The 228,300-nt window shown below is 64.2% G+C and carries 206 protein-coding genes and 5 pseudogenes (1 of these 211 only partly in view); 105 read left to right on the top strand and 106 right to left on the bottom strand.

Annotated elements, in window-relative coordinates; all coding sequences use genetic code 11:
• Positions 1–755 carry the 5' portion of an alpha/beta hydrolase family protein gene (locus ACTJLC_RS06345; protein ID WP_073427390.1) on the bottom strand. Its footprint begins 22 nt before the window's first position, so 755 of the gene's 777 nt are visible here — the first part of the coding sequence; the start codon lies at positions 753–755; its stop codon lies beyond the left edge, outside the window.
• Positions 752–1,894 carry a DUF3182 family protein gene (locus ACTJLC_RS06340; protein WP_310315591.1) on the bottom strand — a complete coding sequence of 381 codons (1,143 nt, stop codon included), beginning with the start codon at positions 1,892–1,894 and terminating at the stop codon, positions 752–754. Before ACTJLC_RS06340 ends, ACTJLC_RS06345 begins: the two co-directional genes overlap by 4 nt.
• Before the next feature lie 232 nt (positions 1,895–2,126).
• Here ACTJLC_RS06340 and ACTJLC_RS06335 point away from each other — a divergent pair, with 232 nt between their 5' ends.
• On the top strand, positions 2,127–2,588 hold the full coding sequence (locus ACTJLC_RS06335) for a VOC family protein (protein WP_114164290.1): 462 nt from the start codon (positions 2,127–2,129) through the stop codon (positions 2,586–2,588).
• Between the two features lie 175 nt (positions 2,589–2,763).
• Here the strand turns inward: ACTJLC_RS06335 and ACTJLC_RS06330 are convergent, their stop codons facing one another.
• The gene (locus ACTJLC_RS06330; protein WP_310315590.1) at positions 2,764–3,411 is read right to left on the bottom strand and encodes a VTT domain-containing protein; all 648 of its coding nucleotides are present in this window, start codon (positions 3,409–3,411) and stop codon (positions 2,764–2,766) included.
• A 129-nt stretch (positions 3,412–3,540) separates the two neighbouring features.
• Here ACTJLC_RS06330 and ACTJLC_RS06325 point away from each other — a divergent pair, with 129 nt between their 5' ends.
• The 12 genes from ACTJLC_RS06325 (at position 3,541) to ACTJLC_RS06270 (ending at position 15,641) form a co-directional block, all read left to right on the top strand.
• Positions 3,541–4,068 (top strand): GNAT family N-acetyltransferase, encoded by a 528-nt coding sequence (locus ACTJLC_RS06325; protein WP_310315588.1) that lies wholly within the window; start codon positions 3,541–3,543, stop codon positions 4,066–4,068.
• Between the two features lie 400 nt (positions 4,069–4,468).
• Entirely contained in the window at positions 4,469–5,215 is a 747-nt protein-coding gene (locus tag ACTJLC_RS06320) for a cytochrome b561 domain-containing protein (protein ID WP_310315586.1), read from the top strand.
• Between the two features lie 29 nt (positions 5,216–5,244).
• Positions 5,245–6,336: an ABC transporter ATP-binding protein gene (locus ACTJLC_RS06315; protein ID WP_310315584.1), complete on the top strand. Its 1,092-nt coding sequence runs from the start codon at positions 5,245–5,247 to the stop codon at positions 6,334–6,336.
• Positions 6,337–6,370: 34 nt separating this feature from the next.
• Entirely contained in the window at positions 6,371–7,711 is a 1,341-nt protein-coding gene (locus tag ACTJLC_RS06310; RefSeq protein ID WP_310315582.1) for an ABC transporter substrate-binding protein, read from the top strand.
• 79 nt (positions 7,712–7,790) lie between these two features.
• Positions 7,791–8,669 (top strand): carbohydrate ABC transporter permease, encoded by an 879-nt coding sequence (locus tag ACTJLC_RS06305; protein WP_310315580.1) that lies wholly within the window; start codon positions 7,791–7,793, stop codon positions 8,667–8,669.
• On the top strand, positions 8,669–9,493 hold the full coding sequence (locus tag ACTJLC_RS06300) for a carbohydrate ABC transporter permease (RefSeq protein WP_310315578.1): 825 nt from the start codon (positions 8,669–8,671) through the stop codon (positions 9,491–9,493). Before ACTJLC_RS06305 ends, ACTJLC_RS06300 begins: the two co-directional genes overlap by 1 nt.
• A 417-nt stretch (positions 9,494–9,910) precedes the next feature.
• Entirely contained in the window at positions 9,911–10,684 is a 774-nt protein-coding gene (locus ACTJLC_RS06295) for an outer membrane protein OmpK (RefSeq protein ID WP_073427398.1), read from the top strand.
• A 53-nt stretch (positions 10,685–10,737) separates the two neighbouring features.
• A complete protein-coding gene (locus ACTJLC_RS06290; protein WP_310315575.1) occupies positions 10,738–11,997 on the top strand; it encodes an MFS transporter in 1,260 nt (419 codons plus the stop codon).
• A gap of 60 nt (positions 11,998–12,057) precedes the next feature.
• Complete coding sequence (locus tag ACTJLC_RS06285) at positions 12,058–13,116, top strand: LLM class flavin-dependent oxidoreductase (protein WP_083081078.1); 1,059 nt, start codon at positions 12,058–12,060, stop codon at positions 13,114–13,116.
• Complete coding sequence (locus ACTJLC_RS06280; protein WP_310315572.1) at positions 13,113–13,763, top strand: cysteine hydrolase family protein; 651 nt, start codon at positions 13,113–13,115, stop codon at positions 13,761–13,763. The genes ACTJLC_RS06285 and ACTJLC_RS06280 overlap by 4 nt, the downstream gene beginning before the upstream one ends.
• 1 nt (position 13,764) lies before the next feature.
• Positions 13,765–15,087, top strand: coding sequence for a hypothetical protein (locus ACTJLC_RS06275; protein ID WP_310315570.1), 1,323 nt, complete (start codon positions 13,765–13,767; stop codon positions 15,085–15,087).
• A gap of 29 nt (positions 15,088–15,116) precedes the next feature.
• A complete protein-coding gene (locus ACTJLC_RS06270) occupies positions 15,117–15,641 on the top strand; it encodes a flavin reductase family protein (RefSeq protein ID WP_310315568.1) in 525 nt (174 codons plus the stop codon).
• 59 nt (positions 15,642–15,700) lie between these two features.
• On the opposite strand, the gene ACTJLC_RS06265 is transcribed toward ACTJLC_RS06270, so the two are convergent.
• Positions 15,701–16,666, bottom strand: coding sequence for an AraC family transcriptional regulator (locus ACTJLC_RS06265; RefSeq protein WP_073427402.1), 966 nt, complete (start codon positions 16,664–16,666; stop codon positions 15,701–15,703).
• Positions 16,667–16,917: 251 nt separating this feature from the next.
• On the opposite strand from ACTJLC_RS06265, the gene ACTJLC_RS06260 reads away from it, so the two are divergent.
• Positions 16,918–17,241 carry a hypothetical protein gene (locus tag ACTJLC_RS06260; protein WP_073427482.1) on the top strand — a complete coding sequence of 108 codons (324 nt, stop codon included), beginning with the start codon at positions 16,918–16,920 and terminating at the stop codon, positions 17,239–17,241.
• Between the two features lie 111 nt (positions 17,242–17,352).
• Positions 17,353–18,789, top strand: coding sequence for an alpha,alpha-trehalose-phosphate synthase (UDP-forming) (otsA, locus tag ACTJLC_RS06255; protein ID WP_310315566.1), 1,437 nt, complete (start codon positions 17,353–17,355; stop codon positions 18,787–18,789).
• Here otsA and ACTJLC_RS06250 read toward each other — a convergent pair.
• Complete coding sequence (locus ACTJLC_RS06250; protein WP_073427404.1) at positions 18,756–20,054, bottom strand: L-fuconate dehydratase; 1,299 nt, start codon at positions 20,052–20,054, stop codon at positions 18,756–18,758. The two genes, otsA and ACTJLC_RS06250, sit on opposite strands and share 34 nt — an antisense overlap.
• Before the next feature lie 203 nt (positions 20,055–20,257).
• Here ACTJLC_RS06250 and ACTJLC_RS06245 point away from each other — a divergent pair, with 203 nt between their 5' ends.
• The 5 genes from ACTJLC_RS06245 to ACTJLC_RS06225 all read left to right on the top strand — a co-directional run bounded on the left by ACTJLC_RS06245 (position 20,258) and on the right by ACTJLC_RS06225 (position 25,866).
• The gene (locus ACTJLC_RS06245; RefSeq protein WP_073427405.1) at positions 20,258–20,968 is read left to right on the top strand and encodes a GntR family transcriptional regulator; all 711 of its coding nucleotides are present in this window, start codon (positions 20,258–20,260) and stop codon (positions 20,966–20,968) included.
• A gap of 121 nt (positions 20,969–21,089) precedes the next feature.
• Complete coding sequence (locus ACTJLC_RS06240; protein WP_310117907.1) at positions 21,090–22,571, top strand: extracellular solute-binding protein; 1,482 nt, start codon at positions 21,090–21,092, stop codon at positions 22,569–22,571.
• Positions 22,572–22,574: 3 nt separating this feature from the next.
• The gene (locus tag ACTJLC_RS06235) at positions 22,575–23,729 is read left to right on the top strand and encodes a carbohydrate ABC transporter permease (RefSeq protein WP_073427407.1); all 1,155 of its coding nucleotides are present in this window, start codon (positions 22,575–22,577) and stop codon (positions 23,727–23,729) included.
• On the top strand, positions 23,726–24,757 hold the full coding sequence (locus ACTJLC_RS06230; RefSeq protein ID WP_073427408.1) for a carbohydrate ABC transporter permease: 1,032 nt from the start codon (positions 23,726–23,728) through the stop codon (positions 24,755–24,757). The genes ACTJLC_RS06235 and ACTJLC_RS06230 overlap by 4 nt, the downstream gene beginning before the upstream one ends.
• A gap of 5 nt (positions 24,758–24,762) precedes the next feature.
• A complete protein-coding gene (locus tag ACTJLC_RS06225) occupies positions 24,763–25,866 on the top strand; it encodes an ABC transporter ATP-binding protein (RefSeq protein WP_073427483.1) in 1,104 nt (367 codons plus the stop codon).
• 64 nt (positions 25,867–25,930) lie between these two features.
• Here ACTJLC_RS06225 and gph read toward each other — a convergent pair whose 3' ends face one another.
• Both gph and ACTJLC_RS06215 read right to left on the bottom strand, forming a co-directional pair.
• On the bottom strand, positions 25,931–26,668 hold the full coding sequence (gene gph / locus ACTJLC_RS06220; RefSeq protein WP_310315564.1) for a phosphoglycolate phosphatase: 738 nt from the start codon (positions 26,666–26,668) through the stop codon (positions 25,931–25,933).
• A gap of 135 nt (positions 26,669–26,803) precedes the next feature.
• Positions 26,804–27,568, bottom strand: a complete 765-nt coding sequence (locus ACTJLC_RS06215; protein ID WP_310315562.1) for an HAD family hydrolase — start codon at positions 27,566–27,568, stop codon at positions 26,804–26,806.
• Between the two features lie 365 nt (positions 27,569–27,933).
• Here ACTJLC_RS06215 and ACTJLC_RS06210 point away from each other — a divergent pair, with 365 nt between their 5' ends.
• The gene (locus tag ACTJLC_RS06210; protein WP_310315560.1) at positions 27,934–29,097 is read left to right on the top strand and encodes a YVTN family beta-propeller repeat protein; all 1,164 of its coding nucleotides are present in this window, start codon (positions 27,934–27,936) and stop codon (positions 29,095–29,097) included.
• A 50-nt stretch (positions 29,098–29,147) separates the two neighbouring features.
• Here the strand turns inward: ACTJLC_RS06210 and ACTJLC_RS06205 are convergent, their stop codons facing one another.
• Positions 29,148–31,484 (bottom strand): TonB-dependent receptor, encoded by a 2,337-nt coding sequence (locus tag ACTJLC_RS06205; protein WP_310315558.1) that lies wholly within the window; start codon positions 31,482–31,484, stop codon positions 29,148–29,150.
• Between the two features lie 215 nt (positions 31,485–31,699).
• On the opposite strand from ACTJLC_RS06205, the gene ACTJLC_RS06200 reads away from it, so the two are divergent.
• Positions 31,700–32,737 carry a histidine kinase gene (locus ACTJLC_RS06200; protein ID WP_310315556.1) on the top strand — a complete coding sequence of 346 codons (1,038 nt, stop codon included), beginning with the start codon at positions 31,700–31,702 and terminating at the stop codon, positions 32,735–32,737.
• On the opposite strand, the gene ACTJLC_RS06195 is transcribed toward ACTJLC_RS06200, so the two are convergent.
• From ACTJLC_RS06195 to ACTJLC_RS06140, 12 genes are all read right to left on the bottom strand, one after another.
• Positions 32,698–33,369, bottom strand: coding sequence for a response regulator transcription factor (locus tag ACTJLC_RS06195; protein WP_310315554.1), 672 nt, complete (start codon positions 33,367–33,369; stop codon positions 32,698–32,700). The two genes, ACTJLC_RS06200 and ACTJLC_RS06195, sit on opposite strands and share 40 nt — an antisense overlap.
• Complete coding sequence (pqqE, locus tag ACTJLC_RS06190; RefSeq protein WP_310315552.1) at positions 33,366–34,589, bottom strand: pyrroloquinoline quinone biosynthesis protein PqqE; 1,224 nt, start codon at positions 34,587–34,589, stop codon at positions 33,366–33,368. The genes ACTJLC_RS06195 and pqqE overlap by 4 nt, the downstream gene beginning before the upstream one ends.
• 4 nt (positions 34,590–34,593) lie before the next feature.
• Positions 34,594–34,884, bottom strand: a complete 291-nt coding sequence (gene pqqD, locus ACTJLC_RS06185) for a pyrroloquinoline quinone biosynthesis peptide chaperone PqqD (RefSeq protein WP_073427416.1) — start codon at positions 34,882–34,884, stop codon at positions 34,594–34,596.
• The gene (gene pqqC, locus ACTJLC_RS06180; RefSeq protein ID WP_310315550.1) at positions 34,881–35,621 is read right to left on the bottom strand and encodes a pyrroloquinoline-quinone synthase PqqC; all 741 of its coding nucleotides are present in this window, start codon (positions 35,619–35,621) and stop codon (positions 34,881–34,883) included. The genes pqqD and pqqC overlap by 4 nt, the downstream gene beginning before the upstream one ends.
• Positions 35,622–35,655: 34 nt before the next feature.
• A complete protein-coding gene (gene pqqB / locus ACTJLC_RS06175) occupies positions 35,656–36,585 on the bottom strand; it encodes a pyrroloquinoline quinone biosynthesis protein PqqB (RefSeq protein WP_310315548.1) in 930 nt (309 codons plus the stop codon).
• Positions 36,582–37,724: an alpha/beta fold hydrolase gene (locus tag ACTJLC_RS06170; protein ID WP_310315546.1), complete on the bottom strand. Its 1,143-nt coding sequence runs from the start codon at positions 37,722–37,724 to the stop codon at positions 36,582–36,584. Before ACTJLC_RS06170 ends, pqqB begins: the two co-directional genes overlap by 4 nt.
• A gap of 125 nt (positions 37,725–37,849) precedes the next feature.
• Positions 37,850–38,431, bottom strand: a complete 582-nt coding sequence (locus tag ACTJLC_RS06165; protein ID WP_083081060.1) for a cytochrome b — start codon at positions 38,429–38,431, stop codon at positions 37,850–37,852.
• Between the two features lie 69 nt (positions 38,432–38,500).
• Positions 38,501–39,391 (bottom strand): formylmethanofuran dehydrogenase subunit C, encoded by an 891-nt coding sequence (locus tag ACTJLC_RS06160; RefSeq protein WP_440843317.1) that lies wholly within the window; start codon positions 39,389–39,391, stop codon positions 38,501–38,503.
• Positions 39,388–40,347, bottom strand: coding sequence for a formylmethanofuran--tetrahydromethanopterin N-formyltransferase (fhcD, locus tag ACTJLC_RS06155; RefSeq protein ID WP_073427421.1), 960 nt, complete (start codon positions 40,345–40,347; stop codon positions 39,388–39,390). Before fhcD ends, ACTJLC_RS06160 begins: the two co-directional genes overlap by 4 nt.
• Before the next feature lie 64 nt (positions 40,348–40,411).
• Positions 40,412–42,112 carry a formylmethanofuran dehydrogenase subunit A gene (locus tag ACTJLC_RS06150; protein ID WP_083081057.1) on the bottom strand — a complete coding sequence of 567 codons (1,701 nt, stop codon included), beginning with the start codon at positions 42,110–42,112 and terminating at the stop codon, positions 40,412–40,414.
• Positions 42,109–43,503 carry a formylmethanofuran dehydrogenase gene (locus tag ACTJLC_RS06145; RefSeq protein WP_310117883.1) on the bottom strand — a complete coding sequence of 465 codons (1,395 nt, stop codon included), beginning with the start codon at positions 43,501–43,503 and terminating at the stop codon, positions 42,109–42,111. The genes ACTJLC_RS06150 and ACTJLC_RS06145 overlap by 4 nt, the downstream gene beginning before the upstream one ends.
• Before the next feature lie 295 nt (positions 43,504–43,798).
• Positions 43,799–44,599: a HisA/HisF-related TIM barrel protein gene (locus ACTJLC_RS06140; protein WP_310315540.1), complete on the bottom strand. Its 801-nt coding sequence runs from the start codon at positions 44,597–44,599 to the stop codon at positions 43,799–43,801.
• A gap of 15 nt (positions 44,600–44,614) precedes the next feature.
• Here ACTJLC_RS06140 and ACTJLC_RS06135 point away from each other — a divergent pair, with 15 nt between their 5' ends.
• From ACTJLC_RS06135 to ACTJLC_RS06125, 3 genes are all read left to right on the top strand, one after another.
• Entirely contained in the window at positions 44,615–45,679 is a 1,065-nt protein-coding gene (locus ACTJLC_RS06135; RefSeq protein ID WP_310315538.1) for an ATP-grasp domain-containing protein, read from the top strand.
• Positions 45,676–46,914: a hydantoinase/oxoprolinase family protein gene (locus tag ACTJLC_RS06130; RefSeq protein WP_310315536.1), complete on the top strand. Its 1,239-nt coding sequence runs from the start codon at positions 45,676–45,678 to the stop codon at positions 46,912–46,914. The genes ACTJLC_RS06135 and ACTJLC_RS06130 overlap by 4 nt, the downstream gene beginning before the upstream one ends.
• Positions 46,915–47,275: 361 nt before the next feature.
• On the top strand, positions 47,276–47,866 hold the full coding sequence (locus ACTJLC_RS06125; protein WP_073427426.1) for an amino acid kinase family protein: 591 nt from the start codon (positions 47,276–47,278) through the stop codon (positions 47,864–47,866).
• A gap of 72 nt (positions 47,867–47,938) precedes the next feature.
• On the opposite strand, the gene ACTJLC_RS06120 is transcribed toward ACTJLC_RS06125, so the two are convergent.
• The 3 genes from ACTJLC_RS06120 to pqqA form a co-directional block, all read right to left on the bottom strand.
• Positions 47,939–48,685, bottom strand: a complete 747-nt coding sequence (locus tag ACTJLC_RS06120; RefSeq protein WP_154872615.1) for a (5-formylfuran-3-yl)methyl phosphate synthase — start codon at positions 48,683–48,685, stop codon at positions 47,939–47,941.
• A 16-nt stretch (positions 48,686–48,701) separates the two neighbouring features.
• Positions 48,702–49,301, bottom strand: coding sequence for a DUF447 domain-containing protein (locus ACTJLC_RS06115; RefSeq protein ID WP_083082916.1), 600 nt, complete (start codon positions 49,299–49,301; stop codon positions 48,702–48,704).
• Positions 49,302–49,397: 96 nt separating this feature from the next.
• Positions 49,398–49,472: a pyrroloquinoline quinone precursor peptide PqqA gene (gene pqqA / locus ACTJLC_RS06110; RefSeq protein WP_013342881.1), complete on the bottom strand. Its 75-nt coding sequence runs from the start codon at positions 49,470–49,472 to the stop codon at positions 49,398–49,400.
• Positions 49,473–49,939: 467 nt separating this feature from the next.
• On the opposite strand from pqqA, the gene ACTJLC_RS06105 reads away from it, so the two are divergent.
• The 8 genes from ACTJLC_RS06105 (at position 49,940) to rpe (ending at position 59,173) form a co-directional block, all read left to right on the top strand.
• Positions 49,940–51,457 carry a ribulose-bisphosphate carboxylase large subunit gene (locus ACTJLC_RS06105; RefSeq protein ID WP_073427429.1) on the top strand — a complete coding sequence of 506 codons (1,518 nt, stop codon included), beginning with the start codon at positions 49,940–49,942 and terminating at the stop codon, positions 51,455–51,457.
• Between the two features lie 111 nt (positions 51,458–51,568).
• The gene (locus ACTJLC_RS06100; RefSeq protein WP_083081048.1) at positions 51,569–51,997 is read left to right on the top strand and encodes a ribulose bisphosphate carboxylase small subunit; all 429 of its coding nucleotides are present in this window, start codon (positions 51,569–51,571) and stop codon (positions 51,995–51,997) included.
• 92 nt (positions 51,998–52,089) lie between these two features.
• The gene (cbbX, locus tag ACTJLC_RS06095; protein WP_073427431.1) at positions 52,090–53,127 is read left to right on the top strand and encodes a CbbX protein; all 1,038 of its coding nucleotides are present in this window, start codon (positions 52,090–52,092) and stop codon (positions 53,125–53,127) included.
• 27 nt (positions 53,128–53,154) lie between these two features.
• Entirely contained in the window at positions 53,155–54,258 is a 1,104-nt protein-coding gene (locus ACTJLC_RS06090; protein ID WP_083081045.1) for a class 1 fructose-bisphosphatase, read from the top strand.
• A 104-nt stretch (positions 54,259–54,362) separates the two neighbouring features.
• Positions 54,363–55,235, top strand: coding sequence for a phosphoribulokinase (locus ACTJLC_RS06085; RefSeq protein ID WP_310315532.1), 873 nt, complete (start codon positions 54,363–54,365; stop codon positions 55,233–55,235).
• A 64-nt stretch (positions 55,236–55,299) separates the two neighbouring features.
• Entirely contained in the window at positions 55,300–57,345 is a 2,046-nt protein-coding gene (gene tkt / locus ACTJLC_RS06080; protein WP_310315530.1) for a transketolase, read from the top strand.
• 35 nt (positions 57,346–57,380) lie between these two features.
• Positions 57,381–58,418 carry a class II fructose-bisphosphate aldolase gene (gene fba / locus ACTJLC_RS06075; RefSeq protein WP_083081042.1) on the top strand — a complete coding sequence of 346 codons (1,038 nt, stop codon included), beginning with the start codon at positions 57,381–57,383 and terminating at the stop codon, positions 58,416–58,418.
• A gap of 23 nt (positions 58,419–58,441) precedes the next feature.
• A complete protein-coding gene (gene rpe / locus ACTJLC_RS06070; protein ID WP_114164314.1) occupies positions 58,442–59,173 on the top strand; it encodes a ribulose-phosphate 3-epimerase in 732 nt (243 codons plus the stop codon).
• Between the two features lie 76 nt (positions 59,174–59,249).
• Here rpe and ACTJLC_RS06065 read toward each other — a convergent pair whose 3' ends face one another.
• From ACTJLC_RS06065 to ACTJLC_RS06055, 3 genes are all read right to left on the bottom strand, one after another.
• Complete coding sequence (locus ACTJLC_RS06065; protein ID WP_310315528.1) at positions 59,250–60,632, bottom strand: DUF6513 domain-containing protein; 1,383 nt, start codon at positions 60,630–60,632, stop codon at positions 59,250–59,252.
• A gap of 166 nt (positions 60,633–60,798) precedes the next feature.
• The gene (locus ACTJLC_RS06060) at positions 60,799–61,377 is read right to left on the bottom strand and encodes a flavoprotein (protein ID WP_073427438.1); all 579 of its coding nucleotides are present in this window, start codon (positions 61,375–61,377) and stop codon (positions 60,799–60,801) included.
• The gene (locus tag ACTJLC_RS06055; protein WP_310315526.1) at positions 61,374–63,479 is read right to left on the bottom strand and encodes a sigma-54-dependent Fis family transcriptional regulator; all 2,106 of its coding nucleotides are present in this window, start codon (positions 63,477–63,479) and stop codon (positions 61,374–61,376) included. Before ACTJLC_RS06055 ends, ACTJLC_RS06060 begins: the two co-directional genes overlap by 4 nt.
• A gap of 465 nt (positions 63,480–63,944) precedes the next feature.
• On the opposite strand from ACTJLC_RS06055, the gene ACTJLC_RS06050 reads away from it, so the two are divergent.
• Positions 63,945–64,493, top strand: coding sequence for a dihydroneopterin aldolase (locus ACTJLC_RS06050; protein ID WP_083081038.1), 549 nt, complete (start codon positions 63,945–63,947; stop codon positions 64,491–64,493).
• Between the two features lie 225 nt (positions 64,494–64,718).
• On the opposite strand, the gene ACTJLC_RS06045 is transcribed toward ACTJLC_RS06050, so the two are convergent.
• From ACTJLC_RS06045 to ACTJLC_RS06005, 9 genes are all read right to left on the bottom strand, one after another.
• Entirely contained in the window at positions 64,719–65,126 is a 408-nt protein-coding gene (locus ACTJLC_RS06045) for a hypothetical protein (protein WP_073427441.1), read from the bottom strand.
• Positions 65,127–65,212: 86 nt separating this feature from the next.
• Positions 65,213–65,722 carry a formaldehyde-activating enzyme gene (gene fae, locus ACTJLC_RS06040; protein WP_073427442.1) on the bottom strand — a complete coding sequence of 170 codons (510 nt, stop codon included), beginning with the start codon at positions 65,720–65,722 and terminating at the stop codon, positions 65,213–65,215.
• 98 nt (positions 65,723–65,820) lie between these two features.
• Positions 65,821–66,771, bottom strand: coding sequence for a triphosphoribosyl-dephospho-CoA synthase (locus tag ACTJLC_RS06035; protein ID WP_310315522.1), 951 nt, complete (start codon positions 66,769–66,771; stop codon positions 65,821–65,823).
• Positions 66,764–67,789, bottom strand: coding sequence for an ATP-grasp domain-containing protein (locus tag ACTJLC_RS06030; protein WP_083081035.1), 1,026 nt, complete (start codon positions 67,787–67,789; stop codon positions 66,764–66,766). Before ACTJLC_RS06030 ends, ACTJLC_RS06035 begins: the two co-directional genes overlap by 8 nt.
• Positions 67,786–68,820 carry a methenyltetrahydromethanopterin cyclohydrolase gene (mch, locus tag ACTJLC_RS06025; protein WP_310315629.1) on the bottom strand — a complete coding sequence of 345 codons (1,035 nt, stop codon included), beginning with the start codon at positions 68,818–68,820 and terminating at the stop codon, positions 67,786–67,788. Before mch ends, ACTJLC_RS06030 begins: the two co-directional genes overlap by 4 nt.
• Positions 68,795–70,000: an ATP-grasp domain-containing protein gene (locus ACTJLC_RS06020; RefSeq protein ID WP_310315627.1), complete on the bottom strand. Its 1,206-nt coding sequence runs from the start codon at positions 69,998–70,000 to the stop codon at positions 68,795–68,797. The genes mch and ACTJLC_RS06020 overlap by 26 nt, the downstream gene beginning before the upstream one ends.
• Positions 70,001–70,041: 41 nt before the next feature.
• On the bottom strand, positions 70,042–70,980 hold the full coding sequence (locus tag ACTJLC_RS06015; protein ID WP_073427446.1) for an NAD(P)-dependent methylenetetrahydromethanopterin dehydrogenase: 939 nt from the start codon (positions 70,978–70,980) through the stop codon (positions 70,042–70,044).
• Positions 70,981–71,234: 254 nt separating this feature from the next.
• A complete protein-coding gene (locus ACTJLC_RS06010; protein WP_310315519.1) occupies positions 71,235–72,260 on the bottom strand; it encodes a beta-ribofuranosylaminobenzene 5'-phosphate synthase family protein in 1,026 nt (341 codons plus the stop codon).
• 302 nt (positions 72,261–72,562) lie between these two features.
• Positions 72,563–72,961 carry a 4a-hydroxytetrahydrobiopterin dehydratase gene (locus ACTJLC_RS06005; protein ID WP_073427448.1) on the bottom strand — a complete coding sequence of 133 codons (399 nt, stop codon included), beginning with the start codon at positions 72,959–72,961 and terminating at the stop codon, positions 72,563–72,565.
• Positions 72,962–73,485: 524 nt separating this feature from the next.
• On the opposite strand from ACTJLC_RS06005, the gene ACTJLC_RS06000 reads away from it, so the two are divergent.
• From ACTJLC_RS06000 to ACTJLC_RS05975, 6 genes are all read left to right on the top strand, one after another.
• Entirely contained in the window at positions 73,486–75,288 is a 1,803-nt protein-coding gene (locus ACTJLC_RS06000) for a methanol/ethanol family PQQ-dependent dehydrogenase (RefSeq protein ID WP_227470583.1), read from the top strand.
• Positions 75,289–75,445: 157 nt separating this feature from the next.
• Positions 75,446–75,865, top strand: coding sequence for a c-type cytochrome (locus ACTJLC_RS05995; RefSeq protein WP_073427451.1), 420 nt, complete (start codon positions 75,446–75,448; stop codon positions 75,863–75,865).
• Between the two features lie 32 nt (positions 75,866–75,897).
• A complete protein-coding gene (locus tag ACTJLC_RS05990; protein ID WP_073427485.1) occupies positions 75,898–76,809 on the top strand; it encodes a substrate-binding domain-containing protein in 912 nt (303 codons plus the stop codon).
• Entirely contained in the window at positions 76,806–77,597 is a 792-nt protein-coding gene (locus ACTJLC_RS05985; protein ID WP_374709831.1) for a hypothetical protein, read from the top strand. The genes ACTJLC_RS05990 and ACTJLC_RS05985 overlap by 4 nt, the downstream gene beginning before the upstream one ends.
• 91 nt (positions 77,598–77,688) lie before the next feature.
• Positions 77,689–78,693, top strand: a complete 1,005-nt coding sequence (locus ACTJLC_RS05980; protein WP_073427452.1) for a LysR family transcriptional regulator — start codon at positions 77,689–77,691, stop codon at positions 78,691–78,693.
• Between the two features lie 104 nt (positions 78,694–78,797).
• On the top strand, positions 78,798–79,208 hold the full coding sequence (locus ACTJLC_RS05975; RefSeq protein WP_083081019.1) for a GFA family protein: 411 nt from the start codon (positions 78,798–78,800) through the stop codon (positions 79,206–79,208).
• Between the two features lie 52 nt (positions 79,209–79,260).
• Here ACTJLC_RS05975 and ACTJLC_RS05970 read toward each other — a convergent pair.
• Positions 79,261–79,487: pseudogene (locus tag ACTJLC_RS05970) on the bottom strand (IS21 family transposase); the annotation flags it as partial.
• A gap of 194 nt (positions 79,488–79,681) precedes the next feature.
• Here ACTJLC_RS05970 and ACTJLC_RS05965 point away from each other — a divergent pair.
• Positions 79,682–80,551 carry an NmrA family NAD(P)-binding protein gene (locus ACTJLC_RS05965; RefSeq protein ID WP_310315515.1) on the top strand — a complete coding sequence of 290 codons (870 nt, stop codon included), beginning with the start codon at positions 79,682–79,684 and terminating at the stop codon, positions 80,549–80,551.
• A gap of 114 nt (positions 80,552–80,665) precedes the next feature.
• Here the strand turns inward: ACTJLC_RS05965 and ACTJLC_RS05960 are convergent, their stop codons facing one another.
• The gene (locus ACTJLC_RS05960) at positions 80,666–81,580 is read right to left on the bottom strand and encodes a glutaminase (protein WP_310315513.1); all 915 of its coding nucleotides are present in this window, start codon (positions 81,578–81,580) and stop codon (positions 80,666–80,668) included.
• A gap of 146 nt (positions 81,581–81,726) precedes the next feature.
• Here ACTJLC_RS05960 and ACTJLC_RS05955 point away from each other — a divergent pair, with 146 nt between their 5' ends.
• Positions 81,727–82,479 (top strand): AraC family transcriptional regulator, encoded by a 753-nt coding sequence (locus ACTJLC_RS05955; RefSeq protein ID WP_310315511.1) that lies wholly within the window; start codon positions 81,727–81,729, stop codon positions 82,477–82,479.
• Between the two features lie 79 nt (positions 82,480–82,558).
• On the opposite strand, the gene ACTJLC_RS05950 is transcribed toward ACTJLC_RS05955, so the two are convergent.
• Positions 82,559–84,145 (bottom strand): DHA2 family efflux MFS transporter permease subunit, encoded by a 1,587-nt coding sequence (locus tag ACTJLC_RS05950; protein WP_073427456.1) that lies wholly within the window; start codon positions 84,143–84,145, stop codon positions 82,559–82,561.
• A 277-nt stretch (positions 84,146–84,422) separates the two neighbouring features.
• Between ACTJLC_RS05950 and ACTJLC_RS05945 the strand changes: the two genes are divergently transcribed.
• The 3 genes from ACTJLC_RS05945 to ACTJLC_RS05935 all read left to right on the top strand — a co-directional run bounded on the left by ACTJLC_RS05945 (position 84,423) and on the right by ACTJLC_RS05935 (position 87,388).
• The gene (locus tag ACTJLC_RS05945) at positions 84,423–85,082 is read left to right on the top strand and encodes an alpha/beta hydrolase (RefSeq protein WP_073427457.1); all 660 of its coding nucleotides are present in this window, start codon (positions 84,423–84,425) and stop codon (positions 85,080–85,082) included.
• 188 nt (positions 85,083–85,270) lie between these two features.
• Positions 85,271–86,323 (top strand): rod shape-determining protein, encoded by a 1,053-nt coding sequence (locus ACTJLC_RS05940; protein WP_310315509.1) that lies wholly within the window; start codon positions 85,271–85,273, stop codon positions 86,321–86,323.
• Positions 86,324–86,599: 276 nt separating this feature from the next.
• Positions 86,600–87,388: an alpha/beta fold hydrolase gene (locus tag ACTJLC_RS05935; RefSeq protein WP_310315625.1), complete on the top strand. Its 789-nt coding sequence runs from the start codon at positions 86,600–86,602 to the stop codon at positions 87,386–87,388.
• A 97-nt stretch (positions 87,389–87,485) separates the two neighbouring features.
• On the opposite strand, the gene ACTJLC_RS05930 is transcribed toward ACTJLC_RS05935, so the two are convergent.
• Positions 87,486–87,887: a hypothetical protein gene (locus ACTJLC_RS05930; RefSeq protein ID WP_073427460.1), complete on the bottom strand. Its 402-nt coding sequence runs from the start codon at positions 87,885–87,887 to the stop codon at positions 87,486–87,488.
• 782 nt (positions 87,888–88,669) lie between these two features.
• Positions 88,670–89,971 carry an NCS2 family permease gene (locus ACTJLC_RS05925; protein ID WP_310315504.1) on the bottom strand — a complete coding sequence of 434 codons (1,302 nt, stop codon included), beginning with the start codon at positions 89,969–89,971 and terminating at the stop codon, positions 88,670–88,672.
• A gap of 436 nt (positions 89,972–90,407) precedes the next feature.
• On the opposite strand from ACTJLC_RS05925, the gene ACTJLC_RS05920 reads away from it, so the two are divergent.
• Positions 90,408–90,629: a hypothetical protein gene (locus ACTJLC_RS05920; protein ID WP_310315502.1), complete on the top strand. Its 222-nt coding sequence runs from the start codon at positions 90,408–90,410 to the stop codon at positions 90,627–90,629.
• Positions 90,622–91,014: a hypothetical protein gene (locus ACTJLC_RS05915; RefSeq protein ID WP_310315500.1), complete on the top strand. Its 393-nt coding sequence runs from the start codon at positions 90,622–90,624 to the stop codon at positions 91,012–91,014. The genes ACTJLC_RS05920 and ACTJLC_RS05915 overlap by 8 nt, the downstream gene beginning before the upstream one ends.
• Positions 91,015–91,187: 173 nt before the next feature.
• Here the strand turns inward: ACTJLC_RS05915 and ACTJLC_RS05910 are convergent, their stop codons facing one another.
• The 3 genes from ACTJLC_RS05910 to ACTJLC_RS05900 form a co-directional block, all read right to left on the bottom strand.
• Positions 91,188–91,961: a slipin family protein gene (locus tag ACTJLC_RS05910; RefSeq protein WP_310315498.1), complete on the bottom strand. Its 774-nt coding sequence runs from the start codon at positions 91,959–91,961 to the stop codon at positions 91,188–91,190.
• Positions 91,958–93,553, bottom strand: coding sequence for an NfeD family protein (locus ACTJLC_RS05905; protein ID WP_310315496.1), 1,596 nt, complete (start codon positions 93,551–93,553; stop codon positions 91,958–91,960). Before ACTJLC_RS05905 ends, ACTJLC_RS05910 begins: the two co-directional genes overlap by 4 nt.
• Before the next feature lie 109 nt (positions 93,554–93,662).
• Positions 93,663–94,838, bottom strand: coding sequence for an AraC family transcriptional regulator (locus ACTJLC_RS05900; protein ID WP_374709830.1), 1,176 nt, complete (start codon positions 94,836–94,838; stop codon positions 93,663–93,665).
• Between the two features lie 85 nt (positions 94,839–94,923).
• Between ACTJLC_RS05900 and ACTJLC_RS05895 the strand changes: the two genes are divergently transcribed.
• The 5 genes from ACTJLC_RS05895 (at position 94,924) to ACTJLC_RS05875 (ending at position 101,321) form a co-directional block, all read left to right on the top strand.
• The gene (locus ACTJLC_RS05895; RefSeq protein ID WP_073429274.1) at positions 94,924–96,057 is read left to right on the top strand and encodes an acyl-CoA dehydrogenase family protein; all 1,134 of its coding nucleotides are present in this window, start codon (positions 94,924–94,926) and stop codon (positions 96,055–96,057) included.
• Positions 96,058–96,257: 200 nt separating this feature from the next.
• The gene (locus ACTJLC_RS05890) at positions 96,258–97,949 is read left to right on the top strand and encodes an AMP-binding protein (protein ID WP_310315494.1); all 1,692 of its coding nucleotides are present in this window, start codon (positions 96,258–96,260) and stop codon (positions 97,947–97,949) included.
• Between the two features lie 61 nt (positions 97,950–98,010).
• Positions 98,011–99,567, top strand: a complete 1,557-nt coding sequence (locus ACTJLC_RS05885; protein WP_310315492.1) for a CoA-acylating methylmalonate-semialdehyde dehydrogenase — start codon at positions 98,011–98,013, stop codon at positions 99,565–99,567.
• A 42-nt stretch (positions 99,568–99,609) separates the two neighbouring features.
• Positions 99,610–100,524 carry a 3-hydroxyisobutyrate dehydrogenase gene (gene mmsB, locus ACTJLC_RS05880; RefSeq protein WP_310315490.1) on the top strand — a complete coding sequence of 305 codons (915 nt, stop codon included), beginning with the start codon at positions 99,610–99,612 and terminating at the stop codon, positions 100,522–100,524.
• Entirely contained in the window at positions 100,521–101,321 is an 801-nt protein-coding gene (locus tag ACTJLC_RS05875) for an enoyl-CoA hydratase (RefSeq protein ID WP_440843316.1), read from the top strand. The genes mmsB and ACTJLC_RS05875 overlap by 4 nt, the downstream gene beginning before the upstream one ends.
• Before the next feature lie 268 nt (positions 101,322–101,589).
• Here ACTJLC_RS05875 and oxlT read toward each other — a convergent pair whose 3' ends face one another.
• The 4 genes from oxlT to ACTJLC_RS05855 form a co-directional block, all read right to left on the bottom strand.
• Entirely contained in the window at positions 101,590–102,933 is a 1,344-nt protein-coding gene (gene oxlT / locus ACTJLC_RS05870; RefSeq protein ID WP_073429269.1) for an oxalate/formate MFS antiporter, read from the bottom strand.
• Between the two features lie 333 nt (positions 102,934–103,266).
• Positions 103,267–104,523 carry an MFS transporter gene (locus ACTJLC_RS05865; RefSeq protein ID WP_114164346.1) on the bottom strand — a complete coding sequence of 419 codons (1,257 nt, stop codon included), beginning with the start codon at positions 104,521–104,523 and terminating at the stop codon, positions 103,267–103,269.
• A gap of 110 nt (positions 104,524–104,633) precedes the next feature.
• Positions 104,634–105,482, bottom strand: coding sequence for a siderophore-interacting protein (locus ACTJLC_RS05860; protein WP_310315486.1), 849 nt, complete (start codon positions 105,480–105,482; stop codon positions 104,634–104,636).
• 100 nt (positions 105,483–105,582) lie between these two features.
• Positions 105,583–106,401 carry a PadR family transcriptional regulator gene (locus ACTJLC_RS05855; protein ID WP_310315485.1) on the bottom strand — a complete coding sequence of 273 codons (819 nt, stop codon included), beginning with the start codon at positions 106,399–106,401 and terminating at the stop codon, positions 105,583–105,585.
• Positions 106,402–106,831: 430 nt separating this feature from the next.
• Between ACTJLC_RS05855 and ACTJLC_RS05850 the strand changes: the two genes are divergently transcribed.
• Positions 106,832–107,938 (top strand): MerR family transcriptional regulator, encoded by a 1,107-nt coding sequence (locus ACTJLC_RS05850; RefSeq protein ID WP_310315483.1) that lies wholly within the window; start codon positions 106,832–106,834, stop codon positions 107,936–107,938.
• Between the two features lie 106 nt (positions 107,939–108,044).
• Here the strand turns inward: ACTJLC_RS05850 and ACTJLC_RS05845 are convergent, their stop codons facing one another.
• The 3 genes from ACTJLC_RS05845 to ACTJLC_RS05835 form a co-directional block, all read right to left on the bottom strand.
• Positions 108,045–108,701, bottom strand: a complete 657-nt coding sequence (locus ACTJLC_RS05845; protein WP_310315481.1) for a hypothetical protein — start codon at positions 108,699–108,701, stop codon at positions 108,045–108,047.
• A 593-nt stretch (positions 108,702–109,294) separates the two neighbouring features.
• Positions 109,295–111,301, bottom strand: a complete 2,007-nt coding sequence (locus ACTJLC_RS05840; protein ID WP_154872645.1) for a bifunctional DedA family/phosphatase PAP2 family protein — start codon at positions 111,299–111,301, stop codon at positions 109,295–109,297.
• Positions 111,302–111,401: 100 nt separating this feature from the next.
• The gene (locus tag ACTJLC_RS05835) at positions 111,402–112,091 is read right to left on the bottom strand and encodes a glycine zipper 2TM domain-containing protein (RefSeq protein WP_073429263.1); all 690 of its coding nucleotides are present in this window, start codon (positions 112,089–112,091) and stop codon (positions 111,402–111,404) included.
• 223 nt (positions 112,092–112,314) lie between these two features.
• On the opposite strand from ACTJLC_RS05835, the gene ACTJLC_RS05830 reads away from it, so the two are divergent.
• Together ACTJLC_RS05830 and ACTJLC_RS05825 are read left to right on the top strand one after the other, a co-directional pair.
• Positions 112,315–112,656 carry a hypothetical protein gene (locus ACTJLC_RS05830; RefSeq protein ID WP_083082913.1) on the top strand — a complete coding sequence of 114 codons (342 nt, stop codon included), beginning with the start codon at positions 112,315–112,317 and terminating at the stop codon, positions 112,654–112,656.
• A gap of 182 nt (positions 112,657–112,838) precedes the next feature.
• A complete protein-coding gene (locus tag ACTJLC_RS05825; protein WP_073429262.1) occupies positions 112,839–113,315 on the top strand; it encodes an OsmC family protein in 477 nt (158 codons plus the stop codon).
• Between the two features lie 160 nt (positions 113,316–113,475).
• Here ACTJLC_RS05825 and ACTJLC_RS05820 read toward each other — a convergent pair whose 3' ends face one another.
• Together ACTJLC_RS05820 and ACTJLC_RS05815 are read right to left on the bottom strand one after the other, a co-directional pair.
• A complete protein-coding gene (locus tag ACTJLC_RS05820; RefSeq protein ID WP_083082911.1) occupies positions 113,476–113,709 on the bottom strand; it encodes a hypothetical protein in 234 nt (77 codons plus the stop codon).
• 74 nt (positions 113,710–113,783) lie between these two features.
• Positions 113,784–114,251 carry an Lrp/AsnC family transcriptional regulator gene (locus ACTJLC_RS05815; RefSeq protein WP_073429260.1) on the bottom strand — a complete coding sequence of 156 codons (468 nt, stop codon included), beginning with the start codon at positions 114,249–114,251 and terminating at the stop codon, positions 113,784–113,786.
• Between the two features lie 152 nt (positions 114,252–114,403).
• Here ACTJLC_RS05815 and ACTJLC_RS05810 point away from each other — a divergent pair, with 152 nt between their 5' ends.
• On the top strand, positions 114,404–115,081 hold the full coding sequence (locus tag ACTJLC_RS05810) for a LysE family translocator (protein ID WP_073429259.1): 678 nt from the start codon (positions 114,404–114,406) through the stop codon (positions 115,079–115,081).
• Positions 115,082–115,194: 113 nt separating this feature from the next.
• On the opposite strand, the gene ACTJLC_RS05805 is transcribed toward ACTJLC_RS05810, so the two are convergent.
• Entirely contained in the window at positions 115,195–115,368 is a 174-nt protein-coding gene (locus ACTJLC_RS05805) for a DUF1289 domain-containing protein (protein ID WP_073429258.1), read from the bottom strand.
• A gap of 144 nt (positions 115,369–115,512) precedes the next feature.
• On the opposite strand from ACTJLC_RS05805, the gene ACTJLC_RS05800 reads away from it, so the two are divergent.
• Positions 115,513–115,833, top strand: a complete 321-nt coding sequence (locus tag ACTJLC_RS05800; protein ID WP_073429257.1) for a YnfA family protein — start codon at positions 115,513–115,515, stop codon at positions 115,831–115,833.
• 70 nt (positions 115,834–115,903) lie between these two features.
• Here ACTJLC_RS05800 and ACTJLC_RS05795 read toward each other — a convergent pair whose 3' ends face one another.
• Positions 115,904–116,413, bottom strand: coding sequence for a DUF1993 domain-containing protein (locus ACTJLC_RS05795; RefSeq protein WP_073429295.1), 510 nt, complete (start codon positions 116,411–116,413; stop codon positions 115,904–115,906).
• A gap of 302 nt (positions 116,414–116,715) precedes the next feature.
• On the opposite strand from ACTJLC_RS05795, the gene ACTJLC_RS05790 reads away from it, so the two are divergent.
• The 6 genes from ACTJLC_RS05790 (at position 116,716) to ACTJLC_RS05765 (ending at position 123,531) form a co-directional block, all read left to right on the top strand.
• Complete coding sequence (locus ACTJLC_RS05790) at positions 116,716–118,275, top strand: S53 family peptidase (RefSeq protein WP_083081000.1); 1,560 nt, start codon at positions 116,716–116,718, stop codon at positions 118,273–118,275.
• Between the two features lie 46 nt (positions 118,276–118,321).
• A complete protein-coding gene (locus ACTJLC_RS05785) occupies positions 118,322–119,977 on the top strand; it encodes a S10 family peptidase (protein ID WP_073429255.1) in 1,656 nt (551 codons plus the stop codon).
• Between the two features lie 151 nt (positions 119,978–120,128).
• Positions 120,129–120,788: a hypothetical protein gene (locus ACTJLC_RS05780; RefSeq protein WP_073429254.1), complete on the top strand. Its 660-nt coding sequence runs from the start codon at positions 120,129–120,131 to the stop codon at positions 120,786–120,788.
• A gap of 145 nt (positions 120,789–120,933) precedes the next feature.
• Entirely contained in the window at positions 120,934–121,296 is a 363-nt protein-coding gene (locus tag ACTJLC_RS05775; protein ID WP_073429253.1) for a hypothetical protein, read from the top strand.
• A 435-nt stretch (positions 121,297–121,731) separates the two neighbouring features.
• On the top strand, positions 121,732–121,998 hold the full coding sequence (locus ACTJLC_RS05770; protein ID WP_073429252.1) for a hypothetical protein: 267 nt from the start codon (positions 121,732–121,734) through the stop codon (positions 121,996–121,998).
• Positions 121,999–122,409: 411 nt separating this feature from the next.
• Positions 122,410–123,531, top strand: coding sequence for a L,D-transpeptidase (locus ACTJLC_RS05765; RefSeq protein ID WP_440843323.1), 1,122 nt, complete (start codon positions 122,410–122,412; stop codon positions 123,529–123,531).
• 437 nt (positions 123,532–123,968) lie between these two features.
• Here ACTJLC_RS05765 and ACTJLC_RS05760 read toward each other — a convergent pair whose 3' ends face one another.
• From ACTJLC_RS05760 to ACTJLC_RS05745, 4 genes are all read right to left on the bottom strand, one after another.
• A complete protein-coding gene (locus ACTJLC_RS05760; RefSeq protein WP_073429251.1) occupies positions 123,969–124,841 on the bottom strand; it encodes a DMT family transporter in 873 nt (290 codons plus the stop codon).
• A gap of 325 nt (positions 124,842–125,166) precedes the next feature.
• On the bottom strand, positions 125,167–126,729 hold the full coding sequence (locus tag ACTJLC_RS05755; RefSeq protein WP_073429250.1) for an ABC1 kinase family protein: 1,563 nt from the start codon (positions 126,727–126,729) through the stop codon (positions 125,167–125,169).
• A gap of 158 nt (positions 126,730–126,887) precedes the next feature.
• Complete coding sequence (locus ACTJLC_RS05750) at positions 126,888–127,649, bottom strand: SDR family oxidoreductase (protein WP_083080993.1); 762 nt, start codon at positions 127,647–127,649, stop codon at positions 126,888–126,890.
• Positions 127,650–127,787: 138 nt separating this feature from the next.
• Positions 127,788–129,002 carry an MFS transporter gene (locus ACTJLC_RS05745; protein ID WP_073429248.1) on the bottom strand — a complete coding sequence of 405 codons (1,215 nt, stop codon included), beginning with the start codon at positions 129,000–129,002 and terminating at the stop codon, positions 127,788–127,790.
• 137 nt (positions 129,003–129,139) lie between these two features.
• On the opposite strand from ACTJLC_RS05745, the gene ACTJLC_RS05740 reads away from it, so the two are divergent.
• Positions 129,140–130,141: a LysR substrate-binding domain-containing protein gene (locus ACTJLC_RS05740; protein WP_073429247.1), complete on the top strand. Its 1,002-nt coding sequence runs from the start codon at positions 129,140–129,142 to the stop codon at positions 130,139–130,141.
• Positions 130,142–130,554: 413 nt separating this feature from the next.
• On the opposite strand, the gene ACTJLC_RS05735 is transcribed toward ACTJLC_RS05740, so the two are convergent.
• The 3 genes from ACTJLC_RS05735 to ACTJLC_RS05725 are packed head-to-tail and all read right to left on the bottom strand — an operon-like array spanning position 130,555 to position 131,496.
• Entirely contained in the window at positions 130,555–130,953 is a 399-nt protein-coding gene (locus ACTJLC_RS05735; RefSeq protein WP_073429245.1) for a PIN domain-containing protein, read from the bottom strand.
• A complete protein-coding gene (locus ACTJLC_RS05730) occupies positions 130,950–131,195 on the bottom strand; it encodes an AbrB/MazE/SpoVT family DNA-binding domain-containing protein (RefSeq protein WP_073429293.1) in 246 nt (81 codons plus the stop codon). Before ACTJLC_RS05730 ends, ACTJLC_RS05735 begins: the two co-directional genes overlap by 4 nt.
• 25 nt (positions 131,196–131,220) lie before the next feature.
• On the bottom strand, positions 131,221–131,496 hold the full coding sequence (locus tag ACTJLC_RS05725) for a hypothetical protein (protein ID WP_143326517.1): 276 nt from the start codon (positions 131,494–131,496) through the stop codon (positions 131,221–131,223).
• A 266-nt stretch (positions 131,497–131,762) separates the two neighbouring features.
• Between ACTJLC_RS05725 and ACTJLC_RS05720 the strand changes: the two are divergent.
• A pseudogene (locus tag ACTJLC_RS05720) lies at positions 131,763–132,155 on the top strand (substrate-binding domain-containing protein); the annotation flags it as partial.
• A gap of 15 nt (positions 132,156–132,170) precedes the next feature.
• On the opposite strand, the gene dctA reads toward ACTJLC_RS05720, so the two are convergent.
• The 3 genes from dctA to ACTJLC_RS05705 form a co-directional block, all read right to left on the bottom strand.
• Positions 132,171–133,472, bottom strand: coding sequence for a C4-dicarboxylate transporter DctA (dctA, locus tag ACTJLC_RS05715; RefSeq protein ID WP_073429244.1), 1,302 nt, complete (start codon positions 133,470–133,472; stop codon positions 132,171–132,173).
• Positions 133,469–134,398: a LysR family transcriptional regulator gene (locus tag ACTJLC_RS05710; protein ID WP_073429243.1), complete on the bottom strand. Its 930-nt coding sequence runs from the start codon at positions 134,396–134,398 to the stop codon at positions 133,469–133,471. The genes dctA and ACTJLC_RS05710 overlap by 4 nt, the downstream gene beginning before the upstream one ends.
• Before the next feature lie 195 nt (positions 134,399–134,593).
• Entirely contained in the window at positions 134,594–135,190 is a 597-nt protein-coding gene (locus ACTJLC_RS05705; protein WP_073429242.1) for a molybdopterin-dependent oxidoreductase, read from the bottom strand.
• A gap of 244 nt (positions 135,191–135,434) precedes the next feature.
• Between ACTJLC_RS05705 and ACTJLC_RS05700 the strand changes: the two genes are divergently transcribed.
• Positions 135,435–136,913 carry an alkaline phosphatase family protein gene (locus tag ACTJLC_RS05700; RefSeq protein ID WP_073429241.1) on the top strand — a complete coding sequence of 493 codons (1,479 nt, stop codon included), beginning with the start codon at positions 135,435–135,437 and terminating at the stop codon, positions 136,911–136,913.
• A 50-nt stretch (positions 136,914–136,963) separates the two neighbouring features.
• Here ACTJLC_RS05700 and ACTJLC_RS05695 read toward each other — a convergent pair whose 3' ends face one another.
• Together ACTJLC_RS05695 and ACTJLC_RS05690 are read right to left on the bottom strand one after the other, a co-directional pair.
• Complete coding sequence (locus tag ACTJLC_RS05695; protein ID WP_073429240.1) at positions 136,964–137,272, bottom strand: EthD family reductase; 309 nt, start codon at positions 137,270–137,272, stop codon at positions 136,964–136,966.
• 225 nt (positions 137,273–137,497) lie between these two features.
• A complete protein-coding gene (locus ACTJLC_RS05690) occupies positions 137,498–139,864 on the bottom strand; it encodes a DNA polymerase II (RefSeq protein ID WP_073429239.1) in 2,367 nt (788 codons plus the stop codon).
• Between the two features lie 206 nt (positions 139,865–140,070).
• Between ACTJLC_RS05690 and ACTJLC_RS05685 the strand changes: the two genes are divergently transcribed.
• Positions 140,071–140,496, top strand: coding sequence for a PRC-barrel domain-containing protein (locus ACTJLC_RS05685; protein WP_073429238.1), 426 nt, complete (start codon positions 140,071–140,073; stop codon positions 140,494–140,496).
• Positions 140,497–140,657: 161 nt separating this feature from the next.
• Here the strand turns inward: ACTJLC_RS05685 and ACTJLC_RS05680 are convergent, their stop codons facing one another.
• Positions 140,658–141,668 carry a DUF2891 domain-containing protein gene (locus ACTJLC_RS05680; protein WP_083080989.1) on the bottom strand — a complete coding sequence of 337 codons (1,011 nt, stop codon included), beginning with the start codon at positions 141,666–141,668 and terminating at the stop codon, positions 140,658–140,660.
• A 334-nt stretch (positions 141,669–142,002) separates the two neighbouring features.
• On the opposite strand from ACTJLC_RS05680, the gene ACTJLC_RS05675 reads away from it, so the two are divergent.
• Positions 142,003–143,475, top strand: a complete 1,473-nt coding sequence (locus tag ACTJLC_RS05675; protein ID WP_374709828.1) for a trypsin-like peptidase domain-containing protein — start codon at positions 142,003–142,005, stop codon at positions 143,473–143,475.
• 54 nt (positions 143,476–143,529) lie between these two features.
• Here ACTJLC_RS05675 and ACTJLC_RS05670 read toward each other — a convergent pair whose 3' ends face one another.
• The 4 genes from ACTJLC_RS05670 to ACTJLC_RS05655 all read right to left on the bottom strand — a co-directional run bounded on the left by ACTJLC_RS05670 (position 143,530) and on the right by ACTJLC_RS05655 (position 147,733).
• On the bottom strand, positions 143,530–144,966 hold the full coding sequence (locus tag ACTJLC_RS05670) for an aspartate aminotransferase family protein (RefSeq protein WP_083080987.1): 1,437 nt from the start codon (positions 144,964–144,966) through the stop codon (positions 143,530–143,532).
• Between the two features lie 44 nt (positions 144,967–145,010).
• Positions 145,011–146,345, bottom strand: a complete 1,335-nt coding sequence (locus ACTJLC_RS05665) for a glutamine synthetase family protein (protein WP_440843315.1) — start codon at positions 146,343–146,345, stop codon at positions 145,011–145,013.
• A gap of 32 nt (positions 146,346–146,377) precedes the next feature.
• The gene (locus tag ACTJLC_RS05660) at positions 146,378–147,169 is read right to left on the bottom strand and encodes a gamma-glutamyl-gamma-aminobutyrate hydrolase family protein (RefSeq protein WP_440843314.1); all 792 of its coding nucleotides are present in this window, start codon (positions 147,167–147,169) and stop codon (positions 146,378–146,380) included.
• A 342-nt stretch (positions 147,170–147,511) separates the two neighbouring features.
• Entirely contained in the window at positions 147,512–147,733 is a 222-nt protein-coding gene (locus tag ACTJLC_RS05655; protein ID WP_227470429.1) for a hypothetical protein, read from the bottom strand.
• A 21-nt stretch (positions 147,734–147,754) separates the two neighbouring features.
• Between ACTJLC_RS05655 and ACTJLC_RS05650 the strand changes: the two genes are divergently transcribed.
• The 4 genes from ACTJLC_RS05650 (at position 147,755) to ACTJLC_RS05635 (ending at position 150,215) form a co-directional block, all read left to right on the top strand.
• Positions 147,755–147,943 (top strand): hypothetical protein, encoded by a 189-nt coding sequence (locus ACTJLC_RS05650; RefSeq protein WP_143326516.1) that lies wholly within the window; start codon positions 147,755–147,757, stop codon positions 147,941–147,943.
• 212 nt (positions 147,944–148,155) lie between these two features.
• Positions 148,156–148,722, top strand: coding sequence for a cupin domain-containing protein (locus ACTJLC_RS05645; RefSeq protein ID WP_083082906.1), 567 nt, complete (start codon positions 148,156–148,158; stop codon positions 148,720–148,722).
• Positions 148,723–148,740: 18 nt separating this feature from the next.
• On the top strand, positions 148,741–149,334 hold the full coding sequence (locus ACTJLC_RS05640; RefSeq protein WP_073429232.1) for a peroxidase-related enzyme: 594 nt from the start codon (positions 148,741–148,743) through the stop codon (positions 149,332–149,334).
• A gap of 152 nt (positions 149,335–149,486) precedes the next feature.
• Positions 149,487–150,215: a DUF899 family protein gene (locus ACTJLC_RS05635; RefSeq protein WP_083080984.1), complete on the top strand. Its 729-nt coding sequence runs from the start codon at positions 149,487–149,489 to the stop codon at positions 150,213–150,215.
• 27 nt (positions 150,216–150,242) lie between these two features.
• Here the strand turns inward: ACTJLC_RS05635 and ACTJLC_RS05630 are convergent, their stop codons facing one another.
• Entirely contained in the window at positions 150,243–152,216 is a 1,974-nt protein-coding gene (locus ACTJLC_RS05630; protein ID WP_073429230.1) for a putative bifunctional diguanylate cyclase/phosphodiesterase, read from the bottom strand.
• A 584-nt stretch (positions 152,217–152,800) separates the two neighbouring features.
• Between ACTJLC_RS05630 and ACTJLC_RS05625 the strand changes: the two genes are divergently transcribed.
• The gene (locus ACTJLC_RS05625; protein ID WP_006049832.1) at positions 152,801–153,079 is read left to right on the top strand and encodes an HU family DNA-binding protein; all 279 of its coding nucleotides are present in this window, start codon (positions 152,801–152,803) and stop codon (positions 153,077–153,079) included.
• A 197-nt stretch (positions 153,080–153,276) separates the two neighbouring features.
• Here the strand turns inward: ACTJLC_RS05625 and ACTJLC_RS05620 are convergent, their stop codons facing one another.
• The 3 genes from ACTJLC_RS05620 to ACTJLC_RS05610 all read right to left on the bottom strand — a co-directional run bounded on the left by ACTJLC_RS05620 (position 153,277) and on the right by ACTJLC_RS05610 (position 156,224).
• Entirely contained in the window at positions 153,277–154,395 is a 1,119-nt protein-coding gene (locus ACTJLC_RS05620; RefSeq protein ID WP_073429229.1) for a 3-deoxy-7-phosphoheptulonate synthase, read from the bottom strand.
• Between the two features lie 119 nt (positions 154,396–154,514).
• Entirely contained in the window at positions 154,515–155,318 is an 804-nt protein-coding gene (locus tag ACTJLC_RS05615; protein WP_143326515.1) for a DUF72 domain-containing protein, read from the bottom strand.
• Positions 155,319–155,495: 177 nt separating this feature from the next.
• Positions 155,496–156,224, bottom strand: a complete 729-nt coding sequence (locus ACTJLC_RS05610) for a TetR/AcrR family transcriptional regulator (protein ID WP_083080981.1) — start codon at positions 156,222–156,224, stop codon at positions 155,496–155,498.
• 278 nt (positions 156,225–156,502) lie between these two features.
• On the opposite strand from ACTJLC_RS05610, the gene ACTJLC_RS05605 reads away from it, so the two are divergent.
• The 4 genes from ACTJLC_RS05605 (at position 156,503) to ACTJLC_RS05590 (ending at position 162,294) form a co-directional block, all read left to right on the top strand.
• Positions 156,503–157,684 carry an isovaleryl-CoA dehydrogenase gene (locus ACTJLC_RS05605; protein ID WP_073429226.1) on the top strand — a complete coding sequence of 394 codons (1,182 nt, stop codon included), beginning with the start codon at positions 156,503–156,505 and terminating at the stop codon, positions 157,682–157,684.
• 82 nt (positions 157,685–157,766) lie between these two features.
• On the top strand, positions 157,767–159,374 hold the full coding sequence (locus tag ACTJLC_RS05600; RefSeq protein ID WP_083080979.1) for a carboxyl transferase domain-containing protein: 1,608 nt from the start codon (positions 157,767–157,769) through the stop codon (positions 159,372–159,374).
• 28 nt (positions 159,375–159,402) lie between these two features.
• Positions 159,403–160,188, top strand: a complete 786-nt coding sequence (locus ACTJLC_RS05595) for an enoyl-CoA hydratase/isomerase family protein (RefSeq protein ID WP_083080978.1) — start codon at positions 159,403–159,405, stop codon at positions 160,186–160,188.
• Positions 160,189–160,278: 90 nt separating this feature from the next.
• Positions 160,279–162,294, top strand: a complete 2,016-nt coding sequence (locus ACTJLC_RS05590) for an acetyl/propionyl/methylcrotonyl-CoA carboxylase subunit alpha (RefSeq protein WP_083080970.1) — start codon at positions 160,279–160,281, stop codon at positions 162,292–162,294.
• A 14-nt stretch (positions 162,295–162,308) separates the two neighbouring features.
• Here the strand turns inward: ACTJLC_RS05590 and ACTJLC_RS05585 are convergent, their stop codons facing one another.
• From ACTJLC_RS05585 to ACTJLC_RS05570, 4 genes and pseudogenes are all read right to left on the bottom strand, one after another.
• Positions 162,309–163,100 carry a phosphate/phosphite/phosphonate ABC transporter substrate-binding protein gene (locus ACTJLC_RS05585; RefSeq protein WP_083080962.1) on the bottom strand — a complete coding sequence of 264 codons (792 nt, stop codon included), beginning with the start codon at positions 163,098–163,100 and terminating at the stop codon, positions 162,309–162,311.
• 19 nt (positions 163,101–163,119) lie between these two features.
• A complete protein-coding gene (locus ACTJLC_RS05580; protein WP_073429221.1) occupies positions 163,120–163,398 on the bottom strand; it encodes a DUF1488 family protein in 279 nt (92 codons plus the stop codon).
• Between the two features lie 265 nt (positions 163,399–163,663).
• A pseudogene (locus tag ACTJLC_RS05575) lies at positions 163,664–164,741 on the bottom strand (pyridoxamine 5'-phosphate oxidase family protein); the annotation flags it as partial.
• Complete coding sequence (locus ACTJLC_RS05570; RefSeq protein ID WP_310128026.1) at positions 164,666–165,307, bottom strand: glutathione S-transferase family protein; 642 nt, start codon at positions 165,305–165,307, stop codon at positions 164,666–164,668. The pseudogene ACTJLC_RS05575 and the gene ACTJLC_RS05570, both read right to left, overlap by 76 nt.
• 129 nt (positions 165,308–165,436) lie before the next feature.
• Between ACTJLC_RS05570 and ACTJLC_RS05565 the strand changes: the two genes are divergently transcribed.
• Positions 165,437–166,345 (top strand): LysR family transcriptional regulator, encoded by a 909-nt coding sequence (locus ACTJLC_RS05565; RefSeq protein ID WP_244745308.1) that lies wholly within the window; start codon positions 165,437–165,439, stop codon positions 166,343–166,345.
• A 33-nt stretch (positions 166,346–166,378) separates the two neighbouring features.
• Here the strand turns inward: ACTJLC_RS05565 and ACTJLC_RS05560 are convergent, their stop codons facing one another.
• From ACTJLC_RS05560 to ACTJLC_RS05550, 3 genes are all read right to left on the bottom strand, one after another.
• Complete coding sequence (locus ACTJLC_RS05560; protein ID WP_244745307.1) at positions 166,379–167,464, bottom strand: LacI family DNA-binding transcriptional regulator; 1,086 nt, start codon at positions 167,462–167,464, stop codon at positions 166,379–166,381.
• Positions 167,465–167,565: 101 nt separating this feature from the next.
• Positions 167,566–168,537 (bottom strand): dihydrodipicolinate synthase family protein, encoded by a 972-nt coding sequence (locus ACTJLC_RS05555; protein WP_083080956.1) that lies wholly within the window; start codon positions 168,535–168,537, stop codon positions 167,566–167,568.
• A 62-nt stretch (positions 168,538–168,599) separates the two neighbouring features.
• The gene (locus tag ACTJLC_RS05550; RefSeq protein ID WP_244745305.1) at positions 168,600–169,919 is read right to left on the bottom strand and encodes an MFS transporter; all 1,320 of its coding nucleotides are present in this window, start codon (positions 169,917–169,919) and stop codon (positions 168,600–168,602) included.
• Between the two features lie 478 nt (positions 169,920–170,397).
• Between ACTJLC_RS05550 and ACTJLC_RS05545 the strand changes: the two genes are divergently transcribed.
• From ACTJLC_RS05545 to ACTJLC_RS05495, 11 genes are all read left to right on the top strand, one after another.
• A complete protein-coding gene (locus tag ACTJLC_RS05545; protein ID WP_083080953.1) occupies positions 170,398–171,336 on the top strand; it encodes a D-ribose ABC transporter substrate-binding protein in 939 nt (312 codons plus the stop codon).
• Positions 171,337–171,396: 60 nt separating this feature from the next.
• A complete protein-coding gene (locus tag ACTJLC_RS05540; RefSeq protein WP_244745304.1) occupies positions 171,397–172,053 on the top strand; it encodes a DUF2291 family protein in 657 nt (218 codons plus the stop codon).
• Positions 172,050–173,612 (top strand): sugar ABC transporter ATP-binding protein, encoded by a 1,563-nt coding sequence (locus ACTJLC_RS05535; RefSeq protein ID WP_073429213.1) that lies wholly within the window; start codon positions 172,050–172,052, stop codon positions 173,610–173,612. Before ACTJLC_RS05540 ends, ACTJLC_RS05535 begins: the two co-directional genes overlap by 4 nt.
• A 68-nt stretch (positions 173,613–173,680) precedes the next feature.
• Entirely contained in the window at positions 173,681–174,748 is a 1,068-nt protein-coding gene (locus ACTJLC_RS05530; protein WP_083082903.1) for an ABC transporter permease, read from the top strand.
• Positions 174,749–174,751: 3 nt separating this feature from the next.
• Positions 174,752–175,861: a Gfo/Idh/MocA family protein gene (locus tag ACTJLC_RS05525; protein ID WP_083080950.1), complete on the top strand. Its 1,110-nt coding sequence runs from the start codon at positions 174,752–174,754 to the stop codon at positions 175,859–175,861.
• Positions 175,858–177,858: a D-apionate lactonase gene (gene apnL / locus ACTJLC_RS05520; RefSeq protein ID WP_083080949.1), complete on the top strand. Its 2,001-nt coding sequence runs from the start codon at positions 175,858–175,860 to the stop codon at positions 177,856–177,858. Before ACTJLC_RS05525 ends, apnL begins: the two co-directional genes overlap by 4 nt.
• A gap of 10 nt (positions 177,859–177,868) precedes the next feature.
• Positions 177,869–179,239 carry an MFS transporter gene (locus ACTJLC_RS05515; protein ID WP_310128012.1) on the top strand — a complete coding sequence of 457 codons (1,371 nt, stop codon included), beginning with the start codon at positions 177,869–177,871 and terminating at the stop codon, positions 179,237–179,239.
• Between the two features lie 43 nt (positions 179,240–179,282).
• The gene (locus ACTJLC_RS05510) at positions 179,283–180,113 is read left to right on the top strand and encodes a phosphogluconate dehydrogenase C-terminal domain-containing protein (protein ID WP_073429209.1); all 831 of its coding nucleotides are present in this window, start codon (positions 179,283–179,285) and stop codon (positions 180,111–180,113) included.
• A gap of 48 nt (positions 180,114–180,161) precedes the next feature.
• Positions 180,162–181,406 carry a ribulose-bisphosphate carboxylase large subunit family protein gene (locus tag ACTJLC_RS05505; RefSeq protein WP_073429208.1) on the top strand — a complete coding sequence of 415 codons (1,245 nt, stop codon included), beginning with the start codon at positions 180,162–180,164 and terminating at the stop codon, positions 181,404–181,406.
• Complete coding sequence (oiaK, locus tag ACTJLC_RS05500; protein WP_310315472.1) at positions 181,403–182,860, top strand: 3-oxo-isoapionate kinase OiaK; 1,458 nt, start codon at positions 181,403–181,405, stop codon at positions 182,858–182,860. The genes ACTJLC_RS05505 and oiaK overlap by 4 nt, the downstream gene beginning before the upstream one ends.
• A gap of 147 nt (positions 182,861–183,007) precedes the next feature.
• Positions 183,008–183,715 carry a transcriptional regulator NanR gene (locus tag ACTJLC_RS05495; protein ID WP_073429207.1) on the top strand — a complete coding sequence of 236 codons (708 nt, stop codon included), beginning with the start codon at positions 183,008–183,010 and terminating at the stop codon, positions 183,713–183,715.
• A gap of 25 nt (positions 183,716–183,740) precedes the next feature.
• Here ACTJLC_RS05495 and ACTJLC_RS05490 read toward each other — a convergent pair whose 3' ends face one another.
• Complete coding sequence (locus ACTJLC_RS05490; RefSeq protein WP_227470426.1) at positions 183,741–184,841, bottom strand: acyltransferase family protein; 1,101 nt, start codon at positions 184,839–184,841, stop codon at positions 183,741–183,743.
• 349 nt (positions 184,842–185,190) lie between these two features.
• Between ACTJLC_RS05490 and ACTJLC_RS05485 the strand changes: the two genes are divergently transcribed.
• Complete coding sequence (locus ACTJLC_RS05485; protein ID WP_073429205.1) at positions 185,191–185,604, top strand: hypothetical protein; 414 nt, start codon at positions 185,191–185,193, stop codon at positions 185,602–185,604.
• 66 nt (positions 185,605–185,670) lie between these two features.
• Here ACTJLC_RS05485 and ACTJLC_RS05480 read toward each other — a convergent pair whose 3' ends face one another.
• The 4 genes from ACTJLC_RS05480 to ACTJLC_RS05465 form a co-directional block, all read right to left on the bottom strand.
• A complete protein-coding gene (locus tag ACTJLC_RS05480; protein WP_073429204.1) occupies positions 185,671–186,045 on the bottom strand; it encodes a hypothetical protein in 375 nt (124 codons plus the stop codon).
• 73 nt (positions 186,046–186,118) lie between these two features.
• Positions 186,119–186,817, bottom strand: a complete 699-nt coding sequence (locus ACTJLC_RS05475) for an RNA polymerase sigma factor (protein WP_310128005.1) — start codon at positions 186,815–186,817, stop codon at positions 186,119–186,121.
• 23 nt (positions 186,818–186,840) lie between these two features.
• Positions 186,841–187,212: a cupredoxin domain-containing protein gene (locus tag ACTJLC_RS05470; RefSeq protein WP_073429202.1), complete on the bottom strand. Its 372-nt coding sequence runs from the start codon at positions 187,210–187,212 to the stop codon at positions 186,841–186,843.
• A 4-nt stretch (positions 187,213–187,216) separates the two neighbouring features.
• Positions 187,217–187,750 carry a DUF4142 domain-containing protein gene (locus ACTJLC_RS05465; protein ID WP_073429201.1) on the bottom strand — a complete coding sequence of 178 codons (534 nt, stop codon included), beginning with the start codon at positions 187,748–187,750 and terminating at the stop codon, positions 187,217–187,219.
• A gap of 326 nt (positions 187,751–188,076) precedes the next feature.
• Between ACTJLC_RS05465 and ACTJLC_RS05460 the strand changes: the two genes are divergently transcribed.
• Positions 188,077–188,430 carry a hypothetical protein gene (locus ACTJLC_RS05460; protein WP_073429200.1) on the top strand — a complete coding sequence of 118 codons (354 nt, stop codon included), beginning with the start codon at positions 188,077–188,079 and terminating at the stop codon, positions 188,428–188,430.
• A gap of 80 nt (positions 188,431–188,510) precedes the next feature.
• On the opposite strand, the gene ACTJLC_RS05455 is transcribed toward ACTJLC_RS05460, so the two are convergent.
• From ACTJLC_RS05455 to ACTJLC_RS05440, 4 genes are all read right to left on the bottom strand, one after another.
• Complete coding sequence (locus tag ACTJLC_RS05455; protein WP_084561413.1) at positions 188,511–189,494, bottom strand: YncE family protein; 984 nt, start codon at positions 189,492–189,494, stop codon at positions 188,511–188,513.
• A gap of 92 nt (positions 189,495–189,586) precedes the next feature.
• Positions 189,587–190,846 carry an MFS transporter gene (locus ACTJLC_RS05450; RefSeq protein WP_227470422.1) on the bottom strand — a complete coding sequence of 420 codons (1,260 nt, stop codon included), beginning with the start codon at positions 190,844–190,846 and terminating at the stop codon, positions 189,587–189,589.
• A 33-nt stretch (positions 190,847–190,879) separates the two neighbouring features.
• A complete protein-coding gene (locus ACTJLC_RS05445; protein ID WP_440843313.1) occupies positions 190,880–192,064 on the bottom strand; it encodes a chromate transporter in 1,185 nt (394 codons plus the stop codon).
• A complete protein-coding gene (locus tag ACTJLC_RS05440; protein WP_073429198.1) occupies positions 192,061–193,041 on the bottom strand; it encodes a chromate resistance protein ChrB domain-containing protein in 981 nt (326 codons plus the stop codon). The genes ACTJLC_RS05445 and ACTJLC_RS05440 overlap by 4 nt, the downstream gene beginning before the upstream one ends.
• Before the next feature lie 373 nt (positions 193,042–193,414).
• Between ACTJLC_RS05440 and ACTJLC_RS05435 the strand changes: the two genes are divergently transcribed.
• Complete coding sequence (locus tag ACTJLC_RS05435) at positions 193,415–194,284, top strand: hypothetical protein (protein ID WP_083080945.1); 870 nt, start codon at positions 193,415–193,417, stop codon at positions 194,282–194,284.
• A 49-nt stretch (positions 194,285–194,333) separates the two neighbouring features.
• Here the strand turns inward: ACTJLC_RS05435 and ACTJLC_RS05430 are convergent, their stop codons facing one another.
• Complete coding sequence (locus ACTJLC_RS05430; protein ID WP_154872673.1) at positions 194,334–195,368, bottom strand: glycosyltransferase family 9 protein; 1,035 nt, start codon at positions 195,366–195,368, stop codon at positions 194,334–194,336.
• Positions 195,369–195,687: 319 nt separating this feature from the next.
• Positions 195,688–196,821, bottom strand: a complete 1,134-nt coding sequence (locus ACTJLC_RS05425; protein WP_083080942.1) for an MBL fold metallo-hydrolase — start codon at positions 196,819–196,821, stop codon at positions 195,688–195,690.
• 82 nt (positions 196,822–196,903) lie between these two features.
• Between ACTJLC_RS05425 and ACTJLC_RS05420 the strand changes: the two genes are divergently transcribed.
• A complete protein-coding gene (locus ACTJLC_RS05420) occupies positions 196,904–197,524 on the top strand; it encodes a TetR/AcrR family transcriptional regulator (protein WP_114164401.1) in 621 nt (206 codons plus the stop codon).
• A 15-nt stretch (positions 197,525–197,539) separates the two neighbouring features.
• Here the strand turns inward: ACTJLC_RS05420 and cynR are convergent, their stop codons facing one another.
• Complete coding sequence (cynR, locus tag ACTJLC_RS05415; protein ID WP_083080939.1) at positions 197,540–198,448, bottom strand: transcriptional regulator CynR; 909 nt, start codon at positions 198,446–198,448, stop codon at positions 197,540–197,542.
• Between the two features lie 101 nt (positions 198,449–198,549).
• Between cynR and ACTJLC_RS05410 the strand changes: the two genes are divergently transcribed.
• Positions 198,550–198,768 carry a hypothetical protein gene (locus ACTJLC_RS05410; protein WP_083080937.1) on the top strand — a complete coding sequence of 73 codons (219 nt, stop codon included), beginning with the start codon at positions 198,550–198,552 and terminating at the stop codon, positions 198,766–198,768.
• Between the two features lie 173 nt (positions 198,769–198,941).
• The gene (locus tag ACTJLC_RS05405) at positions 198,942–199,256 is read left to right on the top strand and encodes an antibiotic biosynthesis monooxygenase family protein (protein ID WP_073429191.1); all 315 of its coding nucleotides are present in this window, start codon (positions 198,942–198,944) and stop codon (positions 199,254–199,256) included.
• Between the two features lie 162 nt (positions 199,257–199,418).
• On the opposite strand, the gene ACTJLC_RS05400 is transcribed toward ACTJLC_RS05405, so the two are convergent.
• From ACTJLC_RS05400 to ACTJLC_RS05380, 5 genes are all read right to left on the bottom strand, one after another.
• Positions 199,419–200,141, bottom strand: coding sequence for an OmpA family protein (locus ACTJLC_RS05400; protein WP_310127995.1), 723 nt, complete (start codon positions 200,139–200,141; stop codon positions 199,419–199,421).
• 81 nt (positions 200,142–200,222) lie between these two features.
• Positions 200,223–205,016 carry a YadA-like family protein gene (locus ACTJLC_RS05395; RefSeq protein WP_440843312.1) on the bottom strand — a complete coding sequence of 1,598 codons (4,794 nt, stop codon included), beginning with the start codon at positions 205,014–205,016 and terminating at the stop codon, positions 200,223–200,225.
• A gap of 1,027 nt (positions 205,017–206,043) precedes the next feature.
• Positions 206,044–206,505 (bottom strand): BON domain-containing protein, encoded by a 462-nt coding sequence (locus ACTJLC_RS05390; protein WP_073429190.1) that lies wholly within the window; start codon positions 206,503–206,505, stop codon positions 206,044–206,046.
• A gap of 59 nt (positions 206,506–206,564) precedes the next feature.
• On the bottom strand, positions 206,565–207,974 hold the full coding sequence (locus tag ACTJLC_RS05385; protein WP_310127991.1) for a hypothetical protein: 1,410 nt from the start codon (positions 207,972–207,974) through the stop codon (positions 206,565–206,567).
• Complete coding sequence (locus ACTJLC_RS05380) at positions 207,971–208,903, bottom strand: alpha/beta fold hydrolase (RefSeq protein WP_310127989.1); 933 nt, start codon at positions 208,901–208,903, stop codon at positions 207,971–207,973. The genes ACTJLC_RS05385 and ACTJLC_RS05380 overlap by 4 nt, the downstream gene beginning before the upstream one ends.
• A 626-nt stretch (positions 208,904–209,529) precedes the next feature.
• Between ACTJLC_RS05380 and ACTJLC_RS05375 the strand changes: the two genes are divergently transcribed.
• The 4 genes from ACTJLC_RS05375 to ACTJLC_RS05360 all read left to right on the top strand — a co-directional run bounded on the left by ACTJLC_RS05375 (position 209,530) and on the right by ACTJLC_RS05360 (position 212,369).
• Positions 209,530–209,685 carry a hypothetical protein gene (locus ACTJLC_RS05375; RefSeq protein WP_159442568.1) on the top strand — a complete coding sequence of 52 codons (156 nt, stop codon included), beginning with the start codon at positions 209,530–209,532 and terminating at the stop codon, positions 209,683–209,685.
• Positions 209,686–209,736: 51 nt separating this feature from the next.
• Positions 209,737–210,009 (top strand): hypothetical protein, encoded by a 273-nt coding sequence (locus ACTJLC_RS05370; RefSeq protein WP_143031942.1) that lies wholly within the window; start codon positions 209,737–209,739, stop codon positions 210,007–210,009.
• Positions 210,010–210,230: 221 nt separating this feature from the next.
• Positions 210,231–211,772: a hopanoid C-3 methylase HpnR gene (hpnR, locus tag ACTJLC_RS05365; RefSeq protein WP_310127987.1), complete on the top strand. Its 1,542-nt coding sequence runs from the start codon at positions 210,231–210,233 to the stop codon at positions 211,770–211,772.
• A 114-nt stretch (positions 211,773–211,886) separates the two neighbouring features.
• Complete coding sequence (locus tag ACTJLC_RS05360; RefSeq protein ID WP_083080928.1) at positions 211,887–212,369, top strand: hypothetical protein; 483 nt, start codon at positions 211,887–211,889, stop codon at positions 212,367–212,369.
• On the opposite strand, the pseudogene ACTJLC_RS05355 reads toward ACTJLC_RS05360, so the two are convergent.
• Both ACTJLC_RS05355 and ACTJLC_RS05350 read right to left on the bottom strand, forming a co-directional pair.
• A pseudogene (locus ACTJLC_RS05355) lies at positions 212,366–212,530 on the bottom strand (methyl-accepting chemotaxis protein); the annotation flags it as partial. The gene ACTJLC_RS05360 and the pseudogene ACTJLC_RS05355 overlap by 4 nt on opposite strands.
• Positions 212,531–212,570: 40 nt before the next feature.
• On the bottom strand, positions 212,571–213,311 hold the full coding sequence (locus ACTJLC_RS05350; protein WP_154872682.1) for an SDR family NAD(P)-dependent oxidoreductase: 741 nt from the start codon (positions 213,309–213,311) through the stop codon (positions 212,571–212,573).
• Between the two features lie 127 nt (positions 213,312–213,438).
• Between ACTJLC_RS05350 and ACTJLC_RS05345 the strand changes: the two genes are divergently transcribed.
• Complete coding sequence (locus ACTJLC_RS05345; RefSeq protein WP_440843311.1) at positions 213,439–214,329, top strand: LysR family transcriptional regulator; 891 nt, start codon at positions 213,439–213,441, stop codon at positions 214,327–214,329.
• Between the two features lie 69 nt (positions 214,330–214,398).
• Here ACTJLC_RS05345 and ACTJLC_RS05340 read toward each other — a convergent pair whose 3' ends face one another.
• Positions 214,399–217,548 carry an error-prone DNA polymerase gene (locus ACTJLC_RS05340; protein ID WP_310127982.1) on the bottom strand — a complete coding sequence of 1,050 codons (3,150 nt, stop codon included), beginning with the start codon at positions 217,546–217,548 and terminating at the stop codon, positions 214,399–214,401.
• Between the two features lie 378 nt (positions 217,549–217,926).
• On the bottom strand, positions 217,927–218,697 hold the full coding sequence (locus ACTJLC_RS05335) for a response regulator transcription factor (protein WP_073429181.1): 771 nt from the start codon (positions 218,695–218,697) through the stop codon (positions 217,927–217,929).
• A gap of 700 nt (positions 218,698–219,397) precedes the next feature.
• Here ACTJLC_RS05335 and ACTJLC_RS05330 point away from each other — a divergent pair.
• Positions 219,398–220,042 carry a recombinase family protein gene (locus ACTJLC_RS05330; protein ID WP_154872686.1) on the top strand — a complete coding sequence of 215 codons (645 nt, stop codon included), beginning with the start codon at positions 219,398–219,400 and terminating at the stop codon, positions 220,040–220,042.
• A 608-nt stretch (positions 220,043–220,650) separates the two neighbouring features.
• Complete coding sequence (locus ACTJLC_RS05325) at positions 220,651–221,349, top strand: response regulator transcription factor (protein WP_154872688.1); 699 nt, start codon at positions 220,651–220,653, stop codon at positions 221,347–221,349.
• A 73-nt stretch (positions 221,350–221,422) separates the two neighbouring features.
• Here the strand turns inward: ACTJLC_RS05325 and ACTJLC_RS05320 are convergent, their stop codons facing one another.
• Both ACTJLC_RS05320 and ACTJLC_RS05315 read right to left on the bottom strand, forming a co-directional pair.
• The gene (locus ACTJLC_RS05320) at positions 221,423–222,793 is read right to left on the bottom strand and encodes a galactosyl transferase GMA12/MNN10 domain protein (RefSeq protein WP_154872690.1); all 1,371 of its coding nucleotides are present in this window, start codon (positions 222,791–222,793) and stop codon (positions 221,423–221,425) included.
• A 124-nt stretch (positions 222,794–222,917) separates the two neighbouring features.
• Positions 222,918–223,499, bottom strand: a complete 582-nt coding sequence (locus ACTJLC_RS05315; RefSeq protein WP_073429178.1) for a recombinase family protein — start codon at positions 223,497–223,499, stop codon at positions 222,918–222,920.
• A gap of 565 nt (positions 223,500–224,064) precedes the next feature.
• Here ACTJLC_RS05315 and ACTJLC_RS05310 point away from each other — a divergent pair.
• Together ACTJLC_RS05310 and ACTJLC_RS05305 are read left to right on the top strand one after the other, a co-directional pair.
• Entirely contained in the window at positions 224,065–224,820 is a 756-nt protein-coding gene (locus tag ACTJLC_RS05310) for an EAL domain-containing protein (RefSeq protein ID WP_073429177.1), read from the top strand.
• A pseudogene (locus ACTJLC_RS05305) lies at positions 224,817–225,617 on the top strand (ESPR-type extended signal peptide-containing protein); the annotation flags it as partial. The gene ACTJLC_RS05310 and the pseudogene ACTJLC_RS05305, both read left to right, overlap by 4 nt.
• A 233-nt stretch (positions 225,618–225,850) precedes the next feature.
• On the opposite strand, the gene ACTJLC_RS05300 reads toward ACTJLC_RS05305, so the two are convergent.
• The gene (locus ACTJLC_RS05300; RefSeq protein ID WP_310117676.1) at positions 225,851–226,171 is read right to left on the bottom strand and encodes a hypothetical protein; all 321 of its coding nucleotides are present in this window, start codon (positions 226,169–226,171) and stop codon (positions 225,851–225,853) included.
• Between the two features lie 40 nt (positions 226,172–226,211).
• Here ACTJLC_RS05300 and ACTJLC_RS05295 point away from each other — a divergent pair.
• Positions 226,212–228,300: beta strand repeat-containing protein (locus ACTJLC_RS05295; RefSeq protein ID WP_440843322.1), on the top strand; the 2,089-nt coding region annotated here is incomplete at its 3' end.

The following is a 228,300-nucleotide window of genomic DNA, read 5'->3' as shown; positions in this document are numbered from 1 at the left end:
GCTTCGCCCCGGCTGCCTGCTCGCAAGCCGCCGATCATCTCGCCGAGCCACGTCACGACGAGCGCCGTGTACGCACGCTGACTGCCTTCGTCGCTCAGTCCATGATCCGCGCCGTCGATGATCCGGTAGGTCAACGAATGCGCGCTCAGGAACGCCTGTAGATAGCTGGCGATTACCGTGTGCGGCACGAACTGATCGCGCTCCGACTCGACCAGCAGCACGTCGCCCTTGAATGCCGCCGCGGCGCGCAACGCGCGATTCTCGCCGGAGGCCACGATGCGCTTTCTATAAGCGACGATGTCATGCTTGACGTGCAGCGCGCGCTTCGGAATGTTCCAGCCTTCGTCGAGATACAGGGCGGGCACGCGCATGCCGAGCCAGCGCACCGGCCGCAGCGAGGTAAGAATGCTCGCGAGGTAGCCGCCGTAACTGCTGCCGATCACCGCGATCGAATTGCGGTCGATCAGCGGATGCTTCGCCAACGTGTCGTAGGCGGCCAGCAGATCGTTGAGGTTGGTTTCGCGCGTGACCGTCTCCTGCTCGCTGCGTGTGCGCGCGTGCCCGGTCAGGTCGAACGTGAGGCACACGCAGCCGAGCGCAGCGGCCTGCCGCGCGCGTTCCAGATACTGGTCCTGATTGCCGCCCCAGCCATGCACGAAGAGCACGCCTGGCACGGTCGTCTTCGGCGCGAGGATGGTCGCGTCGAGATGACCGGTTTCGATGGGTATTTGCACGCGGTATCTGTCCGCCGTCATGTTTCGCTACTCCCGTCTACCGTATAAAACTTCGTGATTTCGCCCGCCTGCGGATCGGTGCCGTGATAGATCAGGCACGCGTCCGCGGGCACCTCGGCGTGCGCGCCATAGATTTCCCACGTCGACGCCCGCACCGTGTGCGCGTTGCGGTCCGCCTGGAGCACGCGCAGCGCGCCGATTTCCGCGCCGCTCGCGCCGCCCAGCCGCCACGACTGTTCGAGCACGCCGCAATAGTGCGTGCCGTTCGCGTCGGCGCCCCAGCCCACGTCGTAGTTGCGCCGCGACGCGTAGAAGCCGGCGTAGTACTTTTGCACGCAGGCATCGAACGCGCGCGCCCGGGCAATGGCCTCTCGAACGTCGTCCGCCATGTCGAGACGCGCGAGCGCGTCGAAATCGCCGCGCACGACGACGAGGTCCGAGCCGCCGTACACATGATGACCGTGGTTGTTGACCGTCAGTCTCTGCACGCCGTGATAGCTCGCCACCAGGCCGTCGAGCGTGATGCGGCCGACACTCAGCGTCTCGATGTTCTCCAGATGCCGTTCGACGACGACGCCCTCGGCCTGCAACGCGGCGTCGCCGATGTCGTCGAGTTCGGCGGCGAGCTGCTCGCCGGTTTCCACGAGCGCTTGCCCCGCGCCGCCGATGCCGTAAGGCCGCTTGATGCGCACCCGCCCGCCCGGCCACAGCAACGCGGCGGCGTCGAGCGCGTCGTCCCGCGAGAACGCCGCGTAGCCCGGCAGCACGAGTCCGCGAACCTGCTCGCTGAATTCACGTGACCAGCCGTGCGGCGCATGCCGCGCGCCCGGCGGCAATTCGTGCGCGATCAGCTTCGTCGCGACGAACGGATACGGCACCACGCCGCCGTACAGATCGCGCTCCGACGCGACGCCCAGCTTGCGCGCTTCATCCACCGTCAACGTGTCGTCGGGGACCAGGTAGCGGTCCGCCGAAGCGATGCACGCGTCATCGACGTTGCCAGCAAGTTGCGCGCCTTTCAGTTCGGCGATCTGCCGGGCAAGCTCCCATTGGGTGTCGAGTTCGTGACCGCCGCCCGCCGCTTTGCGGCCCTGGCTGTACACCAGCACGATAGGGACCGGCGGTGGCGCGGGTAATGCAGAAGCCGCTGATGCGTCCATGTCGCGCTCCCGATGCGAACGATAGGCTGCCGCGACACCGCGCGCCGAGCGCCGGCATGCCGCGTTGCTTTCATTACGCAAACGTCGTGCCGACAAACAGCTTCCTGGCTGCGTGGATACGCGGATGAACGATCGGACCGAACGGGGCCGCCGCGGCCACATCATTCCGCCTTGTCGATCCGCTTAACCGCGGTGTTAAATATCGACGTGAAGGCTTACAAAGGAGACAAGCATGAGCGATTCGCTTCATCGTCCGTCGCTGGGTTCGGCGGTGTACTACCGGGACCCGTTCGCCGCGCTCGACTGGCTCGAAAAAGCATTCGGCTTCGAGCGCCGGATGGTCATCACGGATAGCGACGGCCGATTGGCCCATTCGGAGATGCGCTTTGGCGACAGCTACGTGATGATCGCCGGCGAATGGTCCGACGACTCGGCCAGTCCCGCTTCGATCGGCGGCAAGAACACGCAGTCGGTACACGTGCAATTGCGCGAGGGCATCGACGAACACTGCGCGAAGGCGCGCGCCGCGGGCGCGATCATCACGCGCGAGCCGGCCGATCAGTTTTACGGCGACCGCGTCTACGCCGCCCGCGATCCTGAAGGGCACATCTGGAGCTTCGGCCAAACGGTGCGCAGCGTGTCGCGCGAGGAAGCCGAGCGCGCGAGCGGCCTGAAGATCGAAGGCTGGGTGTAAGCAGCGGTGAGCCGGTCATGCGCCGATGACACAGCGCGGCCCGGCTTATCGCGGCGTGGCGTTGGTCAGCACGCGCGCGACCCGCGCGGCGATGCGGGGACGGGTGTGCCGGCCGCGACGATCAGCGCCGGCGCGAAAGCCAGCAAGGCGGATAACGCTGTCATGACCCTGCGAATCAGTGAGCGCGCATGCGCCGGTTGACGAAGCGCCACACGGCGCTGACGAGCAACGAACCGACGCCGAGCGAGACGCCCAGCAGCACGATCGAACTCATGTGATCGCGCACCAGCGGCACGTTGCCGAACAGATAACCCGCCGCGACCAGCGAGACGATCCACAGCGCCGCTCCGGCGGTGACGAACGACACGAAACGCGTGAACGTCATGCGTGAAACGCCGGCGACGAACGGCGCGAAGGTTCGCACCACGGCGATGAACGGCGACAGCAGAAACGTCAGGCCGCCGCGCGCTTCGTAAAACGCGTGCGCCTTGCGCAGCGCATTCTTGTCGAGCCAGCGATAGTCGGCGGTATAGACCTTTTCGCCGATCGCGCGGCCGATTGCATAGTCGACGATGCTACCGGCCACCGTGGCGGCGAACAGCACCGGAACCACGAACCAGACGTTCAGCGCGCCGGTGGCGGCGAGCGCGCCGCAGATGAAAATCAGCGGATCGCCAGGCAGGAAAAAGAGCGGCAGAAAACCGATCTCCACGAATACGACGAGAAACAGCATCGCGTAAACGACGGCGCCGTATTCGGCGGTCAGGCCGCTCAGGTGCTGGTCGAAGTGCAGGGCGATCTGCAGAAGATGCGTCAGGTCCATCGTGGCTCGAAAGGGAAATACCGATGCTCAGGAGTTTAGTGCCGTGGCGGCGTTGGGCGCTTGTTTATTTCGCGCGGCCGATGTCAATATCGCGGCATGCCCTTGAATAAACGAACGTAGGAAACGCTCATGCAACGCGCCCACGCCGTCACCTTCCGTTTTGCCGAGCCGCACGATGCGGCCGTGATCCGTGCGATCGAATTCGAGGCGGGTCTGCGTTTCGTCAGCGTCGGCATGACGGGTATTGCCGATGCGCCGCCCATGCCGCTGGAACTCGTCGAGCGCAAGATCGCCGCGCGCGAAATCATCGTCGCCGTGGAAGCCGATCAAACATGCGTCGGATTCGTGATGTTCGAGCCGCAGCCGGCGTGCTTCTACGTGCAGGAGTTGGACGTGCTCACCGCGCATGCCGGGCGGCGCATCGGCGCGGCGCTGATCGAGCAGGTCGCGCAACTCGCGCGTGCGCGACGGGCGATGCAACTCACGCTGTCGACGTATCGCGCGGTGCCGTGGAATGCGCCGTACTATCGGCGGCTCGGCTTTCGCGACATCGAGCCAGCCGAACTCGACGCGGCGCTGATCGCGCGGCGCGAAGCGCATATCGCGTGCGGACTCGACGAATCGAAACGCGTGTTCATGCGGCGCGATCTGGCGTGAGGTTCGACGAGCGCGCGTTCGCATCCAATGACTGAAAACAGGCGGCGCACCGCTTCAGCTTTATTACAACTGCACACGCTTCACCTCTCATTTTCCTTCGTATAACCGCCGGCAATCACCCTATTCATAACTTTCAATAGTTGGCAATCGAGTGGGTGCCCATAATCTGCACCCAATCGAGACCACGCCGCGACGATAAAGAAAAGAACGTCGAGCGTGAACCAAGAACAAGAATGCGTCTTTGCGGAATTGAACCGGTGTCGGCGCCGTCTGTTTGAAGGAACGGTCTCGCTACGACGTCTGCGAACCGCGCAAGGGCCGCAGGTGACGGCGAATCCGTTCGCACCCATCGCACCCGCCTACAGGGCATAGCATGCACAGTGTCTTTACCTGGCTTCTCATGCCGCTATCAGGCGCCGGCGAACATCACGTCGCGACCTGGGTCGCCTGGCATGGACGACTGATGGTGCTTAGCTGGGCTGTGTTGCTGCCTGCCGGTGTCCTCGCGGCGCGATATTTCAAAGTCCTGCCACATCAGTCGTGGCCCGCCGAACTCGACAACAAGACATGGTGGCGCGCGCACCAGACGCTTCAATGGGCAGGCGTGCTGCTGATGACCGCTGGCCTTGTCCTCGCATGGCGCAACGCACCCGGCGCTTCATCGCTTGCGAGGGCGCATGGAACCTTGGGATGGTGCATCGGTGCGGCGGGCTGGCTGCAGATTGCCGGCGGGATGGTGCGCGGAACCAAGGGTGGTCCCAACGATCCGCGTCGCGGAAACCAGCGTTCCGGCGATTCCTTTCGAGGCGATCACTACGATATGACGCCGCGCCGCGTCGCGTTCGAACTCATTCACAAGATACTCGGCACGAGCGCGATTCTGGCTGCGCTCTTCGCGGCGGCGACAGGTCTGTATGCGGCGGACGCGCCGCGCTGGATGGCGGTCGTGCTCGCGTCATGGTTCTGCCTGCTCGGCGCGCTTGCGGTTCGCTGGCAGCGGCAAGGCCGATGCATCGATACCTACCAGGCGATCTGGGGACCCGACGAGGTTCATCCAGGAAATAGGCGCCGATCGATCGGATGGGGCATACGCCGCTATTCGGCGCGGTCATGGGAGCGCCGTTGGCGCACGCCGCGACACGACTGAATCAAACGACATCAACATACGGAGACTTCATGTCAGGACTTGAACTGCGCCAGGTCGTCAAGCGCTTTGGTGCGACAACGGTGGTCGAGCATCTGGATCTGCGGATCGACGAAGGCGAGTTCGTCGTGCTGCTGGGCGAATCCGGCTGCGGGAAATCCACCACATTGCGCATGATCGCGGGTCTCGAGTCGGTGACCGAAGGCCAGATCCACATTGCTGGCCGTGATGTGACGCGGGTTGCACCAGCGAAGCGCGACATTGCCATGGTGTTTCAGAACTATGCGTTGTACCCGCACATGGACGTCGCGCAAAACCTGTCGTTTGCATTGCGCCTTGCGGGGCGGTCCGACTCGGACATCGAAACCCTGGTCAATGCCGCTGCCAAAACACTGAATATCGAAAAGCTGCTGTCACGCAAGCCCAGGGAGCTATCGGGCGGCCAGCGACAGCGCGTTGCGATCGGTCGGGCCATCGTGCGCGAGCCGGAAGTATTTCTCTTCGATGAGCCGCTCTCGAATCTCGACGCCAAGTTGCGCGGCCATATGCGCGCGGAACTCGCGCTGTTGCATGAGCGCCTCGGAAAGACGACGGTCTACGTGACGCACGACCAGGTCGAAGCCATGACGCTCGCTTCACGCATCGTCATCTTCGACAAGGGAAGGATTCAGCAGATCGGCACACCCGCCGAAGTCTTTTCAAAGCCGGCCAATCTGTTCGTGGCGAGCTTTATCGGCACGCCGACGATGAATCTGATTCCCGCGCGCGTGGAAGTTCATGACGGTGCGCTCACGCTGGCCGGCACGGGGTTCCAGTTTCAGGTACCCGCCGCGCGGCTGCAAACCGCATTGGAAGCGGGGCGCGACATCACGCTCGGCTTGCGGCCACAAGCGCTGCAGCTCACGGGTGGCGCGCATTCGTTGAGACTGATCGTCGACGTGGTCGAGTACCTCGGCACGGAAAGCGTGCTGGTTGGCCGTCTCGCGACCGATCCGCGCGTGCGGCTCACCGTGGTCGCCCCCGGCGATTGTCATGCGCTCGCGCACCAGACCGTCGGCATCGGTTTCGATCCGCAGGCACTGCATCTATTCGACACGGCCACCATGCAACGCCTGGGACATTGACGGCAACGCATCCAGCACCATTCAGGAGACAATCGTGCAACGCAGGGAATTCGTAAAACTCGCGGGACTTTCGGTGTTCGCGGCAGGGCTTCCGATCTCCAGCAGTCACGCGCAGGATCGGTTCGCGAAGTACAAGGGAACGTCGCTCGTTCTGAGCATTCCATCGCATCCGCACTACGAGGCGATGATCAGGCTGTTGCCTCAATTCACCGCGCTGACCGGCATCAAAGTCGAACTGGACAAGATGCAGATGCTGCGCATGCGCGACAAGCAATTGCTGGAAATGTCGAAGCCTCAAGGCGACTACGATCTGATCAGCTACATTGCCACGTGGAAAACCGAGTACGTCGACAAGAACCTGCTGCGCGAGCTTGCGCCATTCTTCAAGAACCCACAGTTGTCGGACGCAGGTTACGACATGGCGGACATGGTGCCGGCCTATGTGGAGAACATCGGGCTCGTGGGCGGGGAGAAGGGATATCTGTCCGGCCCTGGCGCCAGGTTATACGGCGTCCCCTATGGCGCGGAGACGTCCATCCTGGCTTATCGGCGTGACGTTTTCAGCCAATATGATCTGAAGGTGCCGCAAACCTACGACGAGCTTCACAAACTGCTTTACGTCATCAAGGACAAGGCGCGGATCGGCGCATTGACCTCGCGCGGACAGGCTGGACACCAATGTCTGCAAGCATGGCTGCTGCACCTCAATCCGCTGGGCGGAAAAGTGTTTGACTATAAGTCCGGCGTTTTTTCGCCGGTCTTCAACGACGATAACGGCGTGAAGGCGTTGAGGTTTCTGCAGGATGTCGTGCAAACAGGACCGGTGGGCATCCCGAGCTACGGTCAGGGGGAAATGATGACCGCTTTCCTGGAAGGGCAGGCGGCGATGTACCTGGACGCGACCGCTATTTTCGGTCCGGTGCGGGACAAGACGCGCTCCAGAATCAGCGACAAGGTGGGGTATGCGGTTCACCCCAAAGGCAGCCGTTATTCGAGCGAAGCAGGCGGGCTTGGCCTCGCGATCCCGCGAAATTCGAGGAATGCCGAGGCGGCGTTCCTTCTTCTTCAATGGCTCACATCGAAAGAACAGGACAAAGCCGTTTGCCGTGCGGGCGGTAGCCCCAGCCGGGTCTCGACGATAGCCGACCCCGCGATGACCCGGCAGTTTCCCGAATTTGCCGTATTGCGGGAACAGATCAAATACATCGATCCGGACTGGCGGCCAATGATTCCCGTTTGGGACGCCATTGTCGATCAGGCTCTCGGCGTGGGCATTTCGAACGCGCTGATTGGCGCTTCGTCACCGGCTGCGGCATTGAACGGCGAGATCCCCAAAGTACTGGAGATCATGCGAAGCGCCGGCTACAAGGCCTGACCAGATAGATATCCCCATACAAGAGGCAGCCTTCGATCGGATGCGATCACCGGCGCCGCTGTCACCGGAATTTCCTTTCATGAGAACGCCCTCCTGGGTCCCGTTGGTTTACGTGGGCCCGGCGGCGGCCGTCACGGCCGCCGCCTGTCTATATCCCTTGATCTCCGGCATTCAGCTAGGTTTCTTCGACTGGTCGATGGGAACGCCGTGGGCCGACGCGCACTGGGTCGGACTTCGTCACTTCAGGACAGCCTTTGCGGACCCTGCCGTCTGGAGTTCGTTGCGGGTCACACTGCTGTTTGCGTTTGTTTGCGTCACCGCCGAAATGAGCCTCGGCATCGCATTGGCGCTGTTGCTCGAAGCGCCCGCGCGCGCAATGGCGTTCTTCCGCAGCATGTTCATTCTTCCCATGATGATTGCGCCGATTGCCGTGGGCCTGACGTGGCGATATCTGTTCGACGCGCAGTTTGGCTTCGTCAATGCGATCCTGCAGCACGTCGGCATGGCGCCTCACGCATGGCTGGCCGATCCCAGCCTCTCCTTCATTGCAATCGTCGTGTCGGATATCTGGCAATGGACGCCATTCGTATTGATCATGATGCTTGCGGCCCTCGCCAGTGTCGATGGATCGGTACTCGAAGCGTCGCGTATCGACGGCGCCACGTGGTGGCAAATGACCTGGCGGGTCAAGCTGCCGATGGTCGCTCACGTGATTGCGATCACGCTGTTGATGCGCGTGATCGACGCATTTCGTGTGCTCGAGGTTATCTACATTCTCACCTTCGGCGGGCCGGGTGATGCGACGGAAATTCTTTCCCTGCACATCTACAAGGCCGCGTTCGTCAGCCAGAACCTGGGCTCCGCCGCGGCGATTTCCGTGCTGTTGCTGGCGGTCGTCGCACTCCTGTCGTGCGTGGCGCTGCGTTTTTCGAATCCGCTGAAACAGGAGAAGATGTAATGCGCCGCTCTCCGTTGCTCATCGGCCTGCACTACACCGCGCTGGTGATCCTGGCCTGTCTGTGCGTGGCGCCGATCGCACTCATCTTCATCACGTCGCTGCGCAATCAGACGCAGATATTCGGCGAGCCTTTGAATCTGCTGTTCACGCCGACGCTGGAGAACTACCGCGCGGTGCTCGGCGAGGACAATTTCGCCCGTTACCTCGGAAACAGCCTGATCGTGGGTGTCGTGTCGACGGCGCTTACGCTTTTGCTCGGCTGCATGGCGGCTTATGGACTGGCGCGTTTCCGTTTCCCGGGGCGTACCGCCGTTGCCTACGCGACGCTGATGCTGCGCACGGTGCCGCTCGCGGTACTGGCACTGCCGGTGTTCATGATCTGGAGCCGGTGGAACATGGTGAACAGCCTTTCAGGTCTGATCCTGTTGTATGTGGCGGTGAACCTGCCGTTCACTATCTGGCTGCTGTACGGTTTCGTCATTCAGATTCCGATTGAACTGGAGGAAGCCGCCGCGCTCGATGGTTGCGGGCCGATCGGGACCTTCTACAAGGTATTTCTCCCGCTGATCCGGCCAGGTCTTGCCGCCGCCGCCATTTTTACTTTCCGCATCGCGTGGAATGAATTCATTCTTGCACTCGTGCTGACCGACCGCGGAACGCGCACGTTGCCCGTTGCAACGTCGCTTTACATCACGGACATAGGCGTCGACTGGGGAAAGATCATGGCGCTCGGAAGCCTGATTGCGATTCCCCCGCTCATTTTCACGCTCGTCGCCGCGCGCCAGATCATCACCGGATTGACTGCGGGGGCGGTCAAGGGTTAGGCATTGCAATGGAACACGGGCGCGAGGCTGGATGATCGCGCCCGCGCCGGTCTTCGCGCGTCTGACGGACGCCAGTTCGAACAGAGCCGTGCAGGCGCCCACACAGCGGCGCTGAAATCGCCCGGCGCAGCCTGCCTGCACGTAACCGATCGCGCCACCGACCGCGCCACCGACCGCGCCACCAAAAAAGTAAAAAAGGCGCTTCGCGTGGCACCGGTCCGGGTGACCAGTCCAAGTCCTTATGCGGATTTTTGCAAGCGTGGTTTTTTATGTCTCGGTACATTTGCGCCGTGTTGAGCATAACCACTAATAACTAACGGGCCGGCGGTTCTTGTCAGATGTTTCTCACGGATTCGCTTTAATCAAATCATTGAGAAAAGATCTCTTATAAATCCGAATTTCACGGATCCAATTATCATGTTTAAAACTATTGCAACCGCATGTCTGCTTCTCGCGGCGATCGGCTCGTCTCAGTCTGTGTTTGCGTATTCCGGGGGATTTGTGAATTACCAGTCGTTCGACGTGAGCGGCTATCTGCAGGGAGGCAACAAGGTCGATCCTAAAACCACCTTCTCGCCGATTTTTGAATCGTTTGGTGACTATCGCTTTGGTGATCTCTACACGTATTCTATTTTCGAAACCTCGCTGCAGAACGACTATGCCGGCGGCGCCACGACCTACTATTACAAGCTCGTTCCGAGATTGAGCCTGGGCAAGCTGTTGGGCAAGGATATCTCTCTGGGACCGTTCAAGGATATTACGTTTGCCCAATGGATCTCCAAGACAGAGCACCAGGGCTATAACTACTTTCCCGGCATCGGCATCGATTGGCAGGCTCCTTGGATCGGCTGGCTGCGCACGATCTATTACTGGGAAAGAAATCCCGGCCTGGGCTGGAATGACCGGCGACTTCACATCGATTATGGTTTCCCGTTTTCGACGAAACTGGGCGATTTCCGGATTGTCGGGACTTTCGACCATACCTTCGGTTTGCACGGCCAGGCCGAGACGACCGATTTCAAACCGGAACTCCACTACGACCTCGGCAAGGAATTGGGCCAGCCCGGCGGGCATTTGTGGCTGGGTATCGTTCTGAATCCGATCAGGAACAAGTACAAGATCCAGAGCACGGAGTACTTCCCCACCGATCAATTCAGCTATGGCGCGCTGATCAGATACAGCTTCAACTGAAGCCCGAATGATTCGGAACGATCTTAATTAAATATCAGCTTGCGAGGCATTGCATGAATAGCTATAGCAGAGGTTATCAGTGGGCCATACTTGCTCTATTGAGCGCGATCTATTTCATGATCACGGCGGCCACCTTCACGTCGTTGGGCGTGGTACTGCCGGACATGATCAAGGAAATGCAATGGAGCTGGTCTAGCGCCGGACTGGGGTTCACGTTACTGGGTTTGGCCTGCGGCCTGTCGAGTTATCTGCCGGCCATCTTCATCCGCCGCTTCGGCGTGCGGCCGACGTTTCTGGCCGGCACCGTCATCCTCGCCGCGGCTTTCGCGCTTCTCGCGCATTGTCACGGCCTCGCACTGTATTTCGCCGGCGCGATTCTGCTGGGCGTCGGCTTCAGCTTCGTCGCCACCGTGCCGGGGACTTACGTTATCGGCCGGATGTACAAGAATCAGGCGTTCGCGTTTGGCTTCTATTTCACGGTCGGCGGACTCGGCGGCGTCGTGGGTCCGTGGCTCGTCGTTCTGGCCGTGAATGTGCTGGGGAACTGGCGCATGCATTGGGCGTTGTCCGGCTTCTTCCTGGTGGTGCTCGGGCTCCTCGCGACCGTATTGCTGCCTTCGGGTGTCCGGGAGCGCGAGCACGCCGAACAACTGGGCGACGCGCATCGTCAGGAAGAGAACAGCTCGGTCTATCACACCGAGCAGGCATGGACGGCGCGTGAGGCAATGGGCACGTGGCAGTTTTACGCGATCGCTGCCGCCTACACCACGTTCCTGCTGGTCGGCATTACCACCAATAGCTTTGCCGTCGCGCATATCACGGATCACGGATTCAGCGCGCAGACCGCGGCCGCGTTGCTGAGCGCCGAAGCGCTGATCAATTCTTTCTCCCGTTTTATCGCGGGCCTGTTCGGCGAAAAGATCGAACCGAAGAAGATGCTGATTGCGAGCCTGTTGTTGATGGTCATCGGCACACTCGCGCTCAGCGCGCCGACTTCATTGCCGATGCTGATCGTCTTCTCGATCGGAATCGGCGCGGGCTATGGCATGACCTTTCTCGCCACGAGCGTTCTTCTGTCCAACTATTACGGACGGCTTCCGTACCTGGAGATTTTCTCCGTGGCGAATCTTATTTCGACACTCGCCTGTTTTGGTCCGCTGGTTGCCGGCCGCGTGAAAGATGAACTCGGAAGCTTCACCGGCGCGTTCTTGCTGGTCGCGATCATTCCGTTAATTATCGCGTTCGCGGTCACGCTCATGCGACCGCCCGTGAAGGGGCAGCTATTCAGCCGTAAAGCCTCTTCCGGTATTTGAGGCGCTGTTTGTCGGTAAAGCGAAGAAGCTGTTTTATTAGTTGTGGATCATAGGTGCCTAATGACATGTTCTAAAGAGTTCGGCGTTTTTCTGCCAATCGCGAAAGGCGGATGGATCATTTCGCGCAGCACGCCGGTGCTGGATGCCTCGTACCGGCAAAATCGCGAGGCCGCCATCCTCGCCGACGAGATCGGTCTGGATTTCATCATGTCGATGGCGAAATGGCGAGGTTTCGGCGGCGCCACGCAACACTGGGACGTCTCGCTCGAATCGGTCACGATGATGGCGGGGATTGCGGAGGCAACGCGTCGCGCGCGGATTATCGCCACGATGCATGCCGGCCTGCACAATCCCGCGGTTGTCGCGAAGATGATCACGACGCTCGACCAGATCAGCGGAGGGCGAGCCGGACTCAATATCGTCTCCGGCTCGTTCAAGGAGGAATTCGAGCAGATGGGCGCCTGGGACGCCTCGCTCGATCACGACCAGCGCTACGCGATGACGGCTGAATGGACCGACATCATCAAATCGCTATGGTCTGATCAACGCGTCGATTACGAGGGGCAGTTCTTCACCATCAAGGATTGCGTCTCGGAGCCCAAGCCCATCGCGAATCCGCGTCCTTTCCTGGTATGTGCCGGACAGTCCGAACGAGGACTCCGGTTCAGCGTTCGCAACACCGATGCCTGCTTTATCGGTGGCAAGGACGACGCCGAGACCGGCGCTATCAGCCGGCGTGCCAAGGCGCTGGCCGAGGCGTTCGGCACCACGATCAAGACGTACTGCATGTCCACGGTGATTTGCGCGGACACGAATGCGCGGGCGGAGGCGCTCGCCCAACAGTATCGGGAGGGTCTCGACGTCGAGGCCGTGACGGGCATGATGCGCAGCTTCGGCGTGGATGTCAGCGGCAAGAACAACGCAATGGTCGAGCGGGCGAGCAATGCATTCATGACCCATACGACGATCGGCGATCCGGCCGCTTGCCACGCACAGTTATCCGCATTGCTGCGCGATTGCGAACTGGATGGCGTGATGTTGATTTTTCCCGATTACGTCACTGGGCTGACGCGCTTTGGTCAGGACATTCTTCCGCATTTGCGCGCCGAGTTCTCATGACCGCTCCTTCCATGAACGAATGGCTGGCGCCAGGCGGTGTGGCGCTCTGCATCATCGATATCCAGGTTGATTTCGGCTCGCCGGAAGGTGCGCTCGCGCAGATGGGCGTGCCGGTCGCGGACGTCGCGCCGGCCATTGAAAACGCCGGCCGCCTGGCCACGCTTGCGCGCCAGGCAGGCATCCCGGTGATCTTCGCGGGCCTGAAAACGGACCCCGCGACCGATTCGCCAGCCTGGATCAAATGGATGCGCTATCGCAACGTCGATCCCGCTTGTGCTTATGCCGTATGCCGCGACGGCTCCGGTGGCGAAGCCTTCTACCAGGTCGTGCCGGAGGCGGGCGACCAGATTGTATGGAAGCAGCGCTATAGCGCGTTTGTCGGGACCGATCTCGACAGCCGGCTTCGGGACCAAGGCATCGACACCCTGGTGATATGCGGGTTGACGACGGAATGTTGCGTCGACTCGACGGTGCGGGATGCGTTTCAGCGGGACTGGCTGGTGGTTGTCGCGGGCGATGCCTGCGGCGCTTACCGCGATGACTTCCACCACAACACCCTCGAGGTGCTGGCGGAGAACTTTGCGGTCGTTCTCGATACGGACGATATCGTCGGTATGTGGAACGGCCGCGTCACGAAAGGATCGTAGTGTGACCTCGAAAATGATCAAGCGGCCCGCTTCAACGTTGCACCCGATTTCCGCCGAGGACAAAGCGCGCATCGAGGACGCCATCGATCCCGTTGAACTGACCGAACTGGCGCTCGAACTCGGCAATATTCCGAGCCGTTCCGGCGAGGAGGCCGCGGCGGCGGGCTATGTATTCGACTGGATGCAACGGGAAGGGCTCAAGCCTCGCGCCGTCGGGGCCACGCTGGCGCGTCCGAACATCATCGGCGAGTATGGCGGTCGCGGCGATGCGCCCAATCTGCTGTTTACCGCGCATCTGGATACCGAAAGCCCGGCGGGCTCGGCCGCGCTCGACGGCTACAAGTACCGTCAGGAAACCGTTCAGCGCAAGGAGTGGACGCAGTGCTGGCTGCAGGACAATCGCCTGCACGGTTACCCCATCACGAACGACCGCGGGCCGATGAGCTGCTTTCTCATTGCCGCCAAGGCACTGCGCAAGGCCGGCATCGAACTGTCCGGCAGGCTTTACCTGACTGCCTGTCCCGGTGAGATCGGTCCCGAGCCGATCGAGGAATATCAGGGTATCGACTACCTCGGCAAGGATATCGGCGCGCATTACCTGTTCCATCATGGTGGCGTTGCGGCCGACTATGCGATTGCCGCTGAAGGGACCGACTACGGCATCACGTGGCAGGGTTGCGGCTATGTGTTGTTCCGTATCCGCTTGCTGGGCGAGAGCGCGTTCACGCCCGCGCTGACGTACAACCCGGATTGCGCGTCGCATCCGAACCCCATCTATCGAACCGGCAAGCTGATCGAAGCCTTGCACGCATGGACGGCGGACTATGAAGTGCGCAACCGGTATGAAACGGAGGGCGGCCTATCGGTTCCCAAGGTCCAGATCGATTCGATTCGAGCCGGCGTACCGCATACGTTCGGAAGCGGAAGCGAGGTATGCGCGCTCTATCTGGAAGTCGGACTGACTGCCAGACAAACCGTCGCGCCAGTGCAGCGGGAATTGGAGCGCTTGCTGCGCTCCCTGCATCTCGGCGAGTTCGAGATCAGTCCCCTCGTTGTGCGCCACGGGTATCGGGCCGACGACGAGGCCGTCGCGCCGCTCGTCGGCGCGCTCGGCTGCGCGACCGAGATGGTCCGCGGGCAGCCCCTGGCGCGGGCGGACCCGATCTATTCGAGCATGTGGCGCGACCACAATGTCTTCAACATGCACCGGATTCCCGCGGTCACGTGCGGCATTCCGCGCGTGTTGCCCACACCCGAGGACCTCGCCCGAAGCGCGCAGATTTATGCGCTTGCCGCACTCGCCATCTGCGGACGCATGGAATAGCACCTCATCCAAAGTAAGAAACCCTGACAATGAAAGACTCATCGACCCAGTCGAGTGTTCTCGCCCTGCCGCAAGGCGCGTTCAACTCGAAAGAGCAGAGTGCCGAGTGGCGCGAGACCATGGCGGACTTCCCGAGCGGCGTCACGATCGTGACCGCGATGGAAAACGGACGGCCGCTAGGCAGCACCGTGAGCGCGTTTTGCAGCCTGTCGCTTCGTCCGCGTCTGTTACTCGTATGCATGGACCTTCGCAGCCATACGCTCGCGGCGATCAATAAGTCGCACGCGTTCGCAGTCAATATTCTTTCCGATCGTGCGCAGTTTCTGGCACTGAAGTTCGGGGCGAAAGACGGCGACAAGTTCTCGGATGTGGACTACGAGATAGGGGACATGGGTTGCCCTTTGCTGACGGATTGCTGCGTGAACATCGAATGCCGTCTCGGCGCGAGCTATATCGAGGGCGATCACGCGATCCTGACAGGGCAGCCCGAGCGGATCGTGCGTGAGCCGACGCGCTCGCCGCTCGTCTACCATCGCGGCGCATTCAGGGCATAGCCGAATGGCGTTGACGGAGAAAGCCGCCTGGTGCGTCTTTCTCCGCATGACCGGCGCCTTTATACCGGTTGCTCTTCCAGCAATTGTGTCCGGTATGCGCGGGGTGAACAGCCGTATTCGGCGCTAAACGCCCGGCTGAAGTAAGCGAGATCGTTGAACCCCCAACGAAAGCAGATTTCCGAAATCGACAGCGACGCATTCGCCCTGCTCGACAAATCCTTCCTGCACTGTTCCAGCCTGCGCTTGCGGACGAACTGGCTGAAGCTCGAATTGGCCTGCGAGAAAATCTTCTGGACGTAGCGCGGCGATACGTTGTTGCGACGCGCCACCTTGTCGAGACTCAGATCGCAATCGCCCAGATGCAGATCGATCGAATGGCAGAGTTCCTGGAAATGCCTGGCATGACCGAGATCCTTGAAGCCGTTGAGCGCGGGCCGTCTTGCGAGGCAGTAAGTGAGCAATTCGGAGAGCGCCATTTCCACCGGATGGAACGACGTCTCCGTCAGACTCTCCATTTGCGCCGCCACTGAAGACAGAAAATCGGACAGGACGTGATTGATGCCTTCCTGGCGGGAAATGGTTCCGGCCTGGATCGCGAGCGGATTGAGCAGCCGCTTGTAGAACACCTCATGAGGCATCTCGACGGTGAGAATCTCGAAGTCGCTGCTCAACAGCAACTCCACGCGGTCCCCGCCGCCGGCGCCGTACAGGATGTCGCCGACTTCCAGCGCGTGCGTTTCGCCGCCGATCCGCAAGGCCGCGTTTCCTTCCAGGATCAAGGCAATCCAGAGGTTGGCGGAGGTCGTCCCGCTTGCGGGGTAATCTCCGGCGATCGCTTGCGGAGAGCCGGCCAGTTTGACGAACTGCATGCCGAGCGGGGACCGGTTGTAGCTCACCTCGCCGCGCAGGCCGTCCCTCAATGTTTCGCTGGACATCGACAGATATACCCTTTGCAGCGCATCTCGCCAGATCTGCTCCCGGTGTTCGGTGGCATAGGCGGACGTGCACAAGCTCCAACTGTTCATTGCGACCCCTCATAGAACGCTAGCCATTGCAAAGCAAATTCCGAGCCCATCAAACGGCGTGGTGAAGGGCGCTTTCCGGCGTCTTTTCAGCGAAGCCTGCCCCAGCTTCATGCGATTCGCACAACCGTGGGGCGGTGCGAGCCGTCGGCGAATTGAAGGGTAAGGCGTTTAGGCCTCGCAGGCCCATTGCCTGCCCATCGTCGGTCCAAATGGGGCTAAACTCGAAACGGGATAAATTCCCGGAGCAAATCATGATCAATGCCGACCCCAAAAGTACTTTTCGCGGCCTTCCCTTGACTCCCGAGCAAGACGCCGAAGTCAGGCATTACATAAAGAAAAAGAAGCAGCATGGGGCGCCGTGGGACACACCGGAACTGGCCGCCATGCTTCGAGACATGCTGGAGCCGCCGGGCGACGAAGACGAGGACGAGACACTCGATACCACCGTCGATGAAGCGTTGGCCGCCACCGAACGCGCGACGGCTTCCATCGACGAGTCGATGGACCCGATCGAAGCGAGCGAGGAACGACATGCCGCGATGGAAACCGAGGGCATGAAGGGCCCCAAGCGTTGAACCCGAGGCCGCATTGGCGAGTCGTAGCAGACCAGTCAGCATGATCGACCGACGGCGCGCCCTCGCTTGCGGGCGGCGGGTGCCATTTGAACCCAACAACATAAGGACCTCATGAGTCGACTAGTCGTCGTTTCGAATCGCACCGCCGATCCGCGCAAGCCCGCGGCCGGCGGCCTTGCCGTAGCGGTACGGGAGAGCCTGCAACAAACGGGCGGACTCTGGTTCGGCTGGAGCGGCAAGATTCACGAAGCGGCGGACGTCGCGACAACGGGGCATGGCGACGTTCATGTTCAAACAGCCGGCAACGTCACGCTTGCCACGCTCGATCTGAGCCGCGAAGACCACGACACGTATTACCTCGGTTACGCCAACGACGTGTTGTGGCCGGTGTTTCACTACCGGCTCGACCTCGCGAATTTCGACACGCGCTTCGCCGCGGGCTATCGCAGGGTCAACCAGTTGTTCGCGCGGAAGTTGTTGCCGCTCCTGAAACCGGACGACCTGATCTGGGTTCACGACTATCAGTTGATCCCGCTCGCGGCCGAGTTGCGCGCGATGGGATGCACCAACCGTATCGGCTTTTTCCTGCATATCCCGATGCCGCCGCCGCTGATCATGGCCGCGATTCCCGAGCACGAATGGCTGATGCGTTCGCTGTTTGCCTACGATCTGGTGGGTTTCCAGAGCGAAGCGGACCTCACGCATTTTTCTCACTACGTCGAATCGGAAGCGCAAGCGCAACGGTTGAGTCCCGATCGCCTGCGGGCGTTCGGTCGAACGCTGCGGGTCGGCGCGTACCCCATCGGCATCGACGTCGACGACTTCATTCGTCTCGCCGATTCGAAGGAAGGGCGCGACATGTTCGCGCGCATGCGCGAGGAATATTCGCGGCGTCGTCTGCTGGTGGGCGTCGACCGCCTGGATTATTCGAAGGGCTTGCCGCAACGCGTTCATGCTTTTCGCGAACTGCTGACCTTCTACCCGGAAAACCGCGACAGCGCCACGCTGATCCAGATTGCTTCGCCGAGCCGCGAGGACGTCGGCGCGTACGACGATCTGCGGCGTCAAATGGACAGCCTGTGCGGCGCGATCAATGGCGACTTCGGCGAACTGGACTGGATGCCGGTGCGCTACATTCATCGCAACGTGGCCCGCAAGCGTCTGCCGGGCCTTTATCGCGCGAGTCGCGTGGCGCTCGTCACACCGTTGCGGGACGGCATGAATCTGGTCGCGAAAGAGTTCATCGCCGCGCAAGACGCCGCCGATCCGGGCATGCTCGTGCTCTCGCGTTTTGCCGGCGCCGCGGAACAGTTGAAGGAAGCGCTGCTGGTCAATCCGTACGACACGCAAGGCACGGCGCAGGCCATTCAGCGCGCGCTAACCATGTCGCTCGACGAGCGGATCAACCGGCATGAAGCCCTGCTTCGGCGAATCCGCAAGTTCGACGTGCACTGGTGGAGCTCGACGTTTCTGCGGGCGCTGGAAGATTGCGAGTCGCAGGAAGAGGGACAAGATCAGACCCGCCACGCGGCGCCCTGCGGAAAGTGAAACTGTTCGAGCGACTCGGCTCGCATCTCGATGCTGTAGCCGGGTTGTTGCGGCGGCATATAGCGTCCGTTGCGAATCACGACGGGATCGACAAAGTGCTCGTGCAGATGGTCCACGTATTCGAGCACGCGATTCTCGAGCGACGCCGACACGCAGATGTAGTCGAACAGCGAGATGTGCTGCACGTACTCGCATAGTCCGACGCCGCCCGCGTGCGGACAGACCGGCACGCCGAACTTCGCCGCCATCAGCAACACCACGAGCACCTCGTTGAGCCCGCCCAGCCGGCAACTGTCCACCTGGCAAAAATCGATCGCCTGTGCCTGCAATAGCTGCTTGAACATCACGCGGTTATGGCAGTGCTCGCCGGTCGCCACGCCGATCGGCGCGACGCGGCGGCGGATCGCCGCGTGCCCGAGGATATCGTCGGGGCTGGTCGGCTCTTCGATCCACCACGGGTCGAACTCCGCGAGACGGCGCATGTTGGCGATCGCTTCGTCGACTTCCCACACCTGGTTCGCGTCCATCATCAGCTTGCGATCCGCGCCGATTTCGTCGCGCAGAATGCGCGCGCGCCGCACGTCCTCGTCGAGATTGCCGCCCACCTTCTGCTTGAAATGCGTCCATCCCTGCGCGACGCCTTCGCGAGCGAGGCGGCGGATTTTCTCGTCGTCGTAACCGAGCCAGCCCGCCGACGTGGTGTAAGCCGGATAGCCGTGCGCGAGCATCTGCGCTTCGCGCTCGCCCCTGGTGGCCGCATGGCGACGCAGGATCGCCAGCGCTTCGTGCGGTGTGAGCGCGTCGGTCACGTAGCGGAAATCGAGGCACCGCACCAGCGCCTCGGGGCTCATGTCCACCAGAAGCTTCCACACCGGTTTGCGTTCCGTTTTGGCCCACAGGTCCCACACGGCGTTCACGACCGCGGCGGTCGCGAGATGAATCGCGCCTTTGTCCGGGCCGATCCAGCGCAATTGACTATCGGACGTGAAGGCGCGCCAGAACGAACCCATGTCCGCGACGATCGCTTCGAGTGTCTTGCCGACGACGAGCGGCGCCAGCGCGTTCACCGCGGTCACGCAAATTTCATTGCCGCGGCCGATAGTGAAGGTGAGGCCGTGCCCCGCGAACTGTTCCGGCGAATCGGTTTCGAGCACGACGTAGGCGGCCGAATAGTCGGGCGCGGCATTCATCGCGTCGGAGCCGTCGAGCGAGCGGGAGGTCGGGAAACGAATATCCCTAACGGACAGATTCGTGATCGTGGTCATCTCAACGCCCCCCAAAAAAGGTGACGGGTGCGATAGCCTGGACGGCATGCGAGACCTTGGCGGCGCAGCGCCGCCGACATGCCGATGACCAGGGTGCATACCAGGTTATACCAAGCGTTAGCACGCGTTGACAGCACCGGTTTCGGCTCCTAGCATGCTAGCATGTTAGTCACAAATCACGACCTCCGTGAGCCTTTCGATCCATGAAGTCAGCGGCTGCCGACCCCTATGGCGCACTGCAAAAACTGCAGGGTGGGGAGCGCAGCAGCTTGACCGATGCAGTGGCGGCGGCATTGCGCGAGGCTATCGTCACGCTGGCTTTGGAGCCGGGAATGATGATCGACAAGCAGGCGATCTGCGAACGAATGGGCGTGTCGCGTTTTCCGGTTTCGGCGGCGCTCGCCAGGCTGGCAACCGCCGGTCTCGTCGAGGTATTGCCGCAGCGCGGCACGCGCGTGAAGCCGATCGTGATTCACGATATTCGCCAGCATCTGTTCATTCGCAGCGCGCTCGAAGTCGAAGCCGTGCGCGGCCTCGCGTCCACCTGTTCCGAGGCAACGCTCGCGGCGCTCGCCGCCAACCTGGAGAAGCAGCGCGAGGCGGTGACCGGCGGCTTGCGCCATGAATTTCACCTGCTCGACCTGGCGTTCCACGAGATTCTGCTCGACGCCATCGACCTGCCGCGCGTCAAGGAAATCGTCGCCACGTCGCGCGGCGCGCTCGATCGCGCGCGCCAGTTGCTGGGAAGCCCCGAACGTCAGATTCAAACGCTCGCGGAGCATGTGCGCATCTTCGAAGCCATCGCGGCGCGCGACGCCGAAGCGGCGGCCCGCGCGATGCACGGTCATCTGGATCAAGTGGTGGCGGAGTTGCAGCGTTTTGCCGGCGAACGGCCCGGTTTGTTCGAGGCGTAAGCCGGGCCGTTGCGCGGATTTCGCAGAGCCCACCGGAGCGCCGCGGTCCGCACGCGCCGGGGTGTGCGGTTAGTCGGACCTTGGCCGTGGCGTAGTCAACTCGGTATGGAGGAGACGAAAAATGAAATGCATCAAACGTGCAAGCGTGGCCGTGGCTTTCGCGGTCGCGGGGTTCATGGCGGCAGGGCATGCGCTCGCCGCCGGGGAATTCCAGGGCGTCACCGTCAACGTCATGACGTTCGTGGGGCCGCAAATCGCGGAACCGCTGCAACGCCGCGCGCCTGAGTTCGAAAAGCTCACGGGCGCCAAGATCAACATTCTGACCGTGCCGTTCTCCGACCTGTATCAGAAGCTGCTGACCGACTGGGCCTCCGGCACGAACTCGGTGAACGCCGCGGTATTCGCGCCGCAGTGGATGGTCGACTACACGAAGGGCGGTTTCCTCGAAGACCTGTCCGCGCGCGTCGCTCGCGATCCGGCATTGCAGGAAGACGACGTCATGCCGTTCTTCCGCGATTTCTCGCAGCGCTTCAACGGCAAGACCTATCTGATCGCGCTCGACGGCGACTTCCAGATGGTCTACTACCGCACCGACATCCTCAAACAACTCGGCAAACAGCCGCCGAAAACGTGGGACGAGTACCTCGACATCGCGAAGGCGGCGAACGGCAAGGTATTCGGCGGCGACGGCAAACCGGTGGCGGGCTCCTGCATTTCGAAGAAGCGCAACGCGCAGGCGTACTGGGCGATCATCTCGATCGCGGGCGGCTACATTCAGTCGAAAGGCACGGCGCAAGGGGCGTTCTTCGATCCGCGCGACTTCAAGCCGCTCGTCAACAACGACGCATTCAAGGCCGCGCTCAACGTCTATAAGCAATCGACGCAATACGGGCCGCCGAACGAAATCAATCTCGACGTCGGCGACACGCGCAGCGCGTTCATTTCCGGCCACTGCGCGCTGACGCTCGACTGGGGCGACATCGGCGTGCTGGCGATCGACCCGAAGCAGTCGAAGGTGATCGACAAGGTCGGCGCGGTCATGCTGCCGGGCTCGACGAAGGTATTGAACCGTGACACCGGCAAGCTCGTGGCGTGCGACAAGAACACCTGCCCGTATGCGGTGGACGGCGTGAACCACGCGCCGTTCGCGGCATTCGGCGGCTGGTCCGGCGGCATCAACGCGAAAGCGAGCCCCAAGGTGAAGGACGCCGCCTACGCGTTTCTCTCGTACATGAGCCAGCCCGCGCAAGCCAATGTGGATGTGACGATCGGCGCGACCGGCTTCAATCCGTATCGCCGTTCGCAGTTCACGGATATGTCGATCTGGAAGAAGTCGGGCATGAGCGACGCGGCGGCGGCCTCCTATCTCGGCGCGATCAAGGCCAGCCTGCAAAGCCCGAACATGGTCATCGATCTGCGTATTCCGCAGAATCAGCGCTATGAGCAAGTGGTGCTGGACACGGCGGTGGCGCGTTTCCTCGCGGGCGAACTCGACGCCGACGCCACCATGAAGGCGATCCAGACAGGCTGGGACGAAATCACCGACGACGCCGGCAAGGACGCTCAACTGAAAGCCTACAAGGCGTCGATCGGCGCCCATTGACTCATGCAATCCTCGTCGCGCGTTTCGTCATCGGCTGCATCGCGACGCGGGTCGCGCAGGTCGGTCGCGGCCAACTGGCTCGACCGCCAGGCGCCTTATGTATTCGTGCTGCCGGCCGTGCTGCTGATTCTCGGCTTTTCGATCTTCCCGCTCGTCACGTCCGCGTATCTGTCGTTGATGCGCTTCGCGCTCGGCGAGGGCGGCTACGAACTGAAGTTCGTCGGCATGCGCAACTACGTGAGACTGTTTAGCGGCAGCCAGCAGTTTCACTTCGTCGGCGTGTTCAGGCCGCCGGGCGTCATCAGCATCGCGGTAATGGCCGCCGCCGCGCTGGCGATCGGCTGGTGGCTGGTCCGCTATCTGCGCGGCGGGCAGCGCTCGGTGATCGGCGGCATCGGCCGGCTGATCGCGGCGGCGTCGCTGCTGGCCGTCGTGTGGCTTGCCGCCAATACCACTGGCGACGGCGGCGCGCTGGGCAGTTTGATGGTGACGCTCTTTTACGTGGTGTTCGGCGTGGCGCTGCAATTCCTGCTCGGTCTTGGCCTCGCCTACCTGTGCACGCTGCCGCTCAAGGGCGGCCGGTTTTTCCGCATCCTGTTCTTTCTGCCGCTGATGGTGACGCCCGTCGGCATCGCCTACATGTTCCGCATGATGGCCGACACCGCGGTCGGCCCGCTCGCGCCGCTCTGGGCATGGCTCGGCCTCGGGCAGATCGCATGGGCGGCGGACCCGTGGCTCGCGCGCATCGTGGTCGTGATCGGGGATACGTGGCAGTGGGTGCCGTTCATGTTTCTCGTGTTGCTGGCCGCGCTGGAAGGCACGTCGCGCGATCAGATCGAGGCCGCGCAACTCGACGGCGCGTCGAGCTGGCGGATCTTTCGCGATGTGATCTGGCCGTCGATCGCGCCGGTCGCCGCGAGCGCGGTGCTGATTCGCCTGATCGAGGCGTTCAAGGTGGTGGACCTGCCGAACGTGCTGACCAACGGCGGCCCCGGCATCGCGACGGAATCGATGACGCTGCACGCGTTCATCGAGTGGCGCACGCTGAATCTCGGCAGCGCGTCGGCGGTCGCCTACATGTTGTTCTTCGTGTCGACGATCGCGTGCGTGTCGTTCTTTCAACTCGTCGTGCGGCGTGCGCGGGGGCGGCAATCATGATCAAGCGCCTGTTCGTGCCCACGAGGCTCGATGAAATCCCGATCGGCACGCGGGTGATCGCCTATGGCCTGCTGGGTCTATGGACGCTGGTCGTATTGTTTCCGTTGTACTGGATGGCGATCACCTCGTTCAAGCTGCCCATCGACGTCTCGAACGGGCCGGCCTACGTGCCGTTCGTCGACTTCAAGCCGAGTCTCGATGCGTGGCATTACATCTTTGTCGATCTCGGGCCGGACACGTATCGTCCGTACATGAACTCGCTCGTCATCGCCACGCTTTCCACGGTCGCCGCGGTGTTCCTCGGCTCGATGGCGGCTTACGCGCTCGCGCGCATCGAGTACAAACCGCCGGTGGCGGCGGTGGGGCTCGCCGTTCTCATGCTGGCGCTGGTGGTGGCCGCCGTCGGCTGGGGCGGGGTGGACCTGCGTATCGCGGTGGCGGTGTGCGGCGCGCTGTTCTTCCTGCTGCTGCGCCCGATTGTCCGGCGCGCAAGGCGTCATCTCGCCAACGACGACATCATTTTCTGGATGATCTCGCAACGCATTCTGCCGCCGGTCGTCACGGTGATTCCGATCTACCTGACCTTCAAGAGCGCGGGCCTGCTCGACACGCGCACCGCGTTGATCATTACCTACGCAACGGCGAATCTGCCGATCGTCGTCTGGCTCATGTTCGATTTTTTCGCCAGCGTGCCGAAGGAAATCGAGGAGAGCGCGCAGATCGACGGCGCGACGCGCTTCGCCATTCTGTTCGGCATCGTGGTGCCGCTCGTCGCGCCGGGCATCGTGGCGACCGGCCTGCTCGTGCTGATTCTTTCGTGGAACGAGTACCTGTTCGCACTTTTCCTCTCGACGGCGAACGCGCAGACGCTGCCGCTTCTCGTCGCCGCGCAGAACGCCACGCGCGGGCCGCAATGGTGGAACATGTCGGTGCTGATCCTGATCATGATCCTGCCGGTGATGCTGCTCACGCTCACGCTGCAGCGCTTTATCGTCAAAGGCATTCTCGTGGGGGCCGTGAAAGGATGAACGATATGCAGACGCAGGCGTCACGCTCGCCGCAACACGCGAACCCGGCGGGGCAGCATTCGAAAAGCGTCTCGCTGCGCAACGTCAGCAAGTTCTTCGGCGACACGCGCGTGCTGCACGACTTGTCGCTCGACGTGCGCGCCGGCGAGTTTCTGGTTTTGCTCGGCGAGTCCGGCTGCGGCAAGACGACGGCGCTGCGCATCGTCGCGGGACTCGAATCGGCGAGCGAGGGGAGCATTTACGTCGGCGAGAACGACGTGTCGCAGCAATTGCCGCGAGATCGCGACGTCGCGATGGTGTTTCAGTCCTACGCGCTCTATCCGCATAAGACGGTGTTCGAGAACATCGCCTATCCGCTGATCGTGCGAAAGCGCGCGAAGGCCGAGATCGACGCGGCCGTGCGCGAAGTCGCGGCGAGCGTGCATCTCGAACCGCAGCTCGATCGCTATCCGCGCCAGCTCTCGGGCGGGCAGCGCCAGCGCGTGGCGCTCGCGCGCGCCATTGTGCGCCGCCCGGCGGCGTTTCTGATGGACGAACCGTTGTCGAATCTCGATGCGAAACTGCGCGGCCATATGCGCGCCGAACTGAAGCACATGCAGCACGAACTCGGCGTCACCACGATCTACGTCACGCATGACCAGATCGAGGCGATGACGCTGGCTCATCGCGTCGCGCTGATCGACAAGGGCGTGCTGCAACAACTGGACGCCCCGGCGCGGATCTACTCCGACCCCGCCAATCTGTTCGTGGCGGGTTTCATCGGCTCGCCGCCGATGAACTTCTTGCGCGGCACGCTGGCGAACAACCGCTTCGAGTCGGAAGGGCTCGCCATTGCGGCGGACGTGAACCATCAGGGCGAGGCGGTGCTCGGCGTGCGTGCGGAAGACTGCGCGCTCGTCGCCGCGGGCGAGGGCGAATTCCGTGGCCGCATCTATTCGGTCGAGTTGATCGGCGACCATTCGCTCGTCACGGTCAACGTGGGCGAGCAACAGGTCGTCGTGAAGGTGTCGAACATGTTTGCCGGCGAAATCGGCACCGAGGTCGGCTTGCGCGCGAACCGCGAGCGGGTTTATTTCTTCGACCAGGCTTCGGGCAAGCGTATCCGCTAGCGATGACTTGCGGTTGATCGCGCGCGTCACGCCGGGAAGCGTTTTTTTGACGCTGGCTAGCAGGCTACGTCGCGTTGGCCGAGTCCGGCAACGGCAACGGCGATGCGATCGCGTCGGCCTTTGCCTCCACGCTTCGGCCGGCAAGCAGCGCGGGCGCTTCTTCCAGCGAATCGATCAAGCCATCGCATGCGAGCGCGCCGACACCCTGCGCGCCCGCATATCCGTAGCGCACGATGAACACCGGCAGAGCCGCCGCCCGCGCGGCCGCGACATCGACGGGCGAATCGCCGATCAGCACGCCGCCTTCGGGTTCGACGCCGAGCAGCCGGCAGGCGTGCCACAGCGGCTCGGGCGCGGGCTTCATCTGCGCGATCGAGTCGCCCGCGACGAGCGCATCCAGATAGCCGGCGAGGCCGGTCATCTCCAGCAGCGGCGCAGCGAGCGCTTCCGGCTTGTTGGTGACGCACGCGAGCCGGTAGCCGCGTTGCCGCAATGCGCGGAGCCCGGTTGCCACGCCGGGGAAAATGTCGCCATGCCGTCCGTTGGTGTCGGCGTAGTGCCGATGGAATACCGCAAGCGCCCGCTCGATGGCGACTCGCTGATCCAACGCGGCCGCTTCGAGCGACCGCCGAACCAGGTTGGGCACGCCCTTGCCGATAAACCCGACGACCGTCGCGAACGGCAGCGGCGCGGTGCCGAGTTCGCCGAGCATGCGGCTGACGGCCTCGACGATGTCCGGCGCGGTGTCGATCATCGTGCCGTCCAGATCGACCAGCACGGCCTTGCGTTGCAGGTTCGTCATCGCTATGCGCCTCGCCGTGAATGGAGCGTGTTCGATGCCCGAGCAGCGGTCGGCGCAAGGAAAGAAACGTCGCGGCTCGCTGGCATGCCGCGCGGCATGTACGGCATGTTCGGCAGGTGAGGTCTCGGACTCATCTCACGCCGCCTCGGACACGGCGTGACGATGCCAGCGCCGCAACGTGGCGAGGTCGACCCAGCCCGGCGTTTCATCCGGCGCGAGATGCGGAATCGGCGCATGCGGGTCGCCCAGATGAGGCAGCACGGTCAGCGCCCCGTCGAAGCATTCATGCGACGTGTATTCGCTCGGCGTCACCACGGTGGGGACGCCCGCGGCGCGCGCGGCGGTGAGGCCGTTGACGGAGTCCTCGAACGCGATACAGTCCGCGCCCTTCAGACCAAGCCGCCGCAGCACGTCGAGGTAGACATCGGGCGAGGGCTTCTTCACCCGCGTGGTGCCGGCGTCGCCAATCGCGGCAAAGCGCGCGCGCCAGTCCGTTCCCAGGGGCGCGCGCAGCAGCGCGTCGAGGTTGGCCGACGTGGTGGTCGTCGCGATCGCCAGCGGGATGCCGGCCGTGCCGGCTTCGTCGATCAGGCGCGCAATGCCCGGCCGCAGCGGCACCGCGCCGTCGCGTACCCGCTCGGCGTAATGGCGCGTCTTGATCGCGTGCACGGCGTCGATCACTTCCCTCACCCTGGCGCCGTCGGCTTCCTCCAGGTCGGCGACGCGCCAGTAGTGCATCAGGCGCTCCTTGCCGCCCGCCACGCGCAGAAGCCGCGTATAGAGCGCCTTGTCCCAGTACCAGCCGAGACCCACCTCCGCGAACGCCGCATTGAATGCCTGCAGATGAACGGTTTCGGTATCGGCGAGCGTGCCGTCCACGTCGAAGATGAGCGCTTGCATGGTTCAGTCCTTGTCCGGCGACCGCGCAGCGATGACACTGCCAGGCCGATCACGCGAGGAAGAAAGCGAAGGGCGAGGGCCGGCGCAGCGGTGTGCCATGCCGAGCGCGCCGCTGCGTCAGTCCGTTGAAACACGCACCACGATAGCGGAGCCGAATGCCGATTTGAATTCAGAGATTCTTTGAACTCCGATAACTCATGCTTTGGGTGGACGCGCGCGGCGCTTTTCGCGGGGTCGCCGCCCGCGTCGCGTCAATTCGGGAAATTCTCCCGCCCTTGTCCGTTGTCAAACGATCCCACAATGGGCTACTTTGCCTGGATGACGCGGGCTTTCGCGGCGCAGCGCTTTCACCACGGAGCACAACAATGCTGGAGACACGGTTTGCCATCACAACGCCACGACGCCGTTCGCTCGTTCTCATCGCCGCGCTCGCGGCCGCGAGCATCGCGCATGCCGCGCCGCTCGCCTATGTGACGAGCGAGAAGGCGGGCGTCGGCGTGATCGATCTGGACCAGATGACGCTGACCCGAACCTTTCCGGTAGGCGCGGACGGCCCGCGCGGGCTGAGCCTGAACGCGGACGGCACACGGCTTCTGGTGGCCAACAAGAACACCGGCGATCTGGCGGTGATCGACACGGCCTCGGGCGAGGTGGTGCGGCGCGTGAAGATCGGCAAGAATCCCGAGTTCGTCCGCGTGCACAACGGCTATGCGTATGTGACCTATGAGCCGGGCGAAGAGGGCGGCCCGCCGGGAAGCGGGAAGCCAGCCGACAAGCCAGCCGACAAGGCGGGTGAAAAGCCCGCCGAAAAGCCCGCCGACAAATCGGCCGGCACGCCAGGCGAAAAACCGTCAGGCAAACCCGCCGCCGACGATGACGACGACGCCAACAAGCCGCCCGCGCAAATCGCGATCATCGATATGAAGACATGGCGCATGGTGCGCTCGGTGACGAGCGGCCACGAAACCGAGGGCATCGAGTTTTCGCGCGACGGCAAGACGATACTCGTCACCAACGAAGGCGACGATACGGTATCGGTGTACCACGCCCGCACCGGCGCGCCGATCAAGACGGTGAAGCTCGCCGCGGGCGGGCGTCCGCGCGGCATCCGTTTGTCGCCGGACGGCAAGGACTACGTGGTCACGCTGGAATCGCTGAGCAAGCTGGTGGTGATCGATGCGCGCACGCTGAAGGTGGTCAAGACGGTCGATACGAAGCTTGGGCCTTACGGCGTGGCGTTCGGCCCCGAGGGCAAGCGGCTGTTCGTCGCCGCGTCGCGCGACAAGACCTTGCAGGTTTTCGACGGGCACAGCTACGAGCATGTGGCCGACGTGCCGGTCGGCCAGCGCTGCTGGCATTTCAGCTTCACGCCCGACGGCGCGAAGCTGCTGCTGGCGTGCGGCCGTTCGGATTCGGTCTATGTGCTCGATGCGCAGAGCTACCAGCCGATCAAGCAGATCGGCGAGTTGCCTCTGGCATGGGGTATCGTCACCTATCCGCATGGCGACGGCTCGATCGAATCGAAATGAGCGAGCGCTAGTCCTGCAATGAGCGTCCGGCGGACGCTCATTTCTCAGCGCTATTTCCACGCATACCGCAAACCCATCCACACGCCGCGCGGCGCGCCCGGCCCGACGAACTGCTCGTTGACCGCGCTCGCGCCATCGAACGTATGGTTCGGTCCGTTGAAGAAATTTTCGCCGAGCGTGCCGAAGCTCGCATAGCGCTTGTCGAGCAGGTTCGTGATGCTCGCGAAAACCTGCAACTGTTTGGTCACCTGGTAAGACGTGTCGAGATCGATCAGCAGGTAGCCCGCGATCTTGCCGTTCACATCCTGATTGTTCTCGTCGCCCTGCGCATAGATGCCGCCGCGCCAGGTCAGGTTCGCGCCGACGTTCCATTTGGAGGTGGCCGCGTAGTCGAGTTGCAGCTTGATCGTGTTCGCGGGAATGCCCGGAATGTGATTGCCGGACTTGACCGTGATGTTGCCGTTCGCGTCCGCGCTGGAATTGCTCGGGCTGTGTTCGGTCCACGCCGACCGGTAGGTCGCATCGACGTAGCTGTAGCTCGCGGTGACGGCGAGCGGCCCGAACTTGCTGTGCCCCGAAAGCTCGGCCCCTTGCCGGCGCGTGCGGCCCACGTTCTGAAAAAATCCCTCGGTGCTCGACGCGCCGTTGCTGCTGATGAACTGGATATCGTTGTCGAGCGTGGTGCTGTAGACGGCGGCGCTCCAGGTCGTCGCCTGGCCCACGCGCCCTCGCGCGCCGATCTCGAAGGTCCTGGAGATCACCGGTTCGAGCGACGGGTCCGACACGAAGTCGTTCGGCAGCGAGCAGGGCGCGGCCGGATCGGCGCAGGCCAGTTCGATGGCGGTGGGCGAGCGCATGCCTTCGTTGTAGGTCGCATACGCGGTGAACGCGGAGCTCGGATTCCAGTTGATGCCCACGGCCGGATTGAAGCGCGAAAACGTATGGTGGCCGTTCAGTTGCGGCTGCGTGCCGCTCGAATCGCCGATGGTGGCGTCGGCCCAGTTATAGCGGCCGGCGAGCGTCAGCGACCACTGCCTGGTCAGCGACAACGTATCTTGCAGATAGATCCCATAGTTGCCGTTGTGGGTTTTCGCCGCGGTTTCCTGCGTGAAATCGCCGAGGCCGAGCGTCGCGCGTGAATCGGTGAAGGCGGCCTCTTGCGACGCGGCGACGTAGCGCGAGTTGGCAAGATCGGCCGAGACGCCCGCGACGAACTGGTTTTCCATGCCGCCCAGCTTGCCGAGCAGCGTGAGTTGCAGACTCGCGCCATAGCTTTCCGTCGTGACCGATGATTTGTCGTTGGTCGCCTGCACGGTGTCGATATTGCCGTCGTCATCCACCGAGCCGAAGCCGCTATTCACGTTGCTGCTGAGGTTGCTGTTGCGGAAGTGCCGGTAATAGAGGTTGCCGCTCAACTCCACGTGATCGTTGAAGTAATGATCGCCCGAAAGCGTCACGTAGCCGACCTCGTTCACGTTCTGGTCGGGATAGGTATAGGGCTGCTTCGGGTTGCCGAGAAAGGAGCGCGGAATGGTTTGCGCGCCGTGCAGATCGTTGTCCGCGCCGCCGGCGGAGAACGACAGGGTCGTGTCGGCGTCGGTATAGCGCAGCTTGCCGAACGCCTGACGCACGCGGCTCGCGTTCTGTTCGGCCCAGCCGTTGTCGTTCGCCACGCTGCCCGTCACGTAGTAGTCCAGGTTGGCGCCGAGGGTGCCGCCCTGTTCGATCTGCGCGGTCTTGCGGCCCCAGGAGCCCAACGCCACTTCGGCCTCGCCGCCGGGGCTGGTCTTGCCGTTCTTCGTGCTGATCGAAATGGCGCCGCCGAGCGTATTGAATCCATAGGTGGGATTCGAGCCGGGAATCAGTTGAATCGTATCGATCGCCTGCTGCGGAATCAGGTCCCAGTTCACCACGTCGCCGAACGGCTCGTTCACGCGCACGCCGTCGACGAACACCGAGAGACCCTGCGGCGTGCCGAGCAGCGGCGAGGCGGTGAAGCCGCGATAGTTGATGTTCACCTGGTACGGATTGCCTTGCGCGTCCGCGATATCGACGCTCGGCAGATTCTTCGCGAAGTAATCGGTGAGCGTGCTGCGATGCTGCTGGTCGAGTTCCTGCGCGCGGACCGTCTGCACGTTGGCGGGCACCTGCGAGAGCGGCGTGCCGATGCCGAGAAGCGGCGTGGTGCCCACCACGACCACAGGCGCGAGCGTGACGTCGGCGCTCGCCTGCTCCGGCTTGGCCGCGGCGGCGGAGGCCGCCACGGCAGGCTCCGCCTGCGCCCACGCGGTGACGCTCAGACCGGCGAGCGCGCCGCCGAAACCCAGGGTCAGGCCGATGCGTCGTCGCAAGCGGACCGTGCGGCGCGAATGGAACGGCATGTTCATGATTTGTCTCCTGCCGGGTCGATGCGCTATCGTGGCTGGCGTCGCTCATGCGGGCGATGCGTCGCGCGCGTAGCGCTTTCTCATGGTGTGGAGAAAAGCTTCGCATACCGGGGCAACGCGGGCCCGGGAGCTTTTCCCGATCTGGCGGGGAAGCGTTCCCAAATGCGTCGCCGGAATCCTCCGCGCGCAAGCGCGCTGCGTAGAATGCAAACGTGATGTCAAACGATCCCTCGAATTCCGATGCCACGCATCGCACGCATCCCACGCGCCGCGCTTCGCCGCATTCGACGGTGGCGCGCGACCTTGCATGGGTGCTCGTCGTGACGGTCGCGGCGGCCGCATGCGGCGCGCTGCTGGATGTCAGCGAACGCGCCTATCGCTGGACGCGCGGCGTGGAACGCTTTCAGCTCGACGAATTGCCGGGCACGCTCTGCGTGCTCTCGGTCGGCCTTGCGTGGTTCGCGTGGCGCCGCTATCGCGAGGCGCGTGGCGAACTGAACCGCCGTCGCGTGCTCGAGGAACAGGCCGAGCGCCTGCTCGCGGAGAACCGTCGTCTCGCCAACCAGGCCTTGCAGGCGCAGGAGTTCGAGCGCCGTCATCTCGCACGCGAACTGCACGACGAACTCGGCCAGTACCTGAACGCCATCGCGCTCGACGCGGCGCGCATCCGCGATCTGTCCGCGGCGCGCGAGCCGGAGATTCATCGCGTGTCGCTCGGTTTGATTCAGAGCGCGAGCCACGTGTACCGCCAGATCGGCGGAATGATCCGGCGTCTGCGGCCCATCGGCCTCGACGAATTCGGCTTGCCGAGCGCGCTCGAACATTGCGTCGACGGCTGGCGCGAGCGCTTGCCGGAGGCCTCGTTCTCGTTGACGATCGAAGGGGATTTCACGGGTTTGAGCGACGCGCTGACCATCACGCTCTATCGGCTCGTGCAGGAAGGGCTCACCAATGTTTCGAAGTTCGCCCGCACTTCGCGCGTGGAGGTGTTCATGGTGCGCGCGCCACGCGAGAGGCGGCCCGGACAGGAGGACGAGGTGATCGACGAAATCGTCGTGACGATGGCCGACGACGGCCCCGGCGCCGACCTCGCGAAGCCGCGCGGCGGACTCGGGCTGATCGGCATGCGCGAGCGCGTCGAGGCGCTAGGCGGCGAATTTCACGTGGCGAGCAAGCCCGACGGCGGCTTTCTGTTCTGCGCGCGCGTGCCGGCTCAAGCCGGGCTGGCCGACGAGCCCGAGCCGGTGAACTGAAGTCCGAGCCGGCTCGCCATTTGCGCGAGCTGCACGCCGTTGTCGGCGCCGAACTTTTGCCGGATCACCGATTGATGATTGGCGACGGTCTTCCGGCTCAAGCCCAGTTTCTCGGCGATGCTCGGCAGCGTATAACCCTGCACCAGCAAGCGCAGCACCTCGAATTCACGCGCGGACAATTGCCGCCCCGGCGGCCCTTCGCTGAACGCGGTGCGCAGCGCCAGCGCCTGCGAGATATCGGGGCTCAGATAGCCCGCGCGCCGCGCGACCGTTCGCACCGCTTCCACCAGCACGTCGGGCGCGCTCGCCTTGGTCACGTAGCCGAGCGCGCCGGCGTCCAGCGCGCGGCGCACGAAAATCGCTTCTTCGTGCACGCTGAAGATCAGCACGCGGGCATCGGGCACGCGGGCGAGCATCCGCCGCATTGCCTCGACGCCGCTCGCGCCCGGCAATGACACGTCCATTACCACCACGTCGGGCCGCAGCGCGCAAAAGCGCTGATAGGCCTGCGCCGCATCCGCCGCTTCTCCGCAGACGTGCACGTCTGCATTCAATTCGAGCAGGCGGCGATAACCTTCGCGCACCACCGCGTGATCGTCGACGAGCAGAACGGAGATGCCGCCGGCTGTCATGCGCGGCCTCCGGGACCGCCTTGCTCATCGGGTGCAACGAAGGCGGCGGCCGCGAGCTTGCGCGAGTTCGCGTCGTTGCGAAACAGGATGGGCTGCTCGCGTGGCTCGGGCGCTTCATGTGCTGCGGGCGCTGCGGCGCGCCGCACCACCTTCACCACGGCTTCGTGAAACGGCGACTTGTCGCAGACGGGATCGGCATTGGCCGCGTCGCCGGTGAGCAGGTAGGCCTGGCAGCGGCAGCCGCCCAGATCGTGTTCCTTCTCGTCGCAACTGCGGCAGGGTTCTTTCATCCAGTCGAGGCCGCGAAAGCGCGTGAACGCATCGCTCTCGTACCAGATCTCGCGCAGCGGCGTGTCCTTCACGTTCGGCAGCACGAGGCCGGGCAGGCCGCGCGCGGCGTGGCACGGCAGCGCCGCGCCGTCCGGCGCGACGCCGAGAAACACCGCGCCCCAGCCGTTCATGCAGCGCTTCGGCCGGCGCTCGAAATAGTCCGGCACGACGAAGAAGATCTTGCAGCGCTCGCCGTGCGTGCGGCGGTAACGCTCGACCACGGCTTCGGCTTCTTCCAGTTGCTCGCGCGTCGGCATGAGCTGCGCCTGGTTCGTATGCGCCCAGCCGTAATACTGCGTGTTCGCGAGCTCCAGATATTCGGCGCCCATCGCGAGTGCCATGTCGATGATCTTGTCGACGTGCGGCAGGTTGTAGCGATGCAGCACGCAGTTGAGCACCATCGGAAAGCCATGCCGTTTGATCGACGTGGCCACGCGCTGTTTCAGATCGAAGGTGCGCGTGCTGCTCAGGAAATCGTTCAGTTCCTGCGTCGAATCCTGGAACGACAACTGGATATGATCGAGCCCGGCCGCCTTCAGGTCGCCGAGCCGTTTGTCGGTGAGACCGATGCCGGAGGTGATCAGGTTCGTATAGAAGCCGAGCTTGCGCGCTTCTTCCACCAGCACTTCGAGGTCGTCGCGCATGAGCGGTTCGCCGCCCGAAAAACCGAGTTGCGCGGCGCCGAGCGCGCGCGCCTCGCGCAGCACGCCGAGCCATTGCTCGGTGCTCAGTTCGCGGCTGTGGTCCGTATAGTCGACCGGGTTGTAGCAGAACGCGCAATGCAGCGGGCAACGATAGGTGAGTTCGGCGAGCAGCCACAGCGGCGGCGCGACGCCGCCACCGGCGGCAGGCGCCTCGACATCGGTAACGGGTTGCGAGAGATCGGTCATGACGCTATCCCAGCCAGCCGCGTGCCCGCGCGTCGGCGATGAAGGCGCGCACTTCGGGACCGAGCCCGCTGGTGTTGAACGCCTGTTCCAGATCGGCGATGAGCGCGTCGACGTCGCGCGTGCCGTCGCAGCGCTTGAGGATTTCCGCCGCGCTCTGATTGAGCTTCACCATGCCCTCGGGATAGAGCAGCACATGAGCGTTCTGCGCCGGTTCCCATTGCAGGCGAAACAGCTTGTTGATCGTCGGTCGATCGGCGGTTGGCATGGCGCCGCCGGCGCCTGGCGCGTCGTTCATTGCGGGAAAGCCTTTTCGATCGAATCCAGCATCGTCCACAGAATGTCGAGCTTGAACTGCAGGATATCCAGCGCGCGGTCCTGCTGCTCGCGCCGCGTGAAATGATTCAGCGTGACTTCGAGTCCGTGCAGCACGTCGCGCTGCGCGAGCGTGATGCGCGAGCGGAAATAGGCGAGGCCGGCGGACTCGATCCACGGATAGTGTTCGGGCCAACCCGCGAGCCGGTCGCGGTGAATCTGTGGCGCGAACATCTCGGTGAGCGACGAACACACCGCTTCCTGCCACGGCGCGCGGCGCGCGAAATTCACATAGGCGTCGACGGCGAAGCGCACGCCGGGTGTCACCATTTTCTGCGACCACAGATCGTCGCGCGAGAGACCGACCGCGTCGGCGAGGCGCGCCCACGTTTCGATGCCGCCTTCCTGGTCGCCATAACCGTCGTGATCGAGAATGCGCTGCACCCAGCGGCGACGCGTGTCGCGATCGGGACAGTTCGACAGCACCGCCGCATCCTTCAGTGGAATATTGATCTGATAGTAGAAACGGTTCGCGACCCAGCCGCGAATCTGTTCGCGCGAGCAGCCGCCGCTATTCATCTTCACATTGAACGGATGATGGATGTGATAGGCCGTGCCTTTGGCGCGCAGCCGCGCCTCGAATTCCTCGCGGGTCCACACCGCTTGGTTCGCGTCTGTCGCGCTGGACGGCGCCGTGCCGAAGGTGTCGTTCGCGTTCATGCCTTCTCCGTGGTTCGTGCTCGATGCCTGCGCTTCACAGGTCGAACGTCATGCCGTCGTACGCCACTTCGATCCCATGTTCGCTCAGGATGCGGCGCTCGGGACCATCGTCGACGAGGATCGGGTTCGTGTTGTTGATGTGGATCAGCACCTTGCGCGCGCCGCGTGCCGCGCCGGCGTCGAGCGAGTCGAGCACTTCGATCATGCCACCTTCGCCGGACTGCTGCAGATGGCCCATATCGGCGGAGGTTTTCTTCGACAAACCGAGGCGGATCATCTCGTCGCCCGTCCATAGCGTGCCGTCGACCAGCAGCAGATCCGCGTCGCGCATCGCGGCGAGCACGTGCGGCTCGATCGCGCCGAGTCCCGGCGCGTAGAACACGCGCTTGCCCGACTGAAGATTGGTGAACACCAGTCCGATGTTGTCGCCGCGTTCCGGCGCATTGCGATGCGGCGAGTAGGGCGGCGCCTTGCTGGACAGCGGCAGCGCGTCGATCCGCACGTCGCGCAGCGTGTCCACCGCGAGCGGCGCGCCGTCGAGCGCGATGCGGTGATGTTCGACGCCGCAATAGTGCGAGAGGATCGGCCCGATCGGAAAACCGGTGCACAGGTCTTGCCATACGGCGTCGGTGGCGTAGAGCGGCAGCGGCGCGTCGCGTTCGCGCAGCATCAGCAGGCCGGTGACGTGGTCGATCTGCGCGTCGATCACGAGCACCGCGGCAATGCCGCTGTCGCGCGCGCGGCGGGCCGGCTGCAACTCCGGGTTGGCGGCGATCTGCGCGAGCAGATCGGGCGACGCGTTGACGAGCAGCCAGTCCTCGCCGTTCGCGCTGACCGCGATCGATGACTGCGTGCGGCGCGTCGCCTTCAGCGTGCCGTGCCGCACGCCGTCGCAATTACGGCAATTGCAGTTCCATTGCGGAAAACCGCCGCCCGCCGATGAACCGAGTACCTTGATTTTCATGCCGCGTGGCGCATGCCGCGCCCCTCGTGAGCGGGTGGAATGAACATGGCGGCGAGCGCGCGCATGACGCTGTCGCGCAGCGCGGGATCGCTCGCCAGATGACCGGCGCGCACGCATTCGACGCGCGCCGTGGGCACGGCTCGCGCGAGACGCCGCAAGTTGCCGCGCGGACACACCGGATCGCGTGAGCCGTGCAGCGCGGCAAGCGGCACGCCCGCTGCGGCGGCGCGGCGCGCGAGCGACAGCAGACGCGTTTCGCCGAGCCAGCAGCGATGCATCAGGTAGTGCGCCTGAATGCGGTATTTGCCGATCAGCTTGCGGGTGTTTCGGCGTGAGACGCGTGCGGTGGCGGAACGCGCGCGGCGCGTCGAGGCGCTTGCGAGCAGCGCGTCTTCGTAGCCGCGCCATGCCAGCGCGAGGGCATGTTGCCGGGCTTCGTTCGCGCCGCCGCGGTGGAGCGTTATGTGACAGCGCGCGAGCAGCGTGGCGGGGCGGTTGGCGAGGTTGCTGAAGATGTGGGGTTCGTTAGCGCTGCGGTGCTTGCTAAGGCTGCTGTGGTTGCCAATGCGGCTGTGTTCGCCAACGTCGCTGTGTCTCGCAATGCCGCTGTATTCGCCATCGCGGCTGTGTCCGCTAACATCGCCGCAACCGCCCATGCTGCGCTCATCGCCGCGCGCCGCATCCCGCAATCGCGCCCATGCCCGAGGCGCGCGCCCACGCGACGACAGGAACAGGCCGCGCACTTCACGCGCCGAAGTGAGAAACAGCCCGCGCATCACCACGCCCGTCACCGACCGCGGATGCGTTCCCGCATACGCGAGCGCGAGCGCCGCGCCCCACGATCCGCCGAACACGCCCCAGCGCTCGACGCCGAGCCGCTCGCGCACCGCTTCGAGATCGTCGATCAGATGGTCGGTGCGGTTATGGCGCACGCTGCCATGCGGCGTCGATGCGCCGGTGCCGCGCTGATCGACCAGCACGACTCTGAAACGCGTCAAATCGAACAATTGCAGCGCGCCCGGCTGGCTGCCGCTGCCCGGTCCGCCATGCAACACGACGACCGGCACGCCATCGGGAGCGCCCGCCACCGCATACGCCACACGATGCCCGTCGCGCGTCGGCAGCGCGCCGCGCATCATGCGCGGCGACGCGGTAGGCGCATGAGGTGCATGAGGCGCATGAAGCGCGTTCGTTGCTTGAAGCGCTTGAAGCGCCTCAAGCCCATGCGGCCCATGCGACGAACCACCCCGCGCAGCCCGCCTAGTCATGGCAGCATCCTCGCCAGCAGGTTGTCGCGGTCGATCAACTGATGCTTGATCGCCCCGGCCACGTGCAGCACGATCAGCGCGATCAGCACATACGCGGCCGCTTCGTGAATGCCGAAGAACAGCGAGCGCAGTGCCTTGTCGTCCCAGCCCCACTTCGGCAGCAGGATGCCCCAGAAACGCGTGCCATACGTGTTGAACGACGACCCGAGATAGCCGGAGAGCGGCATCACGACCATTGCCACGTATAAAAGACCCTGCGTAGTGCGCGCGGCGGCGCGTTGCCACGGTCGCATCGGCGGTAGCGGCGGCCGACCAACGACCGCGCGCACCATGATACGGAGAAGCACCAGCAGGAAAACCGTCAGTCCGAGTGACTTGTGGAAGGTGATCAACGACGCCTTGAGAGGCAGCCCCTTCGGCAACCCGACCATGTATAGCCCGAGCGCAAGCAGACCGATGATGCCGAACGCGATCACCCAATGCAGCACGATCAGCGAGCCGGCATAGCGCGGCGCGCGCGCGCCGGCTTTGGCGTCGGCGCGTGGCTTCGTGGCGTGAGGCGAATGCACCGTCGTCACTCCGTCTCCTTTCGTTTGATGTGTCCATCGAACACACTAATACAGCCTCGCGTGCGCACCACTCGGGTGTTACCCGGCGATCAGGATTTCGCCCCGTCCGTCGACCGCGAGATCGCCGGCGTAGCGCGCCGGCAGCTTCATCGCGCGCCACTGCGAGAAGGGCGTGATTTCGCGCGCGAGACTGCGCACCAGCAGCGCCCAGAATACGTCGAAACCGCGGCCGCCCTCGGTGAAGGTCGGCGGCAATTGCACGGGCCGCTGCGCGAGCAGCAGCGTGCCGCGCCTCATACCGTACGCATAATGCGGGCCGAGTTCCCCCGCCACGCAGACGGTGCCCGCGACGAGCCGCGACGCGGCGAATTCGCCCGCATCGCCGCCGACGAGCACGAGGCCGCGGCGCATGCGATCGGCGAGCCGCGCGCCCGTGTCGCCGTGAATCGTCAGCGTGCCGCCGGTCATGCCTTCCATGTCGCCGGTGAGCGCGCCGGCGGCGAAGTCGCCGCTATTGCCGGCCACGCTCAGGCGTCCGCCGCGCATTTCGCAGGCGGTGAAGTGTCCCGCATCGCCGTCGATGCGCAGCACGCCGCCCGCCATGTGCAAGCCGCTATAGTCGCCCGTCGAACCGTGGACGACAAGGTGGCCCGCCGTCATATGCGCGCCCACGCGGTCGAGCCACGGCTCGGCGCCGTCGATCACGAGCGTCGCGTCGGCGTGCTCGATGTGAGGCGCGTGAGGCGTGTGAGGCGTATGAGGCGCATCCGCCGCCGCACGCGCCGCCGCGGTTTCACTACGCGACACCTCGAACACGTCGCCCACCGCGCAGCGCTCGTTGCCCGCGGGCAGCACGATGCGCTCGATTTCGTTCAAGCTCAATTCCGCGAGCGGCGCGGGCAACAGCGCGCCCGCATCCACGCGGAAACCGGGCGGCGCTTTCACGCGCAGGGTGGTCGTCGTGCTCATGCGCGGCTCCCGTCGAGGCCGGCGGCCAGTTCGTGCAAATGGAAGTGGTACGGCCCCAGCTTGCCGCCGTAGTTGCCCGCCGAAATCCGCAGCATGCCCGCCGCGCGTCCGCGCGCGGTGGCCGCCACGATGCCCGCCGTCATCGCAAGGCCGACGTCCGCGTCGGTGAGGCCGTCGATCACGATTTCCAGCACGCAGCCGACTTCCGCGCCCAGTTCGCTGCGCGGCGAGAGTCCGACCAGCGTCGGGCAGAACGCGTCGTTGCTCGACGCGGTCGCGCCCTTGTACTTCGAACCGACCTTCGATCCCGAGCGGACGACGCCGCCAGGAAACGGCATGATCACGTTCGGCAGCTTGCGCATTGCCGCGACCGCGGCTTCGGAGGCGGCCAGCGCGGCGTCGATGTCGCGCGCGAGCAGCAGCAGATTGCCGCCGCCGACGGCCTTCACCGTCGCCGTGGTTTCCTCGCAGACGAACTCGCCGTCCATCACCGGCACGCGCCAGTAACGCGTGCCGGCGAGCACCTTCGAGATTTGCCAGCCGTCGCCGAAAAAGCGCAAGCCACGGCCGAGCGAGGCCACGTCGGAGAGCGGCGCGCGGCTTGTCGCCGGATCGATGCCGCCATAGATCGCGGTGGTCGGGCAGGTAAGCACGCATTGACCCACGCGCCGTTCGATCTGCTTGGCCAATTCCTTCGACGAGACCGCGAACAGCAAGACCGCGACTCCAGGCCGCCCATCCGGCGTGTCGCCCGGCGCGAGTTCGCGCTCGATGCCGGCCTCGCAACCGCAGCCGATCACCGAGGTCGCGAAGCCCGTCATCGCGTTGGCCGCGTTGAGCGCCCACGTCGGCGTGTGCGCGGTGATGACGAGCCGGGTCGCCTTCATCGGAAAGGCTTCCGCGAAGGTTGCGTCGATCGTGGTGCCGTTGATCTGAAGAGGTGCCGGGTCGCTCATCGTCTGGGGTTCGTGTTGGCGTGAATCAACCGTTCTGGTCAACCGTGTTTGTCGGCCGCGTTCATCAATTATTGGAGAAACATTCGACCGGCAGCAGCCTGCCGCCGCGGCAGCAATTGCAGATCTCGTCGTCGCTGATCGCCGCATGCGCGAAGTTGTTCGCGAGATTGGCGTCGCTATAGGCGCGCAGCGTTTTTTCGATGCCGCGGTCGAAATCGGGCGACACGAAATGGATGCCGCCCGTGGGCGTGGCGACGAGCGTGCCGTCGCGCGCCACCAGTTCGCCGTCCTTGAACACATACGCGGGCGACGTGAACATCCGCTCGCGATCCGGCTCGTCGCGATACACGGCGATGTCGGCCGCGGCACCCTCGCCCAGATGGCCGCGGTCGCGCAGGCCGAGCAGGCGCGCGGGCCCGGCGCGCGTGATGATGGCGATCTCGTACAGCGAGAATTCGCGCTTCAAATGCGGCAGCGCGCTCGCCACTTGCGCTTCGGGATGCAGCTTCGCGATCTGCTCGTCGCGAAACGATTTGTCCATCAGCAGGCGGATCAGATGCGGATAGCTGGTGAACGGGCCGCCGTTCGGATGATCGGTGGTCATCGAGACACGCCAGGGATCGTCGACCAGCAAAAAGATTTCGAGTCCGATGATCCATTGCAGCGCATTCACGAAGCTTTGCTCGCGATAGCGGAACGGCACCACGCCGCAGCCCGCGTCGCATTCGATGTCGCCCACCACCCACTTGTGCGGCCGCGCCATCGGCGCGTTGCGGAACTGCATCATCGTGTCACCCGAGGCGGTGACGGTTTGCCCGAAGATGATCTGGCCCACGTCGATCGACACGTTCGGCCGCGCGTTCACCGCTTCGGCGATATGGCGCGCGCCCGACGAAAACTTCTGCGGACCTTCGACGCCGTAGCTGTGAAACTGGATATGCGTGAGATGGATCGGCAGGCCGTCGGCGGCGTCCATCGTCGCGATGGTCGAGTCGATGTTGCCGGGCACGCCGAGATTGCTCGCGTGCACGTGCAGCGGATGCGGCACGCGCAGTTCGGTCAACGCGCGCGACAGCGTATGCAGCACCTCGCGCGGCGTGATGCCGTAGTGCTTGTGCGGCTCGTCCACGTTGAGCGAACGCTGGTTGAACTTGAACGCCGAGATGCCGCCGGGATTGACCACCTTCACGCCGAGCGCCTTGCTCGCGTGAATCGTCCAGCCGACGTAATCGCGCAGCCGCTCGAAGTCGTTGCGCGCGGCGAGCATCTGCAGGAACAGTTCGTCGTTGCCGAGCATCACATAGGCGCCGTGATCGATGATCGGCGTGTCGCCCATTTCGAGGTGCGTATGGCGCGCGTTGGACGGCATCATCGCCGGCTCGAACGCGGCCGTGTAGCCCATCTCGGCGTAGCGGTAGCCGGTCGCGAGCGTGCCCGGCGCGCAGACGCCGCACGACGGCAGACGCAAGTAACGCCCCGCGCCGTCCTGCACCGATTCGTAGGCCGCATCGCGCACGGGATCGGCGCGGTGATCCTCGGGCAGCAGCAGGCGCGACAGATTCGTCTTGCCGCCGCCGATGTGCGAATGCATGTCGATTCCGCCCGCCATCACGATCATGCCGGTGGCGTCGTATTCGTGATCGACCGGCGTGTTCGCCGCAACGTCGACGATGCGGCCGTCGCGAATCGTCAGATCGCGGCGCTCGCCGTTCACGCCGTTGGTGGGGTCGTAGATCGTGCCGCCTTTCAGCCGGACGAGGCTCATGGCTGCTCCTGAACGGCGGGGCGCGCATCGGGCGCATGAAGCCGCGCGGCCAGTTGCGTGGCGATCGCCTCGACCGAGGGCAGCGCGGCGCCGCGCGCGGCGGCGAGCGGCATCACGACCGAACTGTCGACCCGGAACAGATGACCGCCGCTGTCGATGCCGGGCGTCGCAACCGGAATGAAAACCGTCGCGGCGCCGCGCGACCTGGCCGCTTCGGCGAGAGCGGGATGACCGAGCACCACCGCGGGCACGGCCGGATCGAGCGAGGCCGGCCACGCGTGCGGCCCGAAACTCGCGACCCACAACAGCGCGTCGACTTCACCCTCGGCGAGCAGCCTGCTGGTGCGGTAGCGATACGGATCATGATCGAGCGGCGCGGTGCCGGCGAGCCGTCCGGGCTTCGAGACATGGGTGCGCAGCGGCAGGCCCGAGAGCCATGTCACCGTCTGGTTGACCGTGAGCGCGCCGTCGTCGCCGCCGAGCGCGAGACAGCCCGCGCGAGCCGTGAGGTTCGTCGTCTTGACGATGCGGTTCAACGCTTCGATCAGCAGCGCGGCATGCGGACCGGGCAGCGCGGCGGGCTCATAAACGAACACCGTATAGCGCGCGGCGGCAATGCGCGCTTGCAGCGCGGCTAGCGTCGCCAGCGTCTCCGACGTGCCCGTTCCGTTATCGGGCAACGCGCCGGGCTCGCGTCCCACGCTCAACGCGGACCATTGCGCGAGCGTGTGATACGGATCGGCGTCCGGCAGGATCGCTTCGACGCGCGCTTGCGCGAACGCGCTCGCGGCAGGGTCCGGCTCGCAACCGACGAACACCAGGTCGCGCGTGCCTTCGGTGCCCTCCAGCGTGCGCGCGTAAAAACGCGGATAGCGCCGCGACGGCTGGCAGCCGAAAAACACCAGCAGATCGGCGCGGCTGCGCACTTCGGAGAGCGTCGTGAAGAACGAGCCGCGATCCTGCAACGCGAGTGTCGCGGCGCTCATCGCGTCGCCATGCAAATGATCGAGGATCGCGCCGCAACCGGCCGCGAGCGTGTACAACGCGCGTGCGCCGGCGACGTCGGTGGCGAGCGCGCCGAACAGCGGACGGCGCGCGTTCGACAGCATCCGCGCCGCATGAGTGAGCGCGTCGTCGAGATTGGCGTCCTGTCCGTCGATGCTGCTCGCGCACTGCGCGTCGCTCGCGCCGTAGCACGTGAGCGCGTCGGCGAGCCGCGGGCAATCGGTGTCGGGCACGCTGAGCGTGGCGTCGTCGTGCGCATTGACGACCAGGTCGTCGCACAGCAGCGGGCAGAACGGACAGGTCCAGTCGCGCGTGGTCGACAAGGCGGGCACGTTGGCCGCGCCCGAGGGGCTCGTGTTCGACGGATCGGTCGGTGGAAGGTGCATGGCTTCGTTTTAGCAAGCTCCATGCCGATGGCCGCGATAGTGCAACGACGCTCGCGCGGATCGAATCGCGCACCGCTAATGTGGCCGTGTGCTTAAAAGGATCGGACGGTCGTGGCACTCGCATTGCATGCGGCTTGCGTGCGTCGGCCGCTGTGGCATCGACAGCGCCGAAACCCCGGTGCGCCGCACAGGTTGTGTGCCGATCTGGAGCAGAGTGTCACACGCGGCCGCATTGCTTTCTGTTTGTTTACCGCCGTGCGTTGTCCCGCGATTGGCATGGATTTTGTATAGCCTGCTACGTGGATTCGAAGAGCGGGAGGCCGATCTGGCGATCATGCAGTGCGGACGCCACCAGCCATCCGGTGGCGCCAGTCCGCGCCGCCGCGCTCAGATCGGCTCGATCGCGAATGCCGCCCGCGCCGATCACGGCGGTGCCCGCGGGCGCGTTCGAGCGGATGCGCTCGACGGTGCGCAGGTCGGGACCGTCGTAGCTGCCGACCTGGTCGAGCGTCATGGCGATCACCCGGCCGGGCCACCATGACGATGTGGGTTCGAACGCAGGGTCGGCAAGCAACTGGCCGGCGCGATGATCGAGCGAAAGAATGGGCGAGAGGCCGGCAGCCTCGGCCGCTTGCAGCGCGTGAAGGTCGCGCAGCGACTCGGTGCCGAACACGGGCACGAGGGCCGCGAGATCGTGAGTCGAGTGGTCGTTGGGGGCGTTGTGGTCGCCGATGCGCGATTGAGCCGGGCCGCTCTGCTCGATGTGCTGAATGTGAGTGAGGCGCTCGATGCTGTCGAATAGCGAGCGCATCGACGCAAAGTCGGCATAGCCCGCATCGAGCCAGATGTCGATGCCGGGGAGGGCGGCACGCAGCATGGCGAGCGTCGCGACATGGGCGCCGCGTTGAAGGATGGCGCCGAGGTCGGCGATATAGAGCGTGCGCGCGCCGCTTGCGGCAATGAGCGCACGGGCGATGTGAAGCGGCTCGCTGGTGGCGGCGAGCGGCGACTGGATCGGCAGATAAGCGGTCCGCTCGCCGCGCACCGCGCGCACGACGTGGCCGTCGAGCAGATCGAGAACCGGTATCACCTGCATTGGGGGCGTGCTCCTTTGACCAAGATCTTTGTCTATGAGTATCTCACTGGCGGCGGCATCGACCCGGCGCTGGCCGGCGCGGGCAGTCTCGCCGACCTGAGCGCGTTGATCGTCGAGGGGCGGGTGATGCGCGACGCGCTGGTCGCGGATCTGCGCGAACTCGACGGCGTGCAGGTGACGTTCGCCAGTTCGCGCTTCGAAACCGTCGACCCGGCGCTGGCCCATTGTAGGGCCGCGCCGGGCGAATCGATGACGGCCTTCGTCGCAAGAGTGGCGCGCGAACACGATTACGCGTGGATCATCGCGCCCGAATGCGACGGCTTGCTGCTGCATCTTTACGATGCGGTCGGCACGGCGCGCTGGCTCGGTTGCGCGAAGGAAGCGATTCGCGCGGCGTCGAGCAAGAGCGTGACCGCCGCGTGTCTCGCGGCGCATGGCATCGCGACGACGCCCGCGCTCGAACCGGGGCAAGCCGATGCGCGTTCGGAGCGTCATCCGTTCGCCGGCCGCTGGGTCGTGAAACCGGACGACGGCGCGGGCGGTCTCGACACGTTCGTGTTCGACCGTTTCGCCGATGCCTGCGCGGAATACGATGCGCGTGCCGCCGCCGGACGCAATCCGGTGCTTCAGGAATGGGTCGACGGCGAGCCGCTCAGTCTCTCGCTGATCTGTCACGAGGACCGCGCCGAGCTCATCAGCATCAACCGGCAGCAGATCGGTTTGAGCGGAGCCGACGCAAGCGGACCGCAACCGCGGATCGTCGAATTCGACGGCGTGATGGTGAACCAGATCGATCGTCTCGGCGACCAGGGCCGTGTGCTCGGCGACCTCGCGCAGCGCGTGTATGCGGCGCTGCCCGGCTTGCGCGGCTTTGCCGGCATCGACGTGGTGTGGCATCCCGAGCGCGGCCCCGTGGTGATCGAGGTCAATCCGCGGTTGACCGTCGCGTATGCGGGGCTGTCCGCGTCGCTCGGCGGCAATCTCGCGCGCGCGTTGCTGGCGGCGCATGGGGCGCGCATCGACAGAAGCGCGGCGGCGCGCCCGCACGGCTCCGAGACGGCCTGTGGAGCGCGGCCGTGAGCGCGGCGCAGGCAGCGCATGCGAGCGATGCGGGCGTCGATGGCGCGATTTTCGGCTGGGATGTGGGCGGCGCGCACGTGAAGGTGTCGATGGCCGATGCCGGCGGCGCGGTGCTCGACGTCGCGCAATGGGCGTGTCCGCTGTGGCAGGGACTCGAACATCTGGAGCGGACGATCGACCTCGTGTTCGAGCGCTGGCCGGCCGCGAACACGGCCGCCGCGCGGCACGCGGTGACGATGACGGGCGAGATGGTCGACCTGTTCCCCGACCGCGCCGCAGGCGTGCGGGCGATTGCCGGCACGCTCGCGCAGCGGCTCGCGCCGCGCTCGCATGCGCCGGTGCAGTCGCAAACGCACGCGCGGTTGGGCTCACGATCAGATGCACAAGCAGGCGCACAGGCAGGCGCACAGGCAGGCTCACAACCGGGCGCACAGTTGCGTTTTTATGCAGGCGAAATCGGCTGGCTCGCGCCGCAAGACTGCGCCGCCAACTGGCGTGACGTTGCCTCCGCGAACTGGCTCGCCACCGCGCACTGGGTCGCCACGCGCGCAGCCGACGCGCTGCTCATCGACATCGGCAGCACGACCACCGACATCATTCCGATCGCTGGCGGGCGCGTCGTCGCGCGCGCCGCGACCGATGCCGGGCGGCTCGCGACCGGCGAACTGGTCTACCAGGGTGTTGTGCGCACGCCGTTGTGCGGGATCGCGCACCGCATCGAATTCGCGGGCGCGGCCGTCAACGTGATGAACGAATGGTTCGCGACGAGCGCGGATGTCTATCGGCTGACCGGCGAACTGGAGCCGCACTACGACCTCTATCCGAGCGCCGACCAGGGACCGAAGACGGAAGCCGCGAGCCGTGCGCGGATCGCGCGGATGATCGGCCGCGACGCCTACGAAACGGAGCCTGCCGAATGGCGCCGGTTCGCGCTGCGCTGGCGCGAACTGCAATTGCGCGAGATCGGCGTGAACCTCGCGCGCGTGACGGCGGCGCATCCCGAGCTGGCCGCCGCGCCGCTGGTGGGCGCGGGCTGCGGACGCTTCCTCGTGGCGGCGCTGGCGCGTGAGGAGGCGCGCGGCTATGTCGATTTCGGCGCGCTGGCGGGCGTTCCCGACGCATGCTCGGAGTGGGCCGCGACTTGCGCGCCGAGCGTGGCGGTGGCGCTGCTCGCGGCCGCGCACGACCGGCATGCGGGCCGCGACGGCGCGGGCGCAGTATCGCGGGCGGCATGAGCCGCGGCGCGATGAGCCGCGCGATGGACGGCAGGCGGAACGGCACGGCGTGAGCTTTTGGGGTGTGACAGGTAGGGCGCGGTATCGCGGGCGGCATGAGCCGCGGCGCGATGAGCCGCGCGATGGACGGCACGCGGAACAGCACGGCGTGAGCTTTTTGGGTGTGACAGGTAGGGCGCGATATCGCGGGCGGCATGAGCCGAAGCGCGATGAGCCGCGCGTCGGACGGCACGCGGCACAGCACGACGCGAGGTTTGTCAGACAGCGCTCGAACGCGCGAGCCAATCAGCAGGTGAAGGCACCCGCAACGAACATGCAGCGAACACACCAACGCAGTTAATCGGAAACGAGGACAACGGTCATGTGGGTGGTCAAGATCGGGGGCAGCCTGAGTCACGAGCCGACGCTGCGCAACTGGCTCGACGAGCTATGCGAGGTGGGCGGCGGGCGCGTCGTGATCGTGCCCGGCGGCGGCGATTTCGCCGACAAGGTGCGGCAATATCAGAGCGAGTGGCGTTTCGACGATCTCGTCGCGCACAACATGTGTCTGCTCGCGATGACGCAGTACGCGATCATGATGCAAGGCGTGCGGCCCGAACTCGTGCTCGCGTCGAGCGAGGCCAAGATTCGCCGCGCGTTGCGCGACGGCCATGTCGCCGTATGGGTGCCGACCGCGTTGATGCGCGACACGCCCGACGCGATGAGCAACTGGGACACGACCTCCGACAGCCTCGCCGCCTGGCTCTCGACGATGCTCAACGCCGAGCGGCTGATCGTGGTGAAGTCATGTCCGATCTTCGAGGACGAACGGCTTGAAACGCTGGCGGCAACGGGCGTGGTGGACCGCCGTTTCGTCGACTATGTGAACGACGCGAATTACGTGGTGGAATTGCTCAACAAGGACAACGTGGCGTTGATGCGCGACCGGCTGCTGAACATGCCGGTGACGTAGTCGGCAAGCGGACATCCGTGGATGAGCAGCATGGGCGGCACGAGCGCCGCACCATGCGCCGGGAGAAGAATCCTACAAACGGGCCGCGTCCGAAGAAACGCCCGAGCCCGAAGTAGCGCCCGCAAGACCCCTATCACCGCTTGCACTGTGCAGCGCGCCGGCCAGGTCGGCGACCCGTTGCGGATCGAGCCGCGAGCGGCGCCCATCCACGCACAAGGCCGTGCGAAAGCCCGCGAAATCCGGCGCCAGCGCCCTGATCTGCGCGAGCTGCGCCCAGCCGAGCGAACCGGCGATGCCGCTCATCGCGCCCTGCTCGCGGATCAGCCGCAGCCATTGCCCCAGCGATTCGCTGTCCACGTGATCGAACAGCGTGTTGCCGTCCTTGCCCTCGGTGTCGAACATCACGCCCACGAATCCGAGCGTGGCCGCGTAGGCGACCAGTTCGCCGTCCATGCCGCCGTCGCACAGCAGCACCGGCACGACGGTCGCCGGCAGATTCGCGAGGTGTTCGAGGCAACGCCGCGCGGCCGGTCCCGGCGCCACGCCCACTTTCACATAATCGACGCCCGCCTCGCTGACCTCGATGACGCGCGCGGCGATCTCGTCGAGCGCTTCGGCCGGCACGTCGCCGATCGTCGCGCTGATCGGCTTGACCGGGTAACGGGCGCGTAGATGACGCGCGATATTCGTGATGTCGCCGATCGACAGGCCGCCGAGCGCGCCCGCGTTCGGCTCCTTCAGGTCGATCAGCTCGGCGCCGGCCTGGGCGGCGTCGAACGCCTCCTCGTGCGAGCGGACGCTCGCGAGCAATGCGGTCATCGGGTTCTCCGAAAGACTAGTGGGACACGAGTTCGGCGGACGAACCGCCGGCGGAATCGAGGCTCGCGCGGTGTCGCGCGATCGCGGAGGTGAGCCAGCCCCAGGCGGTGCGCTCGGCATCGCCCGCGGTTTTGTCGATGGCGATCTGCAGGTAAGCCATTTCGCGGTCGACCTTGTCGGCCGGCAGCATGAAGAGCCGGCTCACCAGCACCGCGCCTTCGATCACCGCCGCCTGAGCGCGGTTGAAACCGGCGAACGGCGCGTGATTCTCGCGGTGCACGCACTTCATGCGCAGCACCGGGCGCTGGTTGTCGTCGCGCAGTTCATCGAGTTCGAGTTCGGCATGCGCGAGCGACTCCGCCAGCCGGATACTCGCGACGCGAGTGGCGGCGACCGTGGGCCAATCGGTCGCGCAATGCGTGACGCAGCCCGCGAAAACGCGGACGTCGGTGGTGAAATTCAGAACCGCCGCGCGCGACGCGACGATATTGTCGAGTGTGGTCGACGGGCGAAACGGGGAAAGAATGACGAACTCGCCCTCGTAACGCGCCCCCATCGGCGCTATGTGAGGACGGCCATCGCACGCTGCCGTGGTGACGATCGTTTCGTGGATCATGATGGAACGTGAGTCGTGACAGCGCCGAAAGGCCGGCCGATTCAGCTAAAGAGAAAAGTGATCCGCGAAAGGGCCGCGCATGCGGCCCGTGCGGGCTTAACGCGTCGCGATATACATCGTGATTTCAAAACCAAAGCGCATATCGGTGTAGCTAGGTGTCGTCCATTGCATATGTGTTCCTCCATGTGGTTGACACATCGTTGCGCCGTGAACCGAGCGTGATGCCGGGCTGCATCGGCGTTGCTGACTACGCAAACTCCATGCCGGGCGCTGTACTGCAACGCGCGGGCGGCAGGCGGTTCGCGCGAAATACAGCATACGCCGAATTGCATCGGCATGCCGCTCGTGCGGGTTTGCAAATCGCCGGCCGCGCAGTGTCCCGATCCCGAAGCAAAGTGTTCCATTACGATTCGAAGGTTTCTGTCCTCCTGTCACGCCATTTGAAATCGTCGCGTGGAATATCGGCGTGGGTTGAAAACGCATTTCATGAAAACGTGTTTCGTGATGCGCAGTTGATAATGGATCGGTTAACTCTGCCAAATTAAATCGTGAATTCCCAATGATGACGCCCTTGTCTACAGTGCAACTCAAGCGCTTCGTTCTCCCGGCAGCGCGCTTGCCACAATCGAGGATACGTCATGAACGATTTCAGTCAACCGGTGATCGAGACAGCACTTGATTCGCAAAAACCGGGCAATCCTGGCAGTTCGGGCAAGCCGCGCGAACGCTACGCCGCGGGTGTCATGAAATACCGCGAAATGGGTTACTGGCAGCCGGATTACATACCGAAAGACACCGACGTGATCGCGCTCTTTCGCATCACGCCGCAACCCGGCGTCGAGCCGGAGGAAGCGGCGGCCGCCGTGGCCGGCGAATCGTCCACGGCAACGTGGACCGTGGTGTGGACCGACCGCCTCACCGCTTGCGACATGTATCGCGCCAAGGCTTACCGCGTCGATCCGGTGCCGTCGTCGTCCTCCGGCGAACCGCAGTACTTCGCGTACATCGCCTATGAACTCGATCTGTTCGAGGAGGGCTCGGTCGCCAACCTCACGGCGTCGATCATCGGCAACGTATTCGGTTTCAAGCCGCTCAAGGCGCTGCGTCTCGAGGACATGCGCATACCGGTGGCGTATCTGAAGACCTTTCAGGGGCCGCCGACCGGCATCGTCGTCGAACGCGAACGGCTCGACAAATATGGACGGCCGCTGCTCGGCGCGACGGTCAAGCCGAAGCTCGGCTTGTCGGGCAAGAACTATGGCCGCGTGGTGTACGAGGGGCTCAGAGGCGGACTCGATTTCCTGAAAGACGACGAGAACATCAACTCGCAGGCCTTCATGCACTGGCGCGACCGTTTTCTGTTTTCGATGGAAGCGGTGAACCGCGCGCAAGCGGAAACGGGGGAGGTGAAGGGCCATTATCTGAACGTGACGGCCGGCACGATGGAGGACATGTACGAGCGCGCCGAATTCGCCAAGGAGCTCGGCTCGTGCATCGTGATGATCGACCTCGTCATCGGTTGGACCGCGATTCAATCGATGTCGCGTTGGGCGCGCAAGAACGACATGATCCTGCATCTGCATCGCGCCGGTCACAGCACGTACACGCGGCAACGCAATCACGGCATTTCGTTTCGCGTGATCGCCAAGTGGCTGCGCATGGCGGGCGTCGATCATGCGCATGCGGGCACGGCGGTCGGCAAGCTCGAAGGTGATCCATTGTCGGTACAGGGGTATTACAACGTGTGCCGCGACGCGCACAACGAAGTGGACCTGTCGCGCGGTATTTTCTTCGATCAGCCGTGGGCCGGCTTGCGCAAGATTATGCCGGTCGCCTCGGGCGGGATTCACGCGGGACAGATGCATCAACTGCTCGATCTGTTCGGCGACGACGCGATCCTGCAATTCGGCGGCGGCACGATCGGGCATCCGGCCGGCATTCAGGCGGGCGCCGTGGCGAACCGCGTCGCGCTCGAATCGATGGTGAAGGCGCGCAACGAGGGCCGCGACATCGTGAACGAGGGCCCCGAGATTCTCGAAGCCGCCGCGCGCTGGTGCACGCCGCTCAAGCAGGCGCTCGATACGTGGCGGGACGTGAGCTTCAACTACGCATCGACCGACACGCCCGACTTCGCCGCCACGCCGAGCGTCGCGTAAAACGCCGCATTCACGGCAATCGTTATCGCGGGAACGACAGCAGTGCCGCCGCACTGCGTTGGACAACTGTCGACCCGATTCAGGCCGTCACATCAATCAACGAGGTTCGCCATGCGCATTACACAAGGCACATTTTCCTTCTTGCCGGAATTGACCGACGAGGAGATCGGCTTGCAGATCGACTATGCGTTGAGCCAGGGCTGGGCCTGCTCGGTGGAATACACCGACGACCCGCATCCGCGCAATACGTACTGGGAAATGTGGGGCTTGCCCATGTTCGATCTGCGCGATGCGGCCGGCGTGTTGCAGGAGGTGAGGGCATGCCGCGCGGCGTGGCCGCAGCACTACATCAAGGTCAATGCGTTCGATTCGGAGCGCACCTTCGAGACGATGCGCCTGTCGTTCATCGTCAACCGGCCGGAGGACGAGCCGGGTTTCCGTCTCACGCGGCAGGATGGCGCGGGGCGCGTGCAGCGCTATGGACTGTCGAGCTATGCGGGCGACCGGCCCGCGGGTGAGCGCTACGGCCCGGCACGGTAATTGGATGCGGTGCGGTGCATGAGTCGCTGTATCGATCACCGCATCGCTCACCGCGTCGATCACCGCGCGAATGGTATGAACAAGGAGATGCAATGACCGAAGCTGCCGTAGTGGACACGCATGCGCCGTCCGTTGCACGAGCCGGCGCGCAGGATTCGCGTCAGGAGCCGCCGCATATCGATCTCGCGGCGCTGTATCGCGACTCCGGCATCGGCGACGTGCTCGCCGAACTCGACCGCGACCTGGTCGGACTCGTGCCGGTCAAGACCCGCATTCGCGAGGTCGCCGCTCATCTGCTGGTGGAGCGCGCCCGCGATTCGCTCGGCCTCGCGAGCGGCGCGCCGACCCTGCACATGTGTTTCTCCGGCAATCCCGGCACGGGCAAGACCACGGTCGCGCTGCGCATGGCCGAAGTGCTGCACCGGCTCGGCTACATTCGCCGCAATCATCTGGTTTCGGTGACGCGCGACGACCTCGTCGGTCAATACATCGGCCATACCGCGCCGAAAACGCGCGATGTGCTAAAGCGCGCGATGGGCGGCGTGCTGTTCATCGACGAAGCGTATTACCTGTATCGCCCCGAGAACGAGCGCGACTACGGCCAGGAAGCGATCGAAATCCTGCTGCAGACAATGGAAAACCAGCGCGACGATCTGGTGGTGATTCTCGCGGGCTACGCGTCGCGGATGGAAATCTTCTTCGAAAGCAATCCGGGTTTCCGTTCCCGGATCGCGCATCACATCACGTTCCCCGATTACGAGGAAGCGGAACTGCTCGACATCGCCGAGCGCATGCTCGCGACGATGCACTACCGCTTCGACGCCGACTCGCGGCGCGCTTTCGCCGAGTACCTTGCGCTGCGCATCCGTCAGCCGAATTTCGCCAACGCCCGTTCGGTGCGCAATGCGCTCGACCGCGCGCGGCTGCGCCAGGCCAATCGCCTGTTCGCCAACGCGATGAAGGGCGGCGCGCCGATCGACGCCGCCGCGCTCACGTTGATCGGCGCCGCCGACGTGCGCGCGAGCCGCGTATTCGACGAGCCGTCCGCCGAGGCCGGGAGCGACGCCGCTTGTGCGTCCGCGTCCGCATCCCCGCCAGCGCCGCGCGCCTTTCAGGCGCCGCCAGGCTGAACGACAACAATCCTTCAGGAGATCGCCATGCAAGACGGACGTACGACCCTTTCGAAGTTCCTGATCGACACGCTCGACCGCCAGCCCTCTCCTGCGGGGACGACGGAGACGGCGGGGCTCTCGGCGCTGCTCATCGACGTGGCCGCGGCGATCAAGTCGATCTCGGCGATGCTCACCAAGGGCGCGCTCGGCGGCAATTACGGTTCGGCGCAAAGCATCAACACGCATGGCGAGGAGCAGAAGAAGCTCGACGTCGCGACCAACGAGATTTTCGTGCAGCAATGCGAGTGGGACGGTTTGCTCGCCGCGATGGCGTCGGAGGAAATGGAGACCGTCTACGCGATTCCGCCCGGCTATCCGCGCGGCGACTATCTGCTCGCCTTCGATCCGCTCGACGGCTCGTCGAACATCGACATCAACGGCGTGGTGGGCTCGATTTTCTCGGTGCTGCGCAATCACGGCGACAAGGAAGCGCCGGTCGGCGAGGCCGCGTTCCTGCGGCCCGGTTGCGAGCAAGTCGCGGCCGGCTACGCCGTCTATGGTCCGTCGACCATGCTCGTGCTGTCGGTCGGCAACGGCACGCATGGCTTCACGCTGGAGCGCGACATCGGCAATTTCGTGCTCACGCATTCGAACATCCGCATTCCCGAGGACACCGTGGAGTTCGCGATCAACGCGTCGAACGAGCGCTTCTGGGAGCCGCCCGTGCGCCGCTACGTGCAGGAGTGCAAGGACGGCCGCAGCGGTTGCCGCGCGAGCGACTTCAACATGCGCTGGATCGCGTCGATGGTCGCGGAAGTGCATCGCATCCTGATGCGCGGCGGCGTGTTCATGTACCCGCGCGACTCCAAGACACCGGCGATGGAAGGACGCCTGCGCCTGCTCTACGAAGCGAACCCGATGAGTTTTCTGATCGAGCAGGCGGGCGGCCTGTCGATCACCGGACGCGAACGGATACTCGATGTCGTGCCGGCCACGCTGCATGGGCGCGTGCCCGTGATCCTCGGTTCGAAGAACGAGGTGGAGCGCATCGGCCGGTATCACGGCGAATACGACCGTGGCGAGGACAAGCCGTTTTCGTCGCCGCTTTTCAACCGGCGCTCGCTGTTTTTGCCCGACTTCACGGCGTGACGCGCGTGACGCGCGTGACCCGGGCAACCCGCGTGCGCGCGTAATCCGCGCGGCAGCGGCGCAGCCAGCAGCCGAAAAGAACATTACCTTCCGGAGACAAGCGTATGTCCCTCAAACACCCGATCATCGCGGTAACCGGTTCGAGCGGCGCCGGCACCACGACCGTCATGAAAAGCTTCACCCACATCTTTCGGCGCGAGAAGATCAACGCGCAGATCGTCGAGGGCGACGCCTTTCACCGTTACGACCGCAACGGCATGCGCGAGGCGATGAAGGAGCACGAGCGCGACGGCGCGCCGAACTTCAGCCATTTCGGACCCGAGGCGAATCTGCTCGAAGAACTGGAGACGCTGTTCGCCAGTTACGGCGAAAGCGGCACGGGCAAGTTGCGCCACTACGTGCACGACGAAGGCGAATCGCGGCTCTACAAGCAGGACGCCGGCACCTTCACGCCGTGGGAGGAGGTGACGCCCGGCACCGATCTGATGTTCTACGAGGGGCTGCACGGCGCGGCGGTGACCGACAAAATCGACGTCGCGCGGCATGCGGATCTGCTGATCGGCGTGGTGCCGATCATCAACCTCGAATGGATTCAGAAGCTGCACCGCGATCAGAACATGCGCGGTTACTCGCACGAAGCGGTGGTCGATACGATCCTGCGGCGCATGCCCGATTACGTGAACTACATCTGTCCGCAATTCTCCCGCACGCATGTCAACTTTCAGCGCGTGCCGACCGTGGATACCTCGAATCCCTTCACCGCCCGCGAGATTCCGGCGCCGGACGAGAGCTTCGTCGTGATCCGCTTCGCGCGGCCGAAGGGCATCGACTTCCAGTACCTGCTGACGATGCTGCACGACTCGTTCATGTCGCGCCCCAATGTGATCGTCGTTCCGGGCGGCAAGATGGGCCTCGCGATGCAACTGATTTTCACGCCGATGATTCTGCAACTGATCGACCGGCAGGCGCGCGCCTGAGCGCGGGGCGATCGGCAAGCCACGGCGGGACCCGTTTTTCTATTTCGTGCAAGGAGACACTTTCATGAGTGCCGTTGCAGAATCTGTTGGTGCGCCCGCGACCCGGCTCATGGCCGACGCGCTGCGCATGCTCGCGATCGATGCGGTGGAAGCGGCGAAGTCCGGCCATCCGGGCATGCCGCTCGGCATGGCCGAGATTGCGGTCGCGTTGTGGGACCGGCATCTGAAGCACAATCCGCGCGATCCGGCGTGGCCCGACCGCGACCGCTTCGTGTTGTCGAACGGACACGGCTCGATGCTGTTGTACGGCTTGCTGCATCTGAGCGGCTATGACTTGCCGATCGACGAGTTGAAGCGCTTTCGCCAGTTGCACAGCAAGACACCGGGGCATCCCGAAGTGGGCGTGACGCCCGGCGTCGAAACCACCACGGGTCCGCTCGGGCAAGGTCTCGCGAACGCGGTCGGCATGGCGCTCGCCGAGGCGCTGCTCGCACGCGAGTTCAACCGGCCCGGCCATGCGATCGTCGATCACCGCACCTACGTGTTCACCGGCGACGGCTGTCTGATGGAAGGCATCTCGCACGAGGCCGCGTCGCTCGCGGGCACGTTGAAGCTCGACAAGCTCACGGTGCTGTACGACGACAACGGCATTTCGATCGACGGCCACGTTCAGCAGTGGTTCGCCGACGACACGCCGGCGCGCTTCGCCGCGTATGGCTGGCACGTGGTGCGCGCGGTGGACGGCCATGACGTCGACGCGGTCGATCGCGCCTTGCAGGACGCGCGCGCGGCGGGCAAGCCGACGCTGATCTGCTGCAAGACGGTGATCGGCAAGGGTTCGCCGTCGAAAGCCGGCACCCACGACGTGCACGGCGCGCCGCTCGGCGCCGACGAGATCGGCGCGACCCGGCGCGCGCTCGGCTGGCCACATCCGCCCTTCGTAATGCCGGGCGAGGTCCGCACGTTATGGGACGCAAGCGAGCGGGGCGCCGCCGCGCAAGCGGAGTGGACGCAGCGCTTCGAAGCCTATCGCAAGCATTACCCCGCCGAGGCGGCCGAATTCGAACGCCGGACCCAGGGCACGCTGCCCGCGCAATGGCGCGACGCGGTCCGCGCGATGGTGCGCGACGCCGACTGCGCGGCGGAATCGATTGCGACGCGCAAGGCCTCGCAGCAGACCATCGCCGTGCTCGCGCGCGTCCTGCCCGAGTTTCTGGGCGGCTCGGCCGACCTGACCGGCTCCAATCTCACCAACTGGAAAAGCGCCGTCGACGTGCATGCCGACGACGGCGGCCTGCAAGGCGGCAACTATCTGCACTACGGCGTGCGCGAATTCGGCATGAGCGCGCTGATGAACGGCATTGCGCTGCATCGCGGGCATGTTCCGTTCGGCGGCACGTTCCTCACGTTTTCCGACTACTCGCGCAACGCTTTGCGCATGGCCTCGCTGATGAAAACGCGCGCGATCTTCGTGTTCACACACGATTCGATCGGTCTCGGCGAGGACGGCCCGACACACCAAGCGGTGGAACATGCGGCGAGCCTCAGACTGATTCCGGGGCTCGACATCTGGCGTCCGTGCGACACGGTCGAAACGGCGCAGGCCTGGGCGCAAGCGGTCGAACGCGACGGGCCGTCGTGCCTGCTGCTGAGCCGGCAGAACCTGCCGTTCGCGGCGCGTAGCGGCGAACAGATCGACGCCGTCGAGCAAGGCGGTTATGTGCTGCGCGACTGGCCGGACAATTCCGCGTCGCAGCCGCGCGTCGTGCTGATCGCGACCGGTTCGGAAGTCGCGCTCGCACTCGACGCCGTCGCGCCGCTTGCCGAAGCCGGCATCGCCGCGCGGGTCGTCTCGATGCCTTCCACCAGCGTGTTCGACCGGCAGCCGCGCGCATGGCGCGATGCGGTGTTGCCGCCGGGTGTGCCTCGGGTCGCGGTGGAAGCGGGCGTGACCGCGTTCTGGCGGCAATACGTCGGACTGGAGGGCGGCGTGGTCGGCATCGATTCGTTCGGCGAATCGGCGCCCGCCGCCGCGCTGTTCACGCACTTCAATCTGACCGCGCAGGCGGTGGTGGACGAAGCCCGCCGCGTCGCGCATGGCGCGCCATGATCCGTTTCATTCGATAAGAGCTCAAGGAGTTTGCGATGGCCTTCATAGCACTGCGGCAACTACTGGACCACGCGGCCGAGCACGGCTACGGCGTGCCGGCGTTCAACGTCAACAACATGGAGCAGATTCACGCGATCATGCAGGCCGCCGAGGCCACCGCGAGCCCGGTGATCCTGCAGGCGTCGGCAGGGGCGCGCAAATATGCGGGCGAACCGTATTTGCGGCATCTCGTCCTGGCTGCGCTGGAGGCGCACCCCGATATTCCGCTCGTGCTGCATCAGGATCATGGCGCGAGCCCGGCGGTGTGCCAGCAGGCGATCCGTTCGGGCTTCACGTCGGTGATGATGGACGGCTCGCTGCTGCCCGACCAGAAAACGCCGGCCGGCTACGACTACAACGTCGACGTGAGCCGCCGCGTGGTGGAGTCCGCGCATGCGGTGGGCGTTTCCGTGGAGGGCGAGCTGGGTTGTCTCGGTTCGCTCGAAACCGGCGAGGCGGGCGAGGAGGACGGCGTCGGTGCGCAAGGCAAACTCTCGCGCGACGATCTGCTCACCGATCCGCACGAGGCGCAGATTTTCGTCGAAGCCACCGGCGTCGATGCGTTGGCGATTGCGATTGGCACCTCGCACGGCGCGTACAAGTTCAGCCGCCAGCCGACCGGCGACATTCTGGCGATCGACCGCATCGTCGAGATTCATGAGCGGATTCCGAACACGCATCTGGTGATGCACGGCTCGTCGTCGGTGCCGCAGGAATGGCTCGCGATCATCCGCGAATACGGCGGCGAGATTCCGGTGACTTACGGCGTGCCGGTCGAGGAGATCCGGCGCGGCATCGCGCATGGCGTGCGCAAGGTGAATATCGACACCGACATCCGCCTCGCGATGAGCGGCGCGATGCGCAAGTCGATGGCGAATGCGCGTTCCGAGTTCGATCCGCGCGCCGCGTTGAAGGCCGCGACCGCGGCGGCGAGCGCCGTGTGCGTCGAGCGCTTCGAGGCGTTCGGCTGCGCGGGGCAGGCGCCGCGCATCAAGCCGCTGCCGCTCGAGGCGATGGCGCGCCGCTACCACTGAACCCACATCGAGAGGAAACGGTCATGCGCGACTTCCTGATCGCCCCGTCGCTGCTGTCGGCGGATTTCGCCCGTCTCGCCGACGAGATCCGCGACGTAAGCGCGGCCGGCGCGGACTGGATCCATCTGGACGTGATGGACAACCACTACGTGCCGAACCTCACGGTCGGGCCGCTCGTGTGCGCGGCGATCCGGCCGCATACGCCGGTGCCGATCGACGTGCATCTGATGACGATGCCCGTCGATCCGCTCGTGCTCGCGTTCGCGGAGGCGGGCGCGAACACGATCAGCTTTCATCCCGAAGCGTCGCTGCACGTGCACCGCACCATCGAACTGATCAAGGCCAACGGCGCGCGCGCGGGACTGGCGCTCAATCCGGCCACGCCGCTCGCGGTGCTCGATCATGTGATGGAAATGCTCGACGTGGTGGTGGTGATGTCGGTGAATCCGGGGTTCGGCGGGCAGGCCTTCATTCCCGAAACGCTGGAGAAGCTGCGCAGCCTGCGCAAGTCGGTCGACGCGACGATGCAGCGCACCGGACGGCCGTTGCTGATCGAAGTGGATGGCGGCGTGAAGGCGTCGAACATCGCGGCGATCGCGGCCGCGGGCGCGGATGTGTTCGTCGCGGGTTCGGCTGTGTTCGGCGCGGATAACTATGCGCAGGCGATCGGCGGGATGCGCGCCGAACTGGCGCTTGGCAATGTCAATTTGGGTGTTGATCTGAACGATGCCGCGGGCTTCGCCGTGACGCACTGAAGCGGGTAGTCGAGGCTGGCACTTCACGCGGCCACTTCAGGCGGGTGCCCGAAGCGAGTACCTCAACCGGCAGGCGCTAGCGTTTCTTCATCGTCTCGCCGGGTGCGCACCATGCGGCGAGGTCCTGTTCGGGCCGGTCGACCGCGCAGCCCCAGTCGAGCGGCTGGTCCTGATCGAAGCGCTTGCCGAGGCGCCAGGCGATTTCCGCGCGGGCGAGCTGCACGCCCATGTAGAACGCGTGGCCGCCGTCGCTCTCCAGATTCAGTTGCGGATAGAGCGCGAAGGGGTCGTCCGCCACGCGATGGCCGTCGCGGTTGTAGACGTGGATGCCGTCATCGCTCACCTGCACGCGGAAATTCGGATCGCGCACCTCGCGGGCGAAGTCGTCGATTTCCGCGGCGCTGTAGGGAAACGGGCGTTTCGCGTGAACCGTGGCGAGATCGCCGTTGATGCCTTTCGGCAGCACTTGCGCTTCGCGCGCGGCATGCATCACGCGGCGCGCGACGTCGGCCTCGCGCACGGCCCGCCGCGCATGCAGGCTCACGGCGGTCGTGAGCACCGCGCTCACGCGAAGCTCCGCGGCCATGCCGAGCAGCACCGCGTTGATGCCGCTCGTATCGGCTTCGGTCAACTCGGTTACGTTGCCGATGCCCATCATGATCGCGATGTCGGGATAGCGCTCGCGCAGCCCGACATAACGCGCGATCGACGCGGCGAGCCCGAACGGGATCGGATCGAGAATCGGGTCGGCGAGAAACGCGCGTCCGCGCGCGGACAGCAGGTCGATCGCGGCGTCGAGCGAGGCCGGCTCGCGCTGATCGCGCGCGACCAGAATCGGCGTCGACGGGACTTCGTCCGCGATCCACAGCGTGTCGAGGTTCAGGCTCATCAGATAGTCGGCGCCCGCGCGGCCTCCGCGCAGCAGTTCCTCGCTGCGCATCGAATCGACGCTCACGCGATAGCCTTCGGCCTTCAGCAGACGAACCGCGTCTTCGAGATGAGGAAACGGTGTTTCGGGCAGGCAGCCGATGTCGATCACGTCGGCGCCCTGGGCGGCATAGTCGCGCGCGCGTTTTGCGATGGCTTCCAGATCGAGGCGCGGCGCATCGACGATCTCCGCGAAAATCTCGGTCTCGTAGTGCGTCAGATCCATCGGCTTGGCCTCGCGACCGAAGAACTGCGGCAGATCCTTGACCTCTTCGGGACCGCGCTCCACCGGCACGCCGTAGTGCGCGCTCAACGCGTCGAGATCGCCGCGGCAGCGCCCGGGCACGATCACCCGCTGCGCCGCGAGCGGCGCGGCCACGCGGCGGCGAATCATGTCCGCCGTCATCAACGCGGCCACCTGTAGCCCGATTTCGCGGATCTCCCAACTGAACGGCGTCGGCGCCATGCTGTCGAGCACGCGTGCGAGGCTCTTCTCGGCGAGCCGGCCAGTCAGGAAGACGATGTGGTCCATGTCGGTCAGGTCAGTACGCGCCGGGCCGCCCCCAAGCGTGCTGACGCCCCCTCGGGGGGCAGCGACCGCAGGGAGCATGGGGGTCGTTTCAAGTACGCGCCGGGCCGCCCCAAGCGTGCTGACGCCCCCTCGGGGGGCAGCGACCGCAGGGAGCGTGGGGGTCGTCTCATACCAGATCGAGCGTCGACAAGCGTTCACCGAGCGCCGCTTTCAGCTCGTCCAGCGAGCGAACGAGGGTCGTATATTCGAAGCGCGACAGGCGCTCGACGTTGTCGAGTTCGATCGCCCGCGGACGCAGTTCCACCCATTCGTTCGGGCTTTGCGTGATCACGGTCGGTTCGGTGTCGCATGCAAACACAATGCCCGGAATGCATTGCTTGCCCGCCTGCGCGAACATGTTGGTGGGCAGCGTATCGGAGATGCCGAACGCGCATTTGGCGACGGTGTTGCTGGTGGCGGGCGCGATCACCACCGTGTGATAGACGCCGTGATACAGCATGCCGACCGGCACGCCGCTCGCGCTGTTGTCGCGCAGCACGCGGAAATGCTTGCGCAGCTTCGGCAGCGGCCAGCCGTAAAGCGGCAGCACTTCCTCGCCGGCCGCGGACAGAAAGAGGTCCACGCGCGGCAGTTCGAGCGCGAGCGCGATGGACTCCTCGATCATATGGCCGGAGCCGGTCACGCACCACGCAAAACGCGCATCGGGCTTGAACTCGTTGAGGTGACGCGCGGGTGCCTGGGTCATGCGGCAGCGGCGGGCGACGATCCGTTGTACGGCATGCCATCGGACGGATCGTCGGGCGACCCGTCGGGCGGCGCGCCATCGAGCGGCGTGCCGTCGTGCGACAGCCGGATATGCAGCCGGCGCATCTTCCGGTACAGGGTGTTGCGGCTGATGCCGAGCGCCTTCGCGACGTTGCTGACGTTCCAGCGGTGCTCGTCGAGCAGCGACAGCACGGTTTCGCGCTCGTTCAACTGGATCGCGTTGAGCGCGGAGAGGTCCGCGTCGTCGGTCAGATGCGCTTCGAACTCCGCGGCGGCAACGTTCGGCGCCGACGGCATGCCGACGCTCGGCGCGCGCTGCGTGATTTCGACGGGCAGGTCCTCGCAGCGGATCGGTTGTCCGTCACTGAGCGCGATCGCCATTTGCAACACGTGCCGCAACTGGCGAATGTTGCCGGGCCACGCATAGGTCAGGAGCGCGTGTTCGGCCTCGGCGGTCAACTCGGGCGGTTCGTCGTCGCCGGATTCGTTTTCGAGCAGATGGTGGATCAGCGCGAGTTTGTCGAGCCGCTCGCAAAGCGGCGGCAGGTTCAGTTCGACGCCCTTGAGCCGGTAATACAGATCCTCGCGGAACTGCCCGCCATGCACGAGTTCGAGCAGATTGCGGTGACTCGCGCTGATGAGCTGAAAATTGACCTTGACGGTCGTTTCCGCGCCGAGCGGCGTCACCTCGTGTTCCTCGATCACGCGCAAGAGCCGCGCTTGCAACGCGAGCGGCATGTCGCCGATTTCATCGAGAAACAGCGTGCCGGTATTGGCCTGCACGATCTTGCCGCGACGCCCTTCGCGCTGCGCGCCGGTAAACGCGCCGGCGCGATAGCCGAACAACTCGCTTTCGATCAGATTCTCCGGCAACGATGCGCAATTCACCGGCACGAACGGGCCGGCCGAGTGCGGGCTGATGCTGTGCAATGCCTGGGCGAACACTTCCTTGCCGGTGCCCGTTTGGCCCCTGATCACGATCGGGATCTTGCGCTGAATCACGCGCGCGGCCAGCTGGATTTGCGAGGCCATGCGCGGGTCGCCGAATTCCAGATGCGCGATTTCGTCGAGCCGGGCGGGCGGCGGGCGCTTTTCGGGCGGCGCGGCGCGCGGCACGGGACTGGCGAGCGCCACGCGGGTGGCGCGCCCGGCGCGGTTCTGCGGCGTCTGCGCGACGAGAAAGAAACGGTTGGTCGCATTCGCGCTGTAGACGGTGACCGGATGGAACGAGCCGCGAATGCTGCGCGCGATCATGTCTTCGAGCGAGGCGTTGAAGGCTTCCTCGATGCGCCGTCCGCGCAATTCGCTCAAGTTGCGAAAGCCGAGCTGAAACAGCGCGCTGCGGTTCGCGGCGAGCACGGTGCTGTCGTCCGCGACGGCGAGCTTGCCGCCGTGCAGCGTGCCGACGAATTCCGGGCGGCTATGGAAGTGAATCATGTTGGCATGCCGGTAACGCGAGTCCAGCAAGCGGTTTTCGATCATTTGCCGCGACATGCCCACCAGCACCAGCGAGTGCTGCTGCAACAGCTTGGAGCGGCTCGTCACGTCGAGCACGCCGGCAATCTCGCCGCTATCGTCGAAGATCGGCGCCGCCGAGCAGGTGAGCGACGTATAGCGCGGATAGAAATGCTCGTGCTGGCAGACGGCGATGCAGTCGCGTTCGGCGAGACAGGTGCCCATGCCGTTGGTGCCCGCCTCGCGCTCGCTCCACAGGGCGCCCACGCGAAAGCCGTCGGGCGCGACCGCTTCGGCGAACGGCACCGACGAAACCTGATGGACGATCACGCCGCCGGCGTCGACGAGGACCACCGCGAGTTCGGGATCGGCCAGTTGCTGATAGAGCGTGGTCATCTCGAGCTTCGAGCACGCGATCAGATCGCCGAGCGCCTCGCGGCGTTCACTCAGTTCGTACTCGGTGAGAATCGGCGGCGTGACAAAGCGTGAAGGGTCGAGCTGAAACTCGTTCATGCAGCGCGCCCACGATTGAGCGACGGGTTCGCTCGTTGGACGCGTCGCCAATTGATGATTGACTACGTTCAGAACTTCTCGGACGTGCAGACTGCTATCAGCAAGCAACGACATGGGGTTTGTCTCCGTTGCGTCAATTCGGGCACTTTGCTAAGCGTGCCGCGAGCGCCGCTTTTATCGATACTGTCATCCCCTGCGCCGCGAATTCTGACGTCCGCATGCGCACTGAAAACCGGTCCTGATGTCAGGCTGTCTTAAAACTCTACGCTCGATGACGTTTGCGATCAATACGGAGTCGCATTACTTGTGCACGGCGCGCCCGATTTTTGCTTTTATCGGGGGAGGGCTTCGGTGCGGCTGCTTGTGGCGTGCCTGTGCGTTCGCTTATGCGTTCGATTGTGCGTTCGAATGTGCGTTCGTTCATGCGTTTTTCATGCGCCGCGTCCGGAGCCGAACGCGGGAGCGTGTTGCAGGCGCGGCGCAGATTGCTTCGCGCCGTGGCTGAACTGTCCCGCATTCCGTTCCATTACACCTGACTTCACCTGTTCCACCACTTGCCGCGCCGCGGCGGAGCACATCATGGATCGTATCGACACCGTTCGTCTCGCCCGTTTCTCCGGCGCCCGCGCCGACGCCGACGCGTCAAGCCCGGCCGCGCGGCGCGACGCGCCCTCGGCGGGCGCGTCGTCCGGGCGCATGGACATCGTGTTCATCGAAAATTTCGTGGGACAGACGATCATCGGTATCGACAGCAGCGAGCAGCACGTGTTGCAGCCGATCCGCATGGATCTCGCGATCGGGGTGCCGTCCATTCGTGCCTGCACGACCGATCGCATCGAAGATACGATCAATTACGCGGCGGTGCGCGAGGCGCTGCATGCGCTGCTCGCGGCGCACGGCGTGCGCTTGCTGGAGGCGCTTGCCGAAGCGGTCGCGCGATTGCTGATTACCGACTTCGGCGCGCACTGGGTGCGCGTGTCGCTCGCCAAGCCGGCGAAATTCGACGACGTGGCGGCGGTCGGCGTGCGGATCGAACGGCAACGCAGCGATCTGGCGACGACGGGTTCCGGGCTCGACGCGGGGCTCGACAGCTACGCTTCGCTGGGGAAAGGGCTGATTCCGAATTGAACGGCTGGCGCGGCGGCGCGGCGCGGATCGCGTGGCCGCCGTGTAGAGGGTGCGGGTAGGTGCGCCGCTGGTTAGGGCGTTGGCGGACAGGGCGTCATTCGCTCGCGTCGGGCGTTGGCGTTATGCACGTCACGTCACGCGTTGAGGTTGCGTATCGACCTCGCGCATCGACGTCACGCATCAACCTCGTGCATCGACATCACGCATCGACCCCAGACCTTCACGTCACTTGGAGGCCGCCGTCTTGTCGGACGCCAAACCGCAGCTTCGATACGCCTCTGCTTGCAACGCGCGGAATTTCTTCGTTTGCGCCTTGGCGTGGTCGACGCGAAACTCCGAACCGCCTTCGCCGCCCAGCGTCGCGTACTTCGAGAACGTGGACTGATCGACAAAATCGTCGTAAGGCAGCGCCGCGGCCATCTTGTCGATCACGCACGAGCATTTGTAGACGTTCGCGAAGTCGTGTCCGTTGTCGTCCATGCAACTCAGCACGTATTCGACGCGGCCCTGCGTCGGGTAATTGAAGCCGCCTGCCGGAGCCGCCGCGCCCGGCGCATCGCCGGCGCCCCAGGCGAGCGGTCCCGCGAGTGCGAGACAGGCGCCGGCCACCAGCGCACGACATCGTTTGCTCATCTCATGCCTCGGGTAGAACCTTCCAACGTGACGAAGACCCGCGGGGCGGGCCTTCGCTCTCTCCGCACAAAACCTGCCGCGCATTCTCAGTTAGGTGCGAACGGGTGCGCGACGGTGCTCTTCTTCGCCACCACCTCGGCGGCATTGGGTTCGCCGTTGACGGCGCGCTTGATCGCCTCGCGCGTCGCCTCGTAGTTGAACTGCTGGATCTTCTTGTCGTCGTCCGCCTCCCAGTGAATGAAGACGCCGACGCACAGGAACAGGTCGTCGGCCTCGTCCTGCGGGATCGTGCCGTCCTCGACGCTGTCCGCGACCGCGAGCGCGACGCCGTGCTGGGCGGGGCCGAACATCTGCACCGCCTGCTTGGCGCCCTTGATCGTCACCTTGTTGAACAGGATCGTGTTCGGTTTGGTGAGCAGATTAGGCGCGACGACGGCCAGAAGCGAAGTGAAGCCATCCTTGTTGTTGGTGAGCGCGTTGCAGAACGCGGTTTCTGCAGCCGAACCTCGCGGTCCGATCAGCAAGTCTATGTGCGCGACCTCGTTGCCGTCGCCGACGAGCGACTCGCCTATCAGGACGCGGTTGATCTTGGCCATTCTATTCCTCCGATGAGTGGGGTAGGGGCTTGCTGAAGTCCGCCGCCGCAACGATCCTGGTCCGCGATCGCAGAGCGGCGTGTTGATGCACGGTGGCACTAACTAACATGTTCCGTGCCAGTGCGAGGTCCGCGCGGCTCGATAGGCGCGTCGCGGTGAGCTTCGAGGCAGCCGGCGACGAAGAGCGTGGCCACCGTCAGGTCCGCGCTGGTGCCGGGGTTGATTCCTCGGGCCTTCAGTTCGGCATCCCATGTATCGAGCGATGGGGTGGGCGGTTTTTGCGGTGATAGGGCGAGCGTTCGCCGCCATTCGGTGTGTCGTTCGCGGGCGGCGCGCGTGACACTCTGCGCCAGTGCGACACCGTGCTTGCGCACAATGTGTGAGTCGGGCCAGCCGCCGAGGAAGGCGAGGAATATGTTGAGGGTGGCGGTTTGCGCGGGGGTTTGGGTGGTGGTCTCACTGGCGATATGCGCGTCGCGCCACGCCGCAAGGCCGGTCTCGAAGATGTCGCAAAAGCCGTTCGCGTACTGACGCGCGATGCTGTCGCGCCCGGCGGCGAGCGCCATCGCGTCGCGCAGGCCGACCGTGGGCGCGGCATGAACCGATTGCTCGGGCGCGTCGCCCAGGCCCCCAGGGTTGGCGAGCGCGATCGCGCGGTACGCGAGGCGTGTGTCGTCGAGATCGAGCCGCGCGAGCACGCGCTCGGTGGCGGCGCGCCAGGCATCCGCGGACAACGGCAGCGTGGTTTCTTCTAGCGCCGCGGCAAGCGGTGCCACGAGCAGCAGAATGCCGAGATTCGTATTACAGCCGACCGCCTCGCGCGTGCGCGTCACCGCATCGAGAATGCGCGAGCCGACTCGCGCGCCCGGCGCGAGCAGCGCGTCGGCGGCCACCTCGGCGCTGGTGAGAAACTGCGCCGCGCTCATCCCGTGTCCTTCGCTTTGCATGCTGACATTGCCGGGCTTGGGCGTCTCCACGTCGAGCCGGCATGCCGCGAGAAAAGCCGCGCGAACGCCTGCGGGCGGAAGCGCGGAAAGCGGCTCAGGCATGGCGTCCGGGCAGCGTCGCGACGGCGGGCTCGCCGCCTTGCGCCAGCTCGCGGCGCGCGTCGGCGAGTTTGCGGTCGAGCAGATCGTCGACGAGCGCCGCCGCGATGTCGACCGGCGTGACCGACTGCAAGCCGCGCCACGCCGCCACGCCGTTGACTTCGAGCACGAGCGGCCTCGCCGGATCGCGCGGATCGGGAATCAGGTCGACGCCCGCGTAGTCGAGCCCCAGCGCATGCGTCGCGCGGATCGCCGTTTGCGCAAGCGGCAAATCGAGTTCGGCGGGTTGGCACTCGGCCCCTTGCGCGAAGTTATGAATCCACCCCTTGCCGCCGATGCGCCGCATCGCCGCCACCGCGCGCCCGCCGATCACGAGCACGCGCCAATCGAAGCCGCTGCGGCCGCCGTCGACGTAGCGTTGCAGGTAAGCCACCTGCTGATACGGCTTGAGCGAGGGCAGCGGCGCCAGCGCGCCGCCGCGCGCGCGGCTCGCGCCCAGGCGCTTCAGTCCGTGGCCCTGCGAGCCGAACAGCGGCTTCAACACGACCTGGCGGCCCGCGGCCGCTTCGCGCATCAACACGCGCTGCGCGAACGCAGCCGATTCGCCGGCCCATGTCGCGGGTGTCGGCACGCCGTTGCGGTGCAGCAGAAAACTGGTCATCGACTTGTCGACGCTGCGCTCGATCGCGCGCGCGTCGTTGTAGACCGGCACGCCCGATTCGCGCAGCGCGTGCAGGATGCCGAGACGCAGCGTCACCTGCTCGAACGTGCCGCCGGCGATGCCGCGCACGAACACCGCATCCGGCAGCGTGCGGCCGAAGCCCGGCAGCACCAGCCCATGCGGCTCCCACGTCGTGTCGATCCGGCAATCCGCGAGGTCGATGCAGCGCGCTTCGGCGCCGCGCGCGCGGAAAGCCTTCTTCAGACGCCCGGTGTGCCAGCCCGTTTCGTCGCACATGATCGCGATGCGCAGGTTCGCGTGCGCGTTGACCGGATTCGGATCGGGCAGCGCCAGCGTCATGGTTGGCCGTCCCATTGTTCGTGCAGCAACGCGCTGTTGAGCGCGCCGCCGTGATACGTCGCGCCGCTTTCGAGGCTGCTCACCCACACTTCGGCCGGCGCGAACAGCGCGGGATCGATCTGATAGAAGTCGTAGTTGAACGACGTGAAGATGTCCGCGAAGGGCCGTCCGTAATCGCGCGAGTTCGAAGCCGGCAATTCGGCGGCGAGCTGCTGCGCCGCCGCATCGTGCTTGACGGTCAGATGGACGCGGCCGCCGTACAGAATCGCGTCGTTGGTGCGGCCCATCGCCTGAATGCCGTCCGGCGCGGGCGGCGGCAAGGGCGCCGAGCCGCCGGCCTCGACGACCTCATCCAGCGGCACGCCGAGCACATGCGTTTTGTGCAATGCAACCTCCACCACGCGCGCCACCACCTGTACCGTTCCCGCGACAGAGTGGGTCGGCGTCATGACGAGCGTCAGCCGGTCGGGGGCGAGGCCGCAGTCGCGCAGCACCTTGTCGATCACGACTTGCGGCGGCAAGCGATCGACTTCGAGCACCAGCACGCCGCGCTCGTGGGCGTCCTTGTAGCCGAGTTCGGCGAACAGCGGCTCCTTGACGGCGAGCGCGCGCGCCGGGCCCGAACCGAGCGAGAAGAACTTCTTGCCGCCGGTCTGCTCCTTGGTCGCGGAAAGGCTCCAGCCGGCGTACTGGCTGCCGAGGCACGCGAGCACCGGCGACGAGGTGCGCACGTCGATCATGCTGGGCCAGAGCGGATGCGCGTCGAAATTCGTGCGCACCGCGACGTGCCCGAGACCGCCCATGCAGATGCGCGCGATCAGCACGCCCGCGGCGACGCTGCCCGGCGCGGCGATGCCCGCGTCCGCGAGCACGGTGCCGTCGTCGGTATGCGTGAGCGCCACGCCGAGGCGCGCCGCGTCGCCGACCAGCCGTGCGACGAGCCGCTCGCTCAGCGCGTTGACGCTCAATGGCGCGGCCGTCGCGCCGGAGGGCTGCGACGATGCATCAGGAATGGCACTGGATGAAGGCATAGTCGGGTTCATGGCAGGTTTCGATTCGTTCGAGGACCAGCGCGCGCTGCCGCTCCAGCGCTTGCCGCACGCCACTCACGGATGCCGCGCGCACGAGCAGCGTGCAGACCGGCTGGCCCGCTTCCATCCAGGTGCCGGGCATCGGCACGTCGCGGCAGGCGGGGTCGTGCAGGCACGCATCGCTGAACGCCTGCGAGACGGTGAACGGATGCGGCGCGAACAGCACCTGTTGACCGGCGCGCCACGAGGCCGGCGCGAGCGGTTCGGGCGGCAGGCGGCCGTAGCGGCATGCGTCGATATGACAGGCGAGCAGCCCGCGCGGCCACGCGTGAGGCGACGCGGTTTCGTACAGCGTCATCGTGGACGAGGGGCGGGCGTTGATTTCCAGGAGTTCGAAGGTGTCGCCGTCGAGCAGAAAATCGCAGCTATTGATGCCCGTCAGGCCGGTGCGCTCGCACAGCGCCTCGATGGCTTCGCGCACGCGCGCCGCGACGCGCGGCGGCAGATCGATCGGGCCGATCGAGCCCGCATGCACGAACGGCAGATCGCCCATCGTGCAGGTCAATTGTTCGGCGAAGCCGAGCAGGCGTGCGCCGCCGCGAGCGCCGATGAACAGCGCCGACAGCGAGCGGCCGTTGCGCCGCCGCTGGAAGTAGGCTTGCGCGGGCACCGGCGCATCGCGCGAGGCCGTGGCCGGTTCGATGTGCGTGCCGCCGCAGCCGTCGGCGCGCTTGAGCAGCCAGCCTTGCGCGACGGCCGGTCGCGTGGACGAGACCTCGGGATGCGGAATATGCAGCGCGTCGAGCAGCGGGAAGAACCGTTGCGGCTCGCGCACCGCGACGCTGGCCTCCAGCGGGTTGCCGATGAAGCGGGGCAAGCCGGGCGCGCGGCTCAGTTGCGCGACGAACGGTTCGAGTCCGCTGCCGTCGATCCAGCCGAGCATGTGCGGCAGGCGCGCGACGCGCGCGAGCGCGTCGACGAGCTTGGCGCCGTCGATCGTGAGCGGGCCGCCGCCGATGTCGAACCACAACTCGGACGCCTCGCGCGTGTCGCGGTCGCCGAATACGTCGAGCGCGACGACGCGCAGCCCCGCGCGCGCGGCGGACTGCGCGAGCATTCGCGCGGACAGCCCGGCCACCGCGACGAAAGGCGCATGCGCAAGCGTCGGGCGCGCGTTCATGATGGCGCAGAGCGGCGTGCCGGGCGTGACATCGCGCGCGCTCATTCGAGGCCGGCCGCGACGGCGCGGGCCTCGTCGAACGCTTGCGGGAAACCCAGGTAGACCGGCTTGCCGCCCGCGCGCATCCGCATGAAGAGCCGGTGCTCGACCTGATACTTGACGTTGCCGATCGCGAGCGCGCCGATGCCGATCGCGTCCGCGTTCGGCACGCCCTCGATCGGCTTGCCGTCGTTCATCACGTTGACGCCCGCGATGCCTTCCGGCGGCACGGCGTTCACGTCGGCGGCGATCAGCAGATGTTTCGCATGGGCCAGGTCGGCGGCGCTCACCACCTGAACGCCCGCGATGGCGGTGGCGAGCACGATTTCGGCCTCGCCCAGCGCCGCGTGCAACTGGTCCGGCGTGGCCGTGCTGATGCCCTTGGTGACGATGCCGAAGCGCTGGTTGATTTCGTCGCTGACTCGCACGGCGCGCGCCTGCTCGGCATGGCTCGCAATCGACACGTCGGCGCCGAGCGAGGCGGCCATCGCCGCCGCCACGCGCCCGACCGCGCCGGTGCCGCCGAGAATCAGCACGCGCTTGCCGCCCAGTTCCATCCCATAGGCCTTGCTCAAATGCCGCTCGACGAGCGCGACGAGCGCGGCCGCGGTCGTGTACGAACCGCTCGGGTCGGCGAACACCGAGACCTCGAACGGCGGGACCATCGCGCGGCGCGCGGTGTCGAGCATGTCGGCGGCGAGCATCACGTCGCGCCCGCCGATGAAGATGCCGGTGCGCGACACGCCCTTCGGGCCGCGCGAAAAGATCGCGTCTTGCGTGAGGTTCGCGATCATCCCCTGATCGACGCTGCAATACGGGACGATGACCTGGTAGCCGGCGTCGGCGGCCATGTTCACGTCGAACGGACTCATCTGCGGCGTGGCCGTGAACATGTGCAGGATATAGGGCCTTTCTGCGGGCTTTTCGGTGGTGTCGGACATGGCGGAAGGCTCGTTTTAGTGGCGATCTCGTGGACGGCGCAAGGCACCCGTGCGGGCACTTGCGCGGACGTCGATAAGTGAGTGGCGCTGCGGCGGGGCGAGCGCGGCGGGGCAAATGCGGCTTGGCAATCGAGCGTCACCTGGCGTCGCTTGTGCGAAGACGATGGATGCCGCGGGCTTCGCGATCGGCCACGCCGCCGTGAGCCGCGTTGCAGTGAGCCGCGCCGCGGCTAGCCGGATCGGGCCGCGCGGCGTCATGCGGCGTCGCTGCGCGGCTGGCGCGCTTCGGCGGAGCGGATCGTCGCGCCGCGATTGCGTCCCGCGACGATCGCGCATTCGATGTGCGGCATGCCGCGCGTCGCCTCGCGCGCGGTGGCGAGCGCGCGTTCGGCGTCGTCCGCGCTCGCGACGATGGCGAATCCCGTCGGTCCCCAGGATGTCTGACCGATACCCGCGGTCCGCTGCGCGGCCACCGCGCGCAACGCGCGCTCGACCTCGGGACTCGCGAACACGCCGCCTTGCACCGGCGCGAAATATTCGCCGATGGTCTGCTGCATCTCGGTCAGCCCATGCGCGAACGGCACGATATTGCGCTCGGCGGCGCCGGGCAGAATCTTCATCAGAACGAGGTGGCAAAGATGCGCGGCGAGCTTTTGCGGAAACGGCGCGAGCGCGGCGAGGCCGCGGCGTTCTTCCGCGCCGTGCAAACCTTCGCGCGAGTTGTCGCTCACGAGCAGCACGCGCCAGTTCTCGGGAAACGGCTGGCGCGCGAGCAGCGGCGGCACGCCGGAGCGCAGTTCGCCGGCGGGGCCGCCGTCCACCAGCAGGCCGCCCGAATCGAAACCGAGAATGCCGATGCCGGAGCGCGCGCCGCGCCCCAGCAGGCTCGCGAGTTCGGTGCTGGTCGCGCTGTGGCCGAGCAGACGAACGAAGGCCGTGCCGACCGCCATCGCGAGTTGGGTGCCCGAGCCGAGGCCGGTGTGCGCGCGCGGAATATGCGCGACGTCGATGGCGACGGGGGTGGGATCGTAGGCCGCGTGCAGCCGCGCGAGACAGGTCGCGATGCGCTCGCGCTCGGCTTCCGTCACCGCGCCGTCGATGCGGTCGCGGTCCGCGACGCGCGCTTCGAGCCGCGTGCCATGTCCGTCGATGACGAGGCCGACGCTGCCGAACGCGCGCCCGAGCGACGCGTTCGGATCGAGAAAGCCCAGATGCAGGCGCGCGGGAGCATCGACCGTCACGACGGCCTGCGGCGGAAGGCGGCGAAACTGAAGCTGCATCGCGGATGTCCTCGTGTGTGCTTGAGCGGATCTGGTTGCGTGGCCGTCTTGCGGACGGCCGCGCAACCAGGCGAATAGGGCGAACGGGGCGTGCCGGGTGACGTCAAGCAGAAGCCGTACCAGGCGAATGCGGTGGCCGGCGGCAAGGCTGCGCACGAGGTTCACTGCGGGCCTTGCGCCGCAAGCATGGAGAGAACGGCGCGGCCTTTCCCGGGCGGGAGGTGCCGCGCTTTGCGCCGCCACAGGGGCACAGTGTCACCGTGGCGGCGCACGACGCGTGGCATCGCTTCCGGGTGCCGCGCTCAACCGCCTTGCGCGGGTTTCGGCGCGTCGTACTTGATATAGCGGAAGCGCTGGTCGTCGGTGGGCGTGCCTTCCAGCGCACCGCCCTCCAGACGCGGCTGCCACTGAATGAACGATTCCATTTTTTCGGCGAGCGTGAAGTCCTTGTCCGTGATGCCCTTCGCGGAGTGGGTCTTGAGCTTCACGATGACGAACGCATAGGAAACCGTCAGATCCGGGTGATGCCAGGCGGCTTCCGCGAGGTGGCCGACCGCGTTCACCACCATCAACGTTCCCTTCCAGCCTTCCGTCCGATACTTGCGCCGCAGCCAGCCGTCCTCCAGATACCAGTGCTGTAGCGGACCGACGAGGCGCTGCTGGATCTCGTCGTCGGAATAGACCTTTTCGGTGTTTGCCATGACCGTTGCTCCGCGCGTGATGGAACCAGTCAGCGTCGCAAGCTGCGCGCCAGCTTCGCCTTGCCGTCCGCGTCGCGATCGCAAGACGGCACAGGCGCGGCAATGCAAGGCGTGCAAGGCAAATGCGCGCGGCCGATTCACCGCGCATTCGCACGCCAGGCAGGTGACGCATGCGACGGCTATCCCGGAAGTGACACAGTATGTTCCGCGTCGTTCGGCACAGGCGGTCACGCCGTGACACCGCGGCCTCGCGACGCGTGTGACCGCGAGCGCGCCGAAGGAGCCCCGCGCGCCGCGCGGCGTATGCAAACGCGCTTGTGGCCGCGAATGCCGTGAAGCGCGCTTTTTTCCGGCATGGAATATGCGTTGGGGCTTCATGCGCCGCAAAGCCCGACGTCGAATCGGGAAAGGGCGCTTGATCGTTACCCGCATTGAGGAAGGCGCGCGCAGTGCGACGAGGTAGCGTGGGTCATTCGTGAGTTGAACAGCAAGACAATTCTGGAGGAGACATGAACTTACGCACCATGGTTCTTGGGCTCTCGATCCTCGCATCGGCAGCCTTCAGCTCTATCGTTGCACACGCCGATCCGCAACTGGACGGGCTCATCAAAAATCCATCTAACTGGGCTGCCCAGGCGGGCGATTATTCGAATCACCGCTACAGTCCGCTCAAGCAGATCAACGAAAGCAACGTCGGCAAGCTACAGGTCGCATGGACCATGTCCACCGGCGTGCTGCGCGGCCATGAAGGCGCGCCGCTCGTCATCGGCGACACGATGTATATCCATTCGCCGTTTCCCAACAAGGTCATCGCAATCAACCTGAAGGATCAGACATTCATTTGGCAATACCAGCCGAAGCAGGACGAATCGGTGGTGTCCGTGATGTGTTGCGACACGGTCAACCGCGGGCTGGCGTATGGCGACGGCAAGATCTTCCTGCAACAGGCCGACACCAAGCTCGTCGCGCTGAACGCCAAGACCGGCGACGTGGTCTGGACCGCGCAGAACGGCAATCCGAAGGCGGGTGAAACCAACACCAACGCGCCGCACGTATTCGGCGACAAGGTGCTGACCGGCATTTCGGGCGGCGAGTTCGGCGTGCGCGGGCGTTTGATCGCCTACGACATCAAGAGCGGCAAGATGGTCTGGACCGCATACAGCACGGGTCCCGACAAGGAAATGCTGCTGAACCCCGACAAGACGATGACCTATGCCGACGGCAAGATGGTGCCGGTGGGCGCGGACTCGTCGCTGAAATCGTGGAAGGGGGATCAGTGGAAGCTGGGCGGCGGCACCACGTGGGGCTGGTATGCGTGGGACCCGAAGCTCAATCTTGTCTACTACGGCACCGGCAATCCGGGTACGTGGAATCCGACGCAACGACCGGGCGACAACAAATGGTCGCTGTCGATCTTCGCGCGCGATCTGAATACCGGCGAAGCCAAATGGGTCTATCAGATGACGCCCCACGACGAGTGGGACTATGACGGCGTCAACGAAATGATCCTGTCCGATCTGACGATCGGCGGCAAGAAGGTGCCCGCCATCGTTCACTTCGACCGCAACGGCTTCGGCTACACGTTGAACCGTGAGACCGGACAACTGCTCGTGGCCGAGAAGTTCGACCCGGCGGTGAACTGGGCGGAACGCGTCGACATCAAGAGCGGTCTGCCGATCCGCGCAGCGGCGTATTCGACGCAGGCGGCGGGTTCCGATCATAACGTGAAGGGCATCTGCCCGGCGGCGCTCGGCTCGAAGGACCAGCAACCCGCGGCGTTCGATCCGGCGACCAGCCTGTTCCTCGTGCCGACCAATCACGTCTGCATGGACTACGAGCCGTTCGATGTCGACTACGTGTCCGGTCAGCCGTATGTGGGCGCCACGCTCTCGATGTACCCCGGCACGAAGGGCAGCAACACGATGGGCAACTTCATCGCATGGGACGCGGCGAAGGGCAAGATCGTCTGGTCCAAGCCGGAGCGCTTCTCGGTGTGGTCCGGCGCGCTCGCCACGGCCGGCGGGATTGCTTTCTACGGCACGCTCGAAGGCTACATCAAGGCGGTTCGCATCAAGGACGGCAAGGAACTGTGGCGCTTCAAGACGCCGTCGGGGATCATCGGCAACGTGTTCACCTACGAGTATCAAGGCAAGCAGTTCGTCGGCGTCTACTCGGGCATTGGCGGCTGGGCCGGCATCGGCATGGCGGCGGGCCTCGAGAAGTCCACCGAAGGGCTGGGCGCGGTCGGCGGCTATCGCGACCTCGCGAAGTACACGGCGCTGGGCGGCACGCTGTTCGTGTTCGCCATTCCGGGCGGCAACGGCTGACGCGCCGCATCAAACCGAAGCGCGCGGCCGGCGCGCCCTCGCAACGAGGGCGCGGACCGCGGCGGCTTCGGTCTTACGAGTGACCTGAGCCGCGCCCATTCGCGGATGCGTCGATGAAACGCATCGGGGCGCGGCCATTATTCAAGGAGACATGTGCATGAAAGGCCGATCAATCTTGTTGCGGGCGGCAGTGCCCGCCTTATTCGTCGTGCTGCCTGTGACGTACGCCCAGACCAATCCCGCGATTGCCCAGGTGGCGTACAAGGTGGTCGACGGCAGCAAGGTCGACAGCAACACGCTGCAAGGATGGAAGACGTGGCGTGCGCTCGCTTGCGAACGCTGTCACGGCGCGAAGCAGGAGGGGATGGTGGGTCCGTCGCTGATCGAGGGGCTCAAGACCATCGACAAGAACGAATTTCATCGCACTGTATTTGGCGGCCGGGTGGACAAGGGTATGCCCGACTTCAGTACCAGCCAGATGATGCAAAAGAATTGGGAGAATCTCTACGCCTATCTGAAAGGGCGCTCCGACGGCCAGATCAAGCCGGGCGATCTGCAGGCCATCGACGCGAAGTAATGCCCGTGCCGCAATTCCTTCGGAGGTTTTCGATGCGTCATGGCAAACGACTGCCCGCTCACGTCGTGCTCGCCGCGGCCACGCTCTGCACCGCCGCGCTGGCGAGCGCCGCGGTGCAGGCGCAGGGCGGCGCGCTACCCAATAACGACGGCGCCGACGGCGTGCTGAGGGTCTGCGCGGACCCCAACAACATGCCGCTGTCCAACAGCAAGGGCGAGGGCTACGAGAACCGGATCGCGAGCCAGATGGCGAGCGACTTCGGCTACAAGCTGGAGTACACGTATTTTCCGCAGCGCATGGGCTTCGTGCGCCACACACTGCGCGACAAGGTGCCGAACACCGAGCAATACAAATGCGACCTGATCATCGGCGTGCCGAAAGGCTACGACATGACCTCGACGACGCAGCCTTATCTGCGCTCCACGTATGCGATGGTGTTCACCAAGCGGCCCGAGCTGGCCGGCATCAATACGCCGGACGATCTGCTCAAGCTGCCGCCCGAGCAACTGCACAAGCTGCGCTTCGGCATTTTCTCGCAGACGCCCGCGGTGGACTGGCTGCTCGCGCACAACCTGATCGATCAGGCGGTCTCCTACAAGGTGCAAAGCGGCGACCCGCAGGAGTATCCCGGCCAGATGATCGAACATGATCTGAAGGCGGGCAATGTCGACGTCGTGTTTCTGTGGGGGCCGATCGCAGGCTACTTCGCGACGCGCTCCGGCGACACGGTGAAACTGGTGCCGTTCCCGGCCTCGCCCGGCATCCGCTTCGACTATGCGATCTCGATGGGCGTGCGCTACGGCGAGAAGGCGTGGAAGGACAAGGTCGATCAATGGATCGGCGCGAACCACGACAAGATCGACAAGATCCTCACCAGCTACCAGGTGCCGCTTCTGAAGCCCATCGACGCGCCCGCGGGCAAGCCCGCGGATGCGTCGCCATGAGGGGCGCGCCGCGGCCGTTGCGCCGCGCACGGCCCTGGGCGATCGCGGCACGCGTCATGGTCGCCGCGTGCGTTGTCTGCATGCTGCCGGCCGGCGCTCGCGCGGCCGGCACCGACGACATCACGCCCGCCGAAAAGCTCATCTTCACGACGGATCATCTGCGCGGCATCGAGGCGCAGACCGAGCTCGACTATACGGTGCTGACTTCGGACCAGCCGGCGCAGAGCGCGAACGTCGTGAAGGTGCTGGTGGTCAGCAAGGACAACGCGAAAGGGGACGCGCAGGTCTCGGACAAAAGCGGCGGCGTGCCGCTGCCGAACGCCGGCTTGCAGTGCAACCCGGTGATCATCTATTTCCTGGAGCGCGATATCACCGAGATGCAGCATCTGACGGGCGGCCAGCGCCGGTACTTCCAGCAGCGTTTGCGGCTCGCGCTCGCGGCGGGCCCGCGCATCGAGACGGTGACGAGCCAGATCGGCGGCAAGCCCGTGAAGGCGCAGCAGATCGTCGTGCAGCCGTATCTCGGCGACCCCAATGCGGAACGCTTCGCTCAGTACGTCGGCAAGCGCTACACGTTCCTGATCGCCGATTCGCTGCCGGGGCAGGTGGCGTTGATTCGCACCGACATTCCCGGCGCGAACAACGATTTTACGCACCCGTTGCGGACGGAGACGCTGAGCTTTCAGGCGGTGTTGCGCAAACTGTCACCGCCGCCCAATGCGCCTCATGCGCCCGGTGCGCCGGCCGCGCCGGTGAATCCGTCCAACGCGCCGCGGGCGAGCCGCTAGCGCGTTGTTCTCGGGTCGTTCTCGGGTTTTGTCCTTGTCATCGGCGCATTGCGCACGGCGTTCAACGCATTTCACAGCGAGTCCCGCCAACGTGAATTTCATCCGCTCGCTCACCTTGCGTCAGTTGCAGATCTTCGTCGTCGCGAGCCGCTATACGAGCTTTGCGCGCGCGGCGGAGGAACTGCATCTGACGCAGCCGGCGGTGTCGATGCAGATTCATCAGTTGGAGGAAGCGGTCGGCATGCGCCTGTTCGAGCGCATCGCGCGCAAACTCACGCTGACCGAGGCGGGCGAAAAACTGTCGCATCACGCGAGCCGGATTCTCGGCGAGATCAAGGATGCCGAGGATGCGATGACCTCGTTGAAGCAGGCCGACACCGGCTCGATCGCGGTCGGCATCGTCAGTTCCGCGACGTACTTCGCGCCGAAGCTGCTGGCGCTGTATTCGCACCTGTATCCGAAGGTCGACGTGCATTTTTCGGTCGGCAACCGCGACGCGCTGCTGCGCATGTTGCAGGACAACGCGATCGACCTCGCCATCATGGGGCGCCCGCCCCCGGAACTCGACACCACCACCGAACCGCTCGCCTACCATCCGCAAGTGGTAATCGCGCCGTTGACGCATCCGCTGTGCGGCGCGCGGCGCTTCGATCTGCAGGAATTGCGCGGCGACACGTTCCTGTTGCGCGAGCCCGGCTCGGGCACGCGCATGGCCGCGGAGGAAATGTTCAGGCAGCATCTGTTCACGCCCGCCAAGGTCGTCACGCTCGGCAGCAACGAAACCATCAAGCAGGCGGTCATGGCGGGGATGGGCGTGAGCCTGATTTCGCTGCACACGCTGCTGCTGGAATTGCGCACCGGAGAAATCGCGTTGCTGGATGTGAACGGCACGCCGATCGAACGCACCTGGCAGATCGTGCATCTGCGGGCCAAGCAGTTGTCGCCGACTTGCAAGGTGTTCCGGCAATTCCTGCTCGAACAGGCAGCCGCGTATCTCGATCGCGAGTATTCGGCGTTCGCGACCTTTCCCACGCGGGCGGCGGCCAGTGAGCGGCTCGGGGCCAAGGCCAGCTCCGCTTCCGACGCGGGGCTTTAGCGCGCCCGGCGACATGGCGGTGCGGGAACGTGCCATGCTTCGATCGTCGGCGACGACGCATGCCGTCATGCGTTGTCGTGTGAACGATCAACCGAGGATGAGCGATGAATGCCGATACCGAACCCGTGGAACAAACCGGCGGCTGCGCGTGCGGCGCCGTGCGTTTTCGTGTGAGCGCCGCGCCGACGCGCGTTTCCCTCTGTCATTGCATGACCTGCCGGCGCGTGCACGGCAGCGCGTTCGGCGCTTACGCGATTTTTGCGCGCGACGCCGTGCGGTTCACCGGACAGACCCAGGCCTGGCAAAGCTCCGAGCTGGGGCGGCGATATTTTTGCCCGGTCTGCGGCTCGGTGGCCTTCATGGAGTATGTGGGCCACGATGAACTCGACCTTCCGCTGGGCGCATTCGATAACGTGGGTATCTACGAACCTACGTATGAATTGTGGTGTTGTCACAAGGAACCGTGGTTGCCCAAAGGCGTGCGCACCGAGTATGACGAGGATCGGCCGGGGTAGGTTGATGCTGTTTTTTTGGTTGGCGTTGTAAGCCGCTTCATGGCGCATGACTCGTTGCCGGAATCCAGTGCGGCCGCGCGGCGGCGACGCGCCCCAGCAGATAGTCGTTGAACGGGGCGAGCTTCGTTGCTCGCGGCTCACGCTGGCTGTAACGGCTAGCCTGCTTGTTCCTCAGGTAGTGAGCGTTGCGCGATAAACCTGTTTGCCTCGCTATCTCACGCACCGCTGTCCCGCGCCTGGCCAATACCTTGATTTCACTGCCTGCTCCTGAGTCAGCATTGCGGGCAAAAGCCGCTATCGTCTCCCGGGTAGGTCAGGTTTACGTCGGCGCCAGCACACGCCTACCCCAAACCGCCAACAAACCCATGCCAAAACAGCATTAAACAAATGACACCCATGCTCTCGTGAAACCAGTTCAAAACAACGAGAATGCCTTCCACCACGGCATCAAGCCGTATTCAAGGAGAGCGACCATGTTTGCAATTACCGGTGTAACAGGGCAAGTCGGCGGCGCGGCGGCGCGCGCTTTATTAGACGCGGGGCATCCGGTGCGCGTCGTTCTGCGCGACAAAAACAAAGCGGCGCAGTGGACGAAGCGAGGCGCCGAAGTAGCGATCGCCTCATTCGAGGACGTCGACGCGCTCGCCGATGCATTCAGCGGTACGGCGGGCGTCTTCGCCATGATGGCGCCCAACTTCGCGCCGCAGCCGGGTTACCCGAGCGCCCATGCGGCCGCAGCCGTGCTGATCGAAGCGCTGACGAAGGCACGGCCACAGCGTATCGTGGCGCTGTCGTCGGTTGGCGGGCAGCGCGAGTCGGGCCTTGGCCTCATTACGCAAGTCCATATTCTCGAACAAGCGCTCGCGGATCTGCCGATTCCGACCGCGATCTTGCGACCGGCATGGTTCATGGAAAACTCGCTGTGGGACATCGCGCCGGCGCGCGAAACGGGCGTGATGCCGAGCTTTTTGCAACCGCTCGATCGCCCGTATCCGATGGTCGCCACCGCCGACATCGGCCGCGTGATCGCCGATACGCTCGCGCAGCCGTGGCAGGGCCGTCGCGTGATCGAGATCGAAGGGCCGCAGCGCTACACGCAGCTTGAGATCGCCGCGCTGCTGGGCGGCGTGCTCGGGCGCTCGGTCAAGGCTCAGGCGGTGCCGCGCGATCAGTGGGAAGCGCGCTTCCAGGCGCAGGGCACGGCGTGGCCCGCGCCGCGCATCGAAATGCTCGACGGCTTCAATTCAGGGTGGATCGATTTCGAGGACGGCGTGAACGAGCGGGTGATCGGCACCACCGCGTATCAGACCGTGCTGGCGGAACTGGTCAAGCGCGCGCAGTGAGCGAGGGATGAGCCGACGTTCGGCGGCGCGGTGGAAAGGCGCTCGCCTTGCGGCATCGCCAAGGGTTCGCGGCTGCGAGCCCCAATGCATCCGCGCCCCGCGCGCGGTTCGCCGTCAAAAAATCGACTGCCCCGTATAAGTCGTCAGCCATTCCAGCGCCAACACCCCCGCCAGCGAATTGCCGTTGCTATCCAATCCCGGCGACCACACGCACACCGCCATCTCGCCGGGCAGCACCGCGACGATCCCGCCGCCCACGCCGCTTTTCGCGGGCAAGCCCACGCGGTAGACGAAATCGCCTGCCGCGTCATACGTGCCGCAGGTCAGCATCAGCGCGGACAGGCGCTTGGCGGAACTGGTGTCGAGAATCCGCTCGCCGCTCGCGGGCGCCACGCCGTGATTGGTGAGAAACAGCGCCGCCTTTGCCAGTTCGACGCAACTCATCGAGATCGCGCACTGGCGGCAATACGCATCGACGACCACTTCCGGCGGCATTTCCATGTTGCCGAAGCTCGCCATGAAGTGCGCCATCGCGCGGTTGCGGTGCGCGTGCTGCAACTCCGACTGCGCGACGCGCGAGTCGTAGTCGATGCCGGTTTCGCCCGTCAGCCGCCGCATGAATTCAACCAGCGCCGTCTCGGCTTGCACGAAGCGGCGGCACAGCACGTCGGTGACGACGAGCGCGCCCGCGTTGATGAACGGATTGCGCGGCTTGCCCTGTTCGGCTTCGAGCTGGACCAGCGAATTGAAGGCGTTGCCGGACGGCTCGCGCCCCACGCGCTGCCATAGCGCGTCGCCGAGCAGCCGGAACGCCATCGTGCAGGCGAACAGCTTCGAAATGCTCTGAATCGAAAAGCGCGTGTCGGCCTGGCCGGTGCGAAATACCTCGCCCGACGCGGTGACGATCGCCATGCCGAAACTGTCGGCGGGCACATTGGCCAGTTCGGGAATGTAGTCGGCGACCTTGCCGGTGCCGAGATAAGGCTGCAGATCGCGATGGATCTGTTCGAGGATGGATGCGTAGTTCATGGGGCTCGGCTCGTTGAAGCCGCGATTCTACTGGCAAGCCGCGGCGTAGGGTTCGCCTTGCGTCGCCCTGGCGGGTTCGGGCAGCGGCTCCCCCGGCTATGCTAATCTTGCTGCCTTTCCTGCAACAACACGGCAAAACAGACACCATGATGGAAGCTTTTGATCCGGACGGCGTCGAGCATCCGGTATTCGTGATCGACCAGAATCACGACACGCTGGACGAGCCGTGGCGCGCCTATCGCCGCGCGCGGCTGATCCATGTGAACGCGGGCGTGCTGACCGCGCACACCGAAACCGGGCGATGGGTGGTGCCGCCGGGGCACGCGGTCTGGGTGGCGGCGAATGTGCTGCACCGCCTGTCCGCCGTCGGACCCGTGCGGCTCTATTCGCTGTACGCGGACGCCGAGGCGGCGCCGCTGCCCGTGCAAAGCGATGCGGTCGTACCCGACCGGCTGGTGGAAGCCTTGCTGATCGCCGCCGCCGATCTGCCGCACGATCAACCCTTCGACGAAGCGGCCGCGCGTCTCGTGCAAGTGTTGCTGGACCGCCTGCCGCGTTTGCGCGCCGCGCCGCTGAGATTGAACTGGCCGAGCGATCCGCGCACCCAGCGGATTGCCGATGCGCTGAGCGCCAACCCGGCCGAGCCCGCGATTCTCGAGGACCTGGCCGCGGCGGCGGGCGTGACGGCTCGCACGGCGGCGCGTCTGTTCGTCAAGGAGACGGGGCAGACCTTCGGCCAATGGCGTCAGCAATTGCGGCTGCTGGTCGCGCTGGAGCACCTCGGCGCGGGCGCGAGCGTCACGCGGGTCGCGCTCGACGTCGGCTACAACGACGTGTCGTCGTTTATCGCGGTGTTCCGCGATGCGTTCGGCGACACACCCGCGCGCTATTTCCGCTGACGCAAGCGCGACCATGCCGTTAGCGCGGCATGCGAGCGGGGGGACGCGACGCAAACGAACCCGAGCGGACACCTCGACATCAATGCGCGCCCGCCGCGTCCGGTCCGCCGCCACCCTTGGCCGGCCGCGTGATCCAGATCAGCGGAATGATCAGAATGAAGATGATCGCCGACACATAGAAGATGTCGTTCAGCCCCATCATCGCGGCTTGCGTATTCACGGTGAAATCGAACAGCGCATGCGCTGATTGCGGGTTCAGATGCAGCAGCGACTGCGTCGAGTCGATCTGCTGGTTGAACAGCGGGTTGTCGATCGTGGCGCGCTCCGTGAGTCGCGCGTGATGCAGCACCGTGCGGTTGTTCCATTCGTTGCCGGCGATCGAGGTGCCCACCGCGCCGCAAAACACGCGCACGAAATTCGACAGGCCCGCCGCCGCCGGAATCTTGTGCGGCGGCTGGCCGGACAGAATGATCGCGGTCAGCGGCACGAAGAACAGCGCCATCGGAATGCCTTGCAGCAGCGTGGGAATCACGAGGTGCCATGTGTCGATCTCGATCACGTACTTCGAGCGCATGTAAAACACGATCGCGAAACCGACGAACGCGAGCGTCGCGATCACGCGTGCGTCCGAGCGCGGCAGCACACGACCCAGCACCGGCGCGAGCAGCACCGCGAAGATGCCGAGCGGCGCGGTGACGAGACCCGCATCCACCGAGCGGTAGTTCAGATACTCCTGCATCCATTGCGGCAGCAGCACCAGGTTGCCGAAGAAGACGCCGTAAGCCACCGAAATCGCAATCGTGCCGCCGAGGAAATTGCGCTGCTGAAAGAGCCGCAAATCGACGATCGGATGGTCCTCGGTCAGTTCCCACACGAGGAAGAACGAGAAGCTGATCAGCGCGGTGATGCCGAGAATCACGATCACCGGCGACGAGAACCAGTCGAGGTCCTTGCCTTTGTCGAGCATGATCTGCAGCGACGCCACCCACGTAATCAACAGGCCGAGCCCGACCACGTCGATGGGCGGCTTGCGGGTGGGCGACTCGCGGGTGCGATAGATCATCCACGTGACGCCCGCCGCGAACAGTCCGACCGGAATGTTGATGTAGAAGATCCACGACCAGCTATAACTATCCGTGATCCAGCCGCCGAGCGCCGGGCCCGCGATCGGACCGACGGTCGCCGTCATCGCCCACAGCGAGAGCGCGGTCGACGCTTTCTCCTTCGGATACGAGCCGAGCAGAATCGCTTGCGACAGCGGAATCAGCGGACCGGCCACCGCGCCCTGGAATACCCGCGCGACCAGCAGGATCGGCAGCGTGGGCGCGATGCCGCACAGCCACGAAGCCAGCACGAACATCAGGATCGCGCCGACGAACAGCTTCACCTGGCCGACGCGCTGCGTGAGCCAGCCGGTCAGCGGAATCGACACGGCGTTGGCGGCGGCGAACACGGTGATGACCCATGTGCCTTCGTCGACCGAGACGCCGAGATTGCCCGAAATGGTCGGGATCGCGACGTTCGCGATCGACGTGTCGAGCACGTTCATGAAGGTGGCGAGCGCCACGGCGATGGTCGCCAGAACCAGTTGCCCGCCCTTGAGCGGCGGCGGTGGCGCGGGTGGCGCAGGTGGTGGGGAGGCGGGCACGGAAGTCGGCTGGCTCAAACGGTTTCTCCGATCGGGACGCTGCGAATGTTCTGCGTGACTGGGCCGTTCACCGCCCACGGCATGCTGCATGCGCGGTCGGCGGGTCCGTCGAATGCTCGCAAAAGCATACCTGTATTCAGGTTTTGGCGTCGTCGGCGCGGGCAGGCCGGAGGGCGGAACCCGGCGCGGCAGCGTATGCTCGCGGGTTGGGCCGCATGAAGCGGGCACGCGCGGCTGCATGCCGCGACACGAAGAACCGTCACGAACCACGAATCGACACGAACAGGGAGCGGATATGAGCTGGGAGCAATTCGAACATGGCTGGCGGCGCGCGCCGGCGGCTGCGCCTGCCAAGGCGTTGGTGGTGCTGATGCACGGCGTCGGCAGCAATGCGCGCGATCTGATGCCGCTCGCGGACATCTGGAGCGAGAGCCTGCCCGATGTCGCATTCACGTCGCTCGACGGCACCGACGCGTTCGACGGCGGCTTCGGCGGACGCCAGTGGTTCAGTCTGCGCGACATCAACGAGGGCAATCGCGAGACGCGCGTCGCGGCCGCCTATCCGGCATTGCGCCGCATGCTCGAAGCCGAACTCGCGCACTGGCAGTTGCCTTTCGGACGGCTTGCGCTCGTCGGCTTTTCGCAAGGTTCGATCATGGCGATGCATCACGTGGCGACCAGCGCCGAGGGCGCGGCCGGCGTCGTCGCGTATTCGGGGCGGCTCGCCTCGGTGATCGTCGCGCAGAACGGCACGCCGCTCACGCTGATCCACGGCGAGGAAGACGAAGTGATTCCGGTGCAGGAACTGGAATCCGCCGCCGACGCATTCCACGGCGCCGGCTACACCGTCGACGCCTACGCGTTGCCCGGCATCGGCCACACGATCAACGCGGACGGTGTCGCGCTCGGCCAGGCGGCGCTGGCGCATACGGTGGGCGCTTTGTCGCGCGACTGACACGGCCCTGAATGAAAGAAGGCCTCAAGATATTTATCTGCTTGTCGTTAACTGCTCATTAGCATGAAAATCACCCCCGCCGCGCGGACCGCGCAACGCCCACGAGGCGCCACGCGGCTCGGGTGACCGGGGGCGCATTTTTCCAGACTGCCCGGCAAGGGCGGATAACGACACAACAGAGCCTTCCTATGGCCAGACCGACGCCGCATTACCCGCTTTTCGATCGACTGTTCCGTCATTCCGTGGCGGTGGACCTCGGTACGGCCAACACCCTCATCTATACCGACGACGGCGGCATCGTGCTGAATCAGCCGTCCGTCGTGTGTTTTCAGAAAGAGCCCGCTGCCGGGCAAAAGCGCGTGGCGGCCGTGGGCGTCGAGGCGCGCCAGCTACTCGGCCGCGCGCCGCGCAACCTCGAAGCCGTGCGGCCGATGCGCCACGGCGTGATCGCCAACTTTTCCGCCGCCGAGCACATGATCCGGCAATTCGTCGACATGGCGCGCCCGCGGCCGCTCTTCAGCCGCCGCGCCGCGTTCACGTTGTGCGTGCCGGCGGGCGCGACCCAGGTCGAGCGGCGCGCGATCAAGGAAGCGGCCGTCGCGGCCGGCGCGTGGAAGGTGAGCCTGATCGGCGAGTCGCTCGCGTCGGCGCTCGGCGCGGGCTTGCCGGTGTCGGAGGCGACCGGGTCGATGGTGGTCGACATCGGCGGCGGCACCACCGAGGTCGGCGTGATTGCGCTCGGCGGCATGGCCTATAGCGGATCGATTCGCGTGGGAGGCGACAGCTTCGACATGGCGATCGTCAGTTACGTGCGCAATCTGTACGGCGTGCTGCTCGGCGAGCAGACGGCGGAGCACGTGAAGAAGAGCATCGGTTCGGCCGTGCGAGACGTGCGGCTCGAGCACATGAATGCGACGGGCCGCAGCGTCGACGACGGCCTGCCGCGCACGGTTCAGTTGAGCAACCACGATATCGCCGATGCGATCGAAGGGCCGCTGCGCCAGGTGATCGGCGCGGTGAAGCGCGGGCTGGAAATGACGCCGGCCGAGCTGGTGACCGACATCGCGCACAACGGCATCGTGTTGACCGGCGGCGGCGCGCTACTCGGCAACCTGAGCCGTCGCCTGAGCAATGAAATCGGACTGGAGGTGCGCGTGGCCGATGAACCGCTGACCTGCGCGGTGCGCGGTGCCGGCACGGCGGTGGCCGCGGGTTTGCTCGACGAGCTTGCTTACGAATGATCCGGCGCGGCGCATTTCATGTCACGGGCGCCGGGAGCCATGAACGCGGGAAACCGCGCGCGATATGAGCCGCCACCGGGATTAATGGCCGTGTGACAATACGCGTCGCGTCCGCCTTCAGGAATGCGTGCGCGCTTTCTTTCCAGATCATGTCCAGTCGGCGCCGCTGTAATCAGGCGCTGCCGCGCCGTCCGCGAACCATCCGTGAATCCATCTGTTCCCGCTTCGTCCCCGGCGTCATCGTCGTCTTTCGTCGAACTGCGAAGCGGCTTGCGCATGCCTTACGTGGAAGCCGGCGAGGGCGAACCGCTGCTGTTCGTGCACGGCTCGCTGTGCGACTACCGCTACTGGCAGCCGCAACTCGCGGGACTGTCGAAGCATTACCGCTGCATCGCGGTGAGTCTCACGCATTACTGGCCGGTGACCGACACCGGGCCCGATCTGCCGTTCAGCTGGAGCGAGCATGCCGACGAAGTGGCCGAGTTCATCGACCGTTTCGGCGCGGGACCGGCGCACGTCGTCGGACATTCGCGCGGCGGCTGCATCGCGTTTCATTTCGCGCGGCGCCATGCTCAGCATGTGCGCACGCTGACGCTCGCCGATCCTGGCGGGCCGCTGCAGATCGCGGGACGGCCGCCCGCGCGCATGCCGGAAACGGTCAACGCATTGCGTGCGAAAGCGGCGCAACTGATCGACGCGGGCGAGGTGGACGCGGGCTTGCAACTGTTTGTCGACTCGGTGAGCCGGCCGGGTTTCTGGGCCATGAGCACGCCGGGCTTTCGCCGCATGGCGACCGACAACGCGCACACGCTGGCACGGCAATTCCGCGATCCGTTGCCTGCCTACGTGCCCGAGGAAGCGGCCGAAGTGCGCTGCCCGGTTCTGCTGATCGACGGCGAAAAGAGTCCCGACATGTTCCGCCGTACCGCGACCGCGCTGCAATCCTGGCTGCCCGATGCCCGTCGCGAAACAGTGCGCGGGGCGTCGCACGGCATGAACCTCGCGCATCCGTCGGCGTTCAATCGCTACGTCGACGAGTTTATTCGCGCGATGAGCGGCAGGTGACAGAGAGGTATGTCGCCGGGGGAGCCCGGGGTTCGCGCTGGCGCGGCGGAAACCTTCACACGAGTCTCTGCACATTCGGCGCTTACCCTGACGAACCTCAAGCCTTGCGATGCGCGTCCTTGTCGAGCGCCACTTCCGCTGCTTCGCCGACGAGCCCGTGGTAATACAGGTGCACGCCGATCGCGAGCGAGTCGTTGCGAATTTCGTGGAAGGCTTTCCATGCCTTCACCGGATCCTTGAACAGCAGATAGTGCGCTTCCTGCGAGATGAGATCCGCCACTTCATGCAAGCCGTGGCCGTGCAACACGTTCACGAGCGCATCGAGACTGCGGTGAGTGCGCGCGTCCGTGCGCGGATAAAGCATGTGCAACACCGCCACGTCTTGCGTCTTCAGCGCCGCCGACAACGCGACGACGATGTCCTGATGATTCAGCGCGGTGACGATGCTGTCGTCGCTATGGACGTGATCGGGAAACAGCGTTTCGAGAGAGGCGTTCATGTGGTTTTCCTGTTCTTCTGGCTGATTAAAAAAGCCCGCCGCAGGACGGCGGGCCAAAGACAGCGATGTGTTTGCAGGGGAAGCAAAACACGGATTCAGTATCGCAGAAGCGGGGCTGCTGACGCAGGCTGGCTGGAGCAAAACATTGTTGCAGTTCGTGGGCTGGCTTTCATTTGGCTGGCGGTTTGGGGTGGTTTTTTTTTTGCCTGCGCGGCGCTGTTGGTGGTGGTGTTGCTGGGTTGGCCTTTCCTTGCTTTGTTAGTGGTCTATTGGCGTTGCCCCTGTGCGGGGCGGCACCTACTTTCTTTGCCGCCGCAAAGAAAGTAGGCAAAGAAAGCGGCTCACACCGCCAGCTTTGAAGCGGGTCCCCTGGCTTGGAGGGGGTAGTGGTGCATCTGGAATCCGTGTTCTCGCACACTCCGCGCTCGTGACAAGGCAGTCATGCTTCCCGCCTCGCACTGCGTGCTTGCCGGAACGGTCTGCTTAAAACCCAGGGCTTCGCTTTGTGACGCGGGTTCTCCGCTTCGCCTCGGCGCGGCGCTGGAGTCGGTGTTCTCGCGCATTCGGCGTTCGTGACAAGGCAGTCATGCTTCCCGCCTCGCACTGCGTGCTCGCCGGAACGGTCTGCTTAAAACCTGGGGCTTCGCTTTGTGACGCGGGTTTTCCGCTTCGCCTCGGCGCGGCGCTGGAGTCTGATGCGTCGTTTGTGTTTGCCGTTGGTTCAGCGAGGCTGACGGCATGGTGAGGCGCGCGGCAAGTCGTCAGCTTTCGTGACCGCGCGCTTATTCGCTGCCGAGATAAAAATAGCGGAACAGAAAAATCGCCGCGATGATCCACACCACCAGCTTTACCTTGCGTGCCTGGCCCGTCAGCAGTTTCAGTCCGGCGTAGGAAATGAATCCGAATGCGACGCCGTTGGCGATCGAGTAGGTGAACGGCATCAACAGCGCAGTCAGCGCGGCCGGCACGACTTCGGTGGCGTCGTCCCACGGCAGGTCGAGCATTTCCCGCAACATCAGGCACGACACGTACAGCAACGCCGGCGCGGTCGCGTAGCCGGGCACCACGCTCGCCAGCGGCGCGAAAAACAACGCCGCGAGAAACAGCACGGCGACGGTGATCGCGGTCACACCCGTGCGGCCGCCCGCTTGCACGCCCGACGCGCTTTCGATGTACGCCGTGGTCGAAGACGTGCCCAGCATCGAGCCAGCCAGAATCGCCGTGCTGTCCGCGAGCAGCGCGCGGTTCAGCCGGTGCATCTTGCCTTCCACGAGCAGCCCCGCGCGGTTGGCGACGCCCATCAGCGTGCCGGTCGCGTCGAACAGTTCGACAAGGAAGAACACCAGGATCACGTTCAGCACGCCGGTGGAGAGCGCGGCGCGTATGTCGAGCTGGAACAGCGTCGGCGAAATGGACGGCGGCGTGGAGACGATGCCGTGGAACGCGTTGCCGCCGAAGAAAAAACTCAGTACCGTCACGCCCACAATGCCGATCAGGATCGCACCGCGCACCCGCAGATAGTCGAGCGTGACGATCGCGAAGAAGCCGACCGTCGCGAGAATCACGTGCGGGTTGTGCAGATCGCCGAGCGTGACGAGCGTGGCCGGGTTGCCCACCACCACGCCCGCCGTCTTCAGCGAAATGATCGCGAGGAACAGGCCGATGCCGCCGGTAATCGCTATGCGTATCGAATGCGGAATGCCGGTGACGATCGCTTCGCGCACGCGAAACAGCGTGACGACCAGAAAAAGGCAGCCGGAAATGAACACCGCGCCGAGCGCGGCCTGCCACGTAAAGCCCATGCCCTTGACGACGGTGTACGCGAAGTACGCGTTCAGGCCCATGCCGGGCGCGAGCGCGATCGGGTAATTCGCGTAGAGACCCATGATCAGCGAGGCGAGCGCGGCCACGAGGCAGGTCGCGACGAACACCGAGTCTTTCGGCATGCCGGCGTCGCCGAGAATGGCCGGATTGACGAAGATGATGTAGGCCATCGTCAGGAAGGTGGTGACGCCGGCGAGCACTTCGGTGCGTAAGGCCGAGCCGGATTCCGTAATGCCAAAGTAACGGTCGATCTTGTTCATTGCTTGCATTCCCCCACGAGTCCCCAAAAGCTTAGTCGCAACGACGCCACCTGATGGGTCGAAATTAAATGACGGGCGAAAAAGAACACATGTTGCGTAGGTTTGTCAACAAAGCGTTTGCGCTCGGAATTCTTTGAGCGGATCAACGGCGCTAGCGAATACAGTTACGACAACGTTGGGCGGCCAGTTCGGATCACGACAACTCCGCATCCGGCGACTATCGCTTCACCCGGAGTGATCCAGTCGTTTGTCTACGACGCGCGGGGCAATGCTACCGGTATGAGCGACATGCCGACCATGGACAGCATAGGGGCGAGCGCATTCGATGCGATCAGATCGGATGGCGTGACGCGCGCGTATGGCATGGCCTACGACGCGTTTAACCGGCTTTCGTTCGTGCAGATGTATGAGGCGGACGTGCTGGTAGGACAGTGGAATGTCACTAGTGAATGTGCATGCGATCATCGCCGAGCAGGAGATTCCTGACGGCACCAGGATGATCGCGCGTGACGCCGCTCACCGTGTTCTGTACGGTTACAACCCGACAGGTGATTTTTATATTCACTCCGAGTTGGCGCCATCCGGCCCCCCCGTTAACGCTCTTGATGGATACGTGTGTGGAACGAAACTTGAAGCAGCACGAGCGCCGATTGCTTGAATTCATTCTGGAGGTGAACAAGCCACTCTACCCCGATCAATCAGGTCGCTGGAAAGCTCAACTTGAGGGTTGTAGCGTTCACGAAGTCTACGTGCCGCATTGCTTGCGAATCAGTCATGCGGGTGCGGCTCTCAAATCTGAAGGGCGCAGTCGCAGGCTGGGGTATGAACTCGTCGGCATTGATGAGGGCGTGCCGGTGCTCATATACGTGATTACCGAAGAGGCGGACGAGGGATTCGTCCTGGACATCTTTTCCGTTGACCGTCTCGACGGCGAACCTCTTGTCACGTACCCGGAAGCGGGCGACACATTGATGATTGTGGACGGGAACAGACGCGTTGGCGGGGCAGACCTTCGCCACGTATATGGCGGATTTGATTCGTAATATGTCGCTGCCATGGAGCCTCGCAATGCAATAGTTTCGTAGCCTGTACATGGCGCTTCAAAGTCTCGGAGCAGCACATCGACTACATGAGCACGACGGTGCTGCATCAGCTCGACGTGGGACGCTTCGGGACTTCTGCTCAATGACGCTGACGCGAGCGGAGAGCCGCGGCTTCACGGGGCCGGCGGCTTCCCAAACCGCTCCATCACCGCGCTCAACAAATCGATCGGCAGCGGAAACACAATCGTCGAATTCTTATCCGCGGCGATCGTCGTGAGCGTTTGCAGATAGCGCAACTGCATCGCCTGCGGTTGCCGCGACAGCGTCTGCGCCGCCTCCAGCAGATGCTGCGAGGCCTGCAACTCGCCTTGCGCGTGAATCACCTTGGCGCGCCGCTCGCGCTCGGCTTCCGCCTGGCGGGCAATCGCGCGGATCATTGTTTCGTTGATGTCCACGTGCTTGATTTCGACGATCGACACCTTGATGCCCCACGCGTCGGTCTGGGCGTCGAGCACTTTCTGGATGTCGGTGTTCAGTTGCTCGCGCTCCGCGAGCAGTTCGTCGAGTTCGTGCTTGCCGAGCACCGCGCGCAGCGTGGTCTGCGACAACTGGCTGGTCGCCTCGAAGAAACGCGCCACCTGAATCACCGCTTTCTCGGGATCGACCACGCGGAAATACACCACCGCGTTGACCTTCACCGAGACGTTGTCGCGCGTGATGACGTCCTGCGGCGGCACGTCGAACACGACGGTGCGCAGATCGATGCGCACCACCTGCTGCACCACCGGAATGATCAGCACCAGCCCCGGCCCCTTGACCTTCCAGAAGCGCCCGAGCATGAACACGACGCCGCGTTCATACTCCCGAAAAATCCGTATCGACGAAGCAATCAGCGCGGCCACCAGCAGAATCAGAATGCTGCTGAAGCCGAATGTGAAACCGATCATGAGCGTTCTCCTTGTTGTAGCGTTTCAACGGGCTCGACCGTCAGCGTCAGTCCGCGCCGCGCGGTGACGCGCACCATTTGCCCTGCCGCAAGCGGGGCCGTGCTGGACACCCGCCAGCGCTCGCCATGCACGCGCGCCCAACCGGCCGGCGTGCCGCCTGTCCCGGGCGTCGCGCCGGGCTCCGCCAGCAGACCCTCGTCGAGCACCACGCCGATATTGCCGATCAGGGCCTCCGAACCGCTCACCACGGGCCGCCGCCGCGCGTGCAACGCGAGCCGCGACACGCCCAGCACGAACAGCAGGCTGAACACGGCGACCGCCGCGATCATCGGCAGCGGGATGCCGTAGCCGGGCACGTCGGTGTCGATCAGCATCAGCGCGCCGATCACGAACGCGACGATGCCGCCGAAGCCGAGCGAGCCGAAGGTCGGCAGAAATGCCTCGCCGATCAGGAACGCAATGCCGAGAAAGATCAGGCCCAGGCCGACGTAGTTGACCGGCAGCATCTGCATCGCGAAGAGGCCGAGCAGCAGACTGATCGCGCCGACCACACCCGGCAGCACGAAGCCCGGATTGGCGAATTCGAAGAAGAGCCCGTACATGCCGAGCATCAGCAGCACCAGCGCGACGTTCGGATCGGTGATGACCGCGAGAAAGTGGCTGCGCCAGTCGGCTTCGAGCGTCGCGACGGCGGCGTTGGCGGTGCTGAGCGTGACGTTGCCGGCGCTCGTGACGAGCGTGCGGCCGTTCAGTTGGCGCAGGAGGTCCGGTACGTCGCGCGCGTTGAGATCGACCACGTGCTGCGCGAGCGCATCGGCGGCCGACAGGCTCACGGCTTCGCGCACCGCGCGCTCGGCCCAGTCGGCGTTGCGCCCGCGCATTTGCGCGAGGCCGCGAATGTACGCGGCGGCGTCGTGGACCTGCTTGCGCAGTTCGGTGGACTGCGTGTCGAGCGGCAGTGCGGCGCTGGCCGCGCTGGCCGCGCTTGTGCCGCTGGCGCCGCTGGCAGGGGCCGCCGCCGAGGGTTTCGACGCACCGTCGCCGCCCCCGATGCCGGGCAGGCCCGGTGCGCCGCGGCCCCCCGGCGGCTCCGTGCCGCCGATGCCTACCTGGATCGGCGTCGCCGCGCCGAGATTGGTGCCCGGCGCCATCGCCGCGATGTGGCTGGCATAAACGATGTAGGTGCCGGCGCTCGCGGCGCGCGCGCCGCTCGGCGCGATGAAGGTGGCGACCGGCACCGGCGAGCCGAGAATCGCCTTGATGATCTGCCGCATCGACGTATCCAGGCCGCCGGGCGTATCGAGTTGCAGCACGGCGAGTTGCGCGTGCTCGTCGGCGGCGCGTTGCAGGCTGCGCACGATGAAGTCGGCGCTGGCCGGACCGATCGCGCCGCTCACCGGAATCACCACGACGCCATGGGGCGCGGCCGCGGCCCGCAGCGGCGGCGCGGCGCTTTCGAACGACGCGAAGCCAAAGGCCAAAAGCGCGGCTAGCGCGGTCATGCCGCGCATCAAGCGGCCCACGGCTCCGCCACGGATAAGCGAAGGACGCGGACCGGATTGCCGGAACGGGAGACGCGGATACGTGCTCATCGCTGACGGCTGCCGCACCGGGTCTGACGAGGCTGATCGAGGATGTTCGAGGCCGATCGACCGGCGCGGGCCGATACCTCCAGAAGAAGGCTGGCCTGCTTTTAACAGCTTAGTCCGATTCCGCGCGCCGCGTGAAGTCCGCGCGCGCCAACCGATAATCGGTCGGCCGCATGCCCGTCCATTTGCGAAACGCGCGATGGAACGCGCTCGGTTCCGCGAAGCCCACTGCGGCGGCGATGTCCGCGATCGTGCGGTCGGTATCCTGCAACTCGCCGATTGCGATGTCGCGCCGCAAGTCGTCCTTGATCGATTGATACGTATAGCCTTCCTGTTTCAGACGCCGCCGCATGGTTGCCTCGGCGACGTGCAGGCGCGCGGCCATCTGGTCGGCGGCGGGCCAGCCGGCCATCGGCAGCGCGCGCAGCAGCTTGCGCACGCGCGCGGCGAGCGAGCCGGGATTGCGGTACTTGACGACAAAACTGCCGGGCGCGTCGCGCAGGAACGGTTTGACCGACTTGCCCGTCTGGATCACGGGCAGATCGAGAAACGCGGGGGAGAGGTCCACATACGACTCGCCTTGGCCGAACGTCATGTGATCACAGAACATGAGCCGGTATTCGTGCGCGGCCGGCGGCTCGGCGCAGCGAAAGCGCGCCTCGATCAAGGGAATGCGCCGCCCGACCAGCCAGCACAGCAGGCCGTAGACGAGGATGAACCACGTTGCATAGGCGAACATGGTCGGCGGCTTCGTGCCTTCGCGCTCCGTGAAGCGCAGCCGCACCCGTTGGGCGTCCGTTTCGATCAGCACGCCGAGGTCGTCCAGCACCAGCCGCATGAAGCCGACCGCGCGCGCGAGCGCTTGCGCGCCGTTGCGCGCGGTCAGCGCGGTTTGCGTCATCGCGATGAAGCTGCCGCTTTTCATGCGATGTGAATCCTGGCCGAGGAATTCGTCGTCGAGCCCACGCGCGATGCCGGCCCACAGCGCGCCGTATTGCGCCGACGATACGCGGCTTTTCGGCGATGCGAGCATCGGCGCCGCGATGCCGGCCGCTTCGGCGAGCGGCAGCGTATCCAGACCGCGTGCGCGCGCCAGTGCCAGGGTTTCCTCTACCAGGCTGACCGAAATCGTGCCTTTATCGTTTTTTGGATGTTTCATGCGTATCTGGCAAATGCGCTCAACGTTTGGCTGGTGGCGATTCGCGAAGCCCTTGAAAGACGGCGCGAATCTTCGTGGCATCGTACCAGCATGGCAAATGCGCTCAGCCAGATTGAGCGGGCTGAGCATCGAACCCGCCTGTCGGCTTCCCTACACTGGCCCTGAGACGACCGCACGCAATGCGATCAGCCGCACAGGACAGGACACGCGCCTCATGGACAGCTTCTACACCGACGAGCAACGGATGATCCGCGACGCCGCTCGCGACTTCGCGACCGAGCGCCTCGCGCCGCACGCGGCGCAGTGGGACCGCGACGCGCGATTGCCCGCCGATGTCGTCACGCAGATGGGCGAACTCGGCTTTCTCGGCATGATCGTGCCGGCCGAGTGGGGCGGCTCGTACACCGACTACGTGGCTTATGCGCTCGCGCTCGAAGAGATCGCCGCCGGTTGCGCCGCCTGCGCGACGCTGATGAGCGTGCACAACTCGGTGGGCTGCGGGCCGATCCTCAACTTCGGCAGCGACGCGCAAAAAGACCGCTATCTGCAAGACCTCGCCACCGGCCGGTGCATCGGCGCGTTCTGCCTGACGGAGCCGCAAGCCGGGTCCGAGGCGAACAATCTGCGCACGCGCGCCGTGCTGCGGGACGGCAAATGGCTGCTCAACGGCAGCAAGCAGTTCGTGACCAACGGCGCGCGCGCGGACCTCGCGATCGTGTTCGCCGTCACCGATCCCGATCGCGGCAAACGCGGCCTGTCCGCCTTCATCGTGCCGACCGATACGCCGGGCTTCAACGTCGGCAAGCCGGAGCACAAGCTCGGCATTCGCGCTTCCGACACCTGCCCAATTTCCCTCGACGATTGCGCCGTGCCCGAAGCCAATCTGCTCGGCGAACCGGGCGAAGGCTTGCGCATCGCGCTATCGAATCTGGAGGGCGGGCGCATCGGCATCGCCGCGCAGGCGGTCGGCATCGCGCGGGCCGCGTTCGACGCCGCGCGCCGCTATGCGAGCGAGCGCGTGCAGTTCGGCAAGGCGCTGAAGGATCATCAGACCATCGCCAACATGCTCGCCGACATGGCCACGCGCCTGAACGCCGCGCGGCTGCTCGTGCATCACGCGGCGCGGCTGCGCTCGGCGGGCAAGCCGTGTTTGTCGGAGGCGTCGCAGGCCAAGCTGTTCGCGTCGGAACTGGCCGAGGAGGTCTGCTCGAACGCGATACAGATTCACGGCGGCTATGGCTATCTCGAGGACTACGCGGTGGAGCGCCACTACCGCGACGCCCGCATCACGCAGATTTACGAAGGGACCAGCGAAGTACAGCGCATGGTGATAGCGCGGCATGTTTAGCGCGATCGTGGCGGAGTTTGAGAGCAGAATAGGCTGCGGATGGAGAGTGTGGGCAAGGTAGAAGCGGACGCATACCGCGCCACCTAACGCCATATTCATGGGATCGGAGCGCGCTGCGTGGGACCGGAGTAAGTGCTGAAGCACTAACTCCGGATCGACATAAGCGCTGAAGCGCTAACTCCGATCGACAGGAGACAAGGATGACCACGGCGCAACCCTTTTTCGACGCGCGCGATCTGCTATTGCGCCATCGAACCGACTACGACCGCGCATACCGCGAATTCGCGTGGCCCGCATTAGGCGAGTTCAACTGGGCGCTCGATTACTTCGACGTAATCGCCCGCGACAACCACAACCCCGCGCTGTGGATCGTCGACGATCCCACCGGCGACGGTCTGCGATTGTCCTACGCGCAGATGTCCGAGCGTTCCGCGCGCATGGCGAACTTTCTGCGCGGCGTGGGTGTCGCGCGCGGCGATCGTCTGCTGCTGATGCTGCCGAACCGCGTCGAGCTATGGGACGTGATGCTCGCGGCGATGAAGCTCGGCGCAATCGTGCTGCCCGCCACCACCCAGCTTTCCGCCGACGACGTGCGCGACCGCGTGCAGATCGGCGGCGCGAATTTCGCGGTGGTCGATAGCGCCGAGTCGGCGAAATTCGACGCGCTCGACGTGCCGCTCACGCGCATTTCAGTCGGCACGCCGCGCGACGGCTGGATCGATCTGGCCGCGGCCTATGACGCATCGCCGCAATTCACGCCCGACGGCGTCACGCGGGCGAGCGATCCGATGCTGCTGTACTTCACCTCGGGCACCACGTCGAAGCCCAAGCTGGTCGAGCATACGCACGAGAGCTATCCCGTCGGGCATCTGTCGACGATGTACTGGATCGGTCTGCAACCGAACGACGTCCATTGGAATATCAGTTCGCCGGGCTGGGCCAAGCACGCGTGGAGCTGCTTCTTCGCGCCGTGGAATGCGCAGGCTTGCGTGTTCGTGTTCAACTTCGCGCGCTTCGTGCCGAAAGATACGCTCGACGCGCTGGTGCGTTTCAACGTCACCACGCTGTGCGCGCCGCCAACCGTATGGCGCATGCTCGTTCAGGAGCCGCTCGCCGACTATCCGGTCAAGCTGCGCGAGATCGTCGGCGCGGGCGAGCCGTTGAATCCCGAGGTCATCGAACGGGTCAGGCACGCGTGGGGCATCACGATTCGTGACGGCTTCGGCCAGACCGAGACCACCTGCCAGATCGGCAATTCGCCGGGCCAACCAGTCGTGCCGGGGTCGATGGGACGTCCGCTGCCAGGCTACAGGATCGAACTCCTCGACGCCGACGATCAACCCGTCACCGAAGGCGAAATCGCGCTGACGCTGGCCGAGCGTCCGCTGGGTTTGATGACGGGCTACGCGAATAACGCGAGCGCCACCGCGCAAGCGATGCGCAACGGCTTCTATCGCACCTCCGATGTGGCGCTGCGCCGCGACGACGGCTATTACGTGTACGTCGGCCGCGCCGACGACGTCTTCAAATCGTCCGACTACCGGCTGAGCCCGTTCGAACTAGAAAGCGTGCTGATCGAGCACGAGGCGATCGGTGAAGCCGCGGTGGTGCCAAGCGCCGACGCGCTGCGCCTGGCGGTGCCCAAAGCGTTCGTCACCGTGCGCCAGGGCTACGAAGCCGGGCCCGAACTGGCGCGCGCCGTGTTCGCGTTCTCGCGCGAAAAGCTCGCGCCATACAAGCGGATTCGCCGTCTGCAATTCAGCGAACTGCCGAAAACCATCTCCGGCAAGATTCGCCGCGTCGAATTGCGGCGCCGCGAAATGGAACGCGAGGCCGAGCCCGCGCGTCTGCCAGGCGAGTACTGGGAAGAAGACTTCCCGGATCTGCGTTGATTTTTCATTTCCATCGAGTCACTGTCCGGCCGCCGCGCGGCCATCGCACAGGAGTTCCAGCATGAGCGCAATAGCTTCGAACAACGCCGGGCGCGAGGTTGCCGCCAATGCCGCCGCAACCGCCATCGCGACCGTCAAGCTGTTGATCAACGGCGAGTTCGTCGAATCGAAAACCACCGAATGGCGCGACATCGTCAATCCCGCCACGCAAGAAGTGCTGGCGCGCGTGCCGTTCGCCACCGCCGACGAAGTGAACGAAGCGATCCGCTCCGCGCATGCCGCGTTCAAGACCTGGAAGGACACGCCGATCGGCGCGCGCATGCGCATCATGCTGAAGTACCAGGCGCTGATTCGCGAGCATATGCCGCGCATCGCCAGGACCTTGAGCGCCGAGCAGGGCAAGACGATTCCCGATGCCGAGGGCGATATCTTCCGCGGTCTCGAAGTGGTCGAGCATGCGTGCTCGATCGGCAGCTTGCAGCAGGGCGAATTCGCGGAGAACGTGGCGGGCGGCGTGGATACGTACACGCTGCGTCAGCCGCTCGGCGTCTGCGCCGGCATCACGCCGTTCAACTTCCCCGCGATGATCCCGCTGTGGATGTTCCCGATGGCGATCGTCTGCGGCAATACCTTCGTGCTGAAGCCGTCCGAGCAGGACCCGTTGTCGACGATGCAACTGGTTGAACTCGCGCTCGCAGCGGGCGTGCCGAAGGGCGTGCTGAACGTCGTGCACGGCGGCAAGGAGGTGGTCGACGCGCTCTGCACGCACGAAGCGGTGAAGGCGATTTCCTTCGTCGGTTCGACGGCGGTCGGCACGCACGTCTATCGCCTTGGCAGCGAACACGGCAAACGCGTGCAATCGATGATGGGCGCGAAGAACCACGCCGTCGTCCTGCCCGATGCGAACCGCGAGCAAACCTTGAATGCGCTGGCCGGCGCGGGCTTCGGCGCGGCGGGGCAGCGCTGCATGGCGACCTCGGTGGTGGTGCTGGTCGGCGCGGCGCAGCAGTGGTTGCCCGATCTGGTCGCCAGGGCGAAAGCGCTCAGGATCAACGCGGGCAGCGAGCCGAATACGGACATCGGCCCGGTGGTCTCGCGCGCGGCGAAGCAGCGCATTCTCGGCCTGATCGAAGCGGGCGTGAACGAAGGCGCGACGCTCGCGCTCGACGGCCGCGGCGTGAAGGTGCCCGGCTACGAGGAAGGCAATTTCATCGGCCCGACGGTTTTTACCGGCGTCACGACCGCAATGGAAATCTATCGCACGGAAATTTTCGGGCCGGTGCTGCTCGTGCTGAACGCCGCCACGCTCGACGACGCAATCGAACTCGTCAACCGCAATCCGTTCGGCAACGGCGTCGGCCTCTTTACGCAAAGCGGCGCGGCGGCGCGCAAGTTTCAGAGCGAGATCGATGTCGGCCAGGTCGGCATCAACATTCCGATTCCCGTGCCGGTGCCGTTCTTCAGCTTTACCGGCTCGCGCGGTTCGAAGCTCGGCGACCTCGGTCCCTACGGCAAACAGGTCGTGCAGTTCTATACGCAGACCAAGACCGTCACAGCGCGTTGGTTCGATGACGACACGGTCAACGACGGCGTGAACACGACCATCAGCCTGCGCTGATCGCTCGGGTTCATTGCTTTGCATGGGACAGGAGACGGCATCATGAAAATAGGCTTTATCGGACTCGGCAACATGGGCGCGCCGATGGCGCTCAATCTGCTCAAGGCGGGTCACGCGGTCAACGTGTTCGACCTGAATGCGCAAGCCGTGCAGGCACTCGTCGACGCGGGCGCCAAGGCGGCCGGCTCGCCGAAAGACGCGGTCACGGACGTGGAATGCGTGATCACGATGCTGCCGGCCGCCGCGCACGTGCGCAGCGTGCTGACCGCGGACGACGGCGTGTTCGCCGGCATCGCCAGGGGCGTGACGATCATCGATTCGAGCACGATCGACCCGCACAGCGTCAGGGCATTCGCCGAACTCGCGAAGCAGCGCGGCAACGCCTTCGTCGACGCGCCCGTCTCGGGCGGCACGGGCGGCGCGGCGGCGGGCACGCTGACCTTCATGGTCGGCGGCAGCGCAAGCGCCTATGAAGCGGTCAAGCCGGTGCTTTCGGCGATGGGCAAGAACATCGTCCATTGCGGCGACACCGGCACGGGCCAGGTCGCGAAGATCTGCAACAACCTCGTGCTCGGCATCACGATGGCGGGCGTGGCCGAAGCGATGTCGCTGGGCGAGGCGCTCGGCATCGACACTAAAGTGCTGGGCGGCATCATCAATACGTCGACGGGGCGTTGCTGGAGTTCGGACACGTATAACCCAATGCCCGGCGTGATCGAGACCGCGCCGTCCACGCGCGGCTATACCGGCGGCTTCGGCACCGACCTGATGCTCAAGGACCTGGGCCTCGCCACCGACGCCGCGAAAGCCGCGCGTCAACCGCTGTATCTCGGCGCATTGGCTCAACAGCTTTATCAGACGATGAGCACGAAAGGCGCGGGACGTCTCGACTTTTCCGCGGTCATCAAGCTTTATCGCAGCGACGCTGGCGACGGCAAGAACGGAGACGCGCGATGATCGAACTCGACTACGCGCACGAGGGCGCCGTCGCGCTGCTCACGTTGAAGCGGCCGCCCGCGAACGCTTTCACGCCCGAGGGCTTGCTGCTGTTGCAACGAACGGTCGAGCGTCTGAACGGCGAGGCGCGGGTGCGGGCCATCGTCGTCACCGGAGATGGGCCGAAGTTCTTCAGCGCGGGCGCCGACCTGAAGACCTTCGCCGACGGCAACCGCGAAGTCGCGCGCACCGCGGCCATGCGTTTCGGCGCGGCGTTCGAGGCGTTGCAGAATGCGCGCCCCGTGATGATCGCGGCGATCAACGGTTACGCGATGGGCGGCGGCCTCGAATGCGCGCTGGCCTGCGATATCCGCATCGCCGAGCAGCATGCGTTGCTGGCCTTGCCCGAAACCGCAGTCGGTCTGCTGCCGTGCGGCTGCGGAACGCAGACGCTGCCGTGGCTGGTCGGCGAAGGCTGGGCCAAGCGGATGATTCTCACCGGCGAGCGCGTCGACGCGGCCACCGCGTTGCGCATCGGTCTGGTCGAGGAAGTGGTGGAAAAGGGCGCCGCGCGCGAGGCCGCATTGACGATGGCGGCGCGTGTTGCGACGCTGAGTCCGCAAGCGGTCGGCTTCAGCAAGACGCTGATTCATCAGGCCCGCAACGGCGTGCCGCGTGCGGCGGCGTTGGCGGTGGAGCGCGAGCGCTTTGTCGATCTGTTCGACGGTGTGGATCAGCGCGAAGGGGTGAACGCGTTCCTGGAGAAACGCGCGCCGCGCTGGCAGGTGACGCAGGCGGGAACCGGAGAGCAGAGCTAGAGAGGCGCGCGCGCGGCAGGGGCGAGAGAGCATGGGTTTTTGCCCCGACATGCAACGCGTCGGCGAGCGCCCCGTGGTTCGTTCATGGCGCTCGCCACACCTACGCGTTCAACGGCTGCGCGTCGTGCTGTTTCACTTCATCACGAGGAGCGGGGCGATGGCGGCCCCGCTTCTTGCGCTTACCATCGGCGGCGAACCGCTCGACCGCTCGACCGGCGCCAATCCGCTCGACCCGACGCAACGGCCGAGTCAGCGCACTGAGCGCCGATCAACCGCCGTCCGCCGAAATTCGCGCGGACTCGCTGACGAAGGGCGACGCGGGGCTATACGGCATATCGAGCACCGGCGCGGCGTGCCGTTCGGCGTACGCGCGGCGCATCGGCTTCAGCACGAACAGCGCGAGCAGGGCGGCCACCGCGGCCATGCCGGAGGCGAGCATGAAGACCGCGTGCCAACTGCCCGTCATCGCCGTGACGACGCTCGTGAACGGCACCAGCAGCGCAGCCGTTCCCTTCGCCGTGTACAACAGGCCGGCGTTGGTGGCGGCGTATTTCGGTCCGTACGTGTCGCCGCAGGTCGCGGGGAACAGGCTGTAGATTTCGCCCCATGCAAAGAACACGATGCCGGTCAGCACGACAAACGCGACCGGACTGTGGCCGTACTTCGACAGCGCCAGAATGCCGACCGCTTCGATCGCGAACGCCATGAACATCGTATTTTCCCGGCCGATACGATCCGAGATCCAGCCGAAGAACGGCCGCGTCAGACCGTTCAGCACGCGGTCGATGGTCAGCGCGAAGGTCAGTGCGGGCAAGGTCAGGCCAAGCAGCGAAACCGGCGAATCGTGCAGACCGAAGTCTTTCGCGATCGGTCCGAGCTGCGCGGTCGCCATCAAGCCGCCCGCGGCCATCATGATGAACATCAGGTACATGACCCAGAACACCGGCGAGCTGACCACTTCGCGTGGCGTCGCGTTGTAGACCACGCGCTGCACGGTGCTTTTCGCCGTCGCGAGCAGCTTGGTCGGCGGCGCGAGCAGCGCGAGACCGAGCAGGAAAACGATGATCCCCTGACCGAGGCCGAACCACAGGAACGTGGCTTCGTAACCGCTGCTCTTGATCATGCTGGCAATCGGCACGACGGTGGCCGCCGACCCCGCGCCGAACCCCGCCGCGGTGATGCCGGCAGCGAGTCCGCGACGCGTGGGGAACCACTTCAGCGCATTGCCCACGCAGGTGCCGTACACCGCGCCCGCGCCGACGCCGCCTATGGCCGCCGCGATATACAGCACCGGCAGCGACGACGCCACCGAGTTCAGCGCCCACGCCACGCCGCAGAGCAGGCCGCCCGCGACCACCACGGGACGTGGCCCGTACTTGTCGACGAGGTAGCCTTCCACCGGCACGAGCCACGTTTCAGTCACCACGAAGATCGTGAATGCCACCTGAATGGCGGCCCGGCCCCACTGATACTTCTCATTGATCGGGTTGACGAACAACGTCCAGCCGTACTGCATGTTGGCAATCATTGCCATGCAAATCACGCCGAATACGAGTTGCACCCACGGTGACGCTCTCCACGACGACGCCCCTCCCTGGTGATCCGTGTCCATTACTGTCTCCTTGGCATGGCTGCCTCATGTTTGCGGGCGCCAAAGTGGCTTCTTCTCCCGCCGATCAATCGCGCGATGATCTACCCCATACAGTATGTGATATATCAAGTAAGTCAAGCGAAAGAATGGCTGGGGTTTTCACCACGTCATTTGCCAGATGAAAGACAAATGAAGGACCACAGCCGGATCGGCGTCCACGATAAAAAAAGCCCGCAGGTAAGGCCAGCGGGCGAGGGCATGAGGCGGACAAGGCTGTTCGCGCCATGCCTTGCCTTTATGGTTGAAAGATAAACGTAATGTTAGTTTTTTATTTGTAGGAATGCGAGGCGCCGCTCAAGCCTCGCTGACGGCATCGGACGTCAGCACGGGCGAGGCCGGCGCATCGCCTTGCACGCCTCGCACGCGCGAAATCCAGAACACGCCCAACGACGCGACGCCGACCGCGGCCCATCCGGCGGTCCCGTATCCGATGACCTGCCCGCCAGGCGAACTGCCGAGCATGAGCCCGCCGAGCCACGCCCCGCATCCCGTGCCCAATGCCTGGAGCGCGCTGTTCGCGCTGAGAAACGCGCCTCGATGGGCGGGTTCGGGCACGGTGGTGAGCAGCGCCTGCATCGGCACCATCCGCGATGACACGAGCACCATGAAAAACGGAAACAACAGCAGCAGCCCATAAAACGGCAGGTCGGGCAGATGCGTCATGAGCAGCACGGGCAGAAACGAAAGCACGACTGCAATGCGAAACACCCGCCGCGTGCCGAACTGATCGGCAAGCCTGCCGACCCGGCGCGACGTGAAGAACGTCGCCGCGCCGCCGGCCATGTACAGCCACGAAAGCTGCGCGGGCGCGACGCCGTGGTTGGCGACCAGCACCGGCGAAATGAACGGAATCACCAGCATGTTCGCGACCATCATCATGAAGGTCAGCGCGAAGGCATTCAGATGCCGCGGGTTGCTGAGGAGCCGCCACAAATCAGGCAGCACTTCGCCGAGCGCCGGCTGACGGCGGTTCAAATGTTCGGCGAGCGACGGCACCAGTTGCCGGCCCGCGAACCACACGATGAGCGACAGCGCCACCAGCAGGAAGAACGGCGCGGCCCAACTGAAATGTGCGCCCAGCATCACGCCGGCCGGCACGCCCGCGATCGCCGCGAGGGAGAAAGCGGTCATGATGGTGCCCGTCGCGGCGCCGCGCCGCTCAACCGGAATCACGTCGCTGACGATCGCCATGATCACCGAGCCCAACACGCCGCCCGTGATGCCCGCGAAAGCGCGCGCGGCCAGCAGCAGCGCGAAGCTGTCAGCCAGCGCGCACGCGAGATTCGATAGCGCGAACAGCGCATACACGGTCAGCAGCAGACGGCGCCGGTTGAAGCGGTCGATATAGGTTGCCGCGAACAGGCCGGAAAGCCCGGAGCACCACGAATACGCCGACACGGCGGTGGCGAACGCCGCCGGCGTGATGCTGAACGCGTGCATGATCTGCGGGCCGAGCGGCATCATGACCATGAAGTCCATGATGACGGTGAATTGCGTCAGCGCGAGCAGCCATAGCAAACGGCGCTCGTGCTTCGTACTGATTGAGTACATTGGTCGATTCCTTATTGTTGTTCGAAGTTCGCCGCTGCTTGCATGAGTCACGCGGTCCAGCGCGACGCGCGCTTGCGATCGCAAGCGCCAGGACCGCGGATCGGGAACGCTCAATCGTCGAGCGTTTCATGCACCGCTGCGGCGCCCTGTTTCCAGTAGCTCGCCGCGCGAATGCGCGACTTGTCGACGCCACGTTCGGTGCAGAGGTGGTAGCGCACCGCGCGCATCGTCGCGGATTCGCCGGCGGCCCAGACATAGCCTTCGCCGTCCTCGGGCAAATACGTGTCGCGGACGGCTTGCAGCAAGGCTTCGCCGCGATAGGCCGCTTCGCTGCGATAGCACCAGACGAGGTGCAGTTCGGCCCGCGTCGTGAACTCGATATGCGCCGACGGGTCGGCTACCTCGATCACCGCGGCGGCGCGCGCGCCGGCCGGCAGTTCCTCGAGACGGCGGGCGATCGCCGGCAGCGCGGTGTCGTCGCCGATCAGCAGATGCCAGTCGAACGCGGTCGGGATCACGAGCGAGCCGCGCGGCCCGCCCACGCCGAGATACTGGCCGATCTTGGCTTGCGCGGCCCATGCCGCGGCGGGACCGGCCTCGTGCAACGCGAATTCGATGTCGAGCTCGCGCGCCTCGCGGTCGAAGCGGCGCGGCGTGAAGTCGCGCGCCGTCGGACGCGGCCGGCCGGCGGGAAACACCGGACCCTCGGGGCCGGCTTCCGGCAGCGCGGGTTGGTCCGCGCCGGGTTCGGGGAAGAACACCTTGATGTGGTCGTCGAACGACGCGGACACGAAGTCGTGCAGATCCTCGCCCGTGAAGGTGACGCGGATCAGGTGCGGGGTCAGCGCATGCACCTTCTTGACTTGCAGCAGCCGGAACTTCAGCGGATGCCGCACGCGATGCACTGCCAGATCGGGTCTGTCGGCTTGTTTGTCGGCTTGTTTGTCGTTTATCAGCATAGGGATGCCACTCCTGTTGGTTCGGTTGACGCGCGGGCGCGCGCGTCGCGCAGCCAGGCGCGCAACGGCGCGCCAGGGCCAAGGTCGGGACGGCGCGCGATCACGCAGCAGGCTCGCCGCCGGGCTTGCCTTCACTTTCGTTTTCGATTTCCTTCGCCGCGCGCATCAGGATCGCAGCGATGCGGCGTTGCTCGGCAGCCGGCGCGTTATCGCGGCGTAAAAGCGCATGCTTCAGCGCGCGGCGCGCTTCGTTCAGTTCGGGCAGCCAGCCGCCTTCGCTGATGTCGGCCGGTTCCTCGCCGGCAAACGCGCGGCGCACGGAATCCATCTTGCGGGCGATATGGTTCAGCTTCGCCAGCATCAACTCGACGCGGTCGCGATTGGCGTTCAGATATTCGCGGCCCGTTTCCGATAATTCGTAACGCTTGCGGTTGCCTTCGAGTTGCACGGTCACGTAGCCGAGTTCTTCCAGATACGTGAGCGCCGGATAAACCATGCCGGGGCTCGGGCTATAGAAGCCGTTCGAGCGCGTTTCGAGCGCCTTGATCAACTCGTAGCCGTGGCTCGGCTGCGCGTCGATCATCGACAGCAGCAGCAGTTGCAGATCCTCGGAGCTGAATTTGCGGCCGCGCGGAAAACCGTCGCCATCGCCGCCGAAGCCGCCGGGACCGCCGCCGAAACGCCCACCGCGCCCGCCGCCGCGATGGTCGTGATGACGGCCGATCGCATGCCACAGCGCATGCAGCGAGAAGCGGTCGTGGCCGTGGCGGTTTTGGCGCTCGCCGTCGTAGAAGCCGGGGCGCTCGCCGTCATGACGCGCGAACGCATGCCAGAGCGCGTGGAGCGAAGGGCGGCCATGCCCGGCAGGGAAAGAGTCGTCGGCGCCTGGCCAACGCGAAAAACGGCGGTGATGACGCATGTTGGGATACTCCGTTTTGTGTCTTAAGATGTGTCGTACGATATATATCTAAAGATAGTTTGTCAAACGATGTTTTTCCGAGTGTGGGAACGACGACAGTTGTGTGTGACTTGCAATGGATGCGGATACCGTGCGCGGGAGCCTTCACTTGACGAGGCCGGGCGTCTGTTAAGCCTTCGATGGCCCGTTGCTTAGGACGTGCGTCGTGAAAAGGTGGCGGTTTGCAGCAAGTGCAAGCCCCGCCCGGCAGCCGCTCCGGTTGGGGGCGAGCGGAGCCGCTATGAAGGTAACGAAGTGGCTGAAGCCTTCGGTGATGCGTGTCATGAATTGGTAGCCGCGCGAATCCGCAGGCTGTAACGCGAGCGATCCTTGACTTGTCCCCTGGGGTCGCCCCGACACTCAACGCTCTAACCGAGCATTGGAGGAATTCGTGGGCGCATGCTTTAGCGTATCGGATGTCGTCAAACTGCTAGGGGTGACCCGTAAAGCTTTGCGCGTGTGGGAGGACCATGGGCTCGTGCATCCCGGCCGGAACGCGTCCGGATATCGCGTCTATACGGAAGACGATCTTCTGCGCGCATTCGAAACCTGGCACCTTCAGTCAGTTGGCTTTTCGCTTGACAGCGTTAAATCGTATTTCTCGGTCTTTGAGCGGCTTGAATCGGCAAATAGAATCCCGGATGACACGCCAAACGCTGCACTATATAAAGATCTCTCGTCGATCTATGCGCGACATAAAGAAAAGCTCGAGAAACAAATAAGTCGGGTTTTCAATCGCATGGACGAGACTCTCGCTTCACTCGATTTTTATTCGGACGCTCCGACTTCATGGCGGGTTCAGGATAAAACCAGCCAGTCGGCCAACGCTGCGATCTTCAATTTGCCGCGCCCCTGGAAGGGAGAACGGTTCGAACTGTGGGATATTCAGTTGTTGAATTACATCACAGGCTCGCTGGAGAGCGGTAAAACGCAACTGGCGCGTCGATTGTTTTTAAGCATATCTGGACGCGCCTGTTTCATAGATGCCTCGCATGCAATGCATTGTCGCTATGACGACTCGAGTCCGGAGCCGTCGGCGATCTGCCTGCCTATTGAATCGCGCGTTGATACGGTCGTAGCGAACCTTATTGCCGACGGTGCCACGGAATCGGAAGCCCTTCGAAGGCGAGTACAGAGTATCGAGCGCGCAATAGAAGCACGATACGATCCCCTGTTCATCGACGATGTGGAGAATGATCTGGATTTGCCCACTCAACAGGCGTTGCGCCGCCATTTTCTGGCGCTAACGAAGGGCGGGGGGCCGTGTTTATTCCTCGTCACGTGTTCGTCGGTGATCGTTGATCTTGCGGCGGTTGGGCCGAATGAGAAGATTATTTTTTGCCCGTCCAACCATAGCTCGCCTATTTGCGTGTTGCCTCAGCCGGGATCGCCGGGTTACGAGGCTCTCACGATGAGTCTGGTGTCGCCCGATGTCGATCGGAATGAGTTTGTCCTCGCCTCTGCCCAGCAATCACGGTCAAAAGCGCAGACGCGTTGACGTTTTTAATCGCGCACGAAACATAGCCATCTTATTTTTCCCGTCGCGCATTCGCTCATACTTGAGATCGGTATGCGGGCTAGCAGCAGTGCGAATAAGCGGTAGGCTAGCCGCATTGTTCCGCTGCGGTAATGGCATCCGCTACCAGTTGCCCGACGTAAACGCTTTCCAGAGCCAATTCAGCTATGAGGGCGGCGCCGTCACTAGCGAACCAGGCCGTCAACTGTGCCGCAATAATAATCGCTGAGATTGTCCAGTCATACCAATGCATGGTGCGAGTCAGCGCAGTCACGATAGAGCTAATTCCGATCACATTAGATACGGACGAAAGCAGTTTCCAGATTTCAACTGCTTGCTGGTAAGACGACGTTGCATTCACAATGTCATGGATATTTGCTCTTAGCCCACGCAGAGTCTCCTCTCCCAACTCTTGCAACAGCGCTCTGGTGGCGGCGCGAGCCTGTGCCTGGTTGATTCCGCAGAACTGGAAAAGGATAATAAAGCTGTCGGCAACCACCACTGCGACGGCGAATGCACATGGCGAGAGGTCATTCCTAACGAGGGCTGAGGCCTGCGTGAAGGTAAAATTACGCGCGGCTGCATGTCGTAGCCGATCATATGCGCTGTCCACTGCCCGGTCAAACGTGATTTGCTTTCTTTCTGAATCAGACAGCAATTCGCGCATGTTCAAGTAATGCGGCTCCAGCGCCATTGAGAGTTCATCTCGTGAAAGAGTCCACAGTGCATCCGGAGTGCTTTTCATGATTTAATCATTTTCGCTTGAAGTTGGGTAAATTAAAACTGTCACTCTAAAGAAAATTTTTCAGACTGACGGCTTTCTTTACGTCTTGCAGACTGGATAGGTATATTTTATCCGCGCTTTATCGAATTCGAACGTGCCCACCCCGTTACTCTTCAGAACTCGGTTTAGATCTGAGAGCGCTTTTGCCAAGGTTCGTTAGTTTCATGTCGTAAACTCCATTGTTTAAAATCACAACAAAATGGCCAGCGTGCCAGGAATGGTGTTCATGGGCCGCCTTTAATTTGTTTCCGATACGCCGACTCTAAAGCCGGCCCCAAGGGACAGCGCAAGAGAAAAATCGCGGCATCTGAAAAATCGGGCTGAACCGCCCTGGATTGGGTGAAGAAGCTGATGCGCCGAGCGTGACGAGTCGATCTGCAAGGTCTCGCGGATTGCCCGCTGGGCTATCGGCGTCGAGAGTTACCCACAGAAATTGTTCATATCCTTGTGGACAACTCCTGGCCATGCTCTCCAACTACCTGATCGCATGGCGATTTCCGCAATCGATGCAACGAGGGCACCCGCTCGTCCCCGCGCTCGATCTTATGACCCGCTCACTCCACCGGCGAAGCAAGCAGCGCCACCGGCACGCCATGACAACTCACCGTCGCAACAAGCGCCGCGCCGAGACCGGCATCGGCGGCATCGCGCGCCTGGAACGACGCCGCCCGTTTCTCGACCCGCAGAATGTTGAGCGGCCACGACGGCCGGGAAAGCCGTTCGCGCACGAAAGCGCCGACCCACAGCGGCGTCGCGGACGTGCCGTTCTCCACCGCATACCCGCTCGGCCAGAAACGCAACACATCGCGTTCGTCGCGCGTGTCGCCGGGACGCATGAAGACGAGCGCCGAAGGCACGCCGTCGTTGAGCTTCGGCAACACCGGCAGCGACACCGCCGCGACGTTCGGCGAGGCGAGCGAGAGCAGGCTGCGCGCGGACAGGTCCGTGCCCTCGACCCATCCCTGCGCGCGCAGATGTCCCTTGATCGAATCGATACTCGACGCCCATTGCAGCGTGAGCGGCTCCTTGCGGTCGCCCCCCATGTCCGAGCGATAACACGGCAGCCGTTCCCACACGGACGCCGTCCATTGCGATTGCGTGATCAGCACGGGCTGCGGGCGCGGCGCGCGGTCCGGCGGCGGCGCGGGCGGCCTCATGCGCAATTGCACGCCCACGCTCGCGAGTATCACCACCAGCACCACGGCGGGCATGAACCTGCGCTGCGGCGGTGTTTGCGGATGCCGCAGCATCGCCGTCAACGCGACGATCGCCACCCAGACATAGGCGAGCGCCGCGCCGCCAATCGCATCGGAGACCCAGAATCTGCCGAAGTAGAGGCCGGCCAGCGCGACCACGATCACCACGGCCATGCTCGCCGCCGCCACCAGCAGGCTCTCGACCATGCCGACCCGGCGCGCCAGCAGAAACGCGAGAAAACCGTACACGACGACGGCCGCGGCGACGTGATCGCTCGGAAACACGTAGCTACCCGACATGAGTTGATCGGGCGGCGCGCGGTGCATCGCGAACTGCATCGCGAAGATCAGCAATTGCGAGAACACGACCGCCGCCAGCCAGTAGCCGATCGCGCGCCAACGCCGCTCCCACAGCATCCACACGGCGACCGTCACGACCAGCGCCGTGAGCGTGGCGACGCTGCCGAGCGTGGCCAGCCCCGCGAGGACCGTATCGCCCCACGGCGTGCGCACCGATTGCAGAAAGTGATAGACGGATAGATCGACGCGCGTCAGCGGATCGCCGCTCACGACGTCTTCGAGCACCCCGAAAAAGAGCGCCCCGCAGGCCAGCACGAACAGCGACGTCACGACGACGCTGCTGGCGTCCGGCTGCGCGGGATCGAGCATTTTTCGCGCGAGACGGCCGAGCGGCCCCGGATGCCGGCACGCCCAACTGCCGAGATGGCGGCCGGCCGCGCTCGACCACGCATTGGCATGCGAGAGCAGGAACGCCGCGGCGCGAAAGCTCAGCCACAGAATGCCGGCGAGCAGCGCGATGATCACGACGAGGCGAAACGACACGGCGCCCGCCAGCAGCACCGAGGCGCCGAACACCACGCCCGGCAGAATGTGAGCGGGCGCCCAGAGCAGCGCCGACAGCACGTTCATCGCGTAGAAGCGCGCCGGCGTCATGTGCAACATGCCGGCCACCACCGGCACGATCGCTCGCAAGGGACCGATGAAGCGCGCGAGCACGACGCTCTTCGCGCCATGCCTGTCGAAGAAGCGGTAGCCTGCTTCCAGCACTTCGGGATGCCGCGAGAACGGCCAGAGCCGAACGATCCGCTGCTGGTAACGGCTGCCGATCCAGAAGCTCATGCCGTCCCCGGCGATCGCGCCGATGATCGCCCAGGCGAACACCCAGCCGAGACTCAGCGAGCCGGTGCCGGCCAGCGCGCCGGCGAGAAACATCGCGGTGCTGCCAGGAATGAAGGTGCCGATGACGGCAACGGCTTCGAGAAAAGCCGCAAGGAACACAACCGTGAGCATCCACTCCGGGTGACCGGACAGCAGGTGCAAAAAGTGGACGTAGGCATGCTCCATCGTGCGCGATCAGCCGTTGTGGCGTAACGGTTGATCATAACGCGCACGGGAGCGCCATTCCTTTACGAAGCCCGCCCGGCGTGACAACGGGCAGGGAAGGTTACGAAGCCGTCAGCGAATCGCCGGAGACGTGCACGCGTTCGCCGACTTGCACGGGCGGTTGCGTCTCATAGTTGAAGTTGCGGTAGCTGCCGTCCTGCATGCGCACCTGCACCTGATACGAGGTCTGCTTGCGCACCGCATGCTCGATGCCGTTGCCGGCGAGACCGCCGGCGGCCGCGCCCGCGATGGTCGTCAGGATCTTGCCGCGTCCGCCGCCGATCTGGTTGCCGACGAGGCCGCCCGCGACCGCTCCGCCGAGCGCGCCCAGCCCCGTCGTGGGTTCGGGCGTTTGCACCGTGTTGATGGCGACGACTTCGCCCGCATACGGGTCCGCGGCAACGGGTTTCGCCGACGGCGATTGGTAACCCGCCTGAGCCCCTTGACTGTTCGCGTACCTCGGTGCGTCCGTCGCGGTGGCGCTCGGCGTGTGATGCACGCGCGGTCGGGCGGGCGCGGCTTGCTGCGCGGTCTGCTGAACCGGAGCCGAGAGCGGCGCGCTGGCGGCTTGCGTCGCGACGATTGCCGGGGCCGGCGCGGCGGGTCCGGTCACGGCGCGCGAGGTCGGCAACAGGCCGGTCATCGCGGCAATGCCGGTGGCGCTCGCGAGGATCACGCACACCGCCGCACCGGCGACCAACGGGTGAATGCGGCTGCGCTGCGGATTGCTGGAAGTGAGGTTCGTGTTCATTGCGGACTCCGCGGGTAGGTTCCCAGCAATAACGCCGCACGGCGGCGCGCGGTGGACGCACAACGGTTGCTGCTTTGTAAGCATTTGTACGACTGCCTGTCGTGATGTTGCGGGCGCTGACGGCTGGGTGGTGAACAAAGCGGGCTGCTCGCACTCATACTTTTTGACCGGTTCGCAACGCGGGCGCGGCGTCGGTCAATTCGACAATGTGACGGAGCAGGCTATGAAAGTCATCGCAGGCAGGTTCGTGCTATCCGTATTCCTGATCGGCCTTGCGGGGTCGGCCTATGCGCAGTCAACGCAACTCAGCGGCGGTTTGAACGGCGAGTCGGCTGGCCGGGACGACAGTGCGGGCGGCGCGGCGGGAACGAGTCGCGGGACGGCAGCCGGTCCAGCTCCAACGACTGGCGTGAGAACGCCCGGCAACGCCGCGGCGATTGGCGGCACCGCCAGCGCACGCTCGGGCCCGCTGCTCAACAACATGCGGGCAAACGGCACGAGCCTGAACATGAATCCCGATCCGCGAGCGCCGAACGTGACCGGACGCGTGCCGCCAACGCGATAAGGCATGCTCGCCGCCGACACGGGCTCCGGTTCTCCGCGAGCAGCAGCGGCAGCAGCAGCGGCAATGAGAAACCAGCGGCGCTGGCATTCGAAACGCCACGTTCGCGGCGCGGGTGAACGACGGTGCGCCCTAAAATACGAATCCCGCCCATTCGGACGGGCTCAAACGACAAGGAGATCGGCATGGCATACGGCGAGCACAAATACAAGGTATCGGTGCGGTGGACGGGCAACCGCGGCAGCGGCACCTCGGGATATCGCGATTACGGCCGCGATCATGTGATCGCCGCGGGGAACAAGCCGGACATTGCCGGTTCGTCGGATGCCGCGTTTCTCGGCGACGCCGGCCGCTGGAACCCCGAGGATCTGCTGGTCGCCTCGGCTTCCGCCTGCCACAAGCTCTGGTATCTGCATCTTTGCGCGGACGCCGGCATCGTGGTGCTCGAGTATCGCGACGAAGCAGAGGGAACGATGCTCGACAGCCCGGAGCAGGGACGTTTTTCAGAGATCGTTTTGCGCCCGCGCGTGGTGATTCGCGCGGGCGGCGATGCGGAGTTGGCGAAGCGCTTGCATCACGTGGCGCACGAGAAGTGCTATATCGCGAACTCGGTCAACTTTCCGATTGCCTGCGAGCCGGTGATCGAGACGCGGGCCGGGTGAAAGCTTCACTGGTTCCGCGAATTCAGTTGAATCTGTGAGTGCGGCGCGACGAGCGCCCGTGACCGCATGCGGCCGCTGCCGCTAGCAAACGACGCATCGGCCGCGTGATTCCGCAGTAGCGGCGCAGCGGCGATTCAGCAAAATCCGGCGCGCCGGCCGCTCAACGATTGCCGTCGAGCAGATCGCCGAGCATTTCGTCGAACGCCGCCTGCGCGTCTTCGAGTTCCTGCAACGCGGCGTCGAAGGTTTGCAGCGCGAACTGCGAAGGCTTGCCGCTGCCTGCCGGCGGAAACTGCGATTGCAGCGACGCGAAGGCCGCCTGCACCCGTTGCGTGGCGGTCAATACACGCTCCATCGCGGCCGTTTCCTCGGCTCGCGCCTGTTCCTGATTCAGTTGATCCATGACATCTCCGTACTCGTCCACTCGGCTCGCGCCGAATCAAATGCGTGACTATGCCACGTCGACGTTCAGGCGACCGGCAAGCCGCCGTTGGCCTTCACTTCGCGCAGCGAGAGTGCCGATTCCACCGAGGTCACGCCCGGCAGGCTGCGCATCTCGTCGCGCATGAACGTGCCGTAGTCGTCGAGGTCGCGCGCCACCACTTGCAGGATGTAGTCGGCGCTGCCCGACACGTTGTGGCACGACAGGATTCGCGCAATCGCCTGCACCTCGCGCTCGAAGCGCGTCGCCACCGCGCGGTCGTGCACGGCAAAGCGCACATAGACGAACGCCACCACGCCGAAACCGAGAGCGGAGCGCGACAGCATCGCGCGGTAGTGGTCGATATAGCCGTCATTTTCGAGGCGTTTGAGACGACGCGCGCAGGGCGTTTCGCTGAGGCCGACCATCTCGGCCAGCCGCGCGTTCGACATGCGGCCGTCTTTCTGCAGCGCGGCGAGGATCGCGCGGTCTGTTTTATCGAGGTCGGTTGTCATGGCTCGGGAGTCTCGGCGGGTTGGCGGAAAACATGGAGAGAAGGCGGAATGTTAGCGTATTCCTCCAAATCGTAACCATGAAGACCGGAAATTCGCCAGCAAACCCTCCACTGACGATAGCAACATAGAGCCATTGAAAACCGGAGGCTTCCTTGATTTCCGCACACTTGCTGGCCGTCTATATCGCTGCGCTGTTCGTCGTCTATGCCGTGCCCGGACCCGACATGGCGCTGATTCTGCAAACCAGTATCGGACGCGGCATGCGCCACGGTTTCGCGGCAGCCGCCGGCCTCGGCGTGGCGCGTGCGACCCACGTCACGCTCTCGGCATGCGGGGCGGCGGCGCTGTTGCGCGGCGCGCCCTGGCTCTACGACATCGTGCGTTATGGCGGCGCGGTGTATCTCGCGTGGGTCGGCATTCAGATTTTCCGTTCGCCGGTGTTCGCGTTGCCCGGCGGACATGACGCGCGCGGCGCGGCGGACGGCACCGAGGGCATCGGTGCCGGAAACAAGGCGGGAGCCGGCTCGCGTCCGTTGCGGACCGCTTTCGTCAAAGGCTTGCTCACCAATCTGCTGAACCCGAAAGCGCTGCTGTTCTGCTCGGTGCTATTGCCGCAGTTCGTGCGCCCGGAGGCGGGTCCGGTGGCGTTGCAGATGGTCGAACTGGGTGTGGTGCTGCTCGCCATCGGCGTATGTTTCGACGCGATGTACGCGATCGGCGCCGCGCGGATCGCCGGCTGGATGCGGGCTCATCCGCTTGCGCAAACCTTGCAGCGCTGGACGTTCTCGGCAGCGCTGATCGGCTTTGCATTGCGGCTCTCGCTCGATTGACGCGATGGGGCGAGCCGCCGCGCTGGTTGGCAGTCCGGTGGCGATCCCGCACCTCCGCGTTTAGCTCCGCTTCGCAACGCGTCTAGCGATGGATAGCCAGCCGCGCAAGCGGCCTACTTGCCCAGTTTGCGCTCGCGATGCGAGCGGTCCTCGACGATTCTCCGGCGCTGCTTGTCTTTCATCTTCTTCCAGCTCTTGCATTCGTCGCGCGTGCGCAAACAGCCGATGCAAAAGCCGGTTTTGCTGTCGAATTTGCAGATGTCGATGCAGGGTGACGCGATGCTCATGACGGATAGGGATAGAGACCAGCAACGGCGACTGTCGCACGCGCGTTGCCCGTGCGCCACGCGATTGTGTTAATAGAACCGATAGCGCGCCGCGTACAACCAGGCGGCGACACAACCGACACAACCCCTTGCTTCCCTCTGTCGATGAAAACTTTTGTGCTTTATGTCGTGACCGCTCTTGCCGAGATCGTGGGTTGCTACCTGCCGTGGCGCTGGCTGAAGCAGGGCGGCTCGATCTGGCTGCTGGTGCCCGGCGCGCTCAGCCTCGCGCTGTTCGCCTGGCTGCTGACACTGCACGGCACCGCCGCGGGCCGCGTGTATGCGGCTTACGGCGGTGTGTATGTGGCGGTGGCGATCGCTTGGCTATGGTGCGTCGACAAACTGCGCCCCACGCCGTGGGACGCGGCGGGCGTTGCCTTCACGCTGGCCGGCATGGCGATCATTGCCTTCCAGCCGCGTGTTTGAAGCTTTGGGCGACGCGCCGCGCGTCGTCTTTCGTGCAACGCTCACGCAATCGAAGCGTTGCAGCGCTCGTTTACCTGATGCCGCCCAGGTAGTCGAGCTTGCCGAGTTCGACGCCGTTGTGACGCAGAATGTCGTACGCCGTCGTGACGTGAAAATAAAAGTTGGGCAGCACGAAACCGAGCAGATACGACAGGCCTGTGAACTCGATCGGGCCGGTGCGCATTTTCAGCGTGATGACGCGCTCTTCCGAGCCGTCGATCTGCTCCGCGCTGAACTCCTTCAGATAATCGATCGTCTTTTGCAGGCGCGCGTGCAGTTCGTCGAAGGTCTGTTCGACGTCTTCGAATTTCGGCGCTTCGACGCCGGCCAGACGCGCGGCGCATCCCTTCGCGGTGTCGCTCGCGATATAGATCTGGCGCACCAGCGGCAGCATGTCCGGCGCGAGCCGCGCGTTCGTGAACACCGACGGCTCGATCTGCTTCGCGGCGGCATGCGCCTGCGCCTTGCCGAGGATGGCTTGCAGATTGGTCAGGCCGCGAATCAGTACGGGCAGTGATGCTTGATACATCGAAATTGGCATGGGGTTCCTCTGATTCTTTGATCGTGCGCGCACGGCGCGCCAGGCAATGTAGCGGCTGGATTGCCGCTGCAGCATCATAGCGCGTGCCGTGCATGACGCGCTTGAGACAGTGCGGCGTTAGCCATTCGGACAACTGCCGCGCGCGCCGGAACTGTGGTCGAATGCATGGGTCGGACGATTTGGCGAAGTCCTTGAAAACAGCAACCTGTCGCGCTCGTAAGGCGATGAGGTTGTGCAGATGCGCGCCGTGCCCTCGCTTCAGCTTGCGGCCTGCGCCGTCGCGCTAACAGGAGAGTCGACACATGGTCACAAAGCATCCGCTGCCGGGAAGCGAGCGAACGGTGGAACAAGGTTCGAAAGTGGTCGGTCAATGCGATCCGGCGGAACGGATCGAGGTTTTCGTCATGCTGCGCCGTCAACGGCAGGCGCAGTTCGATGCGCTGATGAGCAGAATCCAGGCGGGCGACCCGAACGTGAAACCGCTGTCGCGCGACGAACTGGCAAAAGATTACGGCGCCGCGCCCGACGACATCGCCAAGGTCAAGGCCTTCGCCGCGGCGCACGGCTTGACGGTGGTGCGCGAGGACCCGGCGGCGCGTTCGGTCTTGCTGAGCGGCACGATCGCGCAGTTTCAGGGCGCGTTCGGAGTCAAGCTCGAGCATTACCAGCATCGCACGGCCGGCGAGTTCCGCGGCCGCACCGGCCCGGTCAACGTGCCGGACGATCTGCACGGCGTCGTGGAAGCGGTGCTCGGGCTCGACAACCGGCCCCAGGCGCGGCCGCACTTTCGCATCCGGCCGCCGTTCAGGCCGGCGAAGGCGCATCAGGTTTCCTTCACCCCTCCGCAACTCGCGGCGCTCTACCAGTTCCCGCAGGGCGACGGCAGCGGGCAATGCGTCGGCATCCTCGAACTCGGCGGCGGATACACCCGCAGCGATCTCGATGCGTACTTCGCGAGCCTGGGTGTGGCATCGCCCACGGTGAAGCCGGTCAGCGTCGACCAGGCCCGCAATGAGCCGACCGGCGACCCGAACGGCCCGGACGGCGAGGTTACGCTCGACATCGAAGTGGTCGGCGCCATCGCGCCCGGCGCGACGATCGCGGTGTATTTCACGCCGAACAGCGACGCCGGTTTCATCGACGCATTAAGCCGCGCGGTGCACGACACGGCCAACAAGCCCTCGGTGATTTCGATCAGCTGGGGCGCGCCGGAATCGAGCTGGACCAGCCAGTCGCTGCAGGCGTTCAATAGCGTGCTGGAGACGGCGGCGGCGCTCGGCGTGACGGTTTGCGCGGCGTCGGGCGATAGCGGTTCGAGCGATGGCGTGAGCGGCGGCGATCAGGTGGACTTTCCCGCGTCGAGTCCCTACGTGCTGGCGTGCGGCGGCACGAGTCTGACCGCATCGGGCACGTCGATTTCGCGCGAGGTGGTGTGGAACGACGGCGCGCAGGGTGGCGCGGGCGGTGGCGGGGTGAGCCGGGCCTTTCCCGTGCCGGCATGGCAAAAGGGCTTGTCCGCCGCTTTGTCGAGCGGCGGCAAGACGGCCCTCGGCGGGCGCGGCGTGCCCGACGTGGCCGGCGACGCATCGCCCATCACCGGCTACACGGTGTTGATCGGCGGCGAGCAGACCGTGATCGGCGGCACCAGCGCGGTCGCGCCGCTGTGGGCGGCGCTGATCGCGCGCATCAATGCGGCGAAGGGCGAGCCGGCCGGTTTCATCAACCCGAAGCTGTACAAGGCGCCGCACGTGTGCAACGACATCACGCAAGGCAACAACGGCAGTTTCGCGGCGTCCGAGGGGTGGGATGCCTGCACCGGACTCGGCAGCCCCAATGGTCAGAAGGTGGCGGGCGCACTATAGTCAGCAGCACACGAGACACCAGCGTGAACGAACCCTTGGAGCGATCATGACGAATACCGAGCCGGCTTCCGTTAGTCCGCAGTCGTCGCACGATTCTCTTGGCCTGAGCACGCCGGCGGCCGCCGGCGTGTCGCGTAAAAGCGGCGACCAGCCATTCTTCGATCCGATCGCTTATGGCAACGGGCCGGACGACGCCGTCACCGAAACCGCCGAGACCGCGGCTGTCACGCACCATTTGGTCACCATCGGCGGCAACACGATCAAGTACACGGCAACGGCGGGGCACCTGGTGATCGTCGACCCGAGCAGTTCGCAGCCCGTCGCCAGAATGTTCCACGTTGCGTTCACGCAGGACAACCAGAAGGAAGAAACCCGCCCGGTGACTTTCTTCTATAACGGCGGGCCGGGTTCGTCCTCGGTGTTCGTGCTGCTCGGATCGTTCGCGCCGCGCCGCATCAGGACGTCGATGCCGGGCTTCACGCCGCCCGCGCCGTACTCGATGGAGGACAATCCCGACAGCCTGCTCGACAAGAGCGACCTCGTGTTCATCAACCCCGTCGGCACCGGTTATTCGGCCGCGATCGCGCCGAAGAAGAACCGCGACTTCTGGGGTGTCGACCAGGACGCCGACTCGATCAAGCAGTTCATCAAGCGTTTTCTCACCAAACACAACCGCTGGAATTCGCCGAAGTATCTGTTCGGCGAGTCTTACGGCACGGCGCGCAGTTGCGTGCTGGCTTACCGGCTGCACGAAGACGGCGTCGACCTGAACGGCATCACGCTGCAATCGTCGATTCTCGATTACACGCAATCCGGCAATCCTGTCGGCACGCTGCCCACGGCCGCCGCGGACGCGTGCTATCACAAGAAGCTCGGCATCGCGCCACGGCCGACCGATCTCGGCGCGTTCGCCGAAGAGGTTGCGCAATTCGCGCGCACCGATTATCTGGCGGCCTTGCGCAAATTTCCGACCACCGATTCGGCGATCGTCGAAAAGCTGAGCGAATACACCGGCATCGACAAAACCACCTTGCTGGCCTGGAGCCTCGACATCACGTCGTACGACAGCCGCGGCAATTCTCTTTTCCTCACCACGCTGCTGAAATCGCAAGGCCTCGCGCTCGGCGCATACGACGGCCGCGTGACCGCGATCGACACCGGCATTGCCGGCAAGGTCGACCCGAATTCCGGCGGCAACGATCCGACCATGACGGCGGTCAGCGGCGTCTATACGACCATGTGGAACGTGTATCTGAACGAGCAGTTGAAATACACGTCGAATTCGTCGTTCACCGACCTGAACGATCAGGCCTTCCAGTACTGGGACTTCGGTCACATCGATCCCACCGGCGAACAGAAGGGCGTCGACGCGAAGGGCAACGTCGTTCTTTACACCGCCGGCGACCTCGCCGCCGTGATGGCGCTCAACCCCGATCTGAAGGTGTTGTCGGCGAACGGCTTCTACGACTACGTCACGCCGTTCTATCAGACCGTGCTCGATTTACAGCAAATGCCGCTTCTCAGCCAGCAGGTCCGGCAGAATCTGTCGGCGCGGTTTTATCCGTCGGGGCACATGATCTATCTCGACGGCGGCTCTCGCACCGCGCTCAAGGCCGACCTCGCAAACATGTACGAGGCGACGGTGTCCGACACGCAGGCGCTCGGACGGATTCGCGCGTTGCAGGCGCGTGTGGCGAAGTAGCGCCTGGCCGGGGGCGCGGCGGCGTCGGCGGCATGCGGCGGCGTGCCGCGCGCCTCGCCGCAGGCGCGGCCTTTTCCACGCCTGCCTATTGAATGTGTTTTAATTGCCCCGCGAATTGAACTATTGCGCGCCGCTGCCGGCGCGTGCACGAATGAACCCAGGCATTGCAGACATACGTCGCGGCAACCGGTTCCGCGACTCGATCAATAGGACGAACACAAACGGGGCGATTGCGCGCACCCTCGCGCGCCGGCGTGAAGCCGCCCATTCCGTTCGCAAGACGCGCGTCGCGCTCCTGCTTGGCTTGACCACGGTGCTCGCCTTGCACGTGGGCGCGGCCCGCGCGCAGGACGCCGGCATGCTCGACGAGCGGGTCAGGCAGGAATCAGTAGGCGAGACGATCTGCCGGCCCGGCTATGCGCACACGGTCGCGCCACCGTTCGAAGCAATGCTGGCGCACAAGGACCGCATGCTCGCCGCGCGAGGTATCGATGCGGACGACGGCGCCGATTTCGCACTCGACAGACGCGTGCCCATTGTCCTCGGCGGCTCGCCGGACGCGCCCGCCAATCTCGATCTCCTGCCGTGGGCGGGCCGTGAGGGTGAGCGCCGCAAGGCGCGCGCGGCGGTGATGCTCAAGCGCTGCGTCTGCGAAGGCAAACTGAGCCTCGCGGAAGCGCAAGCCGCGATCGTCGGTAAATGGTCGGTGGTTTATTCGGGCTTCAGCCAAACCTCTTGCGACGTGAGCCGGCTCGATGTCGCCACCGGCGGCGACACCGGGCGGGACGCCGCGCGCGACCGCTCGCCATGAAGCCGGGCGCTTTCATCCGCATCGTCGTGGGTGTTCGTTCGCGCGTGTTTTCCGGCGCCGTTCGCTTCCCATGCCCGCATCTCACGCAACCGATGGCTCGCGTGCTTCGCGCTCCGCTGCCACAACTTATTCCCGGAGAATCATCATGACCCATTCACGCTTTGCCGCCGTGGCGTTTGCATTCGGTTGCCTGTTCGCCGGCACTGCCGCGCTTGCCGCGGAGCCCGCCCGTTGCGGCAACGCCGACGCGCTGCAAATTCGCGGCGATGTGCCCGCGGCAATCAGCTTCGACGTGTATCGGCAACTGCGTGCGCAACTGCTGCCGCTGAACGCGCAGCGCGTCGCGCTGTTCCAGGCCGCGGGCGAAGTGAAGCGTCTGCCCGACGGCCTCGCGGTGTGCGAAATCGCCGACGACGGCGTCGACGATCCGTCCGCGGTGCTGGTTCGCTTGCCGCAGGGCAAGAACGCCTGGTGGGTGAGCGCGGCCAACGTGCAAGCGGTGGACTGACCTCGACGGTCAGCGGCCTCTCGCGCATGTCCCGCCGGACGCCGCAGTGATGCGCGCCGCGGATCGGTGTGGCGTCGAGCGTCGCATCCGATGCGTTTGCCGCGCCTCGACCGCTAAATGAACAGCTGTTTTGCTATTTTCGACGCGGCTTATTCAGGTACAGTGCATTGACGGGATTGTCAGGTCCGTTTCAGACACTGCGTCGCATCGCTTTTGCGGTCGCTTGTGGCTATCCTGAGAAAACAGGACGAATTTCGCAGGGGAGATTTCCATGATTGCCTTCTACTTGTCATTGGCCGCTTTGGGCGCCGCTGGTGCTGCAATGATCCGCGAACTTGCCGCCGCTCAGGCGAAACAGCGCGCCGCGTTGCGCCCAGTGCGCGTGCAAACCGCGGATCGCGGCACGGGCCGCGGCGCACGCCGAGGGTAAACTGCATGAACCTGATCGTGCGCAACATTGCCGAATCGTGCAGCGAGCAGGAAGTGCGGGAATTCCTCAAGCACGAGTTGGGGCATTACGCGAAACACATCGAGGTGGTCGACGCCGGCAAGCCCGGCGCGTACGCCACGGTGGAGCTGGACGCGCAAGTGCCTTATGTCGGCGAGGTGATCGCGCGGCAGATTCACGGCAAGCAGTTGGGCGGCGTGGCGCTCGAAGCAAGCGCGGATCTGTTCACCGACGAGCCGCCGGCCGCTCAATGAGTCGTTCACGCGGTTGCGCGTTCGGTTGCTCATCGAGCGGCTGAAAGCGAATCTCCCGAATGCGGTTCATGGCAAGACGCCGGCTCGATCAGCGTGTCCGCGCACACATTCTTTCCTCGCATTTCCGATCCTCTGTCACTTCCCGCTTGCCTGCGTCGGCCAGTCGAACGGCGTGTATGGCAACGCCCGCTCATGCCGCGTGTCGTCGCGGAAGTGCAGGCGCCGCGTGAGCCGGCGAGCCGTCGATCCGGTGGACGACTGGGCGGTCAATAATAATCAGCTTTTCTCAACTGCGCGATGAACTACCCGCATCGGCCTGGCCAGCCTCTACTCGGCCGCATGACTTTCGTATCGGTGGCTCGTCGGCGTGAAGTGTGGTGTATGGCGCCTTTGTGGTCTGTGTTGCATGCGATGCGCGCGGGTCGTTTGCTTCGTTGCCTGGCGCGTGCGTCGGTCGCCGGTTTGTGCGCCGCGTGCGCGCTATCGTGCGGCGTCGCGATCGCGGCATCGGCATCCGCATCGGCATCGGCATCGGCTTCGGCATCGGCATCGGCATCGGCTTCGGCATCGGCATCGGCTTCGGCATCGGCTTCGGCATCGGCATCGGCTTCGGCGTCCGTTTCGGCATCGGCGTCCGCTCCGGTATCCGCATCGACGCCCGCGCCACGATCCAAGCCCGCATCGAAACCGCTCCCGGCGAGCCGGCCCGCGCCTCTCTTCGACGCGTCGGCGGTCACGGCGCCCGATGCCGGCGGCGTGATCGATCCGCGTCGCGCGTTTGCCTTGCGGGACGCGTTCGCGCAACAGGTGACGCGCCGGCTCAAAGTGCCGGCCGTCGAGCAACGCGCCTACGCCGACCGTCTGCAAGCGGCGCTCGATGGGCAGACATTGGGCGGCCTGTCGGGCGAGTATGTCGTGCTGGTCGATCGCAATGCCAACGTGCAGGCGTTGTTCATCTATTTCCGCGCGACGCCGTCCGACACCTGGCAGATGATCGGTGCGTCGCCGGTTTCGACTGGACGGCCCGGCGAGTACGACCACTTCATCACGCCGCTCGGCGTGTTCGAACATACGCCCGCCAACATGGATTTCCGTTCCGAAGGCACGCAGAACGACAACCATATTCGCGGCTACGGCCAGCGCGACATGCGGATCTTCGACTTCGGCTGGGCGCAGGGCCAGCGCGGCTGGGGCAAGGGCGGCATCTCGGAGATGCGGCTGCAGATGCACGCCACCGATCCTGACTGGCTCGAACCGGTGCTCGGCATTCGCCACTCGAAGGGTTGCGTGCGGATTCCCGCGTCGCTCAATACGTTTCTCGACCACTACGGCATTCTCGACGCCGAATATGCGGCGTTGGCCGAATCCGGTAAATCGCAGTGGGTGCTGAAAAGCAATCGGCAGATGACGCCGTGGGCAGGGCGGTACATCGTCGTGGTGGATTCGCAGCGCGAGAGCCGTCCCGCGTGGGCGCCGGCGCCAGGCGGCAAGGCACTCGCCAAGGTGCCGGCCGGGGCGAGTTCGGCGGATTGATATTCGTGGGCGGCTGGAACCGGGCCAGGCGCTGAACGATTGTTGGCCCGTGCCCGGCGAGGGCGCGGCCAGCGCTTCGCTCGAACTTCGGTCGGCGCTTCGCTCGACTTCGGCCAGCGCTTCGCTCGAACTTCGGTCGGCGCTTCGCTCGACTTCGGCCAGCGCTTCGCTCGAACTTCGGCCAGCGCTGCGTCTGAACTTCCGTCAGCGCGTCAGCGTGGCAAGAGGCTGCGGGCATTCTCTCGATAGGGCGAGTGCCGTTGGCGCTCCACTCGAATTTTCACGATCGCTTCGCTTTGCGGCTAGCGCTTTGCTTTAGCCCGCGTCGACGCGACTGGCGGCAACCCGCACTCATGCTCGCATTGGCGCGACGAGCGCTCCGTCCGATCTCTCACGAGCGCCCCGGCCCCGGCCGCGGCCAGCACTCAGCCGCCCCCTCACGACCGCGCCAGCAACACACCCAGCAACGCCACCGCGAAACCCGCGATCTGCACCGGCAGCAGCGTTTCGCCGAAGCCGGCATAACCTTCGAGCGCGGCAAGCGGCGGGGCGAGAAACAGCAGCGCGGTGGCGCGTGCCGCGTCGCCACGCCTCACCATCCACACCAGCAAAGTGACGCTGACGCCCGAGAGCATCACGATCCCCCAGGCGAGCGAGGTCCACAACACGGGCGACGCGATCCACCGATGCTCGCCGAGTGTCAGCGCGAGCACGACCGCGACGAGCGCCGCGCCGAAATTCTGCACCGCGCTCGCGCTGCGAATGTCCGCCCTGGCAAGCGAAGTCTTCTGAAACAAGGTGCCCGCCGTGATCGCGCCGACCGCGCCGATCGAGATGAGCACCACCAGCCACGGCGGCGCGTCGCCATGAGGCGAGGGCGGCGCGGCCGATGCGAGCTTCGGTTCGAGAACCAGCGCCACCCCGGCAAGGCCGAGCGCCATGCCGGCCCAGCCACGCCGCGAAAGCCGCTCGCCGAACAGCGGCGCCGCGACGGCGGCGGTCGCGAGCGGCTGCAGCGCGCCGAGCAAGGCCATCACGCCGGCGCTCAAACCCTGCGCGACGGCCCAGTAGCCGGCGCCGAGGTAGACGCCTTGCAGGAGCGCGCCCGCCACCAGGTGCTTGCCGAAATCGCGGCCGGTCGGCCAGGCGGCGCGCGCTACCACGGCGGCAAGCGCGAAGATCAGCGCGGTGCCGCCGAAGCGCGCCAGCAGAAAGAGATTGGGATCGGCGTAGGGCGTGATCGCCCGCGCGACCACGAAACCGGTCGACCACAATACGACGAAGACGGCGGCGATCAGGGAAGCGAGCATCGGAAAGCTTGATGTGAAAAACCGCCATCTTCGCGGGATGCGTGACGCGTGTCTTGTTCGAAGCTGCAATCGGTTGTTCGTCTCGACGGCGGGTGAGCTTTTGCAGCACCGGCAGCCGCTACGGGACCGGTTGCGTTCGATACGCTCGCGGCGATTGCGGCGGCTAGGGTTCTTGCGACACCAGGAGCACGGCGAGCACTAGGAGCACCGAGAGCACCGACAGCACCGACAGCACGAAGAACACGAAGAACACGAAGAACACGAAGAACACGAAGAGCCCCAACCGCCCCAGCCCCTCACATTCATCCCATCTACATCGACCTCATCACCACCACGCCAGCAGCGCCGTGCCCGCGCCGAGCACGGCGCCGCACAACACACACGCCCACAACAGCAGCCGCGTGCGACGGTACTCCCGCCCGATATCCGCCATCAATTGAGCGTTCTGCCGTGGCGTGCGGGCGCGGTCGTGTTCATGCTGCAAATAGCGCACCGCCAGTTGCGGCACGCGCGGCAGCATATGCGCGAGGTGCGGCAACTCGCGCGAGATGCGCTTGATCCAGCCGCGATGATCGACGTCGCGCCGCGCAATGTCCGCGAGTACGCCGCGTGCGATGTTCCAGCTATCGACGCCCGGATGCAGCGCGCGCGCCAACGTCTCCGCCTGCTGAAAGGAGCGCTGCGCGGTGGCGAGACGCGTGGGCACGACGCCGTCGAACGGCTGTACGACGTGCAGCAGATGCTGAAACAGCGAACCCGCCGAGCGGTCTGCCGGCGCGGCGGCGAAATGCGCTTCGGCGCGCGTGCGCAACTCGGCCTCGAGCAGGTCCGCGCGCGTGTCGTGGGGAACGTGCCCGGCGTCGCGATGCAGTTCGGCCAGCCGGCCATAGTCCTGGTCGAACAGGGCGGTCGCGCCATGCACGAAGAACTCGCGCTCACCGGTCGATAGACTCGACATGATCGAAAACTCCGCGAGCACGAGACGCCCGAGCGTGTCCGGTTCGATGCTCACACGCACCCGGCGCGCATCGAGCGTCGCGTGAAAGAAGCCGTGCTCGAACGCCTGCTCCGTCACCACCTCGACGATATGCGCGGCCAGCGGCGCGAGCTTGACGTGATGCGCGCGCAGGGCGGTCAGGTCGCTGGCCGGCAAGCTGCTGATGCGCTGCATCGTCAGCGTGTGGCTCGTGCACAGATCCCAGATGACGCTCGGCACGACGATGCGCGCGTCGCCGTCGAAATGATGGCCGGTCTGACTCAGATTGGCGGCTTCGGCGCGCAGATCGAAGCGGCGCAGGATGTCGTCGGTGAACGTCTGCGCCAGCGCGCGCAATTGCAGGCGGCGCGCGCTGCCTGACATCTTCTCCAGCCAGCGCGCGACCCAGCGCAACAGCGCGAGTTCGTCGACGATCTGTTGCAGTTGATCGGCGCGCACCAGCTTGATCGCCACTTCGCGATGGCCGTTGATCGGCGCGAGGAGCCGCGCGAAGTGAGTCTGTTCGGCGAAGCCGCCGCGCACCGGCACCAGATCCACGGCGCTGAACAGCGTGGCGAGCGGACGGCCGAATGCGCGCGTCAAAGCCTGTTCCGATTCAGGCGGTGGCAGCGGCGCTTCGAGGTGATCGATTGCGTCGATGGCGTCGTGCAAGGTGCTCGTTGCGAGTTCGGGCCGTTCGGCCAGCGTCCGCGCGAAGCGGCTCGCGAGCGGTCCGAGAGCCGGCAGCACGTCGTGCAGGCGTTCGACGCGGCGCCCGGAGGCCTGCATGCGGACGATCAACTGGATCAGCCAGTGCAGTTTGTGCTCGGACGGCGCGGCCAGCCAGAGCAGGCGCGCGCCGTAACGCAACGCGTGCAACAGCAGCAATAGACGGCGAAACAGTGGCGGCATCGGTAGTTCGGTTGACAGGACCACGGGGCGTCGACGGCGATCGGTTCGCGGCCAGGGCAATCAGGTTAGCAGGTTCAGCCACAGCGATTTATCCGGGCCCGTCTTTATTTGCGTCATGCGGTTCGCCGAGGGAAGCGCCCGGCGCCGCACCCTGTTGCTCACTTGCCGCCAGTGACATCGAGGAACGTGCCGGTGATGAAGGAAGCCTCGGCGCTTGCCAGCCATAGGATCGCCCGCGCGACCTCTTCGGGTTGACCGCCTCTTCCCATGGGGATCGAGTCCTTGACGCGCTCCACCCGTCCCGGCTCGCCGCCGCTGGCATGCATGTCAGTGTAGATGTGCCCAGGGCGAATGCAGTTGACGCGTATCCCATCCCGCGCGACTTCTTTTGCAAAACCGGTGGTGAAGGTTTCGACGGCACCCTTCGACGCAGCGTAGTCGACGTATTCGTTCGGGCTACCGAGCCGGGCCGATGCCGATGAGATGTTGATGACGGAGCCGCCCCGCCCATTGTGACGATACGACATGCGCTTTGCCGCCTGCTGCGCACAGAGAATGGGGCCGATCGAGTTGACCGCGAAGATACGCTGCATCCGCTCGAATTCGAGATCCTCTAGCCGGGACTGCCGCGCAATGATCGCGGCGTTGTTCACCAGCACATCGATCCGGCCGAACGTTCGGTCGATCGCGGCGAAAAGCTGAGCGACCTGTTCTGGGTCCGCGCTGTCCGCGCGCATGGGTAAAGCCCGTCGCCCGAGCGCTTCCACATCGGCCGCCACCGCAAGGGCGGCAGACTCGTTGGAGACGAAGCTTATCGCCACATCGTAACCGTGTGCGGCGGCAAGCCGCGCGGTCGCCGCGCCCACGCCACGGCCTCCCCCGGTTATCAGAATCAACGGGGCTTGCGAAACAGTATTCATCCGGCGAACCTCCACGTGATGGTGAAATGATGATTCAGGCTGCACTGACGCTTGCGCGATGCTTTCACTCGTGTGGCGACCTCTATCGAAATGCGTGCTGACTGGGCTAAATGACCGACGAGCGCGTCCCGAACGAGATCACGTCTTGCGCAGATGCGGACGAAGCGCAAGCGCCAGTGGGAAGACGGCCAGCGCCGTGGCCGCGGTCGCAAGCGTGGCGCCGAGTACGCCGATGCGGTCGCCCAGAAGACCGTAGGCAACCGGAGCGAGTGCCCCCGAAGCGATGGTGCCGGTATAAAAGAGCGCGAACGCTCGCTCGGTACGCTCGACCGACGTCAGCTCGGGCACCGTTCCGTAAAGCACCGACGATGTGCCGTTGAGCATCACGCCAAGCAGCGGCAACACGATCAGAGCGGGCGCCAGTGGCAGGCAAGTCACGGCAAGGATCAACGCCGCCGTACCGCCTTCGGTTGCGAGCACGGTTCCGATGACGCCCACGCGCGCGCCGAGCCAGCCGCACACGAACTTGCCGGCGGCGCCACCGATGAAGACGAGCGCGAGCGCCGTGCCCATCATCGGTTGCGAGATGCCTTTCGTTTTCAGGAGAAAGGGCAGGAAGGTCAATAGCCCCATGCGCACGGCGGTGTCGAGCACGCCGATCGTGAACAGCAGTGAGAAGCCCGCTCGCGAACCGTTGTTGTTGTGGCTCGACGCTTCCTCGATGGAAGACTCGTCCCGAGGAACCGATGGGAGAAAAAGTGCAATCACTGCCGCGACTAAAACGCCAACGGTCGACATGGCCCAAAGCGCATGGCGCCACGGCATGATGGTAATCAGAAGCGAGATAGCCGCCGGAAGCGCGGATTTTCCGAGGTCGCCTGAAAAATTGTAGACGCTGAGCGGCCGTCGAGCGTTGCGTCCATACACGCGCGAGACGGCTCCCGAAGCCAGCGGATGCTGTGTGCTCGAACCGCTTCCCGAGATGGCGAGCGCGACGCATAAGCCCAGCAGGGTGCCGGACATGCCTGCGACGGCATAGCCCAACGCGGCCAGCAACGTGCCGAACGCAAGCGTCGCGCGGGTGCCCAATGTGCGAGCCAGGCGTCCGGCGGGCAATTGCAGCGTTGCCATCGTGCCCGCATAGATGGCGCGCAACATCGCCAGGGCACCGTAATTGAGTCCAAAGTCCGCCTGCCAGACAGGCAGCAAGGCGTAGATCATGTCGGTGTACCCGTCGTGCAGCGCGTGCGCCATGCACGAGAGCCATAACACGCGCGTGCGTGACACGGAGGTCGATTGATCGGGTCCGTCGGCGACACGCGTCGTTGGAGTGGAGAAAGAGAAAAGTCTCACGGTTCAACCGAAATTCGGAAGCGCGAGTCTCGGCGACAACTCGAGCGTTTTGTTACAGGGCACCCCATAGTCTAGGTTCGCCTAGAACGTGCCACAACTGACGTAAAATTGAGTCAGACGGGAGAAAAAGTCACCTTATGGACACAGACAAACGCACAAGGAAAGACGTGGACAAGTTGCCCCCGTTGAATGCGTTGCGGCACTTCGAGGCGGTCGCCCGCCTCGGGAGTTTCGCGGCTGCGGCGAGCGATCTGCACGTCACGCACTGGGCGGTCGGCAAACAGATTCGATTGCTGGAAGACTGGTTCGGCGTTCCGCTCTTCGAGCGTCGCTCGCGTGGCGTCGTGCCTACGGACGAGGGCGCTGCTCTGCTCAATGATGTCGAAGGTGCATTTGCGCGCCTGGGCAGCTCGGTCACCCGGCTGCGTCACAAATCCATTACGCGTCGTATAACGGGGGTCGTGCGCGTGAATGCGCTGGCGAGCTTCGCTTTGTGCTGGCTCATACCGCGCCTGGCGGATTTTCAGGCCCGCTACCCGGACATCGATGTGCGGCTCTCTACAACCTCACGCAAGTTGCGCTACGTCGGTGATGCATTCGACGTCGGCGTGCGCTCGGGACCCGAGGACGCGGCGGGCCTCGTGTCAACGACGCTGATGCCCGACTTGCGTCTGCCCGCCTGTAGCCCGGCGATGCTGCTAAGCCATCCGATCAGGACGGTCGCCGATTTGCGACATCACACGCTCCTTCATTCCACCAGCACTCGCACGGCCTGGTCCGACTGGTTGCGGGAGGCCGGCGCACCGGGCCTGCGCGGCGCCCGCCATCTCGACTTCGATCATGTTTTTCTTCAACTGGGCGCCGCCGCCGAAGGCCTCGGCGTGACGTTGGCGTCGCTGCCGCTCATCGAGCGCGAGATCGCAACAGGGCGTCTAGTGTGTCCGATATCAGAGCCGGCCTGGCGCGGACCCGATTACACGTTGGTCGTGAACACCGATCGCGCGGACGATGCCGCAGTCATCGCATTCAGAAAGTGGATCATGGCGGCCGCGGCGCAGAATCCGGTGGAGCCGGCTCGAAGCGAACCTGCACAAAAAGTACGTCGAACTACAGCGCGCACGAAACGAGCGCGGCGCTAGTTGTGACGGGCCGTGTGGTGGTGTCCGCCACCATGAAAGAACTGCTCGGCGATCAGCGCATTTGCGATGCGTATCGGGGCGGGCGCTCGCGGCGGAAACGGCGTCTTGAGCGTGATCCGGCGCTGGCTTGATAGCGTCCCGTGCGCGATGCGGCGGAACGCTGTATGCGCGGCCTTGGCATCCAATCGCATGGTCGGCGCAGGCCTTCGATGAATGAGAGAGAAAGGAATTGACGTTGTTCTGCGAGCATTGACGGCTTTTCCTTACTCATGATGTATGAGTCGCCGGGTGCAGACAGGTCCAACGAATCGCGCTCAACAGTCGTCTTTGAGCCGACAACGAAGCTCACGACGACGCGCGTAAGTCAAGAAGCTCCATCGTCACGTTTTCCCGTTTATCAGTTCGCGCCGTGATTACTTGATCAACTGCATCCCCGCGACCTTCGAGGCCGCCACGTCGAAAGTAGCCGTGTATTCGCATCCGGCTACATACCCCGAGCGCTCGATCAGGCAGTCCGCGAAGTCCGACTTTGCAGATGCGGCGAAAACGCGAAGTGCCTTTCGCACCGTGTCAGCGCCTTCAACGACCAGTTCCTTGGTGCCGATCATCGAGTCAATGATGTCCTTCATCTGCTCGCGCTCGACGCCGTAGCAACGTCCGAGCACCCACACGACTTCGACCAGCGCGACCTGCGAAACGTACCCCGGCCTCTCGGCCGATAGGGACTCCATCAGCGCCGTCGCCTTCTTCGAGTGCACGGCGTCGTCCTGGGCGAAGTAGCGGACCAGCACGTTCGTATCCAGTCCAATCATCGCGCGGATGCTCCCTGTTCCGCGATGGCCCGGTTCATGTCTTCGACCGACACCGGTTTAGCAGGCTTCTTCACGATGCCCTTGAGCGACGCAAGCGAGCGCGTGGCCGGATAGACCTCGTACCGGCCGGTCGCCTCGTTGAAGCTGAATTCGATCCGGTCTCCCGACTGCAGGCCAAGCTGATTGCGGACGTCCACGGGGATCGTAACCTGGCCCTTCGAAGTGAGAGTTGCTGTTGTCATGGTGACACCTCCAATAATCCTTACTTTAAGGTAAGGAGTCAGGGAAAGCAAGAACGAAATAACGGCACACCACGTTTTGTGAGCCTGAAGCATCGCGGCCCGAAATTCCAGGTGCGATTACCCGATCGCCAAACCACGCGAACTGAAAATTGAATATGCCCAGCCAACCCATCGCCAAGACGCTATGACCCTTCCACCAGAGCAGCTTATGCGCGCTATCGAGTTCGGCAAAAGCTGGAAGCAATATCGAGGCGATATACAAAAAAATTCCGATCGACCCTGAACGGACGGTCTTCGGCAAACGTCGAATGTCCCTTGATTCGCCCGCAGCGGACCATCAACTGAAGTCACTTCATAGCTTTGACCGCTGACTCGATTGCCCCGACAGGCAGCCGCGAGGAACGTGGCCGGTGATGCCACGTTTTCATCCATGTGCATTGATAACGGTGGAACATCAATACTTGGAAAAAATGCACTTTTCGCGTGGCCCCGTTTGCGTAACGCCTGTGCGGTGGGCCGGTGCAAGAGCCGCCTCACGCGTGCGGTCGGTCATGCGTCCGGGCGGCGCTCAGGCAAACCCTGCTGCATGCCCGGTCGATCGCGTATTCGGATAGCGCGAGCGGCGTCTATGTCGAGCGCGAGTTGTTCAAGCGGCTCGGCATCGAGGAACAGGTGAAAACCAGGGCGAGGATGATCCCGAAGATTCCGGTGGCGTCCGTGGTTGCGACCGGCGACTACGAAGTGGGTCTTCAGCAGGTTAGCGAGTTGCTGCCGGTGAAGGGCGCGGCGTACGTCGGCAAGATTCCGGAGTCGATGCAGTCCGTCACGCGCTTTGCCGCGGGCATACCGGTCGGCGCGCAGCATCCGAAGGAGGCGAAAGCGCTGCTCGACTATCTGGCGTCGCCCGCCGTGCAGCCGGAAGTGACATCGACCGGGCTCGATTCCGTCGCCACGCATTGAGACCCAGGCAACGATTCAAACCGGCAGGTCGGCGGGCTGATCGAAGGGTTCTTCTGGCTCATGGGCCAGGCTCAAGGCGTTCTTCAGGCGCGTTCGGTCGCAGGCGCGCTCCCACATCGATACGAAGATCACCGCGCAGGCGTTGCTGATCACGCTCGTCAGGGCGCGCGCCTCGGACATGAAGCGATCGATGCCGACCAGCAGCGCGACGCTTGCAACCGGCAGATCGGGAATGACGGCGAGCGTCGCGACGAGCGCAACCAGGCCGCTGCCCGATACGCCCGCCGCGCCCTTCGACGTGAGCAGCATGACCGCGAGCATCGTCGCGATCTGGCCGCCCGAGAGGTGCACATCGCACGCTTGCGCGATGAACATCGAGGCGAGCGTCAGGTAGATCGCCGTGCCGTCGAGATTGAAGGAATAGCCGGCCGGCAGCACGAGACCCACGATGCCCTTGTTGCAGCCAAGCGCTTCGAGCTTGACGATGAGGCGCGGCAGCACCGGTTCGGTCGACGACGTCGCGAGCACGATGACGAGTTCCTCGCGAATGTAGCGCAGCAGCCGCCAAAGCGAGAAGCCGTGCAGGCGTGCGAGCGGACCGAGCACGCACACGACGAACAGCAGGCACGCCGCATAGAACGACACCATCAGCATGCCGAGCGAGCCAATCGAACGGATGCCGAAACGGCCCACCGTGAACGCCATCGCGCCGAATGCCCCGGCCGGCGCGAGCCGCATGATCAGCGCGAGGATGCGGAACAGCGCATGGGCGATGCCGTCGATGAATTCCTGTACCCGTCGGCCGCCGTCTCCGCTGGCGTTCAATGCGAAGCCGAACAGAAGGGCGAGCAGCAAGACCGGCAGCACCTCGCCTTTCTCGAAGGCGCCGACGAGCGTCTCCGGAATCACCTGCAGCGCGAATTCGACGAGTCCGTGCGACTGCGTGCGAGTCGAATATTGCGCGAGGATGGCGGTGTCCAGATGATGTGGGTCGATATGCAGTCCCGCGCCCGGACGCAGCGCGAACGCGGTCGCGAGCCCCAGGACGAGTGCAACGATGGTGAGAAAGTAGAACAACGCCAGCGCTTTCAGGATGGTCCGGCCGATCTTCGAGCCGCTCGCAAGCGACGTGATGCCGGTGACGATCGTGCAGAAGACGATTGGCGCGATCATCATGCGCACCAGCGCGACGAACGCGTCGCTGAGCGGTTTCAGCGACGCGCCGACCTGCGGCCAGAAGTGGCCGACAGTCATGCCGAGCGCCATTCCAAGCAGAACCTGAACATAAAGCAGCCTGAAGGGCCTTGGCAGTGTCATTTCGGGGTCTTCTTCGCCGCACCGGCCGTGCCGCTGCGCTTCGTGTCGAGGATCGTCTGGTAGAACTGCTGCGCGGCCGGCGCGAGGGGGCGTCCCCGGCGCCTGACGATGCCGACTCGCCTCGTCACGACCGGATCGACGAGCGGGACGCTGGTGAGAATCGGATGGTCGCGCATGGGCATCGCCATTGAAGGCACGGCCGCCACCCCGAGTCCCGCTTCGATCAGGCCGAGCAGGGTGGTGACGTGGCGAGTCTCGCAGACGCTCGGCACGGCCGGCGCCACGTTGGTCAACGCCTGATCGAGCAGCAGGCGGTTGCCGGAAGTCTTGTCGACGGAAACGTATTCGTGCTCATAAAGCTCGCTCCAGGACACACGTGTCTTTCGGGCCAGCGGATGATCGCGGCGGCATGCGGCGACGAACCGTTCCTGCAGCAGGACCTTGAACTCGACCTCGGATTCCTGGCTGCCCATGAAGCTCACGCCGAAATCGGCTTCACCGCTGATGACCGAGCCGAGCACTTCGTTGGCGCTCGAGTCGAGCAGTTTGACCCGGATTCGCGGATAGCGGCTGTGATAGGCGGCAATGACGCTCGGCAGGAAATAGTAGGCAACCGACGGCACGCACGCGATGGTCACGTGACCGAGGCGGCTGGTAGACACGTCGCGGATGCCGAGCAACGCGACGTCGAGATCGTCGAGAAGCTGTTCCGCGCTTGGGGCGAACACGCGACCTACGGTGGTGAGCGTCACGCTGCGAGTGGTCCGCTCGAAGAGCCGCACGCCGAGCGCCGCTTCGAGCTTCTCGATGCGCCGGCTCAGCGCCGGCTGCGATATGTTGACCGCCTCCGCTGCCTTGCGGAAGCTGCCCAACTCCACGACGGCTCGAAACGCCTGCAAATCGTTCAGATCGAAGTTGACGCCCACGAGCCATCCTCAGCATTTTAGAATGCGGCTATTTTGCATGATATGGACGAACGCGCCCATCGAGGACAACACTCGGTGATTAGCTCGCGGGGTGATCGAAGTCCAGACCGATGGGGGATAGCGGCCAAGCTCGATATTTCCGCTAACGTTCCGATAAAGCACGAGCGGATTGATTCCGTATCCCCCAATCGAACCTCACCCCGCAATCACCTGCACGTGATAAAGCCCCCAGGGCGACAACTCGAAGCGCTCCTTCAGCGGCTTGCCGGACAACTCGGGAATGTGATCCGCATCATAGGCGGCCCAGAGCGGCCCCATGCCGCCGAGCGGCAGCGGCTTCCCGTCCATATGCGTCGCCACGACGAAGCGATAAGCGCGCACTTTATCGAGCGTCGTCATCACGGCGTAGCCGTCCACCGCATGCAACAGGATTTGCGTTCCACCCGCGCCGGGCGCGCCGACGTGTTCCAGCAACGTGGTCAACAACGGACCGCTCAACCTATGCGGCCGGGCATCGTATTCGGTGGTGGGCTGGATCGTCACGGCCGGCATGCTCGCCAACAGAGGAAGATCGACGTTGTACGCTTGCGAAAACTTCACCTGATGCTTCGCCAGCAACTGATCGAATGCGGGATCGAGCGCGCCGCGATTGTGGCGCTTGATCGCGCCGCTGATCGTCAGGATGACGGGCGACGCCGCGGATGCTTCGTCATGGACATGCTGGTTGCCGAACGCGGGCGCGGCGCTTGCGCCAAGCACGGCGGCGCCGGCTAGAAATTGACGTTTGTTCATTTGCGTTGGTCAGGAACGGTGCGAAAGTGCTTTGACGTTGTAGCAGAAAACCGTTTCTTCCCCCAGCAAATGCGGAGCGTCGCGAGTGCGCCCGGGCGCATCTTGCGTCAGCTCGACGCGCTGCCGCATCCGCGCCGTCGCCGCTGAACGAGGCGGGGAACACTAATTGCTCCCTTGGGGCATGAATCGCCAGGCGGCACAAGACCCCGGCGGATTCGTTCCAATAACCAACGGAGACAAGATCATGGCTCATCATCCTACGAATCCGCCCGACCTGGCGCGTCGGAGAATGCTCGCCGCGCTGGCCGGTTCCATCGCGCTATCGGCGTGCGGAGGGGGCAGTCATGGCGGCGGCTCCGGATCGGGAACCCCTCCCGTGGTGGGCGCGATTCCGCCGGATCGCGCGAATCTGCCGCGCCCCGCGTTGCCGGATCCGGCGACGTCGGGCATCGATCACGTCGTGCTCGTCACCATGGAAAACCGCTCGTTCGACCATCTGATGGGTTGGGTGCCGAATGCCGAAAGCGCGCAGACCGGGCGCACCTTCGTCGATGCATTCGGCGAAGCGCATGCGCCGTTCGCGCTTACCGCGAACCCGGCGTATGGCTTCCAGGGCTGCGCATTCGCGGACCCGAATCACGCCTACGACGCCGGGCGCGTGCATCTCGCCAACGGCGCGATGAACGGCTTTCTGCTGACGCCGGCAACCAGCCTCACGCGCGGCGACCTGTTGCCGATCGGCTATTTCCAGTCGGCGGATCTCGACTTCTATCGCGGCGCGGTGACGCAATACACCGTGTGCGACTACTACATGAGCGGCATTCTCAGCGATACCTTTCCGAACCGCCTCTATCTGCACAGCGGCGAAACGGACCGTCTTTCGGACACGCAGGACACGTCAACCTTGCCGACCATCTGGGACCGCCTCGACGCGAAGAACGTTTCATCCACCTACTATTTCCACGACGTGCCGTTCACCGCGCTGTACGGCACGCGCTACGTCGGCCGCTCGAAGCTGATCGCCGACTTTCTCTCCGACGCCGCCGCGGGCACGTTGCCGTCGTTCTGCATGGTCGATCCGAGGTTCGGCGGCGAAGCGCAGGGCACCTCGAACGACGACCATCCGCATGCCGACGTGCGCAACGGCCAGGTGCTGCTGGGCCAGATCTACGACGCGCTGCGCACGAGCCCGAACTGGAGCAGGACGCTCATGATCATCGTCTATGACGAGTGGGGCGGTTTCATGGAGCATGTGGCGCCGCCCGTCAAGCCGGTGTCGGCGGCGGAGCGCGCGCTCGGCAACGACGGCCGTCTCGGCTTTCGCGTGCCGTGCATGCTGCTCGGACCGCGCGTGCGCGCGAACAACGTCTCGCGCTATCCGTTCGATCCCAGCTCCATTCACCAGTTGCTCGCCTGGCGCTTCGGCCTCGATCCGCTCGGCGTGCGAGCGAGCGACGCCACGACGTTCAACCTCGCTTATGCATTGAATCTGACGGACGCGGCGCGCACCGACGCGCCGGCGATCGCGGTGACGCAAGGCACATTCGGCGCGGCTTGCGCGAATATTGCGAGTTCGGGCACGACGGGCATCGCGCAACTGGACAGGAGCCAGGTCACGCCGGGCGCCAGCACGGCTCCTGATACGGCAATGAGTCCCGCGGGCGGCCGCTTCTCGGAACTGAGAACGAAGGCCGACGCGCTCGGCTTCCCTCAAGCGAAGTGACCTGAAGCAATCGGACGCGACCGTAGCGCGACGCGTGCCGCGCGGCGGGATCAGACCTCTTTGGTATCGAAAAGCAGCAGTTCGACGCCGGCTTGAGCAAAATTCGCCAGGTCTCCCGCCGTCGCCTGGCCTTGCGGAGAACCGAGTCCTTGCTTCAACGCTTCGAGCGAATCGAAGCTCAGGATCGCGGCGAGATGATAGGGCGAAGCGCCCTGCGGCGTGCCGACCGGTCCGGTGCTGACTTCATAGCGCCGCAAGCCGGGCAACTGTTTCGCGAGCGGCACGTGGGTCGAGTAATAGTGAGCGTCGAACGCTTCCGCGTTGGCCGGAGTTTTATAGAGCGCGACGAGCTTTGCCATGGTCATGTCTCCTGGCGCACCAGTCGAACTGGCGCGCGCCAGCATGAACGCCTCGCGCTTTGAACCGCGGGTCGCGGGGATCATGCGTGGTTGATGGGGTTCGGGCTCGCCGCCGCCTGGAGCGGTGACGAGTCCCGCATGGATTCTACGCCGGGTGCACGGGCGCGTCCGGACAGGATGGCGATCGCTTATGAGCCCGGGTATTCGGCTTCGTGAAGCTCGACGTCAGAACAGTTGTTTCTGACCGCTCATCAGCGTGATGAAGTTGTCGCGCAGCAGGGGCAGAATCGCATCGGCGACGGGTTGCAATTGCCGCGTCAGATAGTGTTCGTAATCGATCGCGGAGCGCAGCGTTTCGAGCGGCTCCGGCCCGGCGATCGTCATCACGTAGCTGATCCAGCCGCCGTTCTGATATTGCAGCGGCCGCCCCTGGCGCCGATTGAACTCGTCGGCCACGCGCGCCGCGCGCACGTGCGGCGGCACGTTGCGCTCGTAATCGCCGAGCGGCCGGCGCACCTGCTTGCGATACACGAGCTGGTCGTCGAGTTTGCCTTCGAGCGTATCGCGCACGTAGTCGCGTACGTAATCCTGATACGGCTGTTGCGTGAAAATGCGCCGATAGAGCTCCTGCTGAAACCGCTGCGCGAGCGGCGTCCAGTCGGTGCGCACGGTTTCGAGTCCTTTGTAGACGATGTCCTCGCTGCCGTCCGGCGCAACGGTCAGCCCCGCATAGCGTTTCTTGCTGCCTTCCTCGGCGCCGCGAATCGTCGGCATGAAGAAGCGCTTGTAGTGCCGCTCGAATTGCAGTTCGAGCGCGCTGTCGAGCCCGAAGCGTTCCCGCAGAGTCTGCCGCCACCACGCGTTGACATGCTCGACGATCGCGCGGCCGATGCGGCCGGCGTCTTCCTCGCTGTGCGCGTGTTTCAACCACACGAAAGTGGAATCGGTGTCGCCGTAAATCACCTCGTAGCCTTGGGCCTGAATCAGCTCGCGCGTGGCGTGCATGATTTCATGGCCGCGCATGGTGATCGACGACGCGAGGCGCGGATCGAAGAAGCGGCAACCGGTGGAGCCGAGCACGCCATAAAAGGCGTTCATGATGATCTTCAGCGCCTGCGAAAGCGGTTTGTTCTGCTCGCGCTTGGCGGCTTCGCGCCCTTGCCAGACTTGACCGACGATCGACGGCAAGCAATGGCGAGTGCGCGAAAAACGCGCACCGAGAAAGCCCGGCACCGAGCGATCGTCGCCGGGATCGAGCATGCCTTCCACGAGGCCCACGGGGTCGATCAGAAACGTGCGGATGATGGACGGATACAGGCTCTTGTAGTCGAGCACCAGCACCGAATCGTAGAGACCGGGCCGCGAATCCATCACGAAGCCGCCTGGACTCGCGGCGCCGGCCACGTCGCCGAGATTCGGCGCGACATAGCCTTGCCGATGCATGCGCGGCATGTACAGATGCGTGAATGCCGCGACCGATCCGCCGCTGCGATCCGCCGGCAAGCCGGTCACGGTTGCCCGTTCCAGCAGAAACGGCAACAACTCGGTCTTTGCGAAGATGCGCGTGACGAGCTCGCAATCCTTGAGGTTGTACCGCGCGAGGGCGGGCTTGTCCTCGTCGAAACGGCGCTGGATTTCATCCATGCGCTGATACGGATTGTCGATCGATTTACCTTCGCCCAGCACCGAACGCGCGACGTATTCGAGGCTGAACGAAGGAAAACTCCATGTTGCGGAGCGCAGCGCCTCGATGCCGTCAATGATCAGGCGCCCCGCGGCGCCGGCAAAGAAATGGTTTTGTCTGAGGCCATGCTCCCGCCATTCCATCACCGCGCCGCCGCGTCCGAGCCGCAGCGGCACGCCATATTGCTCGGCATGCTGCCGCAACACACGCAGATCGAACTGCACGAGGTTCCAGCCGATGATCGCATCGGGGTCATGCCGTTCCAGCCACAGGTTCAGCTTTTCGAGCAACTGGGCGCGGGTTTCGCAGTATTCGAGTTCGAAGTCGAGTGCGCTCGCGTCGCCGTTCGGCGGGCCGAGCATATACACCTGGCGCTGCCCGCAACCTTCGAGCGCGATCGAATAAAGCTCGGCGTGCGCACTGGTTTCGATGTCGAGCGAGACCAGCTTCAAGGACGGGCGATAACCGGTAGCCGGCTTCAATTCGCCGTTCACGAGCAGCCCGCCAGCTTGCGAATCGCCGCCGAACGATACCGGCGCGGTGATGAAGCGCTCCATCATGTAGCGCTCGGGCGGAAAGATGTCGGCTTCATACACGTCGACGCCGCCTTGCTTCAGGCGTTTCTCGAAGCCGGTCAATTGCCGATACTGCGGGCAGTACAGGCCCATGACCGGCCGATGCTGGAAGTCGCGCAAGTCGAGTGGACGCAGATCGAGCGGCGCTTCGCGGCGCAGGACCGTTTCCGCGCGCTCGCGATGTTCAACCGGAATGAACGCCACCGAAGGCTGCGGGCGCAAGCGGATGTGACGAGGCCCGCCGTCCGTTGCCAGCCAGAAATCCACTTCGGTGCCGGCGGGCGTGTCCCGCCAATGCCGGGTCAAGATGAAACCCTGTTCAAGCTCAGTCAAACCGCCACCTCTAAACGGGCGTTATCGCCTTGCGCAATTTTACCGCCATGCGTGTCGGGGCATGGCGCGCTCGGCGGGGCGTTCATGCTCGGCCACGCTGGGTGCAGGCGCGCTGCGTAATCTGTATGATCGTTTGCAGCGGTTCCTTCGGCGCACATCGTTGCGCCGGTCAAGTCTTCAAGTCTATTAAGAACGGAGAGAACACTATGACGTTGAGCAAACTTGTTGTTGTGGTCGCGGTGGCGGCAACCAGCCTGAGTGCACAGGCGCAAGTCGCCGGCACGCAACCGTTGAGCGTGACGGTCGAACAATCCACCGCGCTGTTGAGCGGCTGGAGCGTGAAGAAGAGCATTCTCGGCAAGGCGGTGTACAACGATCAGAACGAGAAGATTGGCTCGATCCGCGATCTGGTGGTCGCACCCGATGGCTCACTGTCCGCCGCGATCGTCGCCGCTGGCGGCTTCCTCGGTGTGGCCTCGCATGACGTCGCCGTGCCGATCGCCGCGCTCGATATCCGCTCGGGAAACTTCTATCTGGCCGGCGCGAGCAAAGACGCTTTGAAGGCCACGCCCGCCTTCCAGTACAACAAGGTCAAGGCGCCGCCGAAGCCTAAAAAGCTGACGGGGGAGTAACGCATCGAGCCTCTGGAATGACCGGCTCGCGGTTCAGGCGGTAGTGGAAAAGCGGCGCTTGCGGCGCGAATCGGCAAGTAGGCAACCCGATTTGCGCGCTGCAAGCGCCGCTCGCTTTTGCATTCACCGTGAATCATTCCGGCTGTTGAAGCCGGCCGGGATCAAGCCTCCAAAGCCAGCGTGGCGAATGTGCCGAGCCAATGCTCACCCATGTAGTCGCCGGCTACGTGCGGCAGCGCGCTTTGCAGATGACGCTCGGCGGCATCGAACAGGATCGTGCGGCGTATGTCGCCGGCGGGCAGCGCGCGGGCCAGCGAGCGCTGGCACCACGCGCGGCTCAGATTGAGGCCGTCGAGGTGGGCAATCTTGCCGTCGCTGCGATCCGTCACGGTGACGGGCTCGAATAAGGTCGCGGGCTTCTTTGCGCCGAGGTTCGGCAGAAAGCGACTGAACCAGTCGACGAATTGCGCGGGCGGCAAGATGCGCCGCATCAACTCCGCTTCCATCAGCGAAGGCGACAGAAATTCATCGCCGGCGGGCTCCCATGCCTGGCAGCCGACATCGTTCAGAAACCAGCGCTCGGCCGTATTGACCAGCAATGCCTCGAGCGAATCACGCGAGGTTTGCCGCGCGAAATCCAGCGTGAGCGCCAGCGCGAACGCCATGTTGAAATGCGTGCCGACGCGCAACGGGTAGGTCGCTTTCGGCAGAAACTCCTCGAAGCGTTCGACAAAGAGTTGGGTGAGCGGCGCGAAGGCCTTGGACCAGCGCGCGGCTTCGGAGAGCTTCAGCGAGTGCAGTTGCGCGCTCAGCGCAAGCAGCCAGGCCCAGCCATACGGCCGCTCGAAACCGCGGTTGTGCGGCAGCGTGAGATACGCGAGCTCACCGGCCACGTTCGCCTCGGTGAAGTGCTCGTCGACCACCGCGACGATGCGCGTGGCTTCGGGCAGGTCGGGAAAACGGTCGAGCAGATGCAGGATCAGCCAGTAGCCGTGCACGCACGAATGCCAGTCGTAGCTGCCGTAAAAGATCGGATGCAGCGCACGTGGGCTCTGCACGTCTTGCGGACCGGCCAGCGCATGAGTGAGCTTGTTGGGGTATTCGCGCGTGAGGTGGGCGAGCGCGACATTGGCGAATCTGGACGCAAGGTCGGGAGTGAGTTGGACGTTCATCGGCGCCTCTGCAAAAGCGGAATCGAATAAGTAAGACAGTATGGTGTCGGCGGTCGCTAATAGTAAAGGGATCGAGTGAAGCGACCAGGCACGCGGCTTGATTCGAAAGTGGCGGTGCGTGCCGCGAATCGGCATTCGCACCGCATGCGCCGGCCGCGCGGCCGTGGCGGTGGCCGCGGCTCGCGCGCCGGCCATTGGGCTTTTCCCGTTTTCGATTTCATCGGTGCGCTGTATCACAGTTGCCGGTTGCCGCTGACGAAATAATGGGTCCACGAAGCCAGTTAGCCAACGGCGTTTCACGCGCCCGGCATGACGGCCGTCTGGGAGATGCGCTGTGTTTAACCCGACCCTTGTCCGCACCGTATTCCGCGTTGCCGTGGTAGCCGCGTGTCTCGTCGGCTATCCGGGGCTGAAGTCGACGGCGATGGCCGCGGGCGCGGCGCCGCCGCTCGCGAAGGAGAGGCGGGTTGCGCCGGCCAATGCCGCCGCGCCGCTCGACTTTCCCGCGCTCGTGGAGCGGTACGGGCCCGCCGTCGTGAATATCAGCTCGGTCAGCGCGACGGCCCAACCAGCGCTGGCGCCGGCCTTCGCCGCGCTTGGTCCCGACGATCCGCTCGCTTCGTTCTTCAAGCGTCCGTTGCAAGCGCAGGAGTCTCAGGGCAGTCCGCCGAGCGCGATATCGGGTGTCGGTTCCGGGTTCATCATTAGCGCCGACGGCCTCATTCTGACCACGGCACATGTGGTGGATCAAGTCGACGAAGTGACGGTCACGCTGATCGACCGGCGCGAGTTCAAGGCCAGGGTGCTGCTTGTCGACGCCCAGAGCGACGTCGCCTTGATCCAGATCGACGCCGCCAAGCTGCCGACGGTCAAACTCGGCGACTCGTCGCGCGTGCGCGCCGGCGAACCCGTGCTGACGATCGGCTCGCCCGACCGCTTCCAGAATACCGTTACCGCGGGCATTGTCAGCGCCACGTCCCGCACGCTGCCGGACGGCAGCAATTTTCCGTTCTTTCAGACGGACGTGTCCGTCAACCCGGACAATTCGGGCGGCCCGCTGTTCAACCGTGCGGGCGAGGTGGTCGGCATCGCCGTGCAGGTGTATCCGGACCAGGACCGGTCCGGCCTGACGTTTGCGATCCCGATCAATCTGACGGCCAAGCTGCGATCGCAGTTGCAAACCCAGCGCAAGACGCCTTCGGGCGGTCTGGGCGTGGAGGTGCAGGACGTCGGCGCGGGGCTGGCGGGGGCCTTCGGCCTGCAGCGGCCGGCAGGCGCGTTGGTCAATGCGGTCGAGCCCGGCACGACGGCGGCCGCGATCGGCATCAAGCCCGGCGACGTCATCGTGCAATTCGGCGACAAGCCGATCGAGCGCTCCGCCGAACTCCTCGATGCCGCCGCCGCGCTGCCGCCCGGCACGAAAACCACACTCCGGCTGATCCGCAATCGAAGGCCGATGACCATGGCGGTCATGATCGGCGCAGCGGGGGAAAGCCCGAGCGTTCGACCCAACGAAGCGCGACAAAACGATGTCAGCTTGACGGAGCGCCTAGGTCTGGTCATGCATCCGCTGAGCGAGGGCGAGCGGCGCGCGAGCGGACTCGGCGTCGGTCTGATGGTGGACGAGGTTCGCGGGCCCGCCGCGGCCGCGGGCATCCAGCCCGGCGATGTCGTTCTGTCGTTCAATGGCACGCTGCTCGAATCGCCGGAGCAAGTGGCGACGCTGGAAGTCAAGGCGGGCAAACCCATTGCGGTGCTGATCCAGCGCAATAACGCGCGCCGTTTCGTGTCGGTGGAGACGAGATGAGATGAACCGCCGAGGGCATCTCCGCAAATCATCCCTTGCCGGAACGAACACCCGCTACGCCATGCCGAGTTGCTGCGCCGTCGCGTCGATGGCGTTTTTCGCCTTCGAAACGATTTCGTCGATCTCGTGCTTGTCGATGACGAGCGGCGGCGACAGCAACATCCGGTCGCCGGTGGCGCGCATGATCAGATTGCCGTTGAAGCAGAAATCGCGGCACAGGGTGCCCACGTCGCCGCCGTTGGCGAAGCGTTTGCGCGTTGCCGGCTGTTCCGCGAGTTGCAAACCGGCCACGAGACCCGCGCCGGAAATCTCGCCGATGATCGGGTGATTCGCGAAGGCGTCGCGCAATTGCTTCTGGAAATACGGACCCGTCTCGCGCTTCACGCGTTCGACGATCTTCTCGTCGCGCAGCAGCTTGAGGTTGGCAACGGCGACCGCGGCGGCCACCGGATGCCCCGAGTACGTGAGCCCGTGATTGAAGTCGCCGTTCTCGATGATCGCTTTCGCCACGCGGTCATGCAGGCCCACCGCGCCCATCGGTACATAGCCGCTGGTGAGGCCCTTGGCCAGCGTGATGACATCCGGTTCGAAGCCGAAGTGCTGGTGCGCGAACCATTCGCCCGTTCGCCCAAAGCCGCCGATCACTTCGTCGGCGACGAGCAGAATGTCGTACTTGCGGCAAATGCGCTGAATTTCCGGCCAATAAGTCGAGGCCGGGAAAATCACGCCGCCCGCTCCCTGGAAAGGCTCACCGATAAACGCGGCCACCTTGTCCGCGCCGATTTCGAGGATCTTCGCTTCGAGTTGCCGCGCGCGCGCGAGCGCGAATTCCTCCGGCGTCACATCGGCTTGCGCTTCGCCGAAGAAATACGGCTGGTCGATATGCACGATATTCTCGACCTTCGAGGGCATCTGCTCGTGCATATAGCCCATGCCGCCGAGCGTGCCGCCCGCGATCGTCGAACCGTGATAACCGTTCTTGCGCGAGATCACGAACTTCTTCGCGTGCTTGCCTTGCACCGCCCAATACTGATGGACGATGCGCAATACCGTGTCGTTGCCTTCCGAGCCGCTGTTGCAATAGAAGAAGTGATTGAACGGTTCGGGCGCCAGTTCCGCGAGCAATGCCGACAGTTCGATGACAGGCGGGTGCGTGGTCTTGAAGAAGGTGTTGTAGTAGGGCAGTTCCAGCATTTGCCTGTACGCCGCATCCGCCAGTTCCTTGCGGCCATAACCGACGTTGACGCACCACAAGCCGGCCATGCCGTCGATGATCTTATTGCCTTCCGAATCCCATAGGTACACGCCGTGAGCCTTGACGATCACGCGGCTGCCGCTGCGATTCAACGCTCCCATATCCGAAAACGGATGGATGTGATGCGCGGCGTCGAGGGCGCGATAGTCGGCGGTGCTGCGCTGCGCGGCTTGCGTGGCTTGTGTGGCCTGCACTGCCGGTTGCACATAAGCGATTTCTTCTGTTCTATAGCTCATACAGACTCCAGTAGTTTTGCGTTTGCATTACCTCTGCGACAGCTTCAGACGTGCAGCAGCAAATGCCGGCGTTCCCACGAACTGATCACGCGGAAGAACGCTTCGTATTCGGTTTCCTTCAAAGCCAGGTAAGCATTGACGAACTTCTCGCCGAGTACTTCGGCAATCGGCTCGCACGCGCCCATCAACGTCAGGCCTTCTTCGAGATTGCGCGGCAACTGGTACGGCAATTCATAGCCGTCGCTAAGAAGCGGCTCCGTGGCTTCGAGCTTTTGCGTCATGCCGAGATAGCCGGCAGCGAGCGTTGCGGCAATCGCCAGATACGGATTGCAGTCCACGCCGGGAATGCGGTTCTCAATGCGGCGCGCAGCGGGGCCCGAATGCGGAATGCGGAAGCCCACCGTGCGGTTGTCGTAACCCCACGCCACATTGATCGGCGCGGCCATGAAGCGCGACAGACGCCGATACGAGTTGATGTACGGCGCGAAGATCGGCATCAGCGCGGGCGTGTACTTCTGCAAGCCGGCGATATAGCTGGTGAAAAGCGAGGTCGGCTTGCCGTCCGCACCCGTGAACATGTTGTGGCCGCTGTCCGCGTCGACGAGGCTTTGGTGCATATGCATGGCCGAGCCCGGCTCGCTTTCCATCGGCTTCGCCATGAACGTGGCGTACATCTTGTGGCGCAATGCGGCCTCGCGCACCGTGCGCTTGAACAGGAACACGCTGTCCGCGAGTTTCAACGGATCGCCGTGCATGAAGTTGATTTCCATCTGCGCCGCGCCCACTTCGTGAATCAGCGTATCCACTTCGAGTTCTTGCACCTCGCAGTACTCGTAGATGTCCTCGAAGAGCGGATCGAATTCGTTGACGGCCTCGATCGAATAGGACTGGCGGCCGGTTTCCGGACGGCCAGTACGGCCGATTGGCGGTTGCAGCGGCAAGTCCGGGTCCTTGTTCATGTCGACCAGATAGAACTCCAGCTCGGGCGCGATCACGGGGGTCCAGCCTTTGGCCTTGTACAGTTCGAGCACGCGGCGCAACACGCGGCGCGGCGAGATGGCGACGGGCGTGCCGTCGAAGTGAACGCAATCGTGAATCACCTGGGCGGTCGGATCGACGGCCCACGGAATCATGCGAATGGTGCTGGCGTCGGGAACGCACACCATGTCGGGGTCGGTGACGCCGGTGAGCGTGCCGTCGTCAGGATAGTCGCCTGTGACGGTCTGGATCATCACCGCCTGCGGCAAGCGCATGGACTCGCCGGATTCGAACTTGCTGCGCGGAATGATCTTGCCGCGCGCGATTCCGGCCATATCGGGAATGATCGCCTCGATTTCGGTGACGTGGTTCTTCTTCAGAAAATCGTCGATGTCATGCATGATTTTTCTCTCTGTTTGAGTGCGCGGCCGGCTCAGGTTTGCGTCGCGGCGGATGCCGCGCCATAGCCGGCCCTGGTGCGCATTCGATCGCGGCAGGCTTCGCCGAACTCACGAAAGATCGCGGTGGAAAGCGCGTCGCTCGCGTGCCGCCACTCCGGGTGCCACTGCACGCCCAGCGCGAAAGCGCGCGCGTCCTTCACGCTCGCCGCTTCGATCGAGCCGTCCGGCGCGGTGGCCTCGGTCATGAGGCCCGCACCCAGCCGCTCGACGCCCTGGCCGTGCAACGAATTCACACGCGCCTCGTTCGCGCCGCCCGCGAGGCGCTGCAACAAGCCGCCTCGTGTGAGCGTGATCGAATGCGACGGTGCGTATTGCACGTCGAGTTCGTCTTGCTTGTTCTCGCGGTGGTCGTTCAAACCCGCCACCGCTTGAACGCATTGATGCAACGTGCCGCCGAACGCCACGTTCATTTCCTGAAAGCCCCGGCATACGGCCAGCACCGGCACGCCCGCCGCGATCGCCGCGCGCAGGAGCGGCAGCGTGGTTGCATCGCGTGCGGCGTCGTGGAGCGTGCCCGGCGCGCTGGCATGGCCGCCGTAGCGCCGCGGCTCGACGTTCGAATAGCTGCCGGTAAACAGCAGGCCGTCGACGGTGGCGAGCACGTCATCGGCGGACTGACGTTCGCCGAGCGCCGGCAGCAACATTGCCAGCGCCTGCGAGCCGTCCACGATCGCGGCAATGTACTTCTCGCCGGCAACGTGCGACGGATGCGCTCCGATCATCGTTCTGTCGGCGCTGATGCCGACTAGTGGCTTCGTTCGCATGATTGATACGCGTATGTGTTCCCAGGGAACTTCTTTCGGGGCGTTGACCGACGAACCCAACGGACGCGGCGTGAACAACCCTCAACGCGGCACGATTCCGCCGCCGGGCGCAAGGCGCGCAGCCGCAGGCAGGGTGCGGGCGGTCGTCGTCAACGGAACGCGCCGCGCGTCGCGATCAGGTAGGCGGTTCGATTCGGTTCGCTGCGCCGCGCAACGGATTTGCCTTGCATGAAGCGCATGAAATGCATACGCGACAGACGGCACCGCACGTGCGGAAACACGCGGCTCGAAAAAGCGCGCTCACGCAAACGGACGAATCGAATGGCGAAAAGGAGGGAGGCGCTAGGGCAGCAGCGAGGCGACTTCGTCCGTGCGCACTGCAATGAAGGCGCGCGCGGAGATGGAGTTGTGACGTCGAACTGAACGACGCGACAGGATCGTGAAGACGGACAGAAAGCGGCGGAACGCAAGCCTGCCGTTGCTGCCGTCGGCGATGGCGCCGTCAGCGCGAGGACAACTCGGCTGACTGCGATTCCATCTCACCAAAGGGCATCGGACTCTCACGATTACACTCGACTGGCAACGTTGAAAGTATTGAACGGCCTGCTCGAAATCCGCACGGGGCGTTTAAAGAAGCAGGACGTTGGGATGATCGCCGTTGAACCCATGCGAAGTGAATTCGCTGCGCCGCAAAACACGTTTAAGCGCCTCGTGACGCTGCTGCGGCGATCGCCTGAGAACCAGCATATACGAGTCAATAACGCCGTCAATTGATTTTTATTAAAGCTTGATAAGGGCTTTCCCGAAGGCAGGCATGCGATTGCAATGGCTGCCAATGCTCATTGCGTAACACGTATTTCCGGGTTCTTTCAGGGTTTCCCCCGGCGGCGCAACGCGCAAAATGATTAGAATATTCAACACTCGGAAGCAGCCGCTGCCCGAGTTCATTTCTCGATACTCCGCCTTCAATGCCAGAGAACACCGCGATGTCCATCGAAGTGGCAACCCGCTTGCAGTACATTCGCAAGAAGCACGGCTTGTCCCAGCGTGAACTGGCAAAAAGGGCGGGCGTGACCAACGGCACGATCTCGCTCATCGAGCAGAATCGCGTGAGTCCTTCGGTCGGTTCATTGAAGAAACTGCTCGAATGCATTCCGATGAGTCTCGCGGAGTTCTTTACCTTCGAGGTGGAAGCGGAGCGTTCGGTGGTATCGCGCCGGGCCGACATGGCGAATCTCGGCAATCAGTCGATCGAGTGCTATCTCGTCGGCTCCAGCGTGAAAAACCGCAGCGTGGACATTCGGCGCGAGGTTTATCAGCCTCTGTCGGATACCGGGCCGCGGATGCTCGAACACGAAGGGCACGAGGGCGGCGTGGTGGTCAGCGGGCAAATCGAGTTGACCGTGAACGGCGCCACGTGGCTGCTCGATCCAGGCGACAGCTTTTATTTCGAAAGCCGTTTGCCGCATCGTTTTCGCAACCCCAATGCGGAGCGTGTCTGCGAGATCGTGTCGGCCGGTTCGCCGCCGACTTTCCGACGGGCCTTCCTGTAGAAACAACGGAGATATCGCATGGCAAACCTTCAGCCGATCAGCCGCTACCCCGTGCCTGAGCCGAGCGAATGGCCGGACGACATCCGCGCGCGCATTCTCGAAGTTCAGCAGAAAGCCGGTTTTGTGCCGAATGTATTCCTCACGCTCGCGCACCGCCCGGATGAATTTCGCGCGTTCTTCGCTTACCACGATGCGTTGATGCTGAAAGAAGGCGGCCTCACCAAAGGCGAGCGCGAGATGATCGTCGTCGCCACGAGCGCGGTGAACGATTGCCTGTATTGCGTGGTGGCGCACGGCGCGATTCTGCGCATTTACGAAAAGGCGCCGTTGCTCGCCGATCAGGTGGCCGTCAATCATCGCAAGGCGGATATCACCGCGCGTCAGAAGGCGATGCTCGATTTCGCGCTGAAGGTCTGCCGCGAATCGGGCACGGTGGATGACGCCGATTTTCAAACCCTGCGCGAGCATGGCTTTTCCGACGAGGACATCTGGGACATTACGGCGATTACCGCGTTTTTCGGTTTGTCGAACCGGATCGCCAACGTCATTTCAATGCGACCGAACGACGAGTTCCATCTGATGGGCCGCGTACCGAAAGGCGCGGCGCAGTAGACGCGATCGCATACGGGCGCAAAAATCTTTCTGATCGGCGCTGTCGATTTGACGGCGCGCCATTCGTCGTAGCCGTAGAAGGGCACCAGATCGCTCGCCGTCGCGGCGCGCCGCTGTCGCCCTTGATCCCTTTTCATACGAGGAGATGGCTGATGACCGACCCCAACGCATCCGCACAGACACTGAAGCCGGCCCGCCTGCTGGCCGATTCCCCTCCGCGCTTTCCCGGCGAGAGCACCGAATATCGCCGCGCGCGCAACGCGTTGCTGGCCGAGGAAATCGAGTTGCGCCGCCATATCGAACGCGTCGCCGCGCAGCGCCGCGCGCTGCCGCCCGGCGGTGTCGTGCCCGAGGACTATCGCTTCGAGGGCGAGGAGGGCCCGGTGACGTTATCCGCGATGTTCGGCGCGCATGACACGCTCGTTACCTACAACTGGATGTTCGGCCCGAAGCGGGCACGGCCCTGTCCGATGTGCACGTCGCTGCTGAGCGCATACGACGGCGAAATGCCCGATATCCTGCAACGCGTGTCGTTCGCGGTGATCGGCCGCTCGCCGATCGAGAAGCTGGTCGCGTTCAAGAAAGAGCGCGGCTGGCGGCATCTGCGCTTGTATTCGTCGGCCGGCAATACCTTCAATCGCGATTACGCGGCCGAAGATCCCGATGGCGACGACAATCCGGCGTTCAACGTTTTCACGCGTTCCGGCGACACGATTCGGCACTTCTGGGCCGAGGAGATGGGGCCGTCGACAGCGGACCCAGGCCAGGATCCGCGCGGCGCTCCTGATGTGATGCCGATCTGGACCGTGCTCGACATGACGCCCGGCGGCCGTGGCAAAGACTGGTATCCGAAGCTGGAATACGAAACCGCGCCGCGTTAGTCGGGCTTTCGCGGCGGCGCGCTCGCGCTACGGCCGCGCGCCGAGCGCATAGCTTTGCCCCAGCGCCGTTTGCAGATAAGCGCGGACGGCGCTGGCCCGCATCGGTCTGCCGAACAGATAGCCCTGCACCGCGCGAGCGCCCAGCGCCTTGACCACCTCGGCCTGCGATGACGTTTCGAGCCCTTCCACCACGCATTCGAGCCCGAGATTTCCGCACAGGTCGAGCACCGACTTGACGATCTTCTTCGACGCGCTGTTGGAATCCACGTCGGTCATGAAGCTGCGGTCGATCTTGATCGTATCGAAGGGCAGGCGATGCACGTAGCTCAGGCTCGAATAGCCGGTGCCGAAGTCGTCGAGCGACACGCGGCAGCCGGCCTGCTTGATCATCGTGAGCGCACTGTGGGCCTGCTCGAAGTCGCGCGTCACGGCGGTCTCCGTGATCTCGAACGACACGCGATGCGGCGGCACGCCGCTCGCCAGCACGATATCGATCAGGCGGCGGGCGCGCGCCGAGGTGGAGATATCGATCGCGGACAGATTGAACGACAGATACAGTTCGGACGGCCAGCGTGACACTTCATCGAGCGCCTTGCGCAGCAGCACTTCAGTGATGCGCAGAATCAGTTCGGTGCGCTCCGCGATCCGAATGAATTCTTCCGGCTTGACCGCGCCGAGCCGCGCGTTATGCCATCGCCCGAGCGCTTCCATGCCGATGGTGCGCTGCGTGAGCACGTCGTGGATCGGCTGGAATTCGAGGAACAGCTCCGACTCGAGATCGGCGTGGCGCAGTTCCTGGGTCACGAGACTCGAACGGCGAATCCGCGTTTCGTGTTCGGTCGAGAAGATCACCGGCGTGCCGCGGCGGCTTTCCTTGCCCACGTACAGCGCGGCGTCGGCCCGTTCGAATACCTGCGCGACGGTCGTGCCCGCCTCGGGAAACGCGGCCCAGCCGATCGTTCCCGACAATTCGGCGACATTGCCGGCCACCTGGTACGGCTGACTGAGCGCGTCGCAGATGCGCTGCCCCAACGCCACCAGCGTCTCGTTCGAAAGCTGGTGTTGCGCGAGCACGCCGAATTCGTCGCCGCCGAGGCGCGCGAAGAAGATGCCCGGCTCGGCGAACGCGAGCAGTCGCAAGCCGACTTCCTGGAGGACGAGGTCGCCGCTCGCGTGTCCGTAGATGTCGTTGACCTGCTTGAATCCGTCCAGATCGATCAGCCCGACGTTGAAGCCGCCGCCGCTGCCGAGCGCCTGTTCGGACAGCGCGCGCAACGACGCAAAGAAGCTGCGCCGGTTAGGCAGGTCGGTGAGGCTGTCGATGCTCGCGAGGCGGAAGTTGTCGTCGCTGAGCCGCTGCGTATTCTGCTGGCTCGCCTGCAATTCGCGCTGCGCGTGAACCACGCCGGCGAAGGTCCGGTAATACAGTTCGATGATGAAGGCGAGCGCGAGGCCGACCAGCGTCATGTCGACCGCCATCGCAATGAACACGGGGTAGCCGGTGAAAACCAGAAAGGTCGCGAAGCTCAGGATGACGATCGACAGCAGAAGCAGCGCGGCCGCGCGCAGGTGCATCAGGCAGAACACGCAGCCCACCACGGTGGTCGCCATATAGAACGCGACCTGGGCTTGTTCGTAAGCGGTGCCGTAGGGGAACAGCAGCAGCGACCAGGCGCTGAACGCGATGCCGAAGATACCGGCGAGCCAGATCAGCCTGCGCAGTTCAGGCACGGCCTTGTCGTGCGTGAGAACCCGGCGCCGCACGCGCCACCATCGAACGCAACGGATGACGCAGACCGCGCAGAGCAACACGGGAATGTAGATGGACAACCAGGCGGGCGCGCTTCTCAGATGCGTGACGGCGACGGCCACCGTGTTGACGAACAGCATGAAGTACAGCAACGGTATCTGATGGCCGAACGCCTGAAGCTGCGAACGCACCAGTTCGGGGTCGCCTTCCGCGACAGACAGCGCTTCTTTCAATCTGGCTAGCCGAACCATTCCCATCCTTTAGTGTTTGCGCCGCACACGCAGCTTTATATATCGGCAGTGCCGGTGCGACCTTGAGAGCATTTCGGGTTCGAGATCGGGCCTGAGATCGGGCTCGGCGCAGGGCGGTAAGTACGACCTCCCGGCCATCGGTTGGCGTCATTTGTGCCGCGTGATGTTGCAAGCGCAGGCGGCTTACGGCGATCCGGCGAGCGCCGCGCCTGTTGCAATATGGCGAAACCCGGCGTTTTTTATTTCTCTCCGATTCTTTATTGCCGGGCGTGGCGCCCCGGGAACGTCAGATCGCGACGGTGCAACATAACATGGCAAAAAAGCCTGTCCGCACCGCGCAGGCTTGCGCTAAAGCACTGAAATTGCAACGGATTGTGATATGGCGCGGGCCGCCGTGAAGCGCCGGAAAAACGTAAGCGCTCGATTCTTATGGCACTTTGCGGGAAAAAATCGTCAAATTCCCGCTGGGCGGGTGATACAAGGCTTACACCAAGGTTTGCGCGAATGCGCGCCTATGCGTTAGTGTGTCGGTCCCGGCGCGACAGATGTGGCGCCGGTTCCATGATTACCATACGGGAAGTGCTATGAACAAACAGGAACTGATTGATGCAGTCGCTGCAGCGACGGGCGAAAGCAAAGCGGCCACGGGCCAAACCATCGACGCGATCGTCGAAGCGGTAACCAAGGCAGTGGTGGGCGGCGATACGGTGCAACTGGTCGGTTTCGGTTCTTTCTCGACCGGCGCGCGCGCTGCACGCGTGGGCCGCAATCCGTCGACGGGCGCCGAAATCCAGATCGCCGCAGCCAAGACGGTGAAGTTCACCGCCGGCAAGGCATTCAAGGAAGCCGTCAACGCGTCGTAATGCAACGCGCCTCGCGCCGGAGCATCCACGCGCGCTGCGATAGCGCGCGGCGGACGATGTCTCGGGCGTAAGGAATCACGCGCTGCCCATCCCCGATGATGTAGCCGGATCGGCGGCTGGCGCGGCGCGTGTGTTTCGCTTGCAAGCTGTGTTGCGAACCCGGGTCGTCAACCCGGTTGCAATTTGCCGGCGCGAGATCAGCCCGCGCGGCGTTTGCGGCTTGCTTCGGCGAGGGTGTCGAGCACCGGTTCCGTCTGCGTCCAGCTTACGCAGGCATCCGTGATCGATACGCCGTAACGTAGCGGCACACCGGCCTTCAGGTCCTGACGGCCTTCTTCCAGATGACTTTCCAGCATGACGCCGATGATGCGGCGCTCGCGCTGCGAGAGTTGCCGCGCCAGATCCTGCACCACGTCCAGTTGGCGCAAATGCGATTTGCCCGAGTTCGCGTGCGAACAGTCGACCATGACCTGCTCGCGCAAGCCCGCTGATCTGAGCGCCGCGCAGCTTGCCTCCACCGACGCGCTGTCGTAATTCGGCCCTTGCTTGCCGCCGCGCAGGATCACGTGCGCGTCGTCGTTGCCGCGCGTTTCGAAGATGGCGGCCATGCCCATCTTGGTCATGCCCATGAACGCATGGCTCGCGCGCGCGGCGACGATGGCGTCGGCCGCGATTTGCACGCCGCCGTCCGTGCCGTTCTTGAAACCGATCGGGCAACTCAGCCCCGACGCCAGTTGCCGATGACTCTGGCTCTCGGTCGTGCGCGCGCCGATCGCGCCCCACGCGATCAGATCGGCGATGTATTGCGGGCTCAGCAGATCGAGAAATTCCGTGGCCGTGGGCAAGCCCAGACCGTTGATGTCGAGCAGCAGTTGCCGCGCGAGGCGCAGACCCTCGTTGATGCGGTAGCTGCCGTCGAGGCGCGGATCGTTGATATAGCCCTTCCAGCCCACGGTGGTGCGCGGCTTTTCGAAGTAGACCCGCATCACGATCAGCAGATCGTTCCTGTAGGTGTCGGCCGCGACTTTCAGCTTGCGCGCGTATTCGATCGCCTGGTCGTGGTCATGAATCGAACACGGGCCGACGATCATCACGAGCCGGTCGTCACGGCCGTGGAGAATGTCGGCGATTTCCGCGCGGGTTTTCTCGACGAGCGTCTGCACCGAAAGCGGCACCGGCAACTCGTCTTGCAACAGCGCGGGGGAAATCAGCGGACGCACCGCGCCGATCCGAACGTCGTCGATGCGCGTGGTGTCCTGGGTGGCGTCGGCCGAGCCGACTTCCTGATCGTGCAAAGGATTGTCGATGGCGCTCAAAGTGTTCTCCCGGAACCTGGGTGATGAAGTGGCCTCGCGGCCTGACTGTTGGAATGTCGCTGCGTTTTCAGCTGCCGCGATTATGACATCCGCGCTCCGGGACCAGGGTTACCCGGGCCTCACAGACGTTCGATCAACGCCATGGCCGCAGCCGGATTGCGTTCCTTGAAGCCGCTGATCACGTACAGATAGACGTCGTGTGCCGCGGTTTTCGCGGGCGGCGCGGCGCTCGTTTCCAGGTCGTCCGGGGTCGTGCCCGCCGCGAATCGACGGGCGCGTTCGGCCCACGCGTCGAGCGCCTTGGTGGAATAGCCTTTGGCCTGTTTGTCGGTCGTGCCCATGATGCGGGCGTACACGAATGGCGCGGTGATGTCGGCGATTTGCGGGTAATCGCTGTCGCCGGCCAGCACGACCGCGACCTTGTATTTTCTCGCGAGCGCGATGAATTCCGGCGTTTTGAAGGTGTCGTTGCGGACTTCGACTGCGTGCCTCAGCTTCTGGCCTTCGATACTGGCCGGCAGCAGTTTCAGGAAGGCTTCGAAATCTTCCTTGTCGAATTTCTTGGTCGGCGCGAATTGCCAGTTGATCGGCCCGAGCTTCTGTTTGAGCAGCAGCACGCCGCTTGCGAAGAAGCGCTCGATCGTTTCGTTGGCGTCCGCGAGAACTTTCCGGTTGGTTGCATAGCGCGGGGCTTTCAGCGAGAAGACGAAATCGTCGGGGGTTTCCTGATACCACTTCTCGTAGCTCGACGGTTTTTGCAAACCGTAGAACGTGCCGTTGATTTCTATCGATGTGAGATGTTGGCTCGCGTATTCGAGTTCACGGCTTTGCGTGAGGTCGGACGGGTAGAAGGCGCCTCGCCACGGCGCGTAGGTCCAGCCGCCGATGCCGATTCGGATCCGGTTGCTTTTGGAGGATGGCATTGGGGGTGCCTCGGTGGTGAGTTCGCGTGGGAGGGGTAGGTTAGCGCATTGTGGAGTGGGGTGGTTTTTTGCCAGCGCGGCGCTTGGCGAAGGTTCGCGCGTACGGGGAATGGAATCGACAATTCGGGGTCAAGCGTCTGCCCGTAAAACGCCAGCCCGGCTACAGCCTAACTGAACTTAGCCGGGTTGTTTTCCCGCCGCCTCCTCAAACCGCCGATTAGCCTCGGCCACCTCCACCCTGAACCGCTGCAACGCACTAACCGCCAGGTCAGGCGGCGTAAGCGCGGCCCACAGAACATCGATCAACTGATCCGCGGTCGCGTCGATATCGATACGGCGTTTCGCCAGCGTGGCATCCCACAGCACGTGTTCCATCGGCCCGAACACCATCGAACGCAATAGCCGCAACGGCATATCCGTGCGAATCTGCCCGCTCTCCTGGCCTTGCGCCAGCACGCGCATCAACGGCGCGGTATAGCGGCGTTGCAGGTCCGTCAGCGCCTCGCTCAGTTCGTGATGCCGCGCGCGTCCTTCCGACAGCACCAGCGCGCACAGGTCGGTGCCATTCACCAGCATCAAGCGCAAATGCGTGCGCACGATGAACGCAAACTGTTGCCGCACAGTGCCGTCGCGCGGCAAGCCCGACTCGATCGCCTCGATGATCTCGTCGTACCAATCGCCGATTACGCGCGCGCATAGCTCGCGCTTGCCGCGGAAATAGCTGAACACCGTCGCTTCGGAGATGCCGAGGCGCTGCGCGATCTCCGCCGTCGTCGCGCGCTCGTAGCCTTTCTCGGCGAACACGTCGCGGCCCGCCTGAAGAATCTCCTTCACGCGCTGCTGCGACTTGCGCCCGGCCGGCTGGCGGCGCGAGGCGGGTAACTCAGCCTTCAGGGCAACCGTCATATGAGTCAAGTTCAGATTGATGAGGCGGCAAGCCCCGATAACCGCGATCCTATCACGTCGAACACGAGCGAAAACCACGAAACTCACTTTCTGAGTGACACTCAAAAATACCTATTGACGCTTACGTAAATCTGGCGTGAAATGCGCCTTGAACGTTTCGCGCCTCGTGCGTGGCGAGACGGCGGGCCACAAGGCCATCGCCCTCCGCCGGGCCGCACTCGTACCCGCCGGCGCCCACCGAGGCAGGCCGGCCGCCAACGAACTCTGGAGACAACGCAATGAGCAACCTGCCCGGTCTGCAATTCCCGCTCGGCGAGGAAATCGAAATGCTGCGCGACAGCATCGCGGGATTCGCTGCCAAGGAAATCGCCCCTCGCGCCGCGGAAATCGATCGCACCGATCAATTCCCCATGGACCTGTGGCGCAAGTTCGGCGACCTGGGCGTGCTCGGCATGACGGTCGCGGAGGAATACGGCGGCGCGAACATGGGCTACACCGCGCACATGATCGCGATGGAAGAGATCTCGCGCGCGTCGGCTTCGGTCGGTCTCTCTTACGGCGCGCATTCGAATCTGTGCGTCAACCAGATTCATCGCAACGGCACGGAAGCACAAAAACAAAAGTATCTGCCCAAGCTGGTTTCCGGCGAACACATCGGCGCACTCGCGATGAGCGAGCCGAACGCGGGCTCCGACGTGGTCAGCATGAAACTGCGCGCGGACAAAAAGGGCGATCACTACGTGCTCAACGGCACGAAGATGTGGATCACCAACGGCCCCGATTGCGACACGCTGGTCGTCTATGCAAAGACCGATTTAGAAGCGAATTCGCGCGGCATTACCGCGTTTATCGTCGAGAAAGGCATGAAGGGTTTCTCGGTGGCGCAAAAGCTCGACAAGCTCGGCATGCGCGGCTCGCATACCGGCGAACTGGTGTTCGAGAACGTCGAGGTGCCGGAGGAAAACATCCTCGGTCAGTTGAACGGCGGCGCGAAGGTGCTGATGAGCGGCCTCGATTACGAGCGCGCGGTACTCGCGGGCGGCCCCACCGGCATCATGGTCGCGGTCATGGACGCGGTCGTGCCGTATATCCATGACCGCAAGCAGTTCGGTCAGCCGATCGGTGAATTCCAGCTTATTCAAGGCAAGGTCGCCGATATGTACACCACGCTGCAAGCGTGCCGCGCGTATCTGTACGCGGTGGGCCGGCAACTCGACACGCTCGGCAAGGAGCACGTTCGCCAGGTGCGTAAAGACTGCGCCGGCGTCATTCTCTACACTGCGGAAAAAGCCACGTGGATGGCCGGCGAAGCGATCCAGATTCTCGGCGGCAACGGCTACATCAACGAATATCCGGTCGGCCGTTTGTGGCGCGATGCGAAGCTGTATGAAATCGGCGCGGGCACGAGCGAAATCCGCCGCATGCTGATCGGCCGCGAACTGTTCGCCGAAACGGCTTGATCCAAAGTACCGCGCCGCTCATTGAGCGCGCGCCTGAAAAAAGCGGCGATAGCAACCACCTCGCATGGGGAGAAGCCACGCAATGCCGATCATCGAATCAAAGCTGAATCCGCGCTCGGACGACTTTCGCGCCAACGCGGCGGCGCTCGAAGCGCTGGTCGCCGACCTTCGCGCGAAGATCGAGGTGCTCGCGCTGGGCGGCGGGCAAGCTGCGCGCGACAAACACACGGGACGCGGCAAACTGCTGCCGCGCGAGCGCATCGAAAAACTGCTCGATCCGGGCACGCCGTTTCTGGAGTTCTCGCAACTCGCGGCCTATGGCATGTATAACGACGACGCGCCGGGTGCGGGCGTCATCACCGGCATCGGCCGGATCGCGGGGCAGGAGTGCGTGATCGTCTGCAACGACGCGACGGTCAAGGGCGGCACGTACTATCCGGTCACCGTGAAAAAGCATGTGCGCGCGCAGGAAATCGCCGCGGAAAACCGCTTGCCGTGCGTGTATCTCGTCGACTCGGGCGGCGCGAACCTGCCGAATCAGGACGAGGTGTTCCCCGATCGCGATCACTTCGGCCGCATCTTCTACAACCAGGCGAATCTGTCGGCGGCGGACATTCCGCAGATCGCCGTCGTGATGGGCTCGTGCACGGCGGGCGGCGCCTACGTGCCGGCCATGAGCGACGAGTCGATCATCGTCAAGAATCAGGGGACGATTTTTCTCGGCGGCCCGCCGCTCGTGAAAGCGGCAACCGGCGAAGTGGTGAGCGCGGAAGACCTGGGCGGCGGCGACGTGCATACGCGCCTTTCCGGCGTGGTGGATCACCTCGCGCAAAACGACGCGCATGCGCTGGCGATCGCGCGCAGCATCGTCGGCAATCTGAATCGCTCGAAGCAGGTGCCGCTCGCGTTGCAGGAGCCGAAGCCGCCGCGCTACGACGTGAAGAGCATGTACGGCGTGATTCCGGTGGATACGCGCAAGCCTTTCGATATCCGCGAGGTGATCGCGCGCATCGTCGACGATTCCGCGTTCGACGAATTCAAGGCGCGTTACGGCGCCACGCTCGTCACGGGCTTCGCGCATATCTGGGGGCATCCGGTCGGCATCGTCGCGAACAACGGGATTCTGTTTTCGGAGTCGGCGCTCAAGGGCACGCACTTCATCGAACTGTGCTGCCAGCGCAAGATTCCGCTGGTGTTCCTGCAGAACATCACGGGCTTCATGGTGGGCCGCAAATACGAAAACGAAGGCATCGCGCGCAACGGCGCGAAGATGGTGACGGCGGTGGCAACCGCGAAGGTGCCGAAGTTCACCGTGATCATCGGCGGCTCGTTCGGTGCGGGCAATTACGGCATGTGCGGCCGTGCCTATTCGCCGCGCTTTCTATGGATGTGGCCGAACGCGCGCATTTCGGTGATGGGCGGCGAACAGGCGGCGTCGGTGCTGGCCACGGTCAAGCGCGACGGGATCGAAGGCAAGGGCGGCGCGTGGAGCGCCGAAGAGGAAGAAGCGTTCAAGCAGCCGATCCGCGAGCAATACGAACATCAGGGTCATCCGTACTACGCGAGCGCGCGCCTGTGGGACGACGGCGTGATCGATCCGGCGCAAACGCGCGACGTGCTCGGTCTCGGCTTGTCGGCCGCGATGAACGCGCCGATCGAAGACACGCGCTTCGGCGTGTTCAGAATGTAATAGCGCGGCACGCGCGGGAGCGGCAACGATGCAATACGAAACGCTGAACCTCGGGATCGACGGCCGGGTCGCCACGGTCACGCTGAATCGCCCGGACGTGCGCAACGCGTTCAACGAAACGATGATCGCGGATCTGACCTCGGCCTTCACCGCGCTGAACGATCGCGACGACGTGCGCGCGGTCGTGCTCGCCGCGAACGGCAAGGCGTTCTGCGCGGGCGCGGACCTGAACTGGATGAAGAAGATGGCCGGCTACTCGGACGACGAGAACCGCGCCGATGCGATGCGGCTCGCGCACATGCTGTCGTCCATCTATCGCTGCAACAAGCCGGTGATCGCGCGCGTGAACGGCGACGCCTACGCGGGCGGCATGGGGCTGATCGCGGCGTGCGATATCGTCGTGGCGGTGGACAGTGCGCGCTTTTGCTTGTCCGAGGCGCGGCTGGGTCTGATTCCGGCGACCATCGCGCCTTATGTGATCCGCGCGTTGGGCGAGCAGGCATCGCGCCGCTACTTCACGACGGCCGAGCAGTTCGATTGCGCGACGGCGTGGCGTCTGGGTCTCGTCAGCGAAGCGGTGAGCGCGGAGCAACTCGACGCAACCGTCCAGCAAATCGCGGCAACGCTCTGCGCGAACGGCCCGCAAGCGGTGCGAGCCTGCAAGCAGCTCGTGCAGGACATTGCCGGGCAGGAGTTAAACGAGGCGATGATCGAAGACACAGCGACGCGCATCGCCCGCATTCGCGCCAGCGCGGAGGGCCGCGAAGGTGTCGCGTCGTTCCTCGAAAAACGCTCGCCCGCGTGGCGTGACTGAATGCGCAACTGGAGCGCAACGCACCCAGGCGCAAGCGCAGGCGCTCAGCACGACAACAGCCCCGAACCCGACACTTCATCGAGACACTTCATGTTCAACAAGATCCTGATTGCCAACCGCGGCGAGATTGCGTGCCGCGTCGCCGCGACCTGCAAGCGGCTCGGCATCGCGAGCGTGGCCGTGTATTCCGATGCCGACGCCGACGCCAAACACGTGGCCGCGTGCGACGAGGCGGTGCACATCGGCGGCGCGACGGCGGCGGAGAGCTATCTGCGCATCGAGCGCATCATCGAGGCCGCGCGCGCAACCGGTGCCCAAGCGGTGCATCCGGGCTACGGCTTCCTCTCCGAGAACGAAGACTTCGCCTACGCATGCGAAAAAGCCGGCATCGTCTTCATCGGCCCGCCGGTCGAGGCCATCGCCGCGATGGGTTCGAAGGCGGCGGCGAAGGCGCTGATGCACGCAGCCGCGGTGCCGCTCGTGCCCGGTTACCACGGCGACGATCAGGACACGCAGTTGCTGCATCGCGAGGCGGATGCGATCGGTTATCCGGTGTTGCTGAAGGCGAGCGCGGGCGGTGGCGGCAAGGGCATGCGCGTGGTCGAGCGCAGCGAGGAGTTCGCCGCCGCGCTGGCCTCGTGCAAGCGCGAGGCGGCGAGCAGCTTCGGCAACGATCGCGTGCTGATCGAAAAGTATCTGACGCGGCCGCGTCACGTGGAAGTGCAAGTGTTCGCGGATCGCCACGGCGGCGCGGTGTATCTGTTCGACCGCGACTGTTCGGTGCAGCGGCGTCACCAGAAGGTGCTGGAAGAAGCGCCCGCGCCCGGCTTGCCCGCTGAAACGAGGCGCGCAATGGGCGAGGCGGCGGTGGCCGCGGCGCGCGCGGTGAATTACGTCGGCGCGGGCACGGTCGAGTTCATCATGACCGGCACGGGCGATTTCTACTTCATGGAAATGAACACGCGCCTACAGGTCGAGCATCCGGTCACGGAGATGGTGACGGGGCAAGATCTCGTGGAATGGCAACTGCGCGTTGCCGCCGGCGAAGCGCTGCCGCTCACGCAGCGGCAGTTGACAATCGACGGTCATGCAATCGAGGCGCGCATCTACGCCGAGCATCCGGCGCGCGGCTTCTTGCCGTCGACGGGTACGCTCAAGCATCTGCGCATGCCCGAGGCCGTGGAATTCACGCTGGGCGAAGCGGACCGCAAGGCGCCGGTGCGCATCGACAGCGGCGTGCGCGAAGGCGACACCATCACGCCGTTCTACGATCCGATGATCGCCAAGCTGATCGTCCACGGCGCCACGCGCGAGGACGCGCTCGCGCGTCTGAATCGCGCGCTGCGTGTATGCGAGGTGGTCGGTCCGCATACCAACGTCGAGTTCCTGCAACGCATCGTCACGAGCGAGCCGTTTGCAACCGGCGACCTCGACACGGGTTTGATCGAGCGTCATCACGATGCGTTGTTCGCGCCGGTGCGGAAGCCGCCGTTCAAGGAGGCGCTCGCGCTCGCCTGCGCCGCCTTGCTCACGCGCGAGGGCGGCACCGCGCACGGCGCGTCGCCGTGGGACGCGTTATCGCATTGGCGCCTGAACGGCGGCTATACGCAAACGCTCGGCTGGCGCGATGTCGATAACGAAAGCGCATTCACCGTCACTTTTGCGCGCAACGGCGGCACGCAAACGCTCGAACACGACGGCGTGCGTGAAGACTTCACATGGTCGAGCGGTGCGGGCCGGCACGAGTTCCGCGCGACCCTCGGCGATGCGCGCGTGACGGGCCGCGTGTTCATCGACGGCGATACGTTCCATGTGTTTTGCCTGGGCGAAGCCCTGGCATTCGAGTGGCAGAATCTGCTCGCGCATGCCGCGGACGCCGAAGGCCACGAAGGCCGTTTGACCGCGCCGATGCCGGGCAAGGTGATCGCGGTGCTGGTGGAACCGGGCACGGTGGTGGAGAAGGGCACGCCGCTGATCGTGATGGAGGCGATGAAAATGGAGCACACGATCGGCGCGCCGGCGGCGGGTACGGTGTCGGAAGTGTTGTATGCGGTCGGCGACCAGGTAGCCGACGGCGCGCAGCTTCTGGTTCTCGACATGCAATGACCTCGTGGAGCGGATCAGGCGAGGCGCGTATAGCCGACGGCGCGCGCTTCGTTTTCCAGTTGCTCGATCCGTTCGTAATCCGTGAGCGGTAGCGCGGAAAAGCCCTGCAAACGCAGACGTTTCGCGCGCTCGGGCTGCGTGGTGAGCGCTTCGTTCAGCGCCTCGCGCAATGCTTCGATGGTGGCTTGCGGCACGGTATCCGCTGCGATCAGCGGCAAACCCGGCGCTGCCGCCGTCATGCCGATCCGGCGAACCTGCCGGGCAAGCTCCGGCATTTCATCGCAGACGAAAGCGAACGTCACGCAGTCGATCGCGGCGACGTCCGCGCGATGCTCCGCCACCGCCCGCAACGAACCGAGGTGCGAACCGGTGCGTATCACCGTGCTGAAAAACGCGCCGTCGCGCGCAAGCGGCGCCACCGCGTGGCGAAACACGTTCATGCCGCTATTGGAATCGTCCTGATTGTAGGCGGCGCGCGCACCGCGGCAATTCGCGAGCGTGTCGAATTGGGCGTCCGCTCGCGTTACCAGCACGCTCGAATAATGCGCGCCCTCGCAGCCGGGTGCGTCGAAACGCGGTGTCGCGATCAATTGCACCTGCTCATGCAAGCCGTGCATCAGCGGATAGCCGCAGGTCTGCGAGATCAGCAGGTTGGGACGCCGCCAGAAGCCGTGCAACTCCTCGTCCGGCTCGACGATGCGGCACGCCGGCTTGACCATGCGCAGCACGTCGGCGAGCCACGCGCGCCATTCGGTGGCGAGAGCGGGCGTGACGTCGTACATCGGCAGGGCGGCGATCCAGGTCATGGGCGCGATTCTGACACGGCTAATGTCTAATCATTCGGAATTCGTCGAGGCCGAGCCGCACCGGCTCCGTTGGCTTGAACGTCCATTTGCGCGCCGCGACCGTCAGGATTTCCCCTTGCGCGTGTTCGAATGCGACGAGCAGGTCTTTCCTTCGACTGCTCGCAGCCCCGCAAAAAGCCATCAGTGCCTCCGCGCTGATCTCGAAGACTTGCGCGCGATCGTCGCGGCACACCCGGAATGCGACGGTTGCGCGTTCGGTGACACAAGGCCTGAATCCTTCATCGACATAGACCGACATAGCGTTCTCCCGCTGCACGCCTGGATGGTCAGGATAACAAGCCGTCAGTTTTTCGGTATGTTGGAAAACCGGCATTCACGGTGAAATGGTTAAGTCCCTCACAGCGACGAATAGAAAGCGGCAGGTGTTTTTATCCCGCAAGCTTGGTAATCGTCTTTGTCTTCTCCCCGATATTCGACCGTTCCTTTTGGAGAAGCGCTGCCTAAACCCGCTTCGGCCATTGCGAGTTCGCGCAAGCTCATCACAGGGAGGGAGTAGACGATCGGAACTGCGGCGCATACGCGACCTCCGACCAGCGAAACGGCAACGCCTCGCGACTGCGCCGCACCTCGGTAATGCGAAAGCGGACGAGGCGTTGCGCGAGCGGAAAATCGGCCAGTTCCGAACCGTCCCAGACGATCTCCGCGCGCGCCGCGACGTACAGCAAATCGCCGCTCGCGAAGTCGATGAACAGCAAGCCGGCGCGCGGGTCGTGACTCAGATTGCCCAGCGTATTGAAGAAGCGATTGCCGCTGAAGTCGGGCGTGGTGAGCGTGACGGCGTCGTCGACGCGCACGAAACCCGGCATGCCGCCGCGATGCGAAACGTCGACACCGCGCGCCGGGCCCGCTTCTTCAGCCACGTTCGCGCTGGCGATAAAAAAGGTGTCCGCGTTAGCCAGCAGCGCGCGGTCCGCGTCGCTCAGTTGCGTCGCAATCTGCGCGGCAGTGTCCGCGCCCGCTGCGCCGCGCGCGACGAAGGTCGGCGCGCGGCTCTGAATGTACTTTGCGCAATTGCCGAAGCTCTGCATGACTTCGAGCATGACCGTATCGCCCGTCACCGAAGTCACGATGCCGTTGACGCGGTTACGCCGCCGCGTCTGCGGCTGCAGAGCGAGGCCGCCGATCATCGTGCCGGCTTGCCAGCGCCCGGCGAGCGGATCGCCGGATAGCACCCCGCCCTCGATTCTCAACGTGCGCGCATCGGGCGACGACACGAAGCCCGGCGCCGCCGCGCGCACCGTCGCCCAGGGCTGGCCGTCGGCGTCGAGACCGCCGAACACCATGAAGGGCTGCGCCGAAAAGAACTGCCGGTGCTGGTCCGGCATGTAGCGGCGGATGCCGCGACGGCCGAGCGCTTGCGCCTCCGTTGCGACGCCGGCGCGGCGTTGCACCGCCAGTTCGCCGGAATGGAAAGGCGGATCGACGAGATCCAGCCCTGGCTGTGCATGGGAAGAAACGTCGGACATATCGGACTCCGGTGGTGGTCGCGCCTGCGGTTTTTTCGCTCAGCCGGCGAGCAGGCCGGCTTTCGTCGCCGGCATCGCGATGAAGCGCGGCAGCGCTTCGATACGGGAAAGCCAGCCGCGTAGGTTCGGATACGGTTCGAGCGATATGCCGCCTTCAGGCGCATGCGCGATGTAGGTGTAGGCGGCGATGTCCGCGATGGTCACGTTGTCTCCCGCCGCGAAGCGTTTGCCGGCCAGTTCCGCGTCGAGCACGTCGAACAGCTTGACGGCGATCTTCTGCGCGGTTTCCAGATCGAGCGGCGCGCCGAATACCGTGACGAGCCGGGCCGCGCACGGTCCATACGCGATCTGTCCGGCTGCCAGCGAGAGCCATCGTTGCACCGCCGCGGCGCCGAGGGCGTCGTCGGGCAGCCATGACGGGTCGCCATAGCGTTTCGCCAGGTACACGAGAATGGCGTTCGAATCGAACAACACGGTGTCGCCGTCCTCGATCGTCGGCACCTGGCCGAACGGGTTGAGTTGCAGATACTCACGACGGCGATTGTCGCCCGCGCGCATGTTCAGTTCGATCGTTTCGAAAGGCAGATCGAGCAGTGTGAGGAACAGTTTGACGCGGTGCCCGTGCCCGGAGCGCTGCGTGGTGTGAAGGCGGATCGGCTGGACGGGTCTGTCGGCGGGCATTGCAATGCTCCTTGATCGGAAGGGCCGATGGCGTTCGGCGGGAATGAGGCAAGCTTAGCCGCATGCGGCGTCGGGCAGAAGACTGCTAAGCTGGGAAACATAATCAATCGAAGATGGACAATCGGCGACATGGCGGATCTAAGAGATGTCAATCTGAACCGGCTGGCGGTTTTCGTCGCGGTGGTCGAGGCGGGTTCCTTGACCGCGGCCGCGGCGCGTCTCGGGCTCACGAAGACGATGGTCAGCACGCATATACAGCGGCTCGAACGCGAGATCGGCGCGGGCCTGTTGATCCGCACGACGAGGCGGCTCAGCGTGACCGAGAGCGGGCGCGCGTTCTACGATGCGAGCTGCAAGATCCTGCAGGCGGCGGAGGAAGCGCTGTCGGCCGTGTCGGGCGAATCGGCGCCGCTGCGCGGCACCTTGCGCGTGAGCGCGCCGATCGATTACGGGTCATTGGTGGTGACGCCCGCGCTGGTCGAGATGCGCGCGGCGTATCCGCAACTCGACATCGAACTCGTGTGCAGCGACCATTACGTCGATCTGATCGCGGAGGGCATCGACGTCGCCATCCGTCTGGGGCAATTGGCGGATTCGGGCTACCGGGCGGTGAAGATCGGCGGGTTCGTCAAATGGGTCGTCGCCAGTCCCGCATTCATCGAGAAATGGGGCAAGCCGAAAACGCCGGCCGCGCTCGCGGCCTTGCCTCACGTCGCACTTTCCGTGCTGCCGCATCCGTTGACACTCGATTTGCAGCGCGCGAACGGCGCGAGGCAAAGCGTGCGCTGCGAGAACGCGCTGCTGGTGAACACGGCCGATGCCGCGCGCGCGGCGACGCTCGCGGGCGGCGGCTTTGGCTTGCTGACCGACTTTTCCATCACGGCGGATGTGGCGGCGGGCCGGCTGGTTCGTCTGCTGCCAGCTTGGGCCGGCAGGCCGAAGGGCATCCATGCGGTGTTTCCGCCCACCCGTTACCCGACGGCCAAGGTCCGCGCGTTGATCGACGTGATCAGGAAGCGGCTGGAGACGCAAGTGTGAGAGGCGGCGCGCAGAGATCGTGAAGCATCGCGGCTACCTCCTGCACGGTCCCGTCGACTGCCTAAGCTGCAATTCGGCATGCACCTCATGTCCGGCGTGTTCGTGTCGCGGATGCTTGCCGTCGAGCACGTCGAGCAGATGTTGCGCGGTGAGCCGCCCGATCGCGTAGGTATCGACACGCATGGTCGTGAGCGCGGGGCGCAGTTCTTTCGCGATCTCCAGATCGTCGAAGCCGGTCACGGACAATTCATCGGGAATCGCGATGCCCAGGTCTTCCGCTTCGCGCAGCACGCCGATCGCGATGTGATCGTTGCCGCAGATGATCGCGCTCGGGCGTTCGCCGGGCGCTTGCCAGATCGCGCGCAGACAGCGCCGTCCAAAACCGATCGTCGATTCGCCTTCGAGCATGTGCTCCGGCCGCACCGCGAGGCCGTGGCGTTCGAGCGTCGCGCGAATGCCCGCGACGCGCGCCTGCACGCGATCGTTGTCGCGCGTCGGCTGAATGCAGACCGCGAACGAGCGGTGCCCGAGGCCGATCAGATGTTCGGCGATCTCCACGTAGGCCGCGTGATTGTCGAAGCCGATGCAGGTGTGCGGACTGTCCCCGCGATACGCATACGTGACCGCATACGGCACGCGGTAGAGGCGCAACGCATCGAACAGTTCCGGCGGATGCGCCTCGCCCACCACCGCCATCGCCTCCACGCCGCGCGCGAGCATCGCGCGCACCTGCACGAGCGCCTGCGCGGGATCGTAGTTCGAGCAGCCGAGCACGAGCGTGATGCCGCGCGCGGCGAACGCGGCCTGCATGCCGCTCACCTGCGAGGCGAACACCTGATCGTCCAGCGTCGGAATGATGATGCCGGCAATGTGGCTGCGCGTGGACGCAAGCGCGCGGCCCGCCGCGTTCGGAAACCAGTTCAGCGCGAGCGCGGCTTGCTCGACGCGTTCGCGCACGTTCGCCGACACTTTGTCCGGCTCGTTGTAGACCCGCGATACGGTCGCCGTCGATACGCCCGCGAGCTTCGCGACGTCGGACAGCACCGTGCGGCCGGTGTTGCGGCGGGCGCGGTTCGTCTGGGTGCGGGCGGTGGTCGGGGAGTCGAGGGAGTCGGGCATCGGGTTATCGAAAACGGTGAGTCGGCGCGCGCGCTATCTTACCGCCGCGTGTGCGCGAGCGTGGCCGGGAATGACGAGCGGTTCTGCGCAACCTCCGCCGGCTAGAGCCCACGAACCTCGCCCTCGTTGAGCGCCGCGATCCGCTGACGGAAATGCTCGGTGCCGGCGACGATCTTGTCGAGCACCGCATCGAGCGCCCAGAAGCGTTCGCGCACGTCGTAGTCGATCACGCGGCAGCGAATCGAATCGAAGGTGCCGATGCGCTGGTGGTACATCTTCGCGAGCGCGGGATAGCCGAGCGATTCGGATACGGCGGCGAGTACGAGAAACGTTGCCAGTTCCTCGGCGAGCGCCGGGTCTCGCGCCGCATCGTTGCGCAGCCAGTTGTACAGATCGGGATGAAAGTTCGTGAAGACGCCGTTGAAACCCGCGGAGCCCGCCTTCATCGCGTCCCATGCGATGGCCGCGTTCGCGTTCAGGATCTTCAGCGGCGAACCCTGCGCAAGCGCGACGCGGCGCTTCACGGTCGCGAGATCGCAACTCACGTCCTTCAGCATGATGAAGCGGCCGGTGTCGATGCACATCTTCAACTCGTCGTCGGAAAGCAGACGCCGATACGGCGCCGGACATTCGTACAGACCGAGCGGCATATCGGACGGCAGGCGCGCGAGGAGCCGTTCGAGGTTCGCGGCGAACGCGTGGGTTCCCTCGCGATCGGGATCGAGCCGGTTCGTCACGAGCACGACGCCTTGCGCGCCGGTCGAGGCGGCGACGCTCAGTTCCTCGGCCTGCGCGTCGGGGTCGTCGCTGATGTGGCCGGACACCACGACAGGCATGCGGCCCGCGACTTTCTCGACGACGAAGCGTCCCAGCGCGCCGCGTTCCGCGAGCGTCAGAAACTGCATCTCGCTCGACTGCGCGACGGCGAACAGCGCGTCCGAGCCGTGCGCGATGTACCACTCGATCAGACGTTCGAGCCCGGTGTAGTCGATTGCGCCGGCGTCGTCGAACGGCGTCAGCATCACGGGGACGATGCCTTCGACTGAAGCGGTGGTCTGCTTGATGTTGGTCATGCTGTTGATCTCCAGGAAAGAATTCGGTTATTCGGCAACGACAGCGGCAGCGGCAGGCGCGTTCATGCAGGCGCTTGCACGGCTTCGCCGGCAGCGGGCTGGTCCTCGATCGGCTTGCGCACGAACAGCAGATAGCTCATCGCGCCGATAAACGCGATGCCGGCGGCGGTCAGCAGCGCGGGCACGAACGACCACGTCTGCGCGATGTAGCCGGTCAGGATCGGCGCGAGCGCGCCGCCCAGAAAGCCGCCGAAATTCTGGATCGCGCCGAGCGAGCCGACGCGGTTGGGCGGCGCGGCGGCGGTGGCTAGCGCCCAGGAACTCGCGGAGGCCGCGTTCGCGAGGAAGATCACCACCGAGATGCACACGATCGCGATGGTGTTGCTCTGCACGAGCGCCGCCGGAATGGTGAACGCGACCATGCCGAGCATCGCGATCACCACCGCATTGCGGCGGCTCGCGACCGGGCTCGCGCTGCGGCTCGTGATGAGATCGGAAAACCAGCCGGCCGTGAGCGCGCCCAGAAAGCCGCAGAAAAACGGTATGGATGCCGCGACGCCCGTATGCATCAGGCTCATGTGGCGCTCCATCGTCAGATAGCCGGGCAGCCATGTGAGGTACACCCAGTTCAGATACACCGAGCCGAAGAAGCCGATCAGCATGCCCCACGTGGTGCCGTGCGAGAACAACGAGCGCCAGTCGGCGAACGTGAGCGCGGGCGCCGGTTCGAGGTCCGCGTCGTCGCCTTCGAGGTAGTGGCGTTCGGCTTCGGTCATCGTGGCCTTGACCGGGTCGCGATACACCGCGAGCCATACGGCCGCCACGATCAGACCCGCCACGCCCGTCACGATGAAGGCCCAACGCCAGTTCAGATGCACCACGAGGATCGACAGGCAGAGCGGCGCGAGCGCCGTGCCGAGCGGCGACGCCGAGTTGAAGATGCCGGTCGGCTTGCCGCGCGCGCGCAGCGGGAACCAGTTGCTGACCACGCGTGCCGCCGACGGAAACTGCGGCGCCTCGCCGATGCCGAGCGCGATCCGCGCGAGGATGAACCAGCCGAAGGTCGAGACGAAGCCGCCGGCCGCCTGCGCGAGCGACCAGACGATCAGCCCGATGCCGAGCAGCTTGCGCGGTCCGATCCGGTCGACCAGACCGCCCACCGGCAACTGGAACAGCGCATAGCTCCACGAGAACGCGGAGAGCAGCAGCCCCATCTGTCCGAGCGAGAGACCGAGGTCGTGCCGGATCAGCGGATTGGCGACCGCGAGCGTGCCACGGTCCAGATAGTTGACGATGCCGCTCACCATCAGCAGCGTGAGCGCCACGATCTGCGCGCGGCGGATTGTCGGCGGCGCCTGCTCGAGGCTCGGGGGTGTGCTCATGACCGTTTGTCTCCGTTTCATGTCTTCGGTTGAAGTAGGGCGGACCGCGCCGATGCGTTGCCGGGCGGGGGAAGTTGCCTGGGTGTCGGGTGTGCGCAAGCGGTGGCGAGGCACAGGCCGGTAGCGCTTACATTTGGCCCTCGATTGCAGCTTGCTTCCTGCGCTAAGCAGCCGAATTTTGAGCCAATTCACAAATGATAGCGCTTACATTTTTAGTCGCGCCGACGAAGAGATGCAAGCCTTCGCGCATGTTTAGCGGGTAAACACCGGCATACCGGGACGCCCGCGGCCCGATCCGGCATGCCCCGCAAGCCCCCCAAATCCTGGCGAAAACCCCTGGCGAGATCATCGTTCCATCGGCAAATCTAACTGGTATGATGACCTCATGACGGCATAAGTGACGAGCGCGAAAAAGATAAGAACGCCTCGTCCGCGACTGGTTTTGCAGTGCACAGACGTTCATAAAAGGAGACAGACGATGAAGGCCTCAAAACGCTGGGTCGCGCTCGCCGCTGCCGCGATTACGCTCTTCACCGCGACGGGCGCCGCACACGCGGCCAACCTGATCGCGATCATTACCCCCTCGCACGACAATCCATTTTTCAAGGCCGAAGCGGACACCGCCAACGCGCGCGCCAAGGCGCTCGGCTACGACACGATCGTGCTGGTGCACGACGACGACGCCAACAAGCAGTCCAATCTCATCGACACCGCGATCGCCCGCGGCGCGAAGGCGATCATTCTCGACAACGCCGGTTCAGAGGCGTCGATCGCGGCGGTGCGCAAGGCGAAGGCCGCGGGCATTCCGTCTTTCCTGATCGACCGCGAAATCAACGCGACGGGTATCGCCGTGTCGCAAATCGTGTCGAACAACTACCAGGGCGCGCAGCTCGGCGGCCGCGCGTTCGTCAAGGCGCTCGGCGAGAAGGGCAACTATGTCGAACTCGTTGGACGTGAAGCCGACATCAACGCGGGCATCCGCTCGAAGGGCTATCACGATGTGATCGACCAGTTCCCGAACATGAAGATGGTCGAGCGGCAGTCGGCGAACTGGAGTCAGACCGAGGCGTATCGCGTGATGGAGACCATCTTGCAGAGCCACCCCGATATCAAAGGCGTGATCGCGGGCAACGATACGATGGCGATGGGCGCCTCGGCGGCATTGAAGGCGGCCAAACGCAGCGACGTGATCGTGGTCGGCTTCGACGGCAGCAACGACGTGCGCGACGCGATCATGCGCAACGACATTCGCGCGACGGTGCTGCAACCGGCGGCGCTGGCCGCGACGGAAGCCGTCGAGCAGGCCGACAAATTCATGAAGACCGGTTCGACCGGCAAGCCCGAAAAACAGTTGATCAACTGCTCGCTGATTACCAAGGCGAACGCCGGCAAGCTCGACATGTTCGCGCTGCGCTAAAGCCTGTTGCCGGGGGCGACACGTCCCCCGGTTTTCCTCCGGCGTGGAATGAGGACACCCATGAGAGCTTCTGTATACGCGGCCATTCTGCTGGTCGCGGGCGGTGCGCTGTCCGGCTGCAAACTCGTCAAGCACGATGCCCAGGCATCGAAGGCGCCGCGCGATGCCTACGCGTCGGCGGGCTACGATCCGAACGCGATGGTGGCCTCCATGTGGAGCACGAAAGTGGTGCCGAGCGTCGAGAAGCGCGCGACCGATATCAAGGTGCTGCTCGACGCGATCAAGGCCGACCCCGACGCGGCCGGCAAAAAATATGGCTACCGGGGCAAGGACGATAGCGCGCCCTGGAATTTCCCGACCAGGGTGCAGGGCACCATCGTGTCGGTCGATACGGATTCGAGTCAGGGCACGGTGGGCGTCGATACGGACGGCGACGGCAAGGCCGACGTGATCGTCGATATCGGCCCGACGGTGCTGGGTACGACGCTGCGCGATTCGCTCGACTTCGTCTCGTTCGCGGATTTTCGCAACCAGATCGAATACGCGCGGTTCGGCACCGCGCTGAATGCCTACGCGGCGGCGCATGTGATGAAGCCGTTGCCGCGCGCCGACCTGAAAGGGCAGCCGATCACGGTCACCGGCGCGTTCTCCTACGACGGCGCGAGCGAGCAGCCGGAAGTGGTGCCGCTGGCCGTCGCGCTCGGGAGCAAGCCATGAGCGCGGCCGCCGTGGACAACGACGTGATCCTTCAGGTCGAGGCAGTGACGAAGGTGTATCCCGGCACGGTCGCGTTGAAGGAAGCGAGCTTCAGCGTGCGGCGCGGCGCGGTCAACGTGCTCGTCGGAGAAAACGGCGCGGGCAAGTCGACCATGATGAAGATCATTGCCGGCGCGGAGCAACCCAGCACGGGGCGCTTGCTTCTCGACGGCCAGCCGATCGAACTGGCGAGCAGTTCGGATGCGCTGCGTCACGGCATCGGCATCGTGTTTCAGGAACTCAACCTGTTCCCGAATCTGTCGATCGCGGAGAACGTCTTCATTGCGCACGAAATCACGCGTGCGGGCATCGACATCGACGCCGGCGCGCAGCGCCGCAAAGTGAGCGAACTGCTCGAGCGCCTCGAACTCGACGTGAGCCCCGACACGCTGGTCGAGGATCTGCGCATCGGTCAGCAGCAGCTCGTCGAAATCGCCAAGGCGCTGGCGCACGACGCGCGCATTCTGATTCTCGACGAGCCGACCTCGGCGTTGAGCGCGGCCGAGGTCGAGGTGCTGTTTCAGGTGATCGCCGATCTGAAATCGCATGGCGTCGCGATTGTTTATATCTCGCACCGGCTCGAAGAGCTGATCCGTATCGGCGACTACATCACCGTGTTGCGCGATGGCCGCATTACCGGTCATCAACCGATGAACGAGGTGGACGTGCCGTGGATCGTGCGGCAGATGGTCGGCCGCGAGACGAAGGATTTTTCGCGCCCCATCGGACACGAACGCGGCGCCGAAGTGCTGCGCGTGCATGACGTATCGCTGCCGCGCAAGGGAGCCGGCCTGCTCGTGGATCACGTCTCGCTGTCGCTGCACACGGGCGAGATCGTCGGCATTTACGGGCTGATGGGGGCGGGGCGCTCCGAACTCTTCGAATGCATTCTCGGCTGTCATCCGCATGCAACGGGCGATGTCGTGCTCGCCGGCAAGCCGCTGAACGGCAAGCCGATAGCCAGGCGCGTGGCGCAGGGTCTCGCGCTGATTCCCGAGGACCGCAAGGCCGATGCGTTGCTGCCGATCCTGTCGATCGGCAGCAACATGACGCTGTCGAGCCTCGCCGATTTCGCGCGGGGTTTTCACATCGAGCGGCAGCGCGAGCACAACGCCGTCACGCGTTTCATCCGCGATCTGGCGATCAAGGTGGCCGACTGGCATCTGCCGGTCAGTTCGCTCTCCGGCGGCAATCAGCAAAAGGTCGTCATCGCGCGCGCGTTGATGACGGCGCCGAAGGTCTTGCTGATGGACGAGCCGAGCCGCGGCATCGACGTGGGTGCGAAGGCGGACATCTTCAAGGTGATGCGCGATCTCGCCGTGAAGGGGCTCGGCATTCTGTTCGTCACGTCCGACCTCGAAGAAGTGATGGCGCTGTCCGATCGCATTCTGGTGATGTCGAACGGGCGCATCACGGCCGAATTCGATGCAAGCGAAGCCACGCAGGATGCGCTCGTCGCGGCATCGGCGATTGGACACCGCGTCGACGCGCATGCAAGCGGACAACTGGCCGCTGCATGACGCGAATTGTGACGCAGATGATGCAAACCAGACACGCAGGCCCGACCGAACGACTGGAGACCTTTTTCATGACCGTAGCGATCAAAAGCGCCGCGCCCGGCGCGACCCTCGGTGAAGCGCCGCTTTTACTGCTGCTCAAGCTGCGCACGTTCATCGCGCTCTTTGCCGTCGTCATTTTCTTTTCGTTCGCGGCGCACAACTTTCTGAGCATCGAGAATCTGCTGATCATGTCGCGTCACGTTGCGCTGAACGCGTTTCTCGCGATCGGCATGACCTTCGTCATCGTGGCGGGCGGCATCGATCTGTCGGTCGGCTCGATCGTCGGCCTGTCGGGAATGATCGCGGGCGGGCTGATTCTCAACGGCATTCCGCTCGGCAGCAGCTACACGCTCTATCTGAGCGTGCCCGAGGTGATCGGCGTCGCGCTGTTGTCGGGCGTCGCGGTCGGTGCGGTGAACGGCTTGCTGATTACGCGGCTGAACGTTGCGCCGTTCATCGCCACACTCGGCACGTTGTATATCGCGCGCGGCGCGGCCTTGTTGTCGTCGGGCGGCGAGACGTTCCCCAACCTGACCGGCAACCCCGATTACGGCACCACCGGCTTTCCGCTTCTCGGCAGTTCATCCCTTCTCGGCATGCCTCTCACGATCTGGCTGCTCGTCGTGGTCGGCGCATTCGCGGCCTATCTCGCGGCACGCACGCCGCTCGGGCGGCAGATCTACGCGATCGGCAGCAACGAGCGCGCGGCCCAACTCTCCGGCGTGCGCGTGAATCGCGTGAAGATGTTCGTCTATATGTTCTCGGGTTTTTGCGCGGCGATTGTCGGGCTGATCATTTCGTCGGAACTGGTCGCGTCGCATCCGTTGAGCGGCGAGACGTTCGAGCTCAACGCGATCGCCGCCGCCGTGCTGGGCGGCACGTCGATGTCGGGCGGGCGCGGCAGGATCGGCGGCACGATTATCGGCGCGTTCGTGATCGGCATTTTGTCCGACGGGCTCGTGATGATGGGCGTCAGCTCGTTCTGGCAGACCGTCATCAAGGGCGTGGTGATCGTCGCGGCGGTGGTGGTCGATCAGATACAGCGGCGGGTGCAGCAGCGCTTCGCGTTGCAGAAGCAGGCGGCGACGGGAGCGTGAGCGATGAGTGCAACGGACGCAACGAACAAAACGGCACAGCGCTTCAAAGGGGCGGTGATCGGATGCGGCTTCTTCTCGCGCAATCATCTGCATGCATGGCGGGACATCGACGGCGTGGAGATCGTCGCGCTGTGCGATGCCGATAGCGAGCGGCTGAACACGGCAGGACAAGCGTTCGGTATCGAGCGTCTATACACGGACGCCGCGGCGATGCTTAGCGCCGAGCAACTGGATTTCGTCGACATCGCGACGACCGCGCCGAGTCATCGTTCGCTGGTCGAGTTGGCTGCGCAAGCGGGCGTCGCGGCGATCTGCCAGAAGCCGTTCGCATTGACGCTCGCCGATGCCCGCGCGATGGTCGCCGCATGCGAGCGCGCTAGCGTGCCGCTGATGGTCCACGAAAATTTTCGCTGGCAGCCGGCGATTCAGGCCGTGGGCCGCGCGCTGCGCGACGGTGCGATCGGCGCGCCGTTCTGGGGCCGGGTGTCGTTTCGTTCAGCGTTCGACGTATTCAGCGGGCAACCGTATCTCGCGCGAAACGAACGCTTCATCGTGGAAGACCTGGGCATTCATATTCTCGACATCGCGCGCTTTCTGTTCGGCGATGCAACACGTCTCACCGCGGCGACCTCGCGCGTGAACCCGGCGATTGCCGGTGAAGACGTCGCGACCATGCTGCTCACACACGAAAGCGGCGTGACGAGCGTGGTGGATTGCAGCTACGCGTCGCGCCAGGCGCGCGAGCTGTTCCCACAGACCTTGATCGAAGTGGATGGCGCGGACGGCACGCTGCGCCTGTCGGCGGACTACCGGCTGGACATTCACAACCGCGACGGCACGCGCACCGAAACGGTGGCGCCGCCGCCGTTGGCCTGGGCCAGCGCGCCGTGGGGGGCGATTCAGGGCAGCGTGCTGAACATTCAGCGTCACTGGATCGCTTGCCTTAACAACGGAAGCGAACCGCAAACGAGCGGCCGCGACAATCTGAAGACGCTTGCGCTCGTCGAGGCTGCATACCTTTCCGCGCGTGAAGGCCGAACGGTCGCGTTGAATTCGCTCGACGAGGCAGCGCATGCGCTCACGTTCAGTTCCTCCGATGCGGTGCCGCGATGAATAGCCGTGATCGCACGCTTGCGAATATTTACTACGGCACCTCGCAGATCGAGCCAACAGCGCAGACGCTGACGGCCGGCCCGTGGTCGGCGCTTTTCATCGACGGCGCGTTGCGCGAGATTCGCCACGGCGGCACCGAAGTCGTTCGTGCGATTAGCTGGCTCGTGCGCGATCGGGATTGGGGCACTTGCCGGCCGGAGATTCGCGACGTCGAAATCGAGCCGCGTGCGCGGGGCTTCCATGTCTCGTACGCCGCGCGCTGCGTGAATCCCGAGGGCCATGTACTGACCTACACGGTCCTGATCGCATGCGACGCCGACGGTGCGTTCGAATGCAGCGCCCGGGCCACCGCGCAAACGGACTTTCTCGCGGCGCGCTGCGGCTTCGTGGTTCTGCATCCGATCGAGGGCATCGCGGGCGCGGCGGCGCGCGTCACGCACGACGACGGCACGATCGAGACATCGTCGTTCCCGGCGTCGATCGATCCGTGGCAACCGTTCAAGCACATCCGCGCGATCGAGCATGCGCTTGCGTCCGGCGCAACGGTGCGCTGCGCTTTCACCGGCGACGTGTTCGAGATGGAGGACCAACGCAACTGGTCGGATGCATCGTTCAAGACCTACTCGCGTCCGCTCGAACTGCCGTGGCCCTACACGATCGAAAAGGGCTCGACGAGCGAGCAGTCGATACGTGTCGAAGTGGACGGTGCGCCGCCCGAATTGAACGCGGTAGCGGCGCTGTCGCCACGCCACGGCGAAATCCTGATCGACTTGCGCGGCATCGACGAGCCGATGCCCAAACTCGGCGTGACGATCGCGCCCGACGAGATCGACGCGACGCTTGCCAATCTGTCATTGCTGGCCGAACTCGCGCCGCAGCGTCTGACGCTGCACTTCGATCCCGTCGCCGGTCACGGTCCTGCGGAACTCGCGCGGTTCGCGCAACTGCAACGCCGCGCCGCGCTCCCCGCGGTGCTCGAATGCGCGCTGCCCGGCGTGGCCGCGCCCGAAGAGGAATTGCAATGGATCGCGGCGCGGATTCAGGAAGCCGGACTCGAGTTGACAGGCATTGTCGTTAGTCCGTCCGTGCACCGGCAGTCGAACCCGCCGGGGAGCATCAGCCCGCCGTGCCCGCCGCTCGACGAGGTTTACCGCGCCGCACGCCGCGCGTTTCCCGGCTTGCGTCTAGGCGGCGGCATGCTGAGCTACTTCACGGAACTCAATCGCAAGCGCCCGCCGCTGGAACGGGTCGATTGGGTCACGCATGCAACCTGTCCCATCGTTCACGCAGCCGACGACCGCAGCGTCATGCAAACGCTCGAAGCGATTCCGCACATCACGCGTTCCTGTCGCGCGCTGATCGGCGCGCAGCCGTATGCGATCGGCCCGGTCTCGATCGGCATGCGGCAGAACCCGTACGGTTCGCGCGTGATGCCGAATCCGCGCGGCGAGCGCGTGGCGATGGCCGGCGACGACCCGCGTCAGCGCGGTCTGTTCGGCGCAGCGTGGCTGGCCGGTTACGCAACGGCGCTCGAAGGCGCGGCGCTCGAATGCCTGACCCTCGGCGCGCTGACGGGGCCGCGCGGCCTGGTGGATGCCGCGTCCGCTCCAGCGCGCTATCCGATGTTTCATGTCGCCGCCGCGATGGCGCGGATGGCCGGAGCGACCCGCTTGCCATGCCGCGCGGCGAGTCCTCGTGAGGTCGCGTGTTTCGGCGCGCGGGATGCGCAGGGACGCATGCGCCTGATCGTCGCCAACCTCACCGCGGATCAACGCACGGTGTGCTTGACGTTCAGCGGCGGCAGCGTGGCGGCTGACATGAGCCTATCCACGCTCGACGAAGCGTCGTTCGACGCGGCGCAAGGCGGGCGAATTCCAGTGGACCGGCTGAGCCTCGTGAGCGACAGCGTGTTGTCGCTCAAACCCTTCGCCTGCATGCAGATAGCTTCCGGGCCGACACCTTTCGGGCAGCCGATGCCTGCCGCCCGCGACCGATAGGAGATGTGAGATGCAAACCGTAACCGTGGACCCCATCGAACGATCGGCTATCCGCAAGGTGTCGATCCGCCTCGTGCCGTTCGTCGCGCTGATGTTCTTCATCAATTTTCTCGACCGCACGGCAATCTCGTTTGCCGGCCCGAACGGCATGACGAAGGACCTCGCGCTGAGCGCCGCGCAATTCGGTCTCGCGGCCGGCGTGTTCTTCATCGGCTACATCGTGCTGGAGATTCCGAGCAATCTCGCGTTGCACAAGTTCGGCGCGCGTCGTTGGCTCGCTCGCATCATGGTGTCGTGGGGCATCGTCGCGTTGCTGTTCACGTGGGTTAGCAGCATTCCCGGCCTGTACACGCTGCGCTTTCTGCTCGGCGTGACGGAGGCGGGCTTTTTCCCGGGCGCGATTCTGTTCCTCAGCATGTGGGTGCCGTCGCGCTATCGCAGCCATATTCTCGCGCTGTTCTATCTCGCGCAGCCGCTGACCATCGTGATCGGCGCACCCGTGGCCGCGTTGCTGATCGAGGCGCATGGCCTCTTCGGGCTGGCCGGCTGGCGCGTGATGTTCTTCGGCGTCGCGGTGCCCGCAATCGTGGTCGGCGTGGTGGCGTGGTTCTATCTCGCCGACCGGCCCTCACAGGCGCGCTGGCTGACCGCCGCCGAGAAAACCTGGCTCACCGCCGAACTCGAAGCGGAAGAACGGGCCCGCGCCAATGCGTCGACACAGCATTCGATGCATGCGCGAGCCGCATTCAGAAGCGGCCGCGTGTGGATGTTCGCGCTGATGTACTTCGGCCTGATCTATGGACTCTACGCGCTCGCCTTTTTCCTGCCGACGATCATCGGCGGCTTCGAAGGCCAGTTCGGCACGCACTTCAACGTGTTCCAGAAGGGTTTGATCACCGCGATTCCGTATCTGCCCGCCGCGCTTGCACTGTATCTGTGGAGCCGCAATGCGACGAAGCACGGCGTGCGCGCGTGGCACATCGGCGTGCCCGCACTGATCGGCGCGGCGAGCATTCCCGTCGCGCTGTACATGCAATCGCCCGCCGCGACCGTCGCCGTGATCACCGTCACCGCATGCGCGATCTTTTCCGCGCTGCCGAATTTCTGGGCGCTGCCCGCGCGTTTTCTCTCGGGCGCGGCCGCTGCGGCCGGTATCGCGCTGATCAACACCATCGGCAATCTGGCCGGCTTCATGGCGCCGTATGTCACGGGCGCCGTCAAGGATGCGACCGGCTCGTATCACGCGCCGATGTTCGTGGTCGGCGTGCTGATGCTGATGAGCGCAGGGCTTGCCTTCGCGTTCTGCAGCAGAGCGCGCCTGCCTAAACCCGGCGACGGCATCGCGCCCGTCACGCTCAAGCCGCAATCGCATTCGAGCTGATCGCCACCAATTTTTCAATGAATCCATGCAAGGAGTTCGCACCATGAAAGAAAAGATCGCACTGTTCGGCGCCGGCGGAAAGATGGGCTTTCGCCTCACCAGCAATCTGCTGAAGTCCGACTACCGCGTCGCGCACGTCGAGGTGAGCGAGGCGGGGCAAAAGCGTCTCAAGGAAGAACTGAACGTCGACTGCGTGTCGACCGATGCCGCGCTCGATGGCGCGCAGGTGGTGATCCTCGCGGTGCCCGACACGCTGATCGGCAAGCTCAGTCACGAAATCGCGCCGAAGCTGCCGGCCGGCACGATGGTGATGACGCTGGACGCCGCCGCGCCGTTCGCCGGCCACCTGCCCAAGCGCGACGACCTCACGTATTTCGTCGCGCATCCGTGTCATCCGCTGATTTTCAACGACGAAGCCGATCCGAAGGCGCGGCGCGATTTCTTCGGCGGCGCATACGCGAAGCAGTCGATCACCAGCGCGCTGATGCAAGGCCCGGAAGAAGCGTTCGACCTCGGTGAAGACGTGGCCAAGGTGATCTACGCGCCGATCCTGCGGTCGTATCGTTTGAGCGTCGACCAGATGGCGCTGCTCGAACCCGGCCTGTCGGAAACGATTTGCGCGACGCTGCTGTACGTGATGCGCGAAGCGATGGACGAGACCGTGAAACGGGGCGTGCCGAAAGAGGCGGCGCGCGATTTTCTGCTCGGGCACATGAACATCCTGAGCGCGGTGATCTTCAACGAAATTCCAGGCGCGTTCTCCGATGCGTGCAACAAGGCGATCGAATTCGGCAAGCCGCGGCTGATGCGCGACGACTGGAAGAACGTGTTCGACCGCGCGGAGATCGCCGAGAGCATTCGCCGGATCACCTGACATGAAAACGTGTGCCTTCTTGCCGATTGCCAAACAGGGATTGATATCGTGAGCGAACGCATCCACGCCACTTACTGGCTCGAAACCGGCGACGATCCACAACGCGCCGCCGACGTGATCGCGGGTGAGCAGTCGAGCGGCACCTTTGTCGCGTTGCCCAACGAAACGCCCGAACTGAAGGCGCGCTCGGGCGCACGCGTCGAAGGTTTGACGGTGCTGGAGACGGTCGGTCGGCCGAGTCTCGCCGGCGGAATCGTGTCGGAGCGCTATACGCGTTGCACGCTCGAACTGTCGTGGCCGATCGAAAACCTCGGTGCGTCCTTGCCGAATCTGCTGTCGACCATCGCGGGCAATCTGTTCGAACTGCGGCAGGTGTCGGGCTTGCGCCTGACCGGGCTGACATTGCCGCCGTCGTTCGCCTCCGCGTATCCGGGGCCCGCGTTCGGTATCGAAGGCACGCGGCGGCTGAGCGGGGTCACGCGCGGCCCGTTGATCGGCACGATCATCAAACCGAGCGTCGGCTTGTCGCCGGAGCAGACGGCGCAGCAGGTGCGTGAACTCGTCGCGGGCGGCATCGACTTCATCAAGGACGATGAATTGCAGGCCGACGGTCCGCATTGTCCGTTCGACGAACGGGTGCGGGCCGTGATGCGCGTGGTCAACGCGGAAGCGGATCGCACCGGCAAGAAGGCGATGGTCGCGTTCAACCTGACGGGCGATCTCGATCAGATGCGTCGTCGTCATGATCTCGTGCTGGCCGAGGGCGGCACCTGCGTGATGGCGGTGCTCAACTCGATCGGTCTGGTCGGCATGCATGAATTGCGGCGACACGCGCAGTTGCCGATTCACGCGCATCGCGCCGGCTGGGGTTATCTGTCGCGCTGCGCCGAATTGGGTTGGGACTACGCGCCGTGGCAAATGATCTGGCGTCTTGCGGGCGCCGATCATCTGCATGTGAACGGGCTGCGCAACAAGTTCAGCGAGCCCGACGACAGCGTGATCGCCGCCGCGCGCGCGGTGCTCGCGCCGGTGATGCCCGAAGCGCCGATGTCCGCGATGCCGGTGTTCAGTTCGGGGCAGACCGGCTTGCAGGCCGCGGACACCTACGCCGCGATCGGCTGCGCGGATCTGATTCATACGGCGGGCGGCGGCATCTTCGGTCATCCGGGCGGCGTGGCGGCGGGCGTCGAGGCGTTGCGCGAGGCGTGGGTCGCGGCGATCGAAGGCGTGCCGCTCAGGCAGCATGCTTCGAGGCATCCGGCACTGAACGCCGCGCTGGAGTTCTGGAAATGAACGGGACCGAGCCGATGAACGCGACGAACGCGACGAACGCGACGAACGCGACGAACGCGACGAACGCGACGAACGCGACGAACGCGACAGCGTGGCCCGCGGGGTTGCTGCTCGCCTATTACGGCGACGACTTCACCGGCTCGACGGACGCGATGGAAGCCATGCAAGCCGCCGGCGTGCCGACCGTGCTGTGTCTGCAAAAGCCGACGCGCGAGTTGCTGGCGCGTTTTCCCGAAGTGCGCTGCGTGGGCATGGCGGGTTCGTCGCGTGGACGTTCGAGCGCATGGATGGACGACGAGCTTGCGGATGCCTTTGCAAGCCTCGCCGCGCTCGGTGCGCCGATTTTGCAATACAAGGTGTGCTCGACCTTCGATTCGTCCGCCGAGGTCGGGTCGATCGGCCGCGCGATCGACATCGGCGTCAGGCATAGCCCCGGCCACTGGTCGCCGATGGTGATCGGCGCACCGCGCCTGAAGCGTTATCAGATGTTCGGCAACCTGTTCGCCGCCGTGGATGGCGTCGGCTACCGGCTCGACCGGCATCCGACCATGTCGCGGCATCCCGTCACGCCGATGAACGAGGCCGATCTTCGCCTGCATCTCGCGAGGCAAACGGCGCGGCGCATCGAACTGATCGACATGCTTCAACTGCGCGGCGCCGATGTCGCGTCGCGAGTGCGAGCGCTGAGTGCGCCCGACACGCCGGTCGTCCTGATCGACGTGCTCGACGAAGCGACCCTGGCTGCGGCAGGGCGTCTGGTTTGGGAGCAGCGTGGCGGCGGGATATTCACGGCGTCGTCGTCGGGTCTGCAATACGCGCTGGCGGCGCATTGGCGCGCGTGTGGATTGTTGCCGCCGACGCCGTCGCTACCGGTCGCCGATCCCGTGCAGGCGATTGCGGCAGTGAGCGGCAGTTGCTCGCCGGTGACGGCCGCGCAAATCGGCTGGGCGCGCGCGCACGGTTTTCACACCGAGCGCCTCGATTTGCCGAGGGCGCTCGATTCGCGCGACGGCGCCGCCGAGATCGAACGCGTCGTGATGGCGGCCACGCAGGCGTTGAATCGTGGCGTCAGCGTGATCGTGCATAGCGCCGAAGGGCCGGACGATCCGGCGGTAAGCGGCTTCGACGCCATTGCGTGCGCCGCCGGACTCGCGCGGCACGATGCGGCGCGCCAGGTCGGGCGTGCCTTGGCCGAGGTGATGCGGCGCTTGCTCGATAGCGTCGCGCTGACGCGCGTGGTGGTCGCGGGTGGCGACAGTTCCGGCGAGGTGGCGAGCGCGCTGGGTATCGATGCGCTGAGCGTCGTGGCAGGGCTCGCGCCTGGCGCGCCGCTGTGCCGCGCATGGTCCGCCGAACCGCGGCGCGATGGTCTGCAAATCGTGCTGAAAGGCGGGCAGATCGGCGATGCCGCGTTCTTCGGCGCGGTCAGGGAAGGGCGCGTGTCGGCGATATAACGTTCGGGCGCGTGTCGAGCGAGAGAGCGGTTGCGTCGCAGGCTGCCGCTCTCGCCGGATCATGCTCCGCGCTGTCCTCGCGCCCTTCCATCGGGCGGCGTGTCCGTGGTAAGGTCATTACACCACTTGGTTTTACGCGGACATGTCATGGCTGAGATCATTCAGCGCCGAAAGCTGTATCAGGAAGTTGTCGACCGGCTCATGGAACGCATCCGTTCGGGCGAAATCGCGCCCGGCGCGCAGCTTCCATCGGAGCGGGAGTTGATGGAAATTTATGGCGTGGGCCGGCCCGCCATTCGCGAGGCACTGCAAACGTTGGAGCGCTCCGGCATTGTCGAGATCGTGCACGGCGAGCGCGCGAGAGTCGTCGTGCCCACGGCCGACCGGTTGATCGCGCAGATCGCCGGCGGCGCGATGCACCTGCTGCGCAGTCATCCCGACATGCTGGCGCATCTGAAAGAGGCGCGGGTTTTTCTCGAAACGGGCACCGCGCGCATGGCGGCGGAGCGCGCGACCGAGGAAGACGTGGCGCGTCTGCAACTCAGCGTGGCGCGGCATCGTGCCTCGATGGTCAATCTGGAGGAGTTCATCGAGCGCGATATGGCGTTTCACCGCGAGATCGCGTTGATCAGCGGCAATCCGATTTTCCCGTCGATTGTCGAATCGCTGTTTCGCTGGGCGGGCGAGTACTACCGGCCGCTCGTGCGCGCGCCCGGCGCGGAGGAGTTGACGCTGTCGGAGCATCAGCGAATCGTCGACGCGATTGCCAGACACGACGGCGACGGAGCGGCCGAAGCGATGCGCGCGCATCTGAATCGCGCGAACGAGTTGTATCGGACGCTGGGGCAGACGTAGCGGTGTCGAAGCTCGGCTCGGCGGCTCAGGCCACGGGCGCGGCCGGCGAATTCGGCGTGTATTTGCGCAGCCGTTGCGAAACCGTATGCGAGGGCCTTTCGATCATCCGGTAGAACGCGTAACTGATGGCGAATGCCAATGGCACCTGTACGAACCACGCGAATCGTGACGTGCCGTCGAAGCCGCTCATTTCCAGCAATGCGAGCGCCATCTTATGGCAAAGATAAAGGCTATACGACCACGCCCCGAAAGCCGCGAGTGCGGACCAGATGCCGGCTTTGGAAGGCGTGGCGGTTTCCGTCGCGATCCAGATTGCCGCGAGAAACTGAAATAGCGGAAGCGTGATATCAGGCGTAATCAACGGCACGATCGCCGGCTTGAGATTCGATTCGGACAGCAGGATCATGATCGCCGCGCCGGCCACGACAATCGCCACTCTGAGCGCAATCAGGTAGTTCGCCAGGTAATGCGTGGTCCGATCAAGCCCGTTCTTGATCATCATCGTGAGCGGCGAATACGCGCCGCGAACCTGGAATTGCTCCGCATTGCGCTGCGTTTCCGCGATCAGGCAGCCGAAAATCCATCCCGATGCATAGAGTAAAGCCGTACCCGGAATTCGATACGTCTCATAGACGCAGCCGTAACAGGCGGGATGCCCGAACTGGCGAACCACCGTCACCATGACCGCGGCCGCCATTGCACTGCCCACGATCATTTCGCCGATGTAGCGAAAGTGCGGGCGCAAGATGGGATAAACGGCGTAATACGCCATTTCGCAGTAAAGCGACCACAACACGGACTCGAGATAATTCTGCCCCGTCGGCAAAGGTTGAACGAGGCATAGCAGGATCGCGAGCGGCAATCCGATGCGGACGAATCGGGACGCGTAATAGTTGATCGGCTTGAGGGCGACATCCTTCTGATACGCGTTGTGGATGCAATAGCCGGAAATGACAAAGAACACGATGACGGCTGCCGGACCCGCAAACAGCGCGGTCGATCCCGACCACAACGCGCCGCCTAAAAAAGCGAGCCGATGCGGCAAAAGCTCCTTGAAGAGGGGCGGACGAAAGTGATACATCAGGACCCAGAACGCCGCAAGGAATCGAATGGCGTCTATTTTCAACGACTTGCTTATTTTCGCGGACGCCGGCGGAGTCAAGGTCATCGTCATGGGTTGCCCCTCTTTTTCAGGCTGCGACGATGTTACCTCCGCGGTTAAGAACAAAAACCGAAAAAAAAGCTGAAATTAATGGTATTGCGAAGGTATTGCGAAAGTATTGCGAAGCCGATAAACAATGCAGAGCCGCTATTCAAGCCCGCGTTTTTACTCACGGCTGATCGGCGTGAAGCGCCTGCCGCGCATGGCATCTGGAGCCGGACAATTGGCGGGCGGTCCGGGTCTGGACGGCGGCAATCGCGGTGTAGTATTCCAGCATGTCCGCATGGATGCGCAGGCTCGACGGGGATACATCATGTCAAGCGAATGGAAGCGCCGCGTCAGGCTGTTTATTCAGCGTTTCTGGCAGCCGACCAGTGCGTGCATGACCTGCATGCCGGGGAGTTGGGGCAATGTCATGAGCCTTGCTCATTGGACCATCGCGTTCCAGACGGGGCTGCTCACCGGACTCCTCGCCATACTTCTGACGTTCACGCCCGCGGCGAAATTCTTCGCGCACCGATATAGCAATGCGCTGATGGTCGGCTTTCTGACGACGTTAGGCGACGCCTATTCGCATGCGAGTCACTATCGCATTCCCATTGTCGAGCACGTGTTGACGGGGGTGGCTTCAGCGCTATTCGCGCTGGCCGCGTCGTATCTCTTCGAAGACCGCGCGCGACGCCTGCGGGCGGCATGGGCGTGGATTGTCGGTCAACCCGTGCGCTGACTTTCTTTCTGAACCGGCGCACGGCGGTCGAGCGGCGCACTTGCTCCGGCAGGCATCCAGAGCCGCTTATGCGCCGGACGCGGCCCACGCCGCGATCACCAATAGCGCGAAGCCCAACACGGCGACGCCCGCGTGAACCACGATCAGCCACTTGGGCAACGCGAGCATCTTCCAGTGATAGCGGAGATTCAGCACTGCGCCGCCCGCGCCCGCGATCAGAAAAAGGATCAGTGCGCCAAGCGCGAGCGCGGGCAATCCGACCGTGGCGGCCGCATAAATCAATAGCGTGAGCGCCGCGGCGGCGACCGAGCCGTGCAGCATGGCAAGCCATGCCGGCGGATGAGGCTGGCCGGCGAAACGCATGCCGGCCATGACGAGGCCGCCGAGCGCGCCCAGCGCGAGCAATACCGTTGCCGTTTTCAATACCAATGCGGGTTCCATCATGTAGCTCCCAATCCAACGCCGGATAAAGCAGGGCAATGAGCAGGACAACGAGCACGGCACGGCTCGAAGGTCAGCCGTTCTCGCCGCTCTCCAGGCGCGCCAGCACCGCGGCAACCAGTCGGTCGCAATGACCGCCGCCGAATTCGAAGAGATCGCGCTCGGCCAGATCGAGGTCGCGCGCGAGCGATTCGCGCAGCATGCTCCGCGCACGAAAATGCCGGCTGCGCACGGTCGCCTCGGAAATATCGAGGCACGACGCGGTTTCCTCGACGCTCATTTCCTCGACCGAACGCAGCATGAATACGATGCGAAACGCGGCGGGCAACCGGTCCAGTTTACGTTCCAGCAAAACCCGGACCTCGGCGCGTGCCGCGGCATGATAGGAAGGATCGTGCTCAGCCATCGCATCGGCCTCGGTATCGGTATCGGTATCGGGGTTCGTGTCCACCAGCGGGATGATGTTTTGACGCCGCGCATGCCGGCGCACCCGACCGAAGCATTCGTTGAGCACGAGCCGCGAAAGCCACGTGAAGAGCGTGGCGTCGCCGCGAAACTGTCCGATTGCCCGATAGGCGGACAGATACGCGTCCTGTAGCGCGTCCTCCGCATCGGCGTCGCATGGCAACACGGCGCGCGCGAGGCGAAACAGGCGCCGGTTGTATCGGCGCATCATCAGTTCGAACGCCGACCGGTCGCCTGCCGCGATGCGACGGGCGATCGATGGGTCGTCGTCTGCCTGGTTCGCCGTCCGCGCTGCGGGATTCGTCATGATGGCTCCTGAAGTCAGCCGTTTCATTGCACGGTCAGCGTGCCTTGCATCGTGGGATGAAAGCGGCATAGGTAAGGGTAGCTGCCCGATCGGCGCACGACGTGGGTCCACGATGCGTTTGCAGCGATGCTCCGCGAATCGAAGGCATGGGAGCTTGCGCTCACTGTGTGCGGAAACGGATCGCGGTTGGTCCAGACGACCTTGTCGCCGCGATGCACCGTCAGCCTCGGCGGATCGAAGCGCATGCCTTCGATGCTGACGACATAAGTCCTGGGCGACGCGCTCGCATCGACCGTTGCCGCGAAGCAGACGCTTGCCAGCAACGCGCCCGCGAGCCAGGCCGGTCCGATGCGTGGACCGCCGCGCCGACGCAAGTTCGCGGCATGCCAACTCATGCGCTTAGCCACCGCTCTTGCCCAGCGAAGCCTGCAAGTGCTTCGCATGGTCCAGATGCGCGACGAAGGCCGGCCGCACCTTGACGAGCAGCGCCTTCAGTTCGCCATTCCGCGCGTTCGGAATCAAGGTCTTGTCGAGCGCATCGAGTACGTTTTCATGATAGGTGACTTCGTGATCGATATACGCCTTGTCGAACGCCGCGCCGTCGAGCTTCTTCAGGTTCGCGAGATTGTCCTCGCCGCCTTGCTTGAGGCTCCGGCTCGTTGCGTTCTCCTCCGGTGTGACGTTCAGTTTGTGCGCCAGGTCGACGGCCGCCTTGTTGACGCCGCCATGGTCGGTGACCATCTGTTGCCCGAAGGCTTTCACGTCTTTCGAGCTGGATTTCGACTGCGCGAGCTTGCCGGCGTCGATATCGACCTGGTTTGCGGTAACGACGATCGCCGCGATTTGCGGGTCCGTTGGCCCGGCGCCTTGCGCCCACGCAGCGAAACTGGACAAGACCAGCGCGCCGACCCATCCCGTCTTGATGATGCTCATACGAATTCTCCCGGTGATAACGACACGTCGCGTCGGTTGGTGTCGTCGATGACGAAACAGCGACGCGGATATGAACTTAGATGTCGCGTGTCGATGCCCCGTTCCGGATTTGAATTTGGGTTTCCGCGCAGGGGTCCGTAGCGATGGATTACTTCGCGCTTTCGCGAATACGCGATCCACGCTAACGTTTACCGCATGCACGGCGGCGACCCGCGAACGCCGGGCCGGCATCGCCGGCGTTGCCTTTTGCGCGTAGCGGTAGTGCGATCTGGCGCGCCGATCATTGCAGCGCCGTCGAACGCAACGTCCCGATGCGGGAGGCAAGCATGAACATTCCTGGGCGTATTGCAATCGTCAGTGCGGCCGCGCTCGGCATCGCCGCGCAGGCCGGCCAGGCGCAGCACATACGTGTCGAATCGGCAACCTATGGCGCGAATTGCGGCGCGGCAACGGGCAACGTCACGCGCGATCTCGCGAGGCGCTGCAACGAACGCGAAACATGCCGCTACGTGGTGAAGGCCAGGCCCGCTCGCACGCCCCATGCGTCGTGTGCCGCGGACTTCATCGCCGAATGGTCATGCGATCACCGCGAGTTTCATCGCGCGATGCTAAGTGCCGAAGCGGGCAACGGGAGCGCGTTGATGCTGACTTGTGTGCCGGCGACGGGTGCGGGGAAGTGAGCGCGATTAACTGCCGACCACAGGATGCCCCGGTGCGGATCAGCGAGTCGCCTGTCATCGCTTTCCTTCGAAACAACACCTCAACGGGGCGCCATCACGCGCAGTACGGGATGCCCGTCGACGTTTTTCAGGGGGAAATACACGCGATGCGTCGATGGATCGACGCCGACCACATGCGCGTTCGGCCCTATGCGACCTTCGCCGATTTTCGTCACGGCTGAAGCGCCAACGGCGAACATCGATACGATCCCGGCTTCGCCAGCAACGTAAAGCGTGCCCGGTCCGGGATCGAACGCCAGCACATCGGGATCGCCGCCGACCTCGAATGACTGGACAACCTGCCTCGTGAGCAGATTCAGCGTCAGTAATCTGTCGTTGCCTTCGCACGCGATAAAGGCGAGGTGCGATTGCGCAACGATATGGAGGCCGTGGTTGCCTCGCGCGCCCGGCAGATCGATCCGCGCGACGATCGCGTCGTTCGCCGGATCGATTTCGACGAGTTGCCGTCGGGTCTGAACATTGACGAAGATATGACGGGACGCGGCATCGTATTGGGTGTTGCCGGCTTCGCCCCCCAACGCGATCGTGTTGATGCGGCGATTGGACCGGGTATCGATCACCGTTTCAGTTTCACCGGTCTCGTCCGACACATAGAGTTTCCGGTTCTCCGGCGCATAGGCCATTCCGTCCGGATAGACGCCGCCCGGCATGCGCGCGGTGATTTTCAGGGTGGCCTCGTCGATGGCGACGACCTCGTTCGTGCCCGTTGCGGACGCGTAGAGGCGCGACTCCTCGGGCACCACCAGAACGCCGTGCACGGCGGCGATGTTGCCGATACGGCCGACGACACGCGAGGTCTGCGTATCGAAGACAATTACTTCGCTGTCGCCGAGGTGCGCGATGAAGAGCAGGTGCCGGGCCGGGTCGTAGCTCGCGTAATCGAGGCGCGAGGCGCGGCCGGGTAGCGGGATGTCGGCGACGTGCGTCAGCGGCAGCGTCGTCGCCGCCGGCTTGTCATGAGCCGCCGCGCTGTCATGGACGATAAGCGCCGCGACCGCGGCCATCGAGACCACCGCGAACAACGAGGCAAACAACGAGGCAAACAACGAGGCAAACAACGAGGCAAAGCAGCGGCGACCCATGCCATTACGATCGGTCATGATGAACCTCCGTCGAGCTTGACGTGACGGAATGCGGCGAGCAGCGACAGGTCGTACGCGATCTTCAGCGCGCCGCACACGACAAGCGGGGCGCCGAGCCACCCAAGGCCCAGCAGTGCCCCTGAGAGGGTGGGCGCGAGCGCGGCTGCCAGGCTTCGCGGCACCGCCGTGAAGCTGGCCGCGGCGGGACGCTCGCCGGGCGTCACCACCGACATCACGTAGGCGCTGCGCGTGGGCACATCCATCTGCGATAGCGCACTGCGTGCAAGCAGAAGCGCCAGGGTCAGCGTGAGCGATGGCGCAAACGCCGCGCCAATCAGGCATAGGCTCGAAGGGATATGCGTGAACACCATGGTGTTGAGCAGGCCGATCCGGCGTGACAACGGTGCGGCGGCAAGTTGAGAGCCCGCGCTCAGCAGCCCCGCCCAGAAAAAGAACTGGCCGGCCGCGGCAAGCGACAGTCCGAACCGCTGGATCAACCACAAGGTCAGTAGCGAGTTGACGAGAAGTCCGCCTGCAAACGCATCGACACTAAAGAGCAGGGCAAGGCGCGCGACGATTCCCCGCGAGGGACCCAGCGGCACGCGCGGCGTGTCGGGCCTGGACCGGCGCGCCGGTAGGCGTCGGTAGAGGAACCAGATCACGGCTCCCGCGATGGCATAGAGGACGAACATCGCCCGTATCGCCGTGAGCGGAGAAGCAGCCGACCCTGCGGCGATCGACTCGGGCAGGCCAGCCGCGAGTGCGCCCACTGCCGCGGAGAGCGCGCCGACGAGGCTATAACGTGCGAACAGGGCGGTTCGTGCGTCTCCCGTTGCGGACTCGGCGAGCCTCGCATGCTCGAGCGGAAGAAACAGGCTGACATCGCCGGAACTCGGGTTCAGCGTGCCGACGAACGCGACCACGAGTAGCGGCCATAGCGAAGACACGCCTGCGAAAGCAAGACCTGTCGCCATCATCAGCGCCGCCGCGAAGAGCAACAGGCCGCGCTGCGTAAAGCGATTGCCCGCGAAACCCACCAGCACCGTTGCGATGGCGGACCCGAACAAGGTGGTCGTGCTGATGAGACCGACGGCCAGTTGCCCAAAGCCGAGCGCCAGCAGATAGCCGGGCAGCAGCACCGCGATAAAACCGTCGCAGATGCCGCGCAAGGCGCGAGCCGCAAGCAGAATCGAAGCGCCTCGCTCGATGCCTTCGGGAAGGAGCAAGGCGGACAGCCGTGCCCTGAGTCCTCTCATCGCCGTACGCGTGACCATGAATGTCGTCCTCGCGGGTGTCCGCGCGCGCGCTCAAATGGCGTGCGAATGAATCAGCGGGTACACGGCAAGACCGATGAGCGCGGCGGCGATGACGACGACCGGCTCCTGCAGTTTCTTGAAGCGCCACAGCAGCAGGACGGTGGCGAGCGCGAGCAGAACAGTCGGCCAGTCGACGATCGAGCGCCGTGCGATCACGATCACCGAGCCCGTAATGGCGCCTACGGCAGCGGCGGTGATGCCGTCCACGAAGGCCTTGACCGCGGGCAGCTTGCCGTACTTCTTGAAGTACGGCGCCGGCAGCACCGTGAAGAGATAGCAAGGCAGGAACGTGCCGAGCGCCGCCACGCAGGCGCCCGGCAGTCCCGCGACCAGATAGCCGATGAATCCAACCGTGATCACGACGGGTCCCGGCGTGATCATCGCGACGGCCACGGCATCGACGAACTGCTTGTCGTTGAGCCAGTGATGCTCGGTGACGACGCCGCCGTAAAGGAACGGCACGATCGCCAGTCCCGAGCCGAACACAAACGCGCCCGCCTTCATGAAGAACAGCCCGATCTGGCCGAGCAGAGGCCAGTCGATACCGCTGAGAACACCGCTTGCGGCCGGCAACTGCGTGGCGGCAACGACATTCAGGCCGCCCTTGCGGAGCCATTTCGGGGGAGCCGCGACGAACCAGTTGACGACGCCGCCCGCGATGAAAAGCCACGCGATCTCGGATTCGGTGATGACGGTTACCGCCGCGAGCGTCAGGTAGATCGCCCACAGGAGTCTGTTTCCGCCGATGGTCCTGGTGGTGAGTTTGTACGCGCTCATCGCGATGATGCCGACCACGGCGGCGCCCACGCCGTAGAAGGCGGCCTGCATCCACGAGAGTCCGCCGAAGTGGGCGTAGGCCCAGCCGAGGCCGACCACCATCAGGAACGACGGCAGGATGAAGGCGATGCCGGCCAGCGTCGCGCCCACGATCCGATAGTGCACGTAGCCTATATAGATGCCGAGTTGCGCAGCCAGCGGCCCCGGCATCATCTGCGCGAGCGCCAGTCCCTCGCGGTAATCCGACTCGCTGATCCAGTTCTTTTCCTCGACCAGGTCACGGTGCATGTAACCGACCAGCGCCACGGGTCCGCCGAACCCGAACGCGCCAAGGCGCAGCATGTACAGCACCAACTGGCCGAGCGTGTAGCCCGGCGCCGTCACCGTCGTGGTAGTCATGATCGTCCTCCGGCGTCCCGGCTTTTCGCGGCCGATGTGAAGTGCGTGTAGAGCGAATCCAGCACGCGACTCATTTCATCGAGCAACTGATCGTCGTGCGCCGCGCGTTCGCTTGCGCCGGCCATCACGGCTTCGAAACCGGCGGCCTCGGGAACGGCGGCGCCGCCCACGTCGAGCGCGTGAACCATCTCTGCGATCCGCCGCAGCGCGGGCTCCTTCTCCAGCCCGAAGCTCGCGACCAGCACCTCGAACGTCACGCGTTCGCCGATGTGCGTGAACGCGGCGCCGTCGAAGTCGAAACCGAGTGCGTCAGCGGGGCAGGCACTGGGTGATGTGAGCCAGATGAAACGTGCGTCGCGATCGATGAAGCGCCGGATCAGCCAGGCGCTCGCGACACGATCGACCCACGGATGCTGCCGCGTGGCCCAGGTGCGTCCTTGATAGTCGCTGGCCGACAGGCTTCGAATGGGTTGCTCGGCCGAACGAGGCTCACCCGGCGAAAGCACGGTGTCGACCAGCCCGATGAAGTCTTGCCACGCGGCTTGCGCACGCGTTGCGGTGTCGCCCGGGAAGTAGTCGGTCGCGACGATGGTCTCGTAGTCCTTGCGCAAGCGTCGCCGCAACCGGGTGAGATCGGCTGCGGATTGGCCCGAGATCGTCTTGCGTGCGTCTTTCAGGGAACGCATGAACGCCGCGTGGTCTTCAGCGCGGTCGAAAAGCGCCCGGAATTCCGCTTCCTGCACGGCATCGAGGCTCGGCGCGCGCAGCAGATACGCGTTGCCGCCGCTGTCCGCGATGGCGCTCGCCAGCTCGCGCAGCATCTGCTCGCGCTCTTCGGTATAAGGCAGCAGATAGATGCCGTCGCGTAGCACGGCACATCCCTTCGCTTTTAGCGCGCGCCAGAAACGCATGCGGGCCGTGGCGTTTTCGGTAGGGAGCGTGAGAACCAGCAGGGACCAGGTGGTGAGTGTAGTCATGTGACGTAAACTACATCTGTGTTGCAGGTTCTACAAGATTTTTGATGTTCGTCCGGGCAACGGTTATCAGTTCTCGGTGGCCCCGCCGGCCACGCATTTCCGAAACATCATGTCGCCCGATTAGTAGTTTCACCCCTTATACCGGGCTGTTATTAAAAACGCGTGCAAACGTTTTATGCAGTTCGCATTCAATGCCGGCACACGTCCATCGGACCGCGAAGATCCGACCAGCACCGCTGAGAGAATATTTCCTCAGCCCACGCTAAAGATTTCTATTTTCCTGCCGTTTAAACGGCTGCGCGATTTTGCGCGGGCATATCGAGAGTTGAACAATCATTTTGCCGGATTAACAATCCGCACGCTAAATACCATAATGAAAATGAAAGAAAGACTACCTTTAGTAATTTCCTTGTTGGGTTCATTCGCACTCGCCGCGTGCGGCGGGGGCGGGGGCGACAGTTCGTCGTCCGCCGCTGCGCCGGCCTCGAGCGCCAGCGCACCGGCGCCGGCCTCGGCGCCCGTGTCGACGCCCGTCGTCTCGGGCGAGACACTGCCGAGCCTGACGGCTCCGCAGTCCGGTTCGACTGCCGCCACGGGCAATGGCTTCGAAGGCATCTGGACGCAATCGTCGTCGTCCCGCACGACGGCCTTCGTGGACCCGGCGAACAACCTCTCGTACACGAGCGGCCTGTTCAACGTCGTCACGTCGACGTTCTTCGGCACGGCAACGACCGCTGCACCGAACTGGACCTTGACGAGCGGCTTCGAGACCTTCGGCGGCCTGCGCTTTACGGCCACGTCGGGAAGCGGCACGTTCAGCGCGAATCAGACCCTGACCGGCAGCTACGTCGCGAACGGCAACACCGTGAATCTGTCCTTGAACTACGACCCGGCGAACGCGCTCGCGGTCACGCAGTCGAGTGTGACGGGCACGTGGGCGCAAAACACGACGAGCTTGACCATCGACGACGCGGGCGGCTTCACCGGCAACCTGCTCGGCTGCGGTGTCTCGGGCACGTTGGTGTTGACCACGCCAGGCTCGAACAAGAACCTTTACACGATGACGACGACCGGCACGACGAGCACCTGCACGCTGGCTTCGGGCGTGACCTATACGGGTAATGCGGCGATCACGTTCCTGCCGGTTTCCGGCAGCACGACGTTGTACCAGCGGACAATCATGTATCTGATCAAGGCAACCGACAACTCGTTGGTCGCCTACGGTCAATTGCTGAAGCAGTAAGCCGCTCGAGGACCACGGCGTACCAGCGCTCGCCGTGGTCCGTTGTCGTTCATATTTCCCAGTGCGTATCGAGCAACGCACGATATGCCTGCTTCACGCTTTGGAGGTCGGCCTCCCGTCCGCTTGCCTGGATGCCCGCGAGTTCAGGAAGCGGCAGATCCACTGGAACGCAGTGGGGATAGTCGCGAACCCGCATCTTCGCCGGGATCGTCGTGAAGAACGCAACGGTGGGAACGTCGAAGCCCGCCGCGATATGCACCGCGGCCGTGTCCGATGTCAGAAGAAATCGCGCGCCCTTCACCCATGCGAGAAACGCGGCGGTGTTCGCAGAGCGGTGCGTGATGTCGGTGTAGCGAGGGTGCTCGACCCGTCCGAATCCGAGCACCGGCAATTGAAATTTCCGCCACATCCGCTCGACGAGTTCCGCGTGAACCGGCTCGGGGATACTTCGAACCGGCGTACTGGCCGCAGGACAAAAGAGCACGTACTTGCCGGGCTGCGCGTCTTTTTCCAACGAAGGCAGCGCAACTTCTCTGAGCCAGTCATTCGAGCATGCATGGGCATCGACCTTGTCTGGCGAAACGCCTAACGACCACAGAAAGAAGTCGATCATCGGCATCCGCGAGAAGTTCGGCCAGAACAGATGATTGCCGATATCGATCCGTAGTTCGTCGTCGGGGATCGACGCAAGAGGCACGGGCAGATCGATCGTCTGTCCGATCACCGGCTGGGCCAGTTCGTACAGTTGCTTCACGTAATCCGGCGTCTTGTGCGGGCGATAAAGGCTGATCGAGATTCCCGCATGCGCGCGTTTGATCGCGGCGAGCGCGGTGAGGCCGATGATCGAGTCGCCGAGCGTGACGCCCATTCCGTTGATCACGTGAAGTCTCGCGACGCGCGCGTAGTCGATTTCGAACGGCGCGGCGTTGGCGTTTCTGATTGCCGGATCGCAGGTCAGGCTTCGGTAGCCTTCGGCGGGAACGCCGCCGACTTCCAGGTCGTAGGACGCCACGATGCTGTCATCGGCTGACAGCAGGGAGCCGGCGTTCGTGAGTGCGGATACCGGATCCAGATAGTTGATCATTGAGTGTTTCCATCGGTCTCGATTCGTTCGGGAAAACCGGCGGCCGTGTGCAGCCGAGAACCGTTGCGAACGCGCACCGCCAGCTTGCCGGAACGTCGAGACGTTCGGTTTGGTAACGGGATTCCGGCATGACGATGCGGATGCTCCCAACCGCGTGCCGCTGAATCGACGCGCGGCGCCATTGCGACAGCTTACCGGATGCCGCGCATTCTACGTCTACGTTGAGCCGACGGCGCCGCCGCTCGCGCCAAGCGGCGGCTTCCTGATTGGACGATTGCAACGCAGGCGCGCTCATGCGCACGCGCATCCCGCCCTGAACCTAGTCCTGGAGCCTGGCCTCGCCCGCATTGCGGCAGGAGAACCGTCGCCGGGGCGTGCCGGCTGCATCCAGAACCTCGACGACATTGCGCCACCACCGCTCTCCGCGATGCGGCGAGGCGAGGTCCAGCCGCTCGCCCATGCGGGGCGTCGAGAGGGGAATGCCCTGCGCGGCGGCGAGCCCCATCACGCGCTCGAACGGCTCCTGCCAGCGGTGCATCGCGAGATCGAAGGTGCCGTTGTGAACCGGCACGAGCCAGCGGCCGCGCAGGTCGACGTGCGCCTGGATCGTGTGGTCCGGCTGCATGTGCACATAGGGCCATTGCGCGTCGTAGGCCCCTGTTTCCAGCAGCGTGACGTCGAACGGGCCGAGCCGTTCGCCGATGGTCCGGAAACCGTCGAAGTAACCGGTGTCGCCGCTGAAGAACACGCGCAGATCGTCGTCGACGATGACCCATGAAGCCCACAACGTGCTGTTGCCGTCGAACAGGCTGCGCCCGGAAAAGTGCTGCGCGGGAGTGGCCGTGAAGGCGAGGCCGTCGATGTCGACGCCTTGCCACCAGTCGAACTGACGGACTTTCGCGGCATCGATACCCCACTCGATCAGCCGGTCGCCGACGCCCAACGGCGTCAGGAACACGCCGGTTGTGGCGGCGAGCGCGAGCACGGTCTCGCGATCCAGATGGTCGTAATGATCGTGCGACAGCATCACGCCGCGCAGCGGCGGCAAATCCGCGAGCGCGATGGGCGGCGCATGAAAACGCTTGGGGCCGAAGCGCCGGAACGGCGACGCGCGTTCGGCGAAAACCGGGTCGGTCAGCCAGAACTGGCCGCGCAGCTTGAGCAACATGGTCGAGTGCCCGAGACGGTACAGGCTGCGGTCGGGCGCGGCCTCGAGCTGCTCGCGCGTGAGCGCGTCGACGGGCAGCGTGCCTGCCGGCACCGTGCCGTCCGGCTTGCGGAACAGCACGTTCCACGCAATCTTCAAGGTCTTGCCGATGCCTTCGACCGGACGCGGCTTCACGTTGCGAAAGCGCTCGCCATCGTGTTGTGGCGACGAGCGCGACAATTCACGCCCGCGTCGCGCCGCGTTCAGGCCCAACGCACGGTCGAGGAAGCCGGTAATCGAGGTCATAGGAATGTCCATTCGCCAAAAGTAGACTGGCCAGTGTAATTTATTTCAGGGAAAAGTAAACCGTCCGGTGTAAAATTTAGCGATGAACGACGCTGCCTCCCTCTCCCTTGAACGCCTGACCGATCGCAAGCGCGCGGCCATCATCGCCGCGGCTATCGAGGAATTTCTCGCCGCCGGCTTCGACGCGACCAGCATGGACCGCATCGCGGCCCGCGCGGGCGTGTCGAAGCGCACGGTCTACAACCATTTCGAAAGCAAGGAAGCGCTATTCGCGGCGATCCTTCAACAGTTATGGAATGCGAGCGACGCGGTGGAGGCGCCCGCTTATCGCGCCGACAAGCCCTTGCGCGCGCAGTTGCTGCGGCTGCTGTCGCGCAAGCTGAGCCTGTTGAACGACGACGCGTTTCTGTCGCTCGCGCGCGTGGCGATCGCGGCGGGCATTCATTCACCCGAGCGCGCGCGGGACATGGTGGCGCGCATGGGCGAGCGCGAGGAAGACCTGACGGTATGGATCCGCGCCGCCGCCGCGGACGGCCGACTGAAAACGCCGGACCCGCAATTCGCATCGCAGCAGTTGCAAGGTCTCGTGAAGGCGTTCGCGTTCTGGCCGCAGGTGACGATGGGGCAACCGCGTCTGAGTCAACGGGAACAGAAGGATGTCGCGGAGTCCGCGGCCGATATGTTTCTTGCGCGCTATACGTGAGGGGCGGCGCGCTTTCTATTCGGCACGCAGCGACGACAATGCGCCCGTTTCCAGCATCGCTTTCAATGCGTCGGAGAACGCGGCGGCGGCCGCTGTCCGATAGGCGGCTTTGCGCGTGAGCAAGGCTACCGTTCGAGCGGGAAATTCCGGTTCGAGCGGGATGTACTTCAGATCGCGATGCTCGTAGCGCAGCGCACCGGGGAGCAGCGTGGCAACCTTCCCGCCGCGCACGATCTTCAGCAGCGCGCTGATCGAATTCGCCTGCAACGCAACGCTGGGTTTGATCCCTTGCGACTCGAAATAGCTGTCGATATAAAAGCGCGAAACGAACTGGCCGCCCAACAGCGCAAGAGGCAGCGCGGCCAGTTGCGCCGGCACGACGGGGGCATGCTGTGCGGCCACGGGATGCCGGTCGCTCACCACCAGGGTGATCCGCTCCAGAAACAACGGTTGCGTATCGATATCGTCCGAACGCAGGTCCGTGAATCCGATCGCCAGGTCGATCCGGTCCTCACTCAATCCGCTTTCGATCGCTTCGAGCGACATCTCCATCATGTCGATCACGATGTTGGGATACGTGGAGTGAAAGTGGTCGACGGCGGGCGCTACCAGGTACTCGGTAAACGTGGGCGTGAACGCGAGCCTGAGTTGTCCGCGCGACAGGTCCCGCACGTCATGCAAGGCGCGCTGGCCGGCCTCCAGTTCCAGCAGCGCGCGGCGCGCATATTCCACGTAGATGGCGCCGAAATCCGTCAGCCGTACCACACGGCCGCTGCGGTCGAATAACTGACCGCCGAGATCGTTTTCCAACTGGCGAATCTGCTGCGACAGCGCCGGCTGCGAAATATGCAGGCTGTCGGCCGCGCGCGTGAAGTTGCGATAGTCGGCGACCGTGAGCAGATAACGGATGTGGCGGAGTATCATGCGCGGCCCATAAGATTTGCTTATCGAATCCATTTTAAACGCGTCTTGGACTATATAGACAAGCGCGCCCACAATCGATTGAAAGTTCACGGGGGTTCGGCATGGAAAACCTGATCGTTGCTTCAATGGCGGCAATTTTTGCGGGTGCGTTGGCCACGTGGCTGATCGCGCAGTCCCTTTCCGACGAGGTCATACAGAAGGGCACGCGTCACGGCCGGTACGCCCATCTCGGCGAGGACGATGTGAATCCGGCACGGCGGGCGGTACGGCGGGATCGGCGGCTCCCACGGCATCGCCCGTCCAATGTCGGGATTGGATGACAGGGGACAGGTGCCATCCGATTGTCCTGGCGCAACCTGAGCGCGTGGCGCGCAGGCGCGCCTTGATGCGCTCATGCTGGACGCACGGCCTCAACGGCTAGCAAGACCGATTAGAATCAGGCGGTCATCGTCGTGCATCCAGCATCGCATCATTTCGTCAAAGGACATCGGACATGTACATCGCCATGAACCGTTTCAAGGTGGCGCTCGGGGCTGAACCCGAGTTCGAACAGTTGTGGACCAGCCGCGACACGCATCTGAAGGAAGTGCCGGGCTTCGTGGAGTTTCATCTGCTGAAGGGCCCTCAAAGAGAAGACCACGTTCTGTATGCCAGCCATACGATCTGGCGGGACCATGCGGCGTTCGAAGGCTGGACGCAATCCGAGGCATTCCGCGCTGCGCACCGGAACGCCGGCGGCGGCACCCGATCGCTGTATCTCGGCCACCCGGAATTCGAAGGCTTCGAAGTGCTGCAGACAGTCAAGTAAGCCGGCCTTGCGGCTCGCGTTGCGCCATCTGTAGCCAACGCAGGCAGGCCGCTTCAGTGGCCCGTCGCATGCGCGCAAGCCGGGCCGTTCCGATCAGCGCTGGCGGCTCGCGCGTTCATCGCGAGTCCGTTCGGCGCTGAGTCCTGAGTCATTTCACTGCGTTCACTGCGCCCGTACTTCGATCGAGACGCGCCTGTCCGGTTGAAGGCAAGCGATAACCGCGCGGCTTTCGCCGGCGGGACATTGGCTTGTCGGCTCGCGTGAACCCGCTCCCGCCGTGTGAATCGTTTCGCCGTTCAGTCCGTGATCGATCATGTATTCACGTATCGTCTCGGCGCGTGCCAGCGACAACCGCTGATTCACCGTCTCGGGCCCGATGCGATCCGTGTGGCCCACGACCGAAATCGACTCCACCCCTTTCAACTGCTTGATACGCGTGACGACCTGTTCGAGGCCTGCCGCGCCGCCAGGCGAGATCGAAGCGAGGCTCGACTGTCCGAAGGCAAACAGCGCATCGGTTTGCAAGGCGAAGCGGGCGACCGTTTGCGGCCTGGCTGCGGCGGGCTGCGAAGCCGCCGCGGGTGCGGCACCCGGCGCGGCACCGCACGCGAAGGTGAGTCGCCGCGTGACATCGGTTTCCTCATTGTCCGCTTGCAGGGCCCCCACCTTTTGCACCGCGCGAACCGGTTCTCCGCGGCAGATCTTTTGAGCCACCTTCATGCAGGTCGCGGGCCCCTCGAAAAGACCATGACATTCGACCTGATGAAGCTTCGAACCGTCCTCGGCCGTGAGGGTATAAGCGTTGAAGGTCGGCCCGGAGGCAGCCGAACATCCGGCAAAAAAAGCAAGGCTCAGCGATAAACCCCATCCAGAAAGCTGCTTCATGTTGTTCTCCACACGTGTTGTTTCGTGCTTGCGTTGCGAACGCACGATCGCGTTCGCATTCGAGCGATGACGGTCCGCGCGTTACCACTGCATGGCCGCGCCCATGCCGAAGGTGGTGCCGCCAGGGCTCATGCCGACACCCGCTTTCATCTTGATGTTCTCGGTGATGCGCGCGGTGCCCCCGAGCGCCACCGCCTGATAACCCCGGAAGCCCGCCGTGCCGATGCCGAACGACAAGGTCTTGTCCTTGTCGACCTCGGGAATCATCGTCAAGGCAGTGGTTGCGGCAATGCCGGAATAGGCGTTGCGCGCGACCGAGTTCACGCCCGATTGCAGTTGATTGATCCGTTGATCGGTATAGGCATTCGCTTGCGCAAGCCCGGCATTGAGCTGATTCAGATTGACCGCGTCGGTGCCCTGGGTTGCCGCGGCCACGTTCACCACTTGCCGCGGATCGGAAGTCGAGCCGATGGATACGACGTTGCTGCGGCCCTCGTCGGTACTGCCCGCGCCGAGCGCCACCGAGTTATTCCCGGTAGCGGCCGCGCCCACGCCGACCGCGGTCGCGCCGGTCGCGCTGGCTTGCGAACTGTTGCCGACCGCCGTGCTGTTCGAACCGGAAGCCGTCGCGCCTTGTCCGCCCGCCGACGAATTCGAGCCGCTGGAGGCCGGCGGCGCCGGCGTGCCCGGCGTGGACGTGAAGCTGCCGCCGGTATTGCTGGTCCGCTGGTTGATCAGCGAGGTCAACTGGGTCGAGACGGCATCCAGTTGCGACACGTTCACCGCATCGGTTCCGGCCTTGCCGGCCGCGACGCCGGTGATCTGCCGGTTGCCGATGTTGACCTCGCCCGCCGACGACTGCGGACTGCTCAAGCCATACGCGATGTAATTGCTCAACGCGCCGACCGTCGTCACCGATCCCGCACCCAGCGCGACGCTGTTCGCCATCGACGCGCTCGCGCCCGAGCCGAGCGCGACCGAGCCGGTCGCGCTGCTCTGCGCGCCCGAACCGAATGCGAGCGCGTCGATCGCGCTGCTTTGCGCGCCCGAGCCGATCGCGATACCGCCTGCATTCGCCGCGCTCGCGTTCGCGCCTTGCGCGATCGATTGCGCGCCGCTGGCGATCGAGCCGCTGCCGAGCGCGATCGCGTCCGCCTGCGCCGCGTTCGAGCTTTGGCCGATCGCGACGCCGCCCGGCGCGGTCGCATCGACGATCGCGCCGTTGCCGATGCCCACGCCGTTGTCGCCGTTGACCACCGTCGTCGGACCGACGGCGATCGACTCCGCACCCACGGCGAGCGAATCCGCCGCGGCCGAGTTCGCGTGGAAGTACAACTGCCCGGTCACGGCGAACGACGACAGCGCGCCGGCAAGCTGCCTGATGGTGACGGCGTCTTGCGCCTGCGTGCCGTCCGCGACGTTGGTCAACTGGCGATAGGTGTTGCCCGCCGCGCTGCCGAACGACACGGCGCCGAGCAAGGTTTGATCCGACGTGTTGAACGGAATCGCGTGCGTGCCGTTGGCGATCGAGCCGATGCCCGAGAGCACCGCGCGATCGGAGATCGCGCCGGAGCCGATCGCGACCCCGCCGGTCACCGAGACGTTCGACAGCGCGCCCAACGCGAGCGCGTTGTCCGCCTGCGCCGCGGCGCCGTTGCCGCCGGCGAAGCTGCTCACGCCGGTTGCGGTCGCGCCGATGCCGGCCGCCAGCGCATTGCTGCCGCTGGCGCCGTCGTTGTTGTAGTTGCCGCCTGGCGTGCCGCCGTCGTTGACGCTGTAGTAGTGCGTCTTGTTGGCCGTCACGACGCTGGCGAGGTTGTCCACGGCCAGATTCGTCGCGTACAACTGCGAGCCGTTTACCGCATCGGTGCTGGCTCCGTTCACCTGACCCGCGGCGACGTTCTGGATCTGCCGCTCGGCGCCTGGCGCGCCCACGCTCACCACGCTGGTCGGCGCGGCGCCGGCGAAGCCGTAGACCGTGCCGTTGATCGTCGTGCTCGGGGTGGGCGTTGCCGCGGTGGTCTGCGAGGCGGAGCCCAACGCGATATCGCCTGCGTTGTTGGCAACCGCGTTCGGGCCGATCGCGACGCTGTCGGCGCCGAGCGCCTGGCTGTCGGGCGCGGTGGAGTTCGCGTGGAAATACTTGATGCCCGGCGTCGTGCCGCCGCCGGTGAACGCGTTGACGAGGCTCTGCACGGACGTATAGGTGTTGCCGCCGTAGCTCAGGCTGGTGGTCAGCGCACCCGTCGTGCTGTTGTAGGTGCTGCCGCCGCCGAGGCTCGACGCCACGCTGTTGCCCAGGTTCGTGACCTGAGTGCCGACCGTCGTGATCGCCGTATTGGTGGCGAAGAGCTGCGAGCCGTTCACCGCATCCAGGCTCGCCGCGCTCACCTGGCCGGCCGCCACGTTGGTGATCTGACGCGGCGCGGCCGCCGTGCCGACGCTGACCGCGCCGGCGGGCGTGCCGCCCGCGTAGGTCACCGTGGTGCCGTTGATGACGCCGCTGCCCGTCGGCACCGCGGCGGTGGTGACCGACGAGCCCTGACCCAGCGCCACGTTCGAGCCGCTCACGCCGCTCGCGATGCTCGCGCCCTGGCCCAGCACGGTGGAGTTGGCGACGCCATTGTCCGTTGCCTGATTGCCGACCACCAGCGAGGCGGCGCCCGTCGCCGACGCGCCGAAGCCGCCGGCGGCGGCGTTCGCGCCCGACGATACGGGCTGTACCGACGTCACCGAATTGTTCGACACGAACGGGCCGGTGGCGCCGTTGGTCAGGTTGTTGACGGCCAGGTTCGTCGCATACAACTCGCTGCCGTTCACCGCATCGGTGCTGCCCGAACTCACGCGGCCCGCCGCGACGTTGGTGATCGTGCGTTCGCTGCCGACCGAACCCACGCTCACGGTGCTGCCAGGCGTGGTGCCCGCCACGGCGCTCGTGATGCCGCCCACCGTGATGCTGCTCGTCCCCACCGCCGTCGCCGTGGTGCTGCCCGAGCCGAGCGCCACCGCGTTCGCATTGCCGGCCGATGCGCCCGCGCCCAGCGCGATCGCATTGGCCTGATTCGCCACCGCCGTATCGCCGAATGCCAGCGCGCTCGCGCCGCTCGCGTTGCTGGCGTTGCCGAGCGCGACCGCGCCCTGGCCGTTGGCGATATTGCCGTTGCCTTCGGCCACCGCGCCATCGCCTGTCGCCGTATTGTTCGCGCCCACCGCGATTGCGCCGTTGCCGACCGCGCTATTGGGATCGCCGATCGCGACCGCGCCGTTGCCGCTCGCCGTTTGCGCCTGACCGAGCGCCACAGCGCCCGTGCCGCCGAGCACCTGCGAGTTCTGTCCGCCGGCGAACGAACCCGCGCCGGCTGCGGCTGCCACCGTATTGCTGTCGCCGATCGCCACGGTCGACGCCGCGAGGGCTTGCGACGTGAAGCCAACCGCCGTCGCATTGCCGTTGCTCGCAACCGTCTGATTGCCCAACGCGACGGCGCTGCCTGCCGACGCGGTTGCATTCGTGCCCAGGGCGATGGCGTTGGGATTGGCCCCCGTCTGAGCCGAATCGCCGATCGAGATGGACGAGGCCCCCGCCGAACTGGCGCCCGCGCCGATCGCAATGGCGCGAATGCCCGCCGCCGCCGCGCCGCCCACCGCCGCTGGCGCCGACGAACCGCCTTCCGCGACGGAATCGGACCCACCCAGCGCGATGGAGTTTGCGCCGCTGGCGCTGGAGCCGACCATCATGCCGAGCGCGTTGAGGCCGGTGGCGTGGGCTCCCGCCCCCAGCGCCACCGCATTCTGCGCCGAGGCGACGGCGATCGTGCCCGCGGCCAGCGAGGAGAGCCCGCTGGACTTCACATCCGTGCCGACGGCCACGGCCCCGTCCGCCGTTGCGCCCGTGCCCGCGACGGTACGCGCGCCCAGATACACCGAGTTGAGGCCGCTGCCGATGGCCTGAAAGCCGAGCGCGACGGCGTGCGTGCCGGAGGCGTTGGCGGTATAACCCATCGCGATGGAGGCGGGCCCGCCGGCCACCGCCTGAAAGCCGATCGCGTTGGCATAGTCGGCGTTGGAGGTGACGTCGGTGCCAATCGCAATGGACGACGTGCCGGACGAACCGGTGCCCGCGCCGGTGCGCGATCCCAGATAAATGGCGTTGACACCCGTGGCATTGGCTCCCGAACCCACGGCTAAACCGTTGGCTTGCGAACCTATGGCTCCGCTGCCCAGTGCCACCGCGCCCGACGCGGCAGCGCTGGCGCTCGCACCCAGTGCAACGCTGTTGTCTCCGGTTGCTTTCGCCGAGGGGCCGACGGCAGTCGACACGTTGCCGCTAGAGACGGCTTGCAGGCCGATACCGATGGCCGACGAACCGTTAGCGGTGACGTCCGTACCGATAGCGATCGCCGCCTGTGCGGTCGCGCCGGTACCCGGAGCGGTGCGCGCGCCCACGTTAATCGAGTTGACGCCGGAGGCAATGGCTTGAAAGCCGACGGCGACGCCATTGAGTCCGCTACTGCTGGCGCCATAACCTACCGCAGTGGCCCCGCCGGCGGTCGCTGAGGACTGAACGCCCATGCACGACGCACTGCCGCTAAAGAAGTAGTAGGGTGCGCCAGAGCAGCTCACCTGCGCCTGCGCTTGTACACCCCATCCACCCAGGCCCATCAACAACAATAAAGTGACGGCGCGCGGATTGGCGCCGTGCCCGTCGCGCCGATTGCTTCGCCCGTCATCTCCGTCACCTCCGTCACGGCCGTCACGGCCGTCACAGACGGCGGCCCCGGCACCCGATTTCCCCTTGCCGCGCGATTTGCCGAATTCCGACGCGGCCACGAAGCTGCCCAATGCGTCGTTCCAGATGGTCCGATATGCCTTGTTCATGTTTTTCCTGTTCGATGTTTTGCGCCCGCGCGTTTCCACCTTCCTTTCGAATGAGGACATGCATGAATCGAAAGAAAAGACCTCGGCGCTGCGTCGCGTTATTAACGGGAGCTGTATTTATTTATTCAATATTTGATGCTTGGAGATGCTAAAAGCGGACGTGCGCCATCCTCCTGACTGTTAAATTCACAGAAGGAAGGTATGGATAAAAAACGGCTAGACAGTTTCTATTTTTTCTGCATTCGCATTGCGATGCGGAATGCGGCGGACCATCAGCTTATGAAGGTCCGAGAGGCAACGGCATATCGATGTCAATTGCGTGAAGGGGCGTCAATTGCCTGGCTGAGCGGGGTCGTTGGCGTGCCAAACGTTTTCCTTGAATTGTTCTACCCGGAATGCTCATAGTGACCGGCCCCAATGAAGTGCTGCGATCATGCCGGCGCTACATGGAAAACGCCCATGCATGCGCTCCCGGCGCCATTTTTTCTGTTCCGAACATGTTCCGCACCGGGTGAACCGACCACGCAAATCTTGACCTCGAAGTGGGCGTTTCTTGACTTGGCGCAAGCCGGAAAGTTCCAGTAAGTGTTAAGCGAAACTCTCGCATATGGTTTTTGGTTTGTCTACTAAAACCCCTAGGTCAGGACCGAGCATTGCTATGTTTAACAATTGCTGCAATTAGAAAGCGCATGGATTTACGAATTTCAATTCCATCCCATGAAGTGGGCCGAGGCGGATTGCCGAGAGTCGGGAATTCATTCATGAAGCCGGCTATTGAATAACCGTGCGGATGGATTAATGGATTTGTAAGGATTTCGGCATGGGGCCGCAAGCGAGCCGGTCGCCGTCACGCGGATCGAATTTCAGTGGATCGGAGCGCGGCGTCGACGTGCTATTCGATGCACGCCGCCCGCCGACGGGATGCGCGGTGAAGCCCGAGCGCGAGCCAACACCGCGTGATCGATCGAGTACGCGTCGCGCGTCGTGCCGACCTTCGCACGCACGCGCGAATGGCGCGTCGCTCCTATTAGTGCCTTACCGCGCCCTGTAGCTCGGGCACGTTGCCCGGCTGCTGATGCACGCACAAGCGGTCGTCGACGCGTTCGATGCCCGGCACTCCGCGTATCTCGCGAATCACCTTGTCGTGCTCGTCGGCCAGCACATGGCCGCCGACGCACGCGACATGGCCGTCCACCGTCACGTCGATCGCGCCAGGCGTGCGTACGGTCCGACCGAGGCGCGCGCGCACGCGCTCGGTCAATTGCTGATCGGAAGTCGGCGCGCTCGATACCGCGTGATGCAGCATGCCGTAGGCGGACCCGGCCACCCGCCTCGCCTGTGAGCGCGACCGCTTCACGATCCGCCTGCCGGTGGAGCCGAGCTTGTCACGCAACATGGCCCGGCGCCGGCGGCCCGAGTTGTTGTCGAGGTAGTACATTGCCGCTGCGCCAAGCGCGGCAGCGGCGATAGATCGTAAAAGCGCTCTCATGTTGCCTCCTTTGCGTCCGTTGACAAGCCTGTTCACTCACGAGCATTCCGAATGCCCCCTCATGTCGGCACGCGCGTTTTTGGCGCAAGCTCGGCGCAATGCACGGCATACGCGGGGCCATGCTGCCGCAGCAACGTTTCGAAGCGCGCCAGTGTCATGGCCGGCGGCACCGCCGAGCGAGGTTGCATTCGGGCAAGCGCGCGGCCGAACTGAACGAACGTCGCGAAGTCCCGCGGATAGCGCGCGGTATCGACGCCAATGAAACGTCCGCTGCGGGTCGCCTTGTCCAGCAGCGCGCGCCATCGTTCGATCGATGCGAGCCCGATGCTTTCGGTGCCGTGCGAGAAGAGCATCAGGTCGATCTCGTCGAACGGTCCTTCGGCATCGAGAAAGCGTTGCAGCGCATCGGCCGACGGCTCCACGCAGAACAGCAGCCAGAACGGCAGTGCGTGCAGTTCGAGCGTTGTCAGCGGGTCCATCAGCAGAAACGAATCGACGATGAGCCGCGTGGGCCGGATTTCCGCGTCGCGATACCACTCGCGATGGATGGCGGCGGCGGCGAAGCTCAACGCTTCGGGTTCGTAAAAGTCGATTCGGACGACGCGCCAGTCCATCTGCCGCGCGAGCGCGGCGACGTCGTCGGCTAGCGCCGTGTCGAATCCCCACTCCGCCTCAGGCGACACGTCGTTCGGCTCGGGCGGCCGCCAGTGCGTTCGCGCGCGGCCGTAGCGGGCCAGATACTCGCGCACGCGCGCGCCGCCATGCAGGTATTCGTCCTCGGTCGCGCCACCCGTCGCGCCGAACTGGTATACCGATCGTTCGCTCGTGCGCGTGACCGGCCACGAACGCGAACAGGCGTCGACGTAGATCGTTGCGCCGCGCGGGAGATTGCGTAACAGAAACTCCCGGTAGCCGAGCGGAAGCGCGCGGTACTTCAACCGGAAATAGCTCATTGAACGCAACATCAGCCGGTCCTGATTCGGGTCCTGCATGTGATGCACCGCGATCCGGCTGTCGGCCGCGAGCAGCGCGTCGACAATGGGCCGCCCTTTTTCGAAGCCGCGCTGCGCGTCGTCGGGATCGCTGAACGCGCGTATGGGGCAGAGGAACGTCTGCGGCAGCCACGGCACGCCGAGCGCGGCGGCCAGATGAGTCAGCGCGCCGTTGGACGAGCCGACGAATACCGCCGGGTACGGCCGCTCGGGATAGAGCCCGACGAGCCACTCGGCAACCCGTTCCATATCGAAGTGGCGCGCGCGCCGCGCGTCGATGCCCTCGGTCATCCCGCCGATCGAGTACGCCCACTCGCGCGCGCGGCGCGGCAGCAGATTGAACGCGGGCATCACGCGGTCGAGCAGCGGCGACTGGCTCGGGCTGGTGAATGGCCGGCCGTGCAGATAGTCGGCCAGCGCGAGCGCCATGCCGGCGGCGGAATCGAAGCGGGCGAGGCCGCGCGGGGGGCGGTTCATCGAGCGTTCTCCAGATCGCGCGCGACCGGCTGCGCGTCGCCGCACAGGAACGGCGCGATGAGCAGCGCGAACGCGTGCGGGTACACGTAGTTCAGCGTATGCGTGCCGCCGTCGACGATGAGCAGCGTGCCGTGCGGAAGCAGCCGCGCGGCGCGCGCCGCCCACGCGCAGGGTGCGACCGGGTCGCGCGTGCCGGTCACGACCAGGGTCGGTGCCGCGACGCGCGGCAGCCGCTCTTCGATCCGGTCGCGGATCAGGATGCGCATCGTCGCGATCGCACGCGGCAGGCCGGCTTTCGCATAGTCGATGCGCCCGATCGGGGCCGGCGAGCGCGGCTGTTCGCGGCGACCGTTGCGCAAGTCGCGCCAAACCTGGATCGGCAAGGTGCGCGCACGCGGATCGGTGGTCGGCCCTTGCATGACCAGCCGCTCGACGGCTTCGGGAAAACGGATCGCGAATTCCGCGAGGATCTGGCAGCCGAACGAATTGCCGATGAACATCGCGCGCTCGATCCCGCAAGCGTGCATCCATGCATGCAGCGCGTCGGCGAGTTCCGCAATCGACAGCGCACGGCGGCGCGCGGGTGGCACGCGCGCGCTTTCGCCGAAGCCCGGCAAGTCCGGCGCGAATACCCGGAACCGGCGACCGAGCACGCCGGCGAGCGGCTCCATGTAACGGCTCGAAATCACGAGGCCATGAACCAGCACCACGGGCGCACGATCCGCCGCATCCGGCGGTCCGCGATGAAAGCGGTAGAACATGCGGAACGCTCCCGCTTGCACGTAGCCCCCGTCGATGCCGGCGCGGCGGCTTGTTTCGCTCAGCGCGGGCGTGCGCTCGAGTTGCCGCCAGCGCACCGCGAGCCAGGCGGCCGCGCCCGCCGCAGCCGCCGCCATGCAGGCGGCGAGCACCGAAGCTTGCAACTGCATGGTGTGCGCTTCCACATTGAATGACCGGTTGCACTCGAAGGCGGCGTTACCGCGACGGCGTCATGCTTATCGCGCACCTCCGCGCGCAACCCCGCGCGCAACCTATTCGTCCAGATTCGCCGCCTGCGTTATTAACCGCGGCGGGTCGAATCGGGTGTCTGATCCGGCTCCGGCTCAGGCGCGCCGACGTCGGGTACATCGGTGGGCTTGCCCGGGCTCGGTGCATCGGGAATCGCGGGTTGATCGGGGATCGGCGGATCGGATGACGAATTGGATGACGGGTTCGATGACGGGTTCGATGACATAAAGGCCTCGCGTATTGCCACAACTCGCTGCAGCGTGAAGGCCAGTGACCGGCCATTTCACTTGTGGCAAGCATCGTGCGTTCCATGCTGCGTATCGGAGTCGCTCGCCGTCGCGCGGGCGTTCCCGCATCGGTCAGATGTGCAAGCCGGTAGGCAACAACTACAAATTCCGAACGGTTGCCCGTGGGGGCATTGCAGCAATCCGCGACGCCGCGGCGTGGCGATACCTGCCTGAAACGCAGGCTGGACGTGAGTCGCGTGTCACTGGGTACGGACCATGCAAGCGGGTAGGCACCTCAGCGGCAAAACAGGAGATGAGCGATGAAGCCTGGTACCAAGAGATTCTGGATGGGCGCGTTGATTGCAGCGACGATACTCGGTGCGGCGGGTTGCAAGCGGGCCGACAATACCGCCGGCGTGCCGGGCGCCGCGAGCGGCCCGGCGGCGATGGCGCCTGCTTCGGGCGCCAGTCAGTAAGGGATCGGAGTCGCGCCGGCGCGGCGCGATGCGGGTTCCGGGAGGCGCGGCATGGCGCCGATGCTCGTTATCGGCCTGGTTCTGATCGGCGTCGTCTGTTACGTGCATTACGCAATCCCGATGTTCACCCGCGGCGCCGGGCACAGGGTAATCGCGCATGGCGTCCTGATACTGGTGGGCGGTGCTTGCGGTGTCGTCAGCGTGTTGGTGCCGGGACTCGCGGAGTCCCGGTGGCTTGTGTTCGTCGTCGCGTTCGGCACTGTTCATGTGCCGGCCGCGGCAATCCTGTTTATCAAGCATCTGCGCGGGGCTGGGCAATCGTGAATGCCCGGCCGGCGACGTCTCGTTGGTTGGCAACGAGCGTGGCGCGCGCGGCATCGCGGAGATCGGGGCTGGCCGGGATTGCCGCGGCGATCAGCAAAGCCGCGTGCCGCGCAACCGGCGCGTGATGATCGAAGATCTGCTGGGGGCGGGTGCGCACGCTTGAGGGCGCGCGGCCGTCTGGGGGCGCAATACCGCTGGTTTATCTCTTGCGGGAGATTTTCATGAAGGTGCTTGCGGTTCATCCCAGCGGTTTGATGTACACGCGCGTGTTCCTGCGTCTGGAGCCGCTTGGACTCGAGTATGTGGCGGCCGTCGCGCGGGACGCCGGTCACGAGGTCCGCCTCATCGACCTGCAGGCCGAGACGCACCGCGACCTGCACCGCATGATACGAAGTTGGCAACCCGACGTAGTGTGTTTCTCGGGCAACTATCTCGCCAACATCCCCGAAATCATCGATCTCGCGAAAGCGATCAAGGCTGCGCTGCCGCAGTGTTTCGTGCTGGTCGGCGGACACAGCGCCTCGTTTGTCGCGGCCGATCTGCTGCGGCATGCCGATGGCGCGGTGAACTGCGTGCTCCGCGGCGAAGGCGAGGCCTCGATCGCCGCCTTGCTGGAGACGGTTGCCCGCGGCGGCGATCTGCTGCGTGTGCCCGGTGTGGTCACGCGCGATGGCGAAGGGCCGCCGCCGTGCTTCGCGCAGTCGCTCGATACGCTGCGCCCGGCGCGCGATCTGTTGCGGCATCGGAGAAAATATTTTATCGGCGTGCTGGACCCCTGCGCCTCGATCGAGTTTGCGAGAGGCTGCCCCTGGGATTGCGCGTTCTGCAGCGCGTGGACGTTTTATGGCCGCAGCTACCGCGCGCGCCACCCGGAACAGGTCGTCGCCGAACTGGCGACGATACGCGAGCCGGGCGTATTCATCGTCGACGACGTGGCGTTCGTTCATGCCGAGCACGGCATGCAGATCGGCGAGGCGATCGAGCGCCGGGGAATTCGAAAGAGGTATTACCTGGAGACACGCGGCGATGTGTTGTTGCGCAATAAGGACGTGTTTCGATTCTGGCGCCGCCTCGGACTGGAGTACATGTTCATCGGCATGGAGGCGATCGATGCGGAGGGCCTGAAGGCGTTCCGCAAACGCATCACGCTGGACAAAAATTTCGAGGCGCTGGAGTTTGCCCGCTCGCTGGGGATCACCGTCGCGATCAATCTGATTGCCGACCCCGACTGGGACCGCGAGCGCTTCGAAACCATCCGGCGTTGGTGCCTGGAGATACCGGAGATCGTCAATATCAGCGTCAACACGCCTTATCCCGGCACCGAAATCTGGCTGCGCGAGCAACGCAGGCTGACCAGCCTGGATTATCGGTTGTATGACATACAGCATGCGGTTTTGCCGACCCGTTTGCCGCTCGATGAGTTCTATACGGAACTGGTGCGCACGCAGCAGGTACTCAATCGCAAGCACCTGGGCTGGACCGCATTGCGGGGCGCGACGGGGCAGGCGTGCAAGCTGTTGCTGCGCGGCCAGACCAACTTCGTGCGGATGTTGTGGAAATTCGATTCCGTTTTCGATCCGCGATTGCAACTCGGCGACCACGCACGCATGGTGCGTTATGCCATGTCGCCTCCGCCCGCCGTGACGGACGAGCGGGTCGACGTGAAATCGATTTATGTCTATGGTCCGACGGGACGCCGAGGGCGCCGGATCGACGACGCCACCGAAAGATTCGTGGACGGGACGCGGATGGGGGCGGAGTAGGAGTGGGGTAGTAGCCGCTTCGCGTCGCCTTCGATTGCCGGGTGAAGTACCATCGCCGCTTCGTTAATAACAATGACGGTGTGGACCAGATCGATGACAATGTTCCAACGAACGATGGCGAGTCGCGCTCCGTTGCGGGAGACGCCGCTGAACCTGAAAGGCAACCTCGGACGACTGTTCGTCGCAGCGCTCGCGGCGAGTTCTTTCGCGACTTGCGTTCATGCGCAAAGCAACGCGTCCGGCCCGCTCGGCACGCCCTCGGGCCAACTGCAATTCGTGCGCGCCGACCACGATTGGACGGCGATGCTCGACAACGAGGTTTTCGATCGCTTCGGCGCGAACACGCTCACGCATTTCGATGACGTGGGCCACGCAAACGACACGGTCACGCGCACGCTCGTGCAGACCGATTCCGGCCCGGTGCTGTACGACTTTCGCCGCCGTCCGCCGCTTGTGCAGCGCTCCGGTATCCGCATGACGGTCAGGCGCGTGTTCTGGCAAGGCGATGAAGTCGTGATGCACGGCTCGCAAGGCTGGTTCCGATTCAAGCGCGGCGTGCTGACGAAGCTGCAGTCGTCGACGACGACGTATCACTGATTGAGTGCATACGAATCAGAGGCGACCACGGCGAGGCCGCGTCCTTCCTCTGCCGCTCGTGCCGCCTCCACTTCAACATCAAGCGCAAGAATATTGGTCTGAAACGCGATGCTTTCAATCGTGCCGGTGACGTTCCGCCCCGAGGCGTCGTTGGCGTCGTTGGCCCGTATGCGTGGAGATCGAGTCAGCGAGCGTCGCTTCTCAGACCTGACCGACACCACCATCGGCCATCAAATCCGCACCCGTCACATAGGAACTCTGGTCGGACGCGAGGAAGAGCGCCGCATTAGCAATTTCCTCGGCCCGCGCGAGTCGACCGATCGGGATCATGCTCTGGTACATGTTCACCAGTTCCTCGCGCGTCGCCGATTGAGAATCGAGAATGGGAGTATCGGTGACGCCAGGGCTGAGCAGGTTGACGCGAATGCCGCGATCCTTGAATTCCGCGGCCCACGTGCGGGCATAGGAACGTAGCGCCGCCTTGGTCGCCGCGTAGGCCGTATGGCCGGGAATGCCCATGCCGTGCATGGCCGAGGAGACCAGAACGATCGATCCGCCCGCTGTCATCAGCGGCAACAGCTTCTGAACCAGAAAGACGGGGCCGCGAGCCATGAGGTTGAAGGCCTTGTCGAAATGCTCGGGCGTGAGGGTGTCGATCGAAGCCTGCTCCGTAAAGCCCGCGTTCGACACGACGATGTCGACGACACCTTTTACTTCCCTGACTGTTGCAGCGACGCGGTCGAGATCATCGAGGTTCGCCGCGTCAGCCTGGATAGCGGTGACGTTGCGGCCGATCAGTCGGGCGGCTTCGTCGAGCTGCGCCTGCCGGCGACCAAAGATAAAGACATGCGCGCCTTCGGCGACCAGGCGTTGGGCGATCGCCAAACCGATACCGGTCGTTGCGCCGCTAATGACGGCGGTCTTGCCTGCGAGAGTGGACATCGAAACCTTCTATCTGTTCGTGAATGACAGAACGATGGTAATTGCGGCCGGCGGGAATGATAATGCGGAGATTTTTCATAAGATCTATTCTCTCGGGGAATAGCTGGAGTGCTCGGAGGCGACGGCAATGGATCGGTTTCACGAATTGAACGCCTTCATCGCCGTGGCCGAGGCGGGTGGCTTTTCGGCTGCGGCGCGTAGAACGGGAGAATCGCAATCCGCCATCAGCAAGGCCATCGGGACGCTGGAGAAGCGCCTTGGCGTGCTGTTGTTCAACCGGAGCACGCGCAACGTGACCCTCACGGATCAGGGGCAGCGGTACTACGATCGGACCAGGCCGCTTGTCGATGAGATGGATGAAGCCGACAGCGAACTGACGAGCAGCACGCTCGATGTCTCCGGTTTGATCAGGATCGCCGTAGCGTCCACGTTCGGTCTCCTTCACGTCTTGCCGCTCATCCCTGAGTTGTTGTCGCTCAATCCCGGCCTTCAGGTCGATCTTGTTCTTTCGGACCTCGTGCGCGACATGGTGGAAGACCGGATCGATCTCGCGATCCGGGTAGGCCCCGTCAACGATCCTGACGCGGTCGTCAGGCGCGTGGCGAGTACGCCGCTTGTGTGCGTCGGATCGCGTCGCTACTTCGAGCAACACGGCATACCGAGGACACCCGCCGAGCTCGTCGACCACAACTGCCTTTTATATGCCGGTCTGACGGAGTCGGCGAACTGGCCGTTCGTTGGGCCGGACGGTCCATTCAGCGTGGCGGTTCGCGGCAATCTTTCGTCTAACAGCGTCGAAACGATTCGGGCGGGTGTGCTGGACGGCGTTGGAATCGGCCTCTTTGCCCGAGTGTCGCTTGCCGACGAACTCCGGCATCCGGACGTGATCGCCGTTCTCGAGGACTTTATAGGCGACGTGAGAGACATCAGCGTCATCTGGCCAAGGCGTCGGTTTGTACCGGCACGCGTGCGCCGCGTGACGGACTTTTTTGCCGCGGCCCTCCCGCAGCGCGTTTAGCCAAACGGAATCCTCGGCGCATCACGCGTCGCTGCGAGACGCACTTCGTGACGCTTCAACGTGAATGACTCAACAAAAATTCCTGCTCGCCGTCACCAGCCCGCCCAGCAGATGCGACATATCGACAAGACGATGCGCCACCAGATGGCGCACCTCGCCTTCGCACTGCCACACCCCGAGCACGCCGAGTAACGACGCGCCAAGCACCTCCCGGCGCTGCTGTTCGAGCACCTTGGGCCAGATGATGACGTTCACATTGCCGGTCTCGTCCTCGATGGTGATGAAGATGACGCCCTTCGCGGTATCGGGCCGTTGGCGCACCGTAACAATGCCGCAGCCGCGCGCGAGGCGGCCGTTGCGGTAGGTCTGCAACGTGGATGCCGGCATCCATTTGCCGGCCAGCAAATGTCGGCGCAGTAGCGCGAGGGGATGCCGGCCCAGTGTCAGTCCCATCGACCGGTAGTCGCCGACGATATCGTCCGCCTCGGACGGCGCGCCCAGTTCAGGCGTTTCGTCTTCGACTTTCGCGATCGAGAGCATGTCCTTGTCAGGTATGGACGCGACCGACTGCCACAGCGCCTCGCGCCGGTTGCCGGCAAGCGAGGACAGGGCGTTGGCCGCGGCCAGCACCTGCAGGTCGCGACGGTCCAGTTGCGCGCGCCGCGCGAGGTCGGACACGGCCGTGAATCGACGCACGGCTCGCGCATTCTCGATACGTTCGGCGGTGCCGTCGCGCATGCCTCGAAGCAGCGACAAACCCAGTCTGACAGCAGGCCGCGCCGCACCGTCGATCTGTTCGAGCGACGAATCCCAGCCGCTTATCGTGACATCCACCGGCAGCACCTGAACGCCGTGGCGCTTCGCATCCTGAACGAGTTGCGACGGCGAATAGAAGCCCATCGGCTGGCTGTTGAGCATTGCGGCGAGAAACGCTTCCGGCTCATGACACTTCAGCCAACTGCTTGTGTACACGAGCAGCGCGAAGCTGGCCGCATGACTTTCCGGAAAGCCATACTCGCCGAAACCGAGAATCTGCTGAAAGATGCCGTCCGCGAATGCCCTGTCGTACCCACGTTCGAGCATGCCGTTGACGATGCGGTCGTAGTATTTCTGAAGGCCGCCTTTGCGCTTCCATGCCGCCATTGCTCTTCGCAACTGGTCCGCTTCGCCGGCCGAGAAGCCCGCCGCCAGGATGGCGACCTGCATGACCTGCTCCTGGAAAATCGGCACGCCAAGCGTGCGGCCCAATGCGGCTTTCAGCGCCTCGCTGGGGTAAGTCTCCGGCTCGAATCCCTGCCGGCGTTGCAGGTACGGATGGACGGCGCCGCCCTGAATCGGTCCGGGGCGGACGATGGCGACCTCGATAACGAGGTCGTAGAAGATGCGTGGTTTCAGCCGTGGCAGCATCGACATCTGCGCGCGCGATTCGATCTGGAACACGCCCACGGTGTCCGCGCGCGAAATCATCTCGTAGGTCGCGGCGTCTTCCGCCGGAATGTCCTGCATCTCGAAGCGCTCGCCGCGCTGCGCCGACACGAGGTCCAGGGCGCGGCGGATAGCGGACAGCATGCCGAGCGCGAGCACGTCGATCTTGAGCAGCCCCAGCGACTCCAGGTCGTCCTTGTCCCACTGGATAACGCTGCGCTCCGGCATGGCGGCGTTTTCAACAGGCACGAGGCGCGTGAGTTTTCCCCTGCTGATGACAAAGCCGCCCGAGTGCTGCGACAGGTGCCGGGGAAAGCCATACAGTTGCGCGGCCAGCGACGCCCACGCCTGGATGATGGGCGTCTGCGAATTCAGCCCCGATTCCTCGAAGCGCTTGAGCAGGTCCGCGCTGTTATCGAACCAGTGATGCGACTTCGCCACCGCATCGACTATCTGCATGTCGACACCGAGCGCCTTGCCGGTTTCGCGCAGCACGCCGCGCGCACGATAGGTGGAGACGGCCGCGGCAATCGCTGCACGGTCGCGGCCGTATTTGCAGTAGATGTACTGGATCACCTCTTCACGCCGCTGGTGTTCGAAGTCGACGTCGATGTCGGGCGGCTCGCCGCGCTCCCTGGAGATGAAACGCTCGAACAGCATGTTGCCGCGCGCAGGGTCGACCTCCGTAATACCCAGGCAATAGCAGACCGCCGAATTGGCGGCCGAGCCGCGGCCTTGACAGAGAATGTGCTGGCTGCGCGCAAACCGCACGATGTCGTAAACGGTGAGAAAGTACGGCTCGTATTGCAGGTCCGCAATCAGTTCGAGTTCGTGTTCGATCTGCGTCTGAACGTTGCACGGAATGCCTGACGGGAAGCGTCGCTGCGCGCCGATGTACGTCTCCTGCCGCAGATAAGTCGCCGGCGTGAAGCCTTTCGGCACCAGTTCATCGGGATACTCGTACCGGAGTTCATCCAGCGAGAACGTGCAGTGCGCGAGGATGTTCGTGGTCTCGCGAAGCGCGTATTCCGGATAGAGGTTCGCGAGCCGCAGCCGCGAGCGAAGATGCTGCTCCGCGTTCGGCGCGAGGTCGTAGCCGCATTCATGCACCGGCCTGCCGACGCGGATGGCCGTCAACGTGTCCTGCAACGGTTTGCGCGAGCGCACGTGCATCACCACGTGGCCGAGCGCGACGACCGGTATGCCATGCCTCTCAGCGGTGTATTCGACGGCGCCGCGATGGATGTCGTCCATTGCCCGCTGATGCAGCACGAGGCCGCACCACGCGCGCGCGGGAAACGTGTCGTCGAGCCATTCGAGTTGCGCTTCGAGCGTTTCTTCTTTTGCCGGAAATTCGGGCACCAGGATCGCCAGGCAATCGGGCATGCCGCGCAAATGCGCGTAGTCGCGATCGGGGCGCGACAGATCGTGCGGCGTCAGACGATATTCGCCCTTCGGCGCGCGCGTGCGCGCGAGCGTAATCAATTCGGACAGGTTGCCGTAGCCCTCGCGATTCTGCGCGAGCAGGATCAAACCGAACGCCGGTGATCCGTCGGCATTGCGCAGTTGAAAATACGAACCGATGATGAGCGGCAACCCGATTTCCTTCGCCGCGACGTGCGCGCGCACGACGCCCGCAAGCGAGCATTCATCGGTGACGGCGAGCCCCGCATAACCGAGTTGCGACGCGCGTGCGGCGAGTTCTTCCGCATGCGAGGCGCCGTGCAGGAACGTGAAGTTCGAAAAGCAGAACAGCTCGGCGTAGGCCGGTAGCGCGGTGAAAGTCGTGTCCATTGCGCGTCATCCGGACAGGCCGTGCGGGAACCCGCGCTGCTCTTTTTGAGCAGCGCGGTTACGGTGGAGAGCCGGTGCCGATAGTGCGCTGTTCACGCGGGCAAGCCGGGTTGCGTGCCAGAGCGATAGGTGGATATCGGCGGTAGGGAGGGTGACAGACGACATGAGCGTGAACACTGTATATGCATACAGTATCATACGCCTGAATTTGCACCTGCACGAGATTGCGATGAGATGGCAGTTTCCTGCGCAATCCAACCTACGTCATACGAAAGGAGGGCGCCTACTCTTCAAGCGCTCACGTATAGGGTCACGCTACGGCATTGCGAGCAATTGATTCGTCCGCCTGGTTCTCTCCACATCGCGACAGAACCAGGTTTATGCGGCGGCGACTTCCGCAAGATGTTCTCCGTTAGCGCGCGTTCCGCATTGGCCGCTATGAACCGACGATCGTTGCGCACCCTCCGCGGCCGCCTGAAGACAATACCCATAGCGGTAGATCGAAATAAGCACATATCCGTTCTCCGCACGCAGATGCAGTTTCGTCCGCACCGAGGAAACGTGTGTATCGAGCGTGCGGGAGGGCACGTCTGCCGAATGTCGCCACACGCTCTCGATGAGACTGGCACGAGAAAGCGGCCGGCCGAGATTCTGAAATAGCAGCAAGGCGACCCGGAATTCCTTCTGTGAAAGAGCGATGCGCTCGCCCCGCCAGGATACGCGGCCTTCCTGGAGATCGAAGCGATATTCGCCGAACTGCTGCTGCCTGGCGACGGCCGATGCGCGCTGACCGCAGCGGCGTAGCAGCGTGGTGATTCGGGCGAGGAGAATCGGAGCGGCGATGGGTTGAACGAGAAAGTCGTCGGCGCCGGCGTTCAGCGCGTCGACGACATCACGCTCGCGCAAATGACATGAGATAACCAGTATCGGGAGCTCCGTGTCGCAATGATGGCGAATGCCTGCGAGCATGGCGACCACTTCTATATCAGCGTCCCAACGGAAGATCGCAAGATCAAAAGTCCCGTGCTGCAAAGCGTGAAGCAGCGATCTCACTTCCGAAAAGGTTTGACAGCTATAACCGGCTGACATGAGCGTGTCGGTTACGAAACGCAATTCGGCCGGATCATTATTAAAAATGGCGATGTGCATGAGCGATGGTTCCTCGACAGACCGGGACGTATATCGACATCCAATGCCAATCGTTAGCCTGGACGGTTCTTATTTAAGTTCTCAGTAAACGTTGCCGCGATGATGATGCGGCCACCCAACCTGGTACGGATTTTCCGATAGTTCATAAATGGCAATGGTCAGGGACTGTCAGGAAGGAAGTGAGCGCGGGCGACACGGCGAATGGTCGAAGCGTAAAACGCTATCGATTACCACGTCGACGAACATCTCTCCGGGCTGCTTGAAGCTCACGTGGCTTTCTTCCTTGTGCATTACCGGAAATGTGTGCCTGCCGCGGCGCGTAACGGCTCACTCGCGACATGCACAACTATCGCCGCGTCCGCTCCATGCAAAACGATGATAGCCGTGAAAATATGAAAATTTCATTTATCAAATTAGCCGAAAAATTCGAAAAAAATGCCGTACGACCATGACCTTCTCTGACATTGTCTTTATTCCGGGTGCCACACAATCCGTTCCAGTCTCGGTGAAAGGACCGGCGGTAGCGCGATGAACATGACGTCGAATGAGCCTGCGATACAGGTACTCGTTACCGCCTCGACTCCGCGAAAGGGGTTCTTCGTGATCGTGTATCCGTACATCGCGAGTCGCCAGACACCACGACTTCGTCGATAACGTTTCGCAAGCGGAAAAGATAGCAACAGGCTTTACGGGGAAAGAAATGCCATTCGAGAAGATCAAGGTCGGGTACGCACGTGTGTCAACCGACGAGCAACACCTCGATATGCAGTTGAAGGCGCTGGAGAGTTACGGCTGTAGCCACATCTTTTCAGACAAGGGCTTATCGGGCGCGCGTTTCGACCGGCCCGGTTTGAAGCAGGCATTGGAGGCGGTCCAGCAGGGCGGCACGTTGGTTGTCTGGCGGCTGGACCGGTTGGGGCGGTCCTTGCGACATCTCGCCAGCATTATCGGTGACCTCGACAAGAGAAAGGTGCGCGTCGTTTCGCTCACGGAATACATCGACACGCGCTCGTCGAGCGGACGCTTTACCTTTCACATGCTGGCGGCGATTGCGGAATTCGAGCGTGGCCTTATTGGCGAACGTACGCGTGCCGGAATGGCCGCGGCACGCGAACGCGGCAGCAGTATCGGGCGACCGGGTGCGTTAAGCACTCACCAGTGCGAACAGGCGCGCAGTATGCTGAAGCATCATTCCCAGGCGTTCGTCGCGAAGAGCTTCAGCGTTCACCCTCGAACGCTTCGGCGCTATCTAAACAAGGCAGAGCGGGCACCCTCGATTAACGCTGATGCTGCGATCGCGGCCGCACTTTCGGCTTCGGACTCAACTTTGGTATCGCGCGCGTAGCACGCGACGGCGAGTGACAGAGCGCTATTGAGTTTCAATTACACCTCTGTACGAACGAAACCCATGGGCCGCATTAGCAACAACCTAAGCCGGGTAGAGGTTCACCGAGGAAGAGACGGCGCGAAGCTCTCACCGCGGCACGTGCTCCCAACTCGAATTGATAGCGGCTGTCGCGAGAAGAAGTGCGTTGCTCTCTTCAGAGGCTAGGTGCCCCGGACCTTGAAGCAACGCAATACGATTTGTATCTGCCCCAATTACGATTAATGATAATTAATGTGACATCGTATGACAGTTGAAAGATGTGCTGCTAGAATGTTAAAAAATGTAACCCGCAGCGGCCTAGGAGGCCGTCAATGCTGGCAAGTTTGGAAGGAAGAACGCTTGCAGCGGCAGATCATCTGATGACTGCAATGCGTTAGTCGATTGAAGCTGATCGAATGAAACATGTGATCAATAGCAAAAGTACCGGCTCTTTAGACATTTGGCGATCCTCCTCAAGGAGGAATGCGGCCGTCTATTAAATCGCCGTAGCTCCAATATGAGAGCAGAGGGAAGTCATTTCCTGATAGGAGATGTGACTTCCTATTATCCAATGTCAGGATTTTTTCATGCGCATCGCCATTCTTGAGGACGACCCAGAGCAGTCGGAGTTCATTAATGCAGTTTTGACGCAGGCCGGGCACACTTGCTATCTATTCAAAGAGGGACGTGCGCTCATTCGTAAAATGCAGCGAGAGACGTTCGATCTTGTGTCGCTCGACTGGAATGTCGGGGACGTGCGGGGCGACGTTGTGCTTGCGTGGATCCGCGAAAATTACGACGCCAATCTGCCGGTTTTATTCATGACGTGTCGGGGGCGCGAATCAGACATTGTTGATGCACTCAATGCCGGAGCGGACGACTACCTGGTCAAGCCTGTTCCCCCACCCATTCTGCTCGCTCGCGTCAACCGGCTTTTGCAACGAATCTATCGGCAGGATGCGGCTGCCGCCACTCAGCAATTTGGCGACTATCTTTTCGAACCGCAGGCTGGGCGGGTATTTTTGAGCGACGAGCAAATTGCATTGTCGCAAAAGGAATTCCAACTGGCGCTTCTGTTGTTCCGTAACCTGGCGAGACCCCTCTCCCGCGCGCATATTCTGGAGACGATCTGGAAACACTCGGCGGACATTCCGACTCGTACGCTAGATACTCACATGTCCGCGGTACGAGTGAAGCTTCGTCTGAGGCCCGAAAACGGCTATTGCATCATGCCCATCTACGGCTACGGTTATCGTTTGGAAAAGCTCGAGAGAGAGCGTATTTGACGGAGCGCCAGGGTAACCCTGGCGCAGCAACTGGCTGAACTGTCGGCACATGCCGCGCAGTTGCCGGGCGGCACTATAGGATGTGCTCCACCGAAAGTGCGAGGTCGTCATCACTTTTTTCGGTGCCGGCGATACGCTCTCGTTCATCGCGGTCCATCATGAGTGCCCGCATCTCAGTCCACATGCCGAGGTAATGCACGACAAAGCTGTCTGGACGGCGCAGAAACCAGGGCGTGTTGATAATCATCGGGTTGAGGATCTCCGCCTCCGCAAGCAGGCCGTGTTCATTGAGTGCGTTGATGAAATGAAACTGGTCTCCGTTGCCGGCATAAACCGTTGAGCGGTCGGCGAGGCCGGCAATGCGTTGCATCAGACCGTAGAGCATCGAGGCGTTGGCTTCTGTCTTGCGAAAACCCATGACGCCGGAGTTGAATGGCCACTGCCCGACGTCGCGTGCCAACAGCCGGTCGCGACGCTCCAGAAGCGGCTCGATACGGCGTGCCATGTCGGTAAAGAGAACGTCCGCGTCGAGCCAGACGATCCAGTCGTGATCGTTCAAATAGGCATGCAGCAGCCACGGCTTGAGCCAGTTCCCTGTGCCGCGCAGTCCGACTTCTGGCGGAATCTCGCGGTGCACGTACAGCGTATGGTCGTGCCGGTCACAATATTCCCTGAAATTGCGCTCGGCGATGCGACCATACGCCGCTATTTCCGGCGTATAGAGCGTGACAAACGCGATTGACTTTCCGGGGTTGAACGAACTCCGCGTGCCCTGACTTTCGGCACGCGAATCGGCAAAGGAAAAAAAGCGCTTGCCACGTTGCTTGCAATGGTTCACATGCCGAAAGAGCGCATTGCGAAAGTCCGGCACGATGCCCATTTCAACCGGCGAATGGGTTGATTTGTCGATGCTGATGGCAAAAGTTGGGGCAAGACTCCAGCGCGGGTCGACGTTCGGACCCGTGTGCATGACCGGACACATTCCATTGACGAGCGAGTGCCAAGGTTGGAACGCGTGGGTAGCCAGCACCTCGGCCTCCCCCGGAAACGGCGTTCCCCCAAGCTTGCACTGCTTGACGAGATCGTGGACCGTAGCGCGCGAACACGTACTACTGCGCCAGATTTGCACGTCGGTCTGCGGCAATGCGCTTGATGTACTCACAAGCAGGTACTCTCGCTCATTCATCAAATTCGCGAGTGGCGCCGGGTCGACGATTGCGGCGTTTTCGGTGAGAAGCAAAACGAAGTGACCATCTTCTACACGCAGCAAGGCTTCGAGCAATGCCTCGTATTTGTGCAACGCCTGAACTTGCGGGCCCCTGGGGCCCTCGCTGGCGTCCACGACTTCATGGCGGTATCCGTTGGCTAACGCGTATTCCCGGTGATTTGCGTAGCTGTGCGGCGAACGCTCAACGAAGTAACTCAAAACCGTGGACGAGCTCATCGACCTATCTCCAGAAAAAAATCAATCTTCCATGCACCGTTCGTGCTTGTAAACGGTCGATCTGCTTTCTCACTTCTCATTGCGATCGGCGCCTGTCGATCGTTTTCAAAAAGTTCACCACGGCCTAATTGTTGCATTGCGACTTCGGGGCGCTCGCCGAGCTGGTTTCTATGGCTCGCTTGACGGTGCGGGGATGCACGTTGAACTTCCGCGCGATTTCGCTAATGGGCGTCGTCTCGAACAATGCCACGGCCTGACTACGTTGCGCCGGCGTAAGCGATGGCTTGCGACCGAAGTTCTTGCCGTGCGCCCGCGCTGCTTCCATTCCCGCGCGCGTGCGCTCGCTGATCAGGCGCCGCTCGAATTCGGAGAGCGCGGCCATCATGTGAAACATAAGCACTCCGCCTGCGGATGTCGTATCGATCGATTCGTTCAGGGAGATGAAGCCGATTTTTCGTTTCCCCAATTGTCCAATCAGATCGATGAGCTTGCCGAGCGATCGCCCCAAACGGTCGAGCCGCCATACCACCAGCGTATCTCCCGCAGACATCGTGGCCAGTGCCTTGTTCAGCCCCGGCCTGCAAAATTGTGCGCCTGATATCCCCTGATCCGCGAAGAGCTTGTCGCATCCGGCGCGCATTAGCGCGTCTTTCTGGAGCGCCAGGTTCTGTTCTTCCGTCGAAACACGCGCGTATCCGACTTTCACAGAAGACTCCTCGTGTTGGGCGGCACATTGTACGGATAGTAAAAAAAATCACTTTCAGAGCAGGAACGTGAGCCGCTGCCGTTCCGTTGAGCGGTTACGCAATCAAGAAAAAAAAGAAGCATGCAGTACGGCATAAGTCCGGGAGTGCTGTGGGCGACACCATGAGTGGCGTTGCATCCGTGCCATTCGGAGGCGTTTCGGGCTTGCTGTCCATGAGCCGTTTTCGTTTCGCCTATCGAAAAGGAAAGCGTGCTCCTGGAACTCGACTGTATTGGTTGCTAGCGACCGGTTTTTTGTTTCGAAGGTCGACTGTCTCTGGCTTGCGGCATGAATTGCAAAGTGTCAGACATCGCAAGATTGGTCGCATTCTACTAGACAAAAAGGAACCCTTTTGTCCGGTCCTTTCTCACTGTTTCCTTTCCCGGCCCAGTATGGCTTTCACGTCTTGAAACAAGTTTTTTAGCAATTTGGCACAAGGGTTCCCTTTTGTCCGCCCCGAAGAAGAGCTTTGACAGCATCCGTGAGTGCAGGCGGACGAGTGGCGTCGGATAAATCGGAGGGGGCAATGACCGACACGGAAGTGGCAGAAGCGGTGTTCGCCGCAATGCGAGAAGACCGGGTGAGATTGAGGTTCGAACCGGTCTGTTCCGCGGTCGACGGCAGCGTGGTGCTCTACCACGAATGCCTGACTGACGTTACCGATGCAACAGGTAGACGTATTGATCCCATGACCTTTGTGCCGGCATTGCAGAGGCTCGATCTGATTCGTGCGTACGACCGTTACGTCGTGCGGCGTGTGATCGGTCTGCTGCGGTCAACCGCGGCTATTCGCCTGGGCGTGAACATTTCGGGCCGCAGCGCCGTATTGGACGTGATATGGGAAGCGGCGCTTCTCTGCCTCGCTTTCGAGCCTTCGATCGCCGCGCGGCTTGTCGTTGAGATTACCGAAACAGAACCCGTCGCGCGCGGCCGCGCGCGGGTGTTCGCCGACCGATTGCGCGCGACGGGCTGTCTTGTCGCGATAGACGATTTCGGAGCCGGATATGGCGTCGATACGGCAATGGAAATTCGTTCGCCCGACATCATCAAAATCGACGCCTCGTTTGTTACCGCCGCCGACGGCAACGCTTCCGCACAGGCCAGATTGAAGCGGATTGTTTCGATGGCGGCTTCGATTGCCGATACGGTTGTCGTTGAGGGCGTGCAGTCGGAATCGCAATTCGCTTCAGCGAAAGCGGCTGGCGCGACGTGGGTACAGGGGAGAGAACCGGGGCGCATTGCTGTTCGCGCGCAATTTTCGTCAACAGGAATCAGAGAATGAATAAAAACTATCGATCCATATGGAATGATGCTCTCGGCGCGTGGGTCGCTGTGTCTGAATTAGACTCAGCGCGCGGCAAAAGTGGCGGCAGTGTCGTCACCAGTTCACCGGGTACAAGTATCGGTGCCATGGGTGCCGGCATCGTGGATGGCTTCTTGGACGGCATGCCGGCACTCCGTGTGATAACCGTCGCGGCAGTCGCCGTTGCCGCCGGGTTGAGTGCGCCCGACGAGGCGTATGCGCAGAACGCCGTTTATCAGGGCACCGGGTGTACGAATGCATCTTTCGGCGCGAACCTGATGGACGTGGCGCTCGGCTGTAACGTGACAGCATCGGTTTCGGGCGCAACCGCTGTGGGGGGCAACAGCACTGCATCAGGCGTAAATGCGACAGCAGTTGGCTTATCTGCGACAGCGTCAGCGCAAGCGGCTTCCGCGTTCGGTGCGGGGGCGCGGGCTTCTGGAGCAGGTTCTTTCTCTGCGGGCAGTGGGGCACAAGCATTGGGAAGTGGCGCTGTCGCAGTCGGTGGGAGTTCCGTAGCGGGCGTAGCAGCTGCCAGCACCACACTCGTCAACGATGTTGCAGTTGGGACTAGAGCTGGCGCTACGGGGGGGAATTCCGTCGCGGTCGGAGCGGCTGCGGGCGCAAACAGTAGCGGCGCAATCGCGGTTGGTTCCGGTGCTGCTGCTACGGATGTTGATGCTCTTGCAGTAGGACACCTCGCGCAAGCGAGCGGTGTTGCTAGTAGCGCGTTCGGAGTACAGGCAACCGCTTCGGGCGGCGGTTCCGTTGCGGTAGGCAACGGCTCCCTCGTATCGGGCCTCAATTCGGCTGCGATGCTCGGAACCGCATCCGGCGGTAATGCTTTAGCGATAGGTATCGCCTCTGTTGCGTCAGGCGGGTCAGGTTCCGCTGCATTCGGTGCGCATGCTACATCTTCCGCCTCGAACGGAGCTGCTTTTGGCATTTATTCGACAGCGGCAGGGAGCGCTTCGACGGTCGTCGGCGCAGGCGCGTCCGCAAGCGCTGACTATGCGACAGCCGTTGGCGCTAATGCGTATGGCAACGGATTAAAAAGCACGGCGGTAGGTAAATTCGCAAACGCCGTGGGTGACGATTCGGCTGCGTTGGGTGAAACAGCTACTGCTTCTGGCAATGGTTCCATGGCTGCTGGTTTCGGCGCGAGTTCGAACGGCGTGAACTCTTTCGCGGGCGGCACGAACGCAATAGCTGGCATCGCGGGCAGCACGACAATCGTCAATGACGTTGCGCTCGGAAATGCCGCTTCAGCAACCGGCGGATATTCGATTGCTCTCGCCTCTGATTCGACGGCATCGAACACAAATGCCATCGCGCTCGGTCATACGGCGATTGCAAGTGGAACCGCGAGTATGGCACTCGGCGCAGCGGCGTCGGCCAGCGGACAAAATTCGTCTGCCTTCGGAACCACCGCTCTCGCCTCCGGTGCAAACGGCACGGCTATCGGCTCGTATTCGAAAGCAACCGGCTCCGGTGCAATGGCAATCGGCAGTTCCGCCGTTGGGAGTAACACAAGTTCGATTGCAATTGGGAACGCTGCCCAATCTTCCGGAGTGAACGCGGTGGTCGTCGGCACGGGTGCCAGCGCTAGCGGTGATTTTGCAACGGCGGTTGGGGGCGGCTCTAAGGCGATCGGTGATCGTTCGCTGACGAACGGTTTGAATTCGACTGCCTATGGCACAAATTCATTTGCGGGCGGATCGAGTGCGGTAGCCGGCGTGAGCGGCAGCACGACGATCGTCAATGACATCGCTCTAGGCAATGCCGCTTCTGCAGTGGGAGGAAATTCGGTTGCAATTGGCACGAGCGCAGTTGCATCAGCCGCGAATTCGATGGCATTTGGTAACGCCGCGACTGCCGCAAACGCCGATAGCGTCGCACTAGGAAACGGTTCGGTCACGGCGGCCGCCAACCCGACAACAAGTGCGGTAATCGGCGGTGTGACGTATGCGTTCGCAGGAACGGCGCCGACCAGCGTGGTAAGCGTCGGTAGCGCGGGCAAGGAACGTCAGATCACGAATGTGGCCGCTGGCCGCATCAGCGCAACAAGCACGGATGCCATTAATGGTTCGCAACTCAACGCAACGAATCTTGCGGTAAATGCCCTTTCGACTTCCGCGTCAACCGGCATTTCGTCGCTGAGTACCGGCGTTTCGAGTCTCTCGACTTCCGCATCGACCGGCATTTCCAGTCTGAGCACCGGACTATCCACCACGGTCAGTAACGTCGCTTCTCTGTCCACCTCGACCTCGTCTGCCGTAAGCTCGCTATCGACGGGCGTATCGTCGCTCAGTACCTCGGCATCGACGGGAATTTCGTCACTCAGCGTTTCGACTTCGACCGGCTTGTCCACGGCTCAAAGCGGCATCGCCTCCTTGAGCACGGGGGTTGGTTCCCTATCGACGGGGCTGTCCACGACGAACAGCGATGTGTCGTCGCTCAGCACGGTCGTTTCCACGACACGCACACACTACGTGAGCGTGAACGATAACGGCACGCAGCAAGGAAATTACGCGAACGATGGCGCGACGGGCACGAACGCAATTGCTATCGGCACGAACGCCACGGCAGCGGGCGCAAGTGCGGTGGCCTTGGGTGACGCGGCAAGCGGAGCAGCCGCGAATTCTGTCGCGCTCGGTGCAAATGCAACGACGACAAATGCCGGCGACGTGGCGCTGGGCTCGGGCTCGGTGACGGCGGCGGCCAATCCGACCTCGGGCGCGACGATCGGCGGCAAGGCGTACAGCTTCGCGGGCGCGAGCCCGACGAGCGTGGTGAGCGTCGGCGCGCCGGGCGCGGAGCGGCAGGTCACGAACGTGGCGGCGGGGCAGCTCAGCGATACGAGCACGGACGCGGTCAACGGCTCGCAACTGTATGCGACGAACCAGGCAATCGATACGCTGTCGACTTCCGCTTCCACCGGCATCAGTTCGCTGTCTACGGGGCTGAGCACGACGAACAGCAACGTGACCTCGCTGTCGACCGTCACCGGCTCGATCTCGACGAGCGTCGGTTCCCTGTCCACTGGCGTCAGTTCGCTTTCCACGGGGCTGAGCACGACCGACAGCAACGTGGCGTCGCTGTCGACCTCGACCTCGACAACGGCGAGTTCACTCTCGACCGGCCTGTCCACGACGAACAGCAATGTGACCTCGCTGTCGACGTCGGCATCGACGGGCATCAGTTCGCTGTCCACGGGTCTTTCCACCACGGACAGCAACGTGGCGTCGTTGTCGACCTCGACCTCGACCACGGCGAGTTCGCTATCCACAGGGCTGAGCACCACGAACAGCAACGTCGCCTCGCTGTCCACGGGCCTGAGCACCACGGACAGCAACGTGGCGTCGCTGTCGACCTCGACTTCGACCACGGCAAGCTCGCTGTCCACTGGCGTGAGTTCGTTGTCCACGGGCCTGTCCACCACCAACAGCAACGTGAGTT

It is taken from the genome of Paraburkholderia sp. 22099 (assembly GCF_052045835.1).
Taxonomy (GTDB): domain Bacteria; phylum Pseudomonadota; class Gammaproteobacteria; order Burkholderiales; family Burkholderiaceae; genus Paraburkholderia; species Paraburkholderia terricola.
Note: the sequence above shows the minus strand (reverse complement) of the source record. Positions and strands in the feature narration are given on the sequence as shown.

Bases quoted from the DNA above. Each gene is read 5' to 3' on its own strand.
- ACTJLC_RS05930 (WP_073427460.1), bottom strand. From the start codon at position 87,887: ATGAACGCCTCTCTCGAAACGCTGTTTCCCGATCACGTCCATAGCGAC.
- ACTJLC_RS06060 (WP_073427438.1), bottom strand. From the start codon at position 61,377: ATGACCCAGGCACCCGCGCGTCACCTCAACGAGTTCAAGCCCGATGCG.
- ACTJLC_RS06145 (WP_310117883.1), bottom strand. From the start codon at position 43,503: ATGCACCTTCCACCGACCGATCCGTCGAACACGAGCCCCTCGGGCGCG.
- ACTJLC_RS05405 (WP_073429191.1), top strand. From the start codon at position 198,942: ATGTACATCGCCATGAACCGTTTCAAGGTGGCGCTCGGGGCTGAACCC.
- ACTJLC_RS05700 (WP_073429241.1), top strand. From the start codon at position 135,435: ATGGCTCATCATCCTACGAATCCGCCCGACCTGGCGCGTCGGAGAATG.
- ACTJLC_RS05460 (WP_073429200.1), top strand. From the start codon at position 188,077: ATGAACATTCCTGGGCGTATTGCAATCGTCAGTGCGGCCGCGCTCGGC.
- ACTJLC_RS05515 (WP_310128012.1), top strand. From the start codon at position 177,869: ATGCAAACCGTAACCGTGGACCCCATCGAACGATCGGCTATCCGCAAG.
- ACTJLC_RS05580 (WP_073429221.1), bottom strand. From the start codon at position 163,398: ATGTCGGTCTATGTCGATGAAGGATTCAGGCCTTGTGTCACCGAACGC.
- ACTJLC_RS05480 (WP_073429204.1), bottom strand. From the start codon at position 186,045: ATGGAACCCGCATTGGTATTGAAAACGGCAACGGTATTGCTCGCGCTG.
- ACTJLC_RS05330 (WP_154872686.1), top strand. From the start codon at position 219,398: ATGCCATTCGAGAAGATCAAGGTCGGGTACGCACGTGTGTCAACCGAC.
- ACTJLC_RS05445 (WP_440843313.1), bottom strand. From the start codon at position 192,064: ATGACTACCACGACGGTGACGGCGCCGGGCTACACGCTCGGCCAGTTG.
- ACTJLC_RS05705 (WP_073429242.1), bottom strand. From the start codon at position 135,190: ATGAACAAACGTCAATTTCTAGCCGGCGCCGCCGTGCTTGGCGCAAGC.
- ACTJLC_RS05555 (WP_083080956.1), bottom strand. From the start codon at position 168,537: ATGACCAACATCAAGCAGACCACCGCTTCAGTCGAAGGCATCGTCCCC.
- ACTJLC_RS05400 (WP_310127995.1), bottom strand. From the start codon at position 200,141: ATGAAGCAGCTTTCTGGATGGGGTTTATCGCTGAGCCTTGCTTTTTTT.
- ACTJLC_RS05525 (WP_083080950.1), top strand. From the start codon at position 174,752: ATGAGTGCAACGGACGCAACGAACAAAACGGCACAGCGCTTCAAAGGG.
- ACTJLC_RS05940 (WP_310315509.1), top strand. From the start codon at position 85,271: ATGGCCAGACCGACGCCGCATTACCCGCTTTTCGATCGACTGTTCCGT.
- ACTJLC_RS06015 (WP_073427446.1), bottom strand. From the start codon at position 70,980: ATGTCCGACACCACCGAAAAGCCCGCAGAAAGGCCCTATATCCTGCAC.
- tkt (WP_310315530.1), top strand. From the start codon at position 55,300: ATGAGTGCCGTTGCAGAATCTGTTGGTGCGCCCGCGACCCGGCTCATG.
- ACTJLC_RS05605 (WP_073429226.1), top strand. From the start codon at position 156,503: ATGAGCAACCTGCCCGGTCTGCAATTCCCGCTCGGCGAGGAAATCGAA.
- ACTJLC_RS05560 (WP_244745307.1), bottom strand. From the start codon at position 167,464: ATGCCCGACTCCCTCGACTCCCCGACCACCGCCCGCACCCAGACGAAC.
- ACTJLC_RS05790 (WP_083081000.1), top strand. From the start codon at position 116,716: ATGGTCACAAAGCATCCGCTGCCGGGAAGCGAGCGAACGGTGGAACAA.
- ACTJLC_RS05430 (WP_154872673.1), bottom strand. From the start codon at position 195,368: ATGATCAACTATCTGGATCCGGTATCCGCACTCACGAACGCCGGCTCC.
- ACTJLC_RS06020 (WP_310315627.1), bottom strand. From the start codon at position 70,000: ATGAACGCGCGCCCGACGCTTGCGCATGCGCCTTTCGTCGCGGTGGCC.
- rpe (WP_114164314.1), top strand. From the start codon at position 58,442: ATGCGCGACTTCCTGATCGCCCCGTCGCTGCTGTCGGCGGATTTCGCC.
- ACTJLC_RS05895 (WP_073429274.1), top strand. From the start codon at position 94,924: ATGGACAGCTTCTACACCGACGAGCAACGGATGATCCGCGACGCCGCT.
- oxlT (WP_073429269.1), bottom strand. From the start codon at position 102,933: ATGGACACGGATCACCAGGGAGGGGCGTCGTCGTGGAGAGCGTCACCG.
- ACTJLC_RS05685 (WP_073429238.1), top strand. From the start codon at position 140,071: ATGACGTTGAGCAAACTTGTTGTTGTGGTCGCGGTGGCGGCAACCAGC.
- ACTJLC_RS05475 (WP_310128005.1), bottom strand. From the start codon at position 186,817: ATGACGAATCCCGCAGCGCGGACGGCGAACCAGGCAGACGACGACCCA.
- ACTJLC_RS06005 (WP_073427448.1), bottom strand. From the start codon at position 72,961: ATGGCAAACACCGAAAAGGTCTATTCCGACGACGAGATCCAGCAGCGC.
- pqqB (WP_310315548.1), bottom strand. From the start codon at position 36,585: ATGAAAATCAAGGTACTCGGTTCATCGGCGGGCGGCGGTTTTCCGCAA.
- ACTJLC_RS06215 (WP_310315562.1), bottom strand. From the start codon at position 27,568: ATGCAAGCGCTCATCTTCGACGTGGACGGCACGCTCGCCGATACCGAA.
- ACTJLC_RS06160 (WP_440843317.1), bottom strand. From the start codon at position 39,391: ATGAGCACGACGACCACCCTGCGCGTGAAAGCGCCGCCCGGTTTCCGC.
- ACTJLC_RS05900 (WP_374709830.1), bottom strand. From the start codon at position 94,838: ATGCTCAGCCCGCTCAATCTGGCTGAGCGCATTTGCCATGCTGGTACG.
- ACTJLC_RS06235 (WP_073427407.1), top strand. From the start codon at position 22,575: ATGCAATCCTCGTCGCGCGTTTCGTCATCGGCTGCATCGCGACGCGGG.
- ACTJLC_RS05310 (WP_073429177.1), top strand. From the start codon at position 224,065: ATGACCGACACGGAAGTGGCAGAAGCGGTGTTCGCCGCAATGCGAGAA.
- ACTJLC_RS05440 (WP_073429198.1), bottom strand. From the start codon at position 193,041: ATGACTACACTCACCACCTGGTCCCTGCTGGTTCTCACGCTCCCTACC.
- ACTJLC_RS05420 (WP_114164401.1), top strand. From the start codon at position 196,904: ATGAACGACGCTGCCTCCCTCTCCCTTGAACGCCTGACCGATCGCAAG.
- fhcD (WP_073427421.1), bottom strand. From the start codon at position 40,347: ATGAGCGACCCGGCACCTCTTCAGATCAACGGCACCACGATCGACGCA.
- ACTJLC_RS05780 (WP_073429254.1), top strand. From the start codon at position 120,129: ATGAACCCAGGCATTGCAGACATACGTCGCGGCAACCGGTTCCGCGAC.
- ACTJLC_RS06000 (WP_227470583.1), top strand. From the start codon at position 73,486: ATGGTTCTTGGGCTCTCGATCCTCGCATCGGCAGCCTTCAGCTCTATC.
- ACTJLC_RS05695 (WP_073429240.1), bottom strand. From the start codon at position 137,272: ATGGCAAAGCTCGTCGCGCTCTATAAAACTCCGGCCAACGCGGAAGCG.
- ACTJLC_RS05610 (WP_083080981.1), bottom strand. From the start codon at position 156,224: ATGACGGTTGCCCTGAAGGCTGAGTTACCCGCCTCGCGCCGCCAGCCG.
- ACTJLC_RS05995 (WP_073427451.1), top strand. From the start codon at position 75,446: ATGAAAGGCCGATCAATCTTGTTGCGGGCGGCAGTGCCCGCCTTATTC.
- ACTJLC_RS05630 (WP_073429230.1), bottom strand. From the start codon at position 152,216: ATGGTTCGGCTAGCCAGATTGAAAGAAGCGCTGTCTGTCGCGGAAGGC.
- ACTJLC_RS05530 (WP_083082903.1), top strand. From the start codon at position 173,681: ATGACCGTAGCGATCAAAAGCGCCGCGCCCGGCGCGACCCTCGGTGAA.
- ACTJLC_RS05760 (WP_073429251.1), bottom strand. From the start codon at position 124,841: ATGCTCGCTTCCCTGATCGCCGCCGTCTTCGTCGTATTGTGGTCGACC.
- ACTJLC_RS05735 (WP_073429245.1), bottom strand. From the start codon at position 130,953: ATGATTGGACTGGATACGAACGTGCTGGTCCGCTACTTCGCCCAGGAC.
- ACTJLC_RS05785 (WP_073429255.1), top strand. From the start codon at position 118,322: ATGACGAATACCGAGCCGGCTTCCGTTAGTCCGCAGTCGTCGCACGAT.
- ACTJLC_RS05740 (WP_073429247.1), top strand. From the start codon at position 129,140: ATGGACACAGACAAACGCACAAGGAAAGACGTGGACAAGTTGCCCCCG.
- ACTJLC_RS06210 (WP_310315560.1), top strand. From the start codon at position 27,934: ATGCTGGAGACACGGTTTGCCATCACAACGCCACGACGCCGTTCGCTC.
- ACTJLC_RS05955 (WP_310315511.1), top strand. From the start codon at position 81,727: ATGATGGAAGCTTTTGATCCGGACGGCGTCGAGCATCCGGTATTCGTG.
- ACTJLC_RS06240 (WP_310117907.1), top strand. From the start codon at position 21,090: ATGAAATGCATCAAACGTGCAAGCGTGGCCGTGGCTTTCGCGGTCGCG.
- ACTJLC_RS06200 (WP_310315556.1), top strand. From the start codon at position 31,700: ATGTCAAACGATCCCTCGAATTCCGATGCCACGCATCGCACGCATCCC.
- ACTJLC_RS06225 (WP_073427483.1), top strand. From the start codon at position 24,763: ATGCAGACGCAGGCGTCACGCTCGCCGCAACACGCGAACCCGGCGGGG.
- ACTJLC_RS05600 (WP_083080979.1), top strand. From the start codon at position 157,767: ATGCCGATCATCGAATCAAAGCTGAATCCGCGCTCGGACGACTTTCGC.
- ACTJLC_RS05965 (WP_310315515.1), top strand. From the start codon at position 79,682: ATGTTTGCAATTACCGGTGTAACAGGGCAAGTCGGCGGCGCGGCGGCG.
- ACTJLC_RS05395 (WP_440843312.1), bottom strand. From the start codon at position 205,016: ATGAACAAGGCATATCGGACCATCTGGAACGACGCATTGGGCAGCTTC.
- ACTJLC_RS05470 (WP_073429202.1), bottom strand. From the start codon at position 187,212: ATGAGTTGGCATGCCGCGAACTTGCGTCGGCGCGGCGGTCCACGCATC.
- ACTJLC_RS05645 (WP_083082906.1), top strand. From the start codon at position 148,156: ATGTCCATCGAAGTGGCAACCCGCTTGCAGTACATTCGCAAGAAGCAC.
- dctA (WP_073429244.1), bottom strand. From the start codon at position 133,472: ATGACACTGCCAAGGCCCTTCAGGCTGCTTTATGTTCAGGTTCTGCTT.
- gph (WP_310315564.1), bottom strand. From the start codon at position 26,668: ATGACGAACCTGCAACGCAAGGCCGTGCTGGTCGATCTGGACGGCACG.
- ACTJLC_RS05325 (WP_154872688.1), top strand. From the start codon at position 220,651: ATGCGCATCGCCATTCTTGAGGACGACCCAGAGCAGTCGGAGTTCATT.
- ACTJLC_RS05960 (WP_310315513.1), bottom strand. From the start codon at position 81,580: ATGAACTACGCATCCATCCTCGAACAGATCCATCGCGATCTGCAGCCT.
- ACTJLC_RS05590 (WP_083080970.1), top strand. From the start codon at position 160,279: ATGTTCAACAAGATCCTGATTGCCAACCGCGGCGAGATTGCGTGCCGC.
- oiaK (WP_310315472.1), top strand. From the start codon at position 181,403: ATGAACGGGACCGAGCCGATGAACGCGACGAACGCGACGAACGCGACG.
- ACTJLC_RS05335 (WP_073429181.1), bottom strand. From the start codon at position 218,697: ATGCACATCGCCATTTTTAATAATGATCCGGCCGAATTGCGTTTCGTA.
- pqqC (WP_310315550.1), bottom strand. From the start codon at position 35,621: ATGAACGCGAACGACACCTTCGGCACGGCGCCGTCCAGCGCGACAGAC.
- ACTJLC_RS05455 (WP_084561413.1), bottom strand. From the start codon at position 189,494: ATGGCCGCGGTCGCGGCGCTTATCGTCCATGACAGCGCGGCGGCTCAT.
- ACTJLC_RS06285 (WP_083081078.1), top strand. From the start codon at position 12,058: ATGACATGTTCTAAAGAGTTCGGCGTTTTTCTGCCAATCGCGAAAGGC.
- ACTJLC_RS05890 (WP_310315494.1), top strand. From the start codon at position 96,258: ATGACCACGGCGCAACCCTTTTTCGACGCGCGCGATCTGCTATTGCGC.
- ACTJLC_RS05865 (WP_114164346.1), bottom strand. From the start codon at position 104,523: ATGTACTCAATCAGTACGAAGCACGAGCGCCGTTTGCTATGGCTGCTC.
- pqqE (WP_310315552.1), bottom strand. From the start codon at position 34,589: ATGACCGATCTCTCGCAACCCGTTACCGATGTCGAGGCGCCTGCCGCC.
- ACTJLC_RS05585 (WP_083080962.1), bottom strand. From the start codon at position 163,100: ATGACCTGGATCGCCGCCCTGCCGATGTACGACGTCACGCCCGCTCTC.
- pqqD (WP_073427416.1), bottom strand. From the start codon at position 34,884: ATGAACGACGCGCCAGGCGCCGGCGGCGCCATGCCAACCGCCGATCGA.
- ACTJLC_RS06245 (WP_073427405.1), top strand. From the start codon at position 20,258: ATGAAGTCAGCGGCTGCCGACCCCTATGGCGCACTGCAAAAACTGCAG.
- fae (WP_073427442.1), bottom strand. From the start codon at position 65,722: ATGGCCAAGATCAACCGCGTCCTGATAGGCGAGTCGCTCGTCGGCGAC.
- ACTJLC_RS06045 (WP_073427441.1), bottom strand. From the start codon at position 65,126: ATGAGCAAACGATGTCGTGCGCTGGTGGCCGGCGCCTGTCTCGCACTC.
- ACTJLC_RS05510 (WP_073429209.1), top strand. From the start codon at position 179,283: ATGAAAGAAAAGATCGCACTGTTCGGCGCCGGCGGAAAGATGGGCTTT.
- ACTJLC_RS05765 (WP_440843323.1), top strand. From the start codon at position 122,410: ATGCGCGCGGGTCGTTTGCTTCGTTGCCTGGCGCGTGCGTCGGTCGCC.
- ACTJLC_RS05535 (WP_073429213.1), top strand. From the start codon at position 172,050: ATGAGCGCGGCCGCCGTGGACAACGACGTGATCCTTCAGGTCGAGGCA.
- ACTJLC_RS05390 (WP_073429190.1), bottom strand. From the start codon at position 206,505: ATGAGAGCGCTTTTACGATCTATCGCCGCTGCCGCGCTTGGCGCAGCG.
- ACTJLC_RS06250 (WP_073427404.1), bottom strand. From the start codon at position 20,054: ATGACCACGATCACGAATCTGTCCGTTAGGGATATTCGTTTCCCGACC.
- ACTJLC_RS05755 (WP_073429250.1), bottom strand. From the start codon at position 126,729: ATGCCGCCACTGTTTCGCCGTCTATTGCTGCTGTTGCACGCGTTGCGT.
- ACTJLC_RS05855 (WP_310315485.1), bottom strand. From the start codon at position 106,401: ATGCGTCATCACCGCCGTTTTTCGCGTTGGCCAGGCGCCGACGACTCT.
- ACTJLC_RS05570 (WP_310128026.1), bottom strand. From the start codon at position 165,307: ATGCCCGCCGACAGACCCGTCCAGCCGATCCGCCTTCACACCACGCAG.
- ACTJLC_RS06030 (WP_083081035.1), bottom strand. From the start codon at position 67,789: ATGACGCTGGCGCTGCCCGATCCGAATCCGGTCAACGCGCACGCGAAC.
- ACTJLC_RS05375 (WP_159442568.1), top strand. From the start codon at position 209,530: ATGAAGCCTGGTACCAAGAGATTCTGGATGGGCGCGTTGATTGCAGCG.
- ACTJLC_RS05825 (WP_073429262.1), top strand. From the start codon at position 112,839: ATGGCATACGGCGAGCACAAATACAAGGTATCGGTGCGGTGGACGGGC.
- ACTJLC_RS05905 (WP_310315496.1), bottom strand. From the start codon at position 93,553: ATGAGCACGTATCCGCGTCTCCCGTTCCGGCAATCCGGTCCGCGTCCT.
- ACTJLC_RS06085 (WP_310315532.1), top strand. From the start codon at position 54,363: ATGTCCCTCAAACACCCGATCATCGCGGTAACCGGTTCGAGCGGCGCC.
- ACTJLC_RS06340 (WP_310315591.1), bottom strand. From the start codon at position 1,894: ATGGACGCATCAGCGGCTTCTGCATTACCCGCGCCACCGCCGGTCCCT.
- ACTJLC_RS05410 (WP_083080937.1), top strand. From the start codon at position 198,550: ATGGAAAACCTGATCGTTGCTTCAATGGCGGCAATTTTTGCGGGTGCG.
- ACTJLC_RS06270 (WP_310315568.1), top strand. From the start codon at position 15,117: ATGAAAGACTCATCGACCCAGTCGAGTGTTCTCGCCCTGCCGCAAGGC.
- ACTJLC_RS06055 (WP_310315526.1), bottom strand. From the start codon at position 63,479: ATGTCGTTGCTTGCTGATAGCAGTCTGCACGTCCGAGAAGTTCTGAAC.
- ACTJLC_RS05990 (WP_073427485.1), top strand. From the start codon at position 75,898: ATGCGTCATGGCAAACGACTGCCCGCTCACGTCGTGCTCGCCGCGGCC.
- ACTJLC_RS05625 (WP_006049832.1), top strand. From the start codon at position 152,801: ATGAACAAACAGGAACTGATTGATGCAGTCGCTGCAGCGACGGGCGAA.
- ACTJLC_RS06120 (WP_154872615.1), bottom strand. From the start codon at position 48,685: ATGACCGCATTGCTCGCGAGCGTCCGCTCGCACGAGGAGGCGTTCGAC.
- ACTJLC_RS05540 (WP_244745304.1), top strand. From the start codon at position 171,397: ATGAGAGCTTCTGTATACGCGGCCATTCTGCTGGTCGCGGGCGGTGCG.
- ACTJLC_RS05935 (WP_310315625.1), top strand. From the start codon at position 86,600: ATGCCTTACGTGGAAGCCGGCGAGGGCGAACCGCTGCTGTTCGTGCAC.
- ACTJLC_RS06010 (WP_310315519.1), bottom strand. From the start codon at position 72,260: ATGCAGCTTCAGTTTCGCCGCCTTCCGCCGCAGGCCGTCGTGACGGTC.
- ACTJLC_RS05550 (WP_244745305.1), bottom strand. From the start codon at position 169,919: ATGAGCACACCCCCGAGCCTCGAGCAGGCGCCGCCGACAATCCGCCGC.
- ACTJLC_RS06035 (WP_310315522.1), bottom strand. From the start codon at position 66,771: ATGCCTGAGCCGCTTTCCGCGCTTCCGCCCGCAGGCGTTCGCGCGGCT.
- ACTJLC_RS05910 (WP_310315498.1), bottom strand. From the start codon at position 91,961: ATGATCGGTTTCACATTCGGCTTCAGCAGCATTCTGATTCTGCTGGTG.
- ACTJLC_RS05775 (WP_073429253.1), top strand. From the start codon at position 120,934: ATGACCCATTCACGCTTTGCCGCCGTGGCGTTTGCATTCGGTTGCCTG.
- ACTJLC_RS05640 (WP_073429232.1), top strand. From the start codon at position 148,741: ATGGCAAACCTTCAGCCGATCAGCCGCTACCCCGTGCCTGAGCCGAGC.
- ACTJLC_RS05435 (WP_083080945.1), top strand. From the start codon at position 193,415: ATGAAAATGAAAGAAAGACTACCTTTAGTAATTTCCTTGTTGGGTTCA.
- ACTJLC_RS05615 (WP_143326515.1), bottom strand. From the start codon at position 155,318: ATGCCATCCTCCAAAAGCAACCGGATCCGAATCGGCATCGGCGGCTGG.
- ACTJLC_RS06335 (WP_114164290.1), top strand. From the start codon at position 2,127: ATGAGCGATTCGCTTCATCGTCCGTCGCTGGGTTCGGCGGTGTACTAC.
- ACTJLC_RS05360 (WP_083080928.1), top strand. From the start codon at position 211,887: ATGGCGAGTCGCGCTCCGTTGCGGGAGACGCCGCTGAACCTGAAAGGC.
- ACTJLC_RS06150 (WP_083081057.1), bottom strand. From the start codon at position 42,112: ATGAGCCTCGTCCGGCTGAAAGGCGGCACGATCTACGACCCCACCAAC.
- ACTJLC_RS05945 (WP_073427457.1), top strand. From the start codon at position 84,423: ATGAGCTGGGAGCAATTCGAACATGGCTGGCGGCGCGCGCCGGCGGCT.
- ACTJLC_RS05800 (WP_073429257.1), top strand. From the start codon at position 115,513: ATGAAAACTTTTGTGCTTTATGTCGTGACCGCTCTTGCCGAGATCGTG.
- ACTJLC_RS05370 (WP_143031942.1), top strand. From the start codon at position 209,737: ATGGCGCCGATGCTCGTTATCGGCCTGGTTCTGATCGGCGTCGTCTGT.
- ACTJLC_RS05670 (WP_083080987.1), bottom strand. From the start codon at position 144,966: ATGAGCTATAGAACAGAAGAAATCGCTTATGTGCAACCGGCAGTGCAG.
- ACTJLC_RS05805 (WP_073429258.1), bottom strand. From the start codon at position 115,368: ATGAGCATCGCGTCACCCTGCATCGACATCTGCAAATTCGACAGCAAA.
- ACTJLC_RS06305 (WP_310315580.1), top strand. From the start codon at position 7,791: ATGAGAACGCCCTCCTGGGTCCCGTTGGTTTACGTGGGCCCGGCGGCG.
- ACTJLC_RS06295 (WP_073427398.1), top strand. From the start codon at position 9,911: ATGTTTAAAACTATTGCAACCGCATGTCTGCTTCTCGCGGCGATCGGC.
- ACTJLC_RS06065 (WP_310315528.1), bottom strand. From the start codon at position 60,632: ATGGACCACATCGTCTTCCTGACTGGCCGGCTCGCCGAGAAGAGCCTC.
- ACTJLC_RS06170 (WP_310315546.1), bottom strand. From the start codon at position 37,724: ATGATGCGCGGCGCGCTGCCGACGCGCGACGGGCATCGTGTGGCGTAT.
- ACTJLC_RS05595 (WP_083080978.1), top strand. From the start codon at position 159,403: ATGCAATACGAAACGCTGAACCTCGGGATCGACGGCCGGGTCGCCACG.
- ACTJLC_RS05875 (WP_440843316.1), top strand. From the start codon at position 100,521: ATGATCGAACTCGACTACGCGCACGAGGGCGCCGTCGCGCTGCTCACG.
- mmsB (WP_310315490.1), top strand. From the start codon at position 99,610: ATGAAAATAGGCTTTATCGGACTCGGCAACATGGGCGCGCCGATGGCG.
- ACTJLC_RS06115 (WP_083082916.1), bottom strand. From the start codon at position 49,301: ATGATCCACGAAACGATCGTCACCACGGCAGCGTGCGATGGCCGTCCT.
- ACTJLC_RS05340 (WP_310127982.1), bottom strand. From the start codon at position 217,548: ATGGACACGACTTTCACCGCGCTACCGGCCTACGCCGAGCTGTTCTGC.
- ACTJLC_RS05300 (WP_310117676.1), bottom strand. From the start codon at position 226,171: ATGGCATTTGTGTTCGATGCCGTCGAATCAGAGGCGAGAGCAATCGAA.
- ACTJLC_RS06265 (WP_073427402.1), bottom strand. From the start codon at position 16,666: ATGAACAGTTGGAGCTTGTGCACGTCCGCCTATGCCACCGAACACCGG.
- ACTJLC_RS06090 (WP_083081045.1), top strand. From the start codon at position 53,155: ATGCAAGACGGACGTACGACCCTTTCGAAGTTCCTGATCGACACGCTC.
- ACTJLC_RS05545 (WP_083080953.1), top strand. From the start codon at position 170,398: ATGAAGGCCTCAAAACGCTGGGTCGCGCTCGCCGCTGCCGCGATTACG.
- ACTJLC_RS05465 (WP_073429201.1), bottom strand. From the start codon at position 187,750: ATGAGCATCATCAAGACGGGATGGGTCGGCGCGCTGGTCTTGTCCAGT.
- ACTJLC_RS06195 (WP_310315554.1), bottom strand. From the start codon at position 33,369: ATGACAGCCGGCGGCATCTCCGTTCTGCTCGTCGACGATCACGCGGTG.
- fba (WP_083081042.1), top strand. From the start codon at position 57,381: ATGGCCTTCATAGCACTGCGGCAACTACTGGACCACGCGGCCGAGCAC.
- ACTJLC_RS05885 (WP_310315492.1), top strand. From the start codon at position 98,011: ATGAGCGCAATAGCTTCGAACAACGCCGGGCGCGAGGTTGCCGCCAAT.
- ACTJLC_RS05795 (WP_073429295.1), bottom strand. From the start codon at position 116,413: ATGCCAATTTCGATGTATCAAGCATCACTGCCCGTACTGATTCGCGGC.
- ACTJLC_RS06230 (WP_073427408.1), top strand. From the start codon at position 23,726: ATGATCAAGCGCCTGTTCGTGCCCACGAGGCTCGATGAAATCCCGATC.
- ACTJLC_RS06315 (WP_310315584.1), top strand. From the start codon at position 5,245: ATGTCAGGACTTGAACTGCGCCAGGTCGTCAAGCGCTTTGGTGCGACA.
- ACTJLC_RS06105 (WP_073427429.1), top strand. From the start codon at position 49,940: ATGAACGATTTCAGTCAACCGGTGATCGAGACAGCACTTGATTCGCAA.
- ACTJLC_RS05840 (WP_154872645.1), bottom strand. From the start codon at position 111,301: ATGGAGCATGCCTACGTCCACTTTTTGCACCTGCTGTCCGGTCACCCG.
- cbbX (WP_073427431.1), top strand. From the start codon at position 52,090: ATGACCGAAGCTGCCGTAGTGGACACGCATGCGCCGTCCGTTGCACGA.
- ACTJLC_RS06260 (WP_073427482.1), top strand. From the start codon at position 16,918: ATGATCAATGCCGACCCCAAAAGTACTTTTCGCGGCCTTCCCTTGACT.
- ACTJLC_RS05380 (WP_310127989.1), bottom strand. From the start codon at position 208,903: ATGCAGTTGCAAGCTTCGGTGCTCGCCGCCTGCATGGCGGCGGCTGCG.
- ACTJLC_RS05920 (WP_310315502.1), top strand. From the start codon at position 90,408: ATGTCACTAGTGAATGTGCATGCGATCATCGCCGAGCAGGAGATTCCT.
- ACTJLC_RS05425 (WP_083080942.1), bottom strand. From the start codon at position 196,821: ATGACCTCGATTACCGGCTTCCTCGACCGTGCGTTGGGCCTGAACGCG.
- ACTJLC_RS05750 (WP_083080993.1), bottom strand. From the start codon at position 127,649: ATGAATACTGTTTCGCAAGCCCCGTTGATTCTGATAACCGGGGGAGGC.
- ACTJLC_RS06330 (WP_310315590.1), bottom strand. From the start codon at position 3,411: ATGGACCTGACGCATCTTCTGCAGATCGCCCTGCACTTCGACCAGCAC.
- ACTJLC_RS06290 (WP_310315575.1), top strand. From the start codon at position 10,738: ATGAATAGCTATAGCAGAGGTTATCAGTGGGCCATACTTGCTCTATTG.
- ACTJLC_RS05860 (WP_310315486.1), bottom strand. From the start codon at position 105,482: ATGCTGATAAACGACAAACAAGCCGACAAACAAGCCGACAGACCCGAT.
- ACTJLC_RS06280 (WP_310315572.1), top strand. From the start codon at position 13,113: ATGACCGCTCCTTCCATGAACGAATGGCTGGCGCCAGGCGGTGTGGCG.
- ACTJLC_RS06205 (WP_310315558.1), bottom strand. From the start codon at position 31,484: ATGAACATGCCGTTCCATTCGCGCCGCACGGTCCGCTTGCGACGACGC.
- ACTJLC_RS06320 (WP_310315586.1), top strand. From the start codon at position 4,469: ATGCCGCTATCAGGCGCCGGCGAACATCACGTCGCGACCTGGGTCGCC.
- ACTJLC_RS06100 (WP_083081048.1), top strand. From the start codon at position 51,569: ATGCGCATTACACAAGGCACATTTTCCTTCTTGCCGGAATTGACCGAC.
- ACTJLC_RS05660 (WP_440843314.1), bottom strand. From the start codon at position 147,169: ATGCGAACGAAGCCACTAGTCGGCATCAGCGCCGACAGAACGATGATC.
- ACTJLC_RS05320 (WP_154872690.1), bottom strand. From the start codon at position 222,793: ATGAGCTCGTCCACGGTTTTGAGTTACTTCGTTGAGCGTTCGCCGCAC.
- ACTJLC_RS05680 (WP_083080989.1), bottom strand. From the start codon at position 141,668: ATGAACGTCCAACTCACTCCCGACCTTGCGTCCAGATTCGCCAATGTC.
- ACTJLC_RS06125 (WP_073427426.1), top strand. From the start codon at position 47,276: ATGTGGGTGGTCAAGATCGGGGGCAGCCTGAGTCACGAGCCGACGCTG.
- ACTJLC_RS06140 (WP_310315540.1), bottom strand. From the start codon at position 44,599: ATGCAGGTGATACCGGTTCTCGATCTGCTCGACGGCCACGTCGTGCGC.
- apnL (WP_083080949.1), top strand. From the start codon at position 175,858: ATGAATAGCCGTGATCGCACGCTTGCGAATATTTACTACGGCACCTCG.
- ACTJLC_RS05450 (WP_227470422.1), bottom strand. From the start codon at position 190,846: ATGGTCACGCGTACGGCGATGAGAGGACTCAGGGCACGGCTGTCCGCC.
- ACTJLC_RS06325 (WP_310315588.1), top strand. From the start codon at position 3,541: ATGCAACGCGCCCACGCCGTCACCTTCCGTTTTGCCGAGCCGCACGAT.
- cynR (WP_083080939.1), bottom strand. From the start codon at position 198,448: ATGATACTCCGCCACATCCGTTATCTGCTCACGGTCGCCGACTATCGC.
- mch (WP_310315629.1), bottom strand. From the start codon at position 68,820: ATGCCTTCATCCAGTGCCATTCCTGATGCATCGTCGCAGCCCTCCGGC.
- ACTJLC_RS05845 (WP_310315481.1), bottom strand. From the start codon at position 108,701: ATGAAAAGCACTCCGGATGCACTGTGGACTCTTTCACGAGATGAACTC.
- ACTJLC_RS05385 (WP_310127991.1), bottom strand. From the start codon at position 207,974: ATGAACCGCCCCCCGCGCGGCCTCGCCCGCTTCGATTCCGCCGCCGGC.
- ACTJLC_RS05925 (WP_310315504.1), bottom strand. From the start codon at position 89,971: ATGAACAAGATCGACCGTTACTTTGGCATTACGGAATCCGGCTCGGCC.
- ACTJLC_RS05665 (WP_440843315.1), bottom strand. From the start codon at position 146,345: ATGCATGACATCGACGATTTTCTGAAGAAGAACCACGTCACCGAAATC.
- ACTJLC_RS05345 (WP_440843311.1), top strand. From the start codon at position 213,439: ATGGATCGGTTTCACGAATTGAACGCCTTCATCGCCGTGGCCGAGGCG.
- ACTJLC_RS05495 (WP_073429207.1), top strand. From the start codon at position 183,008: ATGGCTGAGATCATTCAGCGCCGAAAGCTGTATCAGGAAGTTGTCGAC.
- ACTJLC_RS06300 (WP_310315578.1), top strand. From the start codon at position 8,669: ATGCGCCGCTCTCCGTTGCTCATCGGCCTGCACTACACCGCGCTGGTG.
- hpnR (WP_310127987.1), top strand. From the start codon at position 210,231: ATGAAGGTGCTTGCGGTTCATCCCAGCGGTTTGATGTACACGCGCGTG.
- ACTJLC_RS05985 (WP_374709831.1), top strand. From the start codon at position 76,806: ATGAGGGGCGCGCCGCGGCCGTTGCGCCGCGCACGGCCCTGGGCGATC.
- ACTJLC_RS05975 (WP_083081019.1), top strand. From the start codon at position 78,798: ATGAATGCCGATACCGAACCCGTGGAACAAACCGGCGGCTGCGCGTGC.
- ACTJLC_RS05770 (WP_073429252.1), top strand. From the start codon at position 121,732: ATGAACCTGATCGTGCGCAACATTGCCGAATCGTGCAGCGAGCAGGAA.
- ACTJLC_RS05835 (WP_073429263.1), bottom strand. From the start codon at position 112,091: ATGAACACGAACCTCACTTCCAGCAATCCGCAGCGCAGCCGCATTCAC.
- otsA (WP_310315566.1), top strand. From the start codon at position 17,353: ATGAGTCGACTAGTCGTCGTTTCGAATCGCACCGCCGATCCGCGCAAG.
- ACTJLC_RS05635 (WP_083080984.1), top strand. From the start codon at position 149,487: ATGACCGACCCCAACGCATCCGCACAGACACTGAAGCCGGCCCGCCTG.
- ACTJLC_RS05730 (WP_073429293.1), bottom strand. From the start codon at position 131,195: ATGACAACAGCAACTCTCACTTCGAAGGGCCAGGTTACGATCCCCGTG.
- ACTJLC_RS05350 (WP_154872682.1), bottom strand. From the start codon at position 213,311: ATGTCCACTCTCGCAGGCAAGACCGCCGTCATTAGCGGCGCAACGACC.
- ACTJLC_RS05565 (WP_244745308.1), top strand. From the start codon at position 165,437: ATGGCGGATCTAAGAGATGTCAATCTGAACCGGCTGGCGGTTTTCGTC.
- ACTJLC_RS05830 (WP_083082913.1), top strand. From the start codon at position 112,315: ATGAAAGTCATCGCAGGCAGGTTCGTGCTATCCGTATTCCTGATCGGC.
- ACTJLC_RS06050 (WP_083081038.1), top strand. From the start codon at position 63,945: ATGGATCGTATCGACACCGTTCGTCTCGCCCGTTTCTCCGGCGCCCGC.
- ACTJLC_RS05485 (WP_073429205.1), top strand. From the start codon at position 185,191: ATGTCAAGCGAATGGAAGCGCCGCGTCAGGCTGTTTATTCAGCGTTTC.
- ACTJLC_RS05815 (WP_073429260.1), bottom strand. From the start codon at position 114,251: ATGACAACCGACCTCGATAAAACAGACCGCGCGATCCTCGCCGCGCTG.